The following is a 228447-nucleotide window of genomic DNA, read 5'->3' on the forward strand; positions in this document are numbered from 1 at the left end:
GATCAGGTAAAACCCGGCCGCTTTCGACGGTTGAGGTGACACGGTGATGCGCAGCAGGAGGAGCCCGTTCAAGGGCCGGCAGTTCACGGCCGAGGTGATCCTGTGGGCGGTGCGCTGGTACCTGCAGTTCCCGATCAGCTACCGCGATCTGGAACGGATGCTGGCCGACCGCGGCGTTGCCGTCGATCACACGACGCTCTGCCGCTGGATCCAGGTCTATGCCCCGGAACTGGACAAGCGCCTCCGTCCGCACCTGCGGATGACCACCGGCTCCTGGCGGGTGGACGAGACCTACGTGAAGGTGAAGGGCCGCTGGATGTACCTATACCGCGCCGTCGATGCGCGCGGGCAGACCATCGATTTCCTGCTCAGCGCCAAGCGCGATGCGGCCGCGGCCCGGCGTTTCTCCCGCAAGGCGCAGAAGCAGGCACACACGGTGAACCCGCGCACCCTCACCGTGGACACGAACGCCGCCTATCCGAGCGCGACCAAGGCGATGAAGGAGAACGGCGAGCTGTGGCGCTTCACCAAGCTGCGCCAGGTCAAGTACCTCAATAACATTGTTGAACAGGATCACCGACGGATCAAACGGCTGGTCCGGCCGGGGCTCGGGTTTCAGGGCTTCCACACGGCGCGCCGGACGATCGCCGGCTACGAGATCCTGGCGATGGTGCGCAAGGGGCAGGTTGCCGCCATGCCTGCCAACGACATGCTCGCCCAGGCGACCTTCATCGCCAACCTGTTCGGAGCGGCCGCCTGACGGTGTCGATACCGCGGCTCACCGCATCCGCCATCAAACTTTGCAACGGAACCGGTGTGCCTGCCACCACGCCATCAGTCCGGTGGTGGAGCTATCATGTGCCCCCTCAGCCGGCCCGCTCTCCATCTTCGGCAGGATGGTGTTGGCCAACTGCTTGCCCAACTCCACGCCCCACTGGTCGAAGCTGTTGATGTCCCAGACGATGCCCTGGACGAAGACCTTGTGCTCGTACAGCGCGATCAGGGCGCCCAGCGTCGCCGGAGTCAGGCTCTGCATCAGGATGGTGTTGGACGGGCGGTTGCCGGGGAAGACGCGGTGGGGGACCAGTGCCTCGACCTCATCCGTTGGCTTGCCGGCCTTGGTCATCTCCGCCCGCACCTCGTCGGCGGTCTTGCCGCGCATCAGTGCCTCGGCCTGGGCAAAGACGTTGGACAGCAGGATGCGGTGATGGGCGCCGGCCTCCGCCCCGATGGGATTGTGGGTGGTCGCCGCCGCCACGAAGTCGCAGGGGATCAGCGAGGTGCCCTGGTGGATTAGCTGGTAGAAGGCGTGCTGGCCGTTGGTGCCGGGCTCACCGAACAGCACCGGGCCGGTCTGGTAATCCACCGGCTCGCCGCCGCGGGTCATCAACTTGCCGTTGCTCTCCATGTCCAGCTGCTGGAGATAGGCGGGGAAGCGGTGCAGATACTGGTCGTAGGGCAGCACCGCGTAGGACGAGGCATCCCAGAAATTGCGGTACCAGACGCCCAGCAGCGCCAGCAGCACCGGCATGTTGTGCTCGAGCGGCGCGGTCTGGAAATGCTCGTCCATCGCATGGGCGCCGGCCAGCATCTCGGCGAAGCGCTCCGGGCCGATGGCGATCATGATCGGCAGGCCGATGGCCGACCACAGCGAATAACGGCCGCCGACCCAGTCCCAGAAACCGAACATGTTGGCCGGGTCGATGCCGAACTTGCGCACCTCCGCCTCGTTGGTGGAGACGGCGACGAAGTGCTTGGCGACATGCCCCTCGTCCTGCGCGGTCTCCAGGAACCAGCGGCGGGCGGAATGGGCGTTGGTCAGCGTCTCCTGCGTCGTGAAGGTCTTGGACGCGATGACGAACAAAGTCGTCTCCGGGTCCAGCCACTTCAGCTGTTCGGCCAGATGGGTGCCATCGACGTTGGAGACGTAATGCAGCGCCACATAGGCGTGGGCGAAGGGCTTCAGCGCCTCCGTCGCCATGACGGGGCCGAGGTCGGAGCCGCCGATGCCGATGTTCACCACGTCGGTGATCGGCTGGCCGCTGTAGCCGCGCCACTCGCCGTCGCGCACCGAATTGGCGAAGGCATCCATCCGCTCCAGCGCCGCGCGCACCCCCGGCATCACGTCGCGGCCATCGACGGTGACGGCGCGGTCGGAGCGGTTGCGGAGCGCCGTGTGCAGGACGGCGCGCTTTTCCGTCAGGTTGATCGGCTTGCCGCCGAACATGCGGGCACGCGCCCCCTCGACATCCTGCTGGCGGGCGAGATCGAGCAGCAGGCGGAGCGTGTCCTGGGTGATGCGGTTCTTCGAATAGTCGAGGAACAGCCCGGCCGCCTCCGTCGAAAAGGCTTTGAACCGGCCTGGATCGGCGGCGAACAGGTCACGCATGTGCGTGCCGGCCATGTCCTGGCGGTGTTGGGCGAGGGCGGCCCAGGCGGGGGAACGGGTTAGCGCGGTCATGATGCGTTGGACTCCTTGACGTCAGCGGTCCTTTGACGCGGCTTGACAAGCTGGGAAAGTTCGGCGGCACGGGGAAGATCAGCACCACGCCGCGAACAGGTAATTGCCGCGGCGGTGGCGGCCCTTTCGATGATCGGACGCAAATCAGCGAGGTCGAGGGTGCCGATCGCAGTGCGCGAGAGAAAGCCTTGGCTGGCGAGGCCATCGAGGAGGGCCGCCTGGAAGGTGTCGCCGGCACCGATCGTGTCGACGACGCTCACCGCCGGGCTGGGAACATGAATGACCTCTCCTGCGATCGCCGCGAAGGCACCATCGGGACCGGCGGTGACGACGGCGATTCTGGGTCCGAGCTGCGACCATGCGCTGACGGTCCTGGTGAGGTCGGCATCGCTGTACAGCCAATCGACATCCTCGGCGCTGGCCTTGAGAATGTCGACGAACGGAAGCAGCCGATTGAAGCGGGCGACGGTGGCGTCCCGGTCGGGAGTGACGGTCGGCCGCATGTTGGGATCGAACGAGATGACGCTTTGCATCCGTCGCGCCGCGACGAAATCAGCCAAGGTCTTCCCCGTCGGATCCAGGAAGGCGGCGACCGACCCGAAATGAATGGCGGAAAAACAGGCTTCCGCCATTGGCAGATCGCCTTCGGTCATCGCGAAGTCGGCGGCGCCGGCAAGGAAGAAGGTGTAGTCGGGGACACCCCGGTCGTCGAGCGCGGCCAGGACCAATGACGAGGGCCTGTCCGACCGGCGGGTGAAGCGGAGATTGACGCCCTCGCGACCCAGGGCAGCCGTGATCCGCATTCCAAGCCGGTCGCCCGACAGCGCGCCGAGGAAGGCGACGGGCTGTCCGAGCCGTGCCAGCCCGACGGAAACGTTGAGCGGTGATCCGCCAATGACCGGCTCGAATACGTGACCGCCATCGGAATGGTGGCGCTCGACGAGATCGATGACGGCTTCCCCTGCGACCAGAATCATTGTTGTTCTCCTTGAGCGCGGCGGTCTTGTTTAGAGTTCCGGCCAATGGGTGGCGAGTAGGCTGCGGACCGCCTCGCCGTCGTCGAGGTCGAGAGCGGCCTTCGCCACCGCGATGCAGTCGGGCATGATCAGTTTGCGCACGGCGGCCTTTATCTCTGGGATCGCCTCGGGGCCGGCCGAAAGTTCGGTGACGCCAAGGCCGATGAGGAGCGGGGCCGCGATCGGGTAGGAAGCGAGATTGCCACAGACCCCGATCCAGCGGCCATGCGTCGCCGCTCCTTCCGCGGCATCGGCGATCAGGCGCAGGACGGCCGGATGGAAGGGGTCGAGTTGCTGTGCCAAACGAGGGTTGCAGCGATCCATCGCCAGCGCATACTGGGTCAGGTCGTTGGTTCCGACCGAGAAGAAGTCCACCTCCCGCGCGAAGCGCTTCGCCGTCAGCGCCGCGGACGGCACCTCTACCATCACCCCCACCTCAATCGGCGTTTCGCGGCCGAGGGCGATCCGTTCCGCCTCGATCACCGTCTTGACGGTGCGGAAGTCGGCGAGCGTGGCGATCATCGGCAGCAGGATCCGGCAAGTGCCGAAGGGTTCGACCCGAAGGATCGCCCTGACCTGCGTTCGCAGGATCTCCGGCTGCCACAGGCTGGTGCGGATGCCGCGCAAGCCGAGCGCCGGATTCTCGTCCGCCGGCAGGTGGATGTACGGCACATCCTTGTCGGCGCCGGCGTCGAGGGTGCGGATGATGGTCGGGCGGCCTTCGAGCGCGGTCGTGATCGCCTGATATTCGCGATACTGCTCGTCCTCGTCCGGCGCCTCTGTGCGGTCGAGGAACAGGAATTCGGAGCGGAGCAGTCCACAGCCTTCCGCGCCGTTCTCCATCGCCCGGCCGGCGTCCGCAAGCGAACCGAGATTTGCGACGACCTCGATGCGGACCCCGTCGGTGGTGCAGCAATCGGCCCCGGCCGCCGCGCGCGCCTCGGCGAGGCGGGCACGGCGAACCGTGATCGCCCGCTCGACCGACGTGATGGAATCCGACGGAGGATTGATCCACACGTCGGCCTTTCCGGCGTCGATGATCACCGCCTGGCCGTCCTGCACACGCAGGGCGTCGGGGCCGATTGCCACCACGGCCGGGATGCCGCGGGACGCGGCGAGGATGGCGACGTGGGAGGTGGGGCCGCTGGCGGCGAGGCAGATGCCGGCCACGCGGTCGAGTTCCAACTCGGCGAACTGCGATGGCAGCAGGTCGTCCGCGATCAGGACGGTACGGTCGCCCAGTCGCAGACGCTCCTCCGTCCGCCCGAGAAGTTGGAGCAGGACGCGGCGCTGGATATCTTCCAGATCGGTCGCCCGTTCGGCGAGCACTCGGTTGCCGAGACCGCGCAACGCGGTGATCTGCTCATCGACCGCGGCCTTCCAGGCGAAGGGCGCGCTCTTGCCCGAGGCGATCAGGCGGTCGGCCGCGGCCTTTAGGAAGGGATCGTCGAGAAAGGAGAGATGGGCACCGAGGATCTCGGCTTGCTTGCCGCCGTGGCGGCCCCGTTCGCCCTCGTCGCCGAGTTCCGCGATCAGGGCGGCGATCCGCGCGCGGGTCGCCACGAGCGCCTGTTCGAGAGCGGCGGTTTCCGCGGCGGGGTCGGCAGCCGTGGCGGCGAAGGCGAGATCTTCGCGGACCAGCCGCAGCGTATGGCCCACGGCTTGCCCGGGAGCGGCGGTGACGCCACGCAGGCTCACCGGCTCGCCGAACGGCAGGGGGGAGGCATTCACGGCGACCGGCGCCGCTTGATGCTCCTCCGCGGCGGGCCGGTCCTCGCCGGCCGCTGTCGGCGTACCGAGAAAGGCGACGATCGCATCGACGGCGGCGGCGCCATCCTGTCCCTGCGCCTCGATGGTCAGCAGATCACCGCAATGTGCGCCGAGCACCATCAACGAGACGGCGCTGCGGGCATCGGCCTGCCGGCCGCCAAGGCTGACGGTGATCGGCACCGGGCTTTTCTTGGCGTGATCGGCGACGACGCCGGCCGGTCTGGCATGCAGGCCGAACGGATCGCGGATTTCCGCGATCCGGCGGACGATTGCGGTCTCGGCAGGGGGCCGGGCTACTGGAGCGGTCGCCGGGAGGGGGGCGCTCAACGGGGAGGCGTCGGTGGCCTCATCGACCGGTGCCAGCCGGCAGCAGATCTCCCCGATACCGACCGGTCCGGGCTCCCGGAGGTCGCGCAGGCTCCAGCCTTCGCCGTTGGTGACGATCATCAGGACGACCATCGAGCGGGCCTTCGGCCTGATCACGTCCGGTTCGAAGGTGACCAGCGGGGCGCCGCGGCCGACCTGGGCGCCTTCGGCGACATGCAGATGGAAGCCCTGCCCATGGAGGCCCACGGTGTCGATGCCGATGTGGATCAGGACCTCCGCCCCGTTCGCGGCGCGCAGATTGATCGCATGGCGGCCTTCGTGCAGCCCCGTGACCCGTCCGTCGAACGGCGCGTGGAGCACGGCGCCGTCGGGGTCGATGGCGATTCCATCCCCCAGAACGCGCCCGGCGAACACCGGATCCGGCACCTCGCCGATATCGATCAGCCGGCCGGCGAGCGGCGCGGCGACGTCGACCGGGCCGGACACCGGGGCACCGGTCGGGGCACCGGTCGGGACGGTGGCTTCCGCGGTCTCGGCGGCCGGCTTGCGACCGAACATGCGGCTCAGGAACATGGTCTCGTCTCCTTGGATGTCAGCGCTGTTCCGCGCGACATGTCTGCTTCTCGTGGCTGAACGACTTGCCGAGCGGCCAATGGGTCAGGCGCAGCACCCTTGCGCCCTGCTCGGAGCGGAGGCCGATTCTCGTGGGCGACGGATGCGGATAGGTCCTGGCGGAAAGAACGATGTCTCCGCCGTCGATGAAGACCTCGATGCTGGAGCGGTCGACGAAGACGGTGACCGTCTCGACCGGCCGGCTGGCGACCGTCAGGCCCAGCAGCGATATCCGCCCGTCGATCCCCGGCCCATGCAACCGGATTTCGCCGGTGTCGCGCAGGAAGGCGAGGGTGACCGGCTCGCCGGCGGCGGCCCGCAGGACAAGCGCAAGATCGCCTGTTTCCTCCGGGGCCAGATCCAGCCTGATTTCGCATGCGGTGGCTTCGAGGCCGTCGATCCACCGTTTCCCGGCGACGGCGAGATCTTCGACGCTGCGTTCTTCCCCCCGCAGGGCGGCAAGCTCGCGGGCCGGACGCTGGTGGAGACGATCACCGGCCAGCGCCAGTTCCCTGGGGATGGTCAGGCAATGCATCCAACCTGCGTCTACGGTGGGAGCCGCCGTCTGTTCCGGCAGCCCCATCCAGCCGATCAGCAGGCGTCTGCCGTCGGGTGCCAGCCAGCTCTGCGGTGCATAGAAGTCGCGGCCATGGTCGAGCGGATGGAAGAGGCCATGATCGAAACGGCCGGTGTCGAGATCGATGCGCCCGATCACCACCCCGGCGACGTTGGGGGAAAACCCCGAGCCGCCATCACCGTCCCCATGGTGCTGTTCGCAGAATATCAGCGCGTCGCTGCCGCCAATCCGGAACAGATCGGGGCATTCGCACATGTAGCCATGTTGGCCGGCTGCAAGGATCGGTCCGACGACGCTCCAGCCCAGCAGGTCGGGCGAACGCAGCAGCAGCACGGTGCCGGCGAGATCCTTGGTCTGGACGCCGAGCACCATCCACCAGCCCGTCTCGTCGCGCCAGACCTTCGGGTCGCGGAAATGGGTGGTGTAGCCAGGAGAGGGTCCGGTGATCACCGGACCCCGCTTGTCGAACCGGATGCCGTCGCCGGAGCGGGCGAGGCACTGGTGGGTTTCCCGTTCCCCCAGCCCGTTCCTGACATTCCCGGTATAGACCAGCACCAGCTCGTCCCCGTCGGCGACCGCGGAACCGGAATAGCAGCCGTGGCTTTCGAAGCGTTCCGTCGGCGCGAGCGCGAGCGGCAGGAACTCCCAGTTTACGAGATCGGCCGACCGCGCATGGCCCCAGCACTTGTTTTCGTGGGTGCAGCCAAGCGGATTCCATTGGAAGAAGATGTGATGAGCCTCCTTCCAATGGATCAGGCCGTTCGGGTCGTTGATCAGCCCGACCGGTGCCGAAAGGTGGAACTGCGGGCGCCAGGGATCACGATTCGGGTCCGGCATGGGAATGCTGTTTTCGGTGCGCAAAGAACGCTCTTTCCGAGGTCGGGGAATGGGGAAATCAGGCTTGGCCCTTCTTGAGACCGAAGAGCCAGGAACCGGCGAAGGCGACGGCGAAGGCGATCAGCATCCCGATGAGATAGCTCGGGATGGAGGTCGGCTCGACGATGGCGATGCCGGGAATGCCGGTGACGCCGACCGCCGTCATGCCGACCTTGGTGGCGACGACGAAGGCGCCGCCGACCGCGCCGCCCGCCGCTGCGCAGACGAAGGGCCGGACGAAGCGCAGGTTGACACCGAAGATAGCGGCCTCGGTGATCCCGAGCAGGCAGGAAAGCGAAGCCGGCAGGGCGATCTGCTTCACCTTGATGTCGTCCGTGCGGAAGAAGACCGCCAGGGCGGCACCGCCCTGGGCGACGTTGGCCATCGCCCAGATCGGCAGAAGGAAGTTGATGCCGATCGCCGGATTGGCCAGCAGGCCCGCCTCGATCGCATGGAAGGAATGGTGGACGCCGGTCACAACGATCGCCGAATAGACGCCCCCGAAGAGGAGGCCAGCGAGGACGCCGCCATGGGTGTAGAGCGCCTGGAGGCCGACGGAGATGCCGTCCCCGAGAATCCGGCCGGCCGGACCGAGGACCGTCAGGGCGAAGAAGGCCGAGACCAGGAGCGTCAGGAACGGCGTCAGCACGATGTCGAACATATCGGGCACCACCCGGCGGACCAGCCGGTCGATGTGGCTCATGACCCAGACCGCGATCAGGATCGGCAGCACGGTGCCCTGATAGCCGAGCTTGGCGACCGGAATGCCGAACAGATCCCAGTATTCCTTCACGCCGGTGCCGACCGTCCAGGCATTCTGCAAATCCGGATGAATCATGATGCCGCCCAGCGCCGCAGCCATGAAGGGGCTCACACGGAACTCGCGGGCGGCGGAGAAGGCGACGAGGATCGGCAGGAAGACGAACGCGGTGTTCGACACGATGTTGAGAAGCTGGAACAGCGACGACTGGCCGGTCAGCCAGCCGAGCGTCGTCGCCATGCCGAGGGCGCCCATCAGCAGGCCGCTGGCGACGATCACCGGGATGATCGGAACGAAGATGTTGGAGAGCAGCCGCGCCAGGCGCTGGAGGATGTTGAGGTTCGCGGCGGCGTCCGCCTTCGCCTCCTCCACCGACACCGATTTGACGCCGAGGGCGATGACGCCGTCGAACACGCGCTTCACCGCGCCCTGACCGATGACGATCTGGAACTGCCCGCCGGAGAGGAACGTCCCCTTGACGGCCTCGATCTTCTCCAATGCCGTCTTGTCGACAGCGGCGGGGTCTTTCAGAACGAGGCGCAGGCGCGTTGCGCAATGGGCTGCGCTGACGATGTTCCCCGCCCCTCCGATGGTGGAAAGGATCGCTCTGGCGGCGTTGAGTTCCAAGATGACTTCCTCCTGTTCGAACGCGTTTGTTGTTGCAAAGGCAGACCGCCGGACGCATGGCGGGGCATGATAAGCCCTTGGCGTTGCGCGGCATGGCGATGGCGGCTTGAACAGACTGTCTTCTCGGCATGACGGCCGGACCCGCCGGGGAGAAGGCTGCGCCGGGAGCAGCGGACCGCTTGCCGCATCCTGTTCGGACCCCGTTCGGATCCGCTGGACATGGATGCTATAGGGTACGTTCCACTATCAGTCAATCGGTTCAATAAAACGCTTTATCAGATCGACGCGCGCAAGCTGTCGTGGTTGACGGAGGCATTTCGGTCACTGGCCTCCGGGCTGGCCAAGGGGCTGGGGAGTCAGCGCCTCATGCGGGCCACCAGCGTGCCGACCTCCGTGTCCAGGGCCTCGACCGCCCGGACGACCGTCGCCGAGGCGGACAGGACCCGGTCCGCGGTCTCGCCGGCGGTGCCGGCGGATCTGGCGACGGTGTCGATGGTGTCGCGGACCCGCCCGGCGCCCGTCATGGCGACTTCGACGTTCTGCGCGATCATGCCGGTGATGTCCCGCTGCCGTTCGACCGTTTCGGACACGTCGAGGGAGAGGTCGTTGATCTGGTTGACGACGGCGGCGATGCTGCGGGTCGCCGCCACCACCTGTTCCGTCGTGTTGCGGATGCTGGCGATCTGTCCGGTGATGTCGTCGGTCGCCGCCGCGACCTCTCCGGCCAGGGCCTTCACCTCGGCCGCGACGACGGCGAACCCCTTTCCGGCCTCCCCGGCATGGGCCGCCTCGATCGTGGCATTGAGCGCCAGGAGATTGGTCTGGGCCGCAATCCCGCTGATCAGTCCGACGATGTCGCCGATGGCGCGCACGCTGGCGGCAAGGCCGTCGATGGCCTCGTTCGTGCGCGTGACCGTCGCGGCCGCGTCGCGGGCGATCGTGCCGGAGCGCAGCACGCGGTCGCGCACCGCGCCGATGGAGTGCGACAGTTCCGCCGTCGCTGCCGCCACCGCCCTGACGCTGTCTTCCGCCTGACGGGAGCTGTCGGTCGCCATGACGGTCTCCTCGGCGGTCGCATGCGCGGTCCGGCTCATTCCCTGGGCGATCTCCTGCATTCCCGATGCCGAGGCCGACACGCTGTGCAGCACCGACCGGACGAGGTCTTCGATCTGCTCGGCGATCTCGTGCATCGTGCGCGACCGCTCCTCCGCGGCGCGGTTCCGCTCGCGTTCGGCGCGCGCGCCGGCATCGCGGGCGACGAGGGCGGTGTCGCGGAAAACCGTCAGCGCTTCGGTCATCTCGCCGATCTCGTCGGCACCGCCGGCCGGAATTTCCGAATCGAGCCGGCCGCCGGCAATCGCCAGCATCGCCGAGGCCAGCCGGCGCAGCCGCGACACGATCATCCGGTGTCCGACGCCCCAGATCAGCAGCAGTGCGGCCACGGCACTGGCCGCGGCGGAAAGCATCATCGTCAGGCGATCGGCCGCCAGGGTCGCGCCGACCGTTTCGACCGCGGCGTGGGCGTCCGCGCGCATGGCGGCGATCCGCGTGTCGACCCCTGCGGACAGTTCTTCCGCGCGTTGCCGGTTTTCGGCCAGGATCGCAGCGCCTTCCCGCATCGCTGACGTTTCGGAGCGGCGCAATGCGAAGAGACCGTCCTCGCCCCGGCCATGGGCGATCAGTGTCTCGACAGTTCCGGCAAGCGCGGCGACGTCCTTCCCGTCGCCGCCCCGCTGGAGAAGCCTTACCCTGTTCGAGAGCAGGACCGTCTGGCTCGAATACTCCTGTTCCAGTTGGGCCAAGCGCCGTTCGTCGATCGTTTGGCTCGCCTCGCGGAGAATGCCCGCGACGATGCTGCCGTGGGTTGCCGTTTCCAATGCCGCCCGGAATCGCAGCAGGCCGCGGCTCAGAAGGGGGGACAATCCTTCGCGCAGTTGCGCGCGGGCATTGTCGGTTGCCGTGGCGACGGCACGCTCCAGGGCGGCCAACGGCTCGCCACCCGAGGCGGCGTCGGGGGCAGCGCTGCCGGACATCTGCCGGAAGCCGGCCAATGCCTCCGTCAGCGCGTCGAGTTCGAAATCGAGGGAGGATTGAACCGTGTCTCCCTTGCTGCGGAGCTCCACACCCAGCATTTCGATCAGGGGGGTCAGTTCCGCGTCGAGCCGGTCTGCATCGTGATCGAGCGCCGAGAGCGCCGCCTGCCGGCGGGTACGGAGGTCGAGCCGTCGCGCCACCGTTCCGTTTGCCGTCCCGAGTGTCGCCAGCAGGCTCGTCATCGAGCTGCGCAAATCGTTCCCGAATTCGCCGTCATGGCGGCTCTCGACCTCATCGATCAGGGCAGTGAGCATCCGGCCGCGATTGTCGATGTCCTCGAACAGCCGGGCCCTCGTGTCCTCGCTGTCGGCAGCGTCCAGCGACGGGGCGGCCAGAGCGATGCCGGCACTCGCGGAAGCCAGGCGATTTGCCAGTTCCATATTGGGCAGGCTGACCGAAACCACACGGTCGAGCGGCTTCATCAGGGCGGAGAGAGACAACAGTCCGCTTCCGCAGACCCCGACGGTGATGGCCGCCATGCCGATGAAGGCGGCAAGCAGTTTCGCCTGGACGCCGAATCTGCGGCCTATCGGCAAGGTGCCGGTCGGGAGTGCGGAGTGCATGGCGAGGGACTCCGAAGCGAGCGGTTGATGAAAAAAGGTGCCGGTTGCCGGGCATTGGCCGTCGTGAGAAGGCACATGCCGGCAACCGGCCAGTCGCACTGGGATGGACGCTAACGTCAGAGGACGATGGGAGACCTAGAAGTCCAGGCTCGTCCGGACCAGGACCATGTTGCCGCGATCGTTCTGGCTCGCGACGTCGGAGTTCAGGCGGAAGTGGTTGTATTCCGCCCCGAAGGCCAAGCCCGGCGCCGCAACGTAGCGGATGCCGGTGGTGATGAGGTCGAAGTTGCGGTTGCCGCGCACGGCGAGGTCGCCGGCGTCCTTCGAATGCAGGTAGCCGACGCCCAGCGTGTAGGCGGCCAAAGTGTATTGCGCGCCGACGGTCCAGACATTCTGACCGCCGCGGTCTGTGGCCGCGCTGTTGCTGGCCCTGCGGATGTAGCCGCTCTCGCCGCCCCAGGAATAGCTGCCGCCGAGCTTCAGCCCGCCATAGGCGGCGGACAGGCCGAGATGATAGGAGGTCAGCCGCTCGAACGACGCGCCGGCGGCGGAGTTGCGGGCCTGGCCTCCCAGGACGTAGGCGGCACCCTTGACGGCGACGTCGCCCAGCTGGTCGTCGTAGTTCACGCCGCCTTCAACGACGTCGGAGTAACCGCCGGTGTGGGTGGCGTCCGCCGGGGTCAGACTCTTGTTGCGGTCGATGTTGGTGTTGAAGCTGCCGGTCTGCGGCTGATAGCTGACCACCGCCTGCAGGCCGGAGAAGCGCGGCGAGGAGTAGACCAGCCGGGTGCCGGCGTCTCCCGACTTCAGCGCCTTCAGGTTGGTGGTCATTGACGGCACGTTGGCGCCGGTGTTGCCGAGGAAGGCCGCGAAGGCGCCGTCGACGCCGCCGGTTCCCCAGTCGGACGGGGCGATGACACCGCTGTCGTCGCTGGGGCCGCCCTGGCCGCCGGCGCTGATCTGGCCGAAGCTGCCCTTCACGAACAGGTAGGCGCCGTCGTCGGACGCGGTGCGGTCGCCGTTGGCGGCCATCAGGGTGAGGCGCGCGCCATATTGCAGGCCATTGTCGGCGGTGGCGGTCGGGGCGACCTTCAGGCGGACGCGGTTGCGGAACTCGACGGAGCGCTGGCCGGCGTCAAGCTTCTGGTCGACGGCGCCGCCTTCGAAATAGGCGTCGCCGCCCAGCAGCAGCTTGAAGCCGGTTTCGGCGCTTGCCTCGGCCGCCCCCAGGCAGCCGGCCAATGCCAAAGTCGCGGCGGACACGCCGCAATACCGTGAAAATCCAGGCATAACTTCCCCCCTTTTGGGCGTTCGTTGTCGTGATGGCGGGCCGCGTCGATATGGCGGCACGGGGTCACCCCGCGGCGTTGCGCGGGATGGCGATGGCGGGAAAACGGGATGTTCCGCCAGCATAGGAGCGGCTGAACCGGTCGGGTCGAACCGGGACGCTGGCAGCAGAGCGGATGATCCCCGCCCATCGTCGCCCCGGTTTGTCCGGCTGAAATTGATTGTAGGGCATACGATCAATTTGAGTCAACCGATTTAGTGAAGCGATTTACTAAATCGGTAGTGCGATGGGTGCGGCTTGTGCCGCCGCCGCGCCGGCCAGCGCGGACACCTGCTATTTTTCTGCGATGGCCGTTGGTATCAGATGGAGCTGCGGCGGATCAGCGGGCAGGGCACGCGGATCATCCGATTGGCCGCCTGCGCCTCCGGTGATCCAAGAAGATATTCCACTGCCTTGCGGCCGAGTTCGTAATGAGGCAGTTGCATGGTGGTCAAACCCGGCCGCAGCAATCCGGCCAGCTCGTGGTTGTCATAGCCGATGACGGCCACGTCCTTCGGGATGGACAGTCCAAGCTCCTTGAGGGCTTCGTAGCAGCCCATCGCCACCCAGTCGTTGATGCAGAACAGCGCGGTCGGCTGCTGTTCCAGCGCCATCAGAGCCATGGTGGAGCGGTGGCCGCCTTCCGGGAACCAGCAATCGCTGCGGACATACCGATCGTCCCAGGCGATGCCGGCCTCCGCCAGCGCCCGCCGGTAGCCAGCCAGCCGTTCGCGGCCGGCATCCACTTCCGGCAGGCCGTACAACAGGCCGATGCGTCGGTGTCCGGCTTCGATCAGCGCGCGGGTGGCGGCATAGCCGCCCAACTCCTCGTCCGCGAGGATGGAGGGAAAGCGGTCCTGCGGGTCATAGGCGTTCACCAGCACCGTCGGCATCGTCAGCAGTTCGGCCGGCAACTCCACCGCGCACATGGACATGGCGGCGTAGATGATGCCGTCGACCTGCCGGTCGCGCAGCATATCGACCGCGGCGCGGGTGATGGCGGCATCGCCCCCGGTATTCACGATCAGCAGGACTTTGTCGTTGGCCCAGCTCAGTTCCTGGGCACCAACGATCGTGCGTCCGGCATAACCCGACGATGCGATCACGTCCGTGATGAAGCCGATGGTATGTGTCTGGGAAGAACTGAGCGCCCGGGCGCTTGGGTTCGGCCGGTAACCGAGCTTGCGTACCGCCTGCCACACCCGCTCGCGGGTCGTTTCGGGGATGGCGTCGGCGTTGTTGTTCACGACCAGGGAAACCGTGGTCGTGGACACTCCGGCTTCGGCAGCAACGCTTTTGATGGTCGGACGGCTGGACATGGCACTCAGGACATTGGACGGATGGAACCGCGATCCTATACCGTCGCCATGCGCATGGGAATGCAACCCCGCCGTCCTGAGGCGGCTCCTGGCAGAACCTGTCAGTGGTTCGCCCGCGCCAGGGCGGCACCGGAGGCATCGAACAGGTGCAGCGCGTCGGGTTGGAAGAAAACTTCCACCCGCTCGCCGACGCGGAAGCGCTTTCCACCGGGAATCGCCGCGGTCAGGGCCTCCATGCCTGGGCCGGCACCATGCAGGAAGCCGCGGTCCCCATGATACTCGATGTCCCGGATCTCCAGCATCAGACGGAAGCCCCATTGGTTTCCGGCGCTCAGGGCTTCCGGCCGGATGCCCACGGTGACGGAGTCGCCGACCTTGGTCGTCGGGCCGGGACGGCAGTCCGACTGCACCGAACTGCCGTCGAGGAGCCCGACCCGCACCCCGCCCCCGTTGACCGCTTCGACCCTTCCGGTCAAAAAGGACATGGCCGGCGACCCCAGGAAACCGGCGACGAACCGGTTGGCGGGACGTTCGTAGAGCTCCAGCGGCGTGCCCACCTGTTCCACCCTGCCGGCGTTCAGGACGACGATGCGGTCGGCCAGCGTCATCGCCTCCACCTGATCGTGGGTGACGTAGATCATGGTGTTGCCGATGTCCCGATGCAGCCGGGCGATCTCCAGCCGCATGTTGCCCCGCAAGGCGGCGTCCAAGTTCGACAGGGGTTCGTCGAACAGGAACACTTTGGGATGGCGGACGATCGCCCGGCCGATTGCGACGCGCTGGCGCTGGCCGCCCGACAGCGCGCGGGGGCGCCGGTCCAGCAGATGCTCCAGATGAAGGATCAGCGCCGCCTCCGCCACGCGCTGGTCGATCACCGCCCGGCTGGCCTTCGCCATCTTCAGTCCGAACGCCATGTTCTCGCGCACGGTCATGTGCGGATAGAGGGCATAGGACTGGAAAACCATCGCCACGCCGCGCTCGACGGGGTCCTGGTCATTGGCCCGCAGGCCGTCGATCAGCATCTCGCCCGACGAGATGGGCTCCAGCCCGGCGATCATGCGCAGCAGGGTCGATTTCCCGCAGCCCGACGGGCCGACGAAGACGATGAACTCGCCATGGGCGATGTCGAGATCGATGCCGTGGATAACGGCGTGCTGCTGATAGCTCTTGCGGATGTTGTGCAGCGTCACGGGTGCCATTGCGGGAGGCCTCCCAATCCTTGTCAGCGGTTCCGATCGGGGTGGGGGCCGGTCACGGCGTCAGGCAGTCGATCCGGGCGTCCGGCCCGATGCGCACCGGCAGAGGGTCGGTGATCCCACCCAGGAAACTGCCGTCCGGCTGGTAGCCCCGCCAGCCGATTGCGGCCGGGCTTCCATCCGGGGCCGGCAGCAGCTTGATCCCGAACAGCGCATTGGTCGGTCCGACCGCCAGGGGACCGGCATAGCGGAAGCCGCCGTCGCAGCGGTCCGACACGGCATAGAAGGCGCCGGTGGCCACCGGCGCATCGCTGTCCTCCCGCACCCAGCTGCGGTCCGCATTGAAGACCAGGATGTAGCGGCCTTTCCATGGGATGACCTGCGGTATCTCCATCAGGAAGAACTCGTCCATCTCGGTGACCGGCCCGCCAACCGTCCAGGAGCGCAGATCGGCGGAACGGGCCAGCGCTACGCAGCCCGGCTTGCCCGATGCCGTCCCGAGCCGCTGCGCCGTGATGTAGGCGAGATAGCCGTCGCCCGCGGGATCCGGCATCAGGAAGGGATCGCGCCAGGCCAGTTCCTGATGATGGGCGGGATTCCGGCCGAGGTAACGCGAGGGGTCCGCCTCGATCACCGGGTTGGCGGGATCCTTGCTCCAGCTGATCAGATCGTCCGACCAAGCGAGCCCGACGCGCTGGATCTTGCCGTCCTCGGCCCAATTGGTTCCGGTGTAGAGCATGGCCCAGCGCCCGCCGGCCCGGCACACGCTGCCGGTCCAGATCGCGCGGTCGTCCCACGACCCCGCCGGCCCGGGTTCCAGCGCCATCGGCAGTCGGGTCCAGTGAACAAGGTCGCGGGACACCGCATGGCCGCAGCGCGCATTGGCATGGCGCATTTCGGGATCCGGCAGGCTGCGCGGGGCGCTGAGATAGAAGAGATGGGTGACTCCCCGGTCCTCGACGGTCCAGAAATCCCACACATACTGATCGGGCGGATTGAACATCGCTTATCCTTTGACGGCGGCGCCGACGACGCTCTGGATGAACCAGCGCTGAAAGACGAGATAGGCGGTGACGACGGGCAGGGAGGCCATGCTGGCGAAGGCCATCGCCTCACCCCACTGCCTCGGCTCCTGCCCGAAGAACTGGGCCACGGCGACGGACAGCGGGCGGAACTCCGGCCCGCGGGTGACCATCAACGGCCACAGATAGGCGCTCCAGAACTCCAGCCCCTGGAGGATGGCGACCGTCGCGATCACCGGTGCGCTCAGCGGCATGATGATCGACCAGTAGATCCGCCAGGTGGAGGCGCCGTCCATGGCCGCCGCCTCGTCCAGATCCTTCGGAAGCTTCGCGAAATACTGGTAGAACAGGAAGATCGAGAAGGGATGGGCGATGAAGGGTACGATCTGGACGTGGTAGCTTTCCGTCCATCCCAAGGCATTCACCATCATCAGCAGGGGAACGGCCAGGCTTTCGACCGGGACGATGATGAGCGCGATGACGACCGCCAGCAGCATGTCGCGGCCGCGGAACCGCCGCCGCGCCAGGCAATAGGCCGCCATCGAGTTGACGATGATGCCGAAGCCGACGATGCAGACCACCACCACCACGGTGTTGAGCAGGAAGCGCAGAAAGGGCATCTGCCGGTCGGCCAGGACCGCCCGGTACTTGTCGAGGCTGACCGGACCGGGCACGAAGGCGCGGGCGCTGCCGAGATCGCTGACGATCTGCACGTCGTCTGCCTTCAGGCTGGTGACCAGCATCACCACCAGCGGACCCAGCATGATCGCCGCCGCCGCCAGCATCGCCGTGTAGGTCAGCATCGCGGCCGGCGACAGCAGCCGCAAGGAGGGAGGGCGTGGCATGGTCATGATCCGATCTCCCGGTCTTCGCGCACCAGGGCGCGCTGTACGAGCGCGATGGCCAGCACCAGCAGAAAGAAGATCACCGACGCCGCCGAGGCATAGCCGACGCGGTGTTCGCGGAAGCCGGCGGTGAAGATGTAGCGGACCAGCGTGTTCGTGCTGTCCAGCGGTCCGCCCTGGGTCAGCACGTCGACTTGTCCGAACAGCTTGAAGGCCAGGACAGTGGTCGCCAGCACGACGAAGATGTGGGTATTGCGCAGGCTGGGCAGGGTGATGTGCAGGAATTGCTGGAAGCGGTTGGCCCCGTCGATGCGCGCCGCCTCGTAGAGTTCGGCGTTGATCGATTGCAGGCCTGCCAGATAGATCACCATCTGGAAGCCGACGCCTTGCCAGATCGAGAGCACCATGATCGTGGGCAGGGCGAAAGCCTCGTCGCCGAGCCAGTCATAGGGGCCGAGCGCGCCGTTCGACAGGATGCCGACCAGGGCGTTGAGCACGCCTTGCGGCGCCCGCAGCAGCCCGGCCCACACCACGCTGACCACCGCCATGGACAGCACCGTCGGCAGGAAATAGAGTCCGCGGAACAGGTTGCGGCCGGGCAGGCCGGCATTGACCAGCACCGCCAGCAGCAGCGCCAGCACGGTCTGCACCGGCACCACCACCAGGGCGAAGCGCGTGGTGTTCCAGGCGGCATGCCAGAACCGTTCGTCGCCCAGGATCGACAGGTAATTGTCCAGCCCGACAAGCAGGGTGACGGTCCGGCGGTTGAGCAGATTGTGGTTGGTGAAGGACAGCCCGATCGACAGGGCGAAGGGAACGATCAGGAACAGCGCCAGCAGAATCAGCGCCGGCGCCAGCATGAGCGCGACCGCACGGCCCTTCTTCGGTCGCGTTGCGACCGCCCGCCGCGGCAGGCCGGTCGCCGGAGGTGCGATTGAGGTATCAGTCACGTCGCCAACTCTTTCAACAGCGCGCCGGGCAGGGCCGGACGGTCGAGGGGGGGCGGTGCCTCATGGGCAAGACGGCGCCTACTTCTTGCCGCCGAAAGGCGGATACCCGCCATTCTCGGCGATCCCGCGGTCGATCCGGGCAGCCGCCTTGCGCAGTTCGGTCTTCACGTCGGCACCGGATGCGACATTGCTGACGGCGTCGGCAAAGGCGCGGGTGATCAGCGGATAGGCCGGGTGGAAGGGGCGGGAGACGCCGATGGTCAGCAATTGCCTGTAATACAGGTTCAGCCTGCCGCCCTCCTTGTAGAGGCTGGAAAGCGGGATCGCGGCCTTGCGGCCGGGAACGGCGCCATTGGCGTTGGAGATGCGGACCACCTCTTCGGGCCGCATCAGGAAGGCGAGAAAGGCCGCCGTCTCGGTCGGGTGCTTGCTGTCGGCCGAGATGCCCCAGTTCCAGGAGCCGAGGCCGGTCACCTGCCGGCCGCCGAACTTCGGCATCGGGATCAGGATGGCGTTCTCGCCCAGACCCTTGTCATGGTTGGGGTAGGCCCAGTGGCCGACCAGCGCCATGGCCGCCGTTTTGTCGCCGTAGAAGCTGGTGTCGCCGGCCGATGCGGGCGTCACCCAGCCGCGCCTGATCCAGCCCTGCAGGGTCTGGAGCCCGCGGACGGAGGCGTCGCCATCCAGGGTTCCCGCGGCCTTCCAGCTCTTGCGGTCGATCAGGTCGCCACCGAAGGACTGGAGGATGGGCGAGAAGCCGTAGGTGAACCATTCGCCGTTGCCGTAGCTGAGTTTGGCATCGAGCGGCCATTTGATGCCATCCAGCTTGGACAGCCGCTCCATTGCATCCTCGAACTCCGCCAGCGTCCAGGCGTCTTCCGGGAGGGTTGGGATGCGGATGCCCGCCTTTTCCAGGAGCGGACGGTTCGCCCACAGCGCCAGCCCGCTGTCGAAGGTGCCGATCCCGTACAGCTTGCCGTCGACCGGATAGGTCCCTTGCGCCTTCAGCGAGGGCAGCAGATCGTCGAAAATGTCCTTCGGCAGCAGATCGTCCAGCGGCCGGACATATCCCGACCAGACATAATTCGCCAGCAGCGGGCCGTCGAAGTCCAGCAGGTCGGGCAGGGCGCCGCTCATCGCCGCAGCGCTGATCTGGTCGTTGTAGCTCCCTTCCGGCAACTGGACCGCTTTGATCTCGACATCCGGGCGTTCGGCGTTGAAGCGGGCAATCTGGTCTTCCAGAACCTGGCGTTCGCCACCGCGGCCAGCATGGAACCAGACATTGACCGTCGTCTTCGCTTCGGCGACCGTACCCAGGCAAAGAAGTGCCACCGTCGCCATCATCGCCAACTTCATCGGTTTCCTCCAAATTCGTTCTTGTCGGCCCTTTCCGTTTGGTTCTCGCTGGGCATAAAGAAAGTCCGATACCCACACTATAGACAACTCAACCGATTTAGTAAAACATTTTATCAGGATGCGGAACGCATGATATGGCCGCATTTTTCCAGGCCGGGCAGCAATCGGCCGGCTGCGGTTGTTGTTCGGCACCAGACTGAAGCTGCGGGGGCCGGGCGAGTGGCTGATCGAAAAGCACGGCACCAGGGAGCAGCGCTCCTGGAAGAGGTTGCATGTTGGCATGGAGGCGGCGAGCGGCGCGGATCGCCGCCGCCACGCTGACCGACCGCGACGTTGATGGCGGCCCGTTGCTCGACTAGGTCACCGGCCCGGTGGTAGCACTCACCGGCGATGGCGCCTACGACCGGAGCGCCGTCTACGCCACCATGCACGAGCGCCATCCCGAAGCGGCTGTGGCCGCGCCGCCTCGGGTGGACGCCGTGCTCAGCGACACCGCCTCGACCGTGCCCACGCAACGCGACCACCGCATTCAGGTGGTCGCCGAGACCGAGCGCATGGCTTGGCAGCGGAGCAGCGGCTACAATCAGAGGGCAAAGGTCGAGGGACAGATCGGATGCTGGAAGCAGGTCTTCGGACCGACCCTGCAGTTCCATACCGACCGAGTGCAGGCCACCGAGATCGCCATCGCCGCCGCTGTGCTCAGCCTAGAGCATGATCGGTTCAAGAGGAATCGCTTAAAACGTGAATCGCACGGAAAACCAATAGCCTAGAGTCTGGACGTTGGTGCAAAAAGGGCGGGCTGGTGGTCTGGAGGGCGAGCGGATATAGAAGCGGCCCGCTGAAGCCGAGACCTCGATGCCCCACAAGACCAATGAGCCGCGCCGCCACAAGATCCCGAAGGCCCGGTACCGTGTGGAGAACTGGGCGGCCTACGATGCGGCACTGCGCCAGCGGGGCGACCTGACGATCTGGGTGACGCCGGAGGCGATCGACGCGTGGACGCCACCCGCCACGAGACGGGGTGGCTGGCCCGCGCGCTACTCCGACCTCGCCATCGAGACCGGGCTGATGCTGCGGCTGGCGTTCGGTCGGCCATGGCGGCAGACCGAGGGTTTGCTGGGCGCGCTCATGCGCCTGCTCGGCCTGGACCTGCCGGTCTCGGATCACACGACGTTTTCCCGGCGCAGCGCCGATCTGGAGATGGCAAGCACCCTGGCCAGGACGGACGGGCCGGTCACCGTGGTCATCGATTCCACCGGGCTGAAGGTGTTCGGCCGGGGCGAGTGGCACCTGGAAAAGCACGGCGGCACTGCGCGCCGATGCTGGCGCAAGCTGCACCTGGCCGTTGATCCCGCCACCGGCGAAATCCTTGCCTCGGCGTTGACGGGCAACGAGGAGGGAGACGCCTCGCTGGTCGGTCCGTTGCTCGACCAGATCCCGATCCCGATCGGCGCGGTCCTGGCGGACGGCGCCTACGACGGCGAGCCCGTCTACCGTGCTGTCGCCGAGCGTGCGCCGGACGCCGAGGTGATCATCCCGCCGCGCGCGACCGCGGTGGTGAGCGACACCGCCGAGAGAGCACCCACCCGGCGCGACCGCCACATCCGGACGATCACGGAGCGTGGTCGGCTGGGCTGGCAGCGAGCCGTGCAATACGGCAGGAGAGCGTTGGTCGAGGTGGCGATGTTGCGGTACAAGACCTTGATCGGGCGCAGCCTCCGCGCCCGAACTCTGCCTGCCCAGAAAATCGAGGAAGCGGTCGGCTGCAAGGTCATGAACATGATGACCAGCCTCGGCATGCCGGCCTCCCGCAAGGTCGCCTGAACGACAACTTTCCAGGGCGGAGTCCATCAACGCGCCGAGTTCTGCACCAACGTCGTCCGGCGGCAATCCGGCGGTAGGTGTAGCGGCCCGAGATCATCGGCGGTCGGACCCGAGATTCTGCGCGATTCCGGGACCGGATTGGCTGAGACGGGAAGCGGGCTCTGGCCCATATTCGGTGAGATGTGGCCCACACTCTGTGAGACTACGGTCCGGTCAAAATGCACAGATATTTTTTAAGACTGAAAACATTATTTTCTTGTGATGCTTCAAGATAAGCATAAAATATATTATGCAACGTTGACGACTTCAACCATCAGTCGATTTCCCGTATAGATCCCTTCGCGGACACCGGCAACAGGATCGTGATCGTTGCGCCATGCTGTGACTTGGAAGCAATCTCAACATGGCCGCCTGATTGTTTCGCGAAGCCAAAGACTTGGCTCAGTCCAAGACCGGTGCCTTTTCCCACGTCTTTGGTGGTGAAGAACGGATCGAAGGCTCGGGCAACGACATCGGGGGGCATTCCAACCCCGGTATCCGCGACGGCGACGGACACATAGCAACCCTGCTTGACACCAGGGTATAGGCCTTCCTGGATGTCGATCTCGGAGGTGATGACACTGATCTTCCCTCCATCGGGCATGGCATCGCGGGCGTTGACGATCAGATTAAGAAGCGCGCTCTCGAACTGGCTCGCATCGACCATAACCGTTCCGATCCGATCGGCCAATGTGGCTTGGATGTCGATGCGGCCGTTCAGGACTGAGCCGACCAGTTCGAGCACGCATGTGATGAGGCCATTGACATCGAGGGACTCGGGCGACGGCTGCTGCCGGGAGAGGGCGAGAAGCCGCTGGGTAAGCTTGGCGGCACGGTTCGCACCGTCCATGGTAGCGGCAACCAGTTTATCAACGTCCCGAAGGTCTTGCTTGACGATTCGATGTTGGAGGACCGATAAGCCGCTGATGACGACAGTCAGCATGTTTTTGAAGTCATGCACGATGCCTCCGGCGAGGTGGCCGAATGCCTCCATCTTCATTGCATAGCCGAGTGCAGCCTCTGCCGCCGTCCGCTCCTGGGCCGCTGTAGCAACCCGCGATTCAAGGGTCGCGTTCAATGCCTTCAATTCTCCGATTGCTTGCCGCGCCTCGGCATGCGCCACAAGCAGTTCCCTCTCGTGGCACCGTCGTTCGGTGGCGTTAAATATGGTGATGCGGATGCAGGCGAGATCGCCACTCCCATTCCGGCGCACAACGGCATTGACCAGAACCGGCAGCTCCGTTCCCTTTGCGGTGATCATGTCCAGAGCGACCTCGTTGAAGGACTCCTGCATGCGGATGAGCGGATCGAAATGGGTCTGGAAGAAAATCTTGCTGGGAACGGACAGATAATCAATGAACCGCCGGCCGGCAGCTTCGCCCGCTCCGATGCCCAGCCAATCGGTGAGGGTCCGGTTGGTCAGCAGGATACGACCGCACGCGTCAACCGAGATGTATCCGCAAGGAGCGTTCTCGAACAGGTCCCACAGTTCTTCTTCTCCCTGCGCGCCCATCATGAACAGGCCAGAAAGCATTCGATGGCGTCGATCGTCTCATGTGGCGCGCTGAGATTGGGACAGTGCCCGGTCGCGGACATCAGCACCAGCGTGCTGTTGGCCAAGTGCGTATGGACATAGCGGCCAACGGCTTCCGGCGCGATGATGTCCTCGGAACATTGCAGGATCAGGGACGGAATGACCACGCCCCCGAGATCCTTGCGGTTGTCGGAGAGGAAGGTTGTCCGCGCGAAATGCTTGGCGATCTCGGGATCCGTCCGGCAGAAACTGTTGGCCAGTTCTTCGCCGAGTGCGGGTTTGTCCGGGTTGCCCATGATGCCCGGTGCCATCGTCCGCGACCAGCCCATGTGGTTGCTGCCGAGAAAATCCAGCAGATCATTAATCTGCGCTTTCGAGAAACCGCCGACATAGTCGCCATCGTCAATATAGCACGGTGAGGGGCCGATCAGCATGAGCCTCGAGAAGAGGATGGGATCGCGAGCCACAGCCAGCACGCCGATCATCGCGCTGACCGAATGGCCGACGAAGACGCCATTCTTCACGTCGAATTCGCGGGCGATCTCGACCACATCCGAGGCATAACCATCGAGTGACGCATATTTGGCATAGTCATAGGCTGAGAGATCCGATCTCCCGGCGCCGACATGGTCAAAGGTTACGATGCGGTAGTGGTCTTCGAAAGCCGGTGTCACGAAACGCCACATATGTTGGTTGCAGCCGAAACCATGAGCGAACATGATCGTCCGCGTCCCCTGGCCCGAAATTTTGACGTTGTTCCGTGCTACTATGAACATCCGCGCTTTTCCTTGAATCTTTACCGGAGTGAATGCTCTCAAGGTCGCCGGAATACGGGCGGTCCGTGCTACTGCACCAAGGATTGAGACATTCTTCTCACCTTGACGGTGGCATCGTTCACGACGCGTATGGCTGAAGTGATCGTGCTCATGCCGGCGCTGACGTTGCCGACGCCCTGCGCGGCACCATTCATGTTGGCCGCCATTTCGCGAGTCATTGCGTCCTGCTCCTCCACGGCCGAGGCGATGGCGATCGAAATGTCGTTGATTTGTGCGATAATGCCGGAAATGCCGTTGATGGCTTCGACCACTTCGGCAGTCGCCGCCTGAACGCCGGAGATCTGCTCGGATATGTCATCCGTAGCCTTGGCCGTCTGGGTTGCGAGGTTCTTGACCTCGGACGCGACCACCGAGAAGCCCTTGCCGGCCTCACCGGCCCGCGCCGCTTCGATCGTGGCGTTGAGCGCCAGGAGATTGGTCTGGCTGGCGATCTGCTGGATCAGGCTTACTACGCTGCCGATCCGATTGGCCGTCTCGGCGAGACTCGTCATGATGGCGTTGGTATGGTTGGCCTGTTCCACCGCCTGTTCGGTGACCAGCGCGGCGTCGGACATGCGGCGCCCGATCTCGCCGATGGATGCGGCCAATTCCTCCGCACCGATTGCTGCTGCCTGGACGTTTGATGAGATCAGGGCCGACGCACCAGCGACGCCGGTGGCCTGTTCGTTCGCCGTCAAGACGGCACCGATGACCTCGCCGAGGCTGATGTCGACCTCTTTTTGAAGAGCAGCACGGCGCAAGCGCTCCTGGACCTGCGGGGTAATGTCCGTAGCAAGCTTGACGATCTTCAACGGCTTTCCGACGGGATCGAGAACCGGATTGTAAGTCGCCTGGATCCAGACCTCCCGGCCGCCTTTGCCCAGACGCTTGTACTCGGCGGCCTGGAACTCGCCCCGTTTCAGCGCCTCCCAGAAGCGGCAGTAATCCGCGGTGTCCCGGAATGCCGGCTCCACGAACATGCGATGATGCCGGCCCTGGATTTCGGGGAGATCATAGCCGAAGACACGCAAGAAATTTTCGTTTGCCTCAACGATGGTGCCGTCCATTTTGAACTGAATGACCGCCTGAGACTTATGAACGGCATCCATGTGGCCTTGGTGATCCGCCGTCTTCAGTTTCTGCTGGGTGATGTCGGTGGCGAATCCGACAATTTTGAGAAGGTGTCCGGCCCGCCCGAGGATTAGATTGTAGATTGCCTGAATCCAAACCTTCCGGCCGCCTTTGCCAAATCTCAGGTACTCTGCCGTCTGGTCTTCGCCGCGGTTCAGGGCCTCCCAGAAGCGTCGGTCTTCGCCGCTAACCTTTTCTGTTTCATCGACAAATATGCTGTGGTGCTTGCCCTGGAGCTCCGGGAGCGTGTAGCCGAACGCTCTTAAGAATTTCTCATTGGCTGTTATAATGTTGCCATTAAGGTCGAGTTCAATTACCGCTTGGAATCTCTCAAAAGTGTTAATTTTTGCTTTTATCTCATAATGTTTCGTCAAGCCGAGTATGATCATTGCTGATCCTTCCTTGTCAAACCTCTTCGTATTCTCAGTTGTATTTTTATGAGATTCACTTCCTTGTCCAGATAAATCTTTCTGGAAAATGTATCTAGAAAGGATGTTGACAGAAGCGGTATATGTTCTATCCAGAAGGTCTGCTCGCTAAAGGTCTACCTCATTGAGATATTCAAAATGAACACACGAGTATTCGCTGTCATGGAGGCGATTTCCCGACTGTAACCTGGACAACTCCGCTTCCCTGCTGCAGGTGAGGGCAGACAAACGGCCGTTTGCTTTACCCCGCCTGCGTCATCGTGAACACCTCGTCGCGCCGCCACCGATGTGGTGAAGGAATCCGGTCAGTCATTCATCGTCTGGTATTGAGTGCGGACCACGGGTTTCCTGCCCAACCGGGGGGCTTAGCCCATGTTGATCGGCTACGCACGGGTATCGACCGACGACCAGAACCTGCACCTTCAGCGGGATGCACTTGGCGGGGCCGGGTGCGAGAGGATCTTCGAGGATCGCCGCAGCGGTGCCAGGACGGACCGCCCTGGTCTTGCCGCCGCGCTTGACGTGGTACGCCGGGGCGACACGCTGGTCGTCTGGCGGCTCGACCGGTTGGGGCGGTCCCTGAAGGACCTCATCGAGCTGGCCGAACGGCTCGATGCCGCCGGCGTCGGGCTGCGTAGCTTGCACGATGCCATCGACACCGGGTCGAGTGGCGGACGGCTGGTATTCCATATGTTCGGAGCCCTCGCCGAATTCGAGCGCAACCTCGTGCGGAAACGCACCCAGGCCGGGCTTAGCGCGGCCCGGGCCCGCGGCCGGTTGGGCGGGCGCCGCAAGGTGCTGGACCCCGACAAACGCCGGCTCGCCGTCCAGCTCTACCAGGAACGCAAGCATACGGTGATGGAGATCTGCCGGCTCATGGGCATCTCCAAGCCGACACTCTACGCCTACATTGAGGAGATGGCCGGTGAGTGACGGGCGGCGGATTCCGGCCGAAGCGCTGGTGCATCTGCGCCGCCGGCTGGACACGCTGCCATCCCGTCATCCAGACCGTGCCGAGATCCTGCGGTCGGTCAGGGAACTCTACGGCATGTCCCGCGCTACCCTCTACCGCGCCCTTCAGCAATCCCTTCGGCCCAAGGCTCTTCGCCGGGCCGACCGGGGCAAACCGCGGAAGATTCCTGCCGCGGAGATGGAGCGTTACTGCGAGATCGTCGCCGCCCTGAAGCTGCGGACAACCAACAGGAAGGGCCGCCATCTTTCAACGGTGCAGGCAATCCGGTTGATGGAGGAGCATGGGGTCGAGGCCCCGGAGGGGCTGGTGCAGCCGGCGCCGGGCACGCTGCATAAGACCACGGTGAACCGGTATCTGCGCGCCTGGGGACTGGATTATGCCAGGGTGACCCGCGCGCCGGCGGCGGTCCGCTTCCAGGCGCGCCGGTCGAACGAACTGTGGCAGTTCGACATGAGTCCATCGGACCTGAAGCACGTCAAGCAGCCGCTCTGGATCGAGCCCGGCCGTGGAGCACCGACCCTGATGCTGTTCAGCATTGCTGATGACCGCAGCGGCGTCGTGTACCAGGAGTACCGGTGCGTATACGGCGAGGACGCGGAGTCGGCCCTGCGCTTCCTCTACAACGCCATGGCGGCCAAGCCCGAGGAGGACATGCCGTTCCAGGGCATCCCCGAGGCGATCTACATGGACAACGGCCCAGTCACCCGCTCGCGCGTGTTCCAGAACGTCATGGCCTGCCTGGGCGTCAAGGTGATGACCCACCTGCCGGCGGGAAGCGACGGCCGGCGTACCACCGCCCGCTCGAAGGGCAAGGTCGAGCGACCGTTCCGTACCGTCAAGGAAGTCCATGAGACGCTCTACCATTTCCACGAACCGCAGGACGAGGCGGAGGCGAACCTGTGGCTGCGCCGCTTTCTCGTCCGCTACAACGCCCAGGATCACCGGTCCGGGCCGCACAGCCGCATCGAGGACTGGGTGCGGCACCTGCCGGAGAAGGGCTATCGCGAGATGTGTGCTTGGGATCGGTTCTGCGCCTTCGCGCGGGAACCGGAACGGCGCAAGGTCGGCATCGACACCCGCATCACCGTGGAGGGCGTGGCCTATGAGGTCGATCCGGACCTGGCCGGCGAGGACGTGGTGCTCTGGTGGGGACTATTCGACCAGGAACTCTACGTCGAGCACGGCGACCGGCGGTATGGACCCTACGGCCCGGTCGGCGGCCCCATCCCGCTGCACAAATACCGCAAGCACCAGAAGACCAGATCCGAGGAACGGGCCGACCGGGTGGCCGAACTGGCGGAGCGCATCGGCCTGCCGCGCGCGGCCCTGGATGGCGGCACCTTGCCCCTGCCACCGCCCGTTACGGCACCGGCCGCCAAGGTGGCGTTCGCCGACCCGGACCCCTACCGCACCCTGGCCTTTTTCGACATCATCGCGGCCAAGCGGGCGATCGCCGGTGAGGTCGGCTTGGCGTTGGCGAAGCTGCCGGTCGAGGACCGGGCCTGGATCGACACGCTGGTGCGGGAGACCCTAGCCAAGGACGAGGTGCTGACGAGGGTGCGGGCGTACTTCAGGCAGCGGACGGGAGGGGGCGGGGCATGCTGACGGAGGTCATGGAGCATTTCAGGCTGGAGCGGGACCTGCTGATGGCCGGCTATTACGAAACCGATCATCACCGCCAACTCATCAAGGATGTGAAGGCATCCATCCTGGTCGGCCGACTGGTAGCGGTCGCTGGCGTCGTCGGCAGCGGCAAGACCGTACTGCTCCGCCGCATTCAGGACGAGCTGACCCGCGAGGGGCGCGTCACCGTGTCGAAGAGCCTATCGGTGGACAAGGACCGCACCACCATCCCGACCCTCATCACCGCGCTGTTCCACGACCTTTCCCCGGACAAGGATCCAAAGATCCCGACCCTGGGCGAGAAGCGGGAGCGCGAGTTGCAACAGCTTGTGCGTCGCGGCCGCAAGCCGGTGGCCTTGTTCGTGGACGAAGCACACGACCTGCACGGCAAGACGCTGATCGGCCTGAAGCGGTTGATGGAGGTGGTGGCCGATGGCAGCGGCATGCTCTCCGTCGTGCTGGCGGGCCATCCCAAGCTCCGGAACGACCTCCGGCGGCCGACCATGGAGGAGATCGGCTACCGCTCGGTGGTGTTCGAGTTCGACGGCATGGCGGGCAACCAGCTCGCCTACATCCGTTGGCTCCTCGAACGCTGTGCCGGTGAGGGCATCGACATCGGCGAGCTGATCGAGACGGCGGCTGTGGAGTTGTTGGCCAGCCGCCTGAAGACTCCGCTCCAGATCGAGCAGCACCTGACCCTCGCGTTCGAGGAAGCACTCCGGATCGGTGGTCGTCCGGTCACGGTCCAGGTGGTGGAAAGCATTCTGTCGCGTCAGCTCGACGACCTTGAGCCGCGTCTGACCCGTCACGGCTACAGTGTGCGCTCCCTGGCCGACCAGTTCAGCGTCAAGCCGGCGGAGATCCGACAGTTCCTGTGCGGTGAGCTGGGGGGCGCCAGAGCGCAGGAACTGACCCAGCAGATGCAGGCGGCCGGACTCCCGCTCTGATAGGGTCTTGTCTCACAGAGTGTGGGCCGTCGCTCATGATCTCGGGTCCGTCTCAAACACTGTGGGCCACATCTCACCGAATGTGGGCCGGAGCCCGCTTCCCGTCTCAGCCAATCCGGTCCCGGAATCGCTCGGAATCTCGGGTCCGACCGTCGATGATCTCGGGCCGCTACAGCTAGGCATCGTTGTAAATCAGGACGAGGTCGGATCCCCACAGGACGGCCTTCGCCAGAGGGGAGTCCGACACCAGATCCACGACGACGCGCAGGGGCGCCGCCCAGTCCTTCTCCGGCCCGAGAGGCGTACGGGACCAGTCGAAGGTTCGGATGATCCTGCCGGAGGCACCGCGACAAGCCGGGCCGATCTTCGGGAAACGGGTTTCTTCAGCGTCCATGTCCGTCATCCCGGTTGAATGGGCCACCGCCTTCGGATTGGACAGACGGCTGGGGGGGCGCCCAGCGCCTTTGCCCGCGGGGCCTTTGTCCGAGGCCCAGAGCCGTCAGGCCGCCTTGATCGACGACAGGAAACGGTCGACGTTCACCCGCAGGGTTTCGGCCTGCTGCGACAGGCTGCCGGCCGACCCCAGCACCTGCCGTGCCGCGGCGCCGGTCTCGCCGGTCGCCAGGGTTACGGTGCCGACGATGCCGGACACCTGCTGCGTTCCGGTCGCGGCCTGCTGGACATTGCGGGCGATCTCGCCGGTGGCCGCCCCCTGCTCCTCGACCGCGGCGGCGATCGAGGCCGAGATCTCGTTGATCGATCCGATGGTTTCGCCGATACCGGCGATGGCGCCGACAGCCTCCCCGGTCGCGTCCTGGATCGCCGCGATCTGGGCGGCGATGTCCTCCGTCGCCTTCGCCGTCTGGTTGGCCAGGCTCTTCACCTCGCTGGCGACGACGGCGAAGCCCTTGCCGGCCTCGCCGGCGCGGGCGGCCTCGATGGTGGCGTTCAACGCCAGCAGATTGGTCTGGCCGGCGATGTTGGTGATGAGTTGCACCACCGCGCCGATGCGCTGGGCGGTGTCGGCCAGCCCGCGCACCGTCTCGTTGGTGCGTTCGGCCTGGGTGACCGCCCGCCCGGCCACTTCCGTCGAACGCGTGACCATGCCGGCGATCTCGCGGACCGAGACCGCCATTTCCTCCGTTGCGCTCGCCACCGTCTGCACGTTGGCGCTGGTCTGTTCGGCGGCGGCGGCGGCGGTCGCCGCCTGGGAGCTGGTGCGCTGGGCCGTCGCCTCCATCGCCTGGGCTGTGCTGTCCAGTTCGGTGGCGGCGGCGGCCACCATGCGCAGGGCCTGGGCGGCGTCCTGCTCGAACCGGGCGACCAGCCGGTCGACCGTCTCGGTGCGCTTTTCCTTGGCGGCCTGTTCCTCTGCCTGGGCGGCGGCGAGCCGGTCTGATTCGATCAGCCCGTCCTTGAAGACCTGGACGGCACGGGCCATCGCGCCAATCTCGTCGCCGCGCGAGCCACCATCGACCGCGGCGGCATAATTGCGCTGTGACAGGAGGAGCATCGTTCCGGTCAGCCGCGAAATCGGACTGGAGATGGTTTTCACCGCCAGCCAGCCGCCGAGGATGCAGAGCGCCAGCGCCAGCACGATGGCGGTCACGGTGCCGACGAGCGCCTCGTCATAGACGGCTTCCCCCTCGCGCGCCGCTATCTTGGCTTGGTCGGCATTATAGGTGATCAGGGTTTTGATCGCGCTTTCCGTCTTGAGCAGGGCCTCGCGGGATTCAGTCTGCAGGATACCCAGCGCTGCGTCGTTCTGGTTCCGGCGGGACAGCGGAAGCAGTTTTTCGGCGCTGATCGTCTGGAAGTTCCGCCAAATGGCAAGAAATTCGCCGTATAGCGCTTTCTCGCGGTCGTCGTCTTCGACCAGTTTGCGGTAGCGCTCATTCGCTCCGTCAAAATCCTTCAGTGCGTCAGATAGCCGTAGCTCTGCCTTTTTCTGGTTCTCCTCCGTATCGCTGATGATGTGATATGCCTCCTGAACCCGATACGTCAGGATAGATTCATGTATATCCGAAAGTGCTTGAATGGATGGCAGCGCGTTCTCACGGACGTCTTTCGCCCCTGCGTTCAGCTTTAAAAGTTCAAAGAAAGAGAACCCACAGAGCATGACAAGTAGTACGAGGGCAAGGCTCTGCAAAAGTAGGATCTTCATTCGAATTGATGCTCTGTCCAACATGTTCATTTTGGATCCCCTACACATGGGTGGCGTGACACGGGCGGCAGTGTGGCGGCCGGTGGGTCATCGAGGCTTTCGGAAGACACAATGCATTGATACACGATTTTACGTGTTTTGTCCCTACGAATTTGGACAAATTAAAGCAAAATAGGAATTTTTTATAGTCGTTACCTATGACATACATAAGAAGTCACGGTAGAAATCATTCCACTACAAGAGAATGATAATATCATAAAATGAAGTTTTCATCGAAAATAAAGGATAATCGTTGAATTTATGCATATTTTGAGGAACTGAAGTTCTTTGAAATTCTTTAACAACATCATTGCATTGGTTATATTTTTCTGCCTTGCATAGGTGAACGGCTTTGCAAGCCTAAGAATTCATCATTAATCTATTGATATTCCTTATGGATATTCCAGAAAGTGACCTTCTGGTCGGCAACTGTCAAAGAGCGGCAGTGCATTGAATAATGTGCTTACCGATGCAAAATCGGGCGTCTTTTCAGCAGAATACACATTAATAAATGTCTAAAATAAATACTTGCGAAAGCATCGATTTTGCTGTCAAGAAGTGATTTAAAATCGGAGATTTGATTATGAATAGACTCTCGGAAAGGCTGAAGATTATCAGGGATCATATGAAAGAAACTCAAAGATCCATGTCGAAACGATTCAATCTAGGCGAGAATACGTGGCAGACATATGAACTCTATGGAAAGGCTCCGAAAGGAGAAACGCTTGCGGCCCTCGCCGAACTCGGCTTCGATATCAATTGGTTGCTGACAGGGCAGGGCAGTATGACGATTTCGGGAGATGGGCCGCGGATGCCGCTGCCCCACATCGATGACCGTTTGGTTGGCGAGGCGGTGGAATTCGTCGAGCGGTGGTTGGCGGAACACGACACGAAGTTCGACGCGCCACTCAAAGGAAATCTCGTCGCCGCCATATGCCGGCTCGCCGTCGAAGAGGCTGAAAATGAGCGGCCCAGGATCAATCCGGCCGCCGGCAGGCAGATGATGTGGCTCGCTCGACAGATCAACAATTAGCAGGACGCGGAAAAACGAACATATTTTGACTTTTTGTGTCCGCTGATGCTTGGAAATGGCGTTTTCGGCGTGCGTTTTTGTCAGAATGGAGCGCCTTTTCGCGGGTCCGAGACGCCCGGAGCCGCCGTTGAGGCGGAGTCCGGGCGTGATTATGCCTCCGCCAGCAGTTTTGGCAGGCGGATCAGGTTGTAGGCGGCAGCGGTCAGGGTGAACATCCAACCGACGCGAGCCGTGCCGCGATGACGCGTTTTGCGCAAGCCAGCTCCCTTGATCCAGCCGAACAGCTCCTCAATCCGTTTGCGGATGCGCAAGGACACGGCATAGACAGGGTGGCGGGTGGTCCGGCCGTCGATCGCCGAGCGGCGGTTGCTCGTGTTCTGCGCGACATGTGCAGCGGCGCCCAGCTCGCGCATGTGCGCCACGAAATCCTTGGTGTCGTAAGCCTTGTCGGCGCCCACCGTGATGCGGTGACGGCCGGGAATGGCCTCGACCATGGAAACCGCTGCCTCGCGTTCGGCCAAGCCGGTGGCTGCCGTCAGCCGGACATCCACCACCAGGGCGTTCCGGTTCTCCATCATGGCGTGGCCCATGAAGGCCAGCTTCGCCGGCTGCCCGTTGCCCTTGCGGTACAGCCGCGCCTCGGGATCGCTGGTCGAGGCATGGGTCTCGTTGGAACGCTTCTCGCCATGGAAGTCGCGCTCGCCGTTGCGTCCCGGCCTCGGCGGCTCGCCAGTGCCGTCCTTGGGCCGGAAGCTCTTCACCGACGCCCAGGCTTCGATCAGCGTGCCGTCCACCGAGAAATGCTCGTCCGACAGCAGTACCTTGACCTTCCACTTTGGTGCACAATTCGGCGTGAGAGCGGATTCCACCCGCGGCTGGTGGGGATCAGGCACCCTTGCGGGAGGCGGGCATTCCCAAGCTGGTCATGATGTTCATGACTTTGCAGCCATAGGCGGCCTCGACCTGCTGGGCAGGGAGATTCCGGGCACGCAGGGTGCGCCCGATCAGCTGCTTGTAGCGCATCATCGCGACCTCGCCCAAGGAGCGGCGGCCGTAGCGGACGTCCCGCTGCCAGCCCTGCCGACCACGCTCGGCAATCCTACGGATGTGGTGGTCGCGTTGGCTGAGGGCGTCGGCAGCGGTCTCGCTCGGTACCGCGGTGGAGCGTGGCGGAATGATCACCTCGGCGGCGGGTGTGTGGGCGGCGACAGCGCAGTAGACCAGCTCACCGTCATAGGCGCCGTCCGCCAGCACCGTGCCGATCAGGCGCTTGATCTGGTCGAGTAGCGGGCCGACCAGCGAGGCATCGCCGTCCTGCGTGGTCGTCAGATCCGAGGCGAGGATCTCGCCGGTATCGGGATCGACCGCCAAGTGGAGCTTTTCCAGCTTCGGCGCGCTTGGCCTCCATGCTTCTCCAATTGCCACTCGCCTTTCCCGAACACCTTCAGCCCCGTGGAGTCGATCACCACGTTGACTGGTCCGTCCGTCCTGGAAAGCGCTGATGCGACCTCCAGATCGGCGCTGCGCCGGGAGAACGTCGTGTGATCCGGAACCGGCAGGTCCAGGCCGAGCAGGCGCATGAGCGAGCTCAGCAAACCTTCGGTCTGCCGCCATGGCCGACCGAACGCCAGACGCAGCATCAGCCCGGCTTCGATCGCCACGTCCAAGTAGCGCGTTGGCCGGCCGCGTCGGCCCGAAGCCGGCGTCCAGGTGGCGATCGCCTCCGGCATCACCCATATCGTCAGGTCACCGCGCCGGCGCAGCGCCGCATCGTAGGCCGCCCAGTTCTCCACGCGATAGTGGGCGCGCGGGATCGTGTGACGGCGGCTCTCGTTGGCTTTGTATGGCATCGAGGTCTCGGCTTCAGCGGGGCCGCTTTCCTACCCCGCTATCCTGCCGCAGCCAACCTCCGACCAATTTTCGCGCCAACGTCCATGAGCGGCAAATGTCAGGATCCAGCTATGATCCATGACCAGCTCAAGACCGAGCACAACCTCGTAGAACGACCGCGCCAAGTCGATCCGCTCCGCCGGTATGTTTGCCACGATCCGCTTCACAGCCATGACCTCTCCTCCTTATCGCGACTGGTCGCGGTCAGCGTCATCGGGCGCCTGGAGCGGCGCCAGCGTCATGCCTGCAACGATAGGACCGACCGTCACCGTATGGGCCAGGGTGTCGGCCAGACCATGAAGGGCGAAGGGGTAAAGGTCGACGCCGCGCGTGTCGAACAGGCTGATCGGGTCAGCCGCCCATTTGCTGGAAGTCATCATCTTCTCCCTTTCGCGACACCCCTTCATGGGAGAATTCTACCGCGCGCATCGCTGGATGCGCGAAAAATATGATCGCCCAGGGCGGCGCCGCGCCGTCGGCGCCGGACGGTGGCCACCAAGCGCAGGGCCTCACGTCGACGTGGTGGAGATCGAGGAGCCGGCCGGGCTGGTGCTGGCCAGCTGAGCGCCGCCGGCATGCCGGCGAGGCGGCCACCGCCGTTTTCGCGACAGCGACCGGCCGCTCCAGGCCGCTGGATGTCGTGATCGGGTGGGGACCACTTGAGGGTGCAGAGCATGGCCATGCGGCGAGGCGGACGCAAGGGATGGGGCTTGGCCGGATCCTGTTCGGGGCCTGCGACTCGTCCAGTTGCGACCGTCGTTTGCTGCACCCGGCCCCTACATGATGAGCCAAGGGGAGAAGATCCCTTGTGTGGGACCGGCCCACCGTGCCCCGGATGGGCAATGAATCGCCGGGTCCGCTAAGCCCTTGCTCTGTATGGCCCAACCGGGGCGCCGAACAGATTATATGGAAAACGCCCCTCCACAACCGAAAGCGAGGGGGGTGGGGCACTCGCGGACGGGACCCGCCGGGGACACCGACCCCGCGGCTATGGCAAACGGGGACCCGGGCCCCGGCCCACGGGTCAACACCGCCGGCGGTACGGCCTTCCCTCCTCGCCGCCCGGACTCCGGCCGCGGCAGATTCAGGTTAGGCGCCCAGAATTTGACCCCTATGGGGAAGCTGACCGCATTGATCTTCGCAAGGCACTGGACTCAGCTGTGACGCCTCGCACGCATACCGGTACGACAATATCAAGACCCCAATAGCAAAAGCGGCATCATAGGATTTCGCATAAAAGCCATCGTAAGCTTTGCAAGAGCCAATTGCTTTTTGCCAAAGAAGCGCGTCATCAAGAAACATCATGTTCATCGACCAAGATCCAAACAATCTGGCCGAGGCAGACTTGTTATGGAATATAATTTTTATGTTTTGGTGTCTCTCTTCATTTTTAATATTTCTGATTATTCTTCTTAAGCCAACCGGTTTTCCTTCTATTGAAAATATGAAAACACCGCCACACTCTACCATAAAGCCCGTGACATTATTATCTTTGTTTGAGCGTGCCGAGGAGAAACAAATATTTATTATTTCATCGTATGGCAGGACATATTTTAACTCACTGCGCAGAACGAGTCTGTGCATGGCGATATCTCCCACGATGCTCTTGCGAACGCTCGAGAAATTCTTAGCTTACATATTATAGTATGTCTGTCAAACAGTTTAGAGTCTTAGGAAGTTCCGCCACCGACAGCCCCTTTTGTCGAGAGAGAGGAGAGCGCGATGGTTGTTAGGCAAACAACGCCGCCATTATCAACCAAAGACAGCTACGGCAGAGCGGATGCTGATCCCGCCGTCCTTGGTTCGCCGGAGTTGGCGTCCAACAGCATAACGGAAGACGGCCGGAAGCTGGAGCGCTGCGGGAACACGGGACCAGAGGGTTTGGATCACCGTCCGCCCTTTGCGGGTCCGGCGTTGGGCCTGATCTGCCACCGTGCGCTGTGCCCAGCGGAAACCGATCTCGCCAAAATAGGGGTCACTACACGAAAGTGATCAGATTGTCCGGGATGTGGGAACACTGTGGGAACGTGTGCTCCACCATTCCACTTTGAGGGTGTCCAGGGGGAGCTGGATGAGAGCGATCATATGCAGGCTGACCGCGTCAAGCAGGGTGAGCGCGGCGAATTCGTCATCCATGTGTCAGTGCCGATTGGATACTCCCCGGAAAGGGCGGCTGAAAATTCCCCAGGCTGACGCAACGGCAGGGCTCCGGGGCGTACGCCCCGGAGCCCTGCGGCCGCCCGTCGCCCATGATCACCCTCCGAGGCTGAGGGAGAGGGCCGGTGGTCAGACTTGGAGAACTCGTCATGATTCTCGATCTCGCCCGCGAGGGCCTGTCGGTGTCGGCGATCGCACGCCGCACCGGCCTGGATCGCAAGACCATCCGCAAATACATCGCCCGCGGATTGGAGGCGCCCGCCTACACCCCTCGGCCGGCTCGGCCGACGCTGCTCACGCCCTTCGAGCCCTATCTGCGCGAACGCCTGCAGGCCTTTCCCGATCTCAGCGCCCGGCGACTGCTGCGGGAACTCACGGAGCGCGGTTACACCGGCGGCTATACCATCCTGAAAGCCGTGGTTCGCGCCATCCGTCCCACCCCGTCACCGTCCTTCGAGCGTCGCTTCGAGACGCCGCCCGGCAAGCAGGCCCAGGTCGATTTTGCCTTCTTCAAGACGACCTTCACCGAAGAGCCCGAGGTGGAGCGGATCGTCTGGCTGTTCTCGATGGTGCTCGGCCACAGCCGCATGATGTGGGCCCGCTTCGTCGCCCGCCAGGACCTGCAAACCGTGCTCCGCTGCCACATTGCCGCCTTCGACAGCTTCGGCGGCGTGCCGGAACAAATCCTCTACGACCGCATGAAAACCGCCGTGCTGGGCGAGGTCGAAGACCCCGATCAACCGGCCCAAGGCATCGCCTACAATCCCAAGCTCCTCTCCCTGGCCAGCCACTACGGCTTCCTGCCGAAGGCCTGCAAGCCGTACCGCGCCAAGACCAAGGGCAAAGTCGAACGGCCCTTCCGCTACGTGCGCGAGGACTTCTTCCTGGCCCGCAGCTTCCGCAATCTCGAGGACCTGAACATCCAGTTCACCCAGTGGCTGGATCAGCTCGCCAACCGCCGTCGGCACGCCACCACCCAGCGCATCGTCGCCGAGCATTTCGCCGAGGAGCGCTCCCACCTCAAGCCGCTGCCGGCCGGCCCCTTCAACAGCGTGCTGGCCCTGGAGCGCCGTGTCACCCGAGACGGCATGGTGTCGGTCGGCGGCAACCTCTACTCCGTGCCGGATTGCACCCGCCGGCGGACGGTGGAGGTGCAGGTCACCGCCGGCACTGTCACCATCCTGGAGGACGGCATAGCCGTCGCATCCCACCCGGCGCTGGAAGGACGAGGCCAGCGGCGCATTGCCACCGGCCATCGGACCCAGCCTCCACCGCCCAACAGCCAGACGCCCAGGGAGGTCGCCACGCCCCCGGCACCTCCGCTGCAGGGCGGCACCGTCACCCCTCGCTCGCTGGCCATCTACGACACCATCGGCCGCCATTTGGCCAACCAGCCGGGGAGCCCGTGATGAGCGCCACGCCGTTGGAAGCCGGCCCCGCCACCCTCGACCGCATTCGCCAATATCTGGTTGGGCTGAAGATGCCGCGCGCCTTGGAAGCGCTGGAGCACATCCTACGCCGGCTGGAACGCGGCGAACTCTCCGCCCTGGAGGCCATCGACGCCCTGCTGGGCGAGGAACTGACGTTGCGCGAGGGACGTCGCATCAAGGCGGCCCTGAAGATGGGCCGGCTTCTCTCCATCAAGACGCTTACCGGCTTCGACTTCTCCTTCCAACCCTCCCTCGATCGCGATCGAATCATGACCTTGGCGCAGCTCGACTTTGTCGACCGGCACGAGGTGGTCCATTTCCTCGGCCAGCCCGGCTGCGGCAAGACGCACCTGGCGCTTGCTTTGGGAGTGGAGGCCGTTAAGGCCGGCCGCTCGGTCTACTTCGCCACCCTGGCCGACATCGTGAGCTCGCTGGCCAAGGCCGAACGTGAAGGGACCTTGCGGGAACGCCTGCGCTTCCTGTGTCGGCCACAGCTGCTGATCGTCGACGAGATCGGCTATCTGCCGGTGATACCCGGTGGCGGCAACCTGTTCTTCCAGCTCGTCAACGCCCGCTATGAACGCGGTGCCATGATCCTGACCTCAAACCGCGGCTTCTCCGAATGGGGCGATGTCTTCGGCGGCACCGTCGTCGCTTCCGCCCTGCTGGACCGCCTGCTGCACCATGCCGTGGTGGTGCAGATCGAAGGTGCCAGCTACCGCCTGCGCCGTCACGCCGAACTGATGCCGGACAACAACCGCAGCCGGCCGATCACCGCTCCGCCACCGGCACCACGGCGCCGAGGGCGGCCACCGAAAGGAAGGAGCGCCGACACCGAAGCCAATCCATAGCCCTTCAAACCATCTGGGGATTTTTCGACCGACCGTTCTGGGGAAACTTCATTCGGCCTTTACACCATGACGGCGACCAGCAGCCGATCCGGCAGCCAGCGGTGCAGGCGCAGCAGGATGGTCCGAGACTAACCGGTGGTCGCCGTTAGCGTCAGCCCTGCGCCTCGCATTAGCGTGGCTCGGCAGCACCGCTCAGCGTGGGGGCCCGCCTGCGCCTGAGGTGATGTGGTGGACGGCCCTTCCACTCTCCTGGTTCGATGGCAAGCTGATGCTGTCGAAGAAACCACTTCAGAGGGGCCGTCCACCACATCACCTCAATACCCAACCACTCCGTGCACGGCAAAGCGCTGTAGGTATCCAGAGATTGGCTCTTGGCCCACCCCGTGAACTGCGGCCATCCCTCTCTCAAAGCCTGGACCCGAACGCCAGTCGCTCGCCTGAGTTCCTGCAACATAGGAAAGATGCTTTAGGATGCGTAATTCTGGAGGTTATCGCTTTTCTTTGGGAATGATACGTACGCCAATCCCTCCCGTTCCCTGATATTGACCATCGCTGATGCACTCTATTCCAGCCTCAACGAGGAAGTCGTATATTTTTTTCTTAGTTGATGGGCGCGTATTCGCCAATCCGCGCTCAAAATCTATGATTGTTCTTTTTGCCATGTTTCCGCGCTCGGCCATCTCCCTCTGGCTGAAATCCAGAAGAGCTCTTGCCGCGCGAACATGTTCAGGCAATAGCTTTAGCTCCGGTTTCTCCATGTCACATCTCCCTGATCCACGTTTAATATGACTCAATAAGCAATGTATTCAGCATTTGACGTCAAAAAACGCGAAGATCCTTCTTAATTGTATTTTTGTGTATCTCTGCCCCTGTATTGGACAGTTGCCAACGGCCGGTTAATCCAACAGGTTCGATAAGAGCCAAGCGGGCAGCATCAAGAACCAACCAGCAAGGTGCGTCCTGACGAACCAAGCCACCTTGCTCGATGATCGTTAGGAAGAGGGTGTGGAGAGACTCAAGTGACGGTAGGTGGGCGCTGGGTTCGGTCCCTTCATCGTCTCCAGCTCGATTCATTCCGCCGTGAGGCATGGAGTTCTCCCGAGTAGAAAAAGCACGGCTGCCATACCGGCAGCCGTAGCTATTCATTTCTGGAGTTGTTTCATCAGATCGTCGTTCGGACTGCTTTCCTGGTCCGGGAAGGGCGGAGGCGCATTGTCTTCACTCAGCGGGATCTCGATCTTGATCGTGTTGAGATCGATGTCCGGTTCGGCGTCCAGGAAGCTCGTCACCAGCGAGGGGAAGGCGATCACGATTCCCACCATGATGAGCTGCAAGCCGACCCAGGGTATGGCGCCCCAATAGATGTCGCGGCTCTTCACCTCCGGCGGAGCAATGCCGCGCAGATAGAACAGGGCGAAGCCGAAGGGCGGGTGCATGAAGGAGGTCTGCATGTTCACCCCGAGCAACACGCCGAACCACACCAGATCGATGCCCAGCTTCTGGGCCACTGGCGCCAGAAGCGGAATGATGATGAAGGCGATCTCGAAGAAATCGAGGAAGAACGCCAGGACGAACACGAAGATGTTGACGAAGATCAGGAAGCCGACGGCGCCGCCGGGCAGCCCGGTCAACAGATGCTCGATCCACAGGTCGCCGTTTACGCCGCGAAACACCAGACCGAACACCGTCGATCCCACCAGGATGAACACGACCATGGTCGAGATCACCATGGTGGTGGACATCCCCTGCCACAGCAGCTGCCAGCTCAGGCGCCGGTGCATCGCCGCCAGGACCATGGCGCCGACCGCTCCCATCGCGCCGCCTTCCGTCGGCGTGGCCAACCCCATCAGGATGGTGCCGAGCACAAGGAAGATCAGCACGAGCGAGGGAACCATCCCCCACAGGCATTTCCAGATCAGCGGCCAGCCGCGCAGGGTGCGGAACTCCGGCGGCAGTGCCGGCATGTCGTTCGGCCGCACGATGCTGAGCACGGCGATGTAGGCGCAGAACAGCAGGACCTGGACGATCGACGGGCCGATCGCGCCGGCATACATGTCGCCGACCGACTTGCCGAGCTGGTCGCCCAGCACCACCAGCACCAGTGACGGCGGGATGAGCTGCGTGATCGTTCCCGACGCCGCAATGACGCCGGTGGCCAGCCGCATATTGTAGCCGTACCGGATCATGATCGGCAGCGAGATCATGCCCATGGCGATCACCGACGCGGCGACGGTCCCGGTGATCGCGCCGAGAACGGCGCCGACCAGGATCACGGCGTAGGCAAGACCGCCGCGGATCGGTCCGAACAGCTGCCCCATGCTGTCGAGCAGATCCTCGGCCAATCCGCAGCGCTCCAGGATCGCTCCCATGAAGGTGAAGAACGGAATGGCCAGCAGCAGATCGTTGCCCATGATGCCGTAGACCCGTTCGGGAAGGGCCTGTAGCAGCGAAGTCTGGAAGAATCCCTGCTCGATGCCGATGAAGCCGAAAAACAGGCCAACCGCACCGAGAGAGAAGGCGACGGGATAACCGAACAGCAGGAAAACCACCAGCCCGCCGAACATCAGGGGGGCCATCATGTCCATGGGGATCATTGCACGGGCCTCTCATAGGATTGGACGAGGTCCGCGTCGCCGCGCAAGGCCGCGATCCGTTTGATCAGCTCGGACAATCCCTGGGCGGTCAGCATCAGAAAGCCGAAGGGAAGGCAGAACTTGATCGGCCAACGGATCAAGCCACCAGCATTACTAGAATATTCCATCGAGGTCAAAGATGAAAAGAACATCGACCAGGACAGCCAGCCGATGATGATCGTCATTGGCAACAGGAAAAGAATGGTGCCGAACACGTCGATCCAGAGCTTGGCTCTTGGCCCGACATGGCCATAGACGAGATCGACCCGGACATGCCCGTTTACTTTCAAGGTATAAGAGGCACCCAGCATGAACATGGCACCGAACAGGTACCATTGGATCTCAAGCCAAGCATTGGAGCTATAATTGAATGTGTATCGCATCACGGCATTGCCGGCGCTGATCATGCAAGCGGCAAAGACGAACCAGTTGGCAATGTAGCCCAAGCGTTCGTTAAACCAGTCTATATCTCGGCTTAAAGCGAGAAGGCGTCTCACCGCATCCCCCCATTGTTCGGGAGAGAGGTGTCTCCCGTTTTGTTGACTTCAAAGGGCACGAACATCCGCATCCACTCGCGGCACGACTGGTTCAAAGCGCAGAAGATGCCAGGAATCCAGTACGCGGATATTCCTGATGGGTATACCAAATGGGTAGAGAGAGGAACCCCATACGTTGGAGCTACGTACAATCCACAATGTTGCTTGTGGCGCAATATAATTGCCTGATGCATGAACAAATCTACGGGACGGCGATGCAACCTTAAATGCAGCCATTAGCGCTTTTCTAGCAAGCAGACCGCTTCTATCTACCAACATTGTTGGGCGTATCAATTTGCTTCAGCGGAGCTATCTATCTCACAATACGCAAAGCTGAAGGATCAAACTACCTGGGATCTGAGAACGGCCTGACGACATGAGCCATGTAGCGTTGCTACGATTGCTTCTTGCTTTGCATAACTCCTGAGTTTCGCGACACTATGCCACCGGACTGGGTCCTGAGGGATTTTGACGTTGCAAAAGTCTGTCGCGAAAAGAGAGGATTTCGCGATGACTTTTGCGACGGATGCCCCATGCTCATCGGCTATGCGCGCGTCTCCACGGACGACCAGGATCTTTCGCAGCAGCGGGCGTCCCTACAGGCGGCCGGTTGTCGGCGGATCTATGAGGAGAAGGTCTCTGGGGCAAAGCGCGACCGGCCACAGCTTGCCCGGCTGATCGACCAGCTCCGGGCCGATGACATTGTGACGGTCACGCGCCTCGACAGGCTTGCCCGGTCGACCCGCGATCTTCTCGATATTGCGGAGCAACTCCAGGGAGCCGGTGCTGGTCTCCGGTCGCTCGCGGAGCCATGGGCCGATACCACCTCACCGGCCGGCCGGATGGTTCTGACCGTGTTCGCCGGCATCGCCGAGTTCGAGCGCTCCCTGATCGCCGAGCGGACCGGCATGGGCCGCGTGGCGGCCAAAGCACGCGGCGTGCGGTTCGGCCGGCCACCGAAGTTGACCACCGACCAGATCGCTCTCGCTCGGCGCCTGGTCGATGAAGGGCGATCTCCCCGTGAGGCGGCCCGGATTCTCAACGTCCACGCATCGACACTGTACCGGGCGTTTGCCCTTCAAACTCCCAAGGGTACTGCCTCCGATTCTTGACCGGCCCTATGTTAGTTTCCTGTTCTGCGGCTACCCGGACCCAAAGACCGGAAGTAGCGTTTCGGCCAGCTCACTCCGTGACAGCCGCAGACCCGCATCATTATTCTCTCCCGAAAACGAGGTAATGGGAGATTGGAAATATGGCGCGTCGGCGGCTGTTGAGCGAAGACCAGTGGGCAAGGCTCCTGGCGGTGCCGGACGACGAACGCGCGATGGTGCGCCACTATACGCTCAGCAGGGACGATCTCGACATCGTCACCCTCCGGCGCACGGCACACACCCGCCTGGGCTGCGCCATTCTGCTCTGCTATCTCCATCATCCTGGGCGGATTCCCGGGCCGGACGAGCGCCCGCCCATCGCGCTGCTGGCGTTCGTCGCCAGGCAGGTGGGCGCCGAGCCTGACCATTTCATCGCCTACAGTCGGCGTGACCAAAACCGGCGCGAGCAGGTTGCCGCGATCATGGCACGGACCGGTCACCGTGCTTTTGATCGGACCCTTTTTCGCGACCTTGCAGCTTGGCTGACCTCCAAGGCCCAAATCGCACGGGACCCGATCATTCTGGCGACCACCCTGATCGATGAGTTCCGGCGCCGTCGCATCCTGATCCCTTCGGCAGCGATCCTGGAATTGATGCTCCATCAGGCTCGTGGTCGGGCCGAACGGGTTCTACACCGTGCCTTTGTCGATGGTGTCGACCAGCGCACAACCGACGCGCTGGACCGATTGCTGACCATGCAGGCCGACACCGAAACGACCATGCTCGCTTGGTTGCGTCGGGTGCCGGCGGCCCCCACCGCCCGCAACATGCTGGCGGTCATCGAGCGCCTTTCCGCCTTGAAGGAGCTCGGCATCGACCGGTCGCTGCGCGCTCGCGTGCCGGAAGTCGCGTTCGAGCGGCTCGCGGCCGAAGGCCTGCGGATGACGCCGCAGCATCTTCAGGATCTGGCAACGTTGCGCCGGCGGGCTGTGCTCGCGGCCACCGCGATCCGCCTGGAGATGGATCTGACCGACGTCACCCTGTCAATGTTCGACAAGCTGATCGGCAGTCTGGCGCGGAAGGCCGAGCGCCGGACGGCGGAAAACACCCTGCGTTCCGTTCGCGACACCCAAACCCAACTGCGGGTGCTGCTGACCGCGTGCAAGGCGGTGATCGGCGCGCGGGAGGCCGGCGCCGATCCCTACGAGGCTGTCGACAAGGGGGTCGGCTGGTTCCGCTTCATGAAATGCGTCACCGACAGCGAAGCCCTGGCAAAGCCGGAGATCGCCGACCCGCGCACCGAGATGCTTGGACGCTACGCCACCGTTTGGGCCTTTGCTCCCACGCTCCTCAATCGCTTCAGCTTTCTCGGCAGTCCGTCGGTGACTCCGTTGCTGCGGGCGCTTGACACCGTTCGGGCCATGTACGCCGCCGGGCGCCGCACCCTGCCCGAGAAGTCACCGACCGGCTTCATCCGACGCTCTTGGCGCCCCTTCGTCATCAAGAAGGAGGGTATCGACCGGAAAGCCTACGAAATCTGTGCGCTGTCCGAACTGCGTGACCGGTTGCGGGCGGGCGACGTCTGGGTGGAGGGGAGCCGCCAGTACCGGGACTTCGAAAGCTGCCTCATGCCGCGTCCGACCTTCGACATCCTTCGCGAGGAGGGAGCGTTGCCCGTGGCCGTTCCACGCAGCGCCGACGGCCACCTTACTGAAAGAGGCGCGGAGCTCGACCGGATCGTTGCCGAGGTGGCGGGCCTTGCCGAAAAGGGGTTGCTTGAAGACGTCGACCTGTCCGACGGCGAACTCCGCGTCACGCCGATCCGGGACACGACCCCACCGGAGGCCGAAGACCTTGGCCGCCGCGCTTACGATCTCATGCCACGGGTCAAGATAACCGACCTTCTGCTGGAGGTGGATGGCTGGACCGACTTCTCCGGCTGCTTCACGCACCAACGCAGCGGCCGTCCCGCTGACGACAGGGCGGCAACATTGACCGCCGTATTGGCCGACGGCATCAACCTCGGGCTGTCCCGGATGGCTGAAGCCTGCCGGGGGGCATCCATGCGGCAGCTGGCCTGGATGCACGACTGGCACATCCGTGACGACACCTACATGGTGGCGCTCGCCCGCATCATCGACACGCACCGAGCCTTGCCGTTGGCCGCCGTCTGGGGTGACGGGCGCACGTCGTCCTCCGACGGACAATTCTACCGCGCCGGCGGGCGCGGCGAAGCCGTCGGCGATGTGAACGCCCATCACGGCAACGAGCCGGGCATCGCCTTCTACACCCACGTCTCCGATCAGTACGGCCCCTTCCACACCAAGGTGATCGCCGCGACCGCCAGTGAGGCGCCCCACGTCATCGACGGCCTTCTCCATCATCAGAGTGGTTTGGACATCGAGGAGCACTACACGGACACCGGAGGCGCGAGCGATCACGTTTTCGGCCTGTGTGCCCTGCTCGGATTCCGTTTCGCCCCGCGCATCCGCGATTTGAAGGACCGGAGGCTTTACCTGCTGCCCGGTCGGGAGGCACCCGCCATTCTGCGGCCCTTGGTTGGCGGAGCCATCGACATCGAGCACCTCACGGCCAATTGGACGGAGTTGTTGCGGCTGGCGACCTCGATCCGCTCGGGCACCGCGACGGCCTCGGCCATGCTGCGGCGGCTCTCGGCTTACCCGCGCCAGAATGGCTTGGCCCTGGCTCTGCGAGAACTCGGCCGTATCGAGCGGACCGCTTTCACCTTACAGTGGCTGCGTGATCCCGCCCTCCGCCGGCGCGCCAACGCCGGCCTCAACAAGGGGGAGGCTCGGAACGCTCTGGCCAGGGCAATCTTCTTCAATCGTCTGGGTGAGATGCGCGATCGCAGCTTCGAGAACCAGGTCTTCCGGGCATCGGGGCTGAACCTGTTGGTGTCCGCCATCATCCTGTGGAACACACGCTATCTCCAAGCCGCCTTCGCCGAACTGGCAAGCCAAGGGCATTGCGTAACCCCCGAATTGATGCGGCATGTGGCGCCTCTGGGATGGGAGCATATCGGCCTCACCGGTGACTATGTCTGGGGAGCCGACCCTCTTCCGGAAGCCGGTCTCAGGCCGTTGCGGAGGATGCAGTCCTTGCTTGCAGCATGAGTTCCCAGTCCGTTCTCACATCCCGGACAATCTGATCACTTTCGTGTAGTGACCCTAAATACAGGTCGGCGTGGTCGGAGCTGATGTGGTGGAAGACGCCGGCGATCGTGCGCCGGACACGATCGTTGAAGCCCTCGGCCCCGCGCTCGAGCCGTGGGCCCACCTGCTGGTGGACAGCTCCGGGCTGAAGCTGTGTGTACCCCTCCGCCGAGCGCCGCCTTGTGACGGCCCTGGGAAGCTGAATCATGGGGCCTGTCCCTATGGCTATCCCTATGGCAGTCCCTATGACTATCCAACGCGTCGAGGTGATTACGGGTCTGGAGAAGCGTCGGCAGTTCACCGACGAGGAGAAGCTGCGGTTGGTCGAGGAAGCGTTCCAGCCCGGCGTCAAAGCGACTGAGGTTGCCCGATGCCAAGGCGTGGACGTCAGTCTGCTCTATCGCTGGCGCCGCCAATTCTTCGGTCCGCAACCCCGGCTGCCGGCCTTCATGCCGATCACCGTCGCCACCGATGAGCCGTCGCTGGAGGACGCACCGGAACCGACCCCAGCCTCCTGCACTCCGCCCGACGGCATCATCGAGGTTGAGTTCGCGGCGGCCCGTCTGCGGATCACCGGCCCGGCCGATCCGGCTCTGGTCGGAACGGTGATCGCCGCGTTGTCGGGGCGGTCAGCATGATCCCGGTGCCGTCAGGCGTGCGGGTCTGGCTGGCCGGCGGGGTCACCGACATGCGTTGTGGAATGAACTCGCTGGCGCTGAAGGTCCAGGAAGGGCTTGGCCGGGACCCTCATGCCGGCGATCTCTACGTCTTCCGTGGGCGTCGCGGCGACATGGTGAAGTGCCTGTGGCACGATGGGCTCGGCATGTCGCTTTACGCGAAGAGGCTTGAGCGAGGCCGTTTCATCTGGCCCAGCCCGGCAGACGGAGCCGTGGCCATTTCCGCTTCACAGCTCGCGTATCTGCTCGACGCAATCGACTGGCGCAATCCCCAGCAAACCTGGAGGCCACGCTCGGCCGGATAGGCTGCGACACAGTGAATCAGCCCGCCGTGATCCGGCAGGAAGAGCAAGGATCGATGCGGGTTTCAGGGTATAATCCGGCCCTATGGACGCCTTGCCCGACGACATTGCCAGCCTGCGCGCCGCCTTGGCGCAGGCCGAGGCGCGGGCGGACGCGGCGGAAGCCGACGCGGCCCGGGCCAGGGCGATGGCGTCGAATACCGAGGCGCTGATCGCCGGCCTGAAGCTGGAAATCGAGAAACTCCGGCGCGAACTCTATGGCACGCGCTCCGAGCGTAAGGCGCGCCTGCTGGACCAGTTGGAGTTCCAGCTCGAAGAGCTGGAAGCGACGGCCAGCGAGGACGAGTTGGCGGCCGAGCAGGCCGCTGCCCGAACGACCGCGGTGGCGGCCTTCAGCCGCAAGCGGCCGTCGCGCCAACACTTTCCCAACCACCTGCCGCGCGAACGCGTCGTTGTGCCGGCCCCGGCGAGCTGCCCGTGCTGCGGCTCGGACAAGCTGTGCAAACTGGGCGAAACGATCACCGAGACGCTGGAGGTGATCCCGCGCCAGTGGAAGGTGATCCAGACGGTGCGGGAGCGGTTCTCCTGCCGGGCCTGCGAGACGATCAGCCAGCCGCCGGCGCCGTTCCACACCACCCCGCGGGGCTGGGCCGGCCCCAATCTGCTGGCCACCCTGCTGTTCGAGAAGTTCGGCCAGCATCAGCCGCTGAACCGGCAGGCCGAACGCTTCGCGCGGGAGGGTGTGCCGCTCAGCCTGTCCACCCTGGCCGACCAGGTGGGCACCGCCGCCGCGGTGCTGAAGCCGCTGCACGACCTGATCGCCGCGCATGTGATGGCGGCCGGGCGACTGCATGGCGACGACACGCCGGTGCCCGTGCTGGCCAAGGGCAAGACCGACACCGGGCGGCTGTGGGTGTATGTGCGTGATGACCGGCCGTTCGCCGGCCAAGCCCCACCGGCAGCGCTGTTCCACTATTCGCGCGACCGCAAGGGCGAGCATCCCGAACGGCACCTGGCCGGCTTCACGGGCTGGCTGCAGGCCGATGCGTTCGCCGGCTACAACCGGCTGTACGAACCCGACCGCAAGCCGGGGCCGATCCGCGACGTGCTGTGCTGGGCGCATGCAAGGCGCGGCTTCTTCAAGCTGGCCGACATCGCCGCAAACACCAGGCGCGGCAAGGACGCCCCGCCGATCTCGCCGTTGGCGCTGGAGGCCGTGAGGCGCATCGATGCCCTCTTCGATCTCGAGCGCGCCTTGAACGGCAAGCCGGCGGCCGAGCGGCTGGCGGCCCGCCAGGAGCACGGCGTTGCCCTGGTAGCCGCGCTGGAGGATTGGATGCGGACGGAGCGCGCCCGGCTCTCCCGCCATGCCCCCGTGGCCAAGGCGATGGACTACATGTTGACCCGATGGGACGGCTTCACTCGGTTCCTCGGCGACGGCAGGCTATGCCTGACGAACAACGCCGCCGAACGCGGCCTGCGTGGGATCGCCATCGCCCGTCCATTGTGCCCATGCCGGGCAGGATGTTGACGTCCATTACCGCTGGCATCCGCTGCATGGCCGTCGCGTCCGGGTGATGTGGAGCGAGGCGCGCGCCATTGGCCATCTGGTTTTCGTCGAGGCGGCACCCGGCATCATCACGGTGTTGCCGGAATGGATGCTGGACCCTGTCATCTGCGCCGACATGGAACTCGGTACGCCGCGGGTCGCGGTGGAAGCGCTCATCAACCTTCAGCGTCAGCTGAGCGACGGCGGATTCAGGCGAAGCTCTCCAGGCGATGCGATCATCGTCCCGGAGGAGCGACATGAAAATGCCGTCAGCAACAACACGACGGGCCAAGACCCGGCGCCAGTTCAGCATGGCCTTCGACACCGCAAGGCTGCGGACGATCAGCCCGGCCGACCGCGCCGCGGCAGTGGTGCAATTGGCCCTTCTCCTGATGGAAGCCGCAGGTGCCAGAACCGGGGAGCGTGACGATGGCGAACCCTGATCTCCTGCCGCCGTCGGTGCTCAAGCGCAAGGCCGTGGTCTACGTCCGCCAATCCTCCCCGGCGCAGGTCCAGACCAATCTGGAGAGCAAACGGCGGCAGTACGAACTCGTCGACGCAGCCAAGCGCCGTGGGTTCCGCCGGGTCGAGGTGATCGACGACGATCTCGGGCGCTCCGCCAGCGGTACCATGGCGCGGCCCGGGTTCGAGCGGCTGGTGGCGTCGCTCTGTGCCGGTGAGATCGGCGCCGTGCTGTGCCTCGACGCCTCCCGGCTCGCCCGCAACGGCCGGGACTGGCACCACCTGCTCGAACTCTGCGGGCTCGTCGAGGCCAGAGTGATCGACCTCGACGGCGTCTACGATCCGGGGCGACCGAACGATCGGCTGCTGCTGGGTATGAAGGGCAGCATGAGCGAGTTCGAGTTGGGAGTGCTGCGGACCCGGATGCTCGATGCCGCCCGCAGCAAGGCGCGGCGGGGCGAACTGCGCATCAGTGTGCCGATCGGCTATGTCTGGCACCGGGAGATCGGTCTGGGCTTCGATCCCGATCTGCGGGTCCAGGAAGCGATCCGCCTCGTCTTCGCCCGCTTCCGGGAGCTGGGCAGCGCGCGCCAAGTCCTGCTGTCGCTGGCAGCGGAAGGAGTCTGCTTCCCACGGCCGTCCGACGGGAAGAGACTGATTAGCTTCGACTGGACGCCGATCCGCTACCGCAACGTCATCAGCGTGCTCAAGAACCCCTTCTATGCCGGCGCCTACGTCTACGGAAAGAGCCAGCACCGCACCGAAATCGTCGAAGGGCGGGCGCGGAAGAGCTATGGCCACGGCAAGCCGCTTGAAGAGTGGGAGGTTCTGCTGAAGGATCACCACGAGGCCTACGTGGACTGGGACGAGTTTGAGCGCAACCAGACGCTGCTCGCCGCCAACGCCTACGGCCGGGTTGGCGGCGCGAAGTCGGGACGCGGCGGGCGCGCCTTGCTGGTTGGCGTCCTGAACTGTGCGCGGTGCGGACGGCGGCTGACGGTGTCCTACCGTGGCCGTAGCCCGAGCCAAGCCGGCTATCGCTGCGACCGTCCGAACCAGATGCTCGGGCTGCCACGATGCCTTGGGTTCGGAAGTTCCCGGGTGGACGAGGCGGTCGCCGGCGAACTTTTGCGAGCCGTCGAGCCGATGGCGATCGAGGCCGCGCTGGAAGCTGAGCGGAGGCATATGGAGCACCAGACCGAACGACGGCGGATGGCGGAGCTGGATCTTCAGAAGGCGCGCTATGAGGCGACGCTTGCGGAACGGCGCTATGCCGCCTGCGATCCCGACAACCGGCTGATCGCCGCGCAGCTGGAAAAGAACTGGGAGGCGGCGCTTCAGCGTGTCGAGGCGTGCGAAGCGCGGATCGCGTCCGTGTCAGCTCCTGTTCCGGCTCCCGCGGCGCCGGACTTCGCCAGGCTGGCGGACGACCTGCAGGCCGCCTGGAACGCGCCGGGGGTGACCACCAGGGCGCGTCAACGGCTGCTGCGGACGTTGATCGTCAACATCATCGCCGACGTCGACGAGGCGGCGCGCGAGGTCATCCTCACCATCCATTGGCGCGGGGGCCAACACTCGCAGCTGCGTCTCATCAAGCCGCAAACCGGGGAGCACGGTTGCCGAACGCCGGAGGAAGCGATGGCGGTGATCCGCAGCATGGCGACGCGCTGGTCGGATGCGGACATCGCCGCGCAGCTGAACCGGATGGGCATGCGCACCGGGCAGGGGAAATCCTGGACCGGGCACCGTGTCAGCTCGTTGCGCCGGGTCCATGGCATCCGCGCCTACCGGTCGGCCGAGAAGGATGGCGAATGGCTGACCCAGTACGAGGCCGCCGCGGCACTCGGCATCTCGCGCCACCGCCTTGTCCGGCTCATCAATGCCGGGCTGATCGTCGCTGAGCAGGTCGTGCCCGGCGCTCCCTACCAGATCCGTGCCTCCGACCTTCGGGAGCAACGGGTTCTTGCCGCGGTTGGACGCAAAGGCGAACCGTGTCGCCTCGCTTCCGAGGATCAACTTTCAATGTTTCCAGACACTTGAAGAAGAGGGGCACAATGAACACACCATCGCTTTGGGCCGGAAAGCGTGGCTGTTCTGCGGCTCCGATCGCGGCGGGCAGCGGGCGGCGATCATGTATGGCCTGATCACCACGGCCAAGCTCAACGACGTTGACCCCCAGGTGTGGCTCGCCGACGTGCTGGCCCGCATCAACGACATCCCCCAAACCCGCCTGCACGAACTGCTGCCCTGGAACTGGAAGGCAATCCGCGAGCAGAAGAAAGCGGCCTGACCGCGGCGCTCAGCGGATGCTTACAGCTGTGTGGACCGGGCGTACGGCTGACTGAGAAGCACGGCACGAAGCGGCGGCGCTCCTGGCGCGTCCTGCACCTTAGGATGGGCGCGGGCAGCGGGCGGATCGTCGCGACCACGCCGACTGAGCGCGGCGTCGATGACGCTTGGCAGGTTGCCCCTTTGCTCGACCAAGTCGCCGAGCCGGTCGCTTCGATTACGGGCGACGGCGCCTACGACCGAACCGGGGTCTATGCGGCGGTCCACGAGCGCCATCCCGAAGCCGCGGTGGTGGCACCACCGCGCCGCGATGCCCTGCTCAGCGACACGGCCGAGACCGCTCCCACCCAACGCCACCGTCACATCCAAATGATCGCCGAGACCGGACGGATGAGGTGGCAGCAGACCAGCAACTACAACAAGAGGGCTGGCGTGGAGAGCCAAATGGCGCGCTGGAAGGGCGTCCTCGGCGAGGCGCTACACTCCCATTCCGATCAGACGCAGGCCACCGAAGTCGCCATTGACGTCATCGTCCTCAACCGCATGCTCGACCTCGGAGGCCCGAACTCCGTCCGCGTCGCCTGATCACCAACGGAACTGGGGCGTCTCTTGCACCGCTCGCCTCGCTGCAACACACCGGGCGCCGGGGCCAGCATCACGCAAAGTGCGGGAGAACCAGTATCCAGCCAACACTAATAGTGCCTTTTGGCCCCTCCACCACATCAGTGTCGCCCGGTGAGCGTCTCCAGCACCCTCTGCAGCTGCTGGGGCGTGGCCGGCTTGTGGATGACGGCCAAGCCGTGTCCGGCAATCTTCCCGCCAAGGTCGAAGTCGGCCTCGCCCGTCAGGACGAGAGCAGGAATATCGATGCCAATACTATCGCGCAGATGGAGGATAACATCGGTACCGACCTGCCCCCCGCGCAGGCGGTAATCGGTGACGATGACGTCAGGGGGACGACCGCCATCCTTGAGTTTGTCCAGGGCTTGATCGAGGGACTCTGCGGCCAGAACCGTAAATCCCCACTGTTCCAAGTTTATTTTCAGCCCCATCAGCACGTTGACGTCATCGTCCACCACCAGGGCGAGGCGGCCAATTGCGGGCGTCGTGGGGATCGGGGTGGGACCGCGGGATGACATGCCCCGACCGAGAGGCAGTTCGATGGAGAACACCGATCCCACGCCCCGCGTCGACCGGACCGTCACCGGGTGGCCGAGCAGTGCGGAAAGGCGACGCACGATGGCGAGCCCCAGCCCTAATCCCTGGTTGCGGTCGCGCTCCGGGTTGCCGACCTGGTAAAACTCCTCCCATACCAGTTCCAGATGCTCGGGCGGGATGCCGATCCCGCTGTCCGCGACGTCGAGGCGCAAGGCACCGTCCATCTCCTTGCAGGTGATGGAGACATGCCCCCGCTCGGTGTGGCGTATGGCATTCTTGATCAGGCTGCGCAGCATCTGTCCCAGCAGAGCACGGTCGCTGCGCACTGTCTCGTTTCTATGGATCACCTGCAGTTCCAGGCCCCGGGCGGCGGCCAGCGGTGCATAGGCGTCCGCGATCGGTCCAATCACGGCGCCTATGGCAAGTTCCTGGATGTCGGGCTGGACCACCTTCGCATCCAGCCGGGAAATGTTGAGAAGGTTGTCCAGCAAATCGCGCAGGGTGTTCAATCCACTTTCCAGATGCCTTGCCGGATCCTGACCGCCCGTGGCGATGTGCGGCTTGACGACTTCCAGGAACAGGAACAACGACTGCAAGGGTTGCCGCAGGTCATGGCTGACGGCCGCCAGGAAGCGCGATTTGCTCCGCGTCGCCTGCTCAGCGGTATCGCGGGCGCGTTCGGCATCCTCCATCGCCGTCTGGATCTGTTGCTCCGCCAGCCGGCGTTCCGTCACGTCGGTAGCGGCGCCGAACCATTCGGTGATTTTACCGTCAGCGCTTAGAAGCGGCACCGTTCGCGAAAGCGTCCACCCGAACGTACCGTCCGCGCGGCGGCTCCGGTGCTCCAGAACGAAAGCCTCCCGTTTGTGAACGGCATCCCGGATCGCCTCCTCAACCAAGGTCCGGTCTTGAGGATGGATGTAATCATGCAGCCAATTGCGGTTCGGTCGCTGCCTATCGGCAGAACGGCAGCCTTTGCCGATCAGGCGCATCTCGGTCCAGTCGGGGGTGGCGCGATAGACGACATAGGAGGTTGCTTCCACCAGCGCACGAAGCCGGGCCTCGCTCTCGTGGAGGGCCGTTTCGGCATGCCGCCGCCGGGTGGTTTCCCAATTCGTGAGCAGGAGACCCCACCCCTCCCCCCTCGGCAAGGCGACTCGGCTCAACCGCCAGTTGAACCATGCCGGTTCAGGGCACCTACCGTCCCTTTCCAACATGACCTGTTCGTCATTGACTATATAGGGCTCGCCGGTCTCCAGCGTCCGACGGCAGATCGCCTCGAAGTGCGGCAAGAAACCCGGCCATATCTCGTGCACGGCCCGTCCGACGACCGTCCTGTCGGGGACCATGGCCTGGAAGGCGGGATTGGCCAGCAGGATGGTGAGATCGGTTCCCCGGATCAGGGCGCTGCCGCCGAAGCTCTGCGCGAAGGTCGCGTCCAGCAATTCGCGCTTGCGTTGAAGATCGCGCGTGATCCGCCTATTCTCCGCTTCGACGCGATGCCGCACCGTGACCTCGACTGCCGTCATCAGGACGCCGCCGATGCCGCCGCCGGAGTCGCGGACCGGACTGTAGGCCAGATCGAACCAAGTCTTCTCCCCCATGCCGTGCCCCTGGACTGCCAGTTCCACATCCGAAACAAGGCCGGCCTCGCCGTGCAGTGCGGCTTCGACGGCCGCCGCATCCAGTCCCCAGGCATCCGCCAAGCAGCCGCGCACCGGTTGCCCCAGGATGGCGGATCGTCCACCACCGTGATCTCCGGTGGCGGCGATCCGGTGATAGGCATCGTTGTAGATCAGGACGAGGTCGGGTCCCCACAGGACGGCCTTCGCCAGAGGGGAACCCGACATCAGTTCCACGACGATGCGGAGGGACGCCGGCCAGTCCTCCGCCGGCCCGAGAGCCGTGCGGGACCAGTCGAAGGTTCGGATGACCTGCCCCAAGGCATCACCACAAGCCGGCCCAATCGTCGACAATCGGTCTTCGCCAGCATCCATGTTCGTCATCCTGGGTGAATAGGCCGCAGCCTTCGGGGGTAGGTGGACGGTTGGACAGGACCCTTCGGCCATATTCCTTTTGCTCATGGTCTTTTTCCCCTGGGGATCTGCGACGTTCAGGCGGCCTTGATCGACGACAGGAAGCGGTCGACGTTCGATCGCAGGGTTTCGGCCTGCTGCGACAGGCTGCCGGCCGAACCCCGCACCTGCCGTGCCGCCGCGCCGGTCTCGCCGGTCGCCAGGGTCACGGCGCCGATGATGCCGGACACCTGCCGCGTTCCGGTCGCAGCCTGCTGGACGTTGCGGGAAATCTCGGCGGTGGCTGCTCCTTGCTCCTCGACCGCGGCGGCGATCGAGGCCGAGATCTCGTTGATCGAGCCGATGGTTTCGCCGATGTCGGCGATGGCGCCGACAGCCTCTCTGGTCGCGTCCTGGATCGCCGCGATCTGGGCAGCGATGTCCTCCGTGGCCTTGGCGGTCTGGTTGGCCAGACTTTTGACCTCGCTGGCGACGACGGCGAAGCCCTTGCCGGCTTCGCCGGCACGGGCCGCCTCGATGGTGGCGTTCAGCGCCAGAAGGTTGGTTTGGCCGGCGATCTTGGTGATGAGCTGCACCACCGCGCCGATGCGCTGGGCGGTGTCGGCCAGCCCGCGCACCGTTGCGTTGGTGCGTTCGGCCTGGGTGACCGCCTGCCCGGCCACCGCCGTCGACCGCGTGACCATGCCGGCGATCTCGCGGACCGAGACCGCCATCTCTTCCGTCGCGCTCGCCACCGTCTGCACGTTGGCACTGGTCTGTTCGGATGAGGCTGCCGCGGTCGTCGCCTGGGTGCTGGTGCCTTGGGCCGTCGCCTCCATCGCCTGCGCCGTGCTGTCCAGTTCGGCGGCGGCGGCGGCCACCGTACGCAGGGCTTGGGCGGCGTCCTGTTCGAAGTGGATGATCAGCCGGTCGACCGTCTCGGCCCGCTTCTCCTTGGTGGCCTGTTCCGCGGCCTGGGCGGCGGCGAGCCGGTCCGATTCGATCAGCCCGTCCTTGAAGATCTGGACGGCCCGGGCCATCGCGCCGATCTCGTCGCCGCGCGTGCCGCCATCGATCGCGGCGGCATAGTCCCGACGCGCCAGGAGCAACATCGTGCCGGTCAGGCTCGAAATCGGACGCGAGATGGTTTTCACCGCCAGCCAGCCACCGAAGATGCAGAGTGCCAGAGCCAGCAGGATCGTGATCACCATGCCGACGACCGCCTCGTCGTAAGCGGCCTCACCAGCTTTCGCCGCCATCTCGGCCTGATCCGCATTGTATGTGATCAAGGTGTTGATTGTGTTTTCCACCTTGGTCACGGCGTCGCGGGATTCGCCCTGCATGACGGCCAGCGCCGCTATGTTGTTATTGTCGCGGGACAGCGGGAGGAGCTTTTCGCTGCTGATTGTTTGATAAGCCCGCCAAGCAGTGAGGAATTCGCCGTATAGGGCTTTCTCCCTGTCGTCGTCGACGATCATCTGACGGTACTGGTCGTGGGCGTCGTCGAAAGCCTTCAATGCGGCGGATAGCCGCAGCTCGACCTTTTTCTGGCTTTCCTCCGTTTCGCTGAGGATGTGCTGAGTTTCCTGAACACGATACTTCAGAGCGGCTTCATGCATCTCCGCAAGTGTCTGGATGGATGGCAATACATTTTCACGGACTTTCCTTGCTCCCGCGTTGAGTTTGGAAATCTCAAAGAATGAAAATCCGCCAAGGGCGATAAGAAGTGCGAGGAAGAGGCTCAGGAGAAGCAGAATCTTCATTCGAATCGATGCGGTGTGAAGTATGTGCATTGTGAAACCCTGTCCCATTGGTGGTTTGGTTTGGATAAACACGTGCCCTCTGGCGCTTCGTCGAAGCTGTTGAAAAGCGCAATACTCCTCTTCACCATGGGTGAGATTAAGAGCGCCTAACAGAACCATCTCTGGACGAAGCGCCAGCAGATGAGGCCGGCGGCAATGTGGTGGAAGGCGGTGAAGATGTCGGCTCGGCGTTCATAACGGACGGCGATACGGCGGAAGCGGGCAAACCAGGCCAGGGTTCGCTCGACCACCCATCGGTGCCGTCCCAGGCGCTCGCTGCTCTCGATGCCGCGTCGGGCGATGCGTGGAATGATCGCGCGGCGGCGCAACGCCCGCCGGCAGTGGGCAAAGTCGTAGCCCTTGTCAGCGTGCAGTTTGGCCGGACGACGTCGTGGCCGGCCGGCACACTGGCGGATTGCCGGTACCGCATCGACCAACGGCTCCAACAGCTTGCTGTCGTGCCGGTTGGCGGGAGAGATCTTCAAGGCGAGCGGGATGCCATTGGCATCGACGAGGATATGCCGCTTGGAGCCCGGCTTTCCACGGTCCGTCGGGTTCGGGCCGGTCTCCTCGCCCCCCTTTTTGCCGGGATGGCGGCGCTGTCCACCGCAGCCCGCTCCCAGTTGATGGCGTTGGCATAGCCGAGCCGGTCGAGCAGCAAACGATGCAACCGCTCCCAGACGCCGGCCTGATGCCATTCGTGCAGCCGGCGCCAACAGGTCATGCCTGAACCGCATCCCATCTCCACCGGCAGCAGTTCCCAGGGAATGCCGGAGCGCAATACGAACAGGATACCGGTCAGCGCCGCGCGGTTGTCCAGCCGAGGCCGCCCGCCTTTCGGCTTAGGCGGCTCCGGCGGGAGCAAGGGCTCAATCAGTGCCCACAGGGCATCGGAGACGAGAGGTGCAGCCATGCCCCTCCCAACAGCCCAATCCCCGTTTTGTTAGGCGCTCTAACAAGCCCCGGTGTGCCATGGCCTGCCGAGCGCTTTCGTCACCCGTAACCGTGGTCTGGGCCTTTTCGAAGCATCAGGCCGCTTTCCAGCATCCGGGACATGAATGCCCCTGCGCATGGCGCGGCACCGCGGCAAGCCCTGCTGCCGCGCAACGGCGCGCCTTCGGCGCAGGGCCTGGCGGCCAGGCGTGCCGCGCAACCCTTTCTTCGTCCCGAAGGCAGGCTGATCCCGCGCTCAGTGCGCGGGTGTCATTGTTGGCCAGTTCTCACGCGGATGCGGCCTTTGCTGGCTTACGTCTCCCTGCTTCTCCTCCATTTCGTTTGAGGCACTCTAAAGTGCCTTGCGAAATCGAGCATAATCGATCAACAAATGTTGACCGAACATTGCGGCAATTAATGTGGCACTAAAGCTTGATGCGATATCAACCTCGTATAATCTTCAAATTCCAGTGGAACTGACAGAAAATATCCTTGACCAATTTGACAACCGGAGGTCTTCAGCCAATCAAGTTGATCTTTGGTCTCTATACCCTCGGCAACGATTTTCAGACCAAGCGAATGCCCAAGGATGATCATTGATCGGATGATCGCCTCATCTACATATGTATGTCCAATGCCAGATACAAAGCTCCTGTCTATTTTAAGCTCAGAGGCAATTTTATGCTTGATATATGGAAAAGAAGAATATCCGACGCCGAAATCATCAATTGATATGCCTATCCCTGCCTGCTTTATGAGTTCCATCTTCTTCAAGGATCCAGAGTTTGTTTCCAAACGCTCACGCTCCGTAATCTCGATTCCCAGTATCCGTTGAGGAATATCTGCATCTTCAACGCTTTGAATAAGCTCATCGATAAAGCCGGGAATACATAAGGACAGAGGCGATATGTTGACGCTGATCGGCGGGAAATTGAGGGCGAACGCCTGCCAAGCCTGAATCAGCCCAATAATCCTTCTGTAAACGAAACGATCGAGATCGACGATCTGGTTGGTCATTTCGGCGACGGGAATGAAATCGGCCGGCGAAATCTCTCCGAGACGCGGATGGCGCCAACGAATCAAGGCTTCGGTACCAACCAAACGACGACTGTCGTCTAGGGCATATTGGGGTTGAAATACCATCCTGAGCCATTGGCTGGAGTTGGTGAGAGATTCCCGCAGAGCGTCGGCGATGGCCGTGTGCATCATGGTCTGCACCTTGACTTCTTTGTTTCTCAACGTGCGAGTATCTGCGCAGCGTTCCTTGTCTTTAGCAACGCATCGGCACTTTGGTTGATGGCAGTGGAAATCTGAGCAATGTTTCCGGTGATCGTTCCGACGACGATGGCTGCGCTTTGCATATTGGACGACATGTCGCGCGTGACGGCCGTCTGCTCCTCCACGGCAGAAGCCGTAACAGACACGTTCCGCTGTACATCCCTGATGGAGTTTGTAATGCGGCGGAGGGAGGATACGACGTCATGCGACGTGGATTGAATCCGTTCGATTTCCTGGCCGATCTGCTCGGTGGCTCTTCCCGCCTGATTGGCCAGGTTCTTCACCTCGCCAGCCACCACAGCGAAGCCTTTTCCGACTTCGCCTGCACGGGCGGCCTCGATGGTGGCATTCAAGGCGAGAAGATTGATTTGCGCTGCGATGTTTTGAATGATACCGAGAATGTTGCCCATGTCGGCGGCGGCCTGTGAAAGACGCTGCGACGAGGTGTCGGCGGACTGGGCTTGCTCGGCTGCCCGGTCGGCGGCGATTTGCGATTCGACCATCCGTTGGGCGATTTCGTTGATCGAGGCGGAAAGCTCTTCGGAACTGGCTGCGACGGTCTGCACGTTGCCGAATGTCTGACTGGCGGCGGAGCCGACGGACAAAGCCAAGGAGTTGGATTGCGAAACGGCAGCCTCGATTTCCGTGAAGTTGGAATCGATCATCGTCTTGAGGTTGGCCAGCAGGCTGACCTGGTCGGTGATGTCCGTGGCGAACTTGACGATCTTGAACAGCGAGCCGTTCAGGTCGAAAATCGGATTGTAGCTGGCCTCCAGCCAAATGATGCGACCGCCCTTGGCAATCCGCTTGAATTGCCGGCGCTGGAATTGCCCCTGACGGAGCTTTTCCCAGAACTGCCGGTATTCGAGGCTGTCCCGGAATTCCCGCTCAACGAACAGGCTGTGGTGCTTTCCCTGGATTTCGGGGAAGCCATAGCCGATCACTGCAAGAAAATTATCATTTGCCGAAATGATAGTTCCGTCAGGAGTGAATTCGATGACGGCTTGCGATTCCTTAATGGCGTTGAACTGACCGATCAGATTGGCATATTCCCGTTTCTGGTCGGTGACATCCGTTGCATATTTGATCACCTTGCGGGGGGTGCCGTCCTTGCGCAGCACCGGATTGTAGGACGCCTCGAGCCAGACCTCTCTGCCGCCCTTGCCGATGCGCTTGAACTGCGTGCGTATGAATTGGCCGCTTTTCAGCTTGTTCCAGAAATCCTGGTATTCGGGGCTGTCCCGGAAGGCTTTCTCGACAAAAAAACTGTGGTGCTTTCCCTTCACTTCCTCGAAGGTATATCCCATCGTTTCAAGGAAGTTGCCATTGGCGGCGAGAATGGTCCCTTCCATATCGAATTCGATGAAGGCTTGCGAGCGATCCAGGGATGCAAGGACTGCTTCAGCGTCGCTGCGCTTTGATGATTGAAAGAACACCTTAGAATCCTTCTCGATTTCCTACTGCTGATACTTGGTGTTTTCACTTTTCTGGGATACTTGGTGTTTTCACTTTTCTGGACATGATGATCACGTTCTCAGCCGCTTTCTGCGCTTTCAGCCGCAACTGAATCATTAGCCGGATGGGTGATCGGGCCGTAGTGGCTTGGAAAGCTATACGGGTTTTCTCTGCCGCAGAACTGTATTTCTTGGCGCAGAAAACGATTACATTTCAATTTATGATTAATCTCTCGTTTCAATGCCAACTCCCTAGTCATCAAGTGATTTGCAGACGTATGATTATCAAATCTTTCTGACTGAAAATCATCCTAAAACAGCGATTTCGCGCTAAGCGAATGGGTTTTCTGCACCGATAGAAAGTCCAGACCAAAATAGTTTAAATAGTTAGCTATATGGAATAAGTAATAGATATATGCATATGGGGAGGTTTTGTACTTTTTTATCACCTAATCATCTGATTTGTATTCGGCAGATTACAAAAAATTACTTTTAGGATTTTTTTCTCTCTCTACGCATGCGCTCACGCCCCAGGGCAATCGCTTGATCCTCATGCCTGTAGTATTCGGAGTTCCGGGAGTAATGGAACAGACAGCCGACATAAGGGAGTTTGGAGCCTCAGGCCAATTCGTCCATGACCTGGGCGGGATCATGAAGCGGGTGCAATTCGCCGCGGACAACCCCATCCGATAAGGTGAAGGCGTAGCGGCCGAGCGTGTTGATGTGTTCGAAACCGAGCGGCGACAGCAGCGCCACATCCTCGTCACGCACATCGAAGCCTTACGTCCGCAGTTGGTCGAGTGCTGCATCCATGAAGATCGTGTTCCACAGGATGATGGCGTTGAGGAACAGACCGGGGGAGTCGAACTGGTCCTCCTCGCCTTCGGTAGTACTGGCGCAGTTCGCCGCGCTTCCCATGGAAGACCGTACGGGCAAGCTGGTGACGGCCCTCGCCACGATTCAGTTGGATGAAGATGCGGCGGCGGTGGGTTTCGTCGTTGATGTAGGCCAGCAGGTCGAGCGTCTTGATGATCCGTCCCAGAGCCTCCAATGCCCGCGCCAGCTGGGTCGGCCGATCGTTCGTCTGCAGAGTCCGCATCAGCCCGCCAGTCTGGACAAGGCCCAGCTCGGGCGATCCGGCAAAGCGCGACAGGTCAACCCAATGTTGGACGATCAGGTTGATGTTCACCGTATGAGAGGCTAGCCGCCTTTATTCACCGTGGTGGCGAGAGGCCTGATGGCCGAGTGGAGATCCTCATCGCAGGATTGTGTGGAGGCGCGCCGTCAGCCGCCATGTAGAAGGCGTGGTGAAGCGGGCGGAGTGGTGGACGGGATCGGGTGACGGGCTGGAGCAGGCTGCCCCGGTTCTCAGGAGATGAGCCGTGGCAAGCGGCTGAGGCCGAGATGGATAATCATCCATAAGCCCTCTCGTTCCCGCAACGATCCGATTTGCCGCTCACCCAAGCAATAGAACGGAACGGGACCAAAAGACAAGAATCGGACGGGGCGGAGGGCGTCTACCATGCGCCCCATAATTGGCGCCGCGGCTTCAGTCCCGCGGCGCCACGGTTCCGGAACGTAGACACGCTTTGGCTTGGCGGTGCTTCGTTGTTCCCGGAAATCCCAGAACAGGGCTATATGCCAGAACGACGACACAGTTCTACTTTTTCCCACTTCGTCTCCGCCATTCGGTCGGAGGCACTCCGAAGGCCTTGCGGAATCGAGCCGTGAAGTGATCGGCATTCACGAAGCCGACAAGGAGGGCGATTTCCGCAATCGTTTTGGCATTATAGCGTCGGTCTTCCAGAAGGGATCGGGCTTGAAAGAGGCGCATGCCAAGCAACTCCCGCATGAAGCTGTTGCCCGAAACGGTGAACACTGCATGCAGGGTGCGAACGGAAATTCCATGCTCGGCGGCAAAGCTTGTCGGGTTCAAGGACGGATCAAAAAGGCGGTCGCGCATATTCTGGCGAAGCCTTTCACGCAACGAGCGCTGACTGCTGGTCAAATGATCGATTTCAGGACCGATCGATAAGGCCAGTAGTCCCAGGACATGATCCGCGACGGCGCCGGGAGGGAGGGCAAGATGATCGATGGTCCGTGGCGTGATCTCCCTCATCACGGCTGCCAAAGCCCTGCCCCATCCGGTCCCCGAGGACATTTCTTTCAGATGTAAGATCTCAGGATTTGGGATGATGGATCGCATGTAAGAAATATCGAAGTAGATCGCTGTGAAGTTCAGGGAGCGGTCTGCGGCGAAATGGTAGGGAATTGAATTTCCGCCGCAATAAACGCCTTCTCCCTTCCACATGAGGTCACGGCTGCCACATGACACCTCTGCATTGCCATCCAATACTAGCGCAACGCAGAAAGCTTCTGAATTGTCTCTCGATATATAATATGGGGTACGTTCCGCCTCATGGGATCCATTCAGCCGGAAATGAGTAAGGGTGCCAAAGCTGAATACTTTGCAATCGACATCCGCTTCAAAAATCTCGTCATCATTAAAGTTAAGCTTCACATTGTAGCATGCATTGCCGACATGGTCTGACCAGTACTCTTTTGCTTTCTTTTGGTTCAACCCTTTTGTTGTCATGTGCAGAAAAGTGTCAGTCGTCATTTACTCCCCCATAACTGCCTTTCGAAACTCAAAGGCTGTCTCCAATTTATATAAGTTCGATGAAAAAATTATCAATCAGATTTCCTTCGGTTAAAATGTAAATTCCCGAGCATGTGGGATGTTATTCGATGTCATCCAAACAAGAGATTGGCGTATGATCTCCAGTAATGGGCACTAGATGTTTTGTTGCCAATTCGAGGTTATAATATAATCGAGAGCATCGTCACATAAACCTTGTTGTTGGCGAGCTGGGTCTGCCCTGGGCATGGTGGCGGGATGAGAGCCCGTTTGACAACCGGTTCAATGGCAGACTCGTCGAAGTAGCAGGCTTGCCATGGCGAGCTGCATCATGCCGCCGGAGACGTCGATCCGGGCTTCATAATCGCGAACCAGACGTCTCCAGCGGGTCATCCATCCGAAGGTCCGCTCAATGGTCTAATCACAAATGACAAGTTTTGCCTGACGCGCACTGGGCAGCTTCAACTGAGCTGGCCGCATGCACGCAGTGGGCTGCGGGAGGCCGGCATGCCCCAACTCTCTGGTGAGATCACTCACCAGGGAGGAGAGGATGCGGCGACAAAGGCAGCGTCCTTGGCACGTCCGGCGTATCGGAGTGTCGATGCCCACCAGCCAGCAGCGCTGGGACCGGGCTTACCAGCTCCTCCTGCAGTGGGCGGCAACTGCGTCGACACCGACGACGGTGTTGGCGTCCCCGATCCTGCCGGAGGATTGTCATGCGTGTAGCGATCTACGGTCGCGTTTCGACCAGCCACCAAGTCGAAAGCCAGACCATTGAACAGCAACTTGAGCGCTTGAACGCACATGTGCATGCGCACGCGGCTGAGGGTTGGCGGCTCGACGCGGCCCATATCTTCCGCGACGACGGCTACAGCGGCGCCAAGTTGGCGCGCCCGGGGCTCGATCGCCTACGCGACGCCGTAAAAAGCCGCGAGATTGATCGTGTGCTTGTCACCGCGCCCGACCGCTTGGCACGCAACTATGTGCACCAGATGGTCTTGCTGGAGGAATGGACCCATTTTGGCTGTACCGCCGAGTTCCTGGACCGTCCCATGAGCAACGACCCGCACGACCACTTGCTGCTTCAGATCCGAGGTGCGGTGGCGGAGTACGAGCGTACGTTGATTGCCGAGCGTATGCGGCGCGGGCGACTCACCAAGCTGCGGGCCGGCCTGCTGCTGCCGTGGACGTATCCACCCTACGGCTATTGCTTGCATCCAGATCGGCCGCGCGACCCGAGTGGCGTTACCCTCGACTTGGCAGAGGCCGCAGTCGTGACCGAGCTGTTTGCCCTGTATCGCGAACCCAGCACATCGCTGATGCAACTCGCCCGACATCTGGATGCGCGCGGTATACCCACCCCCTCAGGCACACCACACTGGGCCTGTCCGACAATCCGGGGAATTCTAAGCAACCCGACCTATACTGGGCAGGTTTATGCCCAACGCACGCGCTGTCGCCCGCCCACACATCGGCGCTCGGCCACGCATCCCCTCGGCCGGCCGCACGACACGGCGGTGCCCCAGCCGGCTGACACTTGGATCCCGGTCGGGGCGGTGCCCGCCATCGTGAGCCAAGCACACTTCGACGAGGTGCAGGCCAAGCTGGCGACCAACCGTTCCTTCGCGCGGCGGAACAACACCGCCCACACGTACCTCTTGCGCGCGCTGGTGAGTTGCGGGTGCTGCGGCTTGTCCTGCACGGCGCGTGCGGTCAACAAGCGAAACCTTTACTATCTGTGCACGGGCAAGGGGCGAAGTTCCAACTCCACTCGCACCACGTGTTGCCCCGCTCGCTATATCCCCGCCGATCAACTCGACGAGGTGGTCTGGACAGATCTCTGCGCTTTGCTGGGAGCCCCCGAACCGCTGGCCGCCGCCGTGGAGCGGGCCCATGGCGGAGCATGGCTGCCGCAGGAACTGCTCGCGCGTCGCGAGACGCTGCGCCGCGCCCAGGCGCACCTCGGCCAGCAGATCGAGCGGCTCACCGACGCTTATCTACGAGTGGTTATTCCGCTTGACGAGTATGAGCGACGGAGGCGCGACCTTGAGCAGCAGATGCAGGCCTTGGCTGGACAGGAGGAACTTCTGCGCAATGATGCAGCGCGCCAGCAGCATTTGGCCGGCGTGGCCGCGTCACTGGAGGCGTTCCGCACGCGTGTCCAGCGCGGGCTTGCCGCCGCGACCTTCGAGCAGCGTCGGCAACTTGTGCTTCTGCTCATCGACCGCGTCATCGTCACCGATGCCGACGTCGAGATCCGCTACGTGCTGCCCACCAGCCCCGACAGCGAGCACGTCCGGTTTTGTCAATTGCGTAAAGACTATTTCGACCACCCAGCGTCGCGGCACGACCTTGAACCCTGGCTCGGTGTCGGTTCGCCGGACCACCTCGACGGTGAAGTCGAGGAAGGCAGCCTTGTCCATCAGCTTCTTGCGATCATAGGCGCCATCGGCGAAGAGGTGCTTCATCCACGGCCACCGCTTGCGTATCGCTTCCAGGATCATCTGGGCTCCGGCGGAGTCGGAAATGTCGGCGGTGGTCAGGTTCACCATCAGCAGGCGGCCATCGGTGTCGACCGCGATGTGCCGCTTGCGTCCGTTGACCTTCTTGCCTGCGTCGTAGCCTCGCTCCATAGCGGCGGGAGCTTTCGCCGATTGGCTGTCCACAACCCCGCCGCTCGGACTGGCTTCGCGTCCAGCCCGCTCACGATCGATCATCAACGTCACGTCGTGGATCGTCTGAAACAGCAAGCGCCGCAGGAGATGCCGAAACCACCAGTACACCGTCTGCCACGGCGGGAAGTCCTTTGGTAAAAGCCGCCAGCCACAGCCCGTCCGAGCCAAGTAGCGCAAGGCATTCAAGACTTCACGAAGGTCCACACACCTCGGACGGCCGGTGGGGGCCTTCTGTGGCATCAGCGGTTCTATCAGAGACCATTCCTCATCGGTCAGGTCCGTCGAATACCGCTTCGTCTGCTTCTCAATCTTGGCCATCCGGCTGCGCGTCGCTTCGGTCCACATCTGAAGTTTGAATCACATCACGCTTTCAGCGCCAACTCTTTTCAAACGGGCTCTTAGCGTATATTTTCGCCCGTTCTTGTATGTTCTGTGTCCGCCCTTCCGGCTGCCGATGCCGATCATCCGCGGTTGAGAGGGCTGGGTTCGGAAGAGGGGTGTCGTCGCCCGTTCCGGGGTTCGGCCCCGCGCCATAGATTGGCACCCTCGTCCGTTGCCCCGGGGCCTGCACGGTATCACGACGCATCGGCATCGACTGGCCGGTGGCGCCGCATTCACAAGGACAGGTGCCGGCAACGGCTCCGAGGCTCTTCGCGGCCCGTAATGACAGGAGGGACGCCATGACCTTCGTGGGCATCGACATCGGCGCGGAAGTCCATGCCGCCGCCGCGGTGAACGATCAAGGCTCGACCGTGTGCAAGCCATTCCGTTTCGCCGCCGACCAAGCGGGACACGCCGCCCTGTTCGCCGAGCTTGAGCGGCTCGCACCGGTCCAACTCGTCGTGCTGGAAGCCACCGGACACTATTGGAAGAACCTCGCCGCCGCGCTGGTTACCCGCGGCCTTCCGGTGGCCGTCCTCAACCCGCTGCAGTCCGCCCGCTTCCAGCAGGAAGCGCTGATGCGCACCAAGACCGACGCGCTCGACGCCCTGGGGCTCGCCCGCCTCGGCCAGCAGAAGCGGCCACTGCCGGCGACCTTGCCGGATCACGCCACCGAGCAGCTGCGCGAACTGGTCCGTCATCGCGACCGCCTCGTCCAGGACTGCGGCGACCGCGTGCGGCAACTCCATCGCCTGCTGGACCTCACCTTCCCCGAGTTCAAGCACCATGTCGCCCTGCTGGACACGGCGCTCGCCCTGACGATCCTGAAAGCGTTCCCAACCGCGACGGACGTCGCCGCTGCCACGCCCCGGCGTCTGGCCAAGCTGCGCCACGGACCGCGGCACCTCGTTGGCGACCCGTTGGCGCGCCAGCTCATCGCCGCCGCCAAGCAGACCGTGGCCGCCCAGAGCGGCGATGTCTATCGCGTGCGGATCCGGCATGCCTGCGAGGATCTGGCGCTCTGGCGCACCCGGCTTCTCGCCATCGACGCGATGATCGAGACGTTGCTCGACGATCATCAGATCGGTCGTCTGCTGACCTCCATCGAAGGAATTGGCACGACAACGGCGGCGCGTTTGGTGGCCGAGCTCGACGATCCCGGGCGGTTCCGCTCGCCGGATGCTTTGGCCTCCTACATCGGCCTCGTTCCGGCCCTCAAGCACTCCGGCAAACAAACGCCGAAGCGGGCGGGGCTGTCGCCGATCGGCAAGGCAGCCTTGCGGCGGGCGCTGTGGATGCCAACACTTCACGCGGTGCACGCCAGTCCCTGGCTACGCGCCTTCTACGATGGCCTGCGTGCCCGCGGGAAGCCGGGCAAGGTCGCGCTGATCGCCGCGATGCGCAAGCTGATGGTCGCCGTCTGGACTGTCGCCAAACAGCGGCGCACCTGGTCGCCCTCACCACCTCAGGAGACGACCGCCTGAGCCCCAGCGGTCGGTCGCCCCGACCGACCCATGCCAAGCCATCGCCGGGCCGGACGGCGCGGGTCAAGGCCGCAGCCGCCGTAGGCGGGGGCGCGTCAGCGCCCGCCTTGACCCGGAGCGGCCGGTCTGGCCTCCAACCCGCTTTGCCGCTTCACAAACGCCACGGTATCTGTGGCGTCACCCCAAAGTATCGGTAAAACACCGGGATTTCGGAACAGAGAACAGTGATAGCGCGAGCATCATCATTGTTCTTGGTTTGATCCTGCGTCTGTGTCAGACGGGGCGCACTCTTCGTCCGATGCTGACGCCAGTCGTCGCCATCGGCCAGACGCTGCTATATGCGCTCTGTACGATTTAACGCTTGATGCGCTCTGTACGATATGGCAGGATTTGGACCATCCCCACACCGCATCGGTTCCCCATCATGCACATCGCCCACGCCCGCATTGGCTGCAACAAGGGTAAGTCCCGCCTCTGGCTTGAAGGACCGCGCTTATCGCTTGTCGCTTTTGAACCCGGCTCTCGCTTTCACCTCCGCACCGACGCCGCTGGACGCAAGATCGTCCTCGAACTGCGCCCGGACGGTGAGCGCATGGTCAGCAGCCGCACCCGCCGGTCGGGCGGCGTGATCCGCCCTATCATCGACCTCGCAGGTGCCATTCTGGATCGTGTGTTCGGGGCCGCGGAGAAGGTCCGCGTCATCTACCGCGAGCGCGAGATCGAGGTGACGCTGCCGCCGCTGGCAGTGGCTCAGGCGCAACGCGAAGCGGACCTGCGGGATCGGCTCGGCGCTGGCCGCCCCTTGTCTGTCGGAACCCTGTGCATCGGCGCCGGCATCATCGACCATGCCGTCCATGCCGGCTTGCACGAGGCGGGTATCGCGACTGAGGCGGCGCTGGCTGTGGACATCGATCCTGAGGGGCTGGACGTGGCGGTCACCGCCAATCCGGCGACTAAGGGCTGCCGGATGAGCATTGAGGCCAGCATCGACGAGATCGAGCCCGAGATCATGCCCAAGCTGTCCGTCCTCCTGGCCGGGCTGCCGTGCACCGCGGCGAGTGTCGCCGGGCGGGCACGCAAGCGCTTGACCATGCCGGAAGCGGACGAGCAGGCGGGGCACCTTTGCCACGCATACCTCACGCTGCTGCGCGCGTCGGAGGCGCCGATCACGGCGATCGAGAACGTCCCCCAGTACGCCTCGACGGCCTCCGCCGCAATCATTCGCACGCAACTCAAGCGCCTCGGCTACAGGGTTTTTGAAGTGCCGCTCGTCGGGTCGGAATTTGGCGCTATCGAAGCCCGTCGGCGTTGGACGCTGATCGGCATCAGCGAGGGACTGGCGCCGGATACCTTCGAGGTGCCAGCGCAACCCGGCTCCGCCACCCGGCTGGGGGACATCCTTGAAGACGTGCCCCCGGGCGATCCGCGTTGGCAGGATCATGCCTATCTGGATCGGCACGCTGAGGCGCAGGCGACCAAGGGGAACAGCTTCAAGCGCAACATCGTGACCGCCGACAACACCACCGTCGGCACGATCGGCCGGTCGTACTGGAAGCACCGGACCAGCGAGCCGTCCCTGCAGGCCCCCCACGACGCTTCGCTCTCCCGCCTGCTGACGCCAGCGGAGCACGCCCGGGTCAAGTCGATCCCGGATGACCTCGCCGCTGCGATCATCAACGGCCGCTCCGCCACCGCCGCGCATGAACTGCTAGGGCAGGGCGCCGTGTGGAGTTGTTTCCACGCCCTGGGGCGCGCCCTTGGACAGGTGCTCGCTCCGCTCACCGGGAGCAACGTAGTGCCGCTTCCGTTGCGCAAGCCTGCTGCAGTTCTCCCGCTCCGCCGGCCGTCCCGCTCCAGCAAGCCCGCGGCCGACTTCGGCCAGCTTGCGCTCGATCTGTGAGGGAGGCAGTAATGCGGTTCTTCCCAAATTCCTTCTCCGACGCTGGTTGGAAGACCGTCCGAGAAGCCTGTGCAAGGCTCGGGCTCCCTGGCGCCGAGGCGCTCTACGAGCAACTGGAGCGCGGCGTGAGGTGCCTTCAAGAGCGGCTCGACGACGCAACTGGGCGCCGCGTCAGCCTCACCCTCCCATGGCCGACGGCTGGCCGATGGTGCCTCTTCATGAGCTTTTCCGACCCCATGCTGCCGGCCAGCGAGATGGTGATGGTGGCGCTGGATGACGTGCTGGAGGCCAGCACGAGGCTCGTCGACCATCTCGTGTCCCTCAGCGAGACCATTCAGCGGGCCGCACATCCCGCTCCGGTCTCTCCGACCTCCGCTGCGCCGGCCAAGACTGACTACGCGCCGCCGAGGGCCCCACGGCGCGCGCAGGGTGCCGTCCGGCCGGAACCGCGCCCGACGCCGGCCGTGCAGCCCCACATGGCTTCGGTGGTGAACACCGGCCAGTTCGCTCTTGCTCTTTGAGGAATGGAAGCATGACCAACCGCACTCGACAGTGCCAGCTTCTGCTTCCATTGCTGGAGGTCCTTGACGACGCTCCCAAGGGGCTCACGGCGGCGGAGGCGGTGACCGCCGTCGCCGACCGGTTGAAGCTCTCCGAGGAGCAGCGTCGCGAGACCGTGCAACTGCCATCCGGCACCTACCGCGCCTTCGACCGGGATGTACGGTGGTGCCGCCAGAAGGCACTCCTGGCCGGACACTTGGATGGATCGGTTCGGAACTTCTGGCGTCTCACTGCGAAAGGGAAGAAGGACCTCCGCTTCGCTATGCCCGGCATCGTGGTCACCGTCTACGAGACGGAAAATGGCGCAGCGGTATGGGCGCAGGCCGAGAGCGCGTTCAGCCACATCGAGGATCAATCGCTCAACCTGATCTTCACGAGCCCCCCATATCCGATCCTGACAACGAAGGACTACCAGACGGCTGAAGACGTCGGCTCGTATCTGGATTGGATGACTGGCCTTGCCAGGGAGTTTCACCGCTGCCTGACACCCGACGGCTCGCTGGTCCTGAACCTCGGGGACGCGTGGCAACCCGGAAGGCCGGCCCTCAGCCTGTATCAAGAGCGCCTTATCCTGAAGCTGGTGGACGACCTTGGCTTCCACGTTGCCCAGCGCTGCCACTGGCACAATCCGGCCGCCCTGCCGTCGCCGGCGCAGTGGGTCACGGTCAAGCGAGTTCGGCTTGCACAGAAGGTCGAGAGCCTTTGGTGGTTGTCGCGGTCAGACACCCCCAAGGCCAACAACCGGCACTGCCTCCAGCCATACAGCGAAGCCATGCAGAAGCGCTTGGCACAAGGTGGTGAGAAGGGCGCGGTGCGGCCGTCGGGGCATGTACTGGCCCAAGGTGCCTTCGGAGCCGACAACGGGGGCAGCATCATGTCGAACCTCGTGATCGCCCCCAACACCGCCTCGAACAGCGCCTACCAGCGCTACTGCCGCGACCACGGACTGCCGGCACACCCGGCTCGCTTCCCCGAGGCGATCGTCGAGCCTTTCATCAAGCTCACCACAGAGCCCGGTGACACGGTGTGCGACCCATTCGCGGGCAGTCTTACGACGGCGGCCGTAGCGGAACGCCTGCAGCGTCGGTGGATCGCCATCGAACAGAGCCTGACCTACCTGCGGGGAGGTGTTGGTCGGTTCGAGCCCGATGGGCTGCAGTCGGCCGCGTGAAACAGAGAAGACCATGAGAGGCTTCGGCATCCTGAACGGCCCGCGCTCTCGAGTGTCTGTTTCTGACGACAGCGCGCGTTGCCCAACTTTCCCGTGGCTCCTCGTCAATTCCGGTTACGGGGGCGCTCTGAAGCGCCGCTACGCCGACCCGGGCGTCGTCGAACAACGAGCCCGCCGACTGGCGCGCACCCTGCGCGCCGATGGAGCCTCCGTCATCATGGAGATCGCCCATGCTGCCCGCTCGTAATACGCAGTCCCAGACTACCGTTCCGAGCTTCGTCCCGCCGCGGCCGCAAAAGCCGTCGACGCCGGCGCAGGTCCTCCCGTTCCGGCGGCCGATCCGATGGTCAGCGCCGCGCCTGGACGATCTGGCGCGTCTCGCTGTCGATCTGTTGCGGGAGGAAAGAGTGATCTTTACGGCCCATGCCTACAGCGACCGAATGTCGGAGCGCGACATTGCTCAACGCGAGGCCCTGGAGATTATCTCCAAGGGCATGCCCTACAAGGTCGAGCCCGGCGCGGCCGACGGTGAATGGCGGGTGAACTTCAGCCGGCGGGTGGGCGGCCGGGACGCGGCCGTGGCCGTGAGCCTGACGCAGGGGCCCTCTCCAGCGAAGGTGGTCACCGTCATGTGGCTCGATCGCCGATAGCTCATCCTCCTGGTTAGGCCGCTGGCCAGTCACACGACGCACGGTGCCGAAAGACGTCGAATCGCTGCGCCTTTCAGCGGCGCGCCGGTGTCGGCCGCGCTGCTAGAGTCTCCTTCAAACACAAGGGGGGTACCTTGAGACAATCGGCATCCACGCTTCGCCGCGTCGACGTCAGCGAGCCGGCAGCGGCGATGAGCCTGAGGCACACCATTGCGCAAGCCCAGGAATTGTTCGGGGAGGATACCGCTGGGGTGGGCGCCTACAATGAGCGCGTAGGAATGTTGGTCGAGGCCTTTGGCGTTCATGTCGGACTCAGCATTGAGACCGCCCAGCGCTGGGCCCGTGCGGCATGTCTTCACGATGTCGGCAAGCTCTGGGTTCCGGCCGGGATCCTGCTGAAAAGTGGTCCCCTTTCCGTCGATGAACGTCATGTGATGAAGCAGCACACCCTTATGGGATACCTGCGTCTGCAGCCCGTGTGTGAGGTGGCGGCGGCCATGGCGCTCTCCCATCACGAGAACTTTGACGGAAGCGGTTACCCCTTCAATCTGGTCGGCTCAGACATTCCGTTTGCCGGCTGCCTCGTGAGGCTGCTGGACGTGTACGACGCCCTGCGGTCGCTCCGGCCCTACAAGCCAGCGCTGAGCCATAATGAGGCCGTCGCGATCATGCTCCAGGGGGACGAGCGGGTCCGACCGACGATGTTTGATCCACGACTCCTGCACTGCTTCGAGCAGTATCATCGCCTGATAGAGGCCCGCTACGGCTGAAGAGCGTGACAAGCCGCCGCACGCGAGTACCGCTGTGTTCTGTGACGTGTTTGTTGTTGCTAGGCTACACTCGAGGAGGGGGCAGAATGACATCCCATGCGACGATCGCAAGGATGTTCACGCGGGTGTGTTTGGTAATGTCGATATCCTCTATCACCGCAACTGCGTTGGCATATTTGGACGGCAATGAATTACTGCTGCCAGACTTCATATTGATCTCTGCTGTTCTCATGGTGGTTACCGGCCTTTGTTTTTACGAGTATCGGTGCGCGACGGCCCGGTAGACGCCTTTTTTCTTCCTCGCCGAAGGCAGGTACATGCGGACTGCAATCGTTTCGGCTGACCATAAGCAGGGCGAACGCGGCAATGTGAACTGGCGCGCCTTCAGGACCTGAATGCGCGAAATGCCGCTTCCGAAAGAGGAACAACGGGTTCGGCTGCCCCAAATCCAAACACCTTCCGTCGGTGTTGAACACTGAAGCACCGAGACGGGAGGGCGACATGCGGTCGATGCTCATGACAACCATCGCTGCAGCACTGGTAATGGCTTCCCCCGGCGGCGCCGGCGCCGAGAGCGTAGGCTACGCCGAGGCTGGACTGATCTGCTTTCAGAACGGCCGGGTCATCCTGGCGCTCGACGTTGTGACGGACTTCGAGATCCAGGAAACGCCTACCGGGCGCCGGTATGTCGGCCGCTGGGTGCGCAGCACCTACGCGGCCCCGGAGCCGTTCAGGATCGATGCGGGAAGCGACACGACCTGCTTCTCGCACAGACCGGAGAGGGGGTTCTTCTTCAGCAGCGGTGCCGGTCGGTAGGTCAGTTCCATCGGGTCGAAAGACGTGCAAAACCGTCGCCTTTCGGCTCTATCGCACTCAGCGTCGGACCGGTACATTGGGCTCACTTAGCGCCGCTTGCATGCTGCAGCGTTTGCAAAGTGTCCAGCTTCGGCTGGAGGACCTAGTTGGGGTCTTGAAACAACCAGCGCTCACGCCGCGGCCTCAGTGCCACGGCATCCGGCGACACTCGTCGCCGATGATCCCCCTGGGGAGGCATTCTCCCCACACAGGGGAAATCCGCCTCCTCGAACAGCCCCGGAGGGTCAGCCCTTTGGGCCGGCAACCCTCCTCTTTCCGTAAGGGAGTTGTGCTACTATGTCTGTCGACAGGTTGTTCGAGTACGAGGAAGAGCTTCGCGCTGGCGGCGCGCCGAATGCTGAGGTGTTCACCAAGGCGCTGCGCGGCGTTCTCAGGGAGCTCAAACAGGAGAGGTCCGGTATGGAGGCTTCTGTCACCGAGCTGAAGGGCGGCATCGACAAGCTCGACGGCCGCTTCGACAAGCTCGACGCCAGCATCGACAAGCTCGGCGCCCGCGTTGACAAGCTCGACGCCCGCGTTGACAAGCTCGATGACCGCATCGACAAGCTCGACGGCCGCGTTGACAAGCTCGACCATAAGGTCGATGCCGTTGAGCTCCGGCTCAATGCTCGCATCGACTTGGTCAAAGCTGAGCTCACCACCGAGATCCGAAACAGTAGCCTTGAAATCATGAAGGCGATGAACAACCAACTCTACAAGACAATGGGGTCGATCGGCACCATCATCGCCGTTTTCTACCTCGTCGAAAAGTTCACCTGACAGCAGTCGGGCGCGACACACAAATACCCCGCGGGGAGGCCTCCTCCCCACCAGGGGAGAACTGCCTCCTCGCATCATCGTCCATTTGCGACAACGAGGAAGCAGACCATGAACAAGCACTTCAAGACCGTCTTTGCCTTGGCCGAAACGTCGCCCGGCTTTGACGTTGCTGCGAACCGTTCTGAGATCATCCAGGCCAAGCGCGAGCTGGCGGCCCATGCCGGGCTGCAGGCGGCTGCTGAGGCGCTGATCGGCGCTTGGGGGAAGGGAAACCTCTCCCAGCCAATGCAGGCCATTCAGAAGGCCGTGGATGCGTTTTCTGCCCTATCGTCCTTGCCGGCGCCGGGGCATGTCCGCAAGTTCCTTGACCTCTCGACTGCTCACCTTGACGCGGAGGGAAGGGATCATCTGGAACAGGGTGGCGAGGGGATGGTCGTCTATCCCACCGCCTACGGATGGTTCGTCTACGTGTCGGAACCCGATGCGCTGGCGAGCTACACCGTGCCGCAGTGCCTGCTCGACATCCTGGATCGCGCCCGACAACTCGGATGTGACTATGTGCTCCTCGACTGCGATGCCGAGGAGGACAGCGAACTTCCGACGTTCGACGAGGCCGGTGCCGTGGAGGTTCCGGAAGCCCCTCCGCAGGAGCCCGAGCCCGTCGCGGAGGTGGTGGCGGACGCTTCCAACTTCTGTGCCGAGCCCGGCACTCCCCCCTGGGACGAAGCCTGGGCGGCCCTGGTCGCCGAGTTCGGCGATCCGGTCTGTCTCAGCACCGACGGGTGCCATAGCTGGCAGTATCTCGGCACCACCCAGAAGCCCGACGGCACCTGGAAGCACATCTTCCGCCACCGGTCGCTCTCGGCCGCGGGAGGCCAGCGGACCTATCGTGAGTACCCGGCGACGCCGCCGGCTCGCTGATCGGCGCTGATTCACGCCTGCGCTCCGTGCGCGGCACACAACACCAACCCGACCGGGTGCGTCTCCCGGTGGGGGCGCACTCCGTCCCCATCGTCCAAGGAGGACTCCCGATGAAGAAGTTGACGCTCAAGGGCATCCCCGCCTCGCTGGTCGTTTTCGACTACCAGGCGGTCGGCGGCCCAATGCGCGCCTACTGCGCCGAGATGCCGGCGCGTAAGTGGCTCGAGGCGCACGGCTTCTGGGCCGGCCATTTTGTTCACATCCAAGAGATTGTTGAATGGGAACGGTCGCCCAAGGACCGGGCTGCCGACGTGTTGTTCCGGATCGGAACGCACGAGGCCAAGTTCTCCGACCTGATCCGAACCGACCTGCCGGTCGGCACGGGCGGCACCGCGGAAGCAGGAGACTTGATGCAGCTTGAACTTGACGGAGCCTGGGCGTTTTTCGACCACTCCTGCGCAAGCTGGACTGGCTTTTCCGTTACAAGCTCCGCAATGGACGGCCGCCGCGGCTTCACGCTGGACCCCGAGTTCGCTCGGGCCTGGCTGGACCGAGGACGTTGCCGCCTGCGGCTGCACACGCAACGGCTTTCGGCCAAAGCGGCTGCCTGAGCGTCCCTCAGGTTTGCCACTTCGCACGCGCTGACCGGCCTTCCGCCGGCAGCGACACTTAACCCCACCGGGGCGACCACGCCCCGGGATGGGTGTCGTGCGCCCGCCAATGGAGGATCCCATGCTGAATGAGGAAAGCCCCCGTGCTCGTGCGTACGCCATCGTGTTCCTTTACCGCGTCCAGAAGATCTCTTTTCTGCGCGCGATACGGGAGCTGGTTGCGCTCGGCATGCCCGAGCTGAGTGGCAAAGGCTCGTGCCCCGTGGTCGACGCCCTCTATGCCCACTCGCTGGACGCGCTCCGTCGGATCATTCGGGAGAACGTCCCAGAGCCCAGACCCCAGCTACCCGATACCAGCAAGCTGCTTCGCCTTGCGAGAGCCGCCTGACCCACATCATCACAAACCCATGGGGACCATGCCTCCCCAATGGGAACCGGCGTGCTCCCCGTCCGAGGAGAACTTCGATGAGCACCCCGCAAGAGACCGTCCGACGTTTCGTCACGTCTGATGGCTTCACCTACTTTCACCTGGATAACGTTTGGCGCGACTCAATCCTGTCCGGGCTCGTCGATGTGAGCTGGGACGGTGACGAAAACGGCCCGATCGGCGAGGATGGCTCGATGTCGGGCATCCTCGATGTCGTGCAGCCGGTGCTGCGCGTCTCGTGGATCGACGGTCCGCGCCAAGGTCAGGTGGCGAAGATCCCCATGATCGCCGTGCCCAAGCTGGTCAATGTCGGTGGCCAATGGCTCACCGGATGGCGGCTGGCTGCCGGCGACGCTCCATCATGGGTCACTGAGGTGCTCCAGTATGCCCTGAATGAAGGGCATACCCTGGAGGGGTCCCGGTTCATCGCCGACGAGATCGGCGACGAACTGGACCGGGGTGACGACCGGCCCAACCTGACATTCACGGTCGATTACCTGGCGACCACGACACCTGCGGTGATCGTGGGCGAGCGGGAGATGCAGGAGACCCAGGCGTCGGTGCAGGCATTCCTGTCCGCACCCTGAGCCTCCAGACGGCCCTTCATCACCCCTCCCGGTGGGGAGGGGCCGTCCTTCCGCGAAGCCACACCGTCAAACTGAGACCGTGGCGCAAGGAATGCCCTCAGCGCCGGACGGTCCACGGCGGAAGGCGGTGGAACAGCGCAGTGCACGCGAGCGCGAGAGTGAGCGGGTAAACGACCGGTTTGCCGTCGCCGCGGCGGCCGGAGCGATAATGCTTGATGGACTCGACAGACAACCTCAGCGCCGCCGCGGCCTCCTCGCGCGTTTCGAAGCCCATGGCATCCATCCAGTCATTGAATGCCTCGGGCGTCATGGCGCCCCAGTCATGACCGGCGTCGGGGCGGGAATCCGGCGGCGTGCTGCTCATAACGTCCTGATCCTCGATCTGCCCGGCTGCGCGCCGGTCTGCGCAACAGGTTTACGCCGCTGCTTTGAGATCGACAACGCGCGAACGCAGTTCCGCTTTCGTTGGCCGCACCGCACGGCTGATGTGGAGCGCATAGACCGCCACAGCTCTCCAGTACACGGCCAGGGGGCCTTTCTTGCTGGTCCAAGACTTCTCGGCGCGCACCTTCGCGTCCAGGTACAGGTCGCGGAGGACATCGGCGAGGGCAAGCCGGAGTTCGGGCTGCAGCGTGAGCAGCCTGGCGACAGCCGGCAGGGCGAGAACAGGATTTCGAACTTCGGGGCGCGAGCTACGGTCCATGGTCGGGTCCTTGTTCGTGTTCGACGGAGAGGGAGGTGGTGGAAGCGCACAGCGTTCTTTAGGCGGCGATCTGCAGCCGGCGGCGCGGCGGCGAGTTTGCCGCTACCAGCACTCGGGCCATCTCCGGGCACACGCTGTTGCCAATCCGGGCGATCTGCTGTTCCTGGGTCAGACTGCGACCGTCGGAAGTGCGATCAATGACGTACTCCGGGGGGAAGCCCTGGATGAGCTTCAGCTCTTGCGGAACCAGCATCCTCATCGACAAGTCGACGATCTGGAACCACTCGCCCTTCACGCGGCAGAGGCCCAAAAGGTGCGGCAGTTCGGTCGCCGGGCCTACATAGCCAAGTTGGGCAGCGAGCGCGGTCAAGAAGGCGTCCGGCTCCGCCGACGGTAGTTTGCGCAGGCCGCGCGTGCTCTTCCAATCGACGCGCGCCAGGAACCGCCGCACGGCCCGAATTTGCTCATGCAGTCGCTTGGGGAAAGCAGTCAGGAGAGCGTCCTCGAAGGTAACGCTCACATCGTCTAAGGCCGTACCAACTGGCTCCAGTCTGGTCTGGACGAGGCCCTGGTGCATTCCGGACGCCAGAACAGCCGGAGCCGATCTATCAAGGGCCCGGCCGTCTTTGCACGTACCCTTGAGCACCACAAGGTGAGCGCCCTGCAGCCCGTGCGGATTGCGGGTTGCGGGGGTCGCGGCGGCCCCCTCCAGCCCCTGTCCGACACTCGGGGCATGGAGCTTGTGGATGGTCGCGGTGACCGGCTGCTGGTGGCTTCCCGTTGTGGTGATGGTGGAGGCGGGGTCCAGCAAGCTGTGCCCAATCTCGCCCGTGTTGTGCTGGGCCAGATAGGCGACGCTGCCAGTGTCTGCGCCCGACAGGGGGTGCGCGTGGCTGGTGAGAAGAGCACTTTCGTTCTTGGTGACGATCGTCGGGTGCGGCACGCGTGGATCCCGAACCTTGATGGACCGGCTGCCGCGCTGGCTGATTTGCGTTGTGGCCGCAAGCACAAGCCCATGGGCGTCGCGGGCGGCGGTGATGGTCTTGGCCGGCTCGGTCGAAGCGAAGCCCCGAAACCCCTTGCCTGCATGGTTGAGCGTGGCGACGAACGGCTCGTAACCGTCGCGCATCGACGATGCGATCATGAAGCGGTGCGCACCATGGGCCAAGCGGTCCAAGGTGGCGGGCGCGAGCGGCTTCGTCCGACCGAAGATGCTCTTGGAGGGCAAGGAGAAGTCAATGCAGGTGGACACCGGGGTGTAGGGCTTCAACAAGCCCGTGCGAACCTCGTCAGAACGTGGGTCGCCATGGGTCGGTGTCGGCCAAGCGACTGGGACGCCATCGCGGCGTGCGACGATAAACAGGCGGGTCCTAATAGTCGGGACGCCAAAGTGATGGGCGGCCAGGCAGCGGAACTCCAGATGGTACCCGAGCCGCTCCAACTCCTTCCGCCATTGTCGGAAGTAGAGCCCTTTCAGTGCTTCAGCCGGCGCGCTTTGGCTGTCCGGTGGAACCCCGGAGCCGTCAGGGAACGGATAGAGGATCGGCTCGTCCTCGGTGGGGCCTGCGGTCAGCATCTCCGGAACATTCTCGACGTAAATAATTTTCGGGCGTTGCCAATCCGGAAGGCGCGCCCATCTAATAACAACCCACATCAATCCTCTGATTTTTGGACTTCTCAGCGCCTTGCCTGACGCTCTTGACCAATGACGACAGTCCGGCGACGCCCAGAGATTTCGTATGCTGCGGCCTCTACATGCGATTACTGGATCGACTTCAAACACGTCGCTATGAAAATGTTCGGTGCGAGGATGATTGACTTCGTGCATGGCGATTGCAGCGGCATCATGATTCACTGCCAGATCGACGGGTTTGCCAAGGGCCTGCTCCATTCCCTCCGATGCGCCGCCGCCACCGGCAAACAGGTCAACGTCCAGTTCATCGTCCGCAGTCGACTTCAAGGACAACGAAAACTGCGCCGCAGGACTCTCCGCCCGTCCCATTGAGCGACGCGCCTCATTACGGCGGCGCGCGCGGGAACGAGCTGGCATGTGCGGAACGGAAATGGGGCGGGGGTGAACGGACATCGCCATGGACATGACCTCAGCACTATGGGCGGAGCGGGTAATTTTTACCCGACTGCTCCCATATAGCTCTTGCCTCCTTCCTCTGGCAAGGGTAATTTGTACCCACGCCGCACGGGCCGATAAGGCTGGGTTCCAACACAAAGAGGCAAGAAAGATGGCCGCTTCCTCTCAGCTCGCTTCTAAGACCGCATCTCCCACCGCCGGGGAAAAATTACCCGCAACCGTCATCCAGGTTCGTGGCGTGCCGCTGCGTGTTGCTGACCAAGCACTGCACGCCGTCCGCTTCGGCTATTGCCCGGTCTCATCGACTGGCTACCGGTCGCACTATTGCCAGCCGCTTCCCTCACCCACTGCGCTGGAGGAAATCGCCAAGGAGGCGGACAAGCAGCGTGCTTCGGCGCTCCGGCGGCTTCGGGAAGCAAAGGCGGGATCGCCGAAAGGACGCACCCCGGACCAGCGGTTTTCGGATTTCATCATGTTAGAGGGCGCGATCTCCGCTGCCGTCAACCAAGCCTACCTCGCGCCGCCGTCGGACCAGGACAAGCTGTTGCGGGAGATCGCAACCACAACCGAGGCTTTGGCTCCCTTCATGGTGATGGGCCATGCCAAGCCGCTCGACCCCGGTTCGCACTGGACCCCCGAGTTTCTGGTCGAACGCGCGCAGGCTTACCACCGCCTCTGTGCTTTGACGTGCCGCCTACTTGCCCGCCTGTGCCAGCGTGGAAGGGCCATCGACATCGCCGCCTGGGGCGCCTTCGTCGATGCGCTTCCTCGCGGCCCCGGCTTCTCGATGCTCCCTCCGACCTTGCTGTTGAAGCTGCTGGGCCGGGACGGCTCCGAGAAGGCAGGAACCAGTGGCAACGCGGTTGAGGTGTGTGGCGCATCCGCTCCGCAGGTGGTCGATGACATCGAGGAGCAGCACTATGAACCGGAGCCCAACGTCGCACCTGCAGAGCTGGTGGCCGCCAATGCGGCGCCGGTTTGGACAGTCGACAAGCGGGGTCAGCTGTCCATGTTCTGAGAAACCCTGCGAAGTGCCGGAACACGAGCGGAGGGGGGCAGATCGAACGGCGGCGGTGTTGGGTGCGACTGAGCCGACGGCTGGCGCGGCGATCGTCACCAACCACACCAGGGCCGCATAGGCTTTGATGGGCGAGAGACGATCCATCTCGGTCATGAACTCGCATCGAAACGTGGTCGGCGGAAGCGTCGGTTGTGTCGAGGCAATCAAGGTGCGCATCAAGCGCCTTCATTGTCTGACCGTGACAATGGTTACATTCAAAGGATCATTGGTCTCTTGTAATTCGCTGTTAAGATCGAATGCATGTTTTCTCGCTTGTGCGCTCTGTACGGTATGATAGGATTACTTCATCACACCACAGACTGATGCCGCCGCCATGACTGCGCTCTTCTCAACAGACAAGCTGCTGGATGCCAAGTTCTCTTCTGAGACCGTCGAGAAGATCGCCGCAGCTTATCGTGCAGTGCGCGATCTCATCGAAAAGGATGTCCCTCTCGCCGTTGCGGTCAGCTTCGGGAAGGACAGCACGGCAATGCTCACCATCGCGCTGCTGGCCCACCATGATGCGGTGCGCGAGAACCCGCTGCGCCACCCGTTGACCGTGCAGACCGCAGACACCGGCATCGAGAACCCTGTCATTCATCAGCACGTCCAGAGCCAGATTTCCTTGCTGGAACGCTACGCCCGTCGACACGCGATCCCTCTGCGGATACGCGTTGGGCGTCCCACCCTGGCCTCGTCGTGGATGACTGCCGTGATCGGCATGCGCAAGGTGCCTGTTAGATTACGCGACTCATCTGACTAGCCATTTTTTGAAGTAGATCAGGCAACTAGCTTACTGCAAGCTACCTTGGCGAAAAAAGCTGCCCGCGAGGGTCAGATGCAGGGCGCGTTGCGATTAGTTCGCACAAGCGATCTCCTGTTTCCGGAGCAGGTCGTCCTGCCCGATGAAACCGCTGACCTCATGCTGACCCTGTTTCTCAAGGAGGCTACCTTGAGGGCTAGTCTGTCGCGGTCATCTGTCCGCCCCTACCTCTACAAGCTCATGCCACTGCGAGCTTTCGAACGCGACGACCCTGTCGTGCAAAGAGAAGGATGGAGCCTGCTTGGCCCTGAAGCAGAGGTTCGAGCCATCATTGACCGGTATTTGCGCAGCAAGTTGGCCTGCGACGTGAAGCCGGGGAAGGACCGTCTGGGCCTAGAGGTCCTTTTTGTACAAGCGACTGGTCGTTCGCCACCTGGGGTGAACGACTTTCTGGCCGCGGTTGGTTGTTTGTATCACGTTCTCCGGCGGTGCGGCTTCTATCGTTTCAAGCACCCCCTCATGCGTGAGGACCTGCAGCAGGTCGAGCAAGCGCTGCGTGACGCCCGATACGCTGCCTACGTCGCCACCCTTAACCGCGGCCCCATGCCGCCCCAAAGCGGTGTCGATCCGGTTTTGCCAACCCCTCGCGTTTCTTCACGCCACTTCGCTCTGCGTGGAGCCGAATGGCGACCGATAATCGTCAGCGATCCGCTCTTGTACCCGCGTCTCCGCCTATTGGCAAAGGCGGCGGGATGGCGTCTACGTGAATTGGCCATTCTCGAGCTCCTCTTTCAGACCGGAGCGCGAATCAGCGAAGTCTGTGCCCTGACCTTGGGCGATTGGGCTGCCAGCAACTTTTTGTGTTTTGCGTTGTCCATCGACAAAGGCAGCCGGGGAGAACGTTGGAAGAGGATCAACTTTGACAACCCCGCGGCAGCTCTCCTGCGCAATTACGTTGAACGCGAACGCCGTGTGCTTGATTCGCAGCACCGCGGCATGCAGGAGTTCCAAGCACAGCATCGACTGGGGCGCTTGGATCCTAGCGCCCCGCTGTTTCTGACCCACGCTGGCAGGGCGATCAATCCGAACTAGTTTCGGGACCGCTGGTGGAACCGATTGCCGACCGAACCGCATGTCCGCATCCACGACGTGCGTCACTGGTTCGTGTCTCAGCAGCTCCAGGAACTTGCCAAGCGCGCCAGTGGCGATGCCGGCCGTCTGAAACAGCTACGCGATGCATTCGTCCGGTACATGGGATGGCGATCAGGCGCGGTTATGCTGAGCACCTACGAGCATAGCAACACCGAAGGAGAAGTGTTCCAGGTGATGAATGCCCGCTTTCAGCGGGACCGAGCGGCCGAGGAACTCCTCGCGACCGATCCGACGCTCGGGAAAGTTCCTTACTCCCAAACGCCCGTATCCCGCGATATGGACCCTCTGCTCGCACGCATCGTGGGAGGTCTATCATGAGAATGCGCGCTCCTCCGGCCGAGGAATTGTACTCACGCGCTCTTGAATACCTCGACGGCTTACGGGAGCGAAAAGAGCGTCTTCCGCTTCGTCAGCTTGGGGTAAACATTGCTGAAGTTGCGCGCGCTATTGGTTGCTCTCCCAAAGCCCTGCGCGCCAACAAAGACTATGCCGATGTTCGCGGTCTGCTGGCGAATGCCATCCCCGAATTCTGGAAAACCCAGCTGACCCCTGCATGTGGACCGTCACGGGCCGAAATCCTTGCCACCTCCTATGTCGAACGGCTGCGAAGGGAAGGTAAGCGACTGCCCCAAGCCCGGGGAACTGTCAACATGAGTCAGGTCGGAGCCGCGCTTGGTTTCGCACCGACCGGGTTTCTCCAGCCGGAGCCCTCATACATTCGGGCCCGCCAGATCATCCTTGACGCAGTTCCCGAACTCGGCCTGGAGGAAACACCAGGCGAACGTCGGCTCGAGCGATACTTTGGGCATCTCAGGGCTCGCGGTTTGGGTGTGCCGGGACGAGCGGGGCGGATCAGCTTTTCGGCTATCGCTGAGGAAAGCGGATTGTGCCGCAGTGAAATGCAACGCTGCCCTCAGTTCAAAGCGACAGCCCTTGAGGCGGCTAAGGAACTCGGGTTCCGGACCAGCAACTCTCGCCGCCGTGATCGTCGCGATTTTTTGGCTCCATTGCCTGCATTTGGAAACGCCGCGGAGGATCATCCCGGCCAGAGCGAGGACAATGGTTCCGGCTGCCAAATGCCCTGCTTTGGAAGCGATGGTCACGTATGGATGGACACCGCGGCAGCCAGCCGATACCTGAACATATTTTCCGATCAGGTGCGCTCCGCCGCAAACCTTGGGGCGTTCCCTGCCATTCGCAAGAGCGGCCCACATCTTGAAGTTTATGTTCCGGATCTCAGCCAAGTGGCTGATGCGGCCCCGGACACACCTCCAATCATGCGCCTCTACATGCTCGCCCACACACGCCGTTTTCCTCTGCCGCCCTCCGTTCATGACGTCAACGAAAAATGGTTCCATAGTTATATGCGCCAACGTGGCCTCCTCGGACTGCGCCTGTACCACACAATTCCGGATACGGTGGTCGACCTCGCCTGCGATTACATCCGAGAGATGCAGGGGCATCTTCCAACGCCGCCCCGGTTGCGCAAACTGATTGGTCCACGGCGATACGAGCATTGTCCTGAAGATAGCTTTTACCGCGAGCACATCAAGCGCTGGTCAGAAGCGCGAGGCATACAGATTCCACCCTATTTTCCGCTCAATGGAGACGTTGATTTCAATACTATGAAATCCGTTTTACCGGCGGAACTGCTGTGCTTGCCTTTCACGTGTTTTGATCCGGATTGTGGGCGCGAGTATGAGCCAATCCCTCGCTCTACCCTTATTCGCCTACTTAAGACCGAAAACGCGGACTGGAGGAACGCCATCTTCATGCATTGCGCTATTGCCCGCACTCATGTTTCCGAGCGCGCTCTGGCGAGCGCTCTTAACGTTCTGCCATTGCTCCGTGCGGTCGCACAAGAGCGCGCGGACCTTGAGATCGGCCATGCGGCGGCAGAGGATCTTGTGAAGGATGTGTGGGAAGGCAGGATTTGCCAGCACTTCAGTGATAGAATGCGCTTTGAATTCGTCAGGAGCTGGCGGCGCGTCGCCAACGCGCATGCAAGCTACCTTCGTAAACTCAACCCCGAACAACAGGCGCTCTACGCCAGATACACATTCGCGCCGCTTTCCGATGCCGATTACTGGAAGCGGCAAAAGATCTCCAAAGGCATCCAAGCTGGTGAGCGCCGCCGCCGCAAAGCCAAAATCGAGCCGCTGGTCAACCAACTTCCACGTCTGCGGCATATTGCAGACCTTCGATTTAACCAAGTAGCGCGCCTGCGAAGCGCCTGCCTACAAGCCATCGCTCAGACATCGGAACCAGGTTCCCATCGCTGCCCATTTTCTTTCTCATATGTTGAAGCGATTCCGACGCGTTCGGGGCAGGAGGGGCATGGCCGTCAGCGCATCCACCTCCGCCTGTGGGACATATCATCGATCATTGATGATCTGCAGGCCCGTGGTTGGACGCCTTCGCCACACTTCAACCGACAATACTACGATGCCGAGCCCCATAGCTTGGGAAAAGGATATTATGTGGAGTACGTGGCAACCGAAGCGGAGCCTCCGGGTGGGCGGGAACTGCCGTTCTGGTTCTTAGATTTGTACCGACTGGGCATTTTCGCTGGCGACAACACCAGCCGGTTTGACAATAAGGATCGGGTGAGGATGCTGGCGTCTCAGGGATATGGGAAGCCTCCGAATCTTCCTGCCGGCTTTCTGACACATCGTCACAACAAGTTCACTCGAATCTTGATCATGAGGGCGGCCAACGACCCTCGCCTGTTTTTACCCGTGGAAGAGATTTACGCGGGCTGCCTCTTCGGGCAGGCCATGTTCCGTTTGCAATCAAACACAGGAGCCCGCGTCGGCGAGGTCACACAAGCCAAAGCCATTCCGGGAACGGACGAGCGGCCGGACGGACTGTACATTGGAAAATTTCCGCTCAACAACGGAAAGTCTGAAGAGTGTTACGCTTTTTACGCGCGCCCGAAAGGAAAGCAGGACAAACCACCCGTTCCTTTTTTATCGACCGTCGATCCATGGAGGACATTGCCACCGTCGCCGACTACGTGCGCTACGTAGCGGGATTGAATGAAGCCGCCCCTCTGCCTGTCGTCCCTTCAGAGCGGTTGAGCGAATTGCCACCGGATCGATATGTGTTTCAGCTGTACGGGCGAGTTTTGCACGGCGGAACAGTCAATTGGCTGTACCGGTTCTTGTTGTGGGGACATGTCCCGCGCTTACAGTCCCACGATGTTCGCCACGCGGTCGGCGGAGAGCTGCGTCGCCTGGGAGTATCAACGCCGGTGATTGCCCGCATCTTCAACCAGGTGCACCTTCCCATTACAGAGTATTACGCCGCACCGACCGACGAAGAGGTGTTCCAAACGCTGCGGAGGTTGCAAGCCCGCCGCTTTGATCTCACGGATGCAAAGCGCACCCCAGCCGAGTCGATACGGTTGCTGCAGGAGGCGCGGGGGAAGGTTGGCGCCTTCACGCGTGTGCTCGGCGGACATTGCACGCTAAACGGAGCGTGCGCCATCCACTTTGCGTGCATTGGCTGCGCCGGCAAGCAGGTTGACCCCAGATATCGGGGAGACGTTTTACAAAAACGCGAGTGGGCACTGAGCAATCTCAACTTTAGCCTGGAAAATGGGCTGGATCAAGAAGCAAGTGGCGCGCGCCAGATAATCGTCGACTGCGATCACGAGTTGCAAGAGATGGACGAGATTGAGATCGCGATGCTGGACGCCAGCCAAACCGTTCACATCGTGGTCGACGCTAAGAGCGCCTAACAGAACCATCTCTGGACGAAGCGCCAGCAGATGAGGCCGGCGGCAATGTGGTGGAAGGCGGTGAAGATGTCGGCTCGGCGTTCATAACGGACGGCGATACGGCGGAAGCGGGCAAACCAGGCCAGGGTTCGCTCGACCACCCATCGGTGCCGTCCCAGGCGCTCGCTGCTCTCGATGCCGCGTCGGGCGATGCGTGGAATGATCGCGCGGCGGCGCAACGCCCGCCGGCAGTGGGCAAAGTCGTAGCCCTTGTCAGCGTGCAGTTTGGCCGGACGACGTCGTGGCCGGCCGGCACACTGGCGGATTGCCGGTACCGCATCGACCAACGGCTCCAACAGCTTGCTGTCGTGCCGGTTGGCGGGAGAGATCTTCAAGGCGAGCGGGATGCCATTGGCATCGACGAGGATATGCCGCTTGGAGCCCGGCTTTCCACGGTCCGTCGGGTTCGGGCCGGTCTCCTCGCCCCCCTTTTTGCCGGGATGGCGGCGCTGTCCACCGCAGCCCGCTCCCAGTTGATGGCGTTGGCATAGCCGAGCCGGTCGAGCAGCAAACGATGCAACCGCTCCCAGACGCCGGCCTGATGCCATTCGTGCAGCCGGCGCCAACAGGTCATGCCTGAACCGCATCCCATCTCCACCGGCAGCAGTTCCCAGGGAATGCCGGAGCGCAATACGAACAGGATACCGGTCAGCGCCGCGCGGTTGTCCAGCCGAGGCCGCCCGCCTTTCGGCTTAGGCGGCTCCGGCGGGAGCAAGGGCTCAATCAGTGCCCACAGGGCATCGGAGACGAGAGGTGCAGCCATGCCCCTCCCAACAGCCCAATCCCCGTTTTGTTAGGCGCTCTAAGCCCACGACAAAAGCGCGAGAGTTCATGGGGCCGTCAGCGGCGCTCCAAAAGGGGAATGAGACAGAGTGGCGCCCGAGCAAGCGCCGTCGCGCTCCGCGTCATGCACGCACCGATGGAGCAAAGGAATGAGCAACGGCTCAAACGGAAGCCTGACTCTTCGGCGCATCGCCCGGCTGCACCGGCGTATCCGCGCCGAGGTTGGCGGACCGCCCCCTCCTTCACGAGCGGCGATCGATCGTTGCCGTAAAACAAGCATCGCTGCTTTGACCACTCAGATGGCGGAGGACTTACTCCGGTTGCAGTGGCTGCGTGACCGCCAGCATCATCTCGCCCAATTGGCGGGAAGCACGCCAGACCTTCCGAACGAACGCGCCGAAGCAACCCTGCAGACCCTCAGCGCCCGTCTCGGCGCCGTTCAAAGAAACGGCAAAACGAAAGATGACGTGATCATCCTCGCCTTGAAAATAAGGGCGTTTTTGAACGCTTCCGAAAAAAGGTGCACCGAACTCCGTACAGTCATCCTGCACCGAGAGCTTCGTTCCTATCTTGGCAATGAGGCGTCGCAGGCTGCGTCATTGCCGCCATGAAAAGCGACTGGAGCCCGGCTCGCTGATGCCGGTCAACCCCACAGCCGCCGCGAGGCGGGGGCCCGCCAGGGCCCGGGTTGACGGGCGAGGGGGGACGGGCAGACTCGTCATCGGCGGCGACGCTCAATCGGTTTGCTCGCGTGTCGGCGGCGTTGTACGGCCGGGACACCGTGAGGGCGCGCTGTGGAACACACGTGAGACGCGGCCCGAACCCGGCCATGGACGACGGTCGACACTCCGCCCTCTTTCCGAGCGTCGATGGAGTCATCAGCGAGGCGGCATCATGGAGCATACAGTCGAATATTACATGGCGAACCCCGGTGAAGTTCCGGTTCACATCAACATTCGGGGCAACGCGACTCGAATTGCCCGGGCAATGGGGCTCGCCGTGGACCTGCCCAAGCATGACGGAGGCGACCGGTACTGGGCCATGTTTGATCGTCGGAATTGGAAATCCAAACTCGAGGGCAGAATTACGGATATATGGGCGACGGGTGATCCGGATTGGGTTCTCCTCAAGCGGTTCGCCTGGGGCGACTGTTGCTTTGATTTGGAGGAAGGAATCACGATCGAAACCACTGCGGCACACGTGATCGAGGCGCTCGACTGGGTTCGCGCGCTGGAGAAGGAGGGCGTGCCGCTCCACCGGGGCAAGGGAACAGCCCTGGTGCTTGTGCAAAGCGGTGTGTACGGCCCAGGGCTGCCAACTGATGGCACGCTTTTCGCTGGACTGGGATTGTTGCCGGGACCAGGAGGCTGCTGGTGGGAACTGCCGCGCTGACGCATCGCCACCGCCACTTGATGCAGCCTCCCTGCCGTCAATGTCCTCTTCGCATGTTCTGGACTGAATCGCCCGGCCGCGGCTCATGCGCAGAACGACCAGCGGCACGGTCGGTCAGCTTCAACCCACTGGTTGCCCTGACCGGGGCGTGCCTTTTGTTCGTGCCACGGCAACGGCCCGGGATCGGGATGGCCCTCCACGTAGGTGATCCGCGCCTGCGTTTGCTCGTAAATTTGCCGGAGCACGCCGGTGAAGGTTTTTCAGTCCATTCCTCCGGCGGGCTGAAGCTGCCGGCGATGCGAGTTCCAGGTGTAGAAGGTCGCTTCGCTGTCCCATGCCGGCGGCACACGCCCGCCGCTTGCTGACCGGCCCCCTGCTTCTTCAGAATGCCGATAATCTCATCATCGCTGAACCGGCGGTGTCCAATCGGTCCATCTCTTCTCGATAACGACCTCTACCAATTGCTGGGGGTGTTTTCCGGCCTTAGGTCATACGGCCTCCTGCTTGAAGTCGTCTGTGGAAAAAAAACCGTGTCGTCAGCATGTCCACCTCACCAGCCGCAGTGGGAGCTTATCAGAGGTCTCCACCAATCAAGAGGAACTCACTTTATCATTACCTCAAAAGCAGGCATTTCACGTGCCTCCGAATCGCCAACCATATCGCCTTGAGGAACAAGCAAAGAGATTGCTATTGTTGCAAGTTCAAACTCCAGAAAATACTGAATAGCGCCGTTAACGCTGATTCTACAAGGGAAAGCTGGTGCGAAATCGCCCAAAACGCGCAAGTAGGAGGTTGGAATGCAAGGAGTTTATACCATTGGCTTTATCGGATCAAAAGGATTTGGGGCCGGAACCATTTTTCTTATCAGCAATCGTGTGATTGGTTTTGACAATAGGGGCTGCATGATCGACGGCGAGTATAAGAATAGAGATGATGGTGGTGCCGACATTCTAATGCAGGTTCTAATCCCACCCGGTATGACTGTCGCATTCGATAATATGATATCTGACAAACCACGGATCGTAAAATGCTCGTTTTTTCTGGAAGGTGATTTGGGAGGGGGCGCTCCTAAGATGGTGCAGATGGAGACTGGTCCTATACAAATTTGCTTCGCAAAGATCCGTGATATAGCTCAGTGAATGAAGACAATATTATAGAATAAGTATTTGTTCACGACGATCATCAAAATTCTAAGCCATTGACATCTGCCGGAAGGAGGTGACGCATATCATGCGTGAAGCATCTCAGGTAGAACGCGCTATGATGGACGGCGCTGTCGCAGGTGCCATTGGTGCCTGTGTAGGTTCAATTGCCGTTTTAGCAGCTGCAGCCGCAGCTGGTGCTGCGATAGTGCCGATAACTATTACATTGGCAGCATCTATTGCTGTTTCAGCCGGTATTGGTGCGCTCACAGGAGGCGCTTCCGCAGCAGAGGCATTAAAACAAGAAGCACAAGTAGAAGCTGGAGACGTTACCAGAACGGAACGCAAAGAGCAGGATCAGGAGAAGCAGGACCAGAAGGAGCAGCAGCAGAAGGAGCAGCAGCAGAAGGACCAGGAGAAGCAGGAACAGAAGGAGCAGCAGCAGAAGGAGCAGGAGCAGAAGGAGCAGGAGCAGAAGGAGCAGGAGCAGGAGAAGCAGGAACAGAAGGAGCAGGAGCAGGAGCAGAAGGAGCAGGAGCAGGAGAAGGAGGAACAGAAGGAGCAGGAGCAGGAGAAGGAGGAACAGAAGGAGCAGGACCAGGAGAAGGAGGAACAGAAGGAGCAGGACCAGGAGAAGGAGGAACAGAAGGAGCAGGAGAAGGAGGAACAGAAGGAGCAGGACCAGGAGAAGGAGCAGGAGAAGGAGGAACAGAAGGAGCAGGACCAGGAGAAGGAGCAGGCACAGAAGGAGCAGCAGCAGAAGGAGCAGCAGCAGAAGGAGCAGCAGAAGGAGCAGCAGCAGAAGGAGCAGCAGAAGGAGCAGCAGCAGAAGGAGCAGCAGCAGAAGGAGCAGCAGCAGAAGGAGCAGCAGCAGAAGGAGCAGCAGCAGAAGGAGCAGCAGCAGAAGGAGCAGCAGCAGAGGGAACAGCAGCAGAGGGAACAGCAGCAGAGGGAGCAGCAGCAGAAGGAGCAGCAGCAGAAGGAGCAGCAGAAGGAGCAGCAGAGGGAACGACAACGTGATGAAGACTTAGAGCATGGCAAAGGTAGATAATGTAATAACGCTACCCATCATGTCTGAATGGATCAACTCGAAGCACTTTGGATGGCTAAAATGGAAGAACCAGAACTCACAACAATAATACTTGTTTTTGGGATTCTAGGTGTAATCGCTGTAATCATAAAGCTTATGACGATGGGAAATAAAAAGCCTGTCCTGGAGGAATCGGGTCAGCTTGGAACAGCAAAATTTATTCCAAATACAAGCGAGAAATCCGACGGAGGTTATCGTATCATTATTGGATTTGAGCACGATGGATTAGCTGATCGCGGTGGCGTCAGTATTTCAGAGAAAAAGGTTTCTGATCAGGAAATCAAGTTTTATCGTGGCGGAATGTTGGCTGCCCGCTATCCGGCTCTGCAAGCGAGTATTGATGAAGAAGTCGTTTCTAATTCCGAAGACGACGCTACCCAGTCGGGCTGCAATCCAGTATTTTACTCTGGTGATGCTCACCTTCTTACCGTCGGCCATACTCGGTCAGGTAAGGGAGTTGGAGCTATTATACCAAATCTCTTAACATACCCTGGGTCTATGATCGTAATTGACCCGAAAGGTGAAAATGCAATTGCTACTGCACATTACAGACGCTCTGTCGGACACAGGGTAATCGTCCTAGATCCCTGGAAGGTAACTGATATACCGTCTGCATCCTACAATCCTCTTTCTATTGCAGGCGATATGGAAGAGAGGTTGATTGAAGATGCCAGTCTGATTGCAGACGCCCTAGTAGTTCCTGTCGAAGGGCAGAATCAATTTTTTTGGGAGGAAGAGGCGCGGTCGTTAATAGCAACTATTGTCCTATATTTGTCGCATGAAAAGAATGGGTCAAATAATCTTGCTAAGCTACGCGAGATCGTGGCGCAAGGAGGAAAGGGGCTTGAGGACTTTCTGGTAGGCATCTCGATGTCACCTCTTCATAACGGTGCATTGGCACGTGGAGCATCACAATTCTTGCAGAAAGCACCCAATGAAAAGTCTGGGGTGCTATCAACGGTACGGCAACAGACCGCGTTCTTGGATAGCCCCTCTATACAACAGGTTCTTTCCACATCATCCTTTTCATTTTCTTCGTTGCGTGACGTAAAGACTACTGTCTACATCGTCATACCTATTTGGCGGCTGGCAACTTATGGGCGCTGGCTTCGGCTCATTGTGACAATGGCATTGACAGAGCTGTCTAGAGCAAAAGGAAAACCAACAGTACGCACTCTCATGATACTTGATGAGTTTCCCGCTTTGGGCATGCTGAAGTCATTCGATACCGCTATGGGTATCATGGCTGGTCTTGGTGTCCAATTGTGGCCGATAGTACAGGATTTCACTCAACTGCAAAAGATGTATGGAGATAGTTGGCAAACTTTCGTGGCCAATGCAGATGTTCTGCAATCATTTGGAACGCGCGACATTCTCACTGCTTCCTATATATCTGAAAGGCTTGGCACCTCAACAGTTCCCGTCTACGAGAAGTCAAGCTCAGTAGGTCATCAACATGATGTAAACACAGTGTCAGGTCGTTATACCGCCAGACCTTTAATGTACCCAGATGAAATAATACGGCTAGAAAAGAGCGCTGGTATCGCGTTTATTGAAAATAATTTTCCGTTAATTTTTAGGAAAATCCGCTATTATGAAGATGAATATTTTTCTTCAATCATCAGCACGGTATTAAGAGGATAGTAATGCAACCCGATTTTACCGATTCTGGTACGGTGCTTCCAATGCGATTGCTTTGCTCTCTGCTGATGACGTCTTCGCCAAAATGACCAAGCGATAACGACGTAGATGCCGACTGTCGGCCGAGGCAGGAGGTGGTGAAGCAGGCGTCGAATCTCGGGCACGGTCAGCGGGATCAAGTCGGCCGCCAAGTCGACTGGGTCCTCTCCCCTTGATAGCCGCCTTGCGCAAGACGGTGAGGAAGGCGAATGCCAGCACGGCCAAGGTGATGTGCCGGTGCCAGCCAGTCCAGGAGCGGACTTCATACTGGTCGAGCCCGACCTCGCCCTTGGCCATCTCGAAGGCGGACTCAATGGTCCAGCGCGCACCTGCCACCCATACCAGATCGGCCAGAGCGGTGCCTTCCGGTGCACAGGTCAGGTAGAAGGTCAACTCCCCATCCCCCAGGCGGCGCCGGATCAACAGGGCTTTGCTCCAGCCCTCGGGCGCACCGCGGAACGGCAGGCGGGCCCAATCGTACAGGCGCGGCCCCTTGGCGCCATCGCCCGCGCTGAGCCGGTGCCAGCCATCGGCCGGCACCTCTTCGACCCAGTCGCTCACCGTGCCCGGCCACAGCCGCTGGCCGCTGGTGACGGTCAGCACGTAGCCGACCCGACGGCGCTCCAGTGTTCGCCGGATGGCGCTGTCGGTGCCGTAGACGCTGTCGCCTGCTACCCAGCCGCAGGGGACGCCGGCGTCCAGCGCCCGCTCCAGCATCGTCAGCCCCAGCTTGGGCTTGGTGGCGAACGCGACCGTCTCGGGCACCCAGGCTGTGCGGCGGCGCTCCTCGTCACCGGCCCAGGGCTGCGGCAGATACAAGGTTCGGTCGATCAGGGCATAGCCGTGCCGGCCGGCGTAGCTCAGGAAGACGCCGATCTGACAGTTCTCGATACGCCCGGCCGTGCCGGAGTATTGACGCTGCACGCCGACCGAACGCTCGCCCTTCTTCAGGAACCCGATCTCGTCCAGCACCAGCACGGCGTCGGGATCACCCAGATGCTCGACGACGTAAGCCCGCAAGTCGTCGCGAACGGCGTCGGCGTCCCAACGCATCCGCGCCAGAAAATCCTGGACGCTGTCGGGGCTGGCGTCACCGGCCGCTTCGGCCAGCTGCCAGCCGTTTTTCCGTTCCAGCGGAGCCAGAAGCCCGGCAAGATACCGCCGAGCCCGCTCGCGCGCCTCAAGCCGGCAAAATCGCGGACTGATCCGGATGGCCAAAGCCTCCAGATCACGTGCCCAACTCGCCGCTTCTGCCACTGTCGTCATCCCGACCTCCCTCCGGTCGGGCTACGCCCGTCCTCCGACACGACGGCGGCATTCCATTCTCATCCTGATTGTCGCCATTCTCACCGTGATTGTCGGGCCATAGGCGGGTCACCGACTTGGCCGAGGACGCCGCGATGGGCCGGCTCGCCGGGGAGGCGGACAAGGTGCGGCGCTTCGGCGAGTTCCGTTACGCCGCCCGCACCTGGAAGGTCGAGCGCCGGGTCAGCGCCCGGATCGAGGCGTCAGCCCAGGGCACCGACACCCGCTTCATCGTCACCAACTTGGCTGGAATGCCCAAGGCGCTGTACGAGATGATCTACTGCGCCCGCGGCCAGATGGAGAACCTGATCAAGGCGCATAAGCTGCACCTCGCCTCCGACCGAACCTTCTGCAGCAAGGCAACCGCCAACCAGTTCCGCCTGCTCATCCACACCGCCGCCTATTGGCTGCTGCACAGCTTGCGCGGCTTGGCACCGAAGGCGTCGTTCTGGAGGGAGGCCCAGTTCGACACGTTGCGCCTCGGTCTCATCAAAGTGGCGGCGCGGGTCATCGAGATGAAGACCCGCATCAAGGTCTCTCTGCCGACCAGCTTCCCCTACCAGGAAAGTCTCGCGATGCTGGCCGACCGCACCGTCAGGCTGCCACCGTGATCGCCGGGGCGATGTGCCCCCGAACGAACCTATTCCCGCAACCCGATAGCCCCACCATAGCGCGCCGTTGGCGCCACCCATCGACGCGCCTTCAGACAGGCGTTCCAAAGCGCTGATGAATGATCCGGGCTAGGGGCAGTCCGACTGGACCGCAATCCAGGCGCTCGTCAGTGAAACCTTCACCGTCGCCTGACTGCTCACCAGTTGCCAGCCAGGTGAGCAGTTACAGGCTAATTGCCGATGCGGAGCAATGTTACAGAGACCACCAGTAAGTGGAACGATAAATGCGCATTTCATTCATTGCTGCCCACTTGCGCTCCTCCCACATGTTAGTGCCGCTAGAATATTTTGCGCTGTCGCCCAGGTTATCGTAAACGCGGTGCGTGATCCAAGTCGGATATTCCTCTGACATAGCCGCCAGCTTAGCTGCGTAGTTTGCTGCCTTTCCCACCCAAACGAGATCATTTGAACCTCGAATGCCCGTTCGGGCCGCCATGATTTTGGAGGCATCAATTCCAACTACATGCTTCATTACGTATTTGGTATTTTCATACTGCTTCTTCTTAGCTGGCTCAATGATGTTTTTTACTGCCCAATTAATTTTCAGTCCACATCGAACGGCAGATGTATTCTTTGAATCTCCAATAAAAATGCCCATCACACGGTCGCCGTCAAAGGCGCGGATCACCCCACCTTCTGCCCGAATGATCTTGGAAGCACAGAGTAAGAACGTTTTGTAGTTTTCAGCGGAAAACCAGTCTTTGTAGTTATCTACCAATTTGGTTGAGTCAGCGAGATCTGCATAGAGCACAGTCGCTTCTAGATCTACGCCATCATTCCCAAGCTTCAGGTCAGCATCTTCCGGAACCACTTGGCCGTCGCGACGCTCCCACTTGTCCTTGTATACTTTTGCGACTTCAGTCTCCAGGTCATCCTTTAACGCCATAACGCTCCCCTAATCTCGTGGCCCAAGTTCGTTAATGATCCGCTTGATTTCGGTGCAGGCAGGCCCCAACAACGCGGCAAGTTTATCGGCTGGGCCAGGCTTGTATCCAATAGTCGTTATTCCACTCAGATCAGTGGGAAGCTTGACGTTCTCGCCCCTCGGTTCGACAAGCAGCGTCCGCTTACGCCCAAGCCGGCCCATGAAAAACCCGAGTTCAAAGATGACGTTATCACGCGGCGTCCGTCGGGCTTCCCCACGGACAGTGGTTTGGTCATCAGGATGGGCAATAGCAATGGCAAAGTCTGAGTGCTGAAGGGCGTCTTCTAAACTCTCCAGTGGGTAGTGAGATGCGATGAAGACGCCATTCGTCCAGATCGTCACGAGAGCGTTCACGTGAGCTAACGCCAACTGGATTTCTTGGGCAACGTCAAGAGCCTCGACGGTACAAATCACAAAGACGTTGGCCTGTTCATTGATCTTTTGAACCTGTGCGTTCCTTAGGACCAAGCGCCGGGATAGGTCGATGGCGAGAGCCTTCCAGATGAAGGGAAATTCATCCGCAAGCTCGTGGAACTGCGCGCCCAACAATTCGACCACAACACCATCTTCGGATGCCCGGATTGTTGCTGATCGCCGCTGCGCGGAGTCGATGGCACTTATTTCACCTACAACCTCGCTAGGTCGGCGCACTCCTACGTTGCGCCCTTTGACGATGACGTCAAAGCTACCGGCCACGATCAGGAAGATTGAGTCATCGGCCTGCCCCTCTTGAATGATGGGGGCACCGGCAGGCACCGATTTGAGGGTGCCGCGCTCAGCAATAGCGTTGGCGCAGTCGATGTGCCCTTCGACAATTTTATTGCGGCGCAGCACGTCAATCAGAGCCCGTTTCCCTATAGGCCCACTAAATCTTTCGATCATCTAAGCAACCACCTCTTCGGAACCGCTGCTATTATCCTTGAGCGATACTGAAAACGTCGATACTTGGGTTGGCAGTGTGTATCGCCTTTTACGCTGACGCGGACCACGGGTTCGGGGATAGCGCCGCACCATTTGCAAACGACTTTCCAAATGTCCATCTGTGTATTTCTAGTTCCTTCCAAATCAAGCTGTTTATAGTTTCCGGAAAAAATCCTCAACGTCGGTTACCGGTGTCATATTGGTGAAGCTTCGTAAAGGCTTGCCGGATTGAGTCCGCTCACGGACCTCGATTTCTTCGGTATCATGATTATAGGCGAAGGCATAACGGTTCCCGCCTATGGTGACCCACAAAATATTGGCCAATTCGCCTGCATACTGCTTGATGTCAATCGAGCCTGGCTCGCCGCGCCAGATGATGCCCCCGAGCAGCGCAAGGGCAATCGCTTTTACCTGGGCCGCGTGATGATCCGCACGCCCCATCACTCCCTCTGCATAGCGATGCAGGATCGCAACATCGTTCGCGGTGATTGACATAGCTTCATTCCTTTCTAACGCGCTGCATAGAATAACAAATTTGAGGTGATTTACCAAACAGGCAGCGCAGCTCTGGGATGAATACAGGGGTATGTGGGCCACGGTGTTCCTTTTCGAGTTTGGGCCGGGGGTCCAACTCATTAACGTCGATTCGGAGTAGATCTTGGCTGGTCCGCTCGCTGTTGCCGCTTTCGCCCGGCGGCGTTCAAACGCTGTCCTCATCCGCGCCCGGAGATACTGCGGCTACCGCAAGAGCAGCATCATAGGCTGAAACTGGGGAGCGGTACGGTTCGATGAGATACCCGGCTGCGGTAAATTGAACCGCAATCGGAGGTCTTGGAGATGGAAGGAACAGGGGCGTAAGCCCGAGGGGGCGCCGGAGCGCGCCCACAACGCTGGCGCAGACGCCCCCTTGGGCGCGGACGCCAGTACGCCCCAACGCTTCTCCGCTGCGCGCAAGGTGACGGCAGTCACGCGCTTGCTGCGTGGCGAGCCGTGGAGGTAGTCGCCCGTGAACTGAACGTTACGGTGGCGCGCCTATCGGAGTGGCGCGAGCGCGCTCTGGCGGCCGCGGCGTCGGCGATGAAGGAGCGCGAACGCGACGAGCGTGATGCGGAGATCGCGCGTCTCAAGGCCAAGGTGGGCGAGATCACCATGGACAATGAGTTGCTGCGCAAGAAGATCGCCGCCCTGGAGGGCCGGCACTCTTTGGCCCGGCGGAGGTCGAGACGATGAGCCGGACTACCTCGCCCTCCACCGGCCGCTCCTATGGTCTGGCCCGCGTCGCGCGGAACTGGGCGGTATCCTGCGCCACGGTCTACCGCCACCGGGCGGGTGCCTCGACACCGCCGCTCCGCGGCCCGGGCCCGCTTGGCCTCTGCCCGCATGGCGAACTGATCGAGTACATCCGCCAGCAGATCCTCACCTTACGCTTTCACGGTGAGGGTTATCGCAAGATTTGGGGACGTCTGCGCCATGGGGGCAACCGCACCTCGATCTGCAGGGTGCGGCGGCTGATGGGCGCGCACAGGCTGCTGGCGCCGCATTGGATCGGACGGCGGCACACGCGGGTGCACGACGGTACCATCGTGACCGAGGCGGTAAACACGATGTGGGGGACCGACATGACTGAGACGATCACGCTGTGCGAGGGCGTGGCGCGCGTCTTCATCGCGGTCGACCACGCCAACTCCGAGGTGGTGAGCGTTCACGCTGCTGAGAGCGGCAACTGCTTCGAGGCCCTGGAGCCGATCCGCCAAGGCGTGCTGCGCCACTTCGGCAACATCGGCCCGGGCGTCGCGGCTGAACTGAAACTGCGCCATGACCACGGCTCGAACTACATGTCCGGCGACTCCCAAGCCGAGATCAAGTGCCTGGGCATCACCAGTTCGCCCTCCTTCGTGCGCGAACCGGAGGGCAACGGCATGGCCGAGCGCTTCATCCGGACACTCAAGGAGAACTTCCTCTGGGTCCACACCTTCGACACCATTAAGGAGCTGCGCCGCGCTCTGATCAAGTTCGCCCACCACTACAACGAAACTTGGCTCGTCGGCCGACATGGACACCGCACCCCGGCCCAGGTGCGCACTGACCAACTCCGGGTTGATCAGATGCCTGTGGCCGAGCTAGCCCTGGCCGCCTGAACAAGCCCAGACGGGTGTCTCATTTCTGGGCCGCGGTTCATACGAGTGTGGCATCATGTATCCGACCAGTCGTTCAAGGACCATGTCGCGTCGCGGGGGTGCGGTGTGACCGGCCAGTGGTCGGACAAGATGCCGTAGACGGGCCCAATGAATCGGTCAGCGTGATGCCAAGGCTGAATGCCCATGCCCGTTTCGTTGTCGTAAACGCTGGCAATACCTCCTACCACGACGGCGTTGTATGCAAGCTGCGAGCAAAACCGGATGCGGCCGTCCCGCATCTTCTGTGTTCCAAGAACAAACCGTAGAATGCGATTTATACAGGAGGGGCGGTCCACGCCGGAATAAAGGACACTCGCCAACGCGCCGGTGATAGAGTACCAATTGCCAACTTGGCCGCGCAGGTATTTGCTCATCTTCTTTGCGCCGTGAGGTTTCAGCGCAGGATGGCGGATGACTACAATGTAATCATATTTCTCTGTTAGATCGGCAATCTTATTTTTCTGAACCTTCCACATAACGGCCTCCACGCACTCCCCGCTGCCGACGCCGATCGCAACGTGGCTGAAGGCGCTATTGGAAACGTGTTGCACAACAGCGCCTGGCAACCGGCGCAGCAAGCTGACATCTTTCTTGGGCACGCACAGGAGGATGTCACCAGCCCTGACCTTATTCGGCGTCAACTGTCTTCTTTGCGCAAATTCCTTTCCTGGAAACCTGATCGTCAGACCATGACAGTAGTCCAGGACGCGCCGATGGCCGATCAATAAACGAACGCACCGCCGCATGTCATCGACTTCTTCTGGTAACAACGTGAGGTGATTCAAGGTCATCAACATCATCCATATGCCGGACGCGCAGAAAGGCGCACGCGGTCAGACATAGTGGAAACGACTTGGCTCATGCAACATCCGGCGAAGGTCAACGTAGCAGCCGTACAGCTGGTTGAGCTAGTCGTTGCCCTCAATGCGTCTCGCCTGTCGGCTGGAGTAGTAGGCGCGGCTCTTCAGGTCGAAGGTCCCAAAGCAGCTGAAGTAGCGCCCCACGTCGACCTCGGCGCTCGTGATGATGCTCTCCTGAACCAAATCCTTAAGCCGCCGAGAACGGCCTCGACGATGCCCTTCTCCAGGTTCCGATGCAAAGTTTGAGGGTGAACGGAGATCGGGCATCTCGGCGGCCGGTGGCCTGTCCAGATCTGCACCGCGCCTCGTGGGCGATGCCGGCGCCGGCGTGCTGCTGGTCGATTTCATGCGCCGGCTTTGATCGTCCCGTTGATCGGCGCCGTCCTCGTTCTTGATCCCGCCGGCGAACTGCACTTGGCTCACGAACGGACGACCGGGCAGCGACCGCGCAACAAGGTTCTACAGCGGTCTCCAGAGCACCGCTTGACGCGGCGTGTAGCCAACCGCTTGGACCACGCCGCGCTTCTCGAAGCGGCGCAGGTTCTTAATGACCAAGCGGCAGAGATGCTCAAACGCCTCCGCCCGGAGCGCGAGCCCCCGGCGCGCGCAGACGGCATGAGCAATGTCTTGCGCAGTGAGCGCCCGCGAGGCTTTGCGCAGAATCGTCTGGGCATCATGGCCGACCTCACCACGCCGCAGGCCGATGAGGTGCGCCAACGGTTTCCGCCTAGGTTGCGGAGGCGATGCAAGCTTTTCGGAGCGCACGAACAGCCGCATAGTGTGGTCAAGCGACGCCACCTCCCGCTCAAGGGCTGCCAATTGTGAGGACAGGCGGCTTCGTTGTTCGTCAAGTTCCGCGCGCTTGCTAGCCAAGGCCGCGAGCAATGCATCGTCGGGCAACCGATGTTCGGATGCCTGCAGTGAGGAAGCGGAAGCCGGAGAGTGCATCGGATCGTAGGGCGCCGGGTTGAGAAAGGTGAGCGGTCAGGACTGCCGCTCCGTATATCCCATTTTGGGATTATCCGAAAACAGGTTTAGTGAGACGGCCGGGTTCCGCAAACCGGCTGCTGTCCGTGAAGTCCACGCATACCCCCGCTTATCGGGCATTGATCGACGCTCTTGTGGATGCCCGGAAGGCAGCGAGGCTTACTCAGCATGGGCTGGCCACCCGCTTGGGGAAGCCGCAGTCCTACGTGGCCAAGGTGGAGAACCGAGAACGGCGCCTTGACGTGATCGAGTTTGTGACCATCGCCAGAGTTCTTGGAGCAGACCCGTACGCGATTATCCGTCACATAGAATTGGCCTATCCGACTAAACGGGAAGCATTTTAGGCTGATCGCCTCACGTCGTCGGGCTGCACAGCCTGCATTGAGTGGCGCCGCACACGAGGTAAGCACAACGTTCCAGCAATCACGCAAGCCTTTGCGAGTAAACCGTTTTTTAAAAGACGGCGTTGGTGGTGAAAACCACGTTTTCAAATTCGGCAAGTCGAGACTGCAGCGTAGAGCTAAAAGCCCGCCCGAACATGCGCGAACTGCGCAAGCTGGTGCCTGAGTTGAAGGCTGAATACGAGGCGATGCTTCGGACTGCGGAGCCGGGCGACTTCTTCCGCATCTCCGAGCTTGCTGCATCCCTGGACCGGGAGAGCGTGGTGACCCTCTTGGGCACCCGCTTCTCAGAGTCTTCCAGCCGAGCCGATCGGATGGGTCGCAGGGGCGACGCGGCCCGCGTCATTACCGTTGCCGGGGACGGTCAACGAACGCTGCCACTGATCGCCGACTTCGACACGGATGAGGTATGGGAATGCCTTGCCCTGGCTGGGGAGGGGCGGGCGCTGGAAGCCTATGCACCGAACTTCGACCAGACCCGTGACCTCTATCGCGCGGCCACCGGCGAATGCCCGGTGGTCTCATCCGGTAAGTCTGCCGCCTCGGCCTGTGGAAGCCGCTTTGGCTGCGCGCTTTGCACCGTATCGGGCAGCAGCGACAAGAGCATGACCATCATGCTCCGGGACCCGAAGTATGCCTGGATGAAGCCGCTCAATGACCTGCGCGACTTCCTCGTGGCGACCCAGTACGATCTCGACCGTCGGCGTTGGACGGCCAGAACCACGGACCCGGTTACCGGGCACGTCCGGATCCAAGCCGACGTTTACTCCCCAGCCATGGTCCAGGAGCTGCTGGGTATCTGCCTGACGATCGACGCCCGCGAGAGGGAGCGGGCCGCCGCTTTGGACGAGGACCTCTGGGCCTATTACGCTGGTGAGGCCGTGTCGTGGTCCGACCCCTATATGCGCGCGATGGCAGCCGCTGGGACGCCTGGCATCGCCTGGGCGACGCGTATGGCAAAGCCGCAGTTCCAACTCGTAAGCCCTGAGCAGGTGCTGGCAATCGACTTCATGTGGGCACGCTACGGCGCCTCCGTCCCCTTTGAGGCCCTGCACATCTGGCGCGACGTGACCAAGCGGGGTGTTCGCTTTGAGCTCCCCAAGATCGAGGTTCAGCCGAACCGGCGCGATCTGCGTATGCCGGAGGCGCGCTGGGTTGCGCTTCCCACGAATGAACGGATGTTGCACCCGCTCTACGACCCGCTGACCACGTTCTACTATGAGCGCCCTGGCCGGGATGTGCCTGCGGTCACCGCGCAAACGTGCGTCGAACACCAGGAGGAGGAGACCTTCTCGGTTGACGCCGAATCCGCTCGTATGATTTTCGAGTTCGAGGCTGACCGCCTGCTCGATGTCTACCACAACGGACGCTTCGGGCCGACGGTGGCGGTACAGTTCTACCTACGCTTCGGCACCATTGCACTCGCCGCCGGACGGCTGCAGGAACTGGCGAACACGGTCGACCACGCCCAGCGTCTTACTGACGCAGGCCTCGGCCCAGGCACGTCGGCCGCGGAGTTGCTCACCCGCTCGATTTCCGATGGTGAGCACAATCGGCTGAAGGCTGCCACCCTGATCCCGGCGAAGGTGGTGCCGGCGCAACGACGGCAAGCCAACATGCCGATCGGGCAAGGCGACCTCTTCGCCTCCTTAGCCGCCTGAGGTACAACTATCGAAGGTCGAACGGCACAGTCACACCAGCGAAAGGCGGCGGAAATCGCCGTCTTTCAAGGTCGCGGGCAATGCTGAAATTCGGCTAACCAGATGCCATCGCACGTTGGAGTACCCGACCGTGAACAGACTGCCCGCCGCCGCCCTGCGATCTATCGTCGTCGCCACGGTTGCCGTATCCCTGGCTGCCTGCACCACGACATCCCGGCCTCCTCCCGCAGACGGATGGAAGACGGCTCGGGATGCCCAGCAACAGCTGTTATCCCGCGCTGGCCTCGAGAACCATTTCAAGCAGCCCTTAGTCAATGGGACGCCGACCGTGATCACAAGCCGGGACGCCATCCTCGACGCGCTGAACATCAGCTACGATCCGCGCTACATCACCTCGGAGGAAGTCACTGAAGCCGGCAGCACCTTCTGCGAAAAGAAGAAGCAGGGTCGGCAGCCTATTCTCCTGGAGATGAGCGCCGGGCAGTTGGATGAAAGCAGTCGGGGCGCTCGTGAGCTGATCCAAAAGGTGGGCTCTGCCACGATTTTCTGCACCAATGGCTCCGCGGCCGATGAGGCCTTGCTGGCCGCATATAAGGGCTCCCGGACAACGGCGCTCCAGCAGGAGGCGCAGCGCTCGGCGATGCAACGTTCGGCACAACTCCGGGCTAGGATCGAGGAATCGCAGGAGAACCGTGCCCGGTGGGACGCCATTAAGCGCCGCGACGAACAGCGGGTGAATGGATCGACCGGCTACACCTACGTCCCGACGCACTGACCATCGTCCACCCACGACATCAGAACCGCCATCCCTTCGGAGAAGCAACCGCCATGAGCACCCCCGTCACGAACGACCGCGTTTCTCTGGATATCCCCGATTTCGTCGGCCACACGAAGGGCTGGGATGGCGGCGTGTCGTTCGGGAACCTGGAGATCTTCCAGTTCTGCTCGGTCATGAAGCAGATCGATCCAAACGGGCAGCTGCGCCAGCAGATCACAGACGCGCTGAACGCTGCTCCCGGCCTGCGCGTGGCGATGATGCACGGGACGTTCAGCCGTGCTCCGGTGGTTGCCACAGCGGCTGAGTAAGAAAACCCAGCCGTAAGCCGCGTTCCCTCCCGGCGTTGCACCGCGACGCCGGACAACGCCGGTCGAACCGGCGAAGCGGTGCGGGAGGGAGTTGAGCGGCGACCCTGGCTGTCCGCAAAATGTGCATCGAAGATGTCTTTGGCTTGGGACGCCACAACCGCGGCGGCTGTCTGGTTCTCCGGCACGGCGCGGAGTAGCCCGGACTCCTTGACCGGCCGCGCGATGCTTTACCGGTTCACCAGAACTGCGATAGCGATGGTGTCTGGCTGGTTTAACCTCATTCATGAAGGGTCCAATCCCCAGTGCCGATCAGCCTGCCCTACAACACAGCTGTTCGTGAGCGGCGTCGGTCAGCCCCCGAGGCGCTGGACTTTCTCCCCACTCAACCGTGGGCGGTTCGGGCGCTGGTGCACCAAATCCTTGGTGTCGACGCGCTGTCCGGAAGCGTCGTCTGTGAGCCCGCGGCCGGTGCGGGGGATATCGCCCGCACGATGCTGGAGTTCACTCCGCATGTGCGTGTCGCAGATGTGGCGGATTACGGAATCAGGGACATCTACGAGCAGCCGATCAGCATTCGCGATTTTCTGACTTGGACGCCCGGTGCAGCGGAAGCTCCGGATTGGGTCTGCACGAACCCACCCTTCACCTTGGGAGAGGCCTTTATACACCACGCCCGCCGCTTCGCCCGCCGCGGCGTGGCGGTGATCGTCCGAACCGCATTCCTGGAAGGGCAGGGCCGTTACGAGCGGCTGTTCAGCCAGTGTCCGCCTGACATTATTGCCGTTCACGCCGAGCGCGTCCCGATGTTCGTGGGGCGGCTGGATCCCAAGAGGAGCAGCGCAACCTCGTATTCATGGCTGATCTGGTTCCGGGACGGAGCTGGCGACGCGCGGACACGCTGGATTGCCCCATGCCGTTCCGTCTACGAACGGGCGTCGGATTATCACGGGTGGCGCTGGTGCATGCATGGCGGCCGTCCGCTGCCACACCTGTCGATCACCGGCCCCACGTATGCCGCACACGACGTCGCTCGAGCGCTACCGATCCTTCGGGATGCGAGCCGAGCTGTGATCCATTCCGGCCGCCTCCGCGTGGTGTCCAGCCTGATCGAGGCCATGCCTGACTGTCGCGAAAGCAACCGTGTTCTGCGAAGCGTGAACTACACCACTAAATCTGCAATTCCTGTCCAGCTCATGCGTGTCTTCAGCGTCGATCCGGAGGCCAGCCACCATATTCTCTCGGTCGTGGCCGGCCCCTGGGTCAGCCACTTCCGAATGGCGGTTTTGCGCCGATAGTGTTGAAAAACTCCCCAGCGACTGCTTCGCCGCCGTCTTCGCGCAACAATTAGTCATTCCGGCAGCGCTTCAAAGCGACATCGCTGCGCGGCGCGGCCAAGGCAAGACGGAAAATTTCTCACTCTGTCGGGCCTGGGAGTTTTTCAACACTATCCGCCACAAGCAGATGATTGGTTCCTTTCCCTGGCGTCGAAAATGGTCTGCCCATGCCCCTGAAATGATGAAGGCCGTCGGCTTGGTGCCGGCGGCCCTGTTGTCGTGGAAAGGTAGATTATGTCGCAGTCGCCGGTGTGCCACCGTTTACCACAGCAAAGTTACCTTGTTCTGCCGGGTTTTCCGCAGTCAGGTTCTTTTCCCATATTCTTACAAACTTCGTTTAAGACTTTCACTCTTTCGGGGTCTTTAGGATTGCCAAAATCTATAATTGGTCTCGAAATAGTTACGAATGATAAAATTCCACTTTTATTGTTACCAATGTGAGAGTAATCGTATTTTTTCATATTCTCGTCCATTTTATTTTTACAGAATGCGCGCTGACTTTCATCAAGTTTACCTGGTATAGTTATTACCAAGACGGTGAGATCAAGCCATGACCGGATCCGATTGGTAAAGGAGCCACTTTTGCCAACCCATACTGCAACAACCCTGCTATTTGATGCCTCGATAGCATTCACAGTTTCGTTTCCATTCCCATATGCCTTTGCATAAGTTCCAATTGGAAAGCCATATTTAAAATTCCCATTCGAGCTATTATTTTTGATTGAAGCAAAGCAAATAGAAGTTGATGGATTTGTAGAGAAAGTGTATTTAGCTACGATATCATCTCCGTTCCATGGAACCTCGTGGCTTATTCTTCCCTCCCACAACGTCCACTGAGGAGATCCTGACTTTTGAAACATTTTATTTAAATCATCAATATCTGAGGTAGGCAGCGGTATACCCTGCCTAACAGATGGACTTTGAGCTTTGCTTTGCGTAAGGGAAAAAAACAAGTATGTAGCAAGCAACGCAGTCAGCAACCGGTTATTCATATATGCCTCCCCGTGATACAGTGAATTTATCGGCGCTTTGCGGGAAGCTTGTTCAATTACTGAATATAAAATTCAGTAATAATCTGTTGTATAAGATAATTCCTAACACATATTTTTGCAGTTATCCATGCAAGAAGATCGTTCGCTTGAGCATACATTGTGCTGATTTGATGGTCTCATATTGATGCACATATCATAGTTTGTATTGCACTGCTTGCTGCAGACGTCCCAGCATATTGCAGGCTGCCCAACTTGTACTTTTTTCAAGTACATTTCAACGTGCTCCGTTTGGCTGGCCGCATGCGGTGCCAAAATACGCTGCAAAGCCGATGTTGAGGCTGCTGCCGCTGGGTTAATTATTGTCAGAGCTATTATTAATGAGGTGAGAAGACGTGCGATTATCATGATTTCCACTCCCAATAACGTCAGAGGATATCGGGTTTTCCTAAAGCGCCTGTCAGAGCCCAAGTCTGGTGTGCTGAAGTGGCTGGTATACCTCCGCTCCAGACCATTCCTGATCGGCGCTTTAAACTATTCTCACATCCGGGCAACCACGATGGTTGCGACATAAACATTCCGCAGGAGGCGCAAGATTATCAGATAATTTTTGCAAGTAGGAAAGGGAAAAATGGATATTATCATTTGATAATGATGAGTGGTACATACTCTGATACTCAGAGACGGACGAGCTGACCGATTGAGAGTAAATTGTCCGATGCTTGAGAGCGTGATTAGAGCAAAGTGTTAGGACGTGACATGTCGGAAACGGTCGGCCCATGGTCTGGGAACGACAAAGGCCGCAGGCTGGGCGCCAACAGGCCTCAATGTCGCGGAAGGGTGCGAATGGGGCGTTCCGGCTGCTGTCGTGGAAAGGGGCACCAGCGGGCATTGACCGCGTCTGCTATGGGTCGATAGTGTTGAAAAACTCTCTGGTGAGTGCTCCATAGCCATTTTTACGCAACAATGAGGCGCTTCTTTCAGGCAGCAGGAACATATCTGCGCGGGAAACGGCCGCCATGAGGCAGAAAATTTCTCATTCTATCAGCCTGAGAACTTTTTCAACACTATCGGCCAGATTCGGACGTTCGAGACTGCCTCGAAAGCGAGAGCTGAACCGGTGGTGCTCCGCGTCAAGGCGGGCGCGGACGCGCCCCCGCCCTGCGGGCGGCTTCGGCCTTGACCGGTCCGCGCCGCCGGTTCGCTGTGTTCGGCATCGGTCGGCGGCGAGCGCCGACCGTCGGCCTTCTTACGCGGGTTTCGCTTCCCAGTTGGCTCCCTTCGCGAGCATGGCGTTGAGGCGGACAATCAGCTTGCGCATACAGGCGGCCAAGGCGACCTTCGGCGGCTTTCCTCGTCCGATCAGGCTCTGGTAGAAGTCGGCGATGACGCCCTTGGCGTGGGTGGCGGCGGACAAGGTGGCCAAAAACAGCGCACGGCGCACGCCGGCCCGCCCGCCGGCGATATGGCGTTGCCCGCGCAAGGTGCCGCTGTCGCGATCGAAGGGCGCGACGCCGACCAGAGCGGCAATTTTCCCACCGGAAATCCGGCCCAGTTCCGGCAGCAGGACAGCCAGCGTCACCGCCGTCAGCGGACCAATGCCTGGAGCGGTCTGGAGTTCCTGTAACGTTCGGGACAGGGATGACAGGGTTTTGGCTGCCTGGGCAATGGCGGCATCCAGCGTGGCGATCTCCCGCGCCAGATGCTCGACCGCGTTGGTCAACGCCTCCCGTGCGGCGGCTGGGGCATGGAACATGCCCTTGCTGAGATCGGCTCGCTTGTCGACAAGCAGGCGGCGGGCCTTGATCAGGCCGGCCAACTCCTCGCGGGCCAGATCGGCCGGAAGCAGCGGCTCCGCCGTCTGGGTGGCAGTGAACTCGGCGATCACCGCCGCGTCGAGGCGGTCGTTCTTGGCCCGTCGCCCCTTGGCCTTGGCAAAATGGCGGACCCGCGCCGGATCGAAGATCCGGACCGAGACCCCGGCAGCGCGTAGCGCGTTCCGGACCGGCCGCTCATAGCCGCCGCTGGCCTCCAGGCCAGCCACGCCGATCCCCCGTTCCGCGATCCAGGCCACCAACTCCCGGTGTCCCTCGGGCGTGTTGGCCACCCGATGCTGGCCGGCGCCGGGGAACACGCCAGCATCCAGGAAATCCTTGCCGCAATCGATCCCCACGGCTCGTTCAGATTCCGGCATCCTCGTGATCCTTCCTTGTGATGCGAGCTCGAGCTCAAGCAACCGTTCGGACTTGAAAGGATGGTTGGCCGCCCTCAAGCTTTCGCCCGGCCTCGAAGCCTTGGGAGCGACGGGGTCAGCCAACCCGGACGGCTGGTTGCCACCGACCGTCCGAGCTTCAATATGGACCGGCTCTGTCATACAAGGGTGCTTGGCCGCATCAGTGTGTGGCACGCCGGTGCCGATCCGCTGGAGGCGCGGGGGGTGCTCGAGCAGACCCTCGTTCGTCGCGGTCTCAAGATCGACCTTGCCGGTGTCGATACCAAGCTCGCGGCGTGAAATGGGCATGTTCGATGACGGGCTGCCATCCCGATGCGGCACCGAGCGATGACCAAGCTGACACCACCCCAATCTGCCCAATTGATGCGGATCGACGCCGGCGGCATGCACGGGATGCCCGCGCTGCCGGCTTCACGGCGTCTGCACCGGAAAAGCGCCTGCTGGCGCGCGGGCTCATCCATGCCTGGACAACCAGCATTCCCGCCGGCATCGTCGCCTTGACCATCAAGCTTAGCTTGGCGGCCGTGACTAACGATGGGCACCGGCTGTTCGCTGATCTTGGCTTGCCCCCGTCTGCCGACATGGCTCGGTTCATCGGCCGGCGGCAGGGATGGTGCAGCACCGACTACGAGCTGCTGCGGGTCGCTCACCTGAGGGGCTATGTCGAGCCCGTCGAACGGGGCGGTATTGGCGGCTGCACTACCCGATGGCGCCGCACAGACGCCGGAAAGGACGCTCTGATCCTGTTCCATGAACATGAGCGGATGGTAGCGGAGCAAATGGCCAAGCTTGAGGCCGTGCATTTGGCTCGGAGCAAGACGCGAGCTACGGAAAAGCCGCGGACTCGGGGCTAGGGTTCGTCAGCCCATCGCCCCATGACCGCCGCCGTCTGAGCCTGACGGCAGAAGCTACCTGCAGGTGGCGCCGAGCCGGGCGAGGAGGAGACGTGGGCTACGTGCCGGCCTCGGCAACTGGCGTTCACCGTTATTCGGCAGAGCGCGTTCAGTTCACCCCCAGCGCCTCATCAAGAAGAAGCTGCGGGCCGTCGGCAAACGGATTGATGATGGTGACCCCTCCCAGCGTACGACCGGCCTGACCATCTTCCGAAAGGAGGAGACGGCACCCGTGACGCTTAGCCGTCGCCCAGATCATCGCATCCCAGAACGACCAACCATGATGGGTGACTGCGTCCATGGCGTCCGTGAGGCACGCGTCGTCAGCCGCCACCACCGGCAATGTGTCGCGCCACTGCTGGACAATGTCTGTTGCTTGCGCCGGCGGGATCCCCTGCTTCGCGCTGGTGAGGGTGCGGAAGAGCTCCGCCAGGGACTGGAGCGTCAGCACGCAGTCCCGGCCGGGGAGACGGTGGATCAGGGCAACTGCCTGGTGGTGCCGCTTCCCGGCGGCCCGGTCAACTGCATAAACCAGGATGTTCGTGTCGAGCGTGAAGCGCATTGCTGTTACCGGTCATAAAGGGCGTCACGGTCAAACCGCTCGCCCCCGAGCTCCACGCCATCTTCCAGCGTCTGGAACAGACGGTTCCAAGCCGAGCCGCCATCTGTTTTGGCGGCAGACCGATCATAGGGCGCCAACTGCGCCACCGGCTGCCCGCGCTTGGTGATGATCACGGTGTGCCCACTGGTAGCCTGTCCGAGGATCTCGGAGAATTGCCGATTGGCGTCGGCTGCAGATACGGTACGATGCATCTCAGCTTCCTTGTAGTGATCTCACTACTATAGGAGCGGGGCTGGCTTGGGTCAATGTGCGGGTAGTGTGGCCACTAAGTTCGGGCAATGTGTCCTGGCTGCTCAGGCGTGCGAGACAGCGCTGGTGATCGTCGCAATCTCAGCGAGCTGCACGATGTCCAACTTGCCCGATAGCTTTAGCTGCTCCAGCCGACCGGCGTTGTTGCGCAGCACCCCGGTACCGGCGGCGGTGCGCGTGTAGCAGTCGCTGATCCGAGCCCCCTCCCGTTTTACCAGCAAGAGCCGTTCGAGGCGGAGCAGCGCGGCAGGTCCGATCCCCCGCGGCATGTCGCGTACCCGCCTGCGGTCCACCTCAGACAAGGAAGAAAGAGCGATCAGATCGTTGTCGGTGATGGCCATGTCGGACAGCCTCCTGGCGACGGGCGCTTGCTGGATTTCAGTCGGTGATGCCGGCGGCGCGCTCACGCTCGTAATCGTCCAGGGCATCAGACAGGAACGTCGGGCTGCCGGTCCACCGCGGCTTGGGCCAGTTGGCGACGATCACCTGCCCGGTGGCCGGATCGCGCTCAACGGTGGTGCCGGCCTCCTGAAACATCTCGTCCATGGTGTCGTTGCCGGTCTTGATCGGGGTGGCCATGTCGGACTCCTTCGGGTTGAGCGGCGTTTTCTAGAGGCTTTCCAGGGCTTCAATCCGGTGGATCAACGGTCGAAACTCGTACATGTGGAACTGAAGATCGGATACAGCCATCCCGTCCCCGTCGTCGTGCTCGATCACGCTCGCGATCTGATCTGCCTGCATACGGAGCTGCATCGCAATTTCAAGCCATTCACCCTTGTTCGTTCGGCCGGGAACGCCAAGCTCGTCCAGCCTTCCTGGGGCAGCAAGATCGATCGCCTGGCGCAGGACCTCCGAATGCAGATCCTCAGGACGACGGTTACAGAAGGCGTAAATCGCCGCCGCGTCCAATGTCGCGGTCAGGCCGGAACCGTCGTGCTCCAGCAACGCTGACGCGCGGTCCCGACCAAGGATTGCGTCGAGCGCATCACGGAGGGCTGGATGGATCATTGGTGCGGGGCCTTTGCGGCTGGGGTTGCAGGGCAGACGGGGATTTGCTGGATCAGGCGTTGTCGCTGTAGACGGGTGGCGCGTCGGGAAGCGTGTCGTGGTGGCCGGGCCAGACGCGGCATATGCTGTCGTCGCACAGAAGATCCAATTCGTGCTCCTGCTCGGCGAGCGCCATGTCGAGGGCGCCGGTATCGTCCTCGTCGGGGAGATCATCGTCGTCCAGTAGGATCTCCAGCGCCGAACAAGCTGCTTGGTCGGCGGCGGTGGCCGGGTCTTTGGAAGTCACCTTCACCAGCATCGGTCTGGGCAACTGCCGGTGGGCAACCTCGACGGTGTAGGGGAGTGCCATCAGGCGGTTCCTTGTGTATGTGTCGGCGTTTTCTGGATGGTCACCGAAACCTCCCGTCCATGGCGAGGGGCTTGGATGAGCCGGGATGATAGCCTCCCGGCGGGGCTGGTGATCAGGGGGCGACCGCGTACGTGACCTTGTCGCCGTTGGCATCGGTGATGGCGACGACGTGCGTGAACTCGCCCCAGCCGATGAGCGGCGTCACGTCGGCGGCGTCCAGGCCGTCGACGTTAGCGACGACGTCACCCCAATCCTCGATCTCGGCATTCGGGTTGATCTGCAAGGTGTCGCCCTCGAAAGACGCCATGCGGGCGGTGCTGCCCAGAGCGATCAGGTCGGCGGTGCTGCTGGTGGTCGTGGTGGTCATGGTCGGCTCCCGAGGTTGGCGGCGCATCGCGCCGTGTTCGTGGATTATCTTCTACCATGCCGCGCATAAACCGTCTACAAATCCGTCCATCAATTGGTATGCGGTAGCGGCATGACCGGCCCGCGTACAATGTCCATCAAACCGTCTATCAATATTGACGGTCTTCCATCATCCTATCCATCAACGCATTTTCGTGGTGCGAAATGGTCAGCATGCCACAAGTTCCGAGACAGAAAGCCCTATGTTGATCGGCTACGCCAGGGTTTCCACCGACGATCAGAACCTCGACATGCAAGTCGAGGCGCTGAAGAAAGCCGGCGTGGAGGAAGATCGGATCTACACTGACAAGGCGTCCGGGGCCGCGGTGAAACGTGAAGGGCTGGCGAACGCTCTCCGCGCTGTCGAAGAGGGTGACGTGCTGGTGGTCTGGAGCCTTGACCGACTGGCCCGCTCGTTAAAGCAGCTCATCGAGATCCTCGACTTCCTCGACCGTAATAAGGTCGGCTTCCGAGCGGTGACGGGTGCCATCGACACCACCACGGCCGGCGGCCGGCTCATCATCCACGTGTTCGGCGCCGTCGCTGAATTCGAGCGCGCGCTGATCCGCGAGCGGACCAAGGCCGGCGTTGCGGCGGCCAAGGCCCGCGGCGTTCGGGTGGGCAGGAAGCTCGAAGCCACACCGGAGAAGATCGAGCAGGCGAAGGAGCTGATCCGCGGCGGCATGGCCTTCCGAGCTGCGGCGAAGGCGGTTGGCTTGGCCGTGTCCACCCTGTACCGCGACATTCCGGGCGGTGCTTCGTCCCTGGCGGACGGGGAGAACGACGTCGACATTCCGTCCAACCGCTGAACATCAAAGGAGATATTCAACGCATGGTTAGAAGTAGTTCTATTTTTGGGATAATTTTGATGTGCTTTGGGACAACGATGTCTGCAGCAGCCGACACCATTCCTAAGGAATTATTGTACGGCGGAATTGCGTTGTCATCGACCGTAAGCATAGAAGCCGGAGCAATATCCGGATCAGCCGTATATATTGGCAACGGTTTGCTCCTGACAGCCGCCCATGTGGTTGATCACATGAAGCAAGGGGAGACTCTATTCTTTATGAATCGGAGGATGATCGGATCGGCGGCCATCAAGGCACATGCAGTGAGTTTCAGCCCCGGCTACAACGATCTTGCTCTCATAAGGATTAATGATGCAGCAGCTATTAGCGTCGAACACAACGGCCTCTTGCCGGCACGCCTCTGCCAAAATGACCGCCCCGTGCAGCACGCATACTTGGGCGCGCATGGCGCACTCGTCGGTATCGCTAAAGCGGTCAAGGGAGCGAGAAATGTTCTGCATGCTGCTGTCAGCCCAGGTGACAGCGGGGGAGCCGTGATTGACGCATCGCGCAATTGCCTTGCTGGAATCATTTCTTATGGCGAGTTCCTCGACTCGTCAAACTTCATAAAGCAGAACCAAGAGGCGGTGAAAAGTGGCTTGGGCCGTTTTCAGTCTTCGCCATATGTCAGGATGGTTTACACGCCCGCTTCACACATCTCGGAATTCTTAAAGGATGCTGGCGTAAATTAGGCCATGATGTTAAATTTAGAAAAGGAGCAGTAGGTGTCCGATATCGGCCAGCTTCAAGAGTACGCGGCAGCTTTTCGAGCGCGCCTCGATGCCGGCCGTGATCAGCTCCCCCGAGATGTGTGCTCGCACTTTCCCGCCGGGTGCTGTGGGAGCGTGAGCGAAGTTCTGGCCGAAGCTTTGCACCGGGACCTTGGAGTTGCGGCGGCCTATGTCTGCGGCTTCCGGTATGAGGATATCGGCACATCTACCCATGCATGGATCGAGGCGGATGACATCATCATCGATGTCACCGCGGACCAGTTTGGCCAGCCGCCGGTTATGGTCACACGAGATCGTGCTTGGCATGATACGTGGCCCGATCAGGAGCGGCGTGAGCACGTTGATCCCGACACCGATCCGACTTGGTGGGCCTGGTATGGTAAGAGCATCCTTATGGTTGGTACTGGAAAGTGATTTGAAGATTATTCTCAACAGAGGAGCATTTGAGTAACTATGTCAGATTATCCATTCTGCAAGTATACAAAAAAGGAAATTGCAAATGCGGGGAAGATACTCAGCGGTACGATTATTCATGATCCAGATAAGGCGGATGAAATTAGTGAAGTCTTCCGCATTGCTTATAATTGGCGTGACTCGCATGCATTCCCCATGCGCCGCATCCGTCACGAACTAATTCGAGGTCTGAGGCAGGAGGGAATAGCAGGCCTGACGTCTGCCAGAATGAAACGTATGACGTCAATACGTCGCAAACTACGAGCGAGTTCCATCAGACTCCAACAAATACAGGATCTCGGAGGGTGTCGAGCAATACTTGAACATTCTACCGATGTGACCGCCGTGATAAGGCGCTACCGTGAGGGCGCCAGTCATCATTTAGTGCATGGCGAGAGCGACTATATTGCCGCACCGAAGGTTGATGGATACCGCAGCTATCACTGTGTATTACGTTTCCAGCCAAAATACGATCATGATGTTTCGTATGTTGATCAAAAGATTGAGATACAGGTCAGAACCCGTCTCCAGCACTCTTGGGCTACTGCCGTCGAGGCCGTTGGGATGATGCATGGTGAGGACTACAAATCGGGAGAAGGTAGTCTGAATTGGAGACGTTTTTTTGCGCTTATGTCTGCGGAGTTCGCTGAGCAGGAGGGTTGCGCTGTTGTTCCAGACACGCCGGTGCAACGCAAAGAGCGGCACCAAGAACTAGAGCACCTAGCTGCGAAGCTAGATGCAGTTCGCTTCCTAGAAACTATGAATAAAGCGTTGAATGTAATTGATCGCAATATCGCAGCAAATGCAAAATTATTCCTCATTCAGTTTCAACGCCAACCCGGCGCTTTCGATAGCATCGTCCGGGTTAAAGGATTTCATGGGCCGGAAGGTGCGGCAGAGTCATACGGCGCAGAAGAAGCAGCCAACGCTTCAGTGAATTCTGTCCTAGTAGAGGTTGACAAAGCTGAAAATCTCAAGTCAGCTTACCCAAATTACTTCCTCGACGTAACGATGTTCACGGACAAGCTTCGTGATATCCTCACGCCAAACTGGCGGCGGAACTTAGATTCTGACCCATCCCGCATTGCTAGCACAAGAACAACGCTTCAGGCGTGGCAACTCTGGAGACAATCAAAGCGAACATAGCTACTTCGGAAGAAATACTTGCATTTGGCGGACGGCCTGAGGCGAAGCCTCGGCGCCGATCAGCTGCCGGACCGCCGGCAGCCCGGCCCCGCCGCGGTGGTGGTGCTGAGCGAGCGCCCGGCGCCACCCTCCGCCGGCAGGCCCTGCGCGTCGAAGCCGCCGATCAGCTGCAAAATTTTCGCGCATGGCGAGCATGCGCGCGGTAGACTCCTTCGGCAGACTAAGCGAGGCCTCATGAACCGCGGGCTATTCCCCGTCCAGGATCCCGAAATGATCGACAGACGCTGCCCAGCAGATGCCGAGCCCCCAGAGGCACTTGATCCGGCCGCGGCATTCGCACTGGGGCAGTGGGGCATGGCGAAGCGGCTGGCCCAGCCTGGTCGATCGCCACGCCGGCGCTGAGTGTCCAAGCTGGCGTTGACCTGCTGCGGTCTATCAATGGAGGACAAAGATCATGGAACTGCGTGTTGGGAAGTTAGGGAATGGTCGGGCCGGATTGACGGAGAGCGTCTTCGTTGAGGAGGACAATCATGTCGTCGTGCTGGGCACGGTTGGGTATGGCAAGGGTGTGGACGCGTCGAGCATCCCGGAGGAGAGCAAGGTTGCGGTGACCCTCACCGCGCTGGTCGTGGGCGACGATCTGCGCTCAATGCCCAACGAGGACTGACACTCCAGAACAAGGAGCAAAGCATGGCATCGTCACCCGTCCAACTGAACCCCCAGGCGCATGAACTGATGCGCGCGCTGCACCAGGTGCTCGTGTGGATCCGGACGAATGCCGTACGCCCCGGCGACGAGTCCTACAAGACCATCGCCGTGCTCGCTGATCTCGCGCACAACTGGCCCGACTGGGTCGCCGGCAACGATTTCTTCCGGATCGAGATGTTCATCGAGGACCTTGAGCAGACCGCTGGCCGCGACGACCTGTCCAGCCCGTTCTGGAAGGAGACGGTCGCCCCCTACCTGCGCCGGCTCGCCACTTCGCTAAGCGTGTTCCAGGGCGAGGCCTGAGGATCTACAGAATAGGAGGAAAGCAGCGTGAGCCTGACTATGCCGGCTTCTTGGCGATATAGCTCCCCTGGCGCCATGCCTATAGCCGCTGTGATAGCTTTCAACGGACTGGTTCACACAATCGCGTCCCAGACCCAATCGTCGTGGGCGGTCTTCGAGCTTTTTAAAGCGAAGTTCGGAGGAGGCTATTCCGTGAGTTCAAGCGAAAGCTGGGCAATGACTGATTTACACAACGTGATGATATCGGCAGCGGACAACGCGCCTGCTTTCATCAGCGCCTTCTGGGATGGCTGCGAACAGGTGCATGCTGAATACCCGAAAGTTGGGTTGCCGGATGCCGACGTCCTCAATCAGGTCCTCTCTAAGCATAACGTGCCTTTTGAAGTTCGCCCGCCGGCTCTGCTGGCCCGCCACTCGCAGATGCCCATCACTGTCCACGCACCTCAAAAATCGCTCGGCGAGCGGGCCTATGCGCTCATCCACGCTTCGTTGGACCAAGCTGATCGACTTCTCCTTGAGCAGCGGCCGCGGCAGGCTGTTCAAGAGATCCTTTGGTTGCTCGAAACTGTGTCGACCGCTTTCAACGGTCAGGAGAGCGGCTCTGGTACGGTTGAGGGAAAATACTTCAACGAGATTGTCCGTGCGCTTCGCAAGAACCATCCCGGCAGTGCGCTCGCTGAAGCGCTTGGTTGGATGACCAAGATGCACGGATTTCTATCATCACCGGGCGGGGGTGGCGTCCGGCATGGCACGCAGCTTGCCGCTGGCATTTCGCCAACGCTCAAGGAGGCACACCTCTACTGTAACCTAACGCGGAGTTACATCAACTATCTCCTCGCCGAGTTGCCAGAACCAGCCGGCCCCCTGTCATCAGCGCCAACAAGGTGAAAGCCCTCTCGCCTATGGCCGAAACGTTCGGTGCGGTATCCGCAACCGGCCACTGTGTAGCCTCTTGGCCTACATCTGATCGGCGTCGATACGGGCCGAGTCCAAACTACGGGCTGCAACACGTCAATGATATCAGCGCTTAGGTCAAACAGCCGCCTGGGAGCCTGCGCGCCGATAGCGCCAATCAACAGCAAAAATCTCGCGCGGAACGAGCGTGCGCGCGGTAGACTCTCTTGGCAGACAAAGCGAGGTCTCATGAACCGCCGGCTATCACCCGTCCAAGATCCAGAAATGACCGACTGGCGCCGACCGGCAGATGCGGAGCCTCCGGAGGCTCTTGATCCGGCCGCGGCATTTGCGCTGGGGCAGTGGGGCAGGGCGAAGCGACTGGCCCAGCCCGGTCGACCGCCGCGCCGGCGCTAAGATGACGCCTGCATCGCGGCCTTGCGGCGAATAGTCGGCGGCAAGAGGGCATTGCCGCCTGGAAAATACCGACAGCACTCCCACGAGCTTGGAGTGGGTCGCCCGGTGGGCGATAATGGGCCGGTGGGTTCGTCGCTGAGACGGTCTGCGCCCGACAGCAGTAAAGGAAATCAGAAGGTGATGTTGAACTCGGACTTCGGGGAACCCCTCGACAAGCTCTGCCCGAAGTGCGGGAGTGCAAACCTCGTCCACAGCGTGGAAACGCAGCCAGTCCGTTTCCCCTATGGCCCCGGAGACGTGCTGATGGCGACCGTCGATGTGCAGGTCCCTGTCACCACGTGCGGCGCCTGCGGGGACGCCTGGACTGATGCCCGCGCAGAGAGCGTCCGGGAAGAAGCCGTCTTGCAGCGCCTCGCTGAGTTGAAGGCCTAAGAGGTCTGCAAAAGCTGAGGCGGTACGGGAGCCGCGGCACTCCGAAGTTGGATCTATCAGTGGAGGCCGTGACGGATGGCTTTGGTGAGACAACTCGTGCCAGAAGATGCCGAGGCCTTGCGGATCCTCCGTCTTGAAGCCCTGGAGTTGCATCCGGAGGCCTTCGGATCGAGCCATGCTGAGGAGAGCGCCCGCCCGGTCGATGCATTCGCGGCATGGACCACGGGCGGCTACATCGCCGGCGGGTTTGTCGACGACCAGCTCGACGCCATGGCCGGCTTATCGGTTCCCAAGACGGCTAAGCAGATGCACAAGGGCATTCTCTGGGGCGTCTATGTCCGGGAATGCCGCCGGGGCAGCGGCCTTGCCGAAGCGGTGATAGACGCTGTTCTCGACCATGCCGGAACACGGGTTGAGCAGGTCCACCTCTCTGTCGCCGTCAACAACGACCACGCCATCAACCTCTACCGGCGCCTAGGCTTCGAGGCGTACGGGACCGAGCGGAGGGCGCTGATGGTCAACGGCATCTATATCGATGAACTCTTGATGGTGAAGTTTCTGAGCCATTAGGCGAGCAAGCGTTTGGGTCGTGTATGATCGTGGCGACAGTGGCTGAAGCGGTCGCCAGGTCGGTATAGAGAAAGGGAGCGTTAGCGGTGCAGGACCCAGGCTGGTTTCGAGAAACGCTGGAGTTCGCCAAAGCCCTCCACCATGGGCAGGTCGACAAGGCCGGCGCTCCGTACTGGATGCATCTTGAGCGGGTCGCCCACCGTCTGGTCGAGCGGTTCCCCGATGCCACGAAGGCGCAGGTCCAGGCCGCGTTGTTGCACGATGCAGTCGAGGACACTGGTGTGACCGCGGAGGAACTGCGCGCGGCAGGGATTGAGGAGGAGGCCATCTCCGCGGTCCAACTCGTCAGCCGGAACCTGGACCGTGCCGGGAGCTACCTGGACTGGATCGAACGGATCGCCAGCAGTGGGAACATTACGGCGATCCGGGTGAAGATAGCCGACAACCTGGACAACAGCGATCCCGTTCGCGTTGCGGCTCTCCTCGCCGGCCCCCGGATGGTCGCTGAGCGATACGCGCCAGCCCGAGCTGTACTGGAACGGGCTCTGGCTCAGGGGGCATGATCCATTAATCCAGAAAAGGAGCGCCATGATGCGAACTCTGGTGAAAGGCATGCGCGTTCGCGCCGAATGGTACGAGGTCCGACCCTTTGATGACGTGTCGTTGGCCGGCGTCCAGTTGAAGGTTGCCGCCAAGCCGAAGGTGGTCGAGGGTGCTGTGTCTCACATCCGGGGCAATGATCCAGTGGCACCAACATCCGTCGGTGTCTGGATTATGACCGACGCTGGCGAAGAGGTCGTCGTCGATGCTCGCCACATAATCAGCGCCAGCGCGCCTGCCGATCCAGCATAGGAGGGCCGACGGCGCCGACCAGCAGCAGGATCGCCGCCGTCCCGGCCGGTCAGCCGCCGCGGTGGAACTGGCCGCGCGCCCAGCGCGCCGCCCCCGTCAGCAAGTAACGCGAGCCGAGGGCGCCGACCTGCAAGACCGCCAGCTGCCTTAAGTTGTCGATTAACGAGTTTGCGGCTAGGGTGCCGCACTAGAACCGGCACCGTACAAACCCGCCGTCCACCTGCGACGGCGGCGTTATCTGAGGAATACCATGACGCGAAATGAACGACTTGCGACTGCTTTTACTTCCATGAATGAGGCATTCGAAGTGTTGCGCCCTCTCGCGATCGGGGGCAGCGAAAAAGGTCCTGCGAGTGAGATCGTCGCGCAAATATTGGAAAGATTGTACCACGACATGGACACGCTTGTTGAGGTCATGGCCAACTCGGCAAACGAAGAGCAAGCGATCAATAGGCCGAACTGACCCGCAGCCGCCCGACCCAAGCCTCGGCCGTCGCCTTCGGTCTGGTGATGTGGGCTGGCAGTCTCCTCCGTAGTTTCCCCGCCGCCTGATAAACGCCCGATGTGGTCTGGCTGTTGACCAATCGCACCTGAGGCCCTGATGCACCAGTCCCCGGTTTGGTCCGTTCGTCACATTGTCACCCGCATTCACGGGTGCGATCTCGCTGTAACCTGGCGCCCTGAATGCTGGGTATGGAACGTAACCGTTGCCGGCGAGCAAGTTGCCAGCGGGAGATCGCGCAGCCAAGAGGGCGCCCAGAATGCCGCTGTGCAGGCAGCACGGCGCCACGCGGACGATGGCGGCAAGGTGCAACTCCCATTGTTCTGAGATCAACGGCGACCGGAAGCCGGCCCGATCTGGCGTTCGACGGGGAGGTGAAACTGACGAAGCGCCCGTACCCTCTTGGAGCCGGAAGGCATTCCCATAACGGTCAGGCTGCTTTTGCGAAAAGCCATTCCTTCAGCTTCGACCACCGACGCCCCTCCTGCCGTGCCCGCACCGCCATCCCGAGTGCCTTCCGCTGGCCCACGACGACGACCAGTCGCTTCCCGCGGGTCACGCCGGTGTAGACGAGATTGCGCCTGAGCATGCTCCAGTGCTGCATCGCCAATGGGATGACGACGGCCGGGTACTCGGACCCCTGGCTCTTGTGAATCGTCGTCGCGTAGGCCAGCGATACCTGGTCCAGTTCGCCGAAGTCGTAGGGGACCTCACGGCCGTCGAAGTCGATCAACAGTTCACTGTTCTCCGGATCCATCGCGATGATGACGCCAAGGTCGCCGTTGTAGACTTCCTTCTCATAGTCGTTCTCGGTCTGCATGACCTTGTCGCCGACGCAGTAGGTCCAGCCGAAGCGCTCGACCCGGACATCGCCCGGCGGGTTCAGGACCGCCTGGAGTTCCACGTTCAACGACCGCGCGCCGAGACCGCCGCGGTTCATCGGACAGAGCACCTGGACATCGCGTACAGGGTCGAGACCGAAGCGCTTTGGGATCCGGTTCCGAACGACCTCGATCAGCTTGCGGACACCGTCCTCGGGCTCCACCGCTTCGACGAAGTAGAAGTCCGAGCCCTCTACGGGCGTCAGGTCCGGCATCTGGCCCTGGTTGATGCGGTGGGCATTGACGATGATGCGGCTGGTGGCTGCCTGTCGGAAGACCTCGGTCAGGCGCACCACGGGCACGGCGCCGGATGCGATTACGTCGGCTAGCACCTGCCCCGGCCCCACCGACGGCAACTGGTCGACATCGCCGACCAGGATCAGGGCCGACCGGTCGGGGGTCGCCTTCAGCAGCGCGTTCATCAACGGCACGTCGACCATGGACGTCTCGTCGACGACGAGCAGATCGCACTCCAGTCGGTTCTCCTCGCTGTGCTTGAAGCCTCCGGCAGCCGGGTCGAAGGCGAGCAGCCGATGGATGGTCCTGGCCTCCATTCCGGTGCTCTCCGAGAGCCGCTTGGCCGCCCGGCCGGTCGGGGCACACAGCAGGATGCGGACGTGCTTGGCGGCCAGGATCTTCAGGATGGAATTGACCAGGGTCGTCTTGCCAACACCGGGGCCGCCGGTGATGACCATGACCTTGGATGCCAGGGCAAGCCGGACAGCCTCCCGCTGGCTCGGCGCCAGCGTCAGTCCCGTCCTTCCCTCCACCCACTCCAGCGCCTTCTCCATGTCGATGGCGGGCCAGGGCAGCGTCCCGCCCGCGAGCCCCCGCAGCCGGGCGGCGATGGCCTGCTCGGCCCGGTACAGCCCAGCCAGGAAGACGCAGTCCCTGCCCTCCAGCTGATCGGCGATGACGGCGCCGTCACGAAGCTCGTCCGCCAGCGCCTCGGCCACCAGATCGGTGCCGACCTCCAGGAGTTCGCTGGCCAGCTTCTCCAGGTCCTCCACCGGCAGGCCGCAATGCCCCTCGTCCATAGCCTCGGCCAGCGCGTAGCCGATACCCGCCCGGACGCGGACCATGGCCGTCTTCTCGATGCCCAGCTTGGCCGCGATGGCATCAGCGGTCTTGAAGCCGATGCCGCGGATGTCCCGAGCCAGCCGGTATGGGTTCTCGGTGATGAGTTGGATGGCCTCCTGCCCATAGGTCTTGTAGATGCGGACGGCCCTGGAGGTGCCGACGCCGTTGGCGTGCAGGAACAGCATGATCTCGCGGATGGCCCGCTGGTCGGCCCATCCCTTGACGATGCGGTCGGCCCGCCTGGGCCCGATGCCCGTGACTTCGCGCAGGCGACCGGGTTCGGCCTCGATGACGTCGAACACGGCCTCGCCGAACGCCTTCACCAGCTTTTTGGCGTAGACGGGGCCGATGCCTTTGATCATGCCGGAGCCGAGATACTTCTCGATGCCCTCCAGCGTAGTGGGCTGGGTCGCCTTCAGGAAGGTGGCCTTGAACTGGAGGCCGTGGGTGCGATCGTTGACCCAGCTGCCGCTCGCCTGAATCCACTCCCCGGCCGAGATCATCGCCGCATGTCCGACTACGACAACCAAGTCCCGATGTCCCCGGACCTTCACCCGGAGCACGCAAAAGCCGGTCTCGGCGCTGTGAAAGGTCACGCGCTCCACCAGCCCAGCAAGGGACTCCGTTGATGACGCGATAGCTTGCCCGGTCATGATGCGAGTGTGTTGGATTCCCGGCCGTGAGACCAGGATTGTCAGCTCCGCCCCGGCTGTCCCGTCATCCAGCTCCTCCAAGAGGCTGGTTTGTTCGATGCGGCCAGCAACCTCGGCGCCCCCAAGCAGCGGCGGCGGCAATCTAGTCGCTCCGCCGTATCACCCCGACCTCAGGGGGCCGCCTTACCGCGACCACGGCCACGCCCTGTGGGCTTTTCCAGTGCCACCGGCACCGGTGTCTGAGCGCGACGCCCAAGCCCCATGCCCTTTGCCATCTGGGATCGAGCGGCCGCGTAGGTGGGGGCCACCATCGGATACTCCGGTGGTAGGCCCCATTTCGTCCGGTACTCGTCGGGCGCCAGGTCGTGTTCGACGCGCAGGTGACGCTTGAGGAGCTTGTTCTTCTGCCCGCACTCCAGGCAAGTGATCGTGTCCTGCGACACGGAACGCTTGATGGGGACGGCCGGCTGCTGCCTCTCGGCTTGCGCCGATGCGGGGTTGCTCGCAGTGGAGAGTGCCCCATAGATTCCGCGCAGAACCGCAGGGATCTCAGCCACCGCCAGGGCATGGTTGCTCAGGTACGCGGACGCAATCTTGGTGGTGATCTGCACCAGGCCTGCGTGGTCAAAGCGATCTTCATGGTCCTGTTGGGACATTCAAAGTGTCTCCACTGTCGATGCAAGACGGTGATGCGGGCCGTCAAACTAGCACGAAGAACGGCATTCATCACAGCGCCAAATAAACAACTCAAAACTTGAGGGGCGCTCGCTTTTCATCTTGCAATATGCGCTCTGTACGATATAGTTCCCTTCATCAACGCCAACCCCCCACATTTCCGGAGTCTCCCCATGTTCCAGTACACGCTGGACATCTTCTCCGATTCCGCTTCAGCTCCGATCTCTGGACTTGGCCCAGTTTCGGTTCCTTTCTTCGAACCGGACCTGGCAAGCTATGACCGCATCCTTGTAGCATTCAGCGGGGGAAAGGATAGCGTCGCGATGGTCCTTGACCTGCTGGAGCGCGGTGTTGATCCTGCAAAAATCGAACTTTGGCACCATGATGTTGACGGCCGTGAGGACCACGGCAATTTCATGGACTGGCCGGTGACGGCAGATTACTGCCGGAAGTTCGCTGCAGCCTTTGGGTTACGCATTTACTTCTCCTGGCGCATCGGTGGCTTCAAGCGTGAACTCCTGAAGACTAACGCCATGAGCGCGCCAGTGGCCTTCGAAACGCCTGAAGGCGTGAAGGTGGCCGGTGGAGAGCGCGGCGAAGTCGCGACCCGGCGGCGCTGGCCAGCGCTCTCGCCCAATCTGCGCATTCGCTGGTGCAGTGGTGGTTTGAAAGTGGATGTAATGTCTATTGCGATCAACAACCAAGAGAGGTTTCGAGGCAAACGCGTTTTGGTGATGACCGGAGAACGGGCAGCGGAGAGCACCAACCGGGCCAAGTACCTACCGTTCCAGAACCATCGCTGCAACGCCCCTGGGAGACGGGTCAACCGGACAGTCCATGTCTGGCGATCTGTGCACGCCTGGAGCGACGAGGATGTCTGTGCGATCATCAGGCGACATGGGGTTGTAGCTCATCCCTGCTACTACCTGGGATGGGGTCGGGCGTCCTGTGCCGCGTGCGTCTATGGCTCGCCGTCGCAATGGGCCAGCCTGCGCGTGGCAGCGCCCGAGATGTTTGGCGTGATCTCCACGATGGAAGGCGAGCTGGGGCACACCATCCAGCGAGACGAAACGGTCACACAGCGCGCTGACCGTGGGCGTGCGCATGACATGGATCCGGAGACCATCCGCATCGCCATGTCCCGCACCTACGAAGGGCTGATCCGCGTGGCTCCCGCGGACTGGCACCTGCCGAAGGGCGCATACGGCGAGAACGCCGGCCCCTGCTGACCGCCGGGGGCCTTCTTCTCCCGGTCGGGCTCACTTCGCCCTGTCGGACAGCCTCCTCTCCGGGTATGCTCCCGCCGAGAGGTGCAGCCCGATGTCCTACCGTAACAACCACCGCAACTGCTTGGCACTGAGCGTCATCGCCATCGGCATGTGCATCCTGGTCGTGGCAAGCCAGCTACTCCCGTGGCTGCACACAGCGACCCTGATCGCGGGCGCGGTCATCGCGGTCGTCCTGCTGGCGTTCCTTGGTTTCCGCTACACGGCGTTCTGGCGCGACATCTGGATCATGCGCCGCGCGTTCAACCAGGCGGTCGACGAGGCGAACGAGCGCCGGAGCCTGGAGCCCTTGTCGCGCTTGGACACGAAGAAATACGACTGAGAGCCCACGCGAACATCTAGCGCTTTCAGTCAAGGCTACGCGCTGAAATCCGCACTAGTTTGAGCATCCGCGAGCAGGCGGCACTTGCGGGTAGGCGATTACGGTAAGGCGCTGTGCGTCCAATGCCACATGCAGGTAGCAGTCCGAGGATCGGTAGAACATTCCCGCAATCTCAATGGTGAGGCCAGCCCTGGCGGCGAGTTCGTCGAGACACGTCTTGGCCGTCTGCAGCGATGTCAACAAATGGGGCTCCGCCACAGAAGAGCCGATCCGAAGTAGATTGTGCGTGGTCTCTTTGGTCGCTATCGGTATCGCTCCCGTAAGGCCACCGCCAATGGTGGAGGCGCCGATCAGCAGACCGGTATCCTCGGCCGATATGGTCTCCGCCTGCGACGGGTTTATCGGATAAGAGCCGACCGCAAGCACGAGGCGGCGTTGTCGGATCAACTCCTCCAAATGTGCAACCGGCATCATGGCCACCCCGGCGGCGGCAGGCGCCTGGCCCGCATGATCGGCGATCATTGGGGCACCTCCTCAGCTTGCGCAATTTCGGCCCTCGCAGCGCGCTCAATGCACACTTCCAGAACCAAGTCGGCGACCCTCGCTAGGACTTGGGCCTCCACAGGACCGCGTCCGGTCAGGAGGGCGCGACGCACTTCATTTTTTGCCTCCGGGGTGACAGCGTCCGAGATCGCCATCGCCGCTACTGTGACGTCAGGAGCGGAGCGTTGGATCATTGCAACGTATTGTTCGAGAGCACTACCTGGAGGGCCATAGACGACGACGAAATGCATGGCGGACGCTCGCGCTATTCCAGGGAGGAATCCCGACCGAAGTGGCAAGCTTGGCGACGTCAGTCGACACGTAGCCGCACCGTCCGGACACAATGCTTATGCGATGTGTTGCATAACCGGGTATGCATCCCAGAGATGCTATTCCTTTGCGTCTCGCTATTATTGCGCGACATGCCGCAAAGGACAACCCTAGCCTTGGTGTTATGGCGAGGTCCACCCAGGCGCTGCTCGCTCGCCGTCGTTGGCTACTACTGGATAGGACGCAGGGCTGGGCCCTGACCCTGACCGGCTGAGACAGGCTTTTGACGCTCAGCTTCTGCCGGCGCCCGATCTGACGACCGCAAGCCAGGCGGCGGGGAGGGCGTCATCAGGACCACGAATGGCGTGCATCCCGCAAGCGTCAGTAGCGCAAACGCGGTGAAGGTAAGGCTCTTAAGTTTCATTGTCCGAGTGCGATTTTGGAAGAACACGGGCGCGCAGTCTACCGTATTACTCCGACGATGACCAATAAAAATTCGATTTGTTGCGCTCATGTCTTGCGACAAAGCACGAAACAGGCTTAAATATCTGAAGCCGTTATGGAGCTTCCCCCATGCTCTCCTTGGTCAAACGAATGGCCGCCGCGATGATCCCGCAGAACATCTATGATGAAACCTCGCCCAGCGACGAACAGTTCGCGGCGATCCGTGCGATTGAGGACTGGTACAGCGACAAGCGTGCACCCCAGGTTTACTTCCTCGGCGGCGGCGCTGGCACCGGCAAGTCGTACACGGCCAATAAGGTGATCGAACGCCTCAAAGAGCGGAACAAGGTCAAGAAGGTGGCGTCCGGTGCCTATACGGGGAAGGCTGCGCACATCCTGCGCAAGAAGGGGGTCAAGGACGCGACGACCATCCACCAGATGATCTACGAGCCCCGCGAGGACGAAGAGACGGGGGAAATCTATTTCGTATCCCGTATCGACGGGCCGGCCGCAGAGGCGGACCTGATCGTGCTGGACGAATGCTCGATGATCGACGAGAGGCTGGCCAACGACATCCTGATGTTCGGCAAGAAGGTGTTGGTCCTCGGCGACCCGTACCAGCTTCCACCCGTAAGCGGTGCCGGCGCATTTACGAAGAGCGCCCCCGACTTCCTCCTGCGCGAGATCCACCGGCAGGCCAAGGAAAGCCCGATCGTCCGACTGGCGACCATGATCCGCAATGGCGAGCTGCCGCGCCGTTTCGGGTCCGTCGGTTCGGCCCACGTTCTCCCGCTCACCCCCGAGACCCAGCGACTCGTCGCCCGCCGTACGACGCAGACGCTGTGCGGGGTTCACAAAGTCCGCTTTGCCTACACGAGCCGCCTGCGTGCGCTGCACGGGTTCTCCGGCCCGATGCCAATGCGGGGGGAGCCTGTCATGTGCTGCAAGAACAACCGCGACGCAGCGCTCTTCAACGGCATGATGGGCATCATGACGGCCGACGCCGAGCAGGGCTTTGAGAAAGGGGAGGGCGTCTTTAACCTGTCAGTCCTGATCGAGGATGAGGCGAAAAGGCGCAAAGACCTACCCACGTCGCCATGGATGTTTCAACAGCACTTTAATCACAGCATCACCCGCCCTAAGATTAGAAAAGGTATTGAAGAATTCGACTTCGGCTATGTCCTCACTGTCCACAAAGCACAGGGCAGTGAATGGGACAGCGTAACGGTCATTGACGACTCGCGTGTCTTTCGTGATGACCGCTGGCGTTGGCTTTATACCGCGGTCACTCGCGCCAGCGATGAACTGGTGCTCCTCCTGAGAGAAGACCTTGGCGGGCGGTGGAATATGCCGGTGTTCGATGACTGCGAATTGCAGCTCGCTGCCTGATATACACGAACGCGTGCCGCTCCTCGTCCTACCAGCACAACGAGAACGCCACGGCTTGTACCAGCTTCGGCCCGCAAGATACATCGTACAGGGCGCATTATGTGGTTGCGGACATGCGCTTTGTACGATATCTTTTCTGTGTTCCCCAAACACGCCCGAGGCTCCGATGCCCACTATTCATCCGCCGCCCGGCTCTCAGTCGGACCTTTTCGGCCCGCAGAAGCTCCCGCTTTGGCAAACCACGAACATTCGCTGGATCATTGAAGAAGGCGAACACAAAGGGCGGCGCTGCATTCTGAAAAGCAGCTTCGACACCAAAGACGGTATGAGGTTTGGCCGCGTGGTTTTGGAAGACACGCGCGAGGAGATCGTCCTGCCGGTGGCGGACTTCCGCCTTGTGATGGACACCGTTGTGCCACCCGGCCTTGAGCCTTTCAGCGTCCGTCGCCGACCGCACTCAGGCCTCGCCCTGACCGGCGCTCCCGCCTCGGTCCGGCTTAAGTCGTTCGAAAATCCCTCGCGTCTCCCGGTGTAAGAGCCGGTTGGCGGCTGTCCCTTTTCCCATCCCGAACGCCAGCCGCCGACCGAATCCCACCGCTCCCCACACCGCCCAGCAACCCTTATCCCTGGAAAGAACCGCACCATGCCACACAGCAAGGGCGACCGCGTTTGCTTGACCCATCCGAAGACCAAGAAGACGGTAAACGCCGTTGTGTTCAAGGTCGCGGCCAAGGTTTCCGTCGTCACCGACGATCTGGAGGTTTTCACCGGCGGTCCCGCCGTCTTCACCCCGTCCAAGGTGCCCATCCCGTCCAAGCTGCACGATTTCCTGGCGAACCTGACGCTCGAGAAGGGAGCCCGCGTCGAATACGAACATGAGGGGGCGATGGTGTACGGCGTCGTCAGCAAGGGCGGAGAGAACGTCGTCGTCGTCCTGGATGGGGGGCGTCAGGAGAGCCGTGGCCCGGCTTACCTCTACCACCGGTCCAACCACCCTCTGCCGGTTGATCCGCCGTCGGACATGGACAGATGGGCCGTCACGAATTACCGCGAGGTCAAGGCTCTGAGCGAGGAGACGCCGTGCTTTACGGCGACGATCACCTATGACGGTAAGCCGGTTCTACTCGCCGACAATCGCGGTCAGGGCGGTCCCAATGGCTACGCCACCCACCCGAAGGCTCCCAAGGGCACCAAGTGGGAAACGAAGCTGGTCGACGACGCAAAGGCCTGGGCCGAGCAGTTCGGCTGCGCACACCCGGTTCCCGGCGAGACGGATGACTGGCTGGACTGGCATGTGACGGAACGGCCCTTCGGTGTCACCGCGGCCGCGCACTTCGCGAACTGGAACGCCATGACGGCCAGACTGCGCAAAGCGGAGGACTGATGGCGATGCAGAGCCCCTCATCCCCTGTCTGGTGCCTTCCAGGCGACGACATGCCGATGGTCGAGCCGACGGCTACGCGGGCCGCACTGGCGTCATGGATCGCGGCACCCGCCGCCCTTGTTGAAGGCCGATGGCTTGTAGCCGTCGTCGTCACCCGACGCCGGGTGTACGACGGTGCGGTTGGCCGGCGCGTGACGCGGGACTGGCGAATCGGCCACTTCCTTATCTGGCGCGATGGCCAAGTCGCTCCGACCCTGGATGAGGGCAGCGCGATAAGTGTCAGCTAAACAACGCCGCCATTATCAACCAAAGACAGCTACGGCCGAGCGGATGCTGATCCCGCCGTCCTTGGTTCGCCGGAGTTGGCGTCCGACAGCGTAACGAAAGACGGCCGGAAGCTGGAGGGCTGGGGGAACACGGGACCAAAGGGTTTGGATCACCGTCCGCCCCTTGCGGGTCCGGCGTTGGGCCTGACCTGCCACCGTGCGCTGGGACCAGCGGAAGCCGATCTCGCCGAAATACAGGTCAGCATGGTCGGGGCTGATGTGATGGAAGACGCCGGTGATCGTGCGCCGAACACGATCGTTGAAGCCCTCGGCCGAATTGGCATGCACGCTGCCGCGAACATACTCGCGCTGAGAATGGCGAACGGTATCGTGCGCAGCGAACGCGCTGCCGATGGCGACGAACGCCTTCCATTCGTCGCTCATCAGGTGCGCGTCAGGATCGACAGCGGCTTCCAGAACTCGCTCGGCCTCGTCGAGCGACAGATCGGCGACCACGGCGGCACGGGCTTCGCCCGCCGATGTCCCCGGCTCCCGACCGCTTGGCCGCTGGACGACCGCGAGTGCTGGCGTCTTCGTCGTGCGGGGATGGCCCTTGCGTCCGCGCCCCAGCTTGGGAGGGTTGGGGTCACGGCGCGGCTTGGCGCCGAAATGGAATTCGTCGATCTCCACCGTCCCGCCCAGCGGATGGTCGCGCAACACCAGGAGCCGCAGGACGTGGCCCATCCGCCAAGCCGTCGGCTGGCTGACGCCGAGTGCTTCGGCCAGACGGATGGACGAGATGCCCTTGTCGGATTGCAGGATGAACCACAGCCCCATGAGCCAGGTCCGCAACGGCAGCTTCGTTCCATGCAATGGGGTTCGCGTCGTCACGGTGAACTGGAAGCGGCAGTCCGGATTGCAGCACTGATAAAGCCCCGGCCGGGACCGTCGTCCCATGTCGCGCCCCGCCAGAGTGATCGAGCGCCGCGAGCCGCAGGCGGGGCAGAGCCGTCCGTTCGGCCACACCATCGCCTCAACCAGCCGGCGGCACCGCGCCTCGTCGCGGAAAGCTTCGGTCATCTCCGCCACGGTCCGGATGGCCGCCAACTCCTCCAGCATCGATCCCATCGTCCCCTCCGCGCTCGATGGTTGAGAGTCGCACACAAACACTGGAAGAGCTATATTTTACTGTTTTTGGTTTATAATGGCGGCGTTGTTTAGCTAACACTTATCGCGCTGCCCTCTGGATCGGCAGATCTACCGAGAGGTTCTGCAGGAGGCTCGTGCTCACGGTATCGACCAGAGCGTGGTGCATGGGCGGCTCTGCACCATCGGCGGAACGCGCATGAGCTTCGAGCAATTCGGTGTGCGGTCACGGAGCCAGCGCGAGGGGCTGGTCGAATGACTGGATCCCGTTTTGCCCGTCACCAGCCGCCTGCTGCGGTGGATTATTGCTTCGACGGCCGCTGCAAAACTGGCGCTTGCCTCGGGTTCTGCACGAAGGACCGTAAAGCCCGTTACGCGGAAGCGGCCAACTGGTTTCGGGAGGGTGGCTGCGTCATCTGCACCTACGATAGCCGGATTATGGGAGACCACATGACCGGTCGCGCAGGGACAATCCGGCGGGTCTGCGGATCACCCTTCGATGACCACTGCTATGTCGTGTTCCCTCCCATCGGGCGTGAGCGCAAACCGCGCGAGCGCATGATGGAATTGCGCCAGCTGGAGCCGTTCGATCCCGATGCTCCGTGGCGACCGGTGCTGGACGCTGAGCAGCTCCGCACCCTGGCCGCAATCCAGGCTGATCCCTCAGCACCGCTTGTCTGGGGTCGGGAGCGGAACAGCCGCTGGCGTCTGGCCCGAACCCTCGCTGCATTGGGCGTCGTCCGGCACTCGCCGGGCAAGAGAGCGTGGCTTGAACCGTGGGCACTCACAGAAAGAGGGCAGGGAGCACTTGCGCTGCTCGCCCAACCGTCGACGAGCTAGAACCCGGTAATCGCGGGCGAACAGCGAAATCACATCAGCCACGTCTTCCAAGGCGTGGCCGCTGGTGTTTGCTGCTCTCTGTCCCACACGGAAAATTGGAAATACAGATTTCACTCTGCGTAAGAACCAGACTTCGTAGAGGTCCAGAATAGCGGCAAATAAACCCGGCACACGCTGCATTTTTGGATTGCGTTATGCGCTTTGTACGATACATTTACCTCGTTCCCCAACATGCAAGGCGACCGCAGCTATGCCGGCACCCGAAACTTTGGCACCCGCTATGACCGCTCCGATTGCGGCCACCTCTATCTACAATCGCCTGTTCGCGACGTTCCGACCGCAGGCCTGGGTCAATGATCACGCCGTGGACATCGACGGCACGAGCCGGATCGACGTGACCAACAAGGTGCTGGAACTGAGCGCCGATGAAATCCGGGCTCTGCCCGACAGCCCGGATAACGACTTCCTGGCCGAAAGCACCGTCGAACTGAGCGCCCATGGTGGCCCTTATGAGGTTGATGTGGACGCCGGTGACTTGTGCGCCTTTTTTGGTGTCGCCGACATCGACGATCTGACCGACGAACACGTTGCCGGAGCGAAGCCCCTCCGCACTGTCACGATCTCGGTGGAGTACGGCATGACCATGCAGGCCTATGGCCGTACGGCCATGCCGCTCGTCGTGCCGGCGGACACTGCCGATGAAGATCTGGTTGCGCTGGCGCGCAAGGCTGCTGCGGAGGCCTTCAAGAACGGCAAGCTGATCGACAGCTGGAAGGTGGACGCCAGCAGCGCCGATGGCTATCGCGTCGTGTCCATGTCCGACGCCGACAATGGGGACATCGACCCCGATGGCTTCTCGCTGCAGGACAATGGCATGCGCTACCTCACCGCGGCCGAGCGCGCCGTGTTCGACAGCGCCGCCGGCCGCGCTCTGCTGGTTCACCTGCCGGATATGCTGGCTCTGCTCAATGACGCGCTGCCGACCATCGCCGCCATGGCTGGTTACAAGACGCCAACCCCCCAGGTCGACGATTTCATCGGGCTGGAGCGAGACATCACGAAACTCCTTGCGGCGGTGAGCGGCGACAAGGATGCCAGCACCACCAATGACGATGAAGACGTCTGCCGCACCTGCCACGGCCCTGGCGCGACCGGCGATGATGCCTTCGATGGCGAATGCCCATCCTGCGCCGACAAGTCCGACGAAGCGCTCCACGCCGAGCTTGGTGCGGCAGACCCGGTATGAGCGTCTCCGTCACTCAGGGTGTTCTGCCCAACGCCGAAGACCGCATCCGCCTGCTAAAGATGGGACCCGATCCCTGTCCAATTGAGCCGGGAGCCACCGGCACGGTCAAAGCCGTGAACATGTTCAAGTTCGGACCACCGGGGCATGGGCAAATCCGCGTCGACTGGGACAATGGCAGGTCCTTGATGCTCGCCCTGCCGGAAGAAGAGTTCGAGATCATCGCCTAACCGCTGCGGGCGCGTTCCCTGGAGCGCGCCCCCGTCCTTGGCTCCTTGACGCTTGAAGCCAGCGCCTGAGCCCACCAGCGGCACCTGCGTCCCCCCCGCTTGCTGCCATTCCCGCACCGGGAATCCGACCGCGACACCGGAGCACTCCATGGTCGTCATATCCCCTCTCCCGATCCTGTGCACTGCCGAGTTGGACACGCTCGCGGGGATCCATGCTGATCCCGCCTGCTCCATCATCGGCACAGGCACGGTACTGCCAGACCGTCTGCTGGACCTCCACAGCACGGGCGTCTTGGTGAAGCCCGCCTACTACGAGCGCGACGGCAAGCCCTGGCCGGTGTCGGCGCGCGGCTTGGCGGTCCTCCGCCGCGCGGGACTGATCGCGGATGTGCCTCCGATTGAGTGCATCGCCGCCGTCCGACAGGGGAGGGGATATGCCGCCATGGAAGGTGCGCCCGTTCAACCCTGGCACCTCATTCTCGACCGGCATCCCTACGCCATTCCGGTCAAGGGCGAGGTGCCGCTCACCCCTGGCTGGACCCATGTGTTTTCCGGCCATGACGGGCCGGGAACCAGCGACTGGTTCGTGCTGCTCCGGCTTCCCCCAAAGACGCCGGGCACCCGGATACGCGTGGTCCATCGGGAGCCTGGCTTCTCGCTGTCCAGCACGGAGGGGATGACCGGAACTCTGTCGACCCCCCCGTTCGCTGGCGAGTGCAAGAGCTGCAGCTACCCGAACAGCCCCTACTCCTGGTTCATTCCGGACGGGGTGTGGAAGTCGTACTGGAACACTTGCGTGACCCGGCTCGACAAGGTGGAGCTGCTGCCGTGACGGCAGGCATCTATCGCAGCAATCTCGTCACCTAAACGGCCGGCCCGTCGGCCGGAGTGCAGGCCCTCTCGCTCGCCCCTGTTTCGCGCCCTGTCCGTCACCCGTCTCCGTGACCTCACGCCGATCAGGGCCGCGACCACCTGGTGGTTCACGCGCCTCCGCGCCATCGCGCTGCTCTAGCCATCATCGTCCGCCCCCGACACCAGAGCGCCGCCACACAGCCGCCGCTACACCCGGACTCTGCCAATGAACATGCTTTCCAAGGCTGATCGCCAGCTCGCCATCGACTTCGACCGCGACAACACCATCCCGACATGCATCCATTGCGGCGAGCCGCAGGTCGTGGAACTGGCCGAAATCTGGTCGGATCACTCCTTCATGATCTCCACCTGCTGCCATCTGCTTTATGAGGAACTGGTTTATGAGATGGCCGATCCGGACTTCCGCACGTCCCTGCTGCAGAACCTGCAAGCGGCGGAGCACCTGGGCGCTGAGCGGCTGCGTCGGGTGGCCGATCAAGACGGGCAGCTACTCTTGGATTGCGAGTTGGAAGTCGCGCCCATCGCCTTTTCCAGGATGAAAGCCTTCGTCCAGCGCCACCACGATCACTGCCCGCCTCCCGTCTGTTGGCGGTATGGCGCTGGCGTCTGGAACGGTCACACGCTGGTAGGCGTCGTTTCAGTTGGACGGCCAGTGGCCCGGATGCTGCCGCAGACGGCCTGGGTGGAGGTTAACCGGCTGTGCGTTGATCGGAGCCTCCCGGACACGCTTCGGTACAAGGCCTGCTCGACCCTCTATGCCTGGGCGGCCTCTGAGGCTGCCCGGAGGGGGTTCGACCGCATAATCACATACACGCTCTCGACGGAATCCGGCATGAGCCTCCGCTACGCCCGCTGGAAACCCGAGCACGTAACCCGACCGAAGAGCTGGAACAGCCGGAGCCGCCAGAGGGTCGACAAAACGCCCCTGGTACCGAAGGTCCGCTGGGCACGCGACCTCAAGGCGGCACGTCCGGCACTCCAAGACTGAGGGAGCAGCGCATGCATACTCCGCGCGTCTGGCTCGCCGCGGCTTCTCGGCGTCGAAGCACGACGTCGGGAGACCGGCCATACACAGAGCATATCGTCCGTCACGAACGGGCAGCCGGGGCGAGCTTCGCCAAGTCCAACTCGCCCTCGGCGCCCCACCCGGCGGTGCCGGCCTTCACCTCGGGCCGGAACGCCTCATACATCCGGAACGCCTGCCGTGCGAGGTCCGCCGGTGGCAATGAGTGGGCCAGCACCGTCATCGCCTGACGCACATCCTCCAGGTCGTCCCCAAACTTCCCGGCCAAGTACCGGTTCACGCTCGCCGGCGTGATCGGCTTGCCTTGACGGACCGCACGCAAGCCGTCCTTGGTGTGCACGGCGGGGACCGACCGTCCCATGAGGTGAAGGTGGATCTCTTCGCCATCTTGGAGCGCCTTGCGCTGATCGCTCACCGTCTCTGGGGTCGGCTCGAAAATTCCCAGCCGGACACCTTTGGCATGCGCTGTGAGGCCCGATAGTGCCTTGCCCATGGTGAGGGCTTCGTCACGGTCCAGACCCAACCGTTCCGCGACCACTGCAGCCCACAGCGTCAACACCGGTGCCCTGTTGATCATGATCTTGCGATGCGATGGCGACATAGTTCGATCCTTGTGTTAACGCCCTCATCTGAACGGAGCCTCAGATAAGCGGTTCCGTTAGAAGGGACTTCCAGAACGGGCGATGGAGAGTTGCGGAGATTGCCGCAGTCGCCGCAGCGGGTCTCTGGGCTGCAGTCGACTAGCTGCCGCTAGGTGATGCTCTGCCGCCTTCGCCCATGCGTGACCTGCGCCAGATCCGACGCAGCTTGCGCCTTGGCGCTGCCGGCAGCGCCCTAACCAGGGATGACTGGGCAAGCCAGCGTCTGACTCGGACATTAAGTATTGCGTTAGAAGCGCGCCTTGCCACCACCCCACCTAAAAGGCATTACTATTGCTCCGCGTCCGACCGATACATTGGAGATACCTCACGCTCGTAGATGGCGGAGCTTAAAGTGTAGCGTTACGCTTCATTTATTGTTGCATGGCTGCGCTCTGTACGATATAACGGCGCTGTGTTCCCCACACTCCGCCCGCAGAGGCTCCCGCATGCAATCCGCTCCCGACTTTTCGCTTGTCATGAACCGCTACCGTTCCAGCGTTGGCGCCGCCGTCCAGGCTGGCACGCTGCCTCGCGGCTTCGGCATCGAGGTTCGCTGCACGCCCGCCGGCATGTTCACGGCTCTCAACGTCGAGGTCATTCGGTGTGAGGTTCTTATTGTTGACCCCGCCCATGCTGCCTCGCCAATGCCCATTCTGAACACCGCGGGCGAATACCTGCGTAAAGTGCTGCTCAAGCTCGCAAATGAGAACGCCGGCATCGTGGGCGTGGTGAAGTACCGTCGCGATCTTCTGGCGCAACAGGCGTCCACCGTGCGCACGCTGGACGCCTCGGCGCTGGCGGCAATGGCGTGGAACCCCCCGGCCAACGACAGCGCTCCGGACGAGCCTCCGCCGCCCGCATCGGCGGCTTCCGACGAAACGATGGTGAGCGGCTATGCGCTGCTTGCCGATCGCCTCTTGGAACGGATCAACGCCGGGGCGGCCATGTCGTCGGCGGAGCTTTTCAAACTGGCGGACGAAGCGTTCGGCGGAACCATGGGCGCGGGCGCTTACGTTGCCAAGGACGCCTATGAGGCGTCGGAACTGGCGATGAACCGCCATGTTCGCGCCAACTCTGCCGTCTGGAAGCTGGACGTTGATGCGGACAGCGCCGTTCGGATCGCGTCAGAAATCGAGACGGCGGCGGCTCTGTTCCCCACTCAGACCCGCCGCGATGGGGAAATGCTGGCGCTGCAACAGTTCTCGACGCCTCCCGCCTACGCCTACGCGCTGGCTTGGGCCGCGGGCGTGACTGCAGGCGACGTTGTGTTTGAGCCCAGCGCCGGGAATGGGGGGCTTGCGGTGCATGCCTCCAACGCCGGAGCTAAGGTCCACGTCAACGAAATCGCCAACCGTCGCAAGCTGGTTCTGCGGGCGCTCGGCTACGAGCCCACCGGCGAGAATGCCGAACAGGTCCACAACATCTTTGCGGGCAAGCTGACGCCTACCGTGGTTCTGATGAACCCGCCCTTTAGCCGGTCGATCCGCACGGGCGACAAAAAGGACCTGTCGGTGGCCGGCGAACACGTCGAGGCCGCGCTAAAGCTGCTCCCGAACGGTGGCCGTCTCGTCTGCATCACCGGCAAAAACACCGGGGCCATCGGCAATCGGGGCTCGTGGATCACGCGTATCCGCTCCAAATACGCCGTGCGGGCCAACCTGCTTGTGGGTGGTGCGCTCTACAAGGCTCATGGAACCAGCATCGAAACCCGCGTCGTGGTGATCGACAAGGTTCCGGCGAACAACACCGCGCCGGTCATTGGGCAGGCGGACACCCTGGAACAGCTTATCCGCCTCCTGGCCCCGGTGCGCCGTACGTCCAAGGTGGACGACGACGGTGACGGCGCGGACAGCCGCTTTGCCGCTTACCGTCCGGCCCGCCTGGACACTGCCAAGCTGGGCCTGCCCACGCCGGCCCCGCATCCGGGAAAGCTCGTGGAAAGCTGGGCCATGTCGGCGGTCACGCCGCCGGAAATCTGGTATGTGCCCAGCTTCCCGGAAGAGGTGATCGCGGAAGGAAAAATCTCGGCTGCGCAGTTGGAAGTCGTCTGCTACGCAGGTCAAGCGCACGCTCAATGGCTGGAAGCACATACCGATGGTGTTCCGTGGCGCCGTGCTTACTACATCGGCGATGGAACAGGGGTGGGCAAAGGGCGCGAGATCGCCGCGATTATCTTGGACAACTGGCACAAGGGCGTTCAACGCCATGTTTGGCTGACGAAGGACAGCACCAAACTCTTGAAGGCCGCCAAGCGCGACTTCAAGGCCTTGGGTGGCGATCCGGCCCTGGTGTTCCCATTGCGCGCCACCCCGGCGGGGGAGGCGGTGAAGGCCGCGCATGGCGTGATGCTCGTTTCGTTCGGAGAACTGCGGTCGAACCGCCCCGGTAAATCGCGGGTCCAGCAGATTGTCGACTGGCTCGGCTCAGATTTTGAGGGCGTTCTTGCCATGGACGAGTCCCACAAAATGGGCAACGCCATGGATGAAAAGGGGGAGAGGGGCCGCACGAAAGCGTCTCAAACGGCCTTGGCAGGAATCGACATTCAGCGTCTGCTACCAAAGGCGCGTGTCGTCTATATCTCGGCCACGGCAGCATCCGAAGTGCGCAATTTCTGCTTCGCTGATCGCCTCGGCATTTATGGGCCGGGCACGCCGTTTCCCACCAAAGAGGCTTTCGTGTCCCGCATCGAGGCCGGCGGCGTAGCCTCAATGGAGATCGTCGCCCGTGATTTGAAGGCCATGGGCTTGTTCTCGGCCCGCTCGCTGTCGTACGCCGACGTGAAGTTTGAGCGGCTGGTTCACGAGTTGGCCCCGGCTCAATTGGAAACCTACGATACCTTGGCTGATGCCTGGCAAATCGTGCTTTCCAACCTCGATGCCGCCATGGACTCGGCGGGTTCTAAGTCTGACGCCGGCGCCCGCAGCGCCGCCCTGTCGGCATTCTGGGGGGCCAACCAGCGCTTCTGGAATCAGGTTCTCACGTCCATGCAGCTGCCGACAGCGGTCCGTGAAATGGAGCGCGACATAGCCGCCGGTCATGCCGTGGTCGTCCAACTCGTGAATACCCTGGAAGCCCAGCAGGAACGCGCCCTGTCCAAGGAGGGCGCCATGGAAGCTCTCGACGATCTGGACCTGACGCCTCGTGACATTCTGATGCAGTATTTGGAGGCGTCGTTCCCCATTCACGCCTACGAGGAATACACCGACGAAGAGGGCAACACGCGGACCCGCCCCGTAATCGACGAAGCGGGGAACCGCGTCGTGTGCGCCGAAGCGGTCATGATGCGTGACGATATGCTGGCTCGCGTCGGCTCCCTCAAGGTGCCGCACGGGCCGCTGGAAGCCATCATCGACCATTTCGGCGTGGAAACCGTGGCCGAGATTACGGGCCGCTCCCGCCGGGTCGTCACCCTGGCCGATCCGGAAACCGGTCTGCCGACGCGCCAGATCCAAGCCCGGAGCGAGGGCGCCCGCCTCGCCGACATGGAAGCGTTCGCCAACGACAATAAGCGCATTCTGATTTTCAGCAATGCCGCCAACACTGGCGTGGATTTTCACGCGTCCAATCAGATCCCCAATCGTCGCCTGCGCCGTCATTACGTGCTGCAGGCGGGGTGGAATGCGAAAGAATGCACCCAGGCCCTGGGGCGCACCCACCGCTCCGATCAAGCGCAGGCCCCGGAATACATCTTGGTCACGACCAATCTTCGCGGCCAACTGCGCTTTATTACGTCCATCGCCCGCCGGCTGGGGGCGCTTGGCGCTCTCACGAAGGGGCAGCGCGACACCGGCAGCCAAGGGCTGATGTCGGAGCGGGACAATCTGGAAGGCGAGTACGGCACGGCGGCAATCAATCAGATCATCCTCGAACTGCACATTGGAAGCACGGTTGCCGGGCTCACCATGGCTGAGTTTGAGCGCAAGCTGGGGCTGCGGCTGACCGATAAGGAAGGGAACCTCACTCGCAACAGCTTCCCTCCGGTGCGTCAATTCCTCAACCGCCTGTTGGCATTGAAGGTGGCCGACCAGAACGCGCTCTTTGATGAGTTCCAAGATCGCCTTGATGAGCAAGTTCAGGCCGCGATTGATGCCGGGGTCTATAACCAGGGCGTCGAGGAATACCGGGCAGATCGCATCGAAGTGGTGAGCCCGCCGCGGACCGTGTACGTCGAGCCGTCGTCCAAGGCGGAAACCTACTACGTTCACCTCCGGGCATGGCACCGCCGCACGCCCCGTTCCTTCCATGCCGTTGCCGACGGACGGATGGGTGGCAAGAAGCGGGAGGTTACCGGCTTCGTCCGCGAGATCGCCACGGGGGCGGTGTTCGCGGTCGCCACGGCCCGCGCCCGGACGGACGACGCAGGGAGCGTGATCGCACAAGTCCGGCTTATCGGCCCCTACTCGGAACGCTTCGAGGAAGCCCGTAATCTGTCATCCGCTAAGGCCTTCGCCATCCTGTCCAGCAGCGAGGCCGAAACCCTGTGGCTTGAACAGGCGAGGGCGACGAAGGAACTGCAAGGCTACGATCTGAACCTCATTTGCGGCGTTCTGCTCCCTGTCTGGGACCGCCTGGATGCCGGGGGCCGGGTCTTCCGCGTGATCGATGAAACGGGCGCTCAGTACCTTGGTCGCCTGATCCATCCCGGACGCGTGCGTTCCACCCTGGCGAAGCTGGGCGCCGATCTGAATACGGCCTGGACCCCGGAAGAGGCCATTGACGCGGTTCTTACCGATGTGCGGCTGGATCTGGTGAACGGGTGGAAGCTCAAGCGCGCCCGCGTCAACGGCGAGTATCGGATCGAGGTCGTCGGGTTCCAGCCGTCGGATATCAAGCGTCTGGCCGACCTTGGCTGCCGGCGCGAAATTGTCCAGTACGCGACGCGCCTTTTCGTCCCGACCGCCGATGCGTCGGTGATGACCGCGCTTCTCCGCGTAGCGCCGGTGGCTGAGGACGACGCCGACGCAGCGGAAGCGGCCTAAGTCGGGAAAGGAACCTGTCCGGCACTTCGGGCAGGTTCCGCCGGCTCCCCGAAGGAGCAGGGGAGGGAATCAACTCGCCCCCTCTCCGCCAACCCCGTCCCTCGAATGTCGCGGTCGAACGCCAGTGCGGCGGGAAGGTGACGCGGGCAGGGGAGCCGGCCAGGATCGCACCCCGACCCTGGATAGGAATGGATACGAAACATGGCGACGAACTACGGCCTGGGGCAGGCCAGCGGGCCTGAGCTACGAGCCCTGCGCAAGGCACTTGGGATTGAATCCCAGCTTGGCATGGCGGCGCTGTTGCACTTTCTGGGCGGCACACCGGTAGCGCGGTCCACGATCAGCCGGCAGGAGAGGCTTGCTGCCGCGTCATCGACAGAGCTGGTCGCGTTCCTACGTTTCCTCGCCCTGGTCAGGCCCAAGCCTCCGGCAGAGGGGGTGAGGTCAACCGAGCCGCCGCTTCCAACTCTCGACGGCTTCCTCGAATGCCGGCTGGGGGCCTCCCGGTCGGACACCGACGCCGGAACCATCGAACAGGCCGCAGCGGACTGGCGCGAACTCCTGCTGTCGCATCTGCGCTTGGGACGGGCTCTGCAGGTGGAGTTGCTGGATGGGCAGGAAGACCACGAGTTCATCGTCCAGCTCATCCAGACCGCGCCCGGCGTCGCGGCACAACACCTTCTCCGGCTTGGATACGGGCCGGAACCGTCATCACTCCCGAGGTTCAACCATGCTCACAAGCACTTTGCTCTGTCCTCAGTGCCAGCGTCCGTACAAGACGGAGGATGCGCTGCGCCGGCACTTGGAGAACCGGCACCGGGTTCTGGTGCTGGACGAGGACATCCCTGAGATCACCGGCCGCAGCTTCATCTTCGAGGATCAGATCTACGATGTTGAGGGCTTGCTGGCGCTGGTGCGCTCCGCACCATCCAAGTTCCCCCCTGAGCTGGTCCCATTGGATCAGGCGCTGCTGACCCATGTCGCCCTCTTCGAGCGCGATGAACGCCGGATCGCCACCATGACACCCGCCGAAGCTGAGGTGCCGATCCTCACCGTAGGCATGGCTGGCGGCACCACGCAGGTCATCGACGGCCTGCATCGCATTCACCGCCGGCACCGCGACGGCAAGAGGGACATAGCGATGGTGTTCGTTCCTCACGCGGTCGCCCAACCCTTCATCCACCCGCGCCCCCGCCGTGGCGCGTGAGCATCAAGGAGATCTGTCGTTGTCCAGCTTAAACACCGAGAACGCCATGCGCCCGTTCGAAGACGATCTGGCCGCCCTGCTGGCCGCACTGTCCGGTTACGGCAGCTTCGTGCACGAGATGATCGGGGATGCAGGGGAGGGGCTGTGGGCCGGCATCGAACGCCCTGGCCCTGAGAAGCTGTTCGCCTTCGAGGTTCAGAACGCGGCGGGCGACCGCTGGCTTGCTCTGCTCGTCTGGAAGGATCACGCCGACGGCGGCATCACCGGCGCCCTGGTGCGGTCCGCAGACGTGCCGATCCAATACGAGGACGAGGAGGTTACGCTTGGCCAGTTGGCCGTCCGGCATCGCCTGCGCAGCTCGACGAGGCCGCAGTGGGATGACGTCCTCGATCTTGCCGATGAGCTGATCGCGCCGCCCGACGCCAAAACCTCCTGAACGATGACGGATCGGAAAGGCGATGATTTTCGCTGCCTTTCTCCGGCGCGCAGGCGCAGCCTTCTGCCGTATCGTCGTGGCTCGACACTCGGGAGCGCGCCGATGAGGAAATCCCTCACCAACCCAATCAGCGAAGCCCACGCCCGGGGCCAAGTCACAGCACTCCTCAAGGGCACCTTTCACCGGGAGCGCCCCGCTGATGCCGAGTTGGTCCAGTACCTGTCGGCCGAGATCGCTGGGTCAATCTGGCGCCAGTACGAGATCGGCCCCTTTCAGTGGCAGGCGAAGCATCTGCGCTGGTTTCTGCGCGATGGTACGGCAGAACTGAGCATGGATGATCGGCACACGTACTACCTGACCGTCGAACGGGTGTCCCAGGCCCTTGGCAAATGGGGCCGCTGGGAGGATGACCTCGCCTCCGGACCTTGGGCAATCCCGCCCGCTGCACTCGTCCAGCCGGCGTTATCGCAGCCTGCTGTATAGAATTCCACGCCATCCTCGTTAGACTTGGGCCGCTGACTTCATGCAGCGGCCCGTTTTTTATCGTGTGGCGAAGCAACATCTGGAATAGTGTCGGCCCAATATGCGATGTCGCATGATTGGTGACCATTTCCATAATAACAGTTATGTGTGTTTTATTTCCACGTTGGAGGTGATGGTGGCATTGCGGCTCTTTATGTTATCGGCTCTGCTGATCGCGGCGAATATTCCTCACGCGCTCGCCGACGGATACGCAAAGGAATATTTGCAGCGTGTGCGCCCAGGAATGTCTGAGGAGAGCGTTCGCAGAGTATTTTCCGAAGTACGGTGTGATGAAGTTATAGAGCGAATGCATCAAGACCGTATGAATGGCAAGACACAAGACCGCCTAAATTTACAATGTGTCGCGCATAACCTTTATTCTCCTTACAGCGTCGATTTCTCCCCGTTGTCAAAGGGGCGGAAGGCTCAGTCGATCAGGTATATTTGGATAGATGTTAGAGACGAAGATATGATTGCCGCAGAAGTCGCAGAGACCATTGGGCTACCGATGGCAAAAAAGGAATGGCAACATACGTTAGGAAAAGTATACCCATGCTGGTTCTTCGAGAATAAAGCCGTCAGAGCGCCTCTGTGTCATCAAAGCGAAGATGAAGGGTATCGGGTATGGCACCTGGGTTACATAGCAAAGCGCTAGACCGGCAGCGCATGATCAAGAACGAGAACTTTGTGTGCATCGATCGGCAGACCTAGTGGTGTGCGCCAGACGGACCGTTAGGTATTTAGCTCGGCGCAGTCCGCAGGATACCTCCGATCCGCTAACGTACAAACGACACTATCCGTCTGACTCAATCCACTAGAGAGGTGAGAGATGCTTGAACAGCGCATCTACCGATAAAACGACGTTTTGTAGTCATACATCCGCCGTTGCCTTTCAGCACTTTCTGTAACCCGGTGGTGAGATGCAGACATTCTGTTGAAATGAACCTCTTTTAATATACCATGCATCTCATAGGCTTCGTCAAAATAGGCTGAATCACGATGTCATCACCCGCAAAGGTTCGGATATTCTTCTCCTGGCAGAGTGACTCCCCTGCAGCAACAAACGCTAATGCAATCAGAGATGCCTTGAAAGTGGCATGTAAGAAAGTATCAGGCACAGCCGCAAAAATTGAATTTATACGAGATGAAGCTACGAGAGGAACCTCTGGAAGTCCCAATATAGCTCATAAGATACAAGAAAAAATAGATTCTGCTGATATATTCATTGCCGATATCACAACTATCACTTCAAAGGAAGCCGGGCGCCCCTGTCCAAACCCAAACGTAGTGTTCGAGCTTGGATATGCAGTATCACAGCTTGGCTGGGATCGCGTTATAATGTTGTTCAACAAAGAGTTCGGTCAGTTTCCCAACGACCTGCCATTCGATTTTATTCAGAATCGAGTAAGTCTTTACCATATCGAAACGTCTAAACCAAACAATGGGAAAGCGCATTTGGAGAATCTTCTTCAAGTGGCCGTTTCTGCCGTTGTCAAACTCAACCCAAAACGTCCTCACGAGTTAAGAGGGGTGAGCAAAGAAAAACTTCAGCACGATCATGATGTAGATAACATAAAGTGGGCACTGTCATCTATTCATATTCCGACGATGGACGACCTCATTGAAAGGCTTCCTGGCTACATAATAGATCAGAATTTCTTCTTCTATGAGGGGTTCAAGGGCGTCATTCAAAATAGTCTGTTTAGCCTCTATGACAGTAATTTAGATAAATCGTTCCAAAAGCTCTATGATTCGTGGAGTACAGCTCTATCTTACCCGGGGATGTACCATGACACGGCAAACGGAAAGCTCCACGTTTTTACCAATCCGGGGGATATGCCGCTGACCAGTGACAAACAAGAGGTCTGGGATGCAATAGATGGCGCTAGAACACAAATGCGAGAAGCGTTGGACGAAATATTGGCTAGAGTAAGGGAATCTTATTTAGAAGTGAACATAAAGAACTCTAATAAAAAAGCTTGGAATGAGTACATTGAGTGGATCAAGGACGACGATAATAAATGAAATATCGGTGACGTTATTTACTTCTGCGAATGTTATGCATGTGGATCGCTTGGCTCGATCAGCCAAGCGCCGCGTTGGTGTCAAGCCACGAACGACGCGATCTTTCTGATCCGGCTCACTAGTGGTGCGCACCAGACGGCCCGTCACGTATGTAGCTCTACCGAGATGGTGAGATGGCGCGCTTTTACCAAGCTACAACGAAATGATCCGTCTGGCGCACACCACTAGCTACAGTACAGTCGCATCAGCAACCAACCTATGATGGAGCACTTGATGCGCCTGTTTGGGGTTAAGGGTTTTCCAGAGAGCTCAGAGATCCCCACCGTCGTCTGGCACGTTCGAGCCATGTCGGCCGATCGAGCGATTCAACTGGTGGAGGTGCTGCCAGACGCTGCCGGTTTGCGCCTCGTGGCTGTCGACACTGGCTGTGGCCTGCCGGTCGAAAGCGTTAGCCAAACCATGCCATGGCCGTGGCCCGACAAAGCAGCCTGAACCTTGGTGACGCTACACCCGTGCAGGCCTGCCGGCAGGCTGCGTCGGCATCTCCTTACTTCCAACCGACCGCAGTAGGTCCGTTTGATCGACCAGTTGCTCCGCGATCAGGTGGATGACCTCGCCCTCGATCTGCACGCGACCCTTCACCGCCAGCATGCTGGCTCCCAGGATAATGCGGCGCTGCTGCTCGAAGAGCTTCTTCCAAACGATGACGTTGGCGATGCCGGTTTCATCCTCAAGCGTCAGGAATAGCACCCCGTTGGCCGATCCCGGCCGCTGCCTGACCAGCACCAGGCCAGACACCGTCACCCTGCGTCCGTCCCGCGCGCGAGCGAGATCGGCGCAGGTGATGCTGCCCTGCCCTCGCAGGTCCTGGCGGAGGAGAGCAACAGGATGACTGCGCAGGCTCAAGCCGGTCATCGTGTAATCCTCCACCACCTCCCTGCCCCCGCTCATCGGCCTGAGGGTGACCTCCGGCTCCACCGCCTCTTGCGCAGCCCCGGCGGCCGCGAAGAGCGGCAGGGCCTCATCCCGGAGCGCCCGGATGGCCCAAGCAGCCTCTCGACGCGTAAGCCCCATACCGGCGAAGCCATCGGCGGCCGCCAGCTGGCGTAGTGCCGCGACCGGCACACCCGCCCGGCGCCACAGGTCCTCAACGTCGCCATAGGGACGATCCTCGCGGGCGGCGACGATCCCGGCGCCGGCGGCGTTGGCCAACCCTCTCACCAGCCGGAGTCCGAGGCGGACCGCCAGCCTGCCCTGCCCCGCCGGCTCCAACGTGCAGTCCCAACGTGAAGTGTTGACGTCGACCGGCCGGACCTCGACACCATGGTCGCGCGCATCCCGAACGATCTGGGCCGGCGCATAGAAGCCCATGGGCTGAGCGTTCAGGAGAGCGCAGGTGAAGACCTCAGGGTGATGGCACTTCATCCAGGAGGAGGCGTAGGCGATCAGCGCAAAGCTCGCTGCGTGGCTTTCCGGGAAACCGTATGACCCGAACCCCTCCAACTGCTTGAAGGTACCCTCGGCGAACTCCCGGCTGTAGCCGCGCGCCACCATGCCGTCGACCAGCTTACTCGAAAATTTGCTGACACCACCTGTGAGCTTGAAGGTGGCCATAGCCCGCCGCAGCTGGTCGGCCTCGCCGGGCGTAAATCCGGCGCATTCGATGGCAACCCTCATCGCCTGCTCCTGGAAGAGCGGAACGCCAAGCGTCGATCCCAGCACCGCCCTGAGTTCCGGCGTGGGATAGTCCACCGGCTCCAGTCCCTCGCGGCGGCGCAGGTAGGGGTGCACCATGTCGCCCTGGATCGGGCCCGGCCGGACGATTGCCACCTGAATGACCAAGTCGTAGAAGGTCCGCGGCTTGATCCGCGGCAGCATGGCCATCTGCGCCCGGCTTTCGATCTGGAAAACGCCCAGTGTGTCGGCCCGCCGGATCATCGCGTAGGTAACCGGGTCCTCGGCAGGGATGCCGGCCAAGTCCATGCGGATGCCCTTGTGCTCCTCCAGCAACTCGAAGGCCCGGCGCATGCAGCCGAGCATCCCCAGTGCAAGGATGTCGACCTTCATCATCTTCAGCGTGTCGATGTCGTCCTTGTCCCATTCGATGACCTGTCGATCTTCCATTGCGGCGGGCTCGATCGGCACGAGCTCGTCCAGCCGGTCCTGCGTGAGGACAAAGCCGCCCGGATGCTGCGACAGGTGCCTGGGCGTGCCCATCAGTTGCTGGGCAAGCTCCAGGGTCAGACGCAGACGCCGGTCCTGCAGGTTCAGGTTCAGCTCCTTCGCGTGCTGCTCCTCGACACCCTCATCCGACCAAGCCCAAATCTGCCCTGCCAGTGCCGCTGTGACGTCTTCGGTGAGCCCGAGCACCTTGCCGACGTCACGGACGGCACCACGCGCCCTGTACCGCGTGACTACCGCCGTCAGAGCTGCACGGTGGCGGCCGTAAGTCTCGTAGATCCACTGGATGACGATCTCACGGCGGTCGTGCTCGAAATCGACGTCGATGTCTGGCGGTTCACGGCGCTCGGCCGATACGAAGCGCTCGAAGAGCAGGTTGTGCTTTTCAGGGTCGATGCTGGTGATGCTGAGCACATAGCAGACAGCTGAGTTGGCGGCGGACCCCCGGCCCTGGCACAGGATGCCGCGGGAGCGGGCGAAGCGGACGATGCTGTGGACGGTCAGGAAGTAGGGTGCGTAGCCCAGCTGGTCGATGAGCCGCAACTCATGCCGGAGCACGGCTTGGACCTTCTCCGGCGCGCCATCGGGATAGCGGTTGGCAACGGACTCCCAGGTCAGCCGCTCCAGCGACTGCTGCGCCGTCAGACCCGGAATCACGACCTCCTCCGGGTATTGGTACTGCAGCTCGTCCAGCCCGAACCGGCATCGCTCCACGACCTCCAGCGTCCGCGCCACCGCCTCTGGGTGCCGGGCAAAGAGGCGGGCGATTTCTGACGGTGGCTGCAAGAAGCGGTCGGCGTACCGCTCCCGCCGGAACCCAGCGCTGTCGATGGTGCAGCCCTTGCGGATGCAGGTGACGATGTCCTGCATGATGCGCCGTTCCGGCGCGTGATAGAGGACGTCGTTGGTCATCACGGTCGGCACACGGTGGGCCGCGGCCAGTTCTGACAGCAGGTGTAGCCGCAGGACATCGCCCGGTCGCCGGCGGAGCGTCAGGGCCACGTAGCACCTGCCGGGAAAGGTCCGGCGCAGCCGCGCCAGTTGCCGGGCGCAGCGGTCGTCCGGTTCGTCTGGCACCAGGATGGCGAGCAGTCCTTCAACCCAATCGGCGACGTCCTCCCAGGACAGATCGCAGGCCCCCTTCCCCGCCCTGCCTTTGCCGAGCGTCAGCAGACGGCAGAGCCGACCGTAGCCCGCCCGGTCCATGGGATACAGCAGCAGGGCGGTGCCGTCGGTGAGGTCAAGCCGGCTTCCGATGACCAACCGGACGCCAGTCTGCCGCGCCGCCTCGTTGGCGCGGACGATCCCCGCCAGCGAGTGTCGGTCGACAATGCCCAGAGCTGGGATTCCCAGCGCCGCCGCCCGCGAGAACAACTCCTCGCAGCTGCTGGCCCCGCGAAGAAAGCTGAAGTGGGTTGTCACCTGGAGCTCGGCGTATGTCGAGCCTGCGGGACCCCGCCCCTGCCCGGCCGCGCTCATCCGAACAGCCCGTGGATGAACCATCGCATTGGCCCGGTGTCCGGGGAGCCTTCCCAGGATCGGTAGAGCCAGAAGCGCTCGCCCGCGTGGTCCTCGACGGCGTAGTAGTCTCGCGCGGCCGCCATCTCGCGATCCCTGCGCCACCATTCGCCGTGGATGCGCTCCGGACCATCCGCTCGCTTGATGAGTCGTCGGACACCTCGCCATGTGAAGGCCATTGGCGGGTGATCGGGCATCAGGGCCATCGTCTCGATCGGCTCCGGCGGCATCAGCAGACGTCCCGGCCGGGGCCACTTAGAGGGCCAACCAGCTGGTACCGGCGGCGCCAGGGCGGGGATGCGCGTGACCGACCGCTCCGGTACATCGCTCTCCACCGGCGCGCACCGGAAAACCCTGTCGTGGCCGATCCGGTTGCCCAGCACATCGACCAGCCCGGCGATGGTGGCCACCTCGTCGAACGTCCCGGGATCGGTCTCCCCGGCCACCAGCCGGCCGACCTCCTCAGCCGACAATGGCTCCGCAAGCGTGGCCGTCAAAATGGCGACTTCGATGCCGAAGCCGGGATCGACGTTGGCGATGCGCTCAACAAGCAGGCGGGTGAGGTGTGGAGCTGCGCGCACCGGCTTCGCCGTGCCAACTCGGATTGCCTGCACTGTGCCGTCCACGCGGTGCCAGAGCAGGTCCAGCGTCCTGGCGCCCAGCCCATGCTGCTCCAGCTGCCCACAGAGGTCCTGCACCAGCGCCACGATGACAGCCTGGAGTGCCTCGGCCGTGCTGATTGGTTCGACCAGACTGCGTCGTACCTGGACGGTCTCGACCGGCACGACAGGCACGATCGGTTCGGCAACGCGGCCGAAGTGTCAGTGCCGATTGGATACTCCCCGGAAAGGGCGGCTGAAAATTCCCCAGGCTGACGCAACGGCAGGGCTCCGGGGCGTACGCCCCGGAGCCCTGCGGCCGCCCGTCGCCCATGATCACCCTCCGAGGCTGAGGGAGAGGGCCGGTGGTCAGACTTGGAGAACTCGTCATGATTCTCGATCTCGCCCGCGAGGGCCTGTCGGTGTCGGCGATCGCACGCCGCACCGGCCTGGATCGCAAGACCATCCGCAAATACATCGCCCGCGGATTGGAGGCGCCCGCCTACACCCCTCGGCCGGCTCGGCCGACGCTGCTCACGCCCTTCGAGCCCTATCTGCGCGAACGCCTGCAGGCCTTTCCCGATCTCAGCGCCCGGCGACTGCTGCGGGAACTCACGGAGCGCGGTTACACCGGCGGCTATACCATCCTGAAAGCCGTGGTTCGCGCCATCCGTCCCACCCCGTCACCGTCCTTCGAGCGTCGCTTCGAGACGCCGCCCGGCAAGCAGGCCCAGGTCGATTTTGCCTTCTTCAAGACGACCTTCACCGAAGAGCCCGAGGTGGAGCGGATCGTCTGGCTGTTCTCGATGGTGCTCGGCCACAGCCGCATGATGTGGGCCCGCTTCGTCGCCCGCCAGGACCTGCAAACCGTGCTCCGCTGCCACATTGCCGCCTTCGACAGCTTCGGCGGCGTGCCGGAACAAATCCTCTACGACCGCATGAAAACCGCCGTGCTGGGCGAGGTCGAAGACCCCGATCAACCGGCCCAAGGCATCGCCTACAATCCCAAGCTCCTCTCCCTGGCCAGCCACTACGGCTTCCTGCCGAAGGCCTGCAAGCCGTACCGCGCCAAGACCAAGGGCAAAGTCGAACGGCCCTTCCGCTACGTGCGCGAGGACTTCTTCCTGGCCCGCAGCTTCCGCAATCTCGAGGACCTGAACATCCAGTTCACCCAGTGGCTGGATCAGCTCGCCAACCGCCGTCGGCACGCCACCACCCAGCGCATCGTCGCCGAGCATTTCGCCGAGGAGCGCTCCCACCTCAAGCCGCTGCCGGCCGGCCCCTTCAACAGCGTGCTGGCCCTGGAGCGCCGTGTCACCCGAGACGGCATGGTGTCGGTCGGCGGCAACCTCTACTCCGTGCCGGATTGCACCCGCCGGCGGACGGTGGAGGTGCAGGTCACCGCCGGCACTGTCACCATCCTGGAGGACGGCATAGCCGTCGCATCCCACCCGGCGCTGGAAGGACGAGGCCAGCGGCGCATTGCCACCGGCCATCGGACCCAGCCTCCACCGCCCAACAGCCAGACGCCCAGGGAGGTCGCCACGCCCCCGGCACCTCCGCTGCAGGGCGGCACCGTCACCCCTCGCTCGCTGGCCATCTACGACACCATCGGCCGCCATTTGGCCAACCAGCCGGGGAGCCCGTGATGAGCGCCACGCCGTTGGAAGCCGGCCCCGCCACCCTCGACCGCATTCGCCAATATCTGGTTGGGCTGAAGATGCCGCGCGCCTTGGAAGCGCTGGAGCACATCCTACGCCGGCTGGAACGCGGCGAACTCTCCGCCCTGGAGGCCATCGACGCCCTGCTGGGCGAGGAACTGACGTTGCGCGAGGGACGTCGCATCAAGGCGGCCCTGAAGATGGGCCGGCTTCTCTCCATCAAGACGCTTACCGGCTTCGACTTCTCCTTCCAACCCTCCCTCGATCGCGATCGAATCATGACCTTGGCGCAGCTCGACTTTGTCGACCGGCACGAGGTGGTCCATTTCCTCGGCCAGCCCGGCTGCGGCAAGACGCACCTGGCGCTTGCTTTGGGAGTGGAGGCCGTTAAGGCCGGCCGCTCGGTCTACTTCGCCACCCTGGCCGACATCGTGAGCTCGCTGGCCAAGGCCGAACGTGAAGGGACCTTGCGGGAACGCCTGCGCTTCCTGTGTCGGCCACAGCTGCTGATCGTCGACGAGATCGGCTATCTGCCGGTGATACCCGGTGGCGGCAACCTGTTCTTCCAGCTCGTCAACGCCCGCTATGAACGCGGTGCCATGATCCTGACCTCAAACCGCGGCTTCTCCGAATGGGGCGATGTCTTCGGCGGCACCGTCGTCGCTTCCGCCCTGCTGGACCGCCTGCTGCACCATGCCGTGGTGGTGCAGATCGAAGGTGCCAGCTACCGCCTGCGCCGTCACGCCGAACTGATGCCGGACAACAACCGCAGCCGGCCGATCACCGCTCCGCCACCGGCACCACGGCGCCGAGGGCGGCCACCGAAAGGAAGGAGCGCCGACACCGAAGCCAATCCATAGCCCTTCAAACCATCTGGGGATTTTTCGACCGACCGTTCTGGGGAAACTTCATTCGGCCTTTACACGAAGACCTGATCCAGCCGTCGGCCGGGCAACGAGCCGAAGCGATGGGCCAGAGGCGCACGCGGCGTCGCCTCCAGATCGCCGACGGTCTCAAAGCCCAGGCGTCGGAGTTCGACAGTCATCTCAAACCCCAGCCGGAGGGCGGCCACCGGCAACGCGGACACCGCCTCCAACCCATCGTCGATCACAGACACTGGCCGATGGCCGAAGCGAGCGAGGGCATTGGCGGCGCCGGGCGTGCCGGCGATCGCGGCTCGCGCGGTGACGCCCATGCCGGCGAGGCGGCGGATCAGATCGTCGAGCAGCGGGCGCTCGCCACCCAGCAGGTGGCTGGCACCGGTGATGTCCATCCACAGGCCATCTGGCGGGTCCACGGCCAACATTGGGCTGTAGCGCAGCGCCCACAAGGCCAACCGGTGCAAGCCCTCGGCATCGGCGTCAGGATCGGCGTCGGCAACCGTCAGGTCGGGCACCATCGCCCGCGCGTGGGCGAGTGGAATGCCTCGGTGTAGGCCGAGCCGATGCGCGGCGACGTCCACCGCGGTGATGACGCGCTGCGCGCCGGTCGACGCGACGACCAAGGGATTGTCGGCCGGCTCGTCGGCCTCAAGTGCCGAACCGGAGCCCGACCGCTCGTGCCGTTCCTTCGATGAGCGTGCCCTGACGCGAAGCCGATCCGTCGGCCAAGTGGGCAGGTAGACCGAGACGACCCTCTTCATCGCAGCCCTCAATGTCCCACTCACCCGCCACGCCCCCACGACACCGCACCAGTTCCACCCGCCATCGCCTGCGGCCTATCCCCGGCGCTGGCAGTGGGCTGGACGGCAGGGCTGAAACGCGCCAACGGGTGACGGCAGCCGTCGGCTGGCCGATCTCGGCGGCAGCCGCGGCCGGGCTGCGCCACCGGCGCAGGATGATGGCTGTGACGCCGGAGTGCTCAGCGGCGATCTGCATGCGTCTGGACGCCACCATGGGGAGCTTGGCCAGTTCACCTACCACGGCCGCCAGTCCGCGGTGGCGCAGCCCCTCCTCCACCAGCAGAGGCAGCGTCCTTTCATCGGGTGCCTCGGCATAAATGACCCGGTTCGGATCCAGCCCGACTTGGGAGAGCGCCGGGGCGTACAGGTCCGACGCCCGCAGGCACCAGAGCACCGGCCCGGTCATTCTGGCCAGGATGCCCGCGGCGAACAGGGTGGCCGCCGCGGCGTGGATCACGCCCAGGTCACCGCCCTCGGCCACCTCGTGGACGGCCCCCAACGCCAGCCCGCCACCTGGCAGCCGACCGTCGACCTCGCTGATCCCGAAGGGCAGCACGCGCATGGCGCGCCGCCCGCCAATCTCCAGCTGATGGATGCGGTTGCGCAGGTCTTGTAGGGCGATACTAGGGCGCGGCTCAGGATGCATGTCTCTTGAGACAGAAGGGGAAGGATTATGTTCCCTTTTTGTTCGCCAAAAACAGGAGCACTGTCAAGCTTTGGTTTTTGGCTCCTTGCTCACCCTCCCCTTGCCATGTGCAAGCGATCCACACCACCGCAGCTTGCTCCCTGTTAAGCAACGCCATAGCGACTGGAAGTGAAGACGCGCGCCGGCTCCATTCGGCAGGAGATCGAGCACCCCTACGCTGACATGGCGCGCGTCCATGGCAGCACTGGCTGTGCCAGGTGGGAATTTGACCCTCGGCACAGCTTACGCTGATGGTCCATGGCGCGGCGGCTGGATGGTGCCGACGGAGGTGCGGAACCGCTTCTCGCTGCGACTTGATGCGACCGCGGATCGTGTCCGTCATCATCCGGTGGTGCTAACGGAAGTGCGAAACCGCCACGCGCTATGCGCCTCCTCGGGATGGGTCCGGGTGCCAACAGAAGTGCGAAACCGCTTCTCGCCGCGACCATCAACGCGCCAAACCCCAATACCGCTGATCCAGTGTGCCAACGGAGGTGCGAACCAGACGCTCGCTGCGACGCGCCGGGCTTGGCGAAGGCCAGCGATTTGACGATGTGCCAACGGAGGTGCGAACCAGACGCTCGCTGCGACGCATGGCCCGGGCCGCGCCTCTCGGGGGGTGCTGTGCCAACGGAGGTGCGAACCGGACGCTCGCTGCGACCGAGCGTTTGAAAGACCTCGACCGACCCTTTGTGGTGCCAACGGAGGTGCGAACCAGACGCTCGCTGCGACCGACGCGGGGATGCGGCCATGTGTTGCGTGATGCGGTGCCAACGGAGGTGCGAACTAGACGCTCGCTGCGACCGCAATCCCCTGGCCGTGGACTGGTCAGCCTGGGTGCCAACGGAGGTGCGAACCAGACGCTCGCTGCGACTTGCGGTCGCCCCGGTTCGGCGTCGCCGTTACGCCGTGCCAACGGAGGTGCGAACCAGACGCTCGCTGCGACTCACCCGTATGCGGCCGTGCCATGCTCACGACATGGTGCCAACGGAGGTGCGAACCAGACGCTCGCTGCAACGCGGCTGCCGACGACTGGCTCAACAGCCATGAGACGGTGCCAACGGAGGTGCGAACCAGACGCTCGCTGCGACGTTGATCGGATGGAGTGCAAGTAACCATGGCGAAGTGCCAACGGAGGTGCGAACCAGACGCTCGCTGCGACATCAGCAGTGCTCATGCCCGTTCGGACGATGGACCAGTGCCAACGGAGGTGCGAACCAGACGCTCGCTGCGACTGCCTAAGTAAAACAGTGAGCATTTGCAGCACCTTACAAGCAGGCTTGTGCGAACCTGCCGGGCAGCGCTACACACCGAAACGCGCAGATCCCGCATCATCTTGGAAAGCACAGGCAGTTCAGTAGCTTACGCTTCGCGCGAACCCCCCGGCGTTCTCATGCGCGCTTGGGGTTCGCAGCAACGAGGTTTTGACAATGTCAAAGAGCCGGGTTCGCAAAAACCGCTTCGGCTGCTGGCAGTGGTCTGATCCCCATTGCCGAGGCACTGCAACCGACGTCCGCTGGGCCTATAGCCCAGCGGGGGTCAGAATAGCACGGACCAACAGAAGCTCAACGGCTTGCTTTGAGGCGAGCGGCCGTTTTCGTCTTGACCACGGACCAGAAGGTTTGTGACGGGAACCACAGCCTATCCGGCAGGACAACACCCGAGGGATCTCGGAAGAAGACCACTGTCTCGCCGGTTCGTTCCAGAGCTTCCTCCTCAATCCCGAGCAGCTCCTCGATGTCCGGGTCTGCGGCCGCGTTGCCTTCACTGACGGAAGCCCCAGCGCCGGTCAGTGCGCGCCACTGACGCGGCGTGAGGCTTTCCCAGCGACACGATCCTGTCTCATGCCCAGTAGGGATGAGCCGCCCGTAACCACCAAGCGCCCCGTTCAGGCGTTTGCCGATCTGCATCGGCACCCAGCATTCCAGGCCGTCCACCAACACCCGCCGGGTAGGGACTCTGAACGCTTCACCGTGGCGGGTCCAGAACCGACGCTGGAGGTTCTGGGCGGCGTTGATGTCAGCGTGGACCCGGCAGACGCCGTCCCCATCAAGGCACACGAACATCTCTCCACCGGCCAACGGCACCAAGTCGTTTGGTCGGAGTGTCGTGACATCGATACCGGGATTCTCCCGCTCGATCACCTGGCGGAACACCACGTCAGTGAGGTTTGCCTTAGTCAGCACATGGCAGCGGATGCCGGGAGTCATTGATGCCGCGCGATAACGACTGGAAAAGGCTGCACCAGTCTCCAGACACTGGATGCCATACAACTCCCCTTGCATGGCCACCTCGCCCGGGATCGCCCGGTGTGCCCACTTCATCAACTGGGAGTTTTCGCGGCGCGGCCGATCTGTGCGCATCCGGTATCGTGACAGGTCCTCGAACAGGACAACGTGGCAGGGGGCATAAACCTGCACCCACTTACCATCGCCGCCACGGCGGTAGCCGCGGGCCGCCTGCACGATCAGGTCAGCGCCAGTCTTGAGACGGTCATCCTTCAACCCGTCGATGTGGTCAAGGAGGTTGCCAGCAAAACTGCCCATTGCGGCGCGGTTCAGCCGACGAATTTCCCCTGAAGCACGCCCAGCCAAGCTCCACCCCTGCAGGAAGCGCCGCACGTCCGTTAGGTGCTGGATGGACCAGAGCGATTTGCCGGATGCCTTTCTGTCCGTTCCGTCCCCCTCCATCCGGGCACGGGTGCGGTGCCGCCATTCATGGACGATCTCACCAAAGCTGTGGCGGAATCGATGAGACACGTCCTTGACCAGCCCCTCCCAAACCGGTGGAGCCGATGATAGGCGCGCCTCTAGTTCAGCGCACAAAGCAACCTCAAAGGACCAAGCATCGCCGGAGCCAATGATCTCACGCCATCCGGCGATGGTGGCTGCGCGGTCCGCCTCGTCGGCGCTTGCAGCATGCAACAGGGTGCGGTGACGGCGGAGGCCTCGACGCAGCCGCCGCAACTCCGCATCCGCCGCCTCGCGCCACAAGCGTCCCTGCTTGCCCTGTTCCTCCCCAGGCAGATCGAGCATAAACGAGCGTTCATGGACAGCCCACAGCCCCAGTTCTGCAACCGGGAAAATGACCCCAGACATCGGCTGCTCGGCCGTGAGCTCGAACACCGAGCAGGCCCCGAAGGAGCGAACGCCCAAGTCGACGGAGAGGACGCGCAAGCCCGGTACCACCTCGGCTTGGCGCTTGCTCTTCTCTCCTAGAGATGTCTGGAAATGGATAGCCGCCGCCGGCAGCTTCCCAGTGAAGCCTGCCGGGTACTGCGGGTGGAGATCAATAGCAAGCTTCAGCCATGCCGGTCCGATCTCGCCTGCCTCGATCCTATCCAAGGAACGCGCGCGGAGAAAATCCCAGTCCAGAAGCAGATCGGCACTGCCGAGTGCGCCGCGCATTGCCTCGCCAGCCCCCGTTCGGTAGGCCAGGAGCTTCTGCCGGCCGTCGGTGGCAAACTCAGGCTCTTGGAGCTGGTCGGAGGGCGCAACAGGTAGCGTGATGCTCGCTTCAGCGTAGAAACCGTCTTCCGCGCATGTCAGGATCGGCAGCCTGACCTCAAGACAGCCGGTGGGAGCGCCGCGCAGAGCATAGCTGCGCAGGTTCGTGCCACCATCCGCCTCCCATTGGGTGGATCGTGGATGCTCCCGGGGGTCGGGCAACGTCATTGTTGCCGTTTCGCGGGAGCGCTCGACCAACCGCTCCATCGCGTTGAGGTGAGCGAGCGAGTTCACAGGATCAATGGAAGGATCGGCCCAAATGTGATGGTTCTCAGGACGCGCCAGCCACCGAACGAGGTGGGGATCGCCAAACCTGCCGCGCTTCCGGGTCTGCTCCTCCGCGGAAACCGATAGCAGGTTCTCCATAGACCGGTTCTTCGCGCGAAGCCACTTGTCGCGCAAGTCGGTCCAGTTCCGCACCATGCGCCCGGTAATCAGAAAATCACGATCGTCCATGGGCAACGCGACGCGTTCGAGTTCCTCCTTGCGTTCCACCTCGTAGCGGCGCAGAGCCTCGACTTTTTGGGCGAGTTCACCGACGAGGCGTTCGGATCGGAAGCGCTCGACGCGTGCTTTGCGCTGCGAGTGTTCCTCGGCCGCTCGCCGGCTCCAGCTCTCCCAGGACAGCAGGTGAGAAACCGCCAAGCGAAATGCGAGCCGATCCCACGGTCCAACCGCTGCTCGGCCCCCGGCGAGGCGTCGCGCAATGAAGGCCGGGAAGAGAGGCAGAACACCCGCCTCCTTGAGCCTGCGGACTACGCTGGGGGTACCCTGAGCTTCCTGCAGCTTCCTGTCGACGTCCGTGACGAACGCGATCGGCCATTTCGGATCCTTTTGCCGGTAGGCCTTCACCCAGGCGGGCGGCGCCCCGGTCATCCGAAGCCGACGCTGCCCGTCTTCCGTCTCAAGCCAAGCGTATGCGGCTTCGAAGCCCGACACTTCGCCATCGCGCACGGATTGAAGCCACTCCGGCAACCGGTCGATCTTCTCGAAGATGTCCAACTCACCGCGGCTATCCTTGTCTGTGAGCGGACCCAGATAGCGATTGGCGTTCTGTGCCGTTCCTTGCTCTCCCACGGCAGAGGGAACAATCGCGCCGTAGAGGCTGTGCAGGAGATCCGCAGCCTCTTCGTCTGTGATCGGAACACCGCAGCCGTTTTCCTTCCGAGCCTTATGGATGCCGTCTATCAACTGTTGCCGGATGTCTTCCTCGGACACCCAGCCGTCCGCTGTCCGGTACCCCTGGCCCCGCATCAGAAGCAGCTGCTCCTCATAGTAACGGGCTGCCTGGTTCACAGCAGCGTGGGTGGTCCAGAGCCCGCGAGCGATGTCGAGGCAATCCGCTTTACGCGGGATGATCAGCTTGAGTTTGACGGAGCGGGTCGGCATGGAAGCTCACGGGTAGAGTAGCGACCCTTCAACTTCGCACCAACATCCCCCCATTCCAAGTCTGCCGGCGCGCTGCAATCGTCTTGCGACGGGTCCCGCGACGAATTGTAGCCGTGCAGAGTTTGAGAGACCTAAATACGCTGCTAAAGCTTTGAGCACAGACGCCGAACGAGCCACCGTGCCGTCACCAGCCAGAAACAGGAGCTTGATCATATGGCCACTCTGCGATTGATGCGAAACGGCACGATCATCATCGCCGAGCACCGTGAACCGGATCGGATCATGGACGCCACAGACCGTCTCGCTCTGCTGGGCCATGTCCGCTCATTGCCGGAATTCGAACCGGGCCTGACCGTAGCGGAGCTCATGCGGTGCCTTAGGCCTTGGGCTGAGGTGTTGTCGCGCATGGGCTGGTGCGACTTCGACGCCTGGGACCGCGCGTTGGCCCCGCCCCACCTCAGACTGGTTGGCGACACCGATGGCAAACCTACGGCGCAAAACGAGCCACCGGTTGCGGAGATGGTCATCACTCCAACCATCACGGCCACTGCAGAGCGCACCGGACAATGGGCACTCGACATCGCCTGGGAAACGCTGGGAGTTTTCGCCTGGCCCAGAGTGGATGATCACACTGGTCATCAGGACCTCTACTGCTCGCTGTCGTTCTCCCCACCGGCTGAATGGGCGCACCTGCCGATCCGCATCGAACACCACGCCAAAATCAGCAACATGGATTTCGCCGGCACAGGTCGACGGCTCTTCACCGACGCCGTCGCATCGACCAAGCACGCGCCTTCGACGATCGAGGTCTTTCCTTCTTTCCTGGATGCCATCGTCCTCGGCTTTCTCGACGACATCAGCTTCCATGGCAGTCCGGAAGAGACATTGGAAGTGCGGGATGAGGTCTTCGAATTGGCTGAAGGAGTTCGGAACGAAGTGGCGGTCGATCTTAACGATGATCCGGAGCTGCACGTTGACTGATACCGAAATCGGTGCCGACACCCATTGAAGCCATCGTATCAGTCATCTTCGTCACCTCCGGCACCACCCCGCCCCTGCTTCTCCGCCAGCTGCGCCATCGCGCCAGCGCCGGCGGCGATGCGCTCACCGTAGCGGGCGGGCATGGTGGGAGAGGTCCAGTCTCCTGCCTGTTGGATAGCGGGCAGGCCGAACCCGGCGGCCACCAGGTCCTGGGCAGCACCAACCCGCAGGCTGTGGCCCGACACCGCCCCCTCCCCCGGCACGCCGGTGCCCTCCAGCCCCACAGCCTTGGCTCGCTCTTTGAAGATCTCGCCCACCCGCTTGCCGGGGTCCGGCCCCGACACCGCCAAGGGTCCCAGCACAACGTCCGTCCCGCGGGTTAGCCGGTCGGTGCCGATCTGCAGCCACAGGACAGCGCGACAACATTCCAAACGGGACTGCCGGCGCTCCAGCTTCTCACGCCTAGCGGTGTCCCCGCGGCTGCAGCGGCGCACCAGTTGCTCTCCCTCTGCCAGGGCCTCGTCGAGCAGGCTGGTGCGCAGCCGAAGCCACCGCTGCATCAGGGTCATGGTGTCGGGCCCCAACCAGCACCAGCGGCCCTGCCCGCCCTGGTCAGTCTTCGACCGGGACACGAACAGCCGGCCGCTGCCGTCGCGTTCAGCCTGGACATCGGCGACAGTCAGCCGCACCAACTCGGCCCGGCGGCGAAGCGTGTCGTAGCCGACGGCGATCAGCGCCGCATCACGCACCGCCTGTGGCCCCTCTTCACGACTTAGGGCCGCAAGAATCTCCTGCACATCCTCGCGGCGCAGTCCGATCGCCTGGGCAGGGCGCCGCCCGAGGCGGCCAGCGAACCCTTTCATCTCCAGCCGCACCAGCCGGTCCTTGCAAGGGTCCGGCAGGCCGACAGCCTCATGCAGAGTTGCGATGGTGGACTTCCGCCTTGCCACCGTTCCGTAGGCGGCTGGCTGCCCGTCGCGGCCGCCGTTCTTGGAGAGTGCCGTCAGGTAGGCGATCACCGTCTCCGGCCCCGCAGGGACCGCGACCCGGCCGTTGAGTCCGCACCAGCGGATGTAATGGCGGGCATCAGCCCACAAGGCGCGAACGGTGTTGGCAGGCGCGTTGCGCTGAAGCGCCCGCCACCAGGGCACCAAGCGTCGTGCGATTGCGAGAGCGATCGGCGCGTGCGGCAGGATCACGCCGTCGAGGGCGAGAGCGCGATCGTGAGGATTGTCGTCTCTGGCCCCGGTTACGACGGGAAGGAGCGGCTGGGAGGTCATGGATCAGGCGGTCAGAGGGTTAGGGACGGTTGCCGACAGCTCCGGACTTTTCGCATGAACTGGCAGCATTTTGCATGAACCGGCTTACGGAACGGTGGACGGGGGAGGCTATTGAGATGCGGTCTGGATTTCCGCTGGTCCTCATCCAGTAAAGGTTATTTCGCTGGCCGGCACCGGCTTTTCGCACCATGTCGATTTGCTCGAATCAATGGACTCAGATGCCAGCAATTTCAAGTCGTCCGCGTTTCCCAGATCGGTGGAAAATAAACCAGGATCACTGGATTGATGTCCAGGATCACCGGACGATGTCGAAACAGAACGTCGTGACCTTGCCCGCGATCCGCCTCGGCCGCAGCGGGTCACCAACCACCCTACCGCGGCGAAAATGCCGTCATGAACGGGATGTCGGGAAGGTCTGAGGAGCGAAACGTGTCCACCGATCTCGGTTCGAGTCCAGCGATCCTGGGCCGAAATCCGGCCGTTCCCCTCGATTTCAGGCTGGTGTCCGGCGATCCCGGAAAACCGACACCTGACAACGACAACCGGCGACGATAGCCGCCCTCCCCTACTGGCGATAGCGGAAATTATCACCAACATGCGATATCGGCCGTCCGCAGTAGTGGACTAGTCGGCGGTTTTTCGATATTATAAGCCGATAACCACCTGATATAGAACAATACATGCGTTTTCGTTCTTTGGACCCGTTCCCCCTTCTCGCCCCCCTGGAGCGCGCCGCCGTGGCCGTCGGCCGGCTGGCCCAGGCAACCGCCGGGACCCCGGTGCTGGCCGCGTGGCTGCACCGGTCGCGGGTCGAGGCCGTGGCCGAGATTTCTGAGACCCAGGGTCGCCGGGTCGATCCCAACCGTCTGCGCACCTTGCTGGCGCAGGTGCCGACCCGGGCCCAGCGCGATTGGGGCGCCACCATGCTTGCCCTCGATATGATGCGGCAGATGCTCACCGAACCTGGCACGGCCGCTCTCGCCCCGACCGGCACGGATGACGCGCTTGCCCAGATGGACGAGGCCCATGCCTCGGTCGGGTCGGCGGCGCTGATCGCTTGCGGCATTGGCTTCCTTGCCCACCTAGAAGCTGGCGGCGACCGCAGCGGCGCCTGCCTTGCGGTTTCCCGCTTCCTCGCCGCTCAGGGACTGACGCCTCTGCCGCTTCCCTGCTTGAACGGGGTGGAAGCAATACGCCGCGCCGAGCCCCGCGGGGTCTGGTTAGTTGCCTTCCTAGACGGCATGGCTCGGCAGGCGGAGGACGGAGAGGATCGTCTCGTCGCCCTGCACCACCGCTGGCGCAGCTGGCGCCGGCGTGTCGGCGACCGGCGCAGCGACGCCCGCATCCGCCGCGCCGTCGACGCCATGGCGGCGGAAGGAGTGATGAGCCCGGCCCGGCTGGCAGCGCGGCTGCGCTGCGCCACCAGCGCGGCGACCGACCTACTGGAGGAGTTGCAGCGCCTGGAGATCGCCGTGGAGATCACCCGCCGGCGCAGCCATCGGGTGTTCGTGGCCGAGGATCTGGCGCCGATGCTCGGGGAGGTGGCGCCGCGTTCAGAAGCGGCGGTCAGAGCTGTTGCTGCGTCCCCGCTCCTTCCCCCGCCCGCGGTGGCTACCGAACCCGATCGCTGGGTGGAGCCGGCCGAAGGAGTGGACGACGCACTCGCCCACTTAGAGCGGATCCTTAAAAGACAGGACCCACTGCTGGCTCGTTATGGTAGCGCCAACGACAGACTTCTATCGTACGGCTAGATCCGATTTGATCCCGGCTCACATCAACGGAATCAGTTCTTCACGCCGTTCTAATCCTACTACATGTATAGATGAAGTCGTCATTGATAACGCACCTCGGAAATCCACAACCCACGCTTGTCAGTACAAGTCCATGACCGCTCAACATTCCCATGCCACGTAGAAGTCACATCGCAGATTGGCTCCAACCGATTGTTGCTTTTTACTAAAATATCGTCTAAATTACCAGTAAACTTCTTGTTAAGTTCTCAGCTATTATATCAGAAGGAACATTGTGGTTGTCGCTACTCGCTTCAAGCCGCCCAACAACGGGCTTTTTGAAGGGTTACGATCACCTTGGGAATGAGCAGAGCCTTTCGATTAACCCAACCCTATCAGTTGATGAATTTTCGAGCTGTACGACCTAGATGAAAACCGTAGCTGACATTGAGTTTATTGCCAGAGCGATCGACCCTGATGCTTGGCAGAACTATGACGAGAGCAACGGCAACACAGCCACTGTAACTCGCCCACTCTCATCTTTGGCCGCAGCCCAGCGCGTTCTGACTGCTGTGCACGGAACAGGTGGACGGATTGCCGGAGCGTCGCGGCTCTCTTCTGATAATGCTCCCTGTTCAGTGTCCACACCCGACGAGAAAGAGACCGGCACAGTGTGGAAGATCGTCCGCAACCACCCCCCGGAGCGGAGAGTGCTCCTAGTCGAGGATCGCCCTGCCGTATCTGATCTGATCAGCGCATTTCTCCAGTCTGTGCCCAATGTCGCGCTCGAGGTCGAGATCAAGGGCAGCGACGCCATCGATGCCGCTGGTAGGTACCGCTACGATGCTCTGCTGATAAGCACTCAGCTTCAGGACATGGAGGGGTCCGACATGATTGCGTCACTGCGGCGCCTCCCCCTTCCGTTCTGCAGCACACCGATAGTGGCGCTGATCGGAGACGCGAACCCCGCATACCGGCTCGCAATTCTGGCGCTTGGAGCGCAGGAGGTTCTTGCCAGCCCCGTGCGCCCGGACGAACTCCTCAGGGTTTTGGACCGGTCTTTTCCATCGCTCCCAGTCAACGACGATAGGATCGATGGGCATACGCTATCCGCAATGCTACGGGACTTAGGCCAAGAGCATGTGCCCTTGTTCATCGCCAGGTTCGTTTCTGAGACACGAGGCAAGCTTGCCACGATGCGCTCGATCCGCGACCACGACACGATGCAAGCTGAAGCGCACACCCTCAAAGGTACATCACGGTCCTTCGGAGCATTTCAGGTCTCGTTGCAAGCCAGCCAGCTTGAGCACGCATGCCGTACCGGAGCGCCATGGACGACGATCAACGCTCTCCTCGATGCAGCTGAACAGTCGCTCACAGATGCTGAGGCGGCTTACGCTAACTACCAGCTTCTTTGAATGTAAGCGGGGCGTGATTGCACCCGACCAGGCGTTGACGGCGGGCTTCCAGTTCCAGGGGAGCAGATCGGCGGGGCCTGCGGCGGGGTAGCCGTTCACCATGCGCTCCAGGACGTTGCGCAGGTATGCGAAATGCCCTTAGGAGAGCAAGCCCGCCCCCTGTGACGTTGCCGCTTCAACCATGGCCTGGGCTTCCTTCCAGCCTTGCCAGAGTGCCTCGTATTGGATTCCAGCGAGCTGGCGGTGCACAGGATCGTCTGTTTTCGCGATCACTGGCCAAGGCTCCATGTTCTGCTTCCACTTTGCGCCGAACTGGAAGAAGCCAAATCCGTAGCGCCTGAACCGCCGGCGGAAATCCTCCTCGTCTTCGCGAAACCGGTGCCGCACCAACAGATCAGCCGCGTATCCGATCAGGCCGTGAGGGCGGAGACGTAGGCCGAGATCGAGGTCCTCGCAAGCTGCCCGCCGGAAGCGCTCATCGAACCCACCAACCGCTTCAAATGCTGCGCGATTAATGACAACGGACGCGGTCACGAAGCCATCCAGTTGCCCGTCCGGCTGAGCGGGTGGGCTCAGAGTGGATTGGGCGGTGTAGTAGGAGGCGAACAGCCCAGTCGGGTCCGAGGCGATCGGGCCGGTCCACGCCACCGCCGGGCAGATGTGGCCATGGTCCGTCAGTGCCTCCAGGTAGTCCGTATCCGGCCGAACGCCAGCATCGAGGAACCAGAGCCACTGCGTAGATGCCAACTCAGCTCCACGGTTACGCGCTGCGGCTGGCCCGCGGTTTACAGCCTGGACGCACACTTCACCCGCGAGACCAGCCTCGGACGCTTTGCGGACTACATCACTCGTGGCCGCTCCGGCGTCGCTCGACCCATCATCGACCACGATCACCCTGGCCGGACGCACACCAGCGTGGAGTTCATTCAACGCATGTAGGGTCTCGCTGAGACCGTCCGGATCGTCCTTCACGGGAATGATGACTGTAATTTCGAGGGCAGAGTACAGATGCTGCTCAATCGAATAGCTGGGAGGCAACGTCAGTGGAAGCTGCCAACGTGGGGCTTCCGCAGGCAATTTATAGTCCATTTCCTGAACGATCCGCCTATGGTTTTATAACGCCGGCTACCAGTCGTCGGCCTACACAGCTGATGTTCCGGCCAGCACGGACGCTATGACATGACCGACAGTTCTTTTATCTACCGGCTTAGTTATGAATCCGTTAAACCCCGAGCTCTTGCATAGCTCAGCCGCGTCGTCGTGAGCGTTCGCTGTAACCGCGATAATTGGAGTTCGTCCTCGTTCGTCTTGCCGTGCACGTATGGCTCGTGCGGCAGTAATGCCGTCCATAATAGGCATCTGGACGTCCATCAACACCACATCGAAGGATCGCTGTTCTAGTGCCGTAACTGCCTCGGCGCCATTCCCAACGACGGTTACTTCGTGCCCTTCCTTACGAAGATAGAACGAAATGATGTCAGCCATCAAACTGTTGTCTTCGGCGACCATGATCGACAAATTGGTATGGGCTCCACCCGAAGCAGTCCCGCCAGTTCCTTGTCCCGCCGCCTCCGCAAGCGCCGCAGCCAAAGCAGACCGCCGTATAGGCTTCAGGAGAACAGTGCCGGTTTTGCCGATCAACCCATGACTCCTGGTGGAAACCACGCGTACCACCGGCCAGTCAGGCGGTATGCTGCTTTCGATCTGGGCTGCGGCAGGGTGTTCCATATCTAGAACGACCACTGACCGGCTTGGATTATGGCCTGTAGCGAGTTGTTCATTCGCATTGAACACTTCGCACCCAATCATGCGCAGCTTGTTCGACACCGCGTTATGTTCTTCTGACGAACGCATGAAGACCAGAACTGGAGGAAGCCCGTTGAGACGTGCGCTCGTCTCCTGTTTGTCTGTTGCAGACAACGGTAGGGAAAGCCTGAATGCCGCCCCACTGCCGGCAGCGCTTTCGACAGTGACCTTGCCTCCCATCTGGTCCGCCAATCCATGGCAGATTGCAAGTCCGAGACCGGTCCCGCCGAACCGCCTTGATGCGCCGGCATCGAGTTGACTAAACGGCTGGAATAGGCGGGGAATATCCTCGTTGCGGATCCCTGGCCCCGTGTCCTCTACCGAGATCCACAAGTGCCTCCCACCACCGCTGGCCTCAGATGTGAAAACAGACACCTTTACGCCGCCGGCTTGGGTAAATTTCACAGCGTTGTTGACGAGATTCACAACGATCTGCCGAATTCGACCGGGATCGCCCAGCAGTTCGCGGGGCACATCAGGCTCGACGATGGACTCGAGCCACAGCCCCTTCTCAGCGGCCGGCAGCGCGTGCAACTCAAGGGCCCCGTCCACTAGCTCCTCGATGTCATAGGCCTCGTGGACGAGATGAACGGTTGATCCCTCAATTCGCGAAAACTCGAGAACGTCGCTGACCACGGTGAGAAGTGCTGTCGCGGAGCTTTTGACTGCCATCGCCCAGCGGCGCTGCTCAGAACCCGTTGAGCTCCGGTGAAGCAGGTCGGCCATGCCAATTATCCCGCTCATTGGCGTACGGATCTCGTGGCTCATGGCGCCGAGGAAAGCCGATTTCGCTTTGCCTGCTGCCACAGCCTGGTTTCGGGCGTCCTCGAGTTCACGCACGAGAGCCGTCTTCTCGGCGGCGAGCGTTTCCGCTGCGAGCCGAGCTCTCTCCTCACGCTTGATCTGCACGTAGAGCGAGGTAACCAAGCCGAAAGCTGCGAAAGCCAACGCGGCGATTGCCCAGTTGACGTGTGTTAGCTTTTCAACAAGTTCGCTTCTCGCCTCTGCTTTCGAGGCGCTAGCAGTACCATGAATTTCTGCAACCAACGGCTTGAGCTGGGCTTCGGCCTTTTGAACCGCCGCGGACAGTGCTTCTCGGTTTCTACTGTTGAACGGTGCCTCTAGGAAGGGCTCCCAGCTCAAGACCATTTGTTCAAGAGAATTGATCCGCTCGGTCAAAGTGGCGTTCTGCTCAAGAATAAACCAATGGTCGTTCTTAAGAACACTGAACCGGCTCAGAAGAATGTCGTACCGAACCTCTAAATCCCTTTGCTCAGCCTTGCTCTGCTCTGAGCTCCGGACCAGCGCGGACAACCGATAAAACTCAACCTCGAACTGATGGAGCGACCATTGGGAAGACTCGATCCTTTGGTTTGTCTGTGCGTCCAGTTCCTTCGATATTTCACTGTCAAGGTAGGACCACAGGAGCACCATAAGCGCGCCGGTCGCAGCGAGTGCCTGGAAAGCAATTCTGTTCGTGCATCGCCGTGGCTTGCAGCGCAGCCTAATAGTGCTCAACAGTGACCATGGTCGCAGCATTGACAGTTTCACTCAACCTGAATGAACTTCGCCTGCCAAGCGCAACGGGAAAAGTACAGCTCGCTATTCAACGACTTATCATCGTCAAATGGATAAATGATGAAGATCGGCCCCTTGTCGCGGATTGCCATGGTTTTACCATTCCGTCGCGTCGCGAGGATTGGATCGTATTTTACATCTTCGACCGGAATAATCGTAACATAGTCATTCAACGCTGTTACACGCAGAGCCCGACCAGTGGCGCCGACCTGTTTCAGGAAGGTCGACAGTCTGACGCCGGAGAACTCAACCGGGTCTTGGTTCCAGGGCGTCCGCGTCGTGAGACTGGACAATCCCATAGCCTCGAACTCCTCCCTCGTGAAGCTGCGCTCCTGACCGGCGGCGACCGAGCCACTAACGACCAGAATCGGCTCGCTAGCGACCTGCTCAGAACTCTCAGCTGCGTAAGCCGATTCACCGAGACGCCCGCCGTCAAAAGTGACAACGGCGCATCCAACCGAAAGCGAAACGAAGAATGAGCGGTACAAGGCCTTCATCATATTGCTCTATATCCCCTGAGTTAGCGGCGATCAATACACAGTGCGGTTTCTGCGATTAACTGACCGTAGAGACACCAACTTGATCACGATCAGATCGTCCGTTCAAAGTGGCGGCAACGTTACATCTCTGCACCTGCTCTTCATTACCTGACAGCCGCAGCTATAATCTCTGAACGGCTTTTCGCCCCAAACTTTTTCAATACTGAACTAACATGCTCTTTAACCGTCACTTCCTTTACCGCCAGTCGCTCTGCTATTGCCTTATTGCTAAGACCCTGAATAATCAAAGAATGAACTTCTTTCTCGCGGGCACTAAGGTTCACGGCCTCACTGCTACCCCGCTGGCCCAGCACTCCTAGATGGCTGTCGGGAGCCTTGTTTACTCTGCGAGCCACAGGACGAGGATAGGATGCCATCCCAGATACCAGCAACTGCATCGCTGCAACGAGGGAATTTCTTGCCAAAGACTTCGGAATGTAACCAGCCGCACCTTTCGATAGCGCTGCTTGAACAATAACTTCATCCTCCTCAGCCGAAATAATGGCGACGGGAGTATCCGGAATAATATTTTTTATCTTATCAATACACGAAAATCTGTCCTGTCCTCGACCAGCCATACCGGGCATGTTCAAATCCAACAAAATCAAATCAAAGGACTTATCACTATCAACGACCTTCATCGCGTCGTCGAGATTTGCTGCGCCCACAACTTCGCTTCCGGGAATTTCTTCGTTAAGCAAACGGACCATAGATTCAAACATGAACCAATGATCATCTGCCAGCAGTATCCTCATTATTTCATTCCATCTTTGATATGCGATGCCCTCAAAAGCGAGGGCACTATATACAGCCTCCCCGTATGGTACAACGCCCTACCCCCTCCGGCGGGGTAATCAAGTCGCCGAAAGGCTGGTTGGCTCTGCGACTGCTGAAGCAACTCCACCGTCATTTTTTACAGATCCGACATCGGCCTACGGGCCGGTAAGTCCGTTTTTTGCCTTAAATACAATGCGTTATCGGAAATATGCGCGAAGTGTGACAAAGTTGAGCATTTTTCTGTTGCAGCGCCGACTGCCTCACAGGTAGGGTCACCCCTACCCCTTCTTAAGTAGGGGTGTAACCCACTTGGTCGGGGTGTCGTGGACGCTCTCCACCAGCTCGCGAGCAACTTAACCGGTGCACCACAGGAGCATCTCTGAATGTCGGCCGCCTCACTGCCACGACCTGTCGTTGCCTCCTCGGATGCCGATCTGGCTGCGCGCATGATCCTGCGGTGGTTTCCGCTGCCGGTTATTCGCCTACACACCGGGCTCGCCAATGACACGGTCCGGGAGTTGTACCGGCAGTTTCACGACACGCCGCCCTCGCCCGCGGTTCTCCCGCAGATCGCTGATCTCCTGGGAACAGCCAGCTCGGCGCGTCAGGCCTCGATCTTCCTGAGCCACTATGCCCGCTTGGCGGGTAGCACTGCCTACCGACGGGTCGACGTGAATGCGCTCATCGTTTCCCACGATTTGCACCTCGCATCACGAGACCCGAACACTGCCGAGGCGACGACTATCGCTGCAGCTTGGGTGCTTGCTCGGGAGCTACGCTCTCGGACCATTTCGTTCAAGGCTTGTGAGTGTGGGCGCGACCATCTGATCCACGACGAAGTGGCAGCTCCAATGTCGTGCCCACACTGCGGAGCGTCCTTGGCAAAGGGCCACGCTGCCGTACATGACCATACTTGGCGTGATAGCGCCGGCATGGATATCGCAGCCTGCTTCAGCTAGTGTGCGGCGCCGGCGGGCCCTACTACGTTCAACGAGCGACGGCGGCAGGCTGCTATGAAAACGAATAAAGTCGCCATGGTGTTCACCCTCGGCGAACGGCGGACTAACGTCGAGCTTGAGGAAGAGTTCTGGGGCGCGCTTCAGGATGTCGCAGCTCGCCAGAACACCGACCTTGCCGTCCTTGTCGAGCGGCTCAACCGCCGCCGTGGGGCTGATAGCCTGCCTTCGGCGCTGCGCATGTTCGCAGTCGCCTATTACCGGTCAGCGGTTGAAGCGCAAGAAGCCGGCGCAATTCTTCTCCGCGCGAACTGAACCCCTGCCCGTGGTCCTGACGCCCATCACTTTGCTTGCGACCCAGAGCGATGGATGAGGTTGGGGGCCGCTCCGGTCAGAGGTCGCTCATGCTCAAGGGCACCTGCTGTCGCGGGGCAGAGCAATCTAGGTGCTTGGCACAATCATCTGCCGCATGCTGCCGCTGCGGATAAGGACACCCGAGCGATCCCCAGTCCGCCGGAGCGAGCTTCAGGTCAATGGTGCACTGCAAGGCATTTACGCCCCGCAGCCTGCCAGCAGCCTTCATGGAGCGTAATTGCCCATTTCGCGGGGCCACTATACGCCGCTGCCCAGCTACATGCGTCCATCCCCGACGCCAGCACATGGCGGTATGCCTGAAAGGCTTCGAAAAGCGCCGTCTTTCTCCGGCGCGGTGACCAAACCCCGCTGCTAGGATGCTGCGCCAGAACTGGAGGACGCAAGATGATCGCGTGGGTGCTACGGAATAAGGGTACACTGGTCGCGGCTCTGGTAGTTATCTACCATCCAATCAGTGCAATCTATTACCATATGAACCGTGAGAGATATCATGAATTTCTAAAGGCTAATCCTAGCGAGTTCGCCTTTCTTGCCGATTACATCGACACACCTCTTTTCCGGTCTCTTGAAGTGGCAATCATGTGGTCTCCTACCGTAATTATCGCTTATGTGGCCCTCGTCATGGGCACCTATTGGTACTTTCACGAGCGCAACTCGGCTGGTGAGTAAGGCTGCATGCTGACCATCTCCGATCACGATTTCCGCCCGCCCCGCCTGACAATCCAATATGCCTTGACGGCCCTGCACCTGTGGTTCACCGACCGAATTAGCCTCGCCACCCTCCTCCTTGCTCTTCGCCATCACCCGGCCGCTGTCGCCGGCAAGGGCGGCAGTCACATCATCGATCAGCAGGCAGCCGGAGCTTACTTCGGCTCCGAACCGGCCCGGAGCAGCGAGTAACCGCCATGAAAAGCTGCCTTCGCAAGGTCCTTTGCATCACCGGTGCCGTTATCCTCGCGGTGCCTGTAGCAGTGGCCGGAGTGGGCGTTGCCACCTTCACTGCCCTCCCCTTGATTGCCTCCGCGCTGCCGCTGGAGTTGTCCCGCATAATGCTGACGGACGGCACACGCCAGGTTGAGATGCAGGGCATGATCCACATCGCTTCGCCGGAGTTCTACCGCGACGTCGCCGATCTAGTCGCTCGCCGCCGGGGCGAAGGCTGGCTCGTCTTCTACGAAGGCGTCCGCGACGACGTCGGCCGCGGCAACGGTGCTTTCTCCGATGTCCTAAACAGTTTGGGAGGTGCGCCAAACCTCCTAGAGGATACTGAGGCACATCCGTACGAAACGCTCGCGCCGGCACTCGGCGAAGGACTGGTTCTCCAAGACAACGATGCCATTGTTGGCCGACCTGGGCCGGGTGTGCGCAACGTGGATGTGACGCTATCTGAGCTGCTCGCGGAACTCCCCCCTACCCCACCGTCCGCCCACGACCGCCAACCTGACGCGCCATTCACCTTGGCAGAAGCGCGGGAAGTATTCGACACCCTCCCCGGCTGGGTTCAGGACCGCGTGCGCGCCGCCTTCCAGATCCTGCTCTCCACCACGACATCAGGTCGATACGCACACGCGGTGCTCCCGCCGGCGATCACGACGTTGCGTGAACAGCGCGTCGCTCGGGCGATTGAGGACGCGCGCGACCGCAGCATCCTGGTGCTCTATGGTCAGCTCCACATCAATGCGATCTCATCTCACCTGATAGCCGCTGATCCGGCATGGCGGATCGTATCGACTGCTACAGTAAAGCCGTTCTGATCGTCTTGCCTCATGGAGTGAGGTTGAAGCGGACAACTGACTCATTCACCGCGGACGCGCGCAAGAGTAGCTGCGCCGTGGGCTCTCTCCTGGCCTTCAAAACCGGCTCCGCGCGAGGTCGTAGCGGCGCAGCTTAGCAAATGTGTGGCCGGGGTCGATAAACGTCGTAATTTCTACCTGACGGTGGATGCGCAGCCGGGCAATCTGCACGGCCTTGTCCTTTAGGCTAGATTGAGCGCGCCGCGCCGGGCGGGAGGTTACACCGGCTTCTTCGCGAGGACCTTAATCGCCCCACTGGCGCCGTGCGCTGACCGTGTCACGCCCTTCCCTTCCCCTTCTTCCTTGGCCCCTACGGCAGGCTCCGGTTTCGCGCTGTACCTCCCGTGCCCGCACTGAACTGCATTCCTGTGAACCGCCAGAGCACTTTTCAAGAATACAAACGCGCAGCGCAAACCTACTAACGCGTTATGTGACCAGCCAGAGCACCTGTAGTGGCATCGCTCATTGCTCGATGCCTGTTTGAGCTCCCACGGATGCGGCTGGACGCCAATGTCCGCTGCCCTTGCTGTTTACCCGACGTCGGGTAAAACGAATCCCGCAGGGTAAACGTGATCGTGACCGTTTTGCCGCACTTCGCTTGTACGCGTGACGCATAGACGGCACGCTGTTGACGCACATACCGCCACCTGCGATGCTCCGACCAGACCACCACCCTATGAGAAGAATGAGGCCGCGTGATGGAAGGATTGACGCTGAAGGCGGTGCGTGAGCAACGCGGCGCATCTCAGGCCGAATTTGCGGACTGGCTGAACGACGGCATCGGCCGAAGCTATGACCGGGCCCGCATCAGTCGTTGGGAGTCTGGTGGCGAGAAGATCCCAGCGGCCGTTGCCAACTTCGTTCGAGCCAACTCGAATGCAGCTGAGGGAAAGCTCGTGCCCGGTTTGCGCGAAGCCCTCCTGGCCAGCAGCGACAAGCTATTTGGTGTCACGTCCAATCCGCCGGCTCACCAGACTGCATGCGTGGTTCTTGCGCTTGCCAACCAAAAGGGCGGCGTAACCAAATCTACCAGCTCCTGCAACCTCGCCTTCCTTTTGGCCGAAATGGGAAAGCGCGTTCTGCTGATTGACGCCGATCCGCAAGCGAGCTCGACCCAGAGCCTCGCGGTTAACCCGATGCAGTTGGAGGCCGAACAGCGCTCCCTCACCCACTTCTTGCTCAATGAAGGCGCTGATCCGGTGCACTTCCCGGTGAAGGTTTGCGATGGCGCCTTCGACCTTATCGGCTGCTCGATCACCCTGGCGCAGGCCGAGGGCCAGCTGAAATTCGGCCAGACGCAAGGCGATAAGGTTCTCGGCGAACGCCTTGCCCCTTTGAAGCCATCGTATGACGTTATCATCATCGACTGCCCACCGCATCTGGGGGGGCTCACGGAGAGCGCGCTTATTTCCGCCGATCAGGTCCTGATCCCCACGATCTGCGAACCGATGGCAGTGCTCGGTGTCCCTCACCTCATCAAGACCATCCAAGACGTGAAACGGCGCGGCAACCCGAAGATAGAGATCCTAGGGATCCTGCCAGCCATTTTCGAGCGCCGCTCAACTATCGACGTGCAAACCCTGGGCGATCTGCAGGCTGCGTTCGGCGCGCACATCAAGGTGTGGGACCCGATCCCGAAGCGCAAAGACTTCGCCAAGGCGGTTCAGACCGGCAAGCCCTTGTTTGCCATCGTGCCTAAAGCCGACGGTATCGAGACTTACCGCTCCATCGCACACGCCCTGCTCGCTAAGGCCCCTGCCCTGGAGACGACGAATGGCTAAGAAGTTCGCTAACACCAACCCGGCATTCGGTCTCGCAGCGGCATCGATCGACCTTGACCGCGTTACAAATCCCGATTTTCCGGAGATCAACAAGGTCCCGCTCGCGGACATACACCCAAATCCGAACCAGCCGCGGAAGACCTTCGATGAAGCCGAGCTCGCTGGCCTAGCAGCCAGCATCGACGGGCATGGTCTGAAGCAGCCAGTTTTGATCCGCCGGCGTGCTGAAGGTGGCTACATGCTGGTGGCCGGCGAACGCCGGTTCCGAGCCCACCAACTGCTCGGGCGAGATAACATCCTCGCGATCATCGTGTCGGACCGGGAGGATGTGGAGGTTACCGCTCTTGTCGAGAACCTTCAACGTGTCGACCTCACGCCCGTCGAGAGCGGTCTCGGTCTCGTGCGACTGCAAGAGCGCGCATTGGCTAAGGGAGAGAAGCTAACCCAAGAGGACCTCGCGCGCTTTATCGGTAAAAGCCAGTCTGAGGTCACCCGCCTGCTGAACATCGTCAAGCTCCCCTCGGCCGTCCTGGTCGAGTACGAGGCCATTCATAAGGAGGTTTCGAAGTCGGCGTTGTCGGAGCTTCTTGGTATCGACGACGAGGCCGTGACGATGCGCCTTTGGGACATGGTCAAGAACGGCGCGAGCGTTGCAGAGCTTCGCAAAGCAAAGGCCGCTTCCCGGGGCGACGACAACTCTGCTCCCGAGGCCGCGACGGCGCCTAGGGCTGCGCCCATTGAGAGAGCCCGAAAGCAGTGGCGCACCATGGCGACCAGCTTGTCCAAGCAGGAAATTCGATCCGAGGACCTGTCCACTGACGATGTGGACGATCTTCGGCGGTTGCGAGATGCGATCACCGGAATCATCGGGGAGTGACTGCGCTCGTTGGGCGCGCGGGATCTGTCCATAGCTCGTAGAGGCGACCATTTACCCGACGTCGGGTAAAAACGGGTGGAAAGGGGCGGTGCGCCCGCCCCTCACCTTTTACCCGACGTCGGGTAAAGTCTGAGCTATAGGGTGCACGGCTCACAGCTGGGCACGGTCCCCCTGCCCCAACCCACGCACCGTCGTATGCGAACAGTTGACGCCGGCTGGTCCGTAGAAAGACGCCGGATTTCAGCGTCTTTCGGAGCCGCGCGACCCAACGCGATATCTCTATTATCCGCCCCGTACAGCGAACGGACGTAGCGGGAGTGGGCGCAGTGCGGATCAAATTCGGCACCTATAAGCCGGCTGAAGGCCCGGAAGAGATTCCAGTGTTCTGGGACTCCGAAAAGGTCATGAACTCCCACTTCACGGTGATCGGCCCATCAGGGTCGGGAAAGACCACCCGCCTGCGCCGGCTTATGGCCGGCATGTCTTTGGTCAACTCGCGGATCAGGTTCGTGGTCCTCGATCCCCATGGTGACATGGGCGTTTCGGGCGAGGACTCATTCCGGTTCAGCGCCACGTCCGATCTAGGACTGAACCCTCTCACCGTCCGCGAGGACCCGGACTACGGTGGCGTCACTCGGGCCATCGAAACCTTCCTAAAGACAATCAGCCGGACCAGCCGGCCGCTCGGCTCGAAGCAGGAGCACACCCTCCACAACATCCTACTCGACCTCTACGCCTACCTCGGCTTCCACGCTGACCGGCCTGAAACGTGGAACCTGCGCTATGATGACCGGCGTAATCCTGAGATGCCCAAGCGACACCCCACCGTGAAGACGCTCAAGTGGTTCATGGAGCGCAAGATGACCCAGGTGTTTCTGGGCACCAGTTCAGAAACCGTTGCCGCGCTCGACGATCTCAGCCGCAAGCTGCGCTCGATGGATCGCGCAATCAAGAAGGAGATCCGTGGCGAGGAGACCAGCGTGGACATCGACAAGCTCAAGGACAGATGCCGTGAGCTGTTCGAGCGGTTCCTTGAAGGTATGTCCGATGGCCAGGAGGTCAGCGCACTGTTCCGCTACGGGAACAAGGAGGTCCTCCAAAGCTGTTACGAGCGGATCTGCAATCTGGAGCGCTCCGGACTGTTTCGAGCCGATACATACGAGTTCGATCCAGCAGCAGCGATCTGGCGCTACGATCTGTCAGCGCTTTCGTCCGACGGCCAGAGGATGGCGGTCGATTTCATTCTGGATGACATCTTTGCAGCGGCCCGAGGAGAGGGTCAGAAACCAGAGACCGTCATGTTCGTCCTTCTCGACGAAAGCCATAAATTTGTGTCGCCTGAGGCTGATCATATCATCAGCGTATGGGCTCGAGAGGCACGTAAGTTCGGGCTCGGTCTGATCCTCTCATCACAGAACCTGACGGACTTTCCCGACGAGATCCTCGCACAGATGGGAACAAAGTTCGTGCTTGGCGTCGACCCGATCTTTCTGGATCGCGCCGCCAAAAAGCTGAAAGTCGAACCCCGACGCTTAGAGGGCATTCAGACGCACAAAAGCTCCATCATAGCCATCAAGAACAAGGGAGACAGCGGCACCCGATGGCTGGACATGACGCTGGTTTAAGAGCGGCAGTCCCTGCGAGCGTTACTGCGGCGGCCCCAAAATGCCGCCATGGTTTTGTACCATTGACCACGCTGCAGGTGACCGTATGACTTTATCGTTCAACTTCTGCCATGGCAGACGCATCCCGATATCCGGGCTGGCCCTATACTTGGTCGGGCACTGACGGACGCGACTGCAGCCACTGCTACATGCTGTGGCGTGTCAGGGTCGGCTCCAAGCCGTTCTTGCAGATGATCGACCCAAAACCGTCCACGGCGAACGAGGACACCCGCGACCGAACAGTGACGCGTATTTAGAAATGGGGCAGGGCGGTGAGCTTTGGCGCGCTCTGCATAACGAAGCTGTCCGCATTCCGGTCCGCGCGCGCAGGCGTAATACGCGAGGCGGCCGCCCCCAGCCGACCTGGCAAAAATTGCTAATTAGGCACCATCTCCCTGAGCGACGGCCTTGTGATTGCGGCACGAGGAAACGGAGGGGAGTTTTTGGGGCCGTCTCCTCTTCCTCGCCAAAAGGATAGGGAAGGGAAGAGGCCACCGCAGCTTTCCGGTCGTGGTACGACCGCGAACGAGGTGCTGATTGACCCGCAAGCCCGCGGTAACCGCTAAGAGGCGGTTTCCAGAACCTGGCATACGATGAAACCCCTCCGGAAACCCACTGATCTGCTGTCGGTTTCCTGTGCCTCTGGCACAGAGAGGCAGGTATGGGACCGATAGTTGCGAACTTGGTGGCGGGCATCATCGACCGGATCGAGGATCGGCCTGTCGGCCCTGGGCGTCCGCCGATGTCCACCGTGGAGGTCATCGAAACACTCCGCTTCTTCCTGCGCGAGGGCGTCCAATGGCGCGAGCTGCGGGCGGCGGACGGGCGTGCGTCGGGTTCGACCCTGCGCCGCCGTCTGGATGAGTGGCACAGGACTGCGTTGCTTCGGCGAGTTCACGCCGTCCTTGTCCGCATGGTGCGCTCCGGTCCCGACGCTGCCGCTTGGGACGTCGTGGTCGACAGCTGCTCGGTACGGGCCAAGCACGGTGGTGAATTGACCGGACCGAACCCGACCGACCGCGGCAAGCCCGGGACCAAGTTTCACATTGTGGTCTCAACTGATGGACTACCGCTCGCGGCCATCCCTTCGCCCGCAAATGTGCATGACAACAAGCTCTTCCCGGACTTGCTGCGCCTAGCTCAGGTGGTCTGCGCCGCCATCGGCAGGCTATACGCCGACGCAGGCTACGACAGTGCCGACAATCGTTGGCTCTGCTTACGTGACGGGATTCAACCGTACATCCGCAAGATCGGCGAGCCCCACGGCTCCGGGCTCGGCAAAATCCGATGCGTTGTCGAACACGGCTGCGCTTGGCTGCTCGCGAACAAGCGCCTGGATCGACGACAGGATCGGTCGGGGCGGATCATCCACGCCCTGCTCACAGCAGGGGCCATCTTCATCATCGCTAACCGCCTCAGTACATTCTAAAAACCGCCCCTAACGAAGTGCCGGTAATTCGAGTTTGAGGGTCCGGTACCTTCTCCATCTGCCACGCTGCACTTTGTTGGACTACATAGCGACTAACAGATCAGAACCCTACTCTATAAGCCACACCTATAGCATTGACAATACAGTCAACGTAGAAATGCTTCTAACGTCAGTCGCAGTAGTCGGCTTGTCTTTGGACCTCCTGCTCGCTCAACGAACTGGCCATCAGCCAACACAAGAAGTATAGTTGCTCCAATCTCCTCTGGCGTGCCCGGCAGACGACTGTCGGGAAAGAATCTGGTCAGTGCCTCGCCAGCTTGACACCAGAACGATCGTAATTTAGAAAAATCCTCATTCGACAATAAGCTATTACTCTTTGCATTGTAGAGAGTTTTTACAATAAGGTGGCTAAATTCATTTTTGTCTATGCCCCGATCCGTCCATTCGCAAATATTTCTTATTAAATCATCGCGTGAATTTGATTCTCTAATAATAGAAATTAGACTCTTCTCAACCTTGGCAGATTCATCAAGAGCGATCTTGAGATAGATCGCATCTTTTGATGGAAAGTGAGCATAAAAAGCACCCCGGCTATAACCCGCATGCTCCGCGATCTGGTCCACTGTTATCGGGTCAAAGCCAAATTTCAGATAAAGCTCCACCGCTGACTTAAGCAACGTCTCACGAGTCTTCGCCATACTCTCTAAGCGGCTCAATCGTGCCATTTTCACCCCATCGAGTTGACATGCGTATCGAGATACACTAGTATCCGAATTCGTCAGTCACAGTTTACTGCGGAGACACCGTGCCACAAAGAGCCAAACAGCGACCGTCCGCCTTCACATGGCGGGATCAGGTTTTCGGGTGCAACATGATCGCTAGGACAATTCAAACGATTGCTGTAATCATCGTTCTTAGTTTCGCTGGCGCTACCGTGGCTTGGCTTGTCAAACATCATTAGTCGTCCTTTCACGCGCCAACGTCCATTACACTAAAGTTCTTGTAGAGTTGTTGTGCTTGAGCCAAGTCGTCTGCACTGCCATCAGCAGACTCTACGCCGACGTAGCGTATGACAGCGCCGACGATTGCTGGCGCTGTTTCCGCCACGGGACTAGGCCGCACACCCGCATGGCCCGCAGAGGCCAAGGCTCAGACTTCGGTGGGGCTGACTGCATTGTTGAGCACAGCTCCGCTTGACTGCTCGCAAACAAACTCCTTGATCAAGCATCAGGATAGGCTCGGGCGGCTGGTCCTCTCATTGCTCGCTACCGCCATCCTCATCATCGCAAACCGCCTCAGTGCATTCTGAAAACCGCCCTTAAGTGACAGACGACATCCGGCCGCGTCCTTGAAACCGAGGAAAGTTGAGATGTCTCATGCCTGCCAAGCGTCCGCACCGCCCTTGCTGGCCGACTTTTACCCGACGTCGGGTAAAACGTCGCCTCGACGAGCCAGTGCGACTTTGAACCTGTCCGGTCGCACCTATGCGCGTGCGATGCTGCGCGGCTTAAGGCAGAGGGCGGTGCCGGAGGCAAGCCGTGCCTCCCGGACCTCAGGTTTTTACCCGACGTCGGGTAAAACGCCGCCTCGACGATCTATGAAGACCTATGAACTGTCGGGCGCAACTCATTGGCTTCGGGTTCAGCACTCAAAAGGAACTGGAGCGCGGGTACTGCCGGCTCGGCGATGGCTCCCGGCGGGCAGCACCGATTTTCAAGACCGTTGATCCTGCTTCGGTAGCAATCGAACCTGACTTATTCAGCTATGAGGGCTGTCCGCTCGCAGGCTCACCGCTTGGCGACGCCCTTGAGAAAACTGTCGGCACTGAAGGGCAGGGCGGACAGAAGCAGGTGGGCCCCCTGTCGGCTCGAAGTACGCAACGCAAAGCTCTTGGATCACCTGGCACAATCAACTGCGTCGCGGTCGAACAGCATGTCGTCCATTTGGCGAGTGCCGTCTGCCGTGCTTTGCACTCTACGCCCGGGCTATGCTGCCTCCGTTCTCCGCAGAGCCCCTCATTCCTGTCCTCGTGACACGCGAAAGAAATGCTCGGCGTATTGCCGACACAACTCTGCTTCGACCGCATCGCCACTACGCTCCGCGTCAGCTGCACGGGCAAGCCATTGAGCTTGTTTCTGCTGTGCCGTTCCATTCACTCGGCTCGCCGGCCGCACGCCGCCCTGAGAGAGGCTGCTCTGTGACCGTGCCGTGCCGAATGCAGGCCTCGAAAACTGCTTTCCCATGGGCTTTGAGACTGACATTCTGTTTGCGTCTTTCTGGTCAGGTGCGCTTGAGTGTTTTCAAGGTGCCGACAGCATACCACCGCTTCCGCTGACCTGGGCAATCAACTGCCAAAGAGCCATCCAGCCGCTACTCGCCGTCATTCCTAGCCTCGTGGACTTTGACCCCGCGACTGACCAGCACCTTCTCCAGCGCATCCCCGACATAACCTTCCCGATCCTCTTCAATGCTGAGCATTGGGGGCGATGCAGTCACAAAGCGCCGATGGCGAAACCGAGGCCCATTTCCTCAACATACTTCTTGGAAAGGGCTTTGGGCCGCTCCGAAGCGCTCTATCCATCGCCGCGCTAAAGCGATATCGCTCATTGACCCGTTAACAGATATCTCTTATTTTGGCCTCGACGACCAGTGGAGTGAAGCCATTGGCGACCTCCCCCGTCAGAAGCAATGAGTATGCACAGCACTGTGAAGCTGAGCCCTCTCGGCCCCATCTGTGAGTTCGGCAGTGTCGCCGCGCGCGGCTTCAAGGCCGCTTTGGAGGCGCATAACCGACTAGATTACTTCGGCCACGAGGTAGCCTTCCCGGCCGGGTGGGCGATGATCCCAGGTAGTGCATCGCCCGGCGCCGGTCTCCTGAATCCGGCATGCCTTACCACAGCCCCAGTGTCACCTTTCCAAATGCCCACTGCAGCCGCTGCATAAGGAGTTCACCTACGATGAGCAACGATACCAAGCCGAAGCAGACCCGCGGCCGCAAGAAGCAGGGAGCCAACCCGATTGACGCGCATGTTGGGGCTCGCATCCGGTTACGTCGAACCCTTCTTGGTATGAGTCAGCAAAAACTGGGGGAGGCCATTGGTCTCACCTTTCAGCAGGTACAAAAATACGAGCGCGGGGCGAACCGCATCAGCGCGTCACGCCTATTCTATCTAACGCGCGTGCTTGATGTGCCCCTGTCCTTCTTCTTCGATGACATGCCGTCTCATGTTGCGGCGGCCCCGGTCGACGAAGACGGCGCAGCAGTGATCGGCGAGCACTCCGGCACCGCCTACGAGCCGGATCCGATGGTCAAGCGCGAAACTCTGGAGCTGGTCCGTGCCTACTACACCATCAGCGACCTGTCCGTGCGCAGGAGCCTGATCGACTTGGCGAAGGCTCTAACGAGGTTGAGCTCTTCCGATCCCGGTTAAACTCAATGTCGCAACTACGCAGCGACGACCAAGAGCCCGCCGCGGATGACCTTCAGGCGATCACCGCCGGGCTCAAGGGAATTTCAAGATTTTGCTAGGCCGCCCGACCGGCACCGGCGCACGGGCAGCTTCCCGGTGCAGGTCGGCGACGCACAGCATCTCTGGCCAAGTGCGAGCGGCATCAAGGCACTCTTCCTAGGCTTAGCGCTCCGCGGTCCATGGCATGACGCCATGCAGGAGCGCATTAAGAGCCAGGGCACGGTCACGATAGATTGGCGCGGGCTTCCCATCCCGGCGCACGCCACGCGCCCAGTACGCAGGCGTTTCAACGCTGCTCAATCCAAGCATGGCCGCGATTTGCCGGAAGGGAACGGGCTTGCCCAATTCCAACTCCTGTCCCATTTCCGCCCGCCACCGCTCAAAATCCTCGGGCGGCATCACGCCTTTCTTCTCGTCCCACGCGAACGGCGGCAGTCCCTCCGCAAGCGCTGCACAAGCCAAGGACATGTAGGCGGGGATGGTCGTGGGCGTGTTCGTGCCACGCTTTGCGCCTCGCAGCATCTCGTCGATGCGGCTCATGCTGAGACCCAGTTCTTGCGCCGCCTTGGAGTGGGTCCACTGCATCGTGTGCAGCCACCAAACGAAGGCTTCACTGGTCATGATCGCCGCATTAACTGCTCTGGGCATCGTCGTGTCCGAAGTCGAGGTCATGTTTCCGACCGTTACCACGGACGGGCCTGAAGTCCCAGTGCGGGTGCGATCGGGCGGCATTATGCTGGTCATTCGATGTCCTTGTGCGACGCCCATCGATCCTGCGGTGCGGCCAAGCGGGGGCCGTCTGGGCGCGCGCTGCTGAATCGCTCACTCGGGCCGAATGCCCTAAGAGCGCCTAACAGAACCATCTCTGGACGAAGCGCCAGCAGATGAGGCCGGCGGCAATGTGGTGGAAGGCGGTGAAGATGTCGGCTCGGCGTTCATAACGGACGGCGATACGGCGGAAGCGGGCAAACCAGGCCAGGGTTCGCTCGACCACCCATCGGTGCCGTCCCAGGCGCTCGCTGCTCTCGATGCCGCGTCGGGCGATGCGTGGAATGATCGCGCGGCGGCGCAACGCCCGCCGGCAGTGGGCAAAGTCGTAGCCCTTGTCAGCGTGCAGTTTGGCCGGACGACGTCGTGGCCGGCCGGCACACTGGCGGATTGCCGGTACCGCATCGACCAACGGCTCCAACAGCTTGCTGTCGTGCCGGTTGGCGGGAGAGATCTTCAAGGCGAGCGGGATGCCATTGGCATCGACGAGGATATGCCGCTTGGAGCCCGGCTTTCCACGGTCCGTCGGGTTCGGGCCGGTCTCCTCGCCCCCCTTTTTGCCGGGATGGCGGCGCTGTCCACCGCAGCCCGCTCCCAGTTGATGGCGTTGGCATAGCCGAGCCGGTCGAGCAGCAAACGATGCAACCGCTCCCAGACGCCGGCCTGATGCCATTCGTGCAGCCGGCGCCAACAGGTCATGCCTGAACCGCATCCCATCTCCACCGGCAGCAGTTCCCAGGGAATGCCGGAGCGCAATACGAACAGGATACCGGTCAGCGCCGCGCGGTTGTCCAGCCGAGGCCGCCCGCCTTTCGGCTTAGGCGGCTCCGGCGGGAGCAAGGGCTCAATCAGTGCCCACAGGGCATCGGAGACGAGAGGTGCAGCCATGCCCCTCCCAACAGCCCAATCCCCGTTTTGTTAGGCGCTCTAAGATCAGCGATAGAGTTCTGATCCTGTGATAGGAGCCGTCGGGTTTGGGCTGCCCCCTCGGGAGACCTGCTGGTCGACGGGGCACGTTTGAAGGACTGTTTGCAGTGCCTGGAGTTCCCGCTCATCGGCGGTGAGCTGCCACTTGTGCTTGATGTAGATCCAGCGCCGGACAAAGAAGCACCGTTCGGTCTCCCCTTCAGGCAGCCAAGCCTCGGGACCATAGGCGCCCTTTCGCTGATTTATCTCGCGGCCGGTCACAACCAGGTTCTCCAGGTCGTTGAAGAACCGATGTCGGACCGCGGTCTCCCACCGATACCCTCCGGAGTCGTGCGCTTCCTGAACTGGCACAACGTGATCGATGTCCGTGTTCTTGGGATCGGTAATTTCAGCCCCGGTCCAGGCATCCCGCCAGAGCCCCGCTACGACCTTGCAGTTTCGGAGCCTCGGCTGAACGAGCGATGTGGCGGCCAGCACCGCGTGCCGCGTCGTCAGGCACCCTTCTACAGGCTCCCAATCACCCCAGGCCTTGCGATCATAGCCCTTGCGCATTTCCGCCGCCGCCGGTGGCAGCTGCTGCTGGGCCAACGCTGGCTGAACAGCGGCGACGCCCATGATTGCGGCGATGAGGATGGCTAAGCGAGGCATCGTGCGGGTCCGTGTCAAGAGCGGGGAGGGCGTGGCGGAAGTTGCTCGGAGTTGATCGGGACAAGCTCGGGCTCGACCGGGTCGGCGGGTTCGCTCCACCGCCGGCCGATCAAACGAGGCGCGGAAAGTACGACAGGACCACCCCGAGCCAAAATCCGAGCAGGACGCCGATGAGCATCTTGGACTGAGTGTTCGGTTTGTTGTCGTTGGCCGGCGGCATGAGGTGTCTCCAGACGGCATTACGTGCAGTGACGGTTCTCGAAGTGCTGCGCCGGCCGATTGGTGGTTGGATCGAGGGCGGCCGCGCCGTTGAGCGACAACTGCATCACCGCAGTCTTCAGGCCGATCAGCCAGGGGTGCAGATTGCCGGACGGGCTGTCGATACCGGCCAGCATCTCGTCGATGTAGGGAACCCGCATCAGCGTATCGGCAAAGGTCTGCGCCTGGTGGATATCCTCCCAGCAGGACAGCAGACGTCCGTTATCGCGCCAGAACACAAGCCACCACGTTTCATCGGCGATCTCATGCAGGCACACACCCATCGGGCCGTGTCCAAACACGACGCGGGGATGGGCCGGACCGTCGATGGTGGCGACGGTCACCGGGGTGTGATCGCGAACCCATTCGGCGGGGCAATGGATCACATTGCGTTCGATCTCGGCGAGGGTGGGGAAGGGCACTTTCGAAACTCTCATGGTCATGACATCCATTATGACGGACTGGGCACCAGCAGCGCGTTGGCGAAAGACGTCGGTTTTGACCGTCTTTCCCGAGGGCTCTAGGCCGCGAGCCCCTTCTCCTTCGCTTGATAGCGCACCCAGCCGCGGTGGTAGTTCTTGGCTCGAGCGATCCGTTCGAGGTCATCGACGGAGCGGGCGAGCCGCATCAACGTGCGATAGCCCCCGGTCTTGAGCTGATCGTCCGACATCGACGCGATCACCCTGCGCCGATTCACCTTGCCGTCATCCGGCGTACAGAGGGCCGCCAGTTTGCGCGCCGGCAAGGCTTCCCCGCAGTCCTGACAGTGCTGTCGACGATCGTCGACACGCGTAACCCGAAAGCAGCTGCGACAGCGGTGAACGGGTGTGACGTCACGGTGCTCGTGGCCGCCGTCAAGAGACCATGCCCGCTCCTCGTCGAGCATGCCGTGCTCCAGGGTGTTGCCCACCATGTCGATCAGAATGCCCCTGACCTTTCCAACGGATGGCCGCGTGAACCGGCCGCCCTGCTGCTGGAAGAGTCCAGTGCTCTTGGTTGGGCGGAGCATGACCCCGACTTCGACATTTGGTACATCGGTGCCCTCGGAAACGAGCTCGCAGCTGGTCAGCGCCTGCAACGTTCCGTCGGCAAGTCCCTTAAGCCGGGCGATGCGCACTTCCTCCGGCATCTTTCCGTCCACCGGCGCCGCCGCGTACCCGGCCTTCGTGAGTTGCTCCGCAACGTGGACGCAGTGGGCGCGGCTGACGCAGAAGAAGATCGCGGGGCGACCGGAGGCGAGGCGAGCGTACTGTTGCACAGCAGGCTCGGTGACGTCCGGGTTGTTCAGAATGCGTTCCAATTCCGACGTCGAATAGTCGCCACAGCTGATCCGGACGCTGCGAAGATCCAGGTGAAGGGGCGGGGCATAGATGTCGACAGGGACGAGGTATGCCTGCTCGGTAAGCCAGGACATGCTCGGCCCCTCGACCGCCGTATCGAACACGAGTCCAAGCCCGGTGCCGTCTGCCCGAAACGGCGTCGCTGTCACACCGAGACGCAGGGCTCGATCCAAGGCATCGAAGACCCGCATGTACTTTCCGCAGACGGCGTGATGCGCTTCATCGACGATAACGAGCCTAATCTTCGTCAGGAACGGCGCATAGTTGTCCAGGCGCGACGCCAGCGTGTCGATGGAAGCGACATAGACATCCTCCTGCGCCAGCATGCGGCCGGGATAGATCAGCCCGTGCGGCAGCCGCAGGCGATGCAGCGTCTGAGACGCCTGGCTCAGAAGTTCCCACCGGTGGGTCAGGATCAAGGTCGGCCAGCCAGCCCCCGACACGATCTCCGCGACCTCCACAAATGTGGTGGTCTTGCCACCGCCCGTCGGCAAGACGTAAAGCGGGTGGCGGCGCTGCCGGAGGACACGCAGGATCTTCTCGCGATCCTCGACTTGGTAGGGACGAAGTTGACGACGGCTCATGTTTGCCTCAGACGCGCATCGCGGCGATCAGGCCGCAGCAAGGTGGCGGCCACGCTTACCGGTAGCGTGGGCCTGGGTGATGCAGTTGATTGCGTTCACGGTCGCATCACCGCCCATTGTGCTGATCAGATCGGCGTTGCTTTTGCGCCCATAGACCTCGATGTTCCCCACCGGGAAGCGGTCGGTCTGAATGACGATAGGGATCATGGCCCACCCTGTGCGACTTAGGCCTCTTGACGACCACGTTAATCTTACAGAGCGCATCATTCAAGAGATGATGACTCACCAGGGCAAAATACTGATCTTTCTTTATTGTCGCACCCCGACAATTATCTGCGGCGTCCGACTCTAACAATCACGAAGTGGCGGCAGTCACTTCTTACACACCCACGTCTTCCACATATTGGTCGATTTGAGTGCCGCCCCCATTCGGCAGTGCCTCGGCAGCTGCCCCGGCCCCGAGCGAACGGGTCAGCTCCCTGAGGACGCGGCGGTCCTCAGGCCGGAGCTGGCGGGAGAGAAGCAGAAGCTCGCGTTCATGGTCTTCCAGCCAAGGCAGAAACAGCGCCAATGGAGCCACAGGACCAGTATGCGGATCGGGAGCTGGGCAAGGGTCATGGCCTGTGAAGGTCCGCAACCCAAGCTGAGTGCGCTCGCCTCCCGGACCGGGGCTCAGCGCACGTTCGGCCGTCATCCAGGTTCCCCGGCAACTGGCACAGGTACGCTTGCGGCGGATGCTGTTGTCGGACTGGGTGCGGGTCTCGGTGACACCGTTGAGCGTGCTGCCGCAGCGTGGGCACGCCATCGCGCTGGGCTTTGCTCGTCCGCTTATCTTGGCAATGGTCGTGTTGCTGCCAGCGGCCATGGTCGGCTCCCGTGTGAAGTCACGGGCTGGAAGTGTAGCGATTCATCCGCCGACCCGTCCCACTCGAAAGACGTCGGTTTCCGTCGCCTTTCGCGCGCACATCGCGAAGTCAGCCCTCACCCTCCCGCTGGCTGTCAATCACGGCAAAGCTGTCCATGCTGCTGTCGTTGTCGGAGATGCGAGTAGACCAGTCGTCCATGCGGGCAATCCGTTCAGCCTTTCGCTCGGCCTCCGCAGCACTGCACGCGAGCACGCAATAGTCCGCGCCGATGCTGGCGCGAACCCGGACGATATAGGGCACCGGATTACTTCCTTCTTCAATTTCCTCCATGCTGGCGTCGGTGTCGGACGACGGAACACCGACGCGCTGAATATCGGCGGCGATGGCTTGCCGATGCCCTTCCAGACGCTGGCATAGGCGTTCGATCTCGATATCGTCGAGGGAGCCCTCCGGATGGTCGAACTCGCTTTCTTCGGGCGCTGCCGAGCTGGTCTTGAGGAATTGCAGCAGGACCAGAAGGCTGGCCGCTTCCTTGTCGGAGATCGTGATCTGGGTGTCCATGTCGGTATTCTCGCTTTCGCGGTGGCGGGGGAGGGCGCGCGACGCGTGGTCACGCGCGCCACTCAGATCAGGCGGCTTCCTCGTCCGCGCCGGTCACCAAGCTGCTTTCTTCCTCCCCGGCAGCGAACGCCATTCCGGGCGGCAGCCACTGCTGGATGCCCGCCACCATATCCTGCGAGATCGGGGCATCGGCGGCGGCGGCGACAGGACCAAGTTCCGAGAGCATGATGGCGTCGGGCGATCCAAACCAACGGTCGAGCGTGCTGACCATCTGGGCCTTCTTGGCGGGGGCGAGTGTCTGCACCCCCTTGCCGACCACGGCCACTTCGTCCAGCACGAACCCCTTTGACACGCGCGACCAGAACTCCGGCGCGGTTGGCCTCCATGTGCGAGCCGGATCGCACCCGATCTCGGTGCCGATATGCTCAACCACGTCATCCCGCTTTCCGCCATGCTCGGACAGGCTGACGCTGATGGTCTGCGCGAACAGCACGGCCAGGACCGCGTCCTTGTCCGCATCGGACAGGCTGTGGATCGTCCGAAACAGCGGCAACGCTTCACGCCCGCTGTAGCCGTCCTCCGGTTCGATCATGCTCTTGAAGGCGTCGAGCAATTTGGCGAGGGCAGCACCAGCGGGCGTCTCGCCCATCTTCACCACGCTCCCCGAGAGCCGCTCAAAATGCCCCGACAGGTTCGACGCCGCCGCCATGTTGCAGCGCATGGAGAGCTTCACCCATAGCGTATAGATCAGATAGCTCTTCGCGTACTGCGGTTCCTGCGCAAGAGCCAGCTGGAAGGCTTGGGTCCGGTGAGCCTCCAGGTCTGTGACCAGAGCCGCCGTATACGGCCCTCGCGCAGGCTTGCTCGCGCTTCTATCGGAACCGGTCTGCATGAGCGTGCCAGCGGACGGCGCGTTCGCGGCCTCGCCTTCACCAACCGCGTCCGGAGCGATGTAGCCCTCGCGCAGATCGAAGTCGCCGTCGCTGCCGATCAGCACGAAGACCCCAGCCTTGGCTTTCAGTTCGGCGCTGTAGAACCGCCCCTTCGACGCATCGATCCTGGCAATCAGGCGCTTGAGTTCGGCCATGCGGTCGAGGTCCTCCTGCGGAATCTCGGGAGCGTCCTCGTCGCCCTCATCGAAGCTCTCCTCGTAGTCCCCCTCATCTTCGTCGTCCTCCAACTCTGCATCATCCTCCACGGATGCAGCGCCGCCGGGCCTGCCGACCGTGAGTTCCGGGTGATAGCGGGAGAGGATCTCGTTGTGCGCAACGACCAGAGCCAAGCGCTCGTCTTCCTGATCGGCCGTGAGTTGACGTTCCTGGTCCGGTCGAGTGCTCCGCATCGACGCGAACACCGCATGATCGTATTCCAGCATCGGCTTCGCCCATGCCCAGCCTTCGGCGACCAGCCGGTCGCACTCCCGCCGCAGTTTTTCGGTGGCAATCTCCAAGGCGGCGGTGCGGTCGTCCAGATAAGTCCCATCCTCCTTGAACAGGTCCTCGGTGACGGGCAGGCCCTTCGCCACGTAGTCCGCGCGAACAAAGGTCCCGAGCTTGGAGGTCACCGGCACCCGCTCTTGCGCCAACTCTTTCCGGATATGATAGGGGTGCAGCGAATGAGACTGCTTGAGCGCGTCGTAAACACGCTCCTGGATGGCGTGATCGTCGGACAACGTGAACGCCTCGCACACTTCCTTGTCGATCTTGCCGTCACGGAACAGGTCCAGCAGACGTGGGCTAAGCCGCCCCAGTTTCAGACGCTGTTGGACCGCACGCACCGGGAGTCCGAAGCGGATGGCAATGTTCTCAGCTGTCTTGCCCTGCTCCAAGAGCGCGGCAAACGCACGGTACTCGTCCACAGGCGTCATATTCACTCGCTGGACGTTCTCCGCAAGCGACACCTCTTCGGCCTCGTCAGCCTCTCGAACCGCGCAATCGACGGCGTAAGTCCCGTCGATCTCGCCTTTGGTCCGCAGGAGTTCCAGAGCGGCCAGACGCCGCCCGCCGCCAACGACTTCAAAGGTGTCGTCATCGTCCCTGGTCGGAATAACGATCAGGTTTTGGAGCAAACCTCGCGCCCTGATATCAGCCGCCATAGACTGGACATCAGCAAACGGATAGGTCTTCCGAACGTTACGTTCCGACCGGCGCAGATTTGAAAGGGCAATCGACTTTTTCATGATATGTGTTCCTGCTGTAGTGCGTTGGGGAAACGCGATGCACAGGAACAAATAAATCGTACAGAGCGCATAAGCTCAAGCAAAAACGTGCGACTGCTCGATATTTTTTCCATCGTCTATGCCGAATATTTGTCAACGCACCGGCGTCAGAAGCAGACGGCAGAGATCCTCATCGTCTCGTTTAGAAAACGGCGTTCCTAAAAAAGGCTATCAGTGAGTGTCGGCTCATGCGATGCCGGGTCTTGAACGTAACTACTGTTTCTGGCGGCCAGCACGCAGCCAAAACAATGGGCAATGAACGCCCTCGTCTGCTCCGACTAAGCGCGCCCCAAAAGGAGTGAGGACGGCGAAGCCTCCCGCGCCGTCCTCTTCCCGTTTTCCGGCTTCAACACTGCGGCCGCCCCTGGATGGGATCAACCCGGTGCAATCGAGATCACCGCTCCACGGATCACTCCGCTGATTTCGAGCGGATAGGTTCCGGCCAGAGGATAGATCTCCTGATCGTATCCGACGACTATTGTCCCGCTCAGACGTGCGACGCGCAGCGTGTTCGAACCGGGTTTCCGGTCGGCGCGCTCAATCTCAATGAGTGCGGTTTCACCCTCGGCCAGAACGATGGGTACTGGGAGCGCCGGTCGCCAGTCGCGCCTCGTCCTGACAAGACCGTCCCCGACCGGCACGTTCACCACGCCGCCCACGATTAGGATGCGCGAGTAGGTGCTTGCGATCGGGGTGCTGGGAACCGGCACCGGAACCGGGTAGGGGACCGCACCACCCCAAGGCCGCAGCATCGGCGCCGCGAAGACCCCGCCAGCATTGAGGCGCGCCATGTAAGCCGCCCGCTCCTGGCGCCGCGCTGCAAGCTCCTCTGCACGGCGGCGTTCCTCGGCCGCGTCTAGATCCGCCTGTTTGTTGCGCGCCTCAAGCTGCTGTCCGGGCGACAACGCCTTGAACTCGGTCTCCGACATGCCCAGCGGGTACCGAGCGCACGCGGCCACCCCCAGGAGGGCGAAGGTCACGGCAACGAGCTGGATCAGCCTCATGAGATCAGCGCCTCCCGTACGGATCAATGCCATTCCCACACGGCAGGATCGGCGCCATCGGCAAAGATCATGACCGCATAGGTTTCCTTCCGCCCGCCCATTTCCATACCCGGCGCTCCCATGGGCATGTTGGGCACCGCGATGCCTCGGGCATTGGGTCGCTCGGTCAGCAAGCGCTTCACGGAACTGGGCGGGACATGCCCCTCAAGCACATAACCGTCAATCGTGGCGGAATGGCACGACCAGAGGGAGTCAGGCAGGCCAAGTTCAGCCTTCTTGCGCGCGAGATCGTCGACCATGACGACACTCGGATGGAACCCCTCGGCCTCCATCCGCTTCACCCAGGCGCCGCAGCATCCGCAGGACGCGTCCCGATAGACCCGCAGCTCAGGGACGCTGGCGGCTGCGAGCGGCTGTATGGCGACCGGTACGACGATCCCGGTAGCGGCGAGAGCGAGGGCTCCACGAAGGAAGCTGCGGCGTTCGACATGGATCATGGTGCACCTGTTGAATGGGTCGCTTCCGTTGCCGGGAGATTAAACCGGCAAGGGTGACGCTCTCGCCTTCGAGAGACGCTGATTATCGTCGCCTTTCAGCTGTGTCGTCGGACTTGGACAGCCGGCGAAATGCCCGCATGGGGGTGCGGCCGCGGCTCTTTTGTGGGCGCGGTTAGGCAGCCAAGGGGAGGGGGCAGGCCGAGTCCAGGTCCTGGTCTGCAGCGTCCGTATCGTCCAGGAGGTCGGCTGCCCACCCCAGGATCAGGTTTTCGGTGATCTGGTCGTGTTCCAGTTCTCCGTCCTCGATGAGCTGACGGATTTCCTCCTTCGCCCGCTCAATGCAGGCCTCGAATTCGGTCTTCGGCGCCTCGGCAACGGAAGCGAGGATTGGAAGGGCCTCCTGGAACGCGAACCCGCCCTTCTTCAGCCGCCGGGTCTGGCGGTTCATCCAACCGGTCATCACCTCGGCGCAGTATGCGTCCGTTTTCTTGAAATCGGGATCCGCTACAGGTGCTTGCGGCTCCAGGCCGGGCAACGGAAGAGCAATCTGGGCCTTATCGGTCTTGCGCCTGCCATGAGTGCCGCGCCGGCGATGGAAGGCCTCCCAACGCGCCGTCTTACCCCAAGCTTGGCTATCGACCGAGATGACCCTCGGGTGCTCACGGCACAGCTCCATTGCCTCTCCGTGCAATCCGAAGAGGTGAACCCGACAGTTGGCCGGTAACCAACGATCCAGATGCGAGAGGATTTGGAGAACGCCATTCGGGCCGTGCGGCTGCCGTCGGCAAAAGGAGCCGATTCCGACGACCGAGTGCTTCGAGAGCCACGGCATGCGCTCAATGCAGCGCCCGTAGTCCGCGGCCTGCCAGCCCTGCACCACGGGAGCAAAGCGGGCGATGGAGCCCGCCTCGATGGCTAGGTTCCGGCAGAGCACGTTGAGGCGCACTGTGCGGGAGATCCGGTCATGAACCTCAGTAGTCGAGCCGGCCACTTCCGGCTCGACGCAATAGTCCATGCTATAGAAGCGCACTACCGGCAGGGAGCTGGCGAAAGTGATGTAGTCCTGCGGCCCCCAAGGCCAGCCCGAGTATTGCTTCATGGCCGAAAAACCCCCACTGTCCAGCTGAAGCTTCATACCGCTTGCGTTGGCAAAACTTCTTCCGTCAAAGCCGTCGAAGTACGGAATTCCCAGATCATCCTTCTGGTAGACAGCAAAAGCATTGGCGCTGACCAGCACCGGAACGCCAAGTTCACGAGCGCGGGAAAGGAGCGGCCCTTTGCGAAGATGAGGCAGGCCTAAGATCATCTCGACCATGATTGGTAACTCAATGCATCGGGGGGACGCACATAGAATACCGTACAGGGCGCACACAATCAAGAAGAACCTGGCTCGTCAGTCACCCCTTTTTTTACATTTCCAGGGCAGATTATTGTTCAACTCTGACAGTGGCCGGCACTATTCCAAAGTCCACTTAGTACATTGACACCAGCTTCGTATCGGCGGACGGTATGCTCAACGCGTTCAGGCAAACCGCCAGCCGTGCCTCTTCGTTCCTGACAGTAACGGGAATCGCCGCCACAGCTCGACCAAGCCGGCACTTTCACCGGACTCCCGAAGTGTGGGGCAGATGACGAACGCGCCGCGTTCGGACAGCACAAGCAAGCGCTAATCAGATCACTTCAGTAGGACTGGTGGTGAGAACGTCGCTGCTTTCGAGGTGAGGCCGGTCAACGATGGCCTGACGTGGCACCGGGACATGCATCGGATAGGGTCGCTTCGAGGCCTGCCAGCGGTCCAGAAATTCGCCAAGGTGTGGCCGCGTGCTTCTCTCCCGCGAAAGGCAGTCCACCAAGCTGTCGATGCTCGCGTTGTGGCCCGCCGGGTCCGTTCGTCCAGTGAGCAGCGCCCATCGAATGTAGGCGATGTAGAGGTTCAACGTGTCCGTCTCGCAGTACGCCCGCACCTTCTCGACCTCTCCGCGCGCCATCATGTCGGCGACTTCCGATCCATGGCCGAACCCAGCTTTCCCGGGCAACCCAAGCATGTTCGAAATGTCCTGCAGGCCGATCCGCTGTCCGGCGCCGTAATCAGACACCTGCTCCATCAGATCGCAGTGCCAGTCTGGTTGGTAACGCTGCCCGTAATTGGTCCATTTGTCTCCCGACTGGAACCACGCGGCTGCCTGGATGCCGTACAGCATCGCCCGGAGCCGCAGCACTGGGAGGTCGAACCCGCGCCCGTTCCAGGAGATGACACGCGGACGCACCTTGCCGAAGCGCTGCCAGAACCCTCGAAGGATGCGCTCTTCATCATAATCGAGATCTCCGCCCGACCGGCAGTTCCGGATCAGGTAACGCTCAACGCCGGAGCTGCGATCGATCTCCGCCTCGACAAACGACACGGCGACAATACGGTGACAGTGATGCGGCGGAAACTTCTCGGCCGGCCAGTCCGCCGGGATAATCTCGGCGTCCGGGATCGTCTCGATATCAAGGGCGAGGAGCGTATCGTGCATGGTAAACCCCCGGGAGGAGCTGGGGAGTGTGCGTTGCGAGGCTGTGACCCTGCAACGGCAAAGATTAGGCCTGGTGCCGGTCTGTCTCAGCCGACGACTGCCCTCGACCAGGATCAGAGAACACGCCCATGACCGCCGCAGGCCGGGCATCCCTCACGAACCGAGCGAAGGCCGGTTTCAGGGTCGCCGGGACCACATTCCAAGCAGCCGTGCGTGCGCCGCCAGATGGCCGTCACCTCGTCCTCGATCTCTGTTAGTGCGGCACGGAATTCAGCCAGCGTGAAAGGCAAGGCGAGAAGCCTCTCAGCCGGCGCCTCGTCAACCCCCTCGACGTAGCTGCCCAGCCGGATCCCAGTTACCCGGTAAGCGGTCTCAGCACGCACCACCGCAATCCACGCGCCGCAGGCCGTCTGGTCGTAGACAAACCTCGACAGCGCATCTTGGGTCGCGTCGATACCCAGCACGCGTGCCAAGTCGTGGATCGTGGTAAGGCGCTCGGCGTCGGCCGCCGTTGTCTCGCCCGGACGGTAGGAGGGAATGGTCATGAGGATGCCTCCGGTGCAGGTTGACCCAACAGCGCCCAGAAAGGGTGTTCGGGCTCAGGCATGGAAACGTGATTGGAACGGCGCGTCGCCCAGTTCATATAGCTGGCAAGGCACGCTCGCTGCTTCTGCTCCATGACAGGCGTCCACAGCAACGCATGCTCCTTGGCCCACATCCACGCGCCGGCCTCGCTGCACAAGCGGGTCTGAGACTGCCAGGGGCCGAGGATGTGGCCGACTTCGTGTAGCGCCACGGCATAAGTGGCCGCCGACTTCACCGGACGGATCTTCACCCGCCGTTCCTTGCGGAAGGCGCGGCCGCCGCGGGAATGCCCTTCGATCACGATCTCATGCGTTTCGCAGAGATGCGCGATATGGGCGGCCATCTGGGCGACGGTCACCCTGCTCACGCCGCGAGCGCCCCAATGCTCTTGGTCTGGCGCCGGTGAGCGGTGAGATCGAGGCCGATTGCCACCGTATCGGCCGCCCGTTCGAGAATGTCATCGGTGATGACCTGGAGAGCTCGCCGCAGCGCGGGGAAGGGGCCCCGGAGTCCGTCTTCGACAACTGCCACTTCGGCGTCCGCTGGAGCCTGTCGGGTGGCGGGAGTGTAGCGCACGGCGTCGACGGTCCAGAGCACGGCGGGAGCGCCATCGTGCTCGCCAAGGTGGGGGCGCACGTAGATGTGGCCGTCAATGCTGATCTGGAGGCTGGGCTCCGCGCCGCCAAAGTCCTCGACGGTCACCGAGGTTCTGGTCAGGCCGATCACGACCAGCCCGGCCCGGAGGCGCGGCGTGAGGGCCTCTAAGTCGGACTTCGACGGCAGGGACGGGGGGAGAGTGGCGCTCACAGTGTCCTCGTTGCGGGCCGCTCCTTGGCAGCCCTGTTGGGTGATGGGAAGGGTGTCGCGTTAAGTCTGATCGTCTGACCCGCCAGACGTCACCGTCCGGGCTTTCCGCCGTCGTCATGAATCGCGTTCGGATCGATAGCCAGGACCCGGCAGGCCAAGCGGCGCAGAGCGCTCTTCGGGGACCGATGTGCAGGCTCGTGGAACATCCCGCAGGAGAAGGACCCGTTTGCGTTCTCGCGGATCACGCCAACGCACGCGCGGCCAAAGATGATGTGCCAGGAGCGATCTTCCTCTTCGACCATGCGGAAGGCCTGCGCACGCATGATCTGTTGGGTCAGTTCGTGCCCTCGCGGCATCCGGTTCCGACGCGTGTGGTTGGCCTGGATCTCGATGTACTTGTCGGCCGCCCGAAAGCGATCCCGATACGACGGGTGGTGATGCTCGCCACGCATGGCGTCGTCCTTCTGGCGCGGGATAGGGGAGGGAAAGGGACGGCAAGACATGCTCACCGTCCCAACTGCTCAACCGGGAAACGTTACCCGATGGCCCGCACGCAGGCGTCCACGCACGGCAGATCATGTTCACGCGCGGCGTTGATGAGGCAGCTGAGATCAATGATCCGCGCCATTATGCTGCCTCCCGCTCGAAGCCATCCGCCGCATCGGAGAACAGCGCCCAGGTGGATGTGATGTCGCCACCATCGGGTCCGGTCACGTAGACCGACACCCCATCGTCGGCACGCTTAACGGTCACGGTCAGGCGGTCAGCCTGTACTTGGACAGCAGCATTGGGCTCGTTCAGCACGCAATGCCGGCAGGCTTCGTCTTCCACCGGCCCGCGCTTGCCAAGCGTGGCACCGATCATTTCGCGAAATCCGTCCAGTAGCTCCCACACCGCCGCGGTGTCCGTGTACTGGACCGCACCACACAGATCCGAAAAGGCAGCGATCCGGCCTTCCATTTCCAACAGCAGGTCCCGCATGGCGGGTGCTTGGGCGAACGTCGCAGCCAACGCTTTAGGTGACAGGCCGAGGGCCTTCATCACGGTGGCATCCCCGCCCAGCGGCACATAGGCGAAGAGGTTGCCGGGATGGCCTCCCTCCTTGAACATGGCCTCCGACACGTCGCCGACGGCAAGACATGTGGCTTCCGAAGTCGGGTCACCTGCGATAAGGCCGATCGTGGTCATGTGATGAGCGTGCAGCGTCTTCATCGCTCTCTCCCGCTCAAGCAGCCAGCAAGATCGCCTGGGCGCCGACATCGGACGCGGCGGGCGACGGGGCATCGGTGAGCGGTGGCAGACCTTCCTCGACCAACCGAAGTTCCGCCAGCAGCGCCTCGAAGCGCCCTTCGGCAATTGCCTGCTCAATGTCCCGATAGGCGGCGGTCACCTTGCCCCGCTGGTTCGCCTTGTGGGCGATGATCTTGGCCCCGTCGAACAGGATCGCTTGCCCATCCGCCTCATACTTGGCATCGGACGTGCGCTTGTAGGCAACGCCGTGCGAGCGCAGGAACGCCTCCAGCGTTTGGAACTCGCCGTTCGCCGCTTCATCGTCACAAAGGCGGAGCGTCTCGCCCAAACGGATCGTCTCGTCAATCAGGGTGAGGACTTCCTCCTGCAGAAGCGGTCCCTCTCCATACTCAAGCCCGACGCCCTGCTCGGCCACGACGCGAGCCAGAGACTCACGAAGAAAATGGGGAAGCGGACCACCGATCATGATCGCAGCAGCCATGTATTCTGACATGATGCACCTCGCAATTGGACCCGTCCGATGGGGAGGTCGGCGGGTTAGCGCAGTTTCCGGCGCCGAATAGGCTTACAATATGTGCGCTTTGTACGATTTTCAAGAATTAAAACAGACTAACTTACGCTATTTTGGTCTTCGCCAATGTACCGTGCCGTGCCTCCCCTTAATTATTTTAACTTTTACTTCGCGTCCTGGTAAGACATTGGAAGTGAGGCACTCTTTCCGCCCGATAATGATCAAGACCGGGCGTTTACGCATTACCGATCCGGAGCCGCGCGAGAAACGATAGAAAGCGATGTCTTTCACATGCGCGCGTTACCACCGCCTTTTGGTAGCTTGAACAGTCCGCTGCGAATGATGGTGCCGGCGTCCGGCCTCGACGTTGGTGGACGATAGAGAGGGATACCCGACCAATGGGACACAAACCATTCGCCGCCAGCGAGCGCTTGGCCCTGACCCACATGCGAATTGACCATCGAGCGGAGGTGGCGTGCGCCCGGATCGCTCGTCTCTTCGGAGGTCACTATGAAGGCGCTCGGCTCGCACACGTCGTCGCTAGGATAAGCGATCATCTCGGCGGAGACCTCGCCGTGGCACGGGTTCCGGAAGGCTATACCGGAACCTGCGCGATGTTCTACAGCGGCCAATCTGGAACCAACTGCGCTGTTTTCCCGACCTATAGCGAGGCCGTTATCGCTGCTCGAATGGCGATTGACCCGACAATCGGCGGCTATGGCGAGGTGATACTCGACGCGGGGATCACGGCGCCGACGGACGCCACGTTTTTCGTATCGGCCGCGCATTGGTTGGACTGACACATGGACAGGAATTCGGCATGACCAATCCCATCCTGCCGCCCCACTTTCATAACGAGGCGCCCGTTGTTCGGATCAAGAGCGGTCCTGATTGGGTTGATGTGCGACTTGACGACGACGGCCGCCTGTTTCTAGTCGCATACAACCTTGGTCCGGACGCCGACGCCGACGAAGCCCGGATGTTTGCGGATGAATTACGCCACGGGCCGAAGGGAATAATGGCTGGGCTGGATGACGCCGGCCCATGGGTGGACGAACACGGTGAGCCCATTCCCGGACAGTTCTCCGATTGATTTGAAGCGAGCGTGCACCGGCGGACGCGTCTCTTCGTCGGCCGTGAGGATCAGGCCCGCATAGGTCATCAGCGAAGTGCTTTTCGATGGGCAGTTGGCATGGCGGCCGCATCACGGCCAGTCGACTAACCGGCACGCGCCCTAGCTTTGAAGTCTCCGGTCGAAGTGATGGTGATCCCTTTGCCCAGCACCCTGCCTCAGGATAGACTCCCAGCTATGCCCCTCCTCGCCTTCTCCACCGCTGGCGCTCGGTTCCCTGCCTGGTCCATGACCGATGCGGAGTGGGATGCGCTCAAAGCTATCTACCGGGACCTTGGCCTGACAGCGAGCTGCTGCTCCGCCCCTGTCGTGCCAGTGATCAGTTCGCGCGGCTGGCGGTTTTTTCGTCACGCTCCCGGTACCAGCTGCGACCACCGAGAGTCACCTGAGCATATAGTCGCGAAGACGCTTGCCGCACGCGCAGCCGAAGCGCTCGGCCTGACCGTGTCGACGGAAGCACGCGGACCTGATGGCCGCTGGCGGGCTGATGTCCTCGCGCAACATCCGGTGCGAGGGTGGAGCGTCGCTATTGAGATCCAGATGTCTCGCTGTGCCTTGGACGAGATCGAACGCCGGCAAGCAGCCTACGCTGCCGACGGCGTGCGCGGCGCGTGGTTGATCGGCTTCAGCCTGCCGGACTACGAGCCCAATCGTGATCTGCCGCTATTCCACCTGGTTCCGCTGCGTGACGGCATCCTGGCACCATGGGTTGACCATGGCGATGGCCGGCAGACCTCCATCAGCGACTTCGTGACGTTGTTGCTGAGCCGTCGGGTGCGTTTGCCCGAGCCTGCCGCGCACACCCTATCGCTGTCGGCGGTTGCCTCCCCATCAAACTGCTGGAAGTGCTTTCAGAACCAGATGCTGCTGGTGAGCTTTGTGAACGCCCCCCTTGGCATTTTTGCCCCCAAGGGATGGCTCCTGGCAAAGGACCTGGCAAAGGTACCGGAAATCTATGCTGCCTACCGGCAGGCCGTGCCGATGCTTTTGCGGTGCGCTCCAGACCTGTCAGTGCTCCGCCCACCAAGGCACGCGGATGCAAAGCCCGAGCTCCAGGGCTATTGCCCGGCGTGCGATGCGCCGCAATCCCTCCACCGATTGAATCAGGCTCTGCTGGACCCGGCGCATCAGCGATGCTGGTCATTGTCGGACGGTCGGGAATGGTCGCTGCAGGAGCGGGTTCGGCCGCGCTGGGAATGGCCGAACGGACCGGAGCCGATATAGCTGTGGACAGACGCTGGAAGCTGCCCGCGGTGGTCGGCAGCATACCCCCCGCCTGCGTCTCCGTGTCCGTGTCAGACGATGCAGCCGGTGTCGCTACACTGCCCGGCCACTTGCCTTCGGCCACCAGGCGGGCCTTCACCTCGTCCAGCCGCGCGACTGCTGCGGCGTGCTCGGCTTGCCGGCGCTCATCCAACGCGGTGCGCTCGGCGGTCGTCAAGCGCCTTGGAGCTGCGATCTGCGACGGCATCTCCAGACAGCGGCGCAACCGGTCGCGCTGCTGACGGGCTTGGCTGACCAGCCGCTCGCACATCGCACGGATCTCGCCGGGGTAGGGCGCGCGTCGATTTTCCGGGGTGCGGCGCCATGTGCGGCACGCTTCCTCCACGGCCCACAGGGGATACTCCTCGATGTCCTCGCCCCACTGCCCGGCGATATCCTCTTCCATCTCCAGAGCCCGGTCCGGCTGCCGATAGTAGGAGAGCAGCACGGCAACGGCCCGCATGGCACGGGCGTTGGTTTCCCAATCCTGCGGACGCAGGTATTCGTCGAACGCCGCCATTGCCTCTTCAGCGGCTGTGCGCTCGGCCGCCGGGACTGGGCTGGCTCGCCAAGCCTTCTCGGTCGTCCCGAGAAACTCGAACCGATGATGTGCTCCGTCCTTCGGACTTGCCGGTTCAGCTGACGTGAGGGAAACCTGCTCGGCGCGCAAGAGCCGCTCGAGCCCAGGCGTCAAAGCGGGCTTGGCCGGCAGCCGCTGGAACGGCACCACCTCGCCTCGCCGCTCGCCGGCCGGTGTCGTGGACTGACGCGGGGCGGGGGGAAGCATGATTGGCGGAACGGTCATGGCGCTTGATCTCCTTCCTGATCCAGCAGCGGAAGATGGATGAGGGGTCGGGCAGGGGCTGGCCGCGGTAGTGGCCGACGAACTTCTGGACGACGTTTGCCACGTCTTCCGAGCTCAAATCGGGGCGGGCCGTGGTGGCAAAGGACAGGTCGGCATGCGAAGGGGTCCAGCCGTCGTCGAGCGGGCCTGGCGACGTTGGGCCGGTCGGGTTCGCTGTGTCGGCATCACCAAGATCGATGTCTCCCTCCGGCGCGCTCGCGCGCCCAAGAGAAAGAGATTCTTGATGGAGATGTTCGGGGTGTTCTGTGTCGCCGTCGGCAACAGTGGCTGGCAACTCGTCGACAGCATGGTGCAGGCTGCCCAGGAAGCCGTCCAGAAGTGTCTCGTGCCCAGGGAGCTGGTAGGTGCAGACCCGAATCTTCGGATTGGGATGCTGGCCCTTTACGACCAATCCCAAGCTGACGAGCTTCGCCAGCACGCTGTTCGCCGTCGATCTGTTGATCTTCAGCTTGGTCGCGATCGTCGTCTGCGACGGCCAGGAGAGCCCGGTACGGTCTGCATGGGTGGACAGGACCGTCAAGACGCCAAGCTCAAGGACCCCTACATCGGGGTGGTCGAGGTAACGTGCGGGCACAAGTCCGACCCTCTGCTTGGAAGCGTATTCCATGCAGTTGCTCCAATTGTATAATAGTACAGCAATACACCATCATCCCCAAACCACGTGAGCTTGGGTGGACGGGATTGTCGAACTACGAATTCTGTCTGGTGGGAAAGGCCCCGTGCGGGACCCCGACGTTACACTTCGACGTTCATGGTGACTTCTTCCTTCCGGCCTAAACGATAGCCCTACGATTCACACAGAACGACACGGGCCGAATCCGCCATTATAGCCTCCGATCCGTCACCGTGACTTGGAAGGGGGCATAACGGCTTAACGTGGCTCGCCATCATGCTCCACGGTAGGTCACTGTGACACGCCGTGGAGCATGATGGCGGGAATTTGGCTTTACCGACATGCCCCACACTGCGTCACCCCCGGGCGACTCACGCAGAATCACGGCGTCTGTCGAAGTGAGAGTGAGTAATCCCGCCATTATACCCCATGCGAAGTCACCCACGGCAGGCGCCGACCGCTCTGCGTCCGAATCCGCAATAGTGGGCGGGAAGCGGGCGTTAGACTTCAAACCGCGGCGTGTTGCCGCCTAGAGGACCATAATGGCGGCGTTTTGGGCGATCTTGCCTCAGACTTCGTCGGGGTGACGAAGCGGGGGCCATAATGGCGGCGGTGCCCTCCACGGTGCGCCGGATCGTGATGGGGATGACGGATTCGAGGCTATAATGGCGCTGCTGATCAATCCTAGGCTCCGCGCCTGCTTTTCGCTCCGTCGGCACCTTCGCTCTGTGCAGTAGCCAAGCAGTGCCCGCCGGCTCGGCACGCCAAATTCTCCCTAAGACGCCCATCACAGTAGCTGGAAATCTAAGCTTGCTGCACAACAGGCGGCGCTTTGCAAGGACGGCGATACCCGAGAAAGACGTCGATTTTCGGTGTCTTTACCCCGTATCGCGGAGCGTGCGTCGTGTGTATCGTCTCCGCCACGAAAGTCAGGTTTGGAAAGCCAAGCGACATTCAAATGGAGTGTCGCCCACATTGCGGAGGTTTGCTGGGGTCAGGCAGAGGGAAGCGCCAGCCTGAGGGATGGCTGCAAGCATCAGTGATCAGTCGGTGAGCCATCATGGCCTCTAATACGTCACAGTGACGTGTTCGGGGCTATAATGGCGAGGCTCCGCTATGCGATTAGCCACTATAGCCCCCGCAACGTCACTGTGACGCAGCGGAGGCTATAGTGGCGCGACACATGTCAGCCATCATTGCCCCTGATGCGTCATGGTGACGTGCTGAGGGCTATCTTGGCGCGTCTGGCCGCGTGAAGCATGGCCAGCATAGCCTCCAGTTCGTCACCATTGGGCGGACGGGTGCGATTGCTGACCATTATGGCCTCCGCTACGTCACCGTGACGTGCCCGGGGCTGTGCTGGCGCCGGCCAGTCCGCGAAGATAGCCTCCAACGCGTCACCGTGACGCATCAGAGGCCATGATGGCGTTCCGCAAGGGGTTCATTGGAGCCGCTAGGTCCATTCAGCCGTCGCACTGTGGTGACGCCTCTTGGTCGGCCATTATAGCCCCCGCCGCGTCACAGTGACGTTCCGGGGGCTATGAAGGCTGCGCTTGCCGCGCCATTATGCCCCCCGCTGCGTCACCCCAGCCTTGCCGGCCACCGTAAGCCCGTTGCCATCATACCCTCCGTCGCGTCACTATGGTGGAAGCGGCACAACCGAGACATGAAGGCCTATGGAGAGGGGAACCAAGCGTTCGACGCCGGCTGCTGATGCTGAGGAGGCATCGGCTGAGGTGCGCGTCCAGCAGGCGGCGCCGGTCGTCAACAGCCCCAGGCGGAGTCCTCTCGCTGTGTCCAATTGGATGCACGGCGATCCCAGCTTCCTGAAGGTCCGCGAGCTGATCGAGGTCTTGGACCCGGATTTGTCGGTGGTGGACCGGAAGCTCCTCGATGCCATGTTGGCCCATGCTTCTGATACGGTCTTGAGCGACGCTATGACGGGAGAGGCGGCTCCTGGTACCCGCGTCTATTCGGCGCTGGCCACCGATGTTAAGCGGGCGATGGGGTGGGAGAGCCACAAGAGCAACAGCCGAATTCTGGCCGCCGCGAAGAACCTACAAAGCTCGGTCATCACCATCGGGTACTTTGCTCCGGGAGATAATACCCTCCGGCACAGAAACATCAGCTTGATCACACTCTCCGAGGTTCCGGAGAGCCATGGTGTCATCTACTGGCGCTTCAGCCCAGAAGTAGAAAAGCTTCTGTCGATGAAGGGTGAGCGATTCCTTGTTCAGCTCAAGGTTCTTGCGAAACTGACGTCGGGTTACAGCCACCGTCTGTATCAACTTCTGTGCGCCAACACTGACCGCGAGACCCTGTCTTGGACTGTCTCTGTCGGCGATCTAAGGCAGGTGTTGAACGCTGCCGCCGAGAGTTACGACAAATGGGCTGCCTTTGAACGTCGGGTGCTGAAGGTCGCCGTGGATGAAATCAACCACTACGCTGCGTTCAACATCCGGTACGAGTTGATGTTGCAGGAGCGGACCAAGAAGCGCACGCACATCCGCTTCATTTTCGAAGGACCAGCTTCCGCGCTGCCGCCAGCCGAAACCGGCCCGCTCTTGGAGGAGCCCACAGGTCAGCTTGTGTTTGACCTGCCAGGAGCCACCGAAACGAGCATGCCTCCCCCTTCGGCGATTGCTGGGAAGCTGGGGATTCGGGTGCGGAGTCGGTATCGCGAACAGTTCCCCGGAGCGCCGATTGATGAATTGATCGATCTGTGGGCCACCTGGTGCGTCAGACATCGAGTGAGGGCCGACCGGCCGCCCAGGGTGTTCGAACGCTGGCTGAACAGCCTGTTCGGAGATCTCGTGTTGGAGTCCCGCGAGGGCAATGCCTCGGTCTGGTCAGCAGCGGCCAGCCGAGACCTGGATCAGCCGGTATATCGCGTCATGTTCGCGCTGGGCGGGATGGTTGCCAGACAACGCCAGCTTTGGCTTGCCCTTGCCAAAAGCAAGTATGCTGACAAGAACCCACGCAAGGGGATGCCGGCGGTGTCACTGGACTGTGTTGACTTCCACATCTGGGTTCCGCTCATCAAGGACGAGTTTATGAAAGCCAATCCGGTTTGACCTGACCCCGTTTTGCAGTGTGACTTCACCTTACTCGATCGGCCACCGGGGAGGCCGCCCAGCGGCTCTCCCCAGTTGGCAGCGCGACTACTTAGCCGTTGCCGTTCGTCGAGGTCGAACGGTCAGCCGCCGGCAGGAAGTCGTTGCGCAGAGCTGCGCATCCATTGCGGCGCTTCTCTTCCAGGGTGTTTAGCGGCGGCCCGGCCGTATTGTGGATCACGGTCCACTCATCTGCGCTCAGGCGATGGCCGGCGCAGAACTTGGTCCATGCGGAGCGATGCGCGTCGGTCGACCGGCCGGCCGGCGGCACCATGCCTGAGCGGCCTGCCGAGAGCTTAATCGGCTTGGACGAAGGCGCGGGCAGTGGTTCACGCTGGATTGCGGTCTTGGCGCCACTCGCTTCGGTGTCGACCGCGTTCAACCGAGCCAGGACACTCTTGATGTCCAGGTCGGACCCAGCGGCACCTGTGGCACTGCTCAGGTTGGCCCCGAGCGGAGCCACCGTGTAGGCCGCGTCCATCGCAATGACGTGCTCGTAACCCTCACCCCGGACGGCTGCACCTCCCCGTCTGGCTCCGACCCAGCCAACGCGGGCCTCATAACGAGGGGGCGTAGTGTCGGCCACCTGATGCGCGGTGGGTGTCACCACAGGGGCTTGCACGGTCGTCTCCACACAACCTGCGAGCACCGTCGCCGCAAGCAGGACGGATGCGTAGATGGTTAGGCGCAAGGGAACCTCTCAGTATTGAATCGCCTCGGGAGCGCCCCGAAGAGTAGCGGGGATCGGCAGCTGCGCGCGCTGCCGAAAGGCGCTGTTTTTCGGCGTCTTTCGGTGGCGAGAGACCGGGGTCGACTTTGGTAGAGAGATCCCCATGAAGAAGTTGATTTCAGACCTCTCCGACAGAGCGCTTCGCTGGGCCTTTCCCGGCTACTACGCCAATGCACCGCTCGCGTCGAAGCCGGAAATCGACGTCGACGAGGAAGTGCCACGCTATCCTCCCTACGAGAAGGGACTCCCAGTCTACAGCACCGAGCGCCTCATGCGCCGGCAACCGGAGATGCTCATCAAGATCCGGCAGACGTTTTCATTTCCGGATGAGGACTACAACCGGATCATCCTGCCGGTAATCGAGCGATTCGCCTCGTATATTCACCTTCTGCCATCCTCGGAGCACCATCATCACAAAGGGGCTGGTGGTGCGTTCCGGCATGGGCTCGAGGTGGCGTTCTCCGCAGGCCGCTCCAGCGGCGCACACATTTTCATGCCGGAGGGCACCCCCCTCGAACGCAAGCGCGTGGAAATCCGCTGGCAGGCTGCGATCTTCTTTGCCGGCCTCCTCCACGACGTCGGCAAGCCGGTCACGGATGTCGAGGTGGTCAATGCCGACGGCTCGCTCATGTGGAGCCCTTACTCGGAGACGATCAGCGAGTGGGCCAATAAGCATGGCATTGAACGCTACTTCCTGCGTTGGAAGCGCAACCGGGGCAATGAACACCGCATCCTGGGGGGTTCCATCGCCCAAAGTCTGATTCCCAAGCATGTGGTTCACTGGCTTAACGAAGGGGGCTCTGACATAAACCAGACTCTGAACCTCTATCTGTCGGGGTCGGAAAAGCTCAAGCACCTCCTCGTAGATCTTGTCACCAAGGCGGACTCCGCCAGTGTCGAGCGCGACCTCGTCGCCACCGGCCATGGGAAGATCCGCGATCCGGGGTTCGGTGTTCCCGTCGAGCAATTTGTGCTCGATGCCATGCGGCGCCTTCTAGCCGACGGCACATGGAAGATCAACGAACCGGGCGCGCGGGTCTGGGTGGTTTCCGATGGCGTGACGGACGGCGTGTTCGTGGTCTGGAAGAAGGCGGTCGAAGACATCATCGAGCTGCTGCAAACCGACCGTATCCAGGGAATTCCGCGAAATCCTGATACGCTCGCCGACGTAATGATCGAGCGTGATCTGGCGGTGTCCAAGAAGCTTGGGAACCAGGTGTACCGGCTCTGGCCGGTTTGTCCGGACGCGCTGACCAACAACGGCAACCCGGTGAGGCTGCTGATGCTGCGCCTCCAAGCTCCCTCGCTGCTGTTCTCCGAGCCCCCGCCCTACGTTGGTGCGCAGATTGACCCGGCGCCAGCACCCCCGCAAACGTCGGCTTCGACAGGATCGCCCACAAGCTCGCCTGCCCCGGCCTTGCCTGCCGCGGCCGTGAAGACCCAAGGTCAGGTTTCGCCGGCTGCACCCAAGGCCCCGCCGGCTGCTGGCGTCCACTGCGGCTCGTGCGGTGTTGTGCACCCGCACCACGTTCCAGCCGGTGCGGCATGGACCTGTGCCGACTGTGGGGCCGTCTACAACGCGCTAGCCGCGCCACCCGCTTCAGCCGCCCAGGCAGCGGTGTCCACGGCCTCAGTGATCCAACCGGCCCAAGGACCTGTGGTGTCGAAGATCACGGTGAGCAAACCCAATGTGCAGGCACAAGGCGGGCAGGCTAACGTCCCTGGCGTGGCGGTCAGCAAGCCAGTGGTAGGTGCGCCCCCCAAAAGCACGCCCAAAGTGACAACCGGCAAGGCACCACTCCAGCCCGGCACTCGCAGGTCGCCTCAGGACGATGGTTTCTGGCACACGACCCAGGATGAAGAAGCCTCACTTAAACCGAGAGCCGGTGCAGCGGATGCCGTGAACAATGCCGAGCCTCCTTCTCCACCTGCTAAGCCCCCCGCGACGTGCTCCAAAACCGCGGCCGTCGCGCCCACAGCGCGTAGCGAACTGTTCGGCAAGGGCAAAGCTGGTCGGCTGCTGGTCGCGATGGCCGAGGATATCGCCGGCGGGCGCTCGAATTGGGGCGAAAGCCTCGCGCAGGTCGACGAGCACCTGATGGCGAAGATGCCTGAAGGGTTTGTCCCCTATCGACGATTTGAGCGGGCGGATGGCGATCCTGATGCCCAACCTGTCGAACTGGCGAGCCTGCTCAGGGATGCGGGATGGATCGTCAAAGATCATCCGGACGCTGTGACATCGATCCGGGTGGTCGCCGGGATCAAAGGTGTGGTGATCCGGAAGGACGTTGCTGCACTGGTGGAAGCGGTTGCCGGCGATGGGAGCCGTCCTGAGATTGAGCAACAGCCTGCACCGGCGGCTCAACCCTCTCGGCAAGGCAGCAGCGCGGATAAGAACACTGTGCATCCGTTGCAGACAACGGGGAGAGCGGCAAACAACAGTCGCGGAGGTTCCGTAGGCGCGGTGACCCGAAAAGACACTGCTGGACTAGTGGCGGAGATCGACGGCGATGTGGGCCGACCAATGACCGAACAGCATTCCGAGCCATCGGGCAAACCCGCTGGGAAAGACAGCATGCCGCATCAGAGCGTTCAGCGTCGAACACAGACGACAAGTCCTCCGCCAGCCGTCGGTACCGTTGTCAAGCCAGTGGTTCAGAGGGACGAGAGGAGGCCGGCGCTCGCGCACAAGGTCGAGCAGAACAAGAAGACGATGCCAAAGTACGATGATCCAGCGAAAGCTGCCGCGGAAAAATTCCTTGCTTGGTGCCGCTCAACACCCTGCCCAGAGTTGGTCTTAGACCATGGGGATTGGCGAATAGTGCCGCTGCGCTTACTCGATGGTTCTTTCCGTAATCACGGAATTGAACTGAGTCTTGTGCATTCCGCCTTCGAGAACCTCAAAGGGGTGCAGCGAAACGATAGTGAATACATGATTACAACTCAGGAGCCGAACGGTGGTTGAGACCTATGAAATGCCGTGGCGACCAAACTTCGAATTGGCTGCGGCTGCTGGGTGGGGAACAAGCGCGGCCCTATGCCTGACCGTTGGGGCTGCTTCCGGTCTTCCGCTCTCGCCTTTCCTGTGGATGGCGGCGCTCGGCGGAGGCATGGGCGTGCGCCGTGCCCATCAGGCGTGGCGGCATCACCAAAGGAAATCTCGCCTGGCCGGGAAGCGTCTCAAGTTCGCGTCTATCAAGGAGCTTCAGGCGCATATGAAAGACGGAGCCATCTGGTTGGGGAACGGCTTCGAATGGGATCAGCCGCATACGCAACTGTGCTACGAGATCCTCAAGCGCGACAAATCGAAGATCTTGCCGAAGGTCGAGCAGATGGGGGCGCCGTGGATTCACGGAGTTTCTATGAGCGAAGTAGACCTGCAGCTTCCGATCAACGATACAAAGGGCCACCTGCTTGTCGTTGGAACGACAGGATCGGGCAAGACCCGTCTATTTGACTTGCTGGTCACCCAAGCCATCTTGCGCGGTGAATCGGTCATCATCATCGACCCGAAGGGTGATCGGGAGCTGCGCGAGAACGCGCAACGGGCCTGCGCGGCATTGGGGAAGCCGGAGAAATTTGTCTGGTTCCATCCGGGCTTTCCCGAAAAAAGCGCTCGCATCGACCCGATGAAGAACTTTTCGCGCGCCACCGAGCTGGCGAGCCGCATCGCCAACCTGCTGCCCGGCGAGGGGCCGGCGGACCCCTTCAAGTCCTATGCGCAAATGGCGCTCAACAATGTCGTCCAAGGGCTGGTGCTTACCGGGCGCCAGCCGAACCTTGTCAATATCCGGTCTCACCTGGAAGGTGGTCTGGACGATCTGGTCATCAGATCCGTTTCGATCTGGTGCGAGAAGCAGGTCGAGATGTGGGAGGATGAGGCAAAGCCGTTCCTGACCAACGCGAAAGGCAAGGACGGCAAGGCCCTCGCATTAATCAGATATTATCGCGAAAAAGTCCACCACCGTGCGCCGAATACAGACCTTGAAGGCCTGCTCAGCATGTTTGAGCACGATAGAACGCACTTTGGCAAAATGATTGCGTCTCTCCTTCCTTTGCTCGGGCAACTCACATCCGGCCACATGGGCGGGTTGCTTTCGCCAAACCGCAACAATGATTTTGATGAGCGTCCAATTCTAGATATGGCGAGCGTCATCAACCTGGGACAAGTCTGCTACATCGGCTTGGATAGCTTGACCGACGCGATGGTGGGCTCGGCAATCGGGTCGATCTTGCTCGCCGACCTCGCCAGTGTCGCCGGCGACCGCTACAACTACGGCGTCAACAACACTCCGGTGAACATCTTTGTCGATGAAGCGGCCGAGGTGGTCAACGACCCGCTCATTCAGATCCTGAACAAGGGCCGCGGTGCCGAACTCCGGCTGCTCATCGCCACGCAGACCTTTGCTGACTTTGTGACACGGCTGGGCTCCGAACCCAAGGCCCGCCAGGTGCTCGGCAACGTGAACAACCTAATCTCCCTGCGCGTCACCGACAACGAAACCCAGACCTACATCACCGATGGTCTGCCCACAGTCCGGGTGAAATACGTCATGACCACACAAGGGTCATCGATCGGAACCGGCGGTCACGAGACCATGCAGTTTGGCGGCAACGCTGGCGAACGCCTTATGGAGGAGGAAGCGGAGTTATTCACCCCGGCTCTGCTGGGGCAGCTCCCGAACCTGGAATTCGTCGCCAAAGTCTCAGGCGGACGCCTGCTCAAGGGCCGCCTACCAATTCTCAAGGAGTAGCTGGCGCGATGATTGCCATGGAAAGCGCCATGACGATCGGGCTGACATGCCCGTCATCCGATGATCCATGCGAGATGCTTCGTACCTTTCGCGCTGACCGCAAGCGCATCATGGCCGTCATTCGGCGGCTTGAGATGGATTGGCCTTGCTGCGCGGAGATACAGCGGCGGATGGCCGAGTACATCACGGACGCCTTTACGGCGCCCCCGCTCAAGCGGGGCGGCGCGCCGCTGCCGTTGCTGCACCGTGCTCTGGACAGGGCCTACGACGCCTACGACGCGGCCATGCTCCAGCGCGACGACCTGCGCCTTCTCGCCTTCACCGAAGCGGCGTTTTCAGAGGTGGGGCGGGTACTCGCCGGGATCACTGTGACAGACAGCAGCGAGCGAACGTGGGCGCCCGGCCGGGGGGCTCCGATGCTGCTCTGGTTCGGCTCGGCGCACCGCGACGTGGCGCGGTACACCCTGCGCTCCGGCGACCGTACCCAAACAGCGGCGCAGATCACCGCGGCCGTTGCTGACTTCGCCCTAACGGCAACACACCGCGACATCCTGAAGGAGGCCAGCCATGGCGGCTGAGTCACAAAACAGCACCTGGGCACGCTGGCTCCTCTGGCTTATCCTCGGCGAGTTCGTGATGATCGCTGTGCTGACACCTATGCTGGGGCGGGACGCTCTGGACTGGCTAACGCGCGTGGAGCGGCAGTGGTCCCTCGCCGAACTTGGCCTTAACGCGACGCTGTGGATCGAGAAAAGCGGTTTCGGTGCCTATGCGACGATCTTCCGTGACACCGGGGTCGAGCGAAACGTTTACGAGTTCTTCCTGCCGACCCAGGACAAGATCGTGGAGAGCCGCGGCCTGGAAGCGCTTGGGGCAAATCTCTACTTCCCCATGGTCAAGGCCGGACTGGATGCGGTATTCGGATCGTTGCAGCGGCTGTTCGTGCGGCTGGCGGCCGTGGTGCTATGGCTTCCCGTGGTGCCGCTGTTCCTAGTTCCGGCGGTCCTAGACGGGATGATGAACTGGCGGCGCAAGCAGTACACGTTCGATTACCCCTCGCCGCTGGTGCACGGCTATGCGGCTGCGACGGCAAAGTGGCTGCTTGTCGGCCTGCCCATGGCGCTTCTCCTGCCGGTGCCGATCCCGCCTCTGCTGGCACCGTTCTTCTTCATCGCTGTGAGCCTTTTGCTGATGCTGGTGGCGTCCCACACGATGAAGCGCATCTGACCGCCCCCGGCTCCCGCAGTCGGCGCAATGGTGTAGAGCGGCTGGGCCGGAGCATGTCTCCGGCCCTCTGTCATTGGAGCAGCCGCCAGTCGTCGTCGAACATGGACGAGGTAGAAGCCCGTGCTTTCGGAGCACGTCCGTCCGTTCCGCGCAACTGAGAAAAGCGACGTTTTCCAGCGTCTTTCAACGGCGCGGAGCCGAACCGAAAACGGGCATAAATGTGCCAGACGTGCAAGGGGATTGGCGCATGGATCCGGTACAGCTTCCGAGACAGATTGACGAGCCGCCCACGGTTCTCCTGTGGAATACCGATGAGCTGGCGCCCATCGTGCTCCTCCACGTCATCGGTATTTTCACCGGAAACGTGCTGATCATGACCGCGCTCGGCTTCGCCGCCTCGTCTCTCTACAAGAGATTCCGTGACGGGCACCCGGACGGTTACTTGCAGCACCTGCTCTATTGGATCGGGCTGATGCCCACGAGCGCGCGGACAATCCGCAATCCGTTCGCCGATCACTATAAGCCTTGAGCCGGGACACGCACAGATGCACTTGAAGGATTTTCTGGCTTCCTGGCAGGGGTCCAGAGCTGAGAACAGGTTTCAGAGGGCAGCCAACCTCGGCCTTCTCGGCGTTACCCTCCTGCTGGCCATCAACGCCATCGCCAAAGACAAGACCGTGGTGATCGCGCCGCCGGAACTGACCAAGGCGGTCGAGGTGTCGCGGTCGTCGGCCAATCAGGACTATCTGGAGGCTTGGTCGTGGTCGACGTCCATGCTGCTCGGCAACATCACACCAGCGAATGCGGATTTCGTGCGTAAGGGTCTGGAGCCGCTGCTGGCGCCAGACATCTTCCACGGTGTTATGAAGTCCGTCGAGAACACCATCGCCGAAATCAAGCACAACCGCATCACCGCACGGTTCGATCCTCGCAAGATCATCTATGAGCGGGAGACGAGCAAATATTTCGTCACCGGTTATCGCGTCGTAACGGGGCCCTCTGCCGATGAGAAGCGCGAGGAAGCGACCTACGAGTACACTTGGACCGTACGGAACTTCCGGCCGCAAATCACCTCGGTCACGAACTACGAGGGAGCCGCGCAGACCTCCGCAGAGAGAGAGCGCCGGCAGCAAATTCAGGAGCGCGCCCAGCGGATCGAAGATCTGAAGGCTCGCAAGAACCAGGAGAACAAGCCGTGAAGCGGGTCCAGCCCATCATCCTGGCCAGCGTGAGCGCCTTCGCCGTTCTCGTCGGACACCAGATCGCGCAGGCGCAAACTTCGGAGCTGCCGGTGGCGCCGCTGAGCGAGATTGAGGCCGCCTACAACAACTCCAAGGCCGCCGCTCCGGCGTCCGATTTGGAGACCCTGCAAAAGGCTATCCAGGAGGAGATTGACGCGCGGGGCGGAAAGCCCAACGTAGCGGTGCCCTCTCAAGCGCCCAAAGGTACTGCACCGGCAACTCCGGTCGCCACGACCCCACCGCGATCCACAACACCGACCACTCCCGCTACGACGCAGGCAGTGGTTCGGTCCGGCACCGCAGCGGCTCCGAAGGTTGAAAGCGCGGTGGAGCTTCCGGCCGTGCCCTCCAGTGTCGTTGCTCCAGGCGCGGCTCCACCGCCCGAAGACCTGGCAGCGATGACCCAGCCTGCCGTCATCACCATCCGGCCTGGCACCACAGAGCTGTTGGCGGTGGCCGAGGGGCACGCCAACCGCATCGTAACGCCGTTTGCCGAACCGGCGGTCATGACGACAAGCGATGCCAAGTTCAAGGTTTCCGGAAACGTCGTCTACGTGTCCACCACCTCGCCGGCGACCATCTTCATCACGCCGAAGGGAGATGAATCGGTGGCGATTCCGCTCGCCCTTGTACCCCGGCGTGTTCCTCCGCGCGAAATTCAGCTGCAGTTGCCTCGCGGCGGAGTCTGGAATGCCTCGTTTGCCGCCGGCGGGGCTGCGACGGCTGGCGCTGCTGGCGTTGCTGGCAACAAGAAGGCGCAGAACTGGGAGGAAAGCCAGCCGTACGTCGAAACGATCCGGTCGATCATGCGCGATATCGCACTCGGCACCGTGCCCAGCGGCTATCAGATGCGCGATATGGAGCGTGGCGAGACACCGGTCGGGTGCACCGGGCCGGCCGGTATCACGTTCCAGTTCGGTGGCGGTCAGGTGATGGAGGGGTCACACCTGCAGGTCGTCATCGGCGTTGTCTCCAACCAGTCAGGATCGTCCGTCGAGCTGGCCGAGCCCTGGTGCGCCGGACCGAACGTCGCGGCGGTCGCATATTGGCCGAACAACGTTCTCGCTGCCGGTCAGTCTACTGAGGTCTTCGTGATCCGTCGCCCAGCGCTGCCGTCGGACACCGACGCGCGTCGGCCGTCGCTGCTGACACGAGCGGGAGCGGTCCGGTGAGCCTATTGAACATCAATGAGCACTGGCGGAACGCGAACCCAACGCTCCGTCGAGTGGTGACCGTCGGTGCGATCGCGGCCTGCTTGATCACGCTAGTCGCGATTTTCCAGCCCGGCGATAGAGTCCGTGCCTCGCGCAAGGATCCGAACGCGATCCAAGAGAATGTCCTGCTCGACAAAAACACGCGGCAGGTGACGCTCGACAGCATGGCAGCGCGAATTGAGAACCTGGAAACTAGCCTGGAGAAGAAGGAACAGAAGATCGAGCGCCTGGAGGAGGACCTGAAACGCAAGCAGCGCGAACCGGTGGCTCCCAGCGATCCTGATCGATCTGCGTCGGAAATGCAGCTTCAGGAATTGCAGAAGCGTGTGGGGGACCTTCAGCAAAAGCTTGCGGATCAGGAGAAAGGCACTGCGCCGGCGCAGGGAGGTCGCTCGCCTATTGGCCGTGCGCCTACCGAAATGGCGCAGCGTCCAGGACCGACGCCCGCCGCTGTTCGCCCGCCGACCGCACCGCCGAGCTCGGCAGAGATGTACGAGAAGAGCGGCCAGCCCTCAGGGCAGGGGCAATCGGATGGAGGCAAGGTCGAGCGTACCAACGCCCCTGCATCCGGGTCACAGGCTGCCGACGAGATCCGCGTGGTGGTTGAGGAGGTTCCAGAGACCCCGGTGGACGAGATGCAGGAAGAAACTGCGCAGAATTATCTCCCGTCCGGCTCCATTTTCTCCGGCACCCTCATCACCGGCATGGATGCCCCCACGGGCAACAGTGCGCGGAAGGAGCCGTTTCCTGCCCTCTTGCGCATCAAGCATGACGCCATCCTGCCGAACCGCTGGAAGGCGGACGTGAAGGAGTGCTTCCTGCTCGCTGCAGGCTTCGGCGATCTGTCATCTGAACGCGCGTACCTGCGGGGAGAGACGATCAGCTGCGTCACCAAGCAAGGGAAGGTGCTGGAAGCAAATTTCCCCGCCTATGCAGTTGGCGAAGACGGTAAGGCGGGCATCCGCGGGCGTTTGGTGAGCAAGCAGGGGCAGGTTATCGGCCGCGCGCTAATGGCTGGTTTTCTCGATGGCGTGAGCAAAGCGTTCGATGTGAAGCCGGTCCCAGTCTTGGCAACCAGCAACACGGGCAAGACGCAGTATGCCGACGTGTTCGCCGGTGAGCAGTCGCTGCGGTCCGCTGCTTTCGGCGGCGCATCGTCCGCGCTCGACAAAATCGCGCAGTTCTATCTCGACATGGCGTCCAACATCTTTCCCATTATCGAGGTGGATGCAGGCCGCAAGATCGATCTCATCGCAACGCGTGGCATCAGCTTGACCTTCAAGAAAAAGGGCAAGGAGCAAGCGCTCCAGGACATGCGGTTGCCGGGCCAAGGCCAACAAGGCTCCAACGCCGGGGGCGGGCATTCCGGGCTCCTGGGATCAATGTTCGGCTTTGGGGGCAACGGTGCCGGCGGCATGGCCGGTAATGGGCCACGCTGATGTTTGAGAAAGACGTTGAAAGTCGCTGTCTTTCGGCGGCGCGAAAAAAATCAGAACCCGGCAAACTGCCTCCGACACAAGGTTGCGAGAAATGAGCCTAAATTCCTCGAAGGTCATGGCCTGCCTGGCGCCGCTCCTCCTGGGCGCGTGCTCCAACCTCGGGATCGGGGCTGGCGACTACAGCTGCTCGGGAATGCCGCAAGGGGTCTCCTGCAAGAGCGCCCGCGAGGTCTATGAGCTGACAAACACCCGCGACGCGGTCAACGGTTTGACGCTGAGCCAGGAGACCCAGCGCAACACCGAAGGTGCGGCGGAGACCGGGCTGGTTCAAACCATGCGTAAAGCGGCAGCGTCCGATCCCTCGGCACTCGGCGGTTCCCCGGTCGGGTACGGCGCGACGCCCGTGGCTTACACCGACGATGGCCGTGTGCCGATCCGCACACCCGCTGTCGTCATGCGTGTTTGGATTGCCCCGTATCAGGACACCAAGGGGGATCTGCATATGCCGGGCCTCGTCTTCAGCGAGGTCGAGCCGCGCAAGTGGCAGGTCGGTCTGCCCGACGCGGCGTCTGGTTCCCCGACGGCCTTCCGGCCCCTTGAAGCGACTGCTCCCAAGGCGAAGCCGCCGGCCAACGATAGCGCCCCGGTCCGGCCGGTAAAAGCTGCGGACAAGTCGGAGCACGTTTCCTCAATCCCCGTAAAGCAAGGGAAGTAGCAAGACCATGAAGCACCGCATTCACCCCAACACCCAGGTCGCGCTGGCGCTCGCGCTGATCGTCGCCTTTACCGCGGGCGATGTGTTCGCTGGCACAGGCGGCACGGCTTTCGACGACATCTGGCTGACGCTGACCGATTGGACCCAAGGAACGCTCGGCCGCATCATTGCCGGCTCCATGGTCGTCGTCGGCTTGGTCGGCGGCGTCGCTCGCCAGAGCCTTATGCCGCTGGGCCTTGGAGTTGGCTCAGGCATGGGACTTTACAACACCCCTACCGTGATCGATTCGATTATGACCGGTACTTTGCCCGTGCAGGTCTCGGAAGTGATCGCGACCACTCCGGTGCTTCCCATCTGAGACATCCCGCACGCAGGGCGGCACGGACAACAAGGGCGCTTCCACAGTGGAAGCGCCCTTTTTCTATGTTCGGCCGGAGCCCCTCCGGTGCAGTCGGAGGCTTGGGCGACGTACGGCGATCCTGCCGAAAGATGATGGTTTTGGATGCCTTTCGACGGCGCGAAGGAAGGCTGCGTTGTGGAACTCTCCAGGCTGCGCGTAACCGGCTCCGGTCGGCGGGTTCGCGCCGTGCTGGAGAGGGTCTATGAGAAAAGTCACCGCGGCCCTGCTGCTCTCGATCATTGCCATGCCGCTCGCCTCCTGGGCGCAGAGTGGCCCTTCGCTTGAGCTGCGGGTGAAGAATGCCGGCGAGGCGACGGGGCCGGAAGGAGCGACGTATCCGAGCGTTGTCAGCCCTGCCGCGTCGCGGCCAGACGCAGTGGTGAGCGGCAGCGCCGTCACCATCACAGACTTTCGTGATCTGGTGCTCTCGGTCAATGGGGCGCCGGCGGCGGCAACCAGCGTCACGTTGCAGAACGGTGGGAGCAATGCCGGGCGGGCCGAGGCGCTGGGGCTCTACATGGACAAGCCGCTCACTGCCACGATAAGCGCCGGGACGGAACACTTCACGATCACCGGCGACAATTGCTCCGGCGCCCTGCTCGGGCCGCCGGGTGACGCGGGAAGCACCTGCCAGGTTACCGTCCAGCCACGCGCCAGCTGGTTCGGTCCATTGTCCGGGACTCTGCGCCTGAGCACCGGCGGCTACACGATGGACGTGCCGCTGTCGGGCACGGCGCGGCATTTCGATCTGCCCAACCTGACGATCACGGCCGTCGCGGGCGCACCCGCGTCGCTGAACGTCGCCGGCCAGACAGAAGGCGAATGGCGCGTGTCGGCCCCGGCCACGTTCCGGATCACCAACACGTCCACCGAAGAGCCCACAGACATGCTCGTGGCCCTGTTCGGTGGAGACAAGCCGGGCAGCTTCGAGTTCGTCAGCAACGCGTGCTCTGGGCAGTCTCTCGGGGCAGGCGCGTCCTGCGATATCACGGTCCGAGCACGCGCCGATCGCAATGGCAGCTACGCCGGTACGCTCCTTCTCGCGAACCACAACCAGCCCAGTGTTGCGCTCGCAGGAACAGCTACGGGCTTCTTGCCGGTGGAGTGGAAGACCGCTGCATGGGGGGCGTGTGACAACGCCTGCGGCACGTCCAGCCGGTCACGGTCGGTATGGTGTGAGCGCTCTGACGGCGTGACCGTCGCCGACAGCTTCTGCGGGGCCGGGAAACCGCAGATGGTTGAAGCATGCACCAGCTACGCCACCTGCACCTACGCTTGGCGGAGCGGCGACTGGGGGGCCTGTGCCAATGCCTGCGGAGGCTCCAGCCAGAGCCGCGCGGTCTGGTGTGAGCGCTCAGACGGAACCTCGGTCGATGGCAGCAACTGCGGTTCGGCCAGCCGGCCAAACGACTCTCAGAGCTGCACCAATTATTCAGGCTGTTCGTACTCCTGGGTGGCGGACGGCTGGGGTGGTTGCTCTGCCTCGTGCGGCGGCGGCAGCCAGTCGCGGTCGGTCTGGTGCCGACGCTCCGACGGTGCGTCGGTCGATGGCGGCAACTGCGGCTGGGGCAGCCGGCCAAACGACTCTCAGAGCTGCAACACGCATGGATGCTGTGTTGGAAATGTGGGCCAGGCCTGCGCCCGGTATTGGTGCCAGTCCACCTATGGAGACTCCTGCGGTAATTGGATCGCCACGCCGTCTACGTGCGAGCAGTACCGCGGCGGATGGATAACGTCCTGCTCTGAAGGGAACAGCATCTGCTGTGGCGTCAATGATGGTCGGATCCAGTGCAATGGCAGCTGCCAATAAGCGCTGCCTAGCGGTGAACTCGCGCACCTCCTACTGGGGGGCTGCGCCAACACCTGCGGCGCCCCCAACAGGCTGGCATCAACAACCTTCGCCGCGGCTTTGTCGGCTGCAACTGCTCTTGGGGTCGTGGGCCGAATGGATAGGAGAACCGAAGCTGTGCAATCGTTGACTTCCGCGAACAGGGGGAACTGGACTCAGTCCTGGCGACGGTGCATATCGCGGGCACGGTCTTGCGGCGCTCCTCTCCATGAACACGCCAACCGGCTGAGGTTCAAAGCCCTCTCCGCGGGGACGGCTATCGGCGTTATTCTGTTGATCGCCAGCGGCGTTGCAATGGCTGAGAGTTATGGCGGCACAGCGCCCCACAATGAGCATCGTGCGGGCGATGCCACGTCGTTCAAAGTGACCGGACCGGGAACCAATGTAACTGGTGATCCTGTGATCTTGACCCTCGCCAACCGCGCCGAGGGCTACAAGATCATCACCGACAATCCTCTCCCGTCTTCCTGGGTGGGTGATTACAAGCTTTCTGCAACGACGAGAGATGGGAATGGGGCGTCGGCGACCCGGGAGTGGACGATCACGTATGCTCCAGCCACCGTTCCCGTTGTGACAGCTACCGCCAACGAGATCTGGATCCCAGGGGTTCAGCACAGCTTTCGTAACGGCGCTCGCCTAAACCCGCTGACCACAGACGTCTGGAAACTCCCAAACGGGGGCACGCTTGGCGGCACGCACGAGATGCGTGTTTCAATGCACAAGGACTCAAATGTCTCGCTGGTGATCGCCGGCGTGAGGATCAATCCCGGTGATGTCGGTGTGCCGATCGGCTCCTACGATTTTACCACCGCGTCTGGAAAGCTCTCGCTGCCTATGATGGCGGCGGAGGACGGGCGGGAAGGGCAGGCGCGGCTTTGGATCACCACTGTCGCTCCGAACAGCCCTGGCGTTGATCTCCGGGTGAACACCTGGGTGCCGCATGTTGCCATGAAGGCTGAATCCTGGTCCGTGCGTCAAGCATTTGACATGGCGAAGCTCAAGGTCGAGCCGATCGCTGGAAACCGATGCGAACTGACGTCCAGCCGTTCGACCGCGCGATCCAGTGACGCACTGGCCGCTCCGAAATGCCTCGTTGAGTGGGAACCACTGCCGACGGACCTCAAGCCCGTAACCGCGCTGACGCCCATGGCGGAGGGACGCATGTGGGTCCACGGAGCGTACGACGTCGGCTACAAGATCAGCTTGATCGATCCCAGCGATGTGCAGGTGCGTGTGGCGTCTGGTACAGCGACACTCACAGTTACGCCCATCGGCAATCTTCTCGCCTACCAGCCGCAGCGTTCGTCAGACCGCGCCTACCGGCTGGTCCAGCCGTTGGAAGTGATGTTGAAGCAGTCTGCGGGGCCGTCCTGCGACACGTATTGGAGCTATGAGGGAGCAGAGTATCGTTCCTCCGATGCGGTGGTGCGCTGTGCACTGACATGGACGGCGTTGCCCAACACGCTGTCCCAGGATCAGTATTGGGTGCGCCCCTTCCTGAAGGGTTCGCTGGAGCAGGCCGGCACTCAGGAAGTGCGGTGGAAGGTCGATGTCATCACCCCGCTGGGCTCCAAGATCCCGGCTGGAGAAGGATCGTTTGCGTACAACGTGATTGAGCCTCCGGTACCGGCAATCACCGAGGACATGCTGACCGTTCTAAAAGACGGTCTCTACGCGGTCTCCCGTGACGGCGGCTACGCAGGCAACTCCGTGATCAAAGGAGCTAACGCAGTCTACCGTGTCTCGGTCGCGCGCGGAGGAGAGGTGATCGAGGATGGTGAGTTCGACGCCTCCCCTTGGGGAGAAATGAGGGAGATACAGCGGCGCCTGAACGCGGTAGAGGCGGAGCTGTGGAGCCGCACACCCTGGACTGTGAAGGCCCGCTATTCGCAGATGCCCGAAAACAAGTCCGAACGGACGTTCGAACTGCTTGCTGTTCCTAATGCCAACATCAAGCCCGTAGTTACGGTGCCGACAACGTTCATGTTGGACACCCAGGACCTGCCGGTCGCGGTGGGCATTCGGGACGTCTACAAACAGGAGGCGGGCTACAATGCCGAGACGATGGGCGTGTGGGAGATCCGCCTCGTCAAGTACATCGACTATCAGACGACCGAGCCGCTGACCGAATTTGTCTCGGCGGACAACGGCGACGTTTCGTTCACGCTGCCGGAGGGCACCTTCGACACCGGCTACGTCCGCCTCACGGCTGAGGCGCGCGTCAAGTCGCCGGTTCCGGAATACTCGCGCACCGAATTTGCGATCCGGCCGCTGAACCTCACCGTCGTCAAGGGCGGTGCGATCGGCGCTGGCCTGACGGCACGCCGGATCACCGGTGAAGCACCGCTCACTTCCATCTTTAGTCTTGCCCTCGATCACCGCCTGGACGCCACTGCGCTGGGCACCGTGACCTGGCAGGTGAGTGCTGATGGTGGATCGACGTGGAGCGTTGTTCCGCCAATGCGGAACAACAAAATGCGCCTGTCGTACACGTTCCCGAAAGGTGAGTACGATGTGCGTGCGGTCCTCCAGAACAAGTTCTCCGGTGCGGAACACACGACAGATCCGATCCATGTCATCGCTTACGACGTGCCGCAGGGCAAGTTGGACGGCCCTGAGCACGTTTTCCTCGGCGGCAATGGTCATTACAAGCTGCTGCTCACGCACAAGGGCGAGCCGGTAACCGACGAGCAGGTCTCGGTCGAGTGGTCACTGGATGCCGGGAAATCCTTCACCCCCGGCAAGCTCGAATTCAACGTCACCCGCAACGAACCGGAGCGCATGATTCTGGTCGCCCGCGCCCGCATGCTGGATGCACCTCCCGACGACCCGTTTGCGTGGCGTGAACTGCGGCGGCGCGTCAACTTCGTGCCGGTTCGCCCGCCGATGATCCGCATCGTCGGACCGGCCCGTGTCGAGTACCCGCAGACCGGCACGTTCCGCGGCGTGATGGGCCTGCCCCACCGGAACATGGATGTGGAACTGCGTGGGTGGTGGACACTTCCCGACGGGACGCGTGTCGATGGTCCGATGCTGACCTGGGGGCCTACATCGGAGAATTTGGCGGCCGACACGGTGACCCTCACCTACCACGCTGAGATTGTCGGGTTCGACGGTACCTTGGGCAGCGAAGACAAGCGCGTGAGGGTTTGGGAATACGTCTGGCCGGAGTTCAGCCTGGAGCCGACCAGAAGCTCGCAGTATGCGCCGGCGGATGTGACGGTGCGCCTGCGCCAGATCGGGCGGCCCATGCAGCTCGACAACCCGACCTACAACTGGTCCCTGCCACCGGCCGCCACATTGCTCGAGGACGCCAACCAGACGATGCGCGTTGTCCGAACCGAGACGCCAGGGGCCTATCCGTTTTCCGCGTCCGTTTCCGACACTCGCGGCCATTCGTCGACGGTGAACACGACGGTGAACATGCTTGCCGCACCGAACTACAACATGACGCTCGCCGTGTCCCCGTCCAACCCGTACTACCGAGCCCCTCTGGATCTAACGGTCAAGCCTTCGATCACGGGGGGCCATCCAAGCGACCGCATCACATCACTCGCATACTATCTGAACGGAGCGCCCACCGGGACCACAGGGTCCTATTCGAAGATGACCCTGGGCGAGGGCACACACACGGTGGAGGCGCGAGCGAAGACGCTGATGGGATGGAGCTTTGGGGCTTCGCAGACCGTCACCGTGGCGGCCAATACGCCCCCTCGCTGCACCGCCACCCTGCGGGAGTGGACGAGTGGCTGGATTTACTACGCCGATTGCCGCGACGACGATGGGCGTGTCGTAGGCTACCGCTGGACGCTCGATGGCGAACCGGTTGCCTTCAACTCGAACCGGATCTCGGTATCGAAGCTGTCCCGCAGCGATACCCCGGTTGTAACGCTGCGGGGGGTTGATGACTCCGGTGCGGAGTCACCTGAGGTGACGGCTGGGACCGAGGCCGAACCGGCGGAGGTTCCCCCGGCAACACCATAGCGCCGCCCCCAAGCAGTAAGGATGTGAGGCAAAGGTCCGGTTTATGGCGCCGGGCCTTTAGGCCTCTCGGGCAATCATCTGCGCATGTTGTCAAGTCTGGGCACGCCTGAGAAAGACGCTGATTTCACGCGTCTTTCGACGGCGCGAAGAAACCGCCGAAATGAGTAGCCTCCGAGCCAGAATTTCTCTGCACTTGGAGGATTACCGTGCGCGTCGCACTCGGACTTTCGGTCGCTCTTCTGGCCCTGTCCTGCAGCTTGGGACCGGCCTCGGCCGAGACCGAGGCGCAGATCAACCGCAACGCCTTGACGGCCGGGATCACGGCAATGGAAAAGCTCCCCTCCGGCGGCTTTACCGCTGTTGAAGGCGAGGGCTTTCCCGGGATGGCCTTTATCTCCGACAATGGCCGCTATGTGCTGCGCGGTGAGCTTTACGACACTTGGACTGGAAAGCGGGTGAACAACCTGGCCGACCTCCGCGACAACGCGAGCCGCGTCCATCTCTCCAAACTGGGTGTAACGCCGGCTGAGTTGGGCGCATTCCGCTACGGCACCGGCGCGAAGGAAGTGACGATCTTCGTCGACCCCAAGTGCCCCTACTGCCACGGCATCTTGCAGCAGATGCCCGCGCTGGCAGGCAAGTACACATTCCAGGTCATCGTCGTTCCCGTCCTCGGCCAGGAAAGCGAGCGGCTGACGCGGATGGTGTCCTGCGCGACCGATCCGGCCGCGGCGCTTGCATCGCTCATGGCCGGGCCAATACGCGACAGCCTGCCGCAGAACGAAAACTGCAACCTGCTGCCCATCCAGAAGCGACTGGTGACGGCGCAGCTTGTCGGTGTGAAGGGTGTTCCCTTCATGATCGCGCCGGACGGCCGCACCAAGGGTGGGCTTCCTCAGGACCTCGACAGCTGGCTGGAGGGCCGGATCTGATGCCCCTGAACCAACGCTACAAGTCCGATCGGTGCGGCGAGCTGCTGATGCCGCTCGCCTACGAGCCTGACAGCGAGATCTTCTACTGCGCGGACCAAACCATCGGCTTTGGGTTCATGTGCCGACCGCTAACCTCTGGTGATCCTAAGGCGGCCGAACGTCTCAACGTGATGCTAAAGGATGCGTGGCCGACCGATACCATCCTCCAGTTCATTCTGCTTGGTTCGCAGAACATTCAACCGCCCTTGTTCCACATGCGCCAACTCCGGGCCGGGCAGGAAGACCCGCTGCTGCTGGAGACGGTGGAGCAACGTGCGAAGTTCCTGACGGCCGGCGTCAATGACCCTGTGGAGAAGCGCAGCGGCCTCCGTGTTCGTGACATCCAGCTTCTCGTCACGGTTAAGCTCCCGCTCTCCGGCAATGAACCCACCCAAGCGGAGTTAGACCGGGCCAGCGAGCAGAAAGTCACGGTGCAGAAGAGCCTTGAGTCGGTGGGGCTCGCCCCGATCCCCCTTACGTCGCAAGCATGGCTGGACGTGATGGTTCCGCTCATCAACCAGGGCAAGGACGCCTCCTGGCGCCTCGATGGAACCAGCGAAATCGAAACGGACAAGCTGCTGCGCGATCAGGTGTTCGATTACCAGACCGACCTGAAGGTGAACGCAAAGGGCTTGTCGCTCGGCGAAACCCGCGTTCGCACGCTGTCGATTAAGCGTTTCCCGCAGCGCATCTATTTCGGACAGGCGGCGAACTTCATCGGAGACATGTGGGAAGGGATCCGCGGCATTCGCGTTCCCTTCATGATCAGCGCCAGCCTTCATTATCCGGATCCGCAGAAGGCCAAGGCAGGTCTTTCAACGAAGCGGCAATGGGCGACCAACCAAGCGATCGGTCGTATGCGCATATTCGTGCCGAAGCTGGCGCAGAGGAAGGACGACTTCGACGTTCTCTTCGAGGCCCTGGACGACGGTGACAGAACCTGCCGCCTCAGCCTCTCCATGACCCTGTTCGCTGACGATGACGATGCCGCCACGGGCGCCGTGTCGAGCGCTCAGGCCTATTGGGGCGAGATGGGCTATAACCTGCTGCCCGACAAGTTCTTCTGCCTCCCGATCTTTCTGAACGCTCTGCCATTCGGTGCGGAGAAGAAGGCAATCAAAGAGCTGTTTCGCTACAAAACCATGGCTACGCGTCAGGCCGTGCCGCTATTGCCAGTGTTCGGTGATTGGCGGGGCACGGGCACGCCGGTTCTCAACCTCATCAGCCGCAACGGTCAATTGATGTCGCTGTCCTTGTACGACAGCACGTCCAACTTCAACACCACGATCGCCGCGCAGAGCGGCTCCGGTAAATCGTTTCTGACCAACGAACTCATCTCGTCAACACTTTCCATGGGTGGGCGCGTGTGGGTGATTGACGTTGGCCGGTCATATGAAAAACTGTGCGAACTGCTCGATGGTGATTTCATTCACTTCGGGAAGGGCACTGCAATCTGCTTGAATCCGTTCGAACTGATTCAAGCAATGGAGGACGGCGAAGACTTCGAGGATCAGGAGGACGTCCTCGTCGGTCTTCTCGCCGCCATGGCTGCTCCGACCGAAGGCCTCAGCGATTTGCAGACCCAGGAAATGAAACGGGCACTGCATGAAACGTGGGAAGCCAAAGGGAACCAGATGGTCGTGGATGACCTGATCGAGTGGTTCCTGCGAGAAGGAGAGGCCCGCGAAGACAATCGCATCAGCGATCTCGGGCATCAGCTTTACAGCTTCTCCAAAAGCGGTCAGTACGGAAAATACTTCAACGGCAAGAACAACGTCGCGTTCAACAATCGGTTTACCGTGCTGGAACTCGAAGAGTTGAAGGGGCGCAAGCACCTCCAGCAAGTCGTCCTGTTGCAGCTGATTTACCAAATCCAGCAGGAAATGTATCTCGGCGAACGCGATCGTCCGAAGCTCGTAATCATTGATGAGGCTTGGGATTTGCTCATGCAGGGCGACGTTGCCAAGTTCATCGAGCATGGCTACCGGCGGTTCCGCAAATACGGCGGCGCGGCCGTGACCATCACCCAAGGTGTCGGCGATCTCTACGCAGCACCGACCGGCCGAGCCATCGTCGAGAACAGCGCGAACATGTACCTGCTGGGTCAGAAGCCCGAGGCCATCGATGCGCTGAAGAAGGAGAGCCGGCTGCCGCTCACCGAGGGAGGCTATGAGCTGCTCAAGACCGTCCATACGGTTCCGGGCGAATACTCGGAGATCTTTGCAATCACGTCGCACGGATGCGGCATCGGGCGGCTCATCGTCGATCCATTCCGCCAGCTGATCTACTCGACCATGGCCGAGGAGGTGAACGCCATCAAGCGGCTGACCGCGCAGGGCGTTGCTGTTCGGGATGCCGTTTACATGCTCATCGAGGAGAGAAATGGTGGAAAACGCCGCTCTGCCGCCTGACGCACAGGCCGCCCCCAGCACAGCCTCTGACGAAGTGGCAGCTCCATCCTCGGCGAAGCGCCAGAACGCGGGCCGCAAGCCGGACGTTCTCGACGGTGTGCTCCGCTTCGTGCTTACCGTGGTGGTGAGCGTCGGTGTCGCCTACCTCGGGATGGGGCATCGGGTGGCGCTTCTAGAAGCGGAGGTCGCAGCCCGTCCGCCTGTAATCGTCGTCGACTTCACGAAAATGGCGACGGCGCTGAACGGGCAGCCGGCCGATGCAATCGCAATCGCGATGGGTCGGGTCCGGGGTGACATTCGCCGGCTTCAGGAGGATGGGTACATCGTGCTGGATGGCCAGTCGGTGCTCGCAGCCCCGGACGGGGCGATGATGATGCCAGCTGCCGCTAAGCCGGTCTCGCCACCGGCACCGCAAGCAGGCGGCCAGGAGAAGAGGGAGTGACAGGCGCCGCCGCACCCCGGCGGGAACCGTGGGGCCGCTTTGCCTTGAAGGCAGGAGCGCTGCTGGTGGCGCTCTACGCCGCCGGCGCCTATGTGACCGACCGGTACCGTATCGGAATCGACCCGCAAATCTCCCGGTGCCTGCCGGACACCCGGGTGGTGCTGATCGATCGCTGGGACAAGAACATTGAGCGCGGGCAACTCGTGGCCTTCGCGGCGAATGGGCTCACGCCCTACTTCAAGAACGGCACGACGATGGTCAAAGTGGCTGACGGTGTGCCTGGCGATCACGTCGCCGTCGGCGAGGCGGCCGTCACCGTTAACGGAGCCAAAGTGGGCGAGGGGCTGGCCCTTGCACGCACCCTAGGCCGGCAGGCAGGTGACTTCGCTCGTGAGCTGGTGGTGTCGCCTGGAGCAATCTGGGTGATGGGCCGGACTATCGACTCTTTCGATAGCCGGTATTGGGGTGAGCTGCCTGTCGCCCAGATCGTGGGACGGGCTTACCGCCTCTTCTGACCCGCCGTCCAAGGAGGTCCCATATGCTCGCGCTTCTTCGGCGTCTTACTACGACGGCGGCTCCGGTGCGCGGAGAACCGCTGGCGAGCCCTACTCACGGCCCAAGTGCTCCTTTTCCCGCCGATCCGCCGACGGATGCGCATCATCGAACCGACCGATGCGCCGTGACCGTGTGTGTCCGTCCGATGACCGGCGCTGCCTTTGCTGACGACATCGCGGCCTGCTTACCGGCGCCAGATGGACTTGTGCTGCTTCTGGCTGATGGCGCCGGTGCTCGTGGGTGCCGGGCTCCGCGCCTTCTGCTAGGGACGGTCCAGAGAGCGGTGAAAGCCATGGAGACGCCTCCTACCGGGCATGACCTTGCGGCAATTCTCGTCGCCGCTGACGCTGCCCTGCACAAGGCTGACGATGGGAGCACGACGGCCATTCTCGGCTACCTTGGCGGAGGTCGGCTGACCTTTGTGAGGGTAGGGGATTCAGAAGCGTGGTCGAGAGATGAGGACGGCCCGGTTGAGATTTCAGGGGGCGAGCGGAACCAGAGGGTAGGCGCCGGAATCACCGATCCCTCTCCTTGCGTGATTGGTGCCAGCACCGATCCGATTGTGATCGGCTCGGATGGGCTCTGGCGCTACCTCTGGCCGGAAAACGCTTTGGCGCTCCTGAAGCTGTCACAGGGCCGGAGCCCTGCAGCCGCGCTGGCATCTGCGGTTCAGAGCCGGTGGGGCCAGTTCACCGACGATCTGTCGGTTATCGTCATCCTGTCATCACCATAGCGGGCGCTGCTGAAAGGCGACGATTTCCAGCGTCTTTCGGCGGCGCGGATCGATTGCGGATAGCGGTAGTCTTGGGGGCCTTGGACGGGAACCCTGTCCCGATGCTCTCGAGAGTCCGATGCTCGAAAAAACTATCACCTTGCTTGATTTCGCCTTCACATTAGTCGGCTCCTTTGTCGTTGCCGCCATGGTCGTGGCTGGCCTGTTTTTTTGGGCCGACCTGATCTGGACGGGAACGGAGAGCACCGAGCTCCCAATCGACTTCGAATCACTGGCGCCGCCCGCCATCGTGACGGTGATCGCCGCGGTTGGAGCTCGGGTTTATCTGGCCCTGACCGGCAGCAAGCCGACCAGCATGCGCGAGCAGTGACCTGCTGGTGCCGCCGTCCCACCTGACCGCGGCTGCCGTTTCAACATCCCCACACATTCAGGACCGTCCATGCGCAGTTTCGCCCTGTTGCTCCTTGGCGCGACCATCCTGGCCACGCCAGCAATCGCGAATGATGAGATCCGAGCCATTGTGGAGAGGGCGCAGCGTATCAAGCAGCAGGCAATCACGCAGCCGCCACCCGCGTGGCTCTATGGCAAGGATGCCGCCGAGCGACAAATGTCCATGCCTGACGATGGACCCGCCGCCGGCCAACCTCCGCGCGACGACGGCCTGCGGGTGAGGATCCTCGCATCTTGGGCGCTGGGAGATGCAGCGCTGAAGGAACTCTTCCAAAGCGTTGCCGGCCGCGACGACGTGCAGGTGGTCTTCAGGGGCGTTCTGCCAGGTGAGACATTCGGGCAGGGCGTCCGCCGGCTTCACGCCATGCTGCGGGACATGGACCCGCTGCCGAACGTGATCATCGATCCTACGGTCTTCCGGGACCTGTCCGTTACGGCGGCACCAGTGGTCGCCTACATGGACGGCGCGAATGTGCTCGCCCATGCCACCGGACTTATGTCCCCGGATTTCATCGCCGACAAGGTGAGGGAGGGCGCGGCTGGCGATCTCGGTGTTCTCGGCCCCACAGTTGAGGTGGTAGAGCCCGATCTGATCGAGGTGTTGCAGGCGAAAGCCAAGGACTTCGATCTTGAGGGCTACAAGCGCCGAGCCCGTGATGAGTTCTGGAGCAAGGCCCGGTTCGACGAACTGCCAGAGGCAACGGAACGACGGGTGCGCTCTATCGATCCGACCGTCGTAGTCACCAAGCCGATCACCGATGCTCAGGGGCGCGTCCTCGTCGAAGCCGGACGCCGGATCAACCCGCTCGATAAGCTGCCCTTCACTCAGAGGCTGGTCGTCTTCGACGCCCGGTCTCCCGGCCAAGTGGCAATAGCCGCCAAGCTCGCTGCTGAGATACAGGGCAGGCGGCGTGTCACGTTGGTCATGACGGCCATCGATCGGGAAGGTAGCTGGGAGGGCCTCGACAGGCTGGAGCAGCGTGTTGATGGCCCGGTCTATCTGCTGACCCCCGACATCAAATCCCGCTTCAAGTTAGAGCGCGTGCCGGCGCTGATCGAGTCCGATGGGCGCGCCTTCGTCGTCACCGAGATTCCTCCAGAGAAGGACAAGCCCTGATGCGCCGCCTTTTCGCCGCCGCCGCTCTGGCCCTTGGCCTCGTTGCAAGCCCCGTGTCGTCTGCCTTGGCTGATCCGGCTTGCCAAAACTCTGAACTGTTCTCGGGAAAGCTCCTCACCGACATCTGCTGGGGCTGCATTTTCCCCATCAAGGTCTCAGGCATCCCCCTGGGCGGGGGAAACAGCCGAGTGCCGGAAGGGGCCACCAAAAAGGCGCTGTGCCTGTGCAACGACCGGGCGGGGCTGCCGAAGCCGGGCATGACCATTTCCATGTGGCAGCCGGCGCGAATTGTGGAGCTGGTGCGCAAGCCTGGATGCTCGATGGCGCTCGGGGGAATCACGTTGCCGATCTCCCGGCGCATGCAGGGCACAAAGGGCAACTCGGAACTCGACTACGGTGACAGTGCCTTCTATCACTATCACACATACGCGTTTCCGTTGCTCATCATGCTCGACCTATTCGTCGACAACAATTGCGTCAGCGACGGCTTCTTCGACTTTGACCTCATGATGATTTCCGAGTTGGACCCGACCTGGAATAACTCGGAGTTGGCATTCTTCACGCAGCCCGAGGCCGCAGCCGTCGCCGATCCCATCACGCAGTCGGCGTGTGTGGCGGACGCTGCCGCCGCAACGGCTGGGCGGCCGATTACGAAGATGTTCTGGTGCGCTGGCGCCTGGAGCACATCAATCTATCCCTTCTCAGGATGGGACGAGGCACTGGGCTCTTTGGCGGAAAATACCAACCTCTTGGCCGCGCGGTCCATTGCGGCGGCTCATCGCCGCGGGCTCTCCTGGCGGACGATGGGGGATGACGCGCTGTGCGCCGGCCGTATCGATCCTATGTTCCCCAAGTCGCAGTATAGGTGGAGTATGTTCTTCCCGCTGCCGGAAGCAAGAAGTGATCATGTCACTGGGGAGTCCGACTGGCGTTGGGGGATGGGCAAACAGATCCCTGCCGTGGGGGAAGATACTATGTTTATTCTTTGGCGCTGGGTCGACTGTTGTTCATCATTCATGTAAGACGTCGATAGTATAGAGGGAAACGCGACGTTTATTCATGATTAGGGTCGCGTTTGCCAGCCCGTTTCGGAAGTTGTCGCTCACGGGGTGAGGGTCTGACGTAAAGGCTGTTGGGAGGGAACACACACGCTGCCGGAGGCCACTGATGTGGGCGCCCGAGGAGCCCAGTCTGGTTGGCGATTAAGACGCCAACCTAGCCCTGAGCGATGACCAGTATCGCGTGATCGCCCCCCCCTGATCCCGTCCGCCAAGCCCGGCGGACCGCCTCGCAGTACGGACTGCGCCGGCTGCTGGACGCCCTGTTCTACGTAGTGCTGACCGGCCTCCAATATGGTCATCTGCAGCCCCCGCCGACCTTTCCGCCCTGGCCCACGGTCTACCGGTACTTCCGCGCCTTCCTGGAAGCCGGCGTGTGGGAGGCCCTTCGCCACCATCTGTTGGTGATGCGGCGCGAGCAGGAAGGCCGCGATCCGACGCCCACGGCCGCCATCCGTGACTCCCAAAGCGTCAAGGCGACGGCAAAGGGCGCGCCTGAGACTTTGACTCGGCCAGAAATATGACGGGCCGCAAGCGTCACATCGCCGTCAACACCTCGGGCTTCCTGCTCCGGCGTCCTCGTCCACGGCTCCGACAAGCATGCCGCTCACCCCACCAGCCTCAGCTTGACGATACCGGCGGAGGTGTTCCACCGCCGGGTACCGCCGAAGATGATCAGGGTAGCATCCTGATTGACCTCATCCAGTTCAGCATCAGGTCCGGCCACTGCGCTGCCGGCAACCCGGCGGCGAAGCGCAGCGAGAAACCGTGGCCACCTTGGCGGAAGATATGAACCTCCGCCGGAACACCGGCTTTGCGCAGAGCGTCGTAGAAGAGCAGCGAATTGGTGACCGGCACGTCGGCATCATCGTTGGCGTGGAACAGGAAGGCCTGCGGCGTCGAGGCGGTCACCTGCCGCTCTGTCGAATAGGCGGCAATCAGCTCAGACGACGGAGACTCGCCGATCAACTCCTGGCGCGAAACAGTATGGGTGAACCGCTCGTCCATCGTGATGACCGGGTACCCCAGCGCTAGGAAGTCAGGCCGGGCAGAGAGTTGGTCCGCCGAATCGACCGGTTCATAGACCTTGCGCTCATACCCGGTCGCGAGTTGCGAGGCGAGGTGGCCGCCAGCCGAGAAGCCAAGCACTCCCACCCGCGCCGGGTCGATTCCCCATTCGGCCGCGTTGGCGCGGATCAGGCGGAGCGCCCGTTGGGCATCCATCAGCGGGGCGTCGGTCAACTGGGCCTTACCAGGCAGCCGGTAGACTAGCCGGAACACGGTCACGCCGGCATCGGTGAAGCGCGGCGCGATTTCGTCCGCCTCCTTGTCGATGACCACGCGCTGATAAGCGCCGCCCGGGGTGACGAGAAGCGCCGTGCCGTTCGGTGCCGCTGGCCGGTAGACCAGCAACTCCGGCTTGGTGATGGCCAGCACGGCGCGGTCCTTGATGGCCGGATCCTTGCTGCGCTCCAACACTTGCTGCGGCAGGGGAAATTGCGCGGAAGCGAGCGGGCCAATCGGCCATAAGGCGATTTCCTGCCGGTCCTCCAGTACTGCGGCTGTCGAGGGGGCAGGGTAGCCGGCGGCGATCGCAGCCGTTCCGAGTACGGTCACCGCGACCGACCGGACGACCCACCTGCGGAAATTATTCAGACACGGCATTGTTTCGGATACTCCCTTCCTGCTGGCGCTTTGCCGACACAAAGGCGCTGGATCGCCAGCTTTATGGTTCTGTCGAAGCGGCACCAGATTGATATATTAGAGTACGAGTGCCCCGAGCTTGACAAGGGAGGAAGTCGGGCCGACGAGGGAGTACTCGTGCCTCCTGCGGCTTGCCCGAATGACGGGCGGAGTGTTTTCGATGGGCAGCGTCAAGTTGAAGGTGAAT

General features: G+C 62.1%; 198 protein-coding genes, 16 pseudogenes and 1 CRISPR repeat array. Of the genes and pseudogenes, 116 read left to right on the forward strand and 98 right to left on the reverse strand.

From position 1 onward, the window contains the following. Positions 1 to 46 precede the first annotated feature (46 nt). Positions 47 to 760, forward strand: coding sequence for an IS6 family transposase (locus ABNQ38_RS07310; protein ID WP_377806482.1), 714 nt, complete (start codon positions 47 to 49; stop codon positions 758 to 760). Positions 761 to 793: 33 nt separating this feature from the next. Here ABNQ38_RS07310 and pgi read toward each other — a convergent pair whose 3' ends face one another. The 13 genes from pgi to ABNQ38_RS07375 form a co-directional block, all read right to left on the reverse strand. Then, a complete protein-coding gene (gene pgi / locus ABNQ38_RS07315) occupies positions 794 to 2461 on the reverse strand; it encodes a glucose-6-phosphate isomerase (RefSeq protein WP_377806483.1) in 1668 nt (555 codons plus the stop codon). Then, positions 2458 to 3438 (reverse strand): carbohydrate kinase, encoded by a 981-nt coding sequence (locus ABNQ38_RS07320; RefSeq protein WP_377806484.1) that lies wholly within the window; start codon positions 3436 to 3438, stop codon positions 2458 to 2460. The genes pgi and ABNQ38_RS07320 overlap by 4 nt, the downstream gene beginning before the upstream one ends. A 30-nt stretch (positions 3439 to 3468) precedes the next feature. Continuing rightward, entirely contained in the window at positions 3469 to 6147 is a 2679-nt protein-coding gene (ptsP, locus tag ABNQ38_RS07325) for a phosphoenolpyruvate--protein phosphotransferase (protein WP_377806485.1), read from the reverse strand. Between the two features lie 19 nt (positions 6148 to 6166). After that, a complete protein-coding gene (locus tag ABNQ38_RS07330) occupies positions 6167 to 7600 on the reverse strand; it encodes a glycoside hydrolase family 32 protein (protein ID WP_377806486.1) in 1434 nt (477 codons plus the stop codon). 58 nt (positions 7601 to 7658) lie between these two features. Next, entirely contained in the window at positions 7659 to 9029 is a 1371-nt protein-coding gene (locus ABNQ38_RS07335) for a sucrose-specific PTS transporter subunit IIBC (RefSeq protein WP_377806738.1), read from the reverse strand. A gap of 353 nt (positions 9030 to 9382) precedes the next feature. After that, the gene (locus ABNQ38_RS07340) at positions 9383 to 11683 is read right to left on the reverse strand and encodes a methyl-accepting chemotaxis protein (RefSeq protein ID WP_377806487.1); all 2301 of its coding nucleotides are present in this window, start codon (positions 11681 to 11683) and stop codon (positions 9383 to 9385) included. A gap of 135 nt (positions 11684 to 11818) precedes the next feature. Next, on the reverse strand, positions 11819 to 12946 hold the full coding sequence (locus ABNQ38_RS07345) for a porin (protein WP_377806488.1): 1128 nt from the start codon (positions 12944 to 12946) through the stop codon (positions 11819 to 11821). A 384-nt stretch (positions 12947 to 13330) separates the two neighbouring features. Beyond that, entirely contained in the window at positions 13331 to 14329 is a 999-nt protein-coding gene (locus ABNQ38_RS07350) for a LacI family DNA-binding transcriptional regulator (RefSeq protein ID WP_377806489.1), read from the reverse strand. Positions 14330 to 14430: 101 nt separating this feature from the next. Beyond that, a complete protein-coding gene (locus tag ABNQ38_RS07355) occupies positions 14431 to 15528 on the reverse strand; it encodes an ABC transporter ATP-binding protein (RefSeq protein WP_377806490.1) in 1098 nt (365 codons plus the stop codon). 52 nt (positions 15529 to 15580) lie between these two features. Continuing rightward, a complete protein-coding gene (locus tag ABNQ38_RS07360) occupies positions 15581 to 16528 on the reverse strand; it encodes a hypothetical protein (protein WP_377806491.1) in 948 nt (315 codons plus the stop codon). Between the two features lie 3 nt (positions 16529 to 16531). Beyond that, the gene (locus tag ABNQ38_RS07365) at positions 16532 to 17398 is read right to left on the reverse strand and encodes a carbohydrate ABC transporter permease (RefSeq protein WP_377806492.1); all 867 of its coding nucleotides are present in this window, start codon (positions 17396 to 17398) and stop codon (positions 16532 to 16534) included. Beyond that, complete coding sequence (locus tag ABNQ38_RS07370; RefSeq protein WP_377806493.1) at positions 17395 to 18342, reverse strand: carbohydrate ABC transporter permease; 948 nt, start codon at positions 18340 to 18342, stop codon at positions 17395 to 17397. The genes ABNQ38_RS07365 and ABNQ38_RS07370 overlap by 4 nt, the downstream gene beginning before the upstream one ends. Before the next feature lie 78 nt (positions 18343 to 18420). Continuing rightward, positions 18421 to 19698 (reverse strand): ABC transporter substrate-binding protein, encoded by a 1278-nt coding sequence (locus ABNQ38_RS07375; RefSeq protein ID WP_377806494.1) that lies wholly within the window; start codon positions 19696 to 19698, stop codon positions 18421 to 18423. Positions 19699 to 20069: 371 nt separating this feature from the next. On the opposite strand from ABNQ38_RS07375, the gene ABNQ38_RS07380 reads away from it, so the two are divergent. Further along, positions 20070 to 20468 (forward strand): hypothetical protein, encoded by a 399-nt coding sequence (locus ABNQ38_RS07380; RefSeq protein ID WP_377806495.1) that lies wholly within the window; start codon positions 20070 to 20072, stop codon positions 20466 to 20468. Positions 20469 to 20553: 85 nt separating this feature from the next. Next, positions 20554 to 21522: an IS5 family transposase gene (locus tag ABNQ38_RS07385; protein ID WP_377806496.1), complete on the forward strand. Its 969-nt coding sequence runs from the start codon at positions 20554 to 20556 to the stop codon at positions 21520 to 21522. A gap of 313 nt (positions 21523 to 21835) precedes the next feature. Here the strand turns inward: ABNQ38_RS07385 and ABNQ38_RS07390 are convergent, their stop codons facing one another. The 3 genes from ABNQ38_RS07390 to ABNQ38_RS07400 form a co-directional block, all read right to left on the reverse strand. Further along, positions 21836 to 23095: an ATP-binding protein gene (locus ABNQ38_RS07390; protein ID WP_377806497.1), complete on the reverse strand. Its 1260-nt coding sequence runs from the start codon at positions 23093 to 23095 to the stop codon at positions 21836 to 21838. Continuing rightward, entirely contained in the window at positions 23074 to 23871 is a 798-nt protein-coding gene (locus ABNQ38_RS07395) for an alpha/beta fold hydrolase (RefSeq protein WP_377806498.1), read from the reverse strand. Before ABNQ38_RS07395 ends, ABNQ38_RS07390 begins: the two co-directional genes overlap by 22 nt. A gap of 68 nt (positions 23872 to 23939) precedes the next feature. Next, complete coding sequence (locus ABNQ38_RS07400; RefSeq protein WP_377806499.1) at positions 23940 to 25430, reverse strand: PAS domain S-box protein; 1491 nt, start codon at positions 25428 to 25430, stop codon at positions 23940 to 23942. Positions 25431 to 25841: 411 nt separating this feature from the next. On the opposite strand from ABNQ38_RS07400, the gene ABNQ38_RS07405 reads away from it, so the two are divergent. The 3 genes from ABNQ38_RS07405 to ABNQ38_RS07415 are packed head-to-tail and all read left to right on the forward strand — an operon-like array spanning position 25842 to position 29012. Next, entirely contained in the window at positions 25842 to 26402 is a 561-nt protein-coding gene (locus ABNQ38_RS07405; protein WP_377806500.1) for a recombinase family protein, read from the forward strand. A gap of 10 nt (positions 26403 to 26412) precedes the next feature. Next, positions 26413 to 28047, forward strand: a complete 1635-nt coding sequence (locus ABNQ38_RS07410) for an IS481 family transposase (RefSeq protein WP_377806739.1) — start codon at positions 26413 to 26415, stop codon at positions 28045 to 28047. Next, complete coding sequence (locus ABNQ38_RS07415; protein WP_377806501.1) at positions 28041 to 29012, forward strand: ExeA family protein; 972 nt, start codon at positions 28041 to 28043, stop codon at positions 29010 to 29012. Before ABNQ38_RS07410 ends, ABNQ38_RS07415 begins: the two co-directional genes overlap by 7 nt. 175 nt (positions 29013 to 29187) lie before the next feature. Here the strand turns inward: ABNQ38_RS07415 and ABNQ38_RS07420 are convergent, their stop codons facing one another. Both ABNQ38_RS07420 and ABNQ38_RS07425 read right to left on the reverse strand, forming a co-directional pair. Then, positions 29188 to 29406: a hypothetical protein gene (locus tag ABNQ38_RS07420; RefSeq protein ID WP_377806502.1), complete on the reverse strand. Its 219-nt coding sequence runs from the start codon at positions 29404 to 29406 to the stop codon at positions 29188 to 29190. Positions 29407 to 29511: 105 nt separating this feature from the next. Then, positions 29512 to 31206 (reverse strand): methyl-accepting chemotaxis protein, encoded by a 1695-nt coding sequence (locus tag ABNQ38_RS07425; protein WP_377806503.1) that lies wholly within the window; start codon positions 31204 to 31206, stop codon positions 29512 to 29514. Positions 31207 to 31861: 655 nt separating this feature from the next. Here ABNQ38_RS07425 and ABNQ38_RS07430 point away from each other — a divergent pair. Then, on the forward strand, positions 31862 to 32248 hold the full coding sequence (locus ABNQ38_RS07430; RefSeq protein WP_377806504.1) for a hypothetical protein: 387 nt from the start codon (positions 31862 to 31864) through the stop codon (positions 32246 to 32248). Positions 32249 to 32397: 149 nt separating this feature from the next. Here ABNQ38_RS07430 and ABNQ38_RS07435 read toward each other — a convergent pair. The 7 genes and pseudogenes from ABNQ38_RS07435 to ABNQ38_RS07465 form a co-directional block, all read right to left on the reverse strand. Continuing rightward, a pseudogene (locus tag ABNQ38_RS07435) lies at positions 32398 to 33078 on the reverse strand (IS5 family transposase); the annotation flags it as partial. Between the two features lie 55 nt (positions 33079 to 33133). Further along, a pseudogene (locus ABNQ38_RS07440) lies at positions 33134 to 34098 on the reverse strand (IS5 family transposase). A gap of 30 nt (positions 34099 to 34128) precedes the next feature. Beyond that, on the reverse strand, positions 34129 to 34311 hold the full coding sequence (locus tag ABNQ38_RS07445; RefSeq protein WP_377806505.1) for a hypothetical protein: 183 nt from the start codon (positions 34309 to 34311) through the stop codon (positions 34129 to 34131). Between the two features lie 12 nt (positions 34312 to 34323). Then, positions 34324 to 34518, reverse strand: coding sequence for a hypothetical protein (locus ABNQ38_RS07450; protein WP_377806506.1), 195 nt, complete (start codon positions 34516 to 34518; stop codon positions 34324 to 34326). Positions 34519 to 35227: 709 nt separating this feature from the next. Further along, complete coding sequence (locus ABNQ38_RS07455; protein WP_377806507.1) at positions 35228 to 35722, reverse strand: BLUF domain-containing protein; 495 nt, start codon at positions 35720 to 35722, stop codon at positions 35228 to 35230. 168 nt (positions 35723 to 35890) lie between these two features. Further along, positions 35891 to 36118: pseudogene (locus tag ABNQ38_RS07460) on the reverse strand (IS1595 family transposase); the annotation flags it as partial. Positions 36119 to 36130: 12 nt separating this feature from the next. Then, on the reverse strand, positions 36131 to 36274 hold the full coding sequence (locus tag ABNQ38_RS07465) for a hypothetical protein (RefSeq protein ID WP_377806508.1): 144 nt from the start codon (positions 36272 to 36274) through the stop codon (positions 36131 to 36133). 146 nt (positions 36275 to 36420) lie between these two features. Between ABNQ38_RS07465 and istA (ABNQ38_RS07470) the strand changes: the two genes are divergently transcribed. Together istA (ABNQ38_RS07470) and istB (ABNQ38_RS07475) are read left to right on the forward strand one after the other, a co-directional pair. Continuing rightward, positions 36421 to 37704 (forward strand): IS21 family transposase, encoded by a 1284-nt coding sequence (istA, locus tag ABNQ38_RS07470; RefSeq protein ID WP_377806509.1) that lies wholly within the window; start codon positions 36421 to 36423, stop codon positions 37702 to 37704. Next, positions 37704 to 38576, forward strand: a complete 873-nt coding sequence (gene istB / locus ABNQ38_RS07475; protein ID WP_377806510.1) for an IS21-like element ISAzs30 family helper ATPase IstB — start codon at positions 37704 to 37706, stop codon at positions 38574 to 38576. Before istA (ABNQ38_RS07470) ends, istB (ABNQ38_RS07475) begins: the two co-directional genes overlap by 1 nt. A gap of 488 nt (positions 38577 to 39064) precedes the next feature. Here istB (ABNQ38_RS07475) and ABNQ38_RS07480 read toward each other — a convergent pair whose 3' ends face one another. The 3 genes from ABNQ38_RS07480 to ABNQ38_RS07490 all read right to left on the reverse strand — a co-directional run bounded on the left by ABNQ38_RS07480 (position 39065) and on the right by ABNQ38_RS07490 (position 41706). Beyond that, a complete protein-coding gene (locus tag ABNQ38_RS07480; protein ID WP_377806511.1) occupies positions 39065 to 39334 on the reverse strand; it encodes a helix-turn-helix domain-containing protein in 270 nt (89 codons plus the stop codon). Positions 39335 to 39718: 384 nt separating this feature from the next. Beyond that, entirely contained in the window at positions 39719 to 41170 is a 1452-nt protein-coding gene (locus ABNQ38_RS07485) for a TRAP transporter large permease subunit (RefSeq protein WP_377806512.1), read from the reverse strand. Further along, positions 41167 to 41706 (reverse strand): TRAP transporter small permease subunit, encoded by a 540-nt coding sequence (locus ABNQ38_RS07490; protein WP_377806514.1) that lies wholly within the window; start codon positions 41704 to 41706, stop codon positions 41167 to 41169. The genes ABNQ38_RS07485 and ABNQ38_RS07490 overlap by 4 nt, the downstream gene beginning before the upstream one ends. A 572-nt stretch (positions 41707 to 42278) precedes the next feature. Between ABNQ38_RS07490 and ABNQ38_RS07495 the strand changes: the two genes are divergently transcribed. The 9 genes and pseudogenes from ABNQ38_RS07495 (at position 42279) to ABNQ38_RS07535 (ending at position 51873) form a co-directional block, all read left to right on the forward strand. Then, complete coding sequence (locus tag ABNQ38_RS07495; protein ID WP_377806515.1) at positions 42279 to 42857, forward strand: recombinase family protein; 579 nt, start codon at positions 42279 to 42281, stop codon at positions 42855 to 42857. A gap of 140 nt (positions 42858 to 42997) precedes the next feature. Then, a complete protein-coding gene (locus ABNQ38_RS07500) occupies positions 42998 to 45970 on the forward strand; it encodes a Tn3 family transposase (protein ID WP_377806516.1) in 2973 nt (990 codons plus the stop codon). Positions 45971 to 46254: 284 nt separating this feature from the next. Next, positions 46255 to 46647 carry a transposase gene (locus ABNQ38_RS07505; protein ID WP_377806517.1) on the forward strand — a complete coding sequence of 131 codons (393 nt, stop codon included), beginning with the start codon at positions 46255 to 46257 and terminating at the stop codon, positions 46645 to 46647. After that, positions 46644 to 46991 (forward strand): IS66 family insertion sequence element accessory protein TnpB, encoded by a 348-nt coding sequence (gene tnpB, locus ABNQ38_RS07510; protein ID WP_109047194.1) that lies wholly within the window; start codon positions 46644 to 46646, stop codon positions 46989 to 46991. Before ABNQ38_RS07505 ends, tnpB begins: the two co-directional genes overlap by 4 nt. 82 nt (positions 46992 to 47073) lie before the next feature. Beyond that, positions 47074 to 48489: pseudogene (locus ABNQ38_RS07515) on the forward strand (IS66 family transposase); the annotation flags it as partial. A gap of 311 nt (positions 48490 to 48800) precedes the next feature. Further along, positions 48801 to 48980 carry a hypothetical protein gene (locus tag ABNQ38_RS07520; protein WP_377806518.1) on the forward strand — a complete coding sequence of 60 codons (180 nt, stop codon included), beginning with the start codon at positions 48801 to 48803 and terminating at the stop codon, positions 48978 to 48980. Further along, a complete protein-coding gene (locus ABNQ38_RS07525; protein ID WP_377806519.1) occupies positions 48967 to 51039 on the forward strand; it encodes a recombinase family protein in 2073 nt (690 codons plus the stop codon). Before ABNQ38_RS07520 ends, ABNQ38_RS07525 begins: the two co-directional genes overlap by 14 nt. A 25-nt stretch (positions 51040 to 51064) precedes the next feature. Continuing rightward, a pseudogene (locus ABNQ38_RS07530) lies at positions 51065 to 51289 on the forward strand (transposase domain-containing protein); the annotation flags it as partial. Next, positions 51181 to 51873 (forward strand): transposase, encoded by a 693-nt coding sequence (locus tag ABNQ38_RS07535; RefSeq protein WP_377806520.1) that lies wholly within the window; start codon positions 51181 to 51183, stop codon positions 51871 to 51873. The pseudogene ABNQ38_RS07530 and the gene ABNQ38_RS07535, both read left to right, overlap by 109 nt. 137 nt (positions 51874 to 52010) lie before the next feature. Here the strand turns inward: ABNQ38_RS07535 and ABNQ38_RS07540 are convergent, their stop codons facing one another. The 8 genes and pseudogenes from ABNQ38_RS07540 to ABNQ38_RS07575 all read right to left on the reverse strand — a co-directional run. Beyond that, positions 52011 to 54443 (reverse strand): ATP-binding protein, encoded by a 2433-nt coding sequence (locus ABNQ38_RS07540; RefSeq protein ID WP_377806521.1) that lies wholly within the window; start codon positions 54441 to 54443, stop codon positions 52011 to 52013. Positions 54444 to 54559: 116 nt separating this feature from the next. After that, the gene (locus ABNQ38_RS07545) at positions 54560 to 56272 is read right to left on the reverse strand and encodes a methyl-accepting chemotaxis protein (protein ID WP_377806740.1); all 1713 of its coding nucleotides are present in this window, start codon (positions 56270 to 56272) and stop codon (positions 54560 to 54562) included. A gap of 98 nt (positions 56273 to 56370) precedes the next feature. Further along, a pseudogene (locus ABNQ38_RS07550) lies at positions 56371 to 57176 on the reverse strand (IS5 family transposase). Between the two features lie 434 nt (positions 57177 to 57610). Beyond that, on the reverse strand, positions 57611 to 58405 hold the full coding sequence (locus ABNQ38_RS07555) for an EAL domain-containing protein (protein ID WP_377806741.1): 795 nt from the start codon (positions 58403 to 58405) through the stop codon (positions 57611 to 57613). A 26-nt stretch (positions 58406 to 58431) separates the two neighbouring features. Further along, the gene (locus tag ABNQ38_RS07560) at positions 58432 to 59910 is read right to left on the reverse strand and encodes a PAS domain S-box protein (RefSeq protein ID WP_377806522.1); all 1479 of its coding nucleotides are present in this window, start codon (positions 59908 to 59910) and stop codon (positions 58432 to 58434) included. A gap of 636 nt (positions 59911 to 60546) precedes the next feature. Then, a pseudogene (locus ABNQ38_RS07565) lies at positions 60547 to 61132 on the reverse strand (Tn3 family transposase); the annotation flags it as partial. A 456-nt stretch (positions 61133 to 61588) separates the two neighbouring features. Further along, positions 61589 to 62548: an AraC family transcriptional regulator gene (locus ABNQ38_RS07570; RefSeq protein ID WP_377806523.1), complete on the reverse strand. Its 960-nt coding sequence runs from the start codon at positions 62546 to 62548 to the stop codon at positions 61589 to 61591. A gap of 300 nt (positions 62549 to 62848) precedes the next feature. Beyond that, positions 62849 to 62980 (reverse strand): annotated as a pseudogene (locus ABNQ38_RS07575) (IS5/IS1182 family transposase); the annotation flags it as partial. 302 nt (positions 62981 to 63282) lie between these two features. Between ABNQ38_RS07575 and ABNQ38_RS07580 the strand changes: the two are divergent. After that, positions 63283 to 64395, forward strand: a pseudogene (locus ABNQ38_RS07580) (recombinase family protein); the annotation flags it as partial. Positions 64396 to 64866: 471 nt separating this feature from the next. Here ABNQ38_RS07580 and ABNQ38_RS07585 read toward each other — a convergent pair. Further along, a pseudogene (locus tag ABNQ38_RS07585) lies at positions 64867 to 65586 on the reverse strand (IS5 family transposase); the annotation flags it as partial. Between the two features lie 335 nt (positions 65587 to 65921). Between ABNQ38_RS07585 and ABNQ38_RS07590 the strand changes: the two are divergent. The 6 genes from ABNQ38_RS07590 to ABNQ38_RS07615 all read left to right on the forward strand — a co-directional run bounded on the left by ABNQ38_RS07590 (position 65922) and on the right by ABNQ38_RS07615 (position 72158). Next, positions 65922 to 67106, forward strand: a complete 1185-nt coding sequence (locus ABNQ38_RS07590) for an IS110 family transposase (protein ID WP_377806524.1) — start codon at positions 65922 to 65924, stop codon at positions 67104 to 67106. Between the two features lie 424 nt (positions 67107 to 67530). After that, the gene (locus ABNQ38_RS07595; protein WP_377806525.1) at positions 67531 to 69006 is read left to right on the forward strand and encodes a DNA cytosine methyltransferase; all 1476 of its coding nucleotides are present in this window, start codon (positions 67531 to 67533) and stop codon (positions 69004 to 69006) included. Between the two features lie 218 nt (positions 69007 to 69224). Beyond that, entirely contained in the window at positions 69225 to 69527 is a 303-nt protein-coding gene (locus ABNQ38_RS07600; RefSeq protein ID WP_377806526.1) for a hypothetical protein, read from the forward strand. A gap of 11 nt (positions 69528 to 69538) precedes the next feature. After that, positions 69539 to 70738, forward strand: a complete 1200-nt coding sequence (locus tag ABNQ38_RS07605) for a DNA methyltransferase (RefSeq protein WP_377806527.1) — start codon at positions 69539 to 69541, stop codon at positions 70736 to 70738. 230 nt (positions 70739 to 70968) lie between these two features. Further along, the gene (locus tag ABNQ38_RS07610; RefSeq protein WP_377806528.1) at positions 70969 to 71388 is read left to right on the forward strand and encodes a DUF4258 domain-containing protein; all 420 of its coding nucleotides are present in this window, start codon (positions 70969 to 70971) and stop codon (positions 71386 to 71388) included. 134 nt (positions 71389 to 71522) lie between these two features. Then, on the forward strand, positions 71523 to 72158 hold the full coding sequence (locus ABNQ38_RS07615) for an HD-GYP domain-containing protein (RefSeq protein ID WP_377806529.1): 636 nt from the start codon (positions 71523 to 71525) through the stop codon (positions 72156 to 72158). Positions 72159 to 72349: 191 nt separating this feature from the next. On the opposite strand, the gene ABNQ38_RS07620 is transcribed toward ABNQ38_RS07615, so the two are convergent. Further along, positions 72350 to 72676, reverse strand: a complete 327-nt coding sequence (locus tag ABNQ38_RS07620; protein WP_377806530.1) for a hypothetical protein — start codon at positions 72674 to 72676, stop codon at positions 72350 to 72352. On the opposite strand from ABNQ38_RS07620, the gene ABNQ38_RS07625 reads away from it, so the two are divergent. From ABNQ38_RS07625 to ABNQ38_RS07650, 6 genes are all read left to right on the forward strand, one after another. Continuing rightward, complete coding sequence (locus tag ABNQ38_RS07625) at positions 72660 to 72974, forward strand: hypothetical protein (RefSeq protein WP_377806531.1); 315 nt, start codon at positions 72660 to 72662, stop codon at positions 72972 to 72974. The genes ABNQ38_RS07620 and ABNQ38_RS07625 overlap by 17 nt on opposite strands. 336 nt (positions 72975 to 73310) lie before the next feature. Beyond that, on the forward strand, positions 73311 to 73793 hold the full coding sequence (locus ABNQ38_RS07630; protein WP_377806532.1) for a hypothetical protein: 483 nt from the start codon (positions 73311 to 73313) through the stop codon (positions 73791 to 73793). Between the two features lie 108 nt (positions 73794 to 73901). Then, entirely contained in the window at positions 73902 to 74714 is an 813-nt protein-coding gene (locus tag ABNQ38_RS07635) for a hypothetical protein (protein ID WP_377806533.1), read from the forward strand. Positions 74715 to 74824: 110 nt separating this feature from the next. Continuing rightward, positions 74825 to 75325: a hypothetical protein gene (locus ABNQ38_RS07640; RefSeq protein ID WP_377806534.1), complete on the forward strand. Its 501-nt coding sequence runs from the start codon at positions 74825 to 74827 to the stop codon at positions 75323 to 75325. A 121-nt stretch (positions 75326 to 75446) separates the two neighbouring features. Beyond that, on the forward strand, positions 75447 to 75713 hold the full coding sequence (locus tag ABNQ38_RS07645) for a hypothetical protein (RefSeq protein ID WP_136705957.1): 267 nt from the start codon (positions 75447 to 75449) through the stop codon (positions 75711 to 75713). Positions 75714 to 75790: 77 nt separating this feature from the next. Further along, positions 75791 to 76339, forward strand: a complete 549-nt coding sequence (locus ABNQ38_RS07650; RefSeq protein ID WP_377806535.1) for a hypothetical protein — start codon at positions 75791 to 75793, stop codon at positions 76337 to 76339. 97 nt (positions 76340 to 76436) lie between these two features. Here ABNQ38_RS07650 and ABNQ38_RS07655 read toward each other — a convergent pair whose 3' ends face one another. From ABNQ38_RS07655 to ABNQ38_RS07665, 3 genes are read right to left on the reverse strand one after another with little or no spacing between them, the layout of a single operon-like run. Further along, entirely contained in the window at positions 76437 to 76703 is a 267-nt protein-coding gene (locus tag ABNQ38_RS07655) for an XRE family transcriptional regulator (RefSeq protein ID WP_109155062.1), read from the reverse strand. Positions 76704 to 76754: 51 nt separating this feature from the next. Next, the gene (locus tag ABNQ38_RS07660; protein WP_149228685.1) at positions 76755 to 77042 is read right to left on the reverse strand and encodes a hypothetical protein; all 288 of its coding nucleotides are present in this window, start codon (positions 77040 to 77042) and stop codon (positions 76755 to 76757) included. Positions 77043 to 77100: 58 nt separating this feature from the next. Then, on the reverse strand, positions 77101 to 79134 hold the full coding sequence (locus ABNQ38_RS07665; protein WP_377806536.1) for a DNA cytosine methyltransferase: 2034 nt from the start codon (positions 79132 to 79134) through the stop codon (positions 77101 to 77103). Between the two features lie 148 nt (positions 79135 to 79282). Between ABNQ38_RS07665 and ABNQ38_RS07670 the strand changes: the two genes are divergently transcribed. From ABNQ38_RS07670 to ABNQ38_RS07695, 6 genes are all read left to right on the forward strand, one after another. Next, positions 79283 to 80149, forward strand: coding sequence for a hypothetical protein (locus ABNQ38_RS07670; RefSeq protein WP_377806537.1), 867 nt, complete (start codon positions 79283 to 79285; stop codon positions 80147 to 80149). 376 nt (positions 80150 to 80525) lie between these two features. Then, the gene (locus tag ABNQ38_RS07675; protein ID WP_377806538.1) at positions 80526 to 80954 is read left to right on the forward strand and encodes a hypothetical protein; all 429 of its coding nucleotides are present in this window, start codon (positions 80526 to 80528) and stop codon (positions 80952 to 80954) included. 75 nt (positions 80955 to 81029) lie between these two features. Further along, positions 81030 to 82046 carry a site-specific integrase gene (locus ABNQ38_RS07680; RefSeq protein WP_377806539.1) on the forward strand — a complete coding sequence of 339 codons (1017 nt, stop codon included), beginning with the start codon at positions 81030 to 81032 and terminating at the stop codon, positions 82044 to 82046. A gap of 24 nt (positions 82047 to 82070) precedes the next feature. Then, positions 82071 to 82424: a hypothetical protein gene (locus ABNQ38_RS07685; RefSeq protein ID WP_377806540.1), complete on the forward strand. Its 354-nt coding sequence runs from the start codon at positions 82071 to 82073 to the stop codon at positions 82422 to 82424. Further along, complete coding sequence (locus ABNQ38_RS07690) at positions 82421 to 85135, forward strand: hypothetical protein (RefSeq protein ID WP_377806541.1); 2715 nt, start codon at positions 82421 to 82423, stop codon at positions 85133 to 85135. Before ABNQ38_RS07685 ends, ABNQ38_RS07690 begins: the two co-directional genes overlap by 4 nt. Then, positions 85093 to 85848 (forward strand): hypothetical protein, encoded by a 756-nt coding sequence (locus tag ABNQ38_RS07695; protein WP_377806542.1) that lies wholly within the window; start codon positions 85093 to 85095, stop codon positions 85846 to 85848. Before ABNQ38_RS07690 ends, ABNQ38_RS07695 begins: the two co-directional genes overlap by 43 nt. Here the strand turns inward: ABNQ38_RS07695 and ABNQ38_RS07700 are convergent. Continuing rightward, positions 85845 to 86650: pseudogene (locus tag ABNQ38_RS07700) on the reverse strand (IS5 family transposase). The gene ABNQ38_RS07695 and the pseudogene ABNQ38_RS07700 overlap by 4 nt on opposite strands. Before the next feature lie 169 nt (positions 86651 to 86819). On the opposite strand from ABNQ38_RS07700, the gene ABNQ38_RS07705 reads away from it, so the two are divergent. The 5 genes from ABNQ38_RS07705 to ABNQ38_RS07725 all read left to right on the forward strand — a co-directional run bounded on the left by ABNQ38_RS07705 (position 86820) and on the right by ABNQ38_RS07725 (position 91938). Further along, complete coding sequence (locus ABNQ38_RS07705; RefSeq protein WP_377806543.1) at positions 86820 to 87281, forward strand: hypothetical protein; 462 nt, start codon at positions 86820 to 86822, stop codon at positions 87279 to 87281. Between the two features lie 283 nt (positions 87282 to 87564). After that, a complete protein-coding gene (locus tag ABNQ38_RS07710; RefSeq protein ID WP_377806544.1) occupies positions 87565 to 88062 on the forward strand; it encodes a hypothetical protein in 498 nt (165 codons plus the stop codon). A 797-nt stretch (positions 88063 to 88859) separates the two neighbouring features. Then, positions 88860 to 89201 (forward strand): hypothetical protein, encoded by a 342-nt coding sequence (locus tag ABNQ38_RS07715; RefSeq protein WP_377806545.1) that lies wholly within the window; start codon positions 88860 to 88862, stop codon positions 89199 to 89201. Positions 89202 to 89292: 91 nt separating this feature from the next. Beyond that, positions 89293 to 90255, forward strand: coding sequence for a hypothetical protein (locus ABNQ38_RS07720; RefSeq protein WP_377806546.1), 963 nt, complete (start codon positions 89293 to 89295; stop codon positions 90253 to 90255). Positions 90256 to 90282: 27 nt separating this feature from the next. Then, positions 90283 to 91938 (forward strand): type IV secretory system conjugative DNA transfer family protein, encoded by a 1656-nt coding sequence (locus ABNQ38_RS07725; protein WP_377806547.1) that lies wholly within the window; start codon positions 90283 to 90285, stop codon positions 91936 to 91938. 15 nt (positions 91939 to 91953) lie between these two features. Here ABNQ38_RS07725 and ABNQ38_RS07730 read toward each other — a convergent pair whose 3' ends face one another. Then, positions 91954 to 93240 (reverse strand): IS701 family transposase, encoded by a 1287-nt coding sequence (locus ABNQ38_RS07730; protein WP_377806548.1) that lies wholly within the window; start codon positions 93238 to 93240, stop codon positions 91954 to 91956. 101 nt (positions 93241 to 93341) lie between these two features. On the opposite strand from ABNQ38_RS07730, the pseudogene ABNQ38_RS07735 reads away from it, so the two are divergent. Beyond that, positions 93342 to 93890, forward strand: a pseudogene (locus ABNQ38_RS07735) (transposase); the annotation flags it as partial. Between the two features lie 253 nt (positions 93891 to 94143). Here ABNQ38_RS07735 and ABNQ38_RS07740 read toward each other — a convergent pair. The 3 genes from ABNQ38_RS07740 to ABNQ38_RS07750 form a co-directional block, all read right to left on the reverse strand. Beyond that, entirely contained in the window at positions 94144 to 94836 is a 693-nt protein-coding gene (locus tag ABNQ38_RS07740) for a hypothetical protein (protein WP_377806549.1), read from the reverse strand. A 9-nt stretch (positions 94837 to 94845) separates the two neighbouring features. After that, positions 94846 to 95757 carry a TIR domain-containing protein gene (locus tag ABNQ38_RS07745; RefSeq protein ID WP_377806550.1) on the reverse strand — a complete coding sequence of 304 codons (912 nt, stop codon included), beginning with the start codon at positions 95755 to 95757 and terminating at the stop codon, positions 94846 to 94848. Between the two features lie 192 nt (positions 95758 to 95949). Further along, on the reverse strand, positions 95950 to 96291 hold the full coding sequence (locus ABNQ38_RS07750) for a hypothetical protein (RefSeq protein WP_377806551.1): 342 nt from the start codon (positions 96289 to 96291) through the stop codon (positions 95950 to 95952). A gap of 412 nt (positions 96292 to 96703) precedes the next feature. Between ABNQ38_RS07750 and ABNQ38_RS07755 the strand changes: the two are divergent. After that, a pseudogene (locus ABNQ38_RS07755) lies at positions 96704 to 97934 on the forward strand (IS3 family transposase). 53 nt (positions 97935 to 97987) lie between these two features. Here the strand turns inward: ABNQ38_RS07755 and ABNQ38_RS07760 are convergent. The 3 genes from ABNQ38_RS07760 to ABNQ38_RS07770 form a co-directional block, all read right to left on the reverse strand. Beyond that, the gene (locus tag ABNQ38_RS07760) at positions 97988 to 98764 is read right to left on the reverse strand and encodes a hypothetical protein (RefSeq protein WP_377806552.1); all 777 of its coding nucleotides are present in this window, start codon (positions 98762 to 98764) and stop codon (positions 97988 to 97990) included. Between the two features lie 117 nt (positions 98765 to 98881). After that, a complete protein-coding gene (locus ABNQ38_RS07765) occupies positions 98882 to 99256 on the reverse strand; it encodes a hypothetical protein (RefSeq protein WP_377806553.1) in 375 nt (124 codons plus the stop codon). Between the two features lie 36 nt (positions 99257 to 99292). Continuing rightward, the gene (locus tag ABNQ38_RS07770; protein ID WP_377806554.1) at positions 99293 to 99733 is read right to left on the reverse strand and encodes a hypothetical protein; all 441 of its coding nucleotides are present in this window, start codon (positions 99731 to 99733) and stop codon (positions 99293 to 99295) included. Between the two features lie 221 nt (positions 99734 to 99954). Between ABNQ38_RS07770 and ABNQ38_RS07775 the strand changes: the two genes are divergently transcribed. The 5 genes from ABNQ38_RS07775 to ABNQ38_RS07795 all read left to right on the forward strand — a co-directional run bounded on the left by ABNQ38_RS07775 (position 99955) and on the right by ABNQ38_RS07795 (position 104263). After that, positions 99955 to 100164, forward strand: coding sequence for a helix-turn-helix domain-containing protein (locus ABNQ38_RS07775; RefSeq protein ID WP_377806742.1), 210 nt, complete (start codon positions 99955 to 99957; stop codon positions 100162 to 100164). Between the two features lie 125 nt (positions 100165 to 100289). Beyond that, the gene (locus ABNQ38_RS07780; protein WP_377806555.1) at positions 100290 to 101882 is read left to right on the forward strand and encodes a hypothetical protein; all 1593 of its coding nucleotides are present in this window, start codon (positions 100290 to 100292) and stop codon (positions 101880 to 101882) included. A 130-nt stretch (positions 101883 to 102012) separates the two neighbouring features. Continuing rightward, positions 102013 to 102657, forward strand: a complete 645-nt coding sequence (locus ABNQ38_RS07785; RefSeq protein ID WP_377806556.1) for a hypothetical protein — start codon at positions 102013 to 102015, stop codon at positions 102655 to 102657. Between the two features lie 53 nt (positions 102658 to 102710). Next, positions 102711 to 102968 carry a hypothetical protein gene (locus tag ABNQ38_RS07790; protein ID WP_149228695.1) on the forward strand — a complete coding sequence of 86 codons (258 nt, stop codon included), beginning with the start codon at positions 102711 to 102713 and terminating at the stop codon, positions 102966 to 102968. Between the two features lie 302 nt (positions 102969 to 103270). Next, positions 103271 to 104263 carry a hypothetical protein gene (locus ABNQ38_RS07795; protein WP_377806557.1) on the forward strand — a complete coding sequence of 331 codons (993 nt, stop codon included), beginning with the start codon at positions 103271 to 103273 and terminating at the stop codon, positions 104261 to 104263. A gap of 314 nt (positions 104264 to 104577) precedes the next feature. Here ABNQ38_RS07795 and ABNQ38_RS07800 read toward each other — a convergent pair whose 3' ends face one another. After that, on the reverse strand, positions 104578 to 105294 hold the full coding sequence (locus tag ABNQ38_RS07800) for a hypothetical protein (protein ID WP_377806558.1): 717 nt from the start codon (positions 105292 to 105294) through the stop codon (positions 104578 to 104580). Between the two features lie 1246 nt (positions 105295 to 106540). Then, positions 106541 to 107812 (reverse strand): IS110 family transposase, encoded by a 1272-nt coding sequence (locus ABNQ38_RS07805; protein WP_377806559.1) that lies wholly within the window; start codon positions 107810 to 107812, stop codon positions 106541 to 106543. Positions 107813 to 107817: 5 nt separating this feature from the next. On the opposite strand from ABNQ38_RS07805, the gene ABNQ38_RS07810 reads away from it, so the two are divergent. Next, on the forward strand, positions 107818 to 108378 hold the full coding sequence (locus ABNQ38_RS07810) for a hypothetical protein (RefSeq protein ID WP_377806560.1): 561 nt from the start codon (positions 107818 to 107820) through the stop codon (positions 108376 to 108378). Positions 108379 to 108526: 148 nt separating this feature from the next. Here ABNQ38_RS07810 and ABNQ38_RS07815 read toward each other — a convergent pair whose 3' ends face one another. From ABNQ38_RS07815 to ABNQ38_RS07845, 7 genes are all read right to left on the reverse strand, one after another. Continuing rightward, the gene (locus tag ABNQ38_RS07815) at positions 108527 to 108979 is read right to left on the reverse strand and encodes a PIN domain-containing protein (RefSeq protein ID WP_377806561.1); all 453 of its coding nucleotides are present in this window, start codon (positions 108977 to 108979) and stop codon (positions 108527 to 108529) included. 5 nt (positions 108980 to 108984) lie between these two features. Further along, positions 108985 to 109230, reverse strand: coding sequence for a type II toxin-antitoxin system Phd/YefM family antitoxin (locus ABNQ38_RS07820; protein WP_377806562.1), 246 nt, complete (start codon positions 109228 to 109230; stop codon positions 108985 to 108987). A 102-nt stretch (positions 109231 to 109332) separates the two neighbouring features. Further along, entirely contained in the window at positions 109333 to 109629 is a 297-nt protein-coding gene (locus tag ABNQ38_RS07825) for a hypothetical protein (RefSeq protein WP_377806564.1), read from the reverse strand. Between the two features lie 37 nt (positions 109630 to 109666). Further along, entirely contained in the window at positions 109667 to 109867 is a 201-nt protein-coding gene (locus tag ABNQ38_RS07830; protein ID WP_377806565.1) for a hypothetical protein, read from the reverse strand. A 30-nt stretch (positions 109868 to 109897) separates the two neighbouring features. Next, positions 109898 to 110296, reverse strand: a complete 399-nt coding sequence (locus ABNQ38_RS07835) for a hypothetical protein (RefSeq protein WP_377806566.1) — start codon at positions 110294 to 110296, stop codon at positions 109898 to 109900. Positions 110297 to 110348: 52 nt separating this feature from the next. Beyond that, positions 110349 to 110645 carry a hypothetical protein gene (locus ABNQ38_RS07840; RefSeq protein ID WP_377806567.1) on the reverse strand — a complete coding sequence of 99 codons (297 nt, stop codon included), beginning with the start codon at positions 110643 to 110645 and terminating at the stop codon, positions 110349 to 110351. Positions 110646 to 110757: 112 nt separating this feature from the next. Continuing rightward, on the reverse strand, positions 110758 to 111012 hold the full coding sequence (locus ABNQ38_RS07845; RefSeq protein ID WP_377806568.1) for a hypothetical protein: 255 nt from the start codon (positions 111010 to 111012) through the stop codon (positions 110758 to 110760). A gap of 241 nt (positions 111013 to 111253) precedes the next feature. On the opposite strand from ABNQ38_RS07845, the gene ABNQ38_RS07850 reads away from it, so the two are divergent. The 11 genes and pseudogenes from ABNQ38_RS07850 (at position 111254) to ABNQ38_RS07900 (ending at position 118404) form a co-directional block, all read left to right on the forward strand. Then, positions 111254 to 111859 carry a recombinase family protein gene (locus ABNQ38_RS07850; RefSeq protein ID WP_377806569.1) on the forward strand — a complete coding sequence of 202 codons (606 nt, stop codon included), beginning with the start codon at positions 111254 to 111256 and terminating at the stop codon, positions 111857 to 111859. 77 nt (positions 111860 to 111936) lie between these two features. Further along, on the forward strand, positions 111937 to 112590 hold the full coding sequence (locus ABNQ38_RS07855) for a trypsin-like serine peptidase (protein WP_377806570.1): 654 nt from the start codon (positions 111937 to 111939) through the stop codon (positions 112588 to 112590). Positions 112591 to 112743: 153 nt separating this feature from the next. Beyond that, positions 112744 to 113043 (forward strand): hypothetical protein, encoded by a 300-nt coding sequence (locus tag ABNQ38_RS07860; RefSeq protein ID WP_377806571.1) that lies wholly within the window; start codon positions 112744 to 112746, stop codon positions 113041 to 113043. Between the two features lie 276 nt (positions 113044 to 113319). Further along, a pseudogene (locus tag ABNQ38_RS07865) lies at positions 113320 to 113661 on the forward strand (RelA/SpoT domain-containing protein); the annotation flags it as partial. Between the two features lie 323 nt (positions 113662 to 113984). Next, positions 113985 to 114041 (forward strand): hypothetical protein, encoded by a 57-nt coding sequence (locus tag ABNQ38_RS07870; RefSeq protein WP_377806743.1) that lies wholly within the window; start codon positions 113985 to 113987, stop codon positions 114039 to 114041. Positions 114042 to 114682: 641 nt separating this feature from the next. Then, positions 114683 to 114895 (forward strand): hypothetical protein, encoded by a 213-nt coding sequence (locus ABNQ38_RS07875; RefSeq protein ID WP_377806572.1) that lies wholly within the window; start codon positions 114683 to 114685, stop codon positions 114893 to 114895. Positions 114896 to 114918: 23 nt separating this feature from the next. Beyond that, positions 114919 to 115239 carry a hypothetical protein gene (locus ABNQ38_RS07880; protein ID WP_377806573.1) on the forward strand — a complete coding sequence of 107 codons (321 nt, stop codon included), beginning with the start codon at positions 114919 to 114921 and terminating at the stop codon, positions 115237 to 115239. Positions 115240 to 115431: 192 nt separating this feature from the next. After that, positions 115432 to 116127, forward strand: a complete 696-nt coding sequence (locus tag ABNQ38_RS07885) for a hypothetical protein (RefSeq protein WP_377806574.1) — start codon at positions 115432 to 115434, stop codon at positions 116125 to 116127. 930 nt (positions 116128 to 117057) lie between these two features. Beyond that, entirely contained in the window at positions 117058 to 117552 is a 495-nt protein-coding gene (locus tag ABNQ38_RS07890; RefSeq protein ID WP_377806575.1) for a GNAT family N-acetyltransferase, read from the forward strand. Positions 117553 to 117638: 86 nt separating this feature from the next. Then, a complete protein-coding gene (locus ABNQ38_RS07895; RefSeq protein WP_377806576.1) occupies positions 117639 to 118115 on the forward strand; it encodes an HD domain-containing protein in 477 nt (158 codons plus the stop codon). A 25-nt stretch (positions 118116 to 118140) separates the two neighbouring features. Then, positions 118141 to 118404, forward strand: coding sequence for a hypothetical protein (locus ABNQ38_RS07900; protein ID WP_377806577.1), 264 nt, complete (start codon positions 118141 to 118143; stop codon positions 118402 to 118404). A 932-nt stretch (positions 118405 to 119336) separates the two neighbouring features. On the opposite strand, the gene ABNQ38_RS07905 is transcribed toward ABNQ38_RS07900, so the two are convergent. Together ABNQ38_RS07905 and ABNQ38_RS07910 are read right to left on the reverse strand one after the other, a co-directional pair. Further along, the gene (locus tag ABNQ38_RS07905; RefSeq protein ID WP_377806744.1) at positions 119337 to 121520 is read right to left on the reverse strand and encodes an ATP-dependent RecD-like DNA helicase; all 2184 of its coding nucleotides are present in this window, start codon (positions 121518 to 121520) and stop codon (positions 119337 to 119339) included. 170 nt (positions 121521 to 121690) lie between these two features. After that, a complete protein-coding gene (locus tag ABNQ38_RS07910) occupies positions 121691 to 122176 on the reverse strand; it encodes a MucR family transcriptional regulator (protein ID WP_377806578.1) in 486 nt (161 codons plus the stop codon). Between the two features lie 192 nt (positions 122177 to 122368). Here ABNQ38_RS07910 and ABNQ38_RS07915 point away from each other — a divergent pair, with 192 nt between their 5' ends. Beyond that, entirely contained in the window at positions 122369 to 123424 is a 1056-nt protein-coding gene (locus ABNQ38_RS07915; protein WP_377806579.1) for a phosphoadenosine phosphosulfate reductase, read from the forward strand. Positions 123425 to 123515: 91 nt separating this feature from the next. Continuing rightward, on the forward strand, positions 123516 to 123803 hold the full coding sequence (locus ABNQ38_RS07920) for a hypothetical protein (protein ID WP_377806580.1): 288 nt from the start codon (positions 123516 to 123518) through the stop codon (positions 123801 to 123803). Between the two features lie 54 nt (positions 123804 to 123857). On the opposite strand, the gene ABNQ38_RS07925 is transcribed toward ABNQ38_RS07920, so the two are convergent. Then, positions 123858 to 124325: a hypothetical protein gene (locus ABNQ38_RS07925; RefSeq protein ID WP_377806581.1), complete on the reverse strand. Its 468-nt coding sequence runs from the start codon at positions 124323 to 124325 to the stop codon at positions 123858 to 123860. A gap of 864 nt (positions 124326 to 125189) precedes the next feature. Between ABNQ38_RS07925 and ABNQ38_RS07930 the strand changes: the two genes are divergently transcribed. The 3 genes from ABNQ38_RS07930 to ABNQ38_RS07940 all read left to right on the forward strand — a co-directional run bounded on the left by ABNQ38_RS07930 (position 125190) and on the right by ABNQ38_RS07940 (position 127833). Further along, the gene (locus ABNQ38_RS07930) at positions 125190 to 126449 is read left to right on the forward strand and encodes an ATP-dependent RecD-like DNA helicase (RefSeq protein WP_377806583.1); all 1260 of its coding nucleotides are present in this window, start codon (positions 125190 to 125192) and stop codon (positions 126447 to 126449) included. Positions 126450 to 126615: 166 nt separating this feature from the next. Further along, complete coding sequence (locus tag ABNQ38_RS07935) at positions 126616 to 126984, forward strand: hypothetical protein (RefSeq protein WP_377806584.1); 369 nt, start codon at positions 126616 to 126618, stop codon at positions 126982 to 126984. A gap of 108 nt (positions 126985 to 127092) precedes the next feature. After that, a complete protein-coding gene (locus tag ABNQ38_RS07940) occupies positions 127093 to 127833 on the forward strand; it encodes a hypothetical protein (RefSeq protein WP_377806585.1) in 741 nt (246 codons plus the stop codon). Between the two features lie 302 nt (positions 127834 to 128135). Here the strand turns inward: ABNQ38_RS07940 and ABNQ38_RS07945 are convergent, their stop codons facing one another. Beyond that, complete coding sequence (locus tag ABNQ38_RS07945; protein ID WP_377806586.1) at positions 128136 to 129227, reverse strand: IS1595 family transposase; 1092 nt, start codon at positions 129225 to 129227, stop codon at positions 128136 to 128138. Between the two features lie 273 nt (positions 129228 to 129500). On the opposite strand from ABNQ38_RS07945, the gene ABNQ38_RS07950 reads away from it, so the two are divergent. The 5 genes from ABNQ38_RS07950 (at position 129501) to ABNQ38_RS07970 (ending at position 133419) form a co-directional block, all read left to right on the forward strand. Beyond that, complete coding sequence (locus ABNQ38_RS07950) at positions 129501 to 130085, forward strand: hypothetical protein (protein WP_377806587.1); 585 nt, start codon at positions 129501 to 129503, stop codon at positions 130083 to 130085. Positions 130086 to 130365: 280 nt separating this feature from the next. Continuing rightward, positions 130366 to 131331, forward strand: a complete 966-nt coding sequence (locus ABNQ38_RS07955; RefSeq protein WP_377806588.1) for a hypothetical protein — start codon at positions 130366 to 130368, stop codon at positions 131329 to 131331. After that, a complete protein-coding gene (locus ABNQ38_RS07960; protein ID WP_377806589.1) occupies positions 131328 to 131558 on the forward strand; it encodes a DUF4314 domain-containing protein in 231 nt (76 codons plus the stop codon). Before ABNQ38_RS07955 ends, ABNQ38_RS07960 begins: the two co-directional genes overlap by 4 nt. A gap of 148 nt (positions 131559 to 131706) precedes the next feature. Then, the gene (locus ABNQ38_RS07965; RefSeq protein WP_377806590.1) at positions 131707 to 132390 is read left to right on the forward strand and encodes a hypothetical protein; all 684 of its coding nucleotides are present in this window, start codon (positions 131707 to 131709) and stop codon (positions 132388 to 132390) included. Between the two features lie 246 nt (positions 132391 to 132636). Next, positions 132637 to 133419, forward strand: coding sequence for an XF1762 family protein (locus ABNQ38_RS07970; RefSeq protein ID WP_377806591.1), 783 nt, complete (start codon positions 132637 to 132639; stop codon positions 133417 to 133419). Between the two features lie 100 nt (positions 133420 to 133519). Here ABNQ38_RS07970 and ABNQ38_RS07975 read toward each other — a convergent pair whose 3' ends face one another. Further along, a complete protein-coding gene (locus ABNQ38_RS07975; protein WP_377806592.1) occupies positions 133520 to 134056 on the reverse strand; it encodes a hypothetical protein in 537 nt (178 codons plus the stop codon). Positions 134057 to 134542: 486 nt separating this feature from the next. Between ABNQ38_RS07975 and ABNQ38_RS07980 the strand changes: the two genes are divergently transcribed. Next, positions 134543 to 139075, forward strand: a complete 4533-nt coding sequence (locus ABNQ38_RS07980; protein ID WP_377806593.1) for a strawberry notch-like NTP hydrolase domain-containing protein — start codon at positions 134543 to 134545, stop codon at positions 139073 to 139075. 444 nt (positions 139076 to 139519) lie between these two features. Here the strand turns inward: ABNQ38_RS07980 and ABNQ38_RS07985 are convergent, their stop codons facing one another. Then, positions 139520 to 139750: a hypothetical protein gene (locus tag ABNQ38_RS07985; protein ID WP_377806595.1), complete on the reverse strand. Its 231-nt coding sequence runs from the start codon at positions 139748 to 139750 to the stop codon at positions 139520 to 139522. Between the two features lie 55 nt (positions 139751 to 139805). Here ABNQ38_RS07985 and ABNQ38_RS07990 point away from each other — a divergent pair, with 55 nt between their 5' ends. The 5 genes from ABNQ38_RS07990 (at position 139806) to ABNQ38_RS08010 (ending at position 143265) form a co-directional block, all read left to right on the forward strand. Beyond that, positions 139806 to 140282, forward strand: coding sequence for a hypothetical protein (locus tag ABNQ38_RS07990; protein WP_377806596.1), 477 nt, complete (start codon positions 139806 to 139808; stop codon positions 140280 to 140282). A 46-nt stretch (positions 140283 to 140328) separates the two neighbouring features. Continuing rightward, on the forward strand, positions 140329 to 140718 hold the full coding sequence (locus ABNQ38_RS07995; protein ID WP_377806597.1) for a hypothetical protein: 390 nt from the start codon (positions 140329 to 140331) through the stop codon (positions 140716 to 140718). 102 nt (positions 140719 to 140820) lie between these two features. Then, positions 140821 to 141201, forward strand: a complete 381-nt coding sequence (locus ABNQ38_RS08000; RefSeq protein ID WP_377806598.1) for a hypothetical protein — start codon at positions 140821 to 140823, stop codon at positions 141199 to 141201. Between the two features lie 112 nt (positions 141202 to 141313). Beyond that, positions 141314 to 141895, forward strand: a complete 582-nt coding sequence (locus tag ABNQ38_RS08005) for a hypothetical protein (protein ID WP_377806599.1) — start codon at positions 141314 to 141316, stop codon at positions 141893 to 141895. Between the two features lie 344 nt (positions 141896 to 142239). Then, complete coding sequence (locus tag ABNQ38_RS08010; protein WP_377806600.1) at positions 142240 to 143265, forward strand: TIR domain-containing protein; 1026 nt, start codon at positions 142240 to 142242, stop codon at positions 143263 to 143265. 504 nt (positions 143266 to 143769) lie between these two features. Here ABNQ38_RS08010 and ABNQ38_RS08015 read toward each other — a convergent pair. After that, on the reverse strand, positions 143770 to 146925 hold the full coding sequence (locus ABNQ38_RS08015) for an error-prone DNA polymerase (RefSeq protein WP_377806601.1): 3156 nt from the start codon (positions 146923 to 146925) through the stop codon (positions 143770 to 143772). Further along, positions 146922 to 147749, reverse strand: a complete 828-nt coding sequence (locus ABNQ38_RS08020; RefSeq protein WP_377806603.1) for a DUF6504 family protein — start codon at positions 147747 to 147749, stop codon at positions 146922 to 146924. Before ABNQ38_RS08020 ends, ABNQ38_RS08015 begins: the two co-directional genes overlap by 4 nt. 179 nt (positions 147750 to 147928) lie before the next feature. Here ABNQ38_RS08020 and istA (ABNQ38_RS08025) point away from each other — a divergent pair, with 179 nt between their 5' ends. Beyond that, complete coding sequence (gene istA / locus ABNQ38_RS08025; protein WP_377806509.1) at positions 147929 to 149212, forward strand: IS21 family transposase; 1284 nt, start codon at positions 147929 to 147931, stop codon at positions 149210 to 149212. Further along, a complete protein-coding gene (istB, locus tag ABNQ38_RS08030; protein ID WP_377806510.1) occupies positions 149212 to 150084 on the forward strand; it encodes an IS21-like element ISAzs30 family helper ATPase IstB in 873 nt (290 codons plus the stop codon). The genes istA (ABNQ38_RS08025) and istB (ABNQ38_RS08030) overlap by 1 nt, the downstream gene beginning before the upstream one ends. A gap of 59 nt (positions 150085 to 150143) precedes the next feature. Here istB (ABNQ38_RS08030) and ABNQ38_RS08035 read toward each other — a convergent pair whose 3' ends face one another. From ABNQ38_RS08035 to cas12b, 3 genes are all read right to left on the reverse strand, one after another. Further along, positions 150144 to 150866 (reverse strand): Y-family DNA polymerase, encoded by a 723-nt coding sequence (locus ABNQ38_RS08035; RefSeq protein ID WP_377806604.1) that lies wholly within the window; start codon positions 150864 to 150866, stop codon positions 150144 to 150146. After that, entirely contained in the window at positions 150754 to 151467 is a 714-nt protein-coding gene (locus tag ABNQ38_RS08040; protein ID WP_377806605.1) for an ImuA family protein, read from the reverse strand. The genes ABNQ38_RS08035 and ABNQ38_RS08040 overlap by 113 nt, the downstream gene beginning before the upstream one ends. A gap of 400 nt (positions 151468 to 151867) precedes the next feature. Next, positions 151868 to 152825: direct repeats of the CRISPR family, unit length 37 nt; unit sequence GTGCCAACGGAGGTGCGAACCAGACGCTCGCTGCGAC. Positions 152826 to 153155: 330 nt separating this feature from the next. Continuing rightward, positions 153156 to 156485 carry a type V CRISPR-associated protein Cas12b gene (gene cas12b / locus ABNQ38_RS08045; RefSeq protein WP_377806606.1) on the reverse strand — a complete coding sequence of 1110 codons (3330 nt, stop codon included), beginning with the start codon at positions 156483 to 156485 and terminating at the stop codon, positions 153156 to 153158. 213 nt (positions 156486 to 156698) lie between these two features. Here cas12b and ABNQ38_RS08050 point away from each other — a divergent pair, with 213 nt between their 5' ends. After that, positions 156699 to 157466 carry a hypothetical protein gene (locus tag ABNQ38_RS08050; protein WP_377806607.1) on the forward strand — a complete coding sequence of 256 codons (768 nt, stop codon included), beginning with the start codon at positions 156699 to 156701 and terminating at the stop codon, positions 157464 to 157466. Positions 157467 to 157504: 38 nt separating this feature from the next. Here ABNQ38_RS08050 and ABNQ38_RS08055 read toward each other — a convergent pair whose 3' ends face one another. Beyond that, positions 157505 to 158746, reverse strand: coding sequence for a hypothetical protein (locus ABNQ38_RS08055; RefSeq protein WP_377806608.1), 1242 nt, complete (start codon positions 158744 to 158746; stop codon positions 157505 to 157507). 680 nt (positions 158747 to 159426) lie between these two features. Between ABNQ38_RS08055 and ABNQ38_RS08060 the strand changes: the two genes are divergently transcribed. Continuing rightward, a complete protein-coding gene (locus ABNQ38_RS08060; protein WP_377806609.1) occupies positions 159427 to 160497 on the forward strand; it encodes a hypothetical protein in 1071 nt (356 codons plus the stop codon). 407 nt (positions 160498 to 160904) lie between these two features. Next, positions 160905 to 161894, forward strand: a complete 990-nt coding sequence (locus ABNQ38_RS08065; RefSeq protein WP_377806610.1) for a response regulator — start codon at positions 160905 to 160907, stop codon at positions 161892 to 161894. A 138-nt stretch (positions 161895 to 162032) separates the two neighbouring features. Here ABNQ38_RS08065 and ABNQ38_RS08070 read toward each other — a convergent pair whose 3' ends face one another. The 4 genes from ABNQ38_RS08070 to ABNQ38_RS08085 form a co-directional block, all read right to left on the reverse strand. After that, positions 162033 to 162983 (reverse strand): glycosyltransferase family 2 protein, encoded by a 951-nt coding sequence (locus ABNQ38_RS08070; RefSeq protein ID WP_377806611.1) that lies wholly within the window; start codon positions 162981 to 162983, stop codon positions 162033 to 162035. Positions 162984 to 163034: 51 nt separating this feature from the next. Continuing rightward, positions 163035 to 165134 (reverse strand): ATP-binding protein, encoded by a 2100-nt coding sequence (locus tag ABNQ38_RS08075; protein WP_377806612.1) that lies wholly within the window; start codon positions 165132 to 165134, stop codon positions 163035 to 163037. Between the two features lie 113 nt (positions 165135 to 165247). Beyond that, positions 165248 to 165778: an oxidoreductase gene (locus tag ABNQ38_RS08080; RefSeq protein ID WP_377806613.1), complete on the reverse strand. Its 531-nt coding sequence runs from the start codon at positions 165776 to 165778 to the stop codon at positions 165248 to 165250. A 143-nt stretch (positions 165779 to 165921) separates the two neighbouring features. Then, entirely contained in the window at positions 165922 to 166572 is a 651-nt protein-coding gene (locus ABNQ38_RS08085) for a response regulator (RefSeq protein ID WP_377806614.1), read from the reverse strand. Between the two features lie 405 nt (positions 166573 to 166977). On the opposite strand from ABNQ38_RS08085, the gene ABNQ38_RS08090 reads away from it, so the two are divergent. From ABNQ38_RS08090 to ABNQ38_RS08125, 8 genes are all read left to right on the forward strand, one after another. Continuing rightward, complete coding sequence (locus ABNQ38_RS08090) at positions 166978 to 167553, forward strand: FlhC family transcriptional regulator (protein WP_377806615.1); 576 nt, start codon at positions 166978 to 166980, stop codon at positions 167551 to 167553. 75 nt (positions 167554 to 167628) lie between these two features. After that, positions 167629 to 167865: a ribbon-helix-helix domain-containing protein gene (locus tag ABNQ38_RS08095; RefSeq protein WP_377806616.1), complete on the forward strand. Its 237-nt coding sequence runs from the start codon at positions 167629 to 167631 to the stop codon at positions 167863 to 167865. 735 nt (positions 167866 to 168600) lie between these two features. Further along, positions 168601 to 168825, forward strand: coding sequence for a hypothetical protein (locus ABNQ38_RS08100; RefSeq protein WP_377806617.1), 225 nt, complete (start codon positions 168601 to 168603; stop codon positions 168823 to 168825). Between the two features lie 5 nt (positions 168826 to 168830). After that, positions 168831 to 169679 (forward strand): hypothetical protein, encoded by an 849-nt coding sequence (locus ABNQ38_RS08105; RefSeq protein ID WP_377806618.1) that lies wholly within the window; start codon positions 168831 to 168833, stop codon positions 169677 to 169679. 737 nt (positions 169680 to 170416) lie between these two features. After that, positions 170417 to 171499, forward strand: a complete 1083-nt coding sequence (locus ABNQ38_RS08110) for an AAA family ATPase (RefSeq protein ID WP_109153176.1) — start codon at positions 170417 to 170419, stop codon at positions 171497 to 171499. Next, entirely contained in the window at positions 171492 to 172376 is an 885-nt protein-coding gene (locus ABNQ38_RS08115) for a ParB/RepB/Spo0J family partition protein (protein WP_377806619.1), read from the forward strand. Before ABNQ38_RS08110 ends, ABNQ38_RS08115 begins: the two co-directional genes overlap by 8 nt. Positions 172377 to 172702: 326 nt before the next feature. Further along, complete coding sequence (locus ABNQ38_RS08120; protein ID WP_136705928.1) at positions 172703 to 174001, forward strand: ATP-binding protein; 1299 nt, start codon at positions 172703 to 172705, stop codon at positions 173999 to 174001. 700 nt (positions 174002 to 174701) lie between these two features. Continuing rightward, positions 174702 to 175469: an IS5 family transposase gene (locus ABNQ38_RS08125; RefSeq protein ID WP_377806620.1), complete on the forward strand. Its 768-nt coding sequence runs from the start codon at positions 174702 to 174704 to the stop codon at positions 175467 to 175469. Positions 175470 to 175615: 146 nt separating this feature from the next. Here ABNQ38_RS08125 and ABNQ38_RS08130 read toward each other — a convergent pair whose 3' ends face one another. Continuing rightward, entirely contained in the window at positions 175616 to 176194 is a 579-nt protein-coding gene (locus tag ABNQ38_RS08130; RefSeq protein ID WP_377806621.1) for a TetR/AcrR family transcriptional regulator, read from the reverse strand. A 1290-nt stretch (positions 176195 to 177484) separates the two neighbouring features. Further along, positions 177485 to 177730 (reverse strand): DUF4167 domain-containing protein, encoded by a 246-nt coding sequence (locus ABNQ38_RS08135; protein WP_377806622.1) that lies wholly within the window; start codon positions 177728 to 177730, stop codon positions 177485 to 177487. A 696-nt stretch (positions 177731 to 178426) separates the two neighbouring features. On the opposite strand from ABNQ38_RS08135, the gene ABNQ38_RS08140 reads away from it, so the two are divergent. Continuing rightward, positions 178427 to 178900, forward strand: coding sequence for a helix-turn-helix domain-containing protein (locus ABNQ38_RS08140; protein ID WP_377806623.1), 474 nt, complete (start codon positions 178427 to 178429; stop codon positions 178898 to 178900). A 201-nt stretch (positions 178901 to 179101) separates the two neighbouring features. Here the strand turns inward: ABNQ38_RS08140 and ABNQ38_RS08145 are convergent, their stop codons facing one another. The 19 genes and pseudogenes from ABNQ38_RS08145 to ABNQ38_RS08235 form a co-directional block, all read right to left on the reverse strand. Then, the gene (locus tag ABNQ38_RS08145) at positions 179102 to 179683 is read right to left on the reverse strand and encodes a hypothetical protein (RefSeq protein WP_377806624.1); all 582 of its coding nucleotides are present in this window, start codon (positions 179681 to 179683) and stop codon (positions 179102 to 179104) included. Between the two features lie 106 nt (positions 179684 to 179789). Continuing rightward, a pseudogene (locus ABNQ38_RS08150) lies at positions 179790 to 180595 on the reverse strand (IS5 family transposase). A 45-nt stretch (positions 180596 to 180640) separates the two neighbouring features. Continuing rightward, positions 180641 to 181282, reverse strand: a complete 642-nt coding sequence (locus tag ABNQ38_RS08155) for an HNH endonuclease family protein (RefSeq protein WP_377806625.1) — start codon at positions 181280 to 181282, stop codon at positions 180641 to 180643. A gap of 239 nt (positions 181283 to 181521) precedes the next feature. Then, complete coding sequence (locus ABNQ38_RS08160; RefSeq protein ID WP_377806626.1) at positions 181522 to 181962, reverse strand: hypothetical protein; 441 nt, start codon at positions 181960 to 181962, stop codon at positions 181522 to 181524. A 98-nt stretch (positions 181963 to 182060) separates the two neighbouring features. Next, a complete protein-coding gene (locus ABNQ38_RS08165; RefSeq protein WP_377806627.1) occupies positions 182061 to 183464 on the reverse strand; it encodes a DEAD/DEAH box helicase in 1404 nt (467 codons plus the stop codon). 27 nt (positions 183465 to 183491) lie between these two features. Further along, complete coding sequence (locus ABNQ38_RS08170) at positions 183492 to 183671, reverse strand: hypothetical protein (protein ID WP_377806628.1); 180 nt, start codon at positions 183669 to 183671, stop codon at positions 183492 to 183494. A 172-nt stretch (positions 183672 to 183843) separates the two neighbouring features. Beyond that, positions 183844 to 184329 (reverse strand): hypothetical protein, encoded by a 486-nt coding sequence (locus ABNQ38_RS08175; protein WP_377806629.1) that lies wholly within the window; start codon positions 184327 to 184329, stop codon positions 183844 to 183846. Between the two features lie 109 nt (positions 184330 to 184438). After that, positions 184439 to 184891: a hypothetical protein gene (locus tag ABNQ38_RS08180; RefSeq protein WP_377806630.1), complete on the reverse strand. Its 453-nt coding sequence runs from the start codon at positions 184889 to 184891 to the stop codon at positions 184439 to 184441. Positions 184892 to 184958: 67 nt separating this feature from the next. After that, complete coding sequence (locus ABNQ38_RS08185; RefSeq protein WP_377806631.1) at positions 184959 to 187070, reverse strand: ParB/RepB/Spo0J family partition protein; 2112 nt, start codon at positions 187068 to 187070, stop codon at positions 184959 to 184961. A gap of 413 nt (positions 187071 to 187483) precedes the next feature. After that, on the reverse strand, positions 187484 to 188113 hold the full coding sequence (locus ABNQ38_RS08190; RefSeq protein ID WP_377806632.1) for a hypothetical protein: 630 nt from the start codon (positions 188111 to 188113) through the stop codon (positions 187484 to 187486). Positions 188114 to 188136: 23 nt separating this feature from the next. Then, positions 188137 to 188610, reverse strand: a complete 474-nt coding sequence (locus ABNQ38_RS08195) for a DUF411 domain-containing protein (protein ID WP_377806633.1) — start codon at positions 188608 to 188610, stop codon at positions 188137 to 188139. A 172-nt stretch (positions 188611 to 188782) separates the two neighbouring features. Further along, positions 188783 to 189925: a hypothetical protein gene (locus ABNQ38_RS08200; protein ID WP_377806634.1), complete on the reverse strand. Its 1143-nt coding sequence runs from the start codon at positions 189923 to 189925 to the stop codon at positions 188783 to 188785. Between the two features lie 355 nt (positions 189926 to 190280). Further along, positions 190281 to 191126 (reverse strand): 3'-5' exonuclease, encoded by an 846-nt coding sequence (locus ABNQ38_RS08205; protein ID WP_377806635.1) that lies wholly within the window; start codon positions 191124 to 191126, stop codon positions 190281 to 190283. Positions 191127 to 191239: 113 nt separating this feature from the next. Beyond that, the gene (locus ABNQ38_RS08210) at positions 191240 to 191671 is read right to left on the reverse strand and encodes a hypothetical protein (protein WP_377806636.1); all 432 of its coding nucleotides are present in this window, start codon (positions 191669 to 191671) and stop codon (positions 191240 to 191242) included. Then, positions 191668 to 192069, reverse strand: coding sequence for a hypothetical protein (locus ABNQ38_RS08215; RefSeq protein WP_377806637.1), 402 nt, complete (start codon positions 192067 to 192069; stop codon positions 191668 to 191670). Before ABNQ38_RS08215 ends, ABNQ38_RS08210 begins: the two co-directional genes overlap by 4 nt. A gap of 5 nt (positions 192070 to 192074) precedes the next feature. Continuing rightward, on the reverse strand, positions 192075 to 192518 hold the full coding sequence (locus tag ABNQ38_RS08220; protein WP_377806638.1) for a hypothetical protein: 444 nt from the start codon (positions 192516 to 192518) through the stop codon (positions 192075 to 192077). Positions 192519 to 192607: 89 nt separating this feature from the next. After that, entirely contained in the window at positions 192608 to 192970 is a 363-nt protein-coding gene (locus ABNQ38_RS08225; RefSeq protein WP_377806639.1) for a hypothetical protein, read from the reverse strand. 175 nt (positions 192971 to 193145) lie between these two features. After that, entirely contained in the window at positions 193146 to 193730 is a 585-nt protein-coding gene (locus ABNQ38_RS08230) for a hypothetical protein (RefSeq protein ID WP_377806641.1), read from the reverse strand. A 13-nt stretch (positions 193731 to 193743) separates the two neighbouring features. After that, a complete protein-coding gene (locus tag ABNQ38_RS08235) occupies positions 193744 to 194262 on the reverse strand; it encodes a hypothetical protein (RefSeq protein ID WP_377806642.1) in 519 nt (172 codons plus the stop codon). A 593-nt stretch (positions 194263 to 194855) separates the two neighbouring features. Here ABNQ38_RS08235 and ABNQ38_RS08240 point away from each other — a divergent pair. From ABNQ38_RS08240 to ABNQ38_RS08250, 3 genes are all read left to right on the forward strand, one after another. Further along, on the forward strand, positions 194856 to 195080 hold the full coding sequence (locus ABNQ38_RS08240; protein ID WP_377806643.1) for a hypothetical protein: 225 nt from the start codon (positions 194856 to 194858) through the stop codon (positions 195078 to 195080). 20 nt (positions 195081 to 195100) lie between these two features. Continuing rightward, on the forward strand, positions 195101 to 195373 hold the full coding sequence (locus ABNQ38_RS08245) for a hypothetical protein (protein WP_136705934.1): 273 nt from the start codon (positions 195101 to 195103) through the stop codon (positions 195371 to 195373). A gap of 216 nt (positions 195374 to 195589) precedes the next feature. Next, on the forward strand, positions 195590 to 196636 hold the full coding sequence (locus tag ABNQ38_RS08250) for a competence protein CoiA (protein ID WP_377806644.1): 1047 nt from the start codon (positions 195590 to 195592) through the stop codon (positions 196634 to 196636). Between the two features lie 674 nt (positions 196637 to 197310). Here ABNQ38_RS08250 and ABNQ38_RS08255 read toward each other — a convergent pair. Further along, positions 197311 to 198147 carry a helix-turn-helix domain-containing protein gene (locus ABNQ38_RS08255; RefSeq protein WP_377806645.1) on the reverse strand — a complete coding sequence of 279 codons (837 nt, stop codon included), beginning with the start codon at positions 198145 to 198147 and terminating at the stop codon, positions 197311 to 197313. A gap of 1742 nt (positions 198148 to 199889) precedes the next feature. On the opposite strand from ABNQ38_RS08255, the gene ABNQ38_RS08260 reads away from it, so the two are divergent. Next, a complete protein-coding gene (locus ABNQ38_RS08260) occupies positions 199890 to 201227 on the forward strand; it encodes a replication initiation protein (protein WP_377806646.1) in 1338 nt (445 codons plus the stop codon). 91 nt (positions 201228 to 201318) lie between these two features. Here the strand turns inward: ABNQ38_RS08260 and ABNQ38_RS08265 are convergent, their stop codons facing one another. Next, positions 201319 to 201747, reverse strand: coding sequence for a hypothetical protein (locus ABNQ38_RS08265; RefSeq protein ID WP_377806647.1), 429 nt, complete (start codon positions 201745 to 201747; stop codon positions 201319 to 201321). 352 nt (positions 201748 to 202099) lie between these two features. Between ABNQ38_RS08265 and mobH the strand changes: the two genes are divergently transcribed. From mobH to ABNQ38_RS08370, 21 genes and pseudogenes are all read left to right on the forward strand, one after another. Then, positions 202100 to 204961: a MobH family relaxase gene (gene mobH / locus ABNQ38_RS08270; protein WP_377806648.1), complete on the forward strand. Its 2862-nt coding sequence runs from the start codon at positions 202100 to 202102 to the stop codon at positions 204959 to 204961. Positions 204962 to 204971: 10 nt separating this feature from the next. Then, the gene (gene traD, locus ABNQ38_RS08275) at positions 204972 to 206750 is read left to right on the forward strand and encodes a conjugative transfer system coupling protein TraD (protein ID WP_377806745.1); all 1779 of its coding nucleotides are present in this window, start codon (positions 204972 to 204974) and stop codon (positions 206748 to 206750) included. An 8-nt stretch (positions 206751 to 206758) separates the two neighbouring features. Beyond that, positions 206759 to 207328: a hypothetical protein gene (locus tag ABNQ38_RS08280; RefSeq protein ID WP_377806649.1), complete on the forward strand. Its 570-nt coding sequence runs from the start codon at positions 206759 to 206761 to the stop codon at positions 207326 to 207328. Continuing rightward, positions 207318 to 207977, forward strand: coding sequence for a DUF4400 domain-containing protein (locus tag ABNQ38_RS08285; RefSeq protein WP_377806650.1), 660 nt, complete (start codon positions 207318 to 207320; stop codon positions 207975 to 207977). The genes ABNQ38_RS08280 and ABNQ38_RS08285 overlap by 11 nt, the downstream gene beginning before the upstream one ends. 247 nt (positions 207978 to 208224) lie before the next feature. Next, positions 208225 to 208506: a type IV conjugative transfer system protein TraL gene (gene traL / locus ABNQ38_RS08290; protein ID WP_109154410.1), complete on the forward strand. Its 282-nt coding sequence runs from the start codon at positions 208225 to 208227 to the stop codon at positions 208504 to 208506. 16 nt (positions 208507 to 208522) lie between these two features. After that, positions 208523 to 209176 carry a TraE/TraK family type IV conjugative transfer system protein gene (locus ABNQ38_RS08295; RefSeq protein WP_377806651.1) on the forward strand — a complete coding sequence of 218 codons (654 nt, stop codon included), beginning with the start codon at positions 208523 to 208525 and terminating at the stop codon, positions 209174 to 209176. Continuing rightward, on the forward strand, positions 209173 to 210390 hold the full coding sequence (locus ABNQ38_RS08300; RefSeq protein ID WP_377806652.1) for a type-F conjugative transfer system secretin TraK: 1218 nt from the start codon (positions 209173 to 209175) through the stop codon (positions 210388 to 210390). Before ABNQ38_RS08295 ends, ABNQ38_RS08300 begins: the two co-directional genes overlap by 4 nt. Further along, the gene (locus ABNQ38_RS08305; protein ID WP_377806653.1) at positions 210387 to 211871 is read left to right on the forward strand and encodes a TrbI/VirB10 family protein; all 1485 of its coding nucleotides are present in this window, start codon (positions 210387 to 210389) and stop codon (positions 211869 to 211871) included. Before ABNQ38_RS08300 ends, ABNQ38_RS08305 begins: the two co-directional genes overlap by 4 nt. A gap of 91 nt (positions 211872 to 211962) precedes the next feature. Beyond that, positions 211963 to 212586 carry a type IV conjugative transfer system lipoprotein TraV gene (gene traV, locus ABNQ38_RS08310; RefSeq protein WP_377806654.1) on the forward strand — a complete coding sequence of 208 codons (624 nt, stop codon included), beginning with the start codon at positions 211963 to 211965 and terminating at the stop codon, positions 212584 to 212586. A gap of 7 nt (positions 212587 to 212593) precedes the next feature. Next, a complete protein-coding gene (traA, locus tag ABNQ38_RS08315) occupies positions 212594 to 212944 on the forward strand; it encodes a TraA family conjugative transfer protein (RefSeq protein ID WP_377806656.1) in 351 nt (116 codons plus the stop codon). A gap of 244 nt (positions 212945 to 213188) precedes the next feature. Continuing rightward, positions 213189 to 214796 (forward strand): thrombospondin type-1 domain-containing protein, encoded by a 1608-nt coding sequence (locus ABNQ38_RS08320; protein ID WP_377806657.1) that lies wholly within the window; start codon positions 213189 to 213191, stop codon positions 214794 to 214796. A gap of 312 nt (positions 214797 to 215108) precedes the next feature. Continuing rightward, complete coding sequence (locus ABNQ38_RS08325) at positions 215109 to 218819, forward strand: hypothetical protein (RefSeq protein ID WP_377806658.1); 3711 nt, start codon at positions 215109 to 215111, stop codon at positions 218817 to 218819. A 206-nt stretch (positions 218820 to 219025) separates the two neighbouring features. Beyond that, positions 219026 to 219751 (forward strand): DsbC family protein, encoded by a 726-nt coding sequence (locus tag ABNQ38_RS08330; RefSeq protein WP_377806659.1) that lies wholly within the window; start codon positions 219026 to 219028, stop codon positions 219749 to 219751. Further along, a complete protein-coding gene (gene traC / locus ABNQ38_RS08335) occupies positions 219751 to 222201 on the forward strand; it encodes a type IV secretion system protein TraC (protein ID WP_377806660.1) in 2451 nt (816 codons plus the stop codon). Before ABNQ38_RS08330 ends, traC begins: the two co-directional genes overlap by 1 nt. After that, positions 222173 to 222643: a hypothetical protein gene (locus ABNQ38_RS08340; protein ID WP_377806661.1), complete on the forward strand. Its 471-nt coding sequence runs from the start codon at positions 222173 to 222175 to the stop codon at positions 222641 to 222643. Before traC ends, ABNQ38_RS08340 begins: the two co-directional genes overlap by 29 nt. A gap of 65 nt (positions 222644 to 222708) precedes the next feature. Then, entirely contained in the window at positions 222709 to 223158 is a 450-nt protein-coding gene (locus ABNQ38_RS08345; protein WP_136705941.1) for a S26 family signal peptidase, read from the forward strand. Between the two features lie 332 nt (positions 223159 to 223490). Next, positions 223491 to 223931: a hypothetical protein gene (locus ABNQ38_RS08350; protein ID WP_377806662.1), complete on the forward strand. Its 441-nt coding sequence runs from the start codon at positions 223491 to 223493 to the stop codon at positions 223929 to 223931. A gap of 118 nt (positions 223932 to 224049) precedes the next feature. Next, on the forward strand, positions 224050 to 224301 hold the full coding sequence (locus ABNQ38_RS08355) for a hypothetical protein (RefSeq protein ID WP_377806663.1): 252 nt from the start codon (positions 224050 to 224052) through the stop codon (positions 224299 to 224301). Between the two features lie 69 nt (positions 224302 to 224370). Beyond that, positions 224371 to 225498 (forward strand): TrbC family F-type conjugative pilus assembly protein, encoded by a 1128-nt coding sequence (locus ABNQ38_RS08360; protein ID WP_377806664.1) that lies wholly within the window; start codon positions 224371 to 224373, stop codon positions 225496 to 225498. Next, entirely contained in the window at positions 225498 to 226520 is a 1023-nt protein-coding gene (locus ABNQ38_RS08365; RefSeq protein ID WP_377806665.1) for a TraU family protein, read from the forward strand. Before ABNQ38_RS08360 ends, ABNQ38_RS08365 begins: the two co-directional genes overlap by 1 nt. Before the next feature lie 269 nt (positions 226521 to 226789). Beyond that, a pseudogene (locus ABNQ38_RS08370) lies at positions 226790 to 227080 on the forward strand (transposase); the annotation flags it as partial. Positions 227081 to 227231: 151 nt separating this feature from the next. Here ABNQ38_RS08370 and ABNQ38_RS08375 read toward each other — a convergent pair. After that, the gene (locus ABNQ38_RS08375) at positions 227232 to 228173 is read right to left on the reverse strand and encodes an alpha/beta hydrolase (protein ID WP_377806666.1); all 942 of its coding nucleotides are present in this window, start codon (positions 228171 to 228173) and stop codon (positions 227232 to 227234) included. Between the last annotated feature and the right edge of the window lie 274 nt (positions 228174 to 228447).

Origin of the sequence: Azospirillum sp. A29 (genome assembly GCF_042604625.1) — a bacterium.
Lineage (GTDB): Bacteria > Pseudomonadota > Alphaproteobacteria > Azospirillales > Azospirillaceae > Azospirillum > Azospirillum palustre.

What these genes read in the sequence shown, in the direction of transcription:
- ABNQ38_RS07310 (WP_377806482.1), top strand. Translation starts at nt 47, where the DNA reads ATGCGCAGCAGGAGGAGCCCGTTCAAGGGCCGGCAGTTCACGGCCGAG.
- pgi (WP_377806483.1), bottom strand. Translation starts at nt 2,461, where the DNA reads ATGACCGCGCTAACCCGTTCCCCCGCCTGGGCCGCCCTCGCCCAACAC.
- ABNQ38_RS07320 (WP_377806484.1), bottom strand. Translation starts at nt 3,438, where the DNA reads ATGATTCTGGTCGCAGGGGAAGCCGTCATCGATCTCGTCGAGCGCCAC.
- ptsP (WP_377806485.1), bottom strand. Translation starts at nt 6,147, where the DNA reads ATGTTCCTGAGCCGCATGTTCGGTCGCAAGCCGGCCGCCGAGACCGCG.
- ABNQ38_RS07330 (WP_377806486.1), bottom strand. Translation starts at nt 7,600, where the DNA reads ATGCCGGACCCGAATCGTGATCCCTGGCGCCCGCAGTTCCACCTTTCG.
- ABNQ38_RS07340 (WP_377806487.1), bottom strand. Translation starts at nt 11,683, where the DNA reads ATGCACTCCGCACTCCCGACCGGCACCTTGCCGATAGGCCGCAGATTC.
- ABNQ38_RS07350 (WP_377806489.1), bottom strand. Translation starts at nt 14,329, where the DNA reads ATGTCCAGCCGTCCGACCATCAAAAGCGTTGCTGCCGAAGCCGGAGTG.
- ABNQ38_RS07355 (WP_377806490.1), bottom strand. Translation starts at nt 15,528, where the DNA reads ATGGCACCCGTGACGCTGCACAACATCCGCAAGAGCTATCAGCAGCAC.
- ABNQ38_RS07360 (WP_377806491.1), bottom strand. Translation starts at nt 16,528, where the DNA reads ATGTTCAATCCGCCCGATCAGTATGTGTGGGATTTCTGGACCGTCGAG.
- ABNQ38_RS07365 (WP_377806492.1), bottom strand. Translation starts at nt 17,398, where the DNA reads ATGACCATGCCACGCCCTCCCTCCTTGCGGCTGCTGTCGCCGGCCGCG.
- ABNQ38_RS07375 (WP_377806494.1), bottom strand. Translation starts at nt 19,698, where the DNA reads ATGAAGTTGGCGATGATGGCGACGGTGGCACTTCTTTGCCTGGGTACG.
- ABNQ38_RS07385 (WP_377806496.1), top strand. Translation starts at nt 20,554, where the DNA reads ATGCCCCACAAGACCAATGAGCCGCGCCGCCACAAGATCCCGAAGGCC.
- ABNQ38_RS07390 (WP_377806497.1), bottom strand. Translation starts at nt 23,095, where the DNA reads ATGCTTTCTGGCCTGTTCATGATGGGCGCGCAGGGAGAAGAAGAACTG.
- ABNQ38_RS07395 (WP_377806498.1), bottom strand. Translation starts at nt 23,871, where the DNA reads ATGTTCATAGTAGCACGGAACAACGTCAAAATTTCGGGCCAGGGGACG.
- ABNQ38_RS07400 (WP_377806499.1), bottom strand. Translation starts at nt 25,430, where the DNA reads ATGATCATACTCGGCTTGACGAAACATTATGAGATAAAAGCAAAAATT.
- ABNQ38_RS07405 (WP_377806500.1), top strand. Translation starts at nt 25,842, where the DNA reads ATGTTGATCGGCTACGCACGGGTATCGACCGACGACCAGAACCTGCAC.
- ABNQ38_RS07415 (WP_377806501.1), top strand. Translation starts at nt 28,041, where the DNA reads ATGCTGACGGAGGTCATGGAGCATTTCAGGCTGGAGCGGGACCTGCTG.
- ABNQ38_RS07420 (WP_377806502.1), bottom strand. Translation starts at nt 29,406, where the DNA reads ATGGACGCTGAAGAAACCCGTTTCCCGAAGATCGGCCCGGCTTGTCGC.
- ABNQ38_RS07425 (WP_377806503.1), bottom strand. Translation starts at nt 31,206, where the DNA reads ATGAACATGTTGGACAGAGCATCAATTCGAATGAAGATCCTACTTTTG.
- ABNQ38_RS07430 (WP_377806504.1), top strand. Translation starts at nt 31,862, where the DNA reads ATGTCGAAACGATTCAATCTAGGCGAGAATACGTGGCAGACATATGAA.
- ABNQ38_RS07445 (WP_377806505.1), bottom strand. Translation starts at nt 34,311, where the DNA reads ATGGCTGTGAAGCGGATCGTGGCAAACATACCGGCGGAGCGGATCGAC.
- ABNQ38_RS07450 (WP_377806506.1), bottom strand. Translation starts at nt 34,518, where the DNA reads ATGATGACTTCCAGCAAATGGGCGGCTGACCCGATCAGCCTGTTCGAC.
- ABNQ38_RS07455 (WP_377806507.1), bottom strand. Translation starts at nt 35,722, where the DNA reads ATGCACAGACTCGTTCTGCGCAGTGAGTTAAAATATGTCCTGCCATAC.
- ABNQ38_RS07465 (WP_377806508.1), bottom strand. Translation starts at nt 36,274, where the DNA reads ATGGATGACGAATTCGCCGCGCTCACCCTGCTTGACGCGGTCAGCCTG.
- istB (WP_377806510.1), top strand. Translation starts at nt 37,704, where the DNA reads ATGAGCGCCACGCCGTTGGAAGCCGGCCCCGCCACCCTCGACCGCATT.
- ABNQ38_RS07480 (WP_377806511.1), bottom strand. Translation starts at nt 39,334, where the DNA reads ATGGAGAAACCGGAGCTAAAGCTATTGCCTGAACATGTTCGCGCGGCA.
- ABNQ38_RS07485 (WP_377806512.1), bottom strand. Translation starts at nt 41,170, where the DNA reads ATGATCCCCATGGACATGATGGCCCCCCTGATGTTCGGCGGGCTGGTG.
- ABNQ38_RS07495 (WP_377806515.1), top strand. Translation starts at nt 42,279, where the DNA reads ATGCTCATCGGCTATGCGCGCGTCTCCACGGACGACCAGGATCTTTCG.
- ABNQ38_RS07500 (WP_377806516.1), top strand. Translation starts at nt 42,998, where the DNA reads ATGGCGCGTCGGCGGCTGTTGAGCGAAGACCAGTGGGCAAGGCTCCTG.
- ABNQ38_RS07505 (WP_377806517.1), top strand. Translation starts at nt 46,255, where the DNA reads ATGACTATCCAACGCGTCGAGGTGATTACGGGTCTGGAGAAGCGTCGG.
- tnpB (WP_109047194.1), top strand. Translation starts at nt 46,644, where the DNA reads ATGATCCCGGTGCCGTCAGGCGTGCGGGTCTGGCTGGCCGGCGGGGTC.
- ABNQ38_RS07520 (WP_377806518.1), top strand. Translation starts at nt 48,801, where the DNA reads ATGCCGTCAGCAACAACACGACGGGCCAAGACCCGGCGCCAGTTCAGC.
- ABNQ38_RS07525 (WP_377806519.1), top strand. Translation starts at nt 48,967, where the DNA reads ATGGCGAACCCTGATCTCCTGCCGCCGTCGGTGCTCAAGCGCAAGGCC.
- ABNQ38_RS07540 (WP_377806521.1), bottom strand. Translation starts at nt 54,443, where the DNA reads ATGGATGCTGGCGAAGACCGATTGTCGACGATTGGGCCGGCTTGTGGT.
- ABNQ38_RS07545 (WP_377806740.1), bottom strand. Translation starts at nt 56,272, where the DNA reads ATGGGACAGGGTTTCACAATGCACATACTTCACACCGCATCGATTCGA.
- ABNQ38_RS07555 (WP_377806741.1), bottom strand. Translation starts at nt 58,405, where the DNA reads ATGATGCACACGGCCATCGCCGACGCTCTGCGGGAATCTCTCACCAAC.
- ABNQ38_RS07570 (WP_377806523.1), bottom strand. Translation starts at nt 62,548, where the DNA reads ATGACGACTGACACTTTTCTGCACATGACAACAAAAGGGTTGAACCAA.
- ABNQ38_RS07590 (WP_377806524.1), top strand. Translation starts at nt 65,922, where the DNA reads ATGACCTTCGTGGGCATCGACATCGGCGCGGAAGTCCATGCCGCCGCC.
- ABNQ38_RS07595 (WP_377806525.1), top strand. Translation starts at nt 67,531, where the DNA reads ATGCACATCGCCCACGCCCGCATTGGCTGCAACAAGGGTAAGTCCCGC.
- ABNQ38_RS07600 (WP_377806526.1), top strand. Translation starts at nt 69,225, where the DNA reads ATGAGCTTTTCCGACCCCATGCTGCCGGCCAGCGAGATGGTGATGGTG.
- ABNQ38_RS07605 (WP_377806527.1), top strand. Translation starts at nt 69,539, where the DNA reads ATGACCAACCGCACTCGACAGTGCCAGCTTCTGCTTCCATTGCTGGAG.
- ABNQ38_RS07610 (WP_377806528.1), top strand. Translation starts at nt 70,969, where the DNA reads ATGCTGCCCGCTCGTAATACGCAGTCCCAGACTACCGTTCCGAGCTTC.
- ABNQ38_RS07625 (WP_377806531.1), top strand. Translation starts at nt 72,660, where the DNA reads ATGCGGTCGATGCTCATGACAACCATCGCTGCAGCACTGGTAATGGCT.
- ABNQ38_RS07620 (WP_377806530.1), bottom strand. Translation starts at nt 72,676, where the DNA reads ATGAGCATCGACCGCATGTCGCCCTCCCGTCTCGGTGCTTCAGTGTTC.
- ABNQ38_RS07630 (WP_377806532.1), top strand. Translation starts at nt 73,311, where the DNA reads ATGTCTGTCGACAGGTTGTTCGAGTACGAGGAAGAGCTTCGCGCTGGC.
- ABNQ38_RS07635 (WP_377806533.1), top strand. Translation starts at nt 73,902, where the DNA reads ATGAACAAGCACTTCAAGACCGTCTTTGCCTTGGCCGAAACGTCGCCC.
- ABNQ38_RS07640 (WP_377806534.1), top strand. Translation starts at nt 74,825, where the DNA reads ATGAAGAAGTTGACGCTCAAGGGCATCCCCGCCTCGCTGGTCGTTTTC.
- ABNQ38_RS07645 (WP_136705957.1), top strand. Translation starts at nt 75,447, where the DNA reads ATGCTGAATGAGGAAAGCCCCCGTGCTCGTGCGTACGCCATCGTGTTC.
- ABNQ38_RS07650 (WP_377806535.1), top strand. Translation starts at nt 75,791, where the DNA reads ATGAGCACCCCGCAAGAGACCGTCCGACGTTTCGTCACGTCTGATGGC.
- ABNQ38_RS07655 (WP_109155062.1), bottom strand. Translation starts at nt 76,703, where the DNA reads ATGAGCAGCACGCCGCCGGATTCCCGCCCCGACGCCGGTCATGACTGG.
- ABNQ38_RS07660 (WP_149228685.1), bottom strand. Translation starts at nt 77,042, where the DNA reads ATGGACCGTAGCTCGCGCCCCGAAGTTCGAAATCCTGTTCTCGCCCTG.
- ABNQ38_RS07665 (WP_377806536.1), bottom strand. Translation starts at nt 79,134, where the DNA reads ATGGCGATGTCCGTTCACCCCCGCCCCATTTCCGTTCCGCACATGCCA.
- ABNQ38_RS07670 (WP_377806537.1), top strand. Translation starts at nt 79,283, where the DNA reads ATGGCCGCTTCCTCTCAGCTCGCTTCTAAGACCGCATCTCCCACCGCC.
- ABNQ38_RS07675 (WP_377806538.1), top strand. Translation starts at nt 80,526, where the DNA reads ATGACTGCGCTCTTCTCAACAGACAAGCTGCTGGATGCCAAGTTCTCT.
- ABNQ38_RS07680 (WP_377806539.1), top strand. Translation starts at nt 81,030, where the DNA reads ATGCAGGGCGCGTTGCGATTAGTTCGCACAAGCGATCTCCTGTTTCCG.
- ABNQ38_RS07690 (WP_377806541.1), top strand. Translation starts at nt 82,421, where the DNA reads ATGAGAATGCGCGCTCCTCCGGCCGAGGAATTGTACTCACGCGCTCTT.
- ABNQ38_RS07695 (WP_377806542.1), top strand. Translation starts at nt 85,093, where the DNA reads ATGGAGGACATTGCCACCGTCGCCGACTACGTGCGCTACGTAGCGGGA.
- ABNQ38_RS07705 (WP_377806543.1), top strand. Translation starts at nt 86,820, where the DNA reads ATGAGCAACGGCTCAAACGGAAGCCTGACTCTTCGGCGCATCGCCCGG.
- ABNQ38_RS07710 (WP_377806544.1), top strand. Translation starts at nt 87,565, where the DNA reads ATGGAGCATACAGTCGAATATTACATGGCGAACCCCGGTGAAGTTCCG.
- ABNQ38_RS07715 (WP_377806545.1), top strand. Translation starts at nt 88,860, where the DNA reads ATGCAAGGAGTTTATACCATTGGCTTTATCGGATCAAAAGGATTTGGG.
- ABNQ38_RS07720 (WP_377806546.1), top strand. Translation starts at nt 89,293, where the DNA reads ATGCGTGAAGCATCTCAGGTAGAACGCGCTATGATGGACGGCGCTGTC.
- ABNQ38_RS07725 (WP_377806547.1), top strand. Translation starts at nt 90,283, where the DNA reads ATGGATCAACTCGAAGCACTTTGGATGGCTAAAATGGAAGAACCAGAA.
- ABNQ38_RS07730 (WP_377806548.1), bottom strand. Translation starts at nt 93,240, where the DNA reads ATGACGACAGTGGCAGAAGCGGCGAGTTGGGCACGTGATCTGGAGGCT.
- ABNQ38_RS07740 (WP_377806549.1), bottom strand. Translation starts at nt 94,836, where the DNA reads ATGGCGTTAAAGGATGACCTGGAGACTGAAGTCGCAAAAGTATACAAG.
- ABNQ38_RS07745 (WP_377806550.1), bottom strand. Translation starts at nt 95,757, where the DNA reads ATGATCGAAAGATTTAGTGGGCCTATAGGGAAACGGGCTCTGATTGAC.
- ABNQ38_RS07750 (WP_377806551.1), bottom strand. Translation starts at nt 96,291, where the DNA reads ATGTCAATCACCGCGAACGATGTTGCGATCCTGCATCGCTATGCAGAG.
- ABNQ38_RS07760 (WP_377806552.1), bottom strand. Translation starts at nt 98,764, where the DNA reads ATGACCTTGAATCACCTCACGTTGTTACCAGAAGAAGTCGATGACATG.
- ABNQ38_RS07790 (WP_149228695.1), top strand. Translation starts at nt 102,711, where the DNA reads ATGAGCACCCCCGTCACGAACGACCGCGTTTCTCTGGATATCCCCGAT.
- ABNQ38_RS07800 (WP_377806558.1), bottom strand. Translation starts at nt 105,294, where the DNA reads ATGAATAACCGGTTGCTGACTGCGTTGCTTGCTACATACTTGTTTTTT.
- ABNQ38_RS07805 (WP_377806559.1), bottom strand. Translation starts at nt 107,812, where the DNA reads ATGCCCATTTCACGCCGCGAGCTTGGTATCGACACCGGCAAGGTCGAT.
- ABNQ38_RS07810 (WP_377806560.1), top strand. Translation starts at nt 107,818, where the DNA reads ATGACGGGCTGCCATCCCGATGCGGCACCGAGCGATGACCAAGCTGAC.
- ABNQ38_RS07815 (WP_377806561.1), bottom strand. Translation starts at nt 108,979, where the DNA reads ATGCGCTTCACGCTCGACACGAACATCCTGGTTTATGCAGTTGACCGG.
- ABNQ38_RS07820 (WP_377806562.1), bottom strand. Translation starts at nt 109,230, where the DNA reads ATGCATCGTACCGTATCTGCAGCCGACGCCAATCGGCAATTCTCCGAG.
- ABNQ38_RS07825 (WP_377806564.1), bottom strand. Translation starts at nt 109,629, where the DNA reads ATGGCCATCACCGACAACGATCTGATCGCTCTTTCTTCCTTGTCTGAG.
- ABNQ38_RS07830 (WP_377806565.1), bottom strand. Translation starts at nt 109,867, where the DNA reads ATGGCCACCCCGATCAAGACCGGCAACGACACCATGGACGAGATGTTT.
- ABNQ38_RS07835 (WP_377806566.1), bottom strand. Translation starts at nt 110,296, where the DNA reads ATGATCCATCCAGCCCTCCGTGATGCGCTCGACGCAATCCTTGGTCGG.
- ABNQ38_RS07840 (WP_377806567.1), bottom strand. Translation starts at nt 110,645, where the DNA reads ATGGCACTCCCCTACACCGTCGAGGTTGCCCACCGGCAGTTGCCCAGA.
- ABNQ38_RS07845 (WP_377806568.1), bottom strand. Translation starts at nt 111,012, where the DNA reads ATGACCACCACGACCACCAGCAGCACCGCCGACCTGATCGCTCTGGGC.
- ABNQ38_RS07850 (WP_377806569.1), top strand. Translation starts at nt 111,254, where the DNA reads ATGTTGATCGGCTACGCCAGGGTTTCCACCGACGATCAGAACCTCGAC.
- ABNQ38_RS07855 (WP_377806570.1), top strand. Translation starts at nt 111,937, where the DNA reads ATGTCTGCAGCAGCCGACACCATTCCTAAGGAATTATTGTACGGCGGA.
- ABNQ38_RS07875 (WP_377806572.1), top strand. Translation starts at nt 114,683, where the DNA reads ATGGAACTGCGTGTTGGGAAGTTAGGGAATGGTCGGGCCGGATTGACG.
- ABNQ38_RS07880 (WP_377806573.1), top strand. Translation starts at nt 114,919, where the DNA reads ATGGCATCGTCACCCGTCCAACTGAACCCCCAGGCGCATGAACTGATG.
- ABNQ38_RS07890 (WP_377806575.1), top strand. Translation starts at nt 117,058, where the DNA reads ATGGCTTTGGTGAGACAACTCGTGCCAGAAGATGCCGAGGCCTTGCGG.
- ABNQ38_RS07900 (WP_377806577.1), top strand. Translation starts at nt 118,141, where the DNA reads ATGATGCGAACTCTGGTGAAAGGCATGCGCGTTCGCGCCGAATGGTAC.
- ABNQ38_RS07905 (WP_377806744.1), bottom strand. Translation starts at nt 121,520, where the DNA reads ATGACCGGGCAAGCTATCGCGTCATCAACGGAGTCCCTTGCTGGGCTG.
- ABNQ38_RS07910 (WP_377806578.1), bottom strand. Translation starts at nt 122,176, where the DNA reads ATGTCCCAACAGGACCATGAAGATCGCTTTGACCACGCAGGCCTGGTG.
- ABNQ38_RS07915 (WP_377806579.1), top strand. Translation starts at nt 122,369, where the DNA reads ATGTTCCAGTACACGCTGGACATCTTCTCCGATTCCGCTTCAGCTCCG.
- ABNQ38_RS07920 (WP_377806580.1), top strand. Translation starts at nt 123,516, where the DNA reads ATGTCCTACCGTAACAACCACCGCAACTGCTTGGCACTGAGCGTCATC.
- ABNQ38_RS07925 (WP_377806581.1), bottom strand. Translation starts at nt 124,325, where the DNA reads ATGATCGCCGATCATGCGGGCCAGGCGCCTGCCGCCGCCGGGGTGGCC.
- ABNQ38_RS07930 (WP_377806583.1), top strand. Translation starts at nt 125,190, where the DNA reads ATGCTCTCCTTGGTCAAACGAATGGCCGCCGCGATGATCCCGCAGAAC.
- ABNQ38_RS07935 (WP_377806584.1), top strand. Translation starts at nt 126,616, where the DNA reads ATGCCCACTATTCATCCGCCGCCCGGCTCTCAGTCGGACCTTTTCGGC.
- ABNQ38_RS07940 (WP_377806585.1), top strand. Translation starts at nt 127,093, where the DNA reads ATGCCACACAGCAAGGGCGACCGCGTTTGCTTGACCCATCCGAAGACC.
- ABNQ38_RS07945 (WP_377806586.1), bottom strand. Translation starts at nt 129,227, where the DNA reads ATGGGATCGATGCTGGAGGAGTTGGCGGCCATCCGGACCGTGGCGGAG.
- ABNQ38_RS07950 (WP_377806587.1), top strand. Translation starts at nt 129,501, where the DNA reads ATGACTGGATCCCGTTTTGCCCGTCACCAGCCGCCTGCTGCGGTGGAT.
- ABNQ38_RS07955 (WP_377806588.1), top strand. Translation starts at nt 130,366, where the DNA reads ATGACCGCTCCGATTGCGGCCACCTCTATCTACAATCGCCTGTTCGCG.
- ABNQ38_RS07960 (WP_377806589.1), top strand. Translation starts at nt 131,328, where the DNA reads ATGAGCGTCTCCGTCACTCAGGGTGTTCTGCCCAACGCCGAAGACCGC.
- ABNQ38_RS07965 (WP_377806590.1), top strand. Translation starts at nt 131,707, where the DNA reads ATGGTCGTCATATCCCCTCTCCCGATCCTGTGCACTGCCGAGTTGGAC.
- ABNQ38_RS07970 (WP_377806591.1), top strand. Translation starts at nt 132,637, where the DNA reads ATGAACATGCTTTCCAAGGCTGATCGCCAGCTCGCCATCGACTTCGAC.
- ABNQ38_RS07975 (WP_377806592.1), bottom strand. Translation starts at nt 134,056, where the DNA reads ATGTCGCCATCGCATCGCAAGATCATGATCAACAGGGCACCGGTGTTG.
- ABNQ38_RS07980 (WP_377806593.1), top strand. Translation starts at nt 134,543, where the DNA reads ATGCAATCCGCTCCCGACTTTTCGCTTGTCATGAACCGCTACCGTTCC.
- ABNQ38_RS07990 (WP_377806596.1), top strand. Translation starts at nt 139,806, where the DNA reads ATGCTCACAAGCACTTTGCTCTGTCCTCAGTGCCAGCGTCCGTACAAG.
- ABNQ38_RS07995 (WP_377806597.1), top strand. Translation starts at nt 140,329, where the DNA reads ATGCGCCCGTTCGAAGACGATCTGGCCGCCCTGCTGGCCGCACTGTCC.
- ABNQ38_RS08000 (WP_377806598.1), top strand. Translation starts at nt 140,821, where the DNA reads ATGAGGAAATCCCTCACCAACCCAATCAGCGAAGCCCACGCCCGGGGC.
- ABNQ38_RS08005 (WP_377806599.1), top strand. Translation starts at nt 141,314, where the DNA reads ATGATTGGTGACCATTTCCATAATAACAGTTATGTGTGTTTTATTTCC.
- ABNQ38_RS08010 (WP_377806600.1), top strand. Translation starts at nt 142,240, where the DNA reads ATGTCATCACCCGCAAAGGTTCGGATATTCTTCTCCTGGCAGAGTGAC.
- ABNQ38_RS08015 (WP_377806601.1), bottom strand. Translation starts at nt 146,925, where the DNA reads ATGAGCGCGGCCGGGCAGGGGCGGGGTCCCGCAGGCTCGACATACGCC.
- istB (WP_377806510.1), top strand. Translation starts at nt 149,212, where the DNA reads ATGAGCGCCACGCCGTTGGAAGCCGGCCCCGCCACCCTCGACCGCATT.
- ABNQ38_RS08035 (WP_377806604.1), bottom strand. Translation starts at nt 150,866, where the DNA reads ATGAAGAGGGTCGTCTCGGTCTACCTGCCCACTTGGCCGACGGATCGG.
- ABNQ38_RS08040 (WP_377806605.1), bottom strand. Translation starts at nt 151,467, where the DNA reads ATGCGCGTGCTGCCCTTCGGGATCAGCGAGGTCGACGGTCGGCTGCCA.
- cas12b (WP_377806606.1), bottom strand. Translation starts at nt 156,485, where the DNA reads ATGCCGACCCGCTCCGTCAAACTCAAGCTGATCATCCCGCGTAAAGCG.
- ABNQ38_RS08050 (WP_377806607.1), top strand. Translation starts at nt 156,699, where the DNA reads ATGGCCACTCTGCGATTGATGCGAAACGGCACGATCATCATCGCCGAG.
- ABNQ38_RS08055 (WP_377806608.1), bottom strand. Translation starts at nt 158,746, where the DNA reads ATGACCTCCCAGCCGCTCCTTCCCGTCGTAACCGGGGCCAGAGACGAC.
- ABNQ38_RS08060 (WP_377806609.1), top strand. Translation starts at nt 159,427, where the DNA reads ATGCGTTTTCGTTCTTTGGACCCGTTCCCCCTTCTCGCCCCCCTGGAG.
- ABNQ38_RS08065 (WP_377806610.1), top strand. Translation starts at nt 160,905, where the DNA reads ATGAAAACCGTAGCTGACATTGAGTTTATTGCCAGAGCGATCGACCCT.
- ABNQ38_RS08070 (WP_377806611.1), bottom strand. Translation starts at nt 162,983, where the DNA reads ATGGACTATAAATTGCCTGCGGAAGCCCCACGTTGGCAGCTTCCACTG.
- ABNQ38_RS08075 (WP_377806612.1), bottom strand. Translation starts at nt 165,134, where the DNA reads ATGGTGCTCCTGTGGTCCTACCTTGACAGTGAAATATCGAAGGAACTG.
- ABNQ38_RS08080 (WP_377806613.1), bottom strand. Translation starts at nt 165,778, where the DNA reads ATGATGAAGGCCTTGTACCGCTCATTCTTCGTTTCGCTTTCGGTTGGA.
- ABNQ38_RS08085 (WP_377806614.1), bottom strand. Translation starts at nt 166,572, where the DNA reads ATGAGGATACTGCTGGCAGATGATCATTGGTTCATGTTTGAATCTATG.
- ABNQ38_RS08090 (WP_377806615.1), top strand. Translation starts at nt 166,978, where the DNA reads ATGTCGGCCGCCTCACTGCCACGACCTGTCGTTGCCTCCTCGGATGCC.
- ABNQ38_RS08095 (WP_377806616.1), top strand. Translation starts at nt 167,629, where the DNA reads ATGGTGTTCACCCTCGGCGAACGGCGGACTAACGTCGAGCTTGAGGAA.
- ABNQ38_RS08100 (WP_377806617.1), top strand. Translation starts at nt 168,601, where the DNA reads ATGCTGACCATCTCCGATCACGATTTCCGCCCGCCCCGCCTGACAATC.
- ABNQ38_RS08105 (WP_377806618.1), top strand. Translation starts at nt 168,831, where the DNA reads ATGAAAAGCTGCCTTCGCAAGGTCCTTTGCATCACCGGTGCCGTTATC.
- ABNQ38_RS08110 (WP_109153176.1), top strand. Translation starts at nt 170,417, where the DNA reads ATGGAAGGATTGACGCTGAAGGCGGTGCGTGAGCAACGCGGCGCATCT.
- ABNQ38_RS08115 (WP_377806619.1), top strand. Translation starts at nt 171,492, where the DNA reads ATGGCTAAGAAGTTCGCTAACACCAACCCGGCATTCGGTCTCGCAGCG.
- ABNQ38_RS08125 (WP_377806620.1), top strand. Translation starts at nt 174,702, where the DNA reads ATGGGACCGATAGTTGCGAACTTGGTGGCGGGCATCATCGACCGGATC.
- ABNQ38_RS08130 (WP_377806621.1), bottom strand. Translation starts at nt 176,194, where the DNA reads ATGGCACGATTGAGCCGCTTAGAGAGTATGGCGAAGACTCGTGAGACG.
- ABNQ38_RS08135 (WP_377806622.1), bottom strand. Translation starts at nt 177,730, where the DNA reads ATGTCAGTCTCAAAGCCCATGGGAAAGCAGTTTTCGAGGCCTGCATTC.
- ABNQ38_RS08140 (WP_377806623.1), top strand. Translation starts at nt 178,427, where the DNA reads ATGAGCAACGATACCAAGCCGAAGCAGACCCGCGGCCGCAAGAAGCAG.
- ABNQ38_RS08145 (WP_377806624.1), bottom strand. Translation starts at nt 179,683, where the DNA reads ATGACCAGCATAATGCCGCCCGATCGCACCCGCACTGGGACTTCAGGC.
- ABNQ38_RS08155 (WP_377806625.1), bottom strand. Translation starts at nt 181,282, where the DNA reads ATGCCTCGCTTAGCCATCCTCATCGCCGCAATCATGGGCGTCGCCGCT.
- ABNQ38_RS08165 (WP_377806627.1), bottom strand. Translation starts at nt 183,464, where the DNA reads ATGAGCCGTCGTCAACTTCGTCCCTACCAAGTCGAGGATCGCGAGAAG.
- ABNQ38_RS08170 (WP_377806628.1), bottom strand. Translation starts at nt 183,671, where the DNA reads ATGATCCCTATCGTCATTCAGACCGACCGCTTCCCGGTGGGGAACATC.
- ABNQ38_RS08175 (WP_377806629.1), bottom strand. Translation starts at nt 184,329, where the DNA reads ATGGCCGCTGGCAGCAACACGACCATTGCCAAGATAAGCGGACGAGCA.
- ABNQ38_RS08180 (WP_377806630.1), bottom strand. Translation starts at nt 184,891, where the DNA reads ATGGACACCCAGATCACGATCTCCGACAAGGAAGCGGCCAGCCTTCTG.
- ABNQ38_RS08185 (WP_377806631.1), bottom strand. Translation starts at nt 187,070, where the DNA reads ATGAAAAAGTCGATTGCCCTTTCAAATCTGCGCCGGTCGGAACGTAAC.
- ABNQ38_RS08190 (WP_377806632.1), bottom strand. Translation starts at nt 188,113, where the DNA reads ATGAGGCTGATCCAGCTCGTTGCCGTGACCTTCGCCCTCCTGGGGGTG.
- ABNQ38_RS08195 (WP_377806633.1), bottom strand. Translation starts at nt 188,610, where the DNA reads ATGATCCATGTCGAACGCCGCAGCTTCCTTCGTGGAGCCCTCGCTCTC.
- ABNQ38_RS08200 (WP_377806634.1), bottom strand. Translation starts at nt 189,925, where the DNA reads ATGGTCGAGATGATCTTAGGCCTGCCTCATCTTCGCAAAGGGCCGCTC.
- ABNQ38_RS08205 (WP_377806635.1), bottom strand. Translation starts at nt 191,126, where the DNA reads ATGCACGATACGCTCCTCGCCCTTGATATCGAGACGATCCCGGACGCC.
- ABNQ38_RS08210 (WP_377806636.1), bottom strand. Translation starts at nt 191,671, where the DNA reads ATGACCATTCCCTCCTACCGTCCGGGCGAGACAACGGCGGCCGACGCC.
- ABNQ38_RS08225 (WP_377806639.1), bottom strand. Translation starts at nt 192,970, where the DNA reads ATGCGTGGCGAGCATCACCACCCGTCGTATCGGGATCGCTTTCGGGCG.
- ABNQ38_RS08230 (WP_377806641.1), bottom strand. Translation starts at nt 193,730, where the DNA reads ATGAAGACGCTGCACGCTCATCACATGACCACGATCGGCCTTATCGCA.
- ABNQ38_RS08235 (WP_377806642.1), bottom strand. Translation starts at nt 194,262, where the DNA reads ATGTCAGAATACATGGCTGCTGCGATCATGATCGGTGGTCCGCTTCCC.
- ABNQ38_RS08245 (WP_136705934.1), top strand. Translation starts at nt 195,101, where the DNA reads ATGACCAATCCCATCCTGCCGCCCCACTTTCATAACGAGGCGCCCGTT.
- ABNQ38_RS08250 (WP_377806644.1), top strand. Translation starts at nt 195,590, where the DNA reads ATGCCCCTCCTCGCCTTCTCCACCGCTGGCGCTCGGTTCCCTGCCTGG.
- ABNQ38_RS08255 (WP_377806645.1), bottom strand. Translation starts at nt 198,147, where the DNA reads ATGGAATACGCTTCCAAGCAGAGGGTCGGACTTGTGCCCGCACGTTAC.
- ABNQ38_RS08265 (WP_377806647.1), bottom strand. Translation starts at nt 201,747, where the DNA reads ATGGACGCGGCCTACACGGTGGCTCCGCTCGGGGCCAACCTGAGCAGT.
- mobH (WP_377806648.1), top strand. Translation starts at nt 202,100, where the DNA reads ATGAAGAAGTTGATTTCAGACCTCTCCGACAGAGCGCTTCGCTGGGCC.
- traD (WP_377806745.1), top strand. Translation starts at nt 204,972, where the DNA reads ATGCCGTGGCGACCAAACTTCGAATTGGCTGCGGCTGCTGGGTGGGGA.
- ABNQ38_RS08280 (WP_377806649.1), top strand. Translation starts at nt 206,759, where the DNA reads ATGATTGCCATGGAAAGCGCCATGACGATCGGGCTGACATGCCCGTCA.
- ABNQ38_RS08285 (WP_377806650.1), top strand. Translation starts at nt 207,318, where the DNA reads ATGGCGGCTGAGTCACAAAACAGCACCTGGGCACGCTGGCTCCTCTGG.
- traL (WP_109154410.1), top strand. Translation starts at nt 208,225, where the DNA reads ATGGATCCGGTACAGCTTCCGAGACAGATTGACGAGCCGCCCACGGTT.
- ABNQ38_RS08295 (WP_377806651.1), top strand. Translation starts at nt 208,523, where the DNA reads ATGCACTTGAAGGATTTTCTGGCTTCCTGGCAGGGGTCCAGAGCTGAG.
- traV (WP_377806654.1), top strand. Translation starts at nt 211,963, where the DNA reads ATGAGCCTAAATTCCTCGAAGGTCATGGCCTGCCTGGCGCCGCTCCTC.
- traA (WP_377806656.1), top strand. Translation starts at nt 212,594, where the DNA reads ATGAAGCACCGCATTCACCCCAACACCCAGGTCGCGCTGGCGCTCGCG.
- ABNQ38_RS08320 (WP_377806657.1), top strand. Translation starts at nt 213,189, where the DNA reads ATGAGAAAAGTCACCGCGGCCCTGCTGCTCTCGATCATTGCCATGCCG.
- traC (WP_377806660.1), top strand. Translation starts at nt 219,751, where the DNA reads ATGCCCCTGAACCAACGCTACAAGTCCGATCGGTGCGGCGAGCTGCTG.
- ABNQ38_RS08340 (WP_377806661.1), top strand. Translation starts at nt 222,173, where the DNA reads ATGGTGGAAAACGCCGCTCTGCCGCCTGACGCACAGGCCGCCCCCAGC.
- ABNQ38_RS08350 (WP_377806662.1), top strand. Translation starts at nt 223,491, where the DNA reads ATGGAGACGCCTCCTACCGGGCATGACCTTGCGGCAATTCTCGTCGCC.
- ABNQ38_RS08355 (WP_377806663.1), top strand. Translation starts at nt 224,050, where the DNA reads ATGCTCGAAAAAACTATCACCTTGCTTGATTTCGCCTTCACATTAGTC.
- ABNQ38_RS08360 (WP_377806664.1), top strand. Translation starts at nt 224,371, where the DNA reads ATGCGCAGTTTCGCCCTGTTGCTCCTTGGCGCGACCATCCTGGCCACG.
- ABNQ38_RS08365 (WP_377806665.1), top strand. Translation starts at nt 225,498, where the DNA reads ATGCGCCGCCTTTTCGCCGCCGCCGCTCTGGCCCTTGGCCTCGTTGCA.